Source organism: Pseudactinotalea suaedae (assembly GCF_009733815.1).
Taxonomy (GTDB): Bacteria; Actinomycetota; Actinomycetes; order Actinomycetales; family Beutenbergiaceae; genus Pseudactinotalea; species Pseudactinotalea suaedae.
On record NZ_WNXY01000004.1, the window covers coordinates 227,212 to 449,441 of the forward strand.

General features: G+C 71.4%; 197 protein-coding genes, 4 tRNA genes and 1 riboswitch (1 of these 202 running past the window's edge). Of the genes, 88 read left to right on the forward strand and 113 right to left on the reverse strand.

The window, feature by feature from the left end; translation table 11 throughout:
• The 4 genes from GPA04_RS08875 to GPA04_RS08890 all read left to right on the forward strand — a co-directional run.
• Positions 1 to 227: the 3' portion of a LytR C-terminal domain-containing protein gene (locus GPA04_RS08875; protein ID WP_156223722.1), read on the forward strand. 379 nt of this gene lie to the left of the window's left edge; 227 of the gene's 606 nt are visible here — the last part of the coding sequence; its start codon lies beyond the left edge, outside the window; its stop codon occupies positions 225 to 227.
• Positions 224 to 661, forward strand: coding sequence for a DUF4190 domain-containing protein (locus GPA04_RS08880; RefSeq protein WP_156223723.1), 438 nt, complete (start codon positions 224 to 226; stop codon positions 659 to 661). The genes GPA04_RS08875 and GPA04_RS08880 overlap by 4 nt, the downstream gene beginning before the upstream one ends.
• A complete protein-coding gene (locus GPA04_RS08885; protein ID WP_366464522.1) occupies positions 643 to 1,386 on the forward strand; it encodes a glutamine amidotransferase in 744 nt (247 codons plus the stop codon). The genes GPA04_RS08880 and GPA04_RS08885 overlap by 19 nt, the downstream gene beginning before the upstream one ends.
• Positions 1,387 to 1,435: 49 nt before the next feature.
• Positions 1,436 to 1,525 (forward strand) — tRNA-Ser (locus GPA04_RS08890).
• A 364-nt stretch (positions 1,526 to 1,889) separates the two neighbouring features.
• Here GPA04_RS08890 and GPA04_RS08895 read toward each other — a convergent pair.
• Both GPA04_RS08895 and GPA04_RS08900 read right to left on the reverse strand, forming a co-directional pair.
• Positions 1,890 to 2,156, reverse strand: a complete 267-nt coding sequence (locus GPA04_RS08895; RefSeq protein ID WP_156223724.1) for a GlsB/YeaQ/YmgE family stress response membrane protein — start codon at positions 2,154 to 2,156, stop codon at positions 1,890 to 1,892.
• 129 nt (positions 2,157 to 2,285) lie between these two features.
• On the reverse strand, positions 2,286 to 2,975 hold the full coding sequence (locus GPA04_RS08900; RefSeq protein WP_156223725.1) for a hypothetical protein: 690 nt from the start codon (positions 2,973 to 2,975) through the stop codon (positions 2,286 to 2,288).
• Between the two features lie 70 nt (positions 2,976 to 3,045).
• On the opposite strand from GPA04_RS08900, the gene GPA04_RS08905 reads away from it, so the two are divergent.
• Both GPA04_RS08905 and GPA04_RS08910 read left to right on the forward strand, forming a co-directional pair.
• A complete protein-coding gene (locus tag GPA04_RS08905; RefSeq protein WP_241680683.1) occupies positions 3,046 to 4,038 on the forward strand; it encodes a TIGR00730 family Rossman fold protein in 993 nt (330 codons plus the stop codon).
• Entirely contained in the window at positions 4,035 to 4,874 is an 840-nt protein-coding gene (locus GPA04_RS08910) for a Sir2 family NAD-dependent protein deacetylase (RefSeq protein WP_156223726.1), read from the forward strand. Before GPA04_RS08905 ends, GPA04_RS08910 begins: the two co-directional genes overlap by 4 nt.
• A gap of 37 nt (positions 4,875 to 4,911) precedes the next feature.
• Here GPA04_RS08910 and GPA04_RS08915 read toward each other — a convergent pair whose 3' ends face one another.
• Positions 4,912 to 5,472, reverse strand: a complete 561-nt coding sequence (locus GPA04_RS08915) for an NUDIX domain-containing protein (RefSeq protein WP_162458563.1) — start codon at positions 5,470 to 5,472, stop codon at positions 4,912 to 4,914.
• A 134-nt stretch (positions 5,473 to 5,606) separates the two neighbouring features.
• On the opposite strand from GPA04_RS08915, the gene GPA04_RS08920 reads away from it, so the two are divergent.
• On the forward strand, positions 5,607 to 6,302 hold the full coding sequence (locus GPA04_RS08920) for an SDR family oxidoreductase (protein ID WP_156223728.1): 696 nt from the start codon (positions 5,607 to 5,609) through the stop codon (positions 6,300 to 6,302).
• Between the two features lies 1 nt (position 6,303).
• Here GPA04_RS08920 and GPA04_RS08925 read toward each other — a convergent pair whose 3' ends face one another.
• Entirely contained in the window at positions 6,304 to 7,143 is an 840-nt protein-coding gene (locus GPA04_RS08925) for a GAP family protein (protein WP_156223729.1), read from the reverse strand.
• A gap of 127 nt (positions 7,144 to 7,270) precedes the next feature.
• Here GPA04_RS08925 and GPA04_RS08930 point away from each other — a divergent pair, with 127 nt between their 5' ends.
• Both GPA04_RS08930 and GPA04_RS08935 read left to right on the forward strand, forming a co-directional pair.
• A complete protein-coding gene (locus GPA04_RS08930; protein WP_241680711.1) occupies positions 7,271 to 8,449 on the forward strand; it encodes a sensor histidine kinase in 1,179 nt (392 codons plus the stop codon).
• Positions 8,413 to 9,117: a response regulator gene (locus tag GPA04_RS08935; RefSeq protein WP_156223731.1), complete on the forward strand. Its 705-nt coding sequence runs from the start codon at positions 8,413 to 8,415 to the stop codon at positions 9,115 to 9,117. The genes GPA04_RS08930 and GPA04_RS08935 overlap by 37 nt, the downstream gene beginning before the upstream one ends.
• Before the next feature lie 415 nt (positions 9,118 to 9,532).
• Here the strand turns inward: GPA04_RS08935 and GPA04_RS08940 are convergent, their stop codons facing one another.
• Entirely contained in the window at positions 9,533 to 10,321 is a 789-nt protein-coding gene (locus GPA04_RS08940) for a helix-turn-helix transcriptional regulator (protein WP_241680684.1), read from the reverse strand.
• Between the two features lie 157 nt (positions 10,322 to 10,478).
• Here GPA04_RS08940 and ilvD point away from each other — a divergent pair, with 157 nt between their 5' ends.
• Positions 10,479 to 12,416: a dihydroxy-acid dehydratase gene (gene ilvD / locus GPA04_RS08945; protein ID WP_156223732.1), complete on the forward strand. Its 1,938-nt coding sequence runs from the start codon at positions 10,479 to 10,481 to the stop codon at positions 12,414 to 12,416.
• Here the strand turns inward: ilvD and GPA04_RS08950 are convergent.
• From GPA04_RS08950 to GPA04_RS21500, 3 genes are all read right to left on the reverse strand, one after another.
• A complete protein-coding gene (locus GPA04_RS08950) occupies positions 12,351 to 12,803 on the reverse strand; it encodes a nucleoside deaminase (RefSeq protein WP_366464524.1) in 453 nt (150 codons plus the stop codon). The genes ilvD and GPA04_RS08950 overlap by 66 nt on opposite strands.
• Before the next feature lie 134 nt (positions 12,804 to 12,937).
• Entirely contained in the window at positions 12,938 to 13,285 is a 348-nt protein-coding gene (locus GPA04_RS08955; RefSeq protein ID WP_156223733.1) for a DUF1330 domain-containing protein, read from the reverse strand.
• A 34-nt stretch (positions 13,286 to 13,319) separates the two neighbouring features.
• Positions 13,320 to 13,754 carry a glutaredoxin domain-containing protein gene (locus GPA04_RS21500; RefSeq protein WP_162458564.1) on the reverse strand — a complete coding sequence of 145 codons (435 nt, stop codon included), beginning with the start codon at positions 13,752 to 13,754 and terminating at the stop codon, positions 13,320 to 13,322.
• 74 nt (positions 13,755 to 13,828) lie between these two features.
• On the opposite strand from GPA04_RS21500, the gene upp reads away from it, so the two are divergent.
• Complete coding sequence (upp, locus tag GPA04_RS08965) at positions 13,829 to 14,464, forward strand: uracil phosphoribosyltransferase (RefSeq protein WP_156223734.1); 636 nt, start codon at positions 13,829 to 13,831, stop codon at positions 14,462 to 14,464.
• Positions 14,465 to 14,471: 7 nt separating this feature from the next.
• Positions 14,472 to 14,891: a YccF domain-containing protein gene (locus GPA04_RS08970; protein WP_156223735.1), complete on the forward strand. Its 420-nt coding sequence runs from the start codon at positions 14,472 to 14,474 to the stop codon at positions 14,889 to 14,891.
• A gap of 167 nt (positions 14,892 to 15,058) precedes the next feature.
• Here the strand turns inward: GPA04_RS08970 and GPA04_RS08975 are convergent, their stop codons facing one another.
• Both GPA04_RS08975 and GPA04_RS08980 read right to left on the reverse strand, forming a co-directional pair.
• Positions 15,059 to 16,285 carry an O-succinylhomoserine sulfhydrylase gene (locus GPA04_RS08975; protein ID WP_156223736.1) on the reverse strand — a complete coding sequence of 409 codons (1,227 nt, stop codon included), beginning with the start codon at positions 16,283 to 16,285 and terminating at the stop codon, positions 15,059 to 15,061.
• Complete coding sequence (locus tag GPA04_RS08980; protein ID WP_156223737.1) at positions 16,282 to 16,692, reverse strand: rhodanese-like domain-containing protein; 411 nt, start codon at positions 16,690 to 16,692, stop codon at positions 16,282 to 16,284. Before GPA04_RS08980 ends, GPA04_RS08975 begins: the two co-directional genes overlap by 4 nt.
• Positions 16,693 to 16,696: 4 nt before the next feature.
• Positions 16,697 to 16,790, reverse strand: a riboswitch (SAM riboswitch).
• 140 nt (positions 16,791 to 16,930) lie between these two features.
• Here GPA04_RS08980 and GPA04_RS08985 point away from each other — a divergent pair.
• Both GPA04_RS08985 and GPA04_RS08990 read left to right on the forward strand, forming a co-directional pair.
• Positions 16,931 to 17,458 carry a hypothetical protein gene (locus GPA04_RS08985; protein ID WP_156223738.1) on the forward strand — a complete coding sequence of 176 codons (528 nt, stop codon included), beginning with the start codon at positions 16,931 to 16,933 and terminating at the stop codon, positions 17,456 to 17,458.
• A gap of 97 nt (positions 17,459 to 17,555) precedes the next feature.
• Positions 17,556 to 18,218 carry a hypothetical protein gene (locus tag GPA04_RS08990; protein ID WP_156223739.1) on the forward strand — a complete coding sequence of 221 codons (663 nt, stop codon included), beginning with the start codon at positions 17,556 to 17,558 and terminating at the stop codon, positions 18,216 to 18,218.
• Positions 18,219 to 18,269: 51 nt separating this feature from the next.
• Here the strand turns inward: GPA04_RS08990 and GPA04_RS08995 are convergent, their stop codons facing one another.
• Entirely contained in the window at positions 18,270 to 19,523 is a 1,254-nt protein-coding gene (locus GPA04_RS08995; protein ID WP_156223740.1) for an MFS transporter, read from the reverse strand.
• 328 nt (positions 19,524 to 19,851) lie between these two features.
• On the opposite strand from GPA04_RS08995, the gene GPA04_RS09000 reads away from it, so the two are divergent.
• The 4 genes from GPA04_RS09000 to GPA04_RS09015 are packed head-to-tail and all read left to right on the forward strand — an operon-like array spanning position 19,852 to position 22,449.
• The gene (locus GPA04_RS09000; protein ID WP_241680685.1) at positions 19,852 to 20,583 is read left to right on the forward strand and encodes a hypothetical protein; all 732 of its coding nucleotides are present in this window, start codon (positions 19,852 to 19,854) and stop codon (positions 20,581 to 20,583) included.
• On the forward strand, positions 20,580 to 21,218 hold the full coding sequence (locus GPA04_RS09005; protein ID WP_156223741.1) for a hypothetical protein: 639 nt from the start codon (positions 20,580 to 20,582) through the stop codon (positions 21,216 to 21,218). The genes GPA04_RS09000 and GPA04_RS09005 overlap by 4 nt, the downstream gene beginning before the upstream one ends.
• The gene (locus GPA04_RS09010; protein ID WP_156223742.1) at positions 21,215 to 21,775 is read left to right on the forward strand and encodes a hypothetical protein; all 561 of its coding nucleotides are present in this window, start codon (positions 21,215 to 21,217) and stop codon (positions 21,773 to 21,775) included. The genes GPA04_RS09005 and GPA04_RS09010 overlap by 4 nt, the downstream gene beginning before the upstream one ends.
• Positions 21,772 to 22,449 (forward strand): hypothetical protein, encoded by a 678-nt coding sequence (locus GPA04_RS09015; RefSeq protein WP_156223743.1) that lies wholly within the window; start codon positions 21,772 to 21,774, stop codon positions 22,447 to 22,449. Before GPA04_RS09010 ends, GPA04_RS09015 begins: the two co-directional genes overlap by 4 nt.
• Here GPA04_RS09015 and GPA04_RS09020 read toward each other — a convergent pair.
• The 3 genes from GPA04_RS09020 to GPA04_RS09030 form a co-directional block, all read right to left on the reverse strand.
• A complete protein-coding gene (locus tag GPA04_RS09020) occupies positions 22,341 to 23,801 on the reverse strand; it encodes a hypothetical protein (RefSeq protein ID WP_156223744.1) in 1,461 nt (486 codons plus the stop codon). The two genes, GPA04_RS09015 and GPA04_RS09020, sit on opposite strands and share 109 nt — an antisense overlap.
• Positions 23,802 to 23,822: 21 nt before the next feature.
• A complete protein-coding gene (locus GPA04_RS09025) occupies positions 23,823 to 24,662 on the reverse strand; it encodes a TIGR03560 family F420-dependent LLM class oxidoreductase (RefSeq protein ID WP_156223745.1) in 840 nt (279 codons plus the stop codon).
• A 272-nt stretch (positions 24,663 to 24,934) separates the two neighbouring features.
• A complete protein-coding gene (locus GPA04_RS09030) occupies positions 24,935 to 27,877 on the reverse strand; it encodes a helix-turn-helix transcriptional regulator (RefSeq protein WP_162458565.1) in 2,943 nt (980 codons plus the stop codon).
• 427 nt (positions 27,878 to 28,304) lie between these two features.
• Here GPA04_RS09030 and fgd point away from each other — a divergent pair, with 427 nt between their 5' ends.
• The gene (gene fgd, locus GPA04_RS09035) at positions 28,305 to 29,312 is read left to right on the forward strand and encodes a glucose-6-phosphate dehydrogenase (coenzyme-F420) (protein WP_156223747.1); all 1,008 of its coding nucleotides are present in this window, start codon (positions 28,305 to 28,307) and stop codon (positions 29,310 to 29,312) included.
• On the opposite strand, the gene GPA04_RS09040 is transcribed toward fgd, so the two are convergent.
• A complete protein-coding gene (locus GPA04_RS09040) occupies positions 29,309 to 31,015 on the reverse strand; it encodes an ABC transporter permease family protein (RefSeq protein WP_156223748.1) in 1,707 nt (568 codons plus the stop codon). The two genes, fgd and GPA04_RS09040, sit on opposite strands and share 4 nt — an antisense overlap.
• A gap of 96 nt (positions 31,016 to 31,111) precedes the next feature.
• On the opposite strand from GPA04_RS09040, the gene GPA04_RS09045 reads away from it, so the two are divergent.
• Entirely contained in the window at positions 31,112 to 32,059 is a 948-nt protein-coding gene (locus GPA04_RS09045; protein WP_156223749.1) for an alpha/beta hydrolase, read from the forward strand.
• A gap of 31 nt (positions 32,060 to 32,090) precedes the next feature.
• Entirely contained in the window at positions 32,091 to 33,416 is a 1,326-nt protein-coding gene (locus GPA04_RS09050; protein WP_156223750.1) for a hypothetical protein, read from the forward strand.
• On the opposite strand, the gene GPA04_RS09055 is transcribed toward GPA04_RS09050, so the two are convergent.
• The 3 genes from GPA04_RS09055 to GPA04_RS09065 are packed head-to-tail and all read right to left on the reverse strand — an operon-like array spanning position 33,392 to position 35,357.
• Positions 33,392 to 34,117 carry a hypothetical protein gene (locus GPA04_RS09055; protein WP_156223751.1) on the reverse strand — a complete coding sequence of 242 codons (726 nt, stop codon included), beginning with the start codon at positions 34,115 to 34,117 and terminating at the stop codon, positions 33,392 to 33,394. The two genes, GPA04_RS09050 and GPA04_RS09055, sit on opposite strands and share 25 nt — an antisense overlap.
• A complete protein-coding gene (locus GPA04_RS09060) occupies positions 34,114 to 34,695 on the reverse strand; it encodes a hypothetical protein (RefSeq protein ID WP_156223752.1) in 582 nt (193 codons plus the stop codon). Before GPA04_RS09060 ends, GPA04_RS09055 begins: the two co-directional genes overlap by 4 nt.
• On the reverse strand, positions 34,695 to 35,357 hold the full coding sequence (locus tag GPA04_RS09065) for a hypothetical protein (RefSeq protein ID WP_156223753.1): 663 nt from the start codon (positions 35,355 to 35,357) through the stop codon (positions 34,695 to 34,697). The genes GPA04_RS09060 and GPA04_RS09065 overlap by 1 nt, the downstream gene beginning before the upstream one ends.
• Positions 35,358 to 35,492: 135 nt before the next feature.
• Here GPA04_RS09065 and GPA04_RS09070 point away from each other — a divergent pair, with 135 nt between their 5' ends.
• Complete coding sequence (locus tag GPA04_RS09070; protein ID WP_156223754.1) at positions 35,493 to 35,816, forward strand: histone-like nucleoid-structuring protein Lsr2; 324 nt, start codon at positions 35,493 to 35,495, stop codon at positions 35,814 to 35,816.
• Positions 35,817 to 35,823: 7 nt separating this feature from the next.
• On the opposite strand, the gene recD is transcribed toward GPA04_RS09070, so the two are convergent.
• From recD to GPA04_RS09130, 12 genes are all read right to left on the reverse strand, one after another.
• Positions 35,824 to 37,695 carry an exodeoxyribonuclease V subunit alpha gene (gene recD, locus GPA04_RS09075; RefSeq protein WP_170299348.1) on the reverse strand — a complete coding sequence of 624 codons (1,872 nt, stop codon included), beginning with the start codon at positions 37,693 to 37,695 and terminating at the stop codon, positions 35,824 to 35,826.
• Entirely contained in the window at positions 37,692 to 41,069 is a 3,378-nt protein-coding gene (locus tag GPA04_RS09080) for a UvrD-helicase domain-containing protein (RefSeq protein WP_156223756.1), read from the reverse strand. The genes recD and GPA04_RS09080 overlap by 4 nt, the downstream gene beginning before the upstream one ends.
• A complete protein-coding gene (gene recC, locus GPA04_RS09085) occupies positions 41,066 to 44,458 on the reverse strand; it encodes an exodeoxyribonuclease V subunit gamma (protein WP_156223757.1) in 3,393 nt (1,130 codons plus the stop codon). The genes GPA04_RS09080 and recC overlap by 4 nt, the downstream gene beginning before the upstream one ends.
• Before the next feature lie 167 nt (positions 44,459 to 44,625).
• Positions 44,626 to 44,988 (reverse strand): putative endonuclease domain-containing protein, encoded by a 363-nt coding sequence (locus GPA04_RS09090; protein ID WP_156223758.1) that lies wholly within the window; start codon positions 44,986 to 44,988, stop codon positions 44,626 to 44,628.
• A gap of 74 nt (positions 44,989 to 45,062) precedes the next feature.
• Complete coding sequence (locus GPA04_RS09095) at positions 45,063 to 47,699, reverse strand: exo-rhamnogalacturonan lyase family protein (protein ID WP_194238940.1); 2,637 nt, start codon at positions 47,697 to 47,699, stop codon at positions 45,063 to 45,065.
• Complete coding sequence (locus GPA04_RS09100) at positions 47,696 to 48,364, reverse strand: DUF1961 family protein (protein ID WP_156223759.1); 669 nt, start codon at positions 48,362 to 48,364, stop codon at positions 47,696 to 47,698. Before GPA04_RS09100 ends, GPA04_RS09095 begins: the two co-directional genes overlap by 4 nt.
• Entirely contained in the window at positions 48,361 to 49,044 is a 684-nt protein-coding gene (locus GPA04_RS09105; protein ID WP_241680686.1) for a rhamnogalacturonan acetylesterase, read from the reverse strand. Before GPA04_RS09105 ends, GPA04_RS09100 begins: the two co-directional genes overlap by 4 nt.
• Positions 49,041 to 49,925 carry a carbohydrate ABC transporter permease gene (locus GPA04_RS09110; protein WP_156223760.1) on the reverse strand — a complete coding sequence of 295 codons (885 nt, stop codon included), beginning with the start codon at positions 49,923 to 49,925 and terminating at the stop codon, positions 49,041 to 49,043. Before GPA04_RS09110 ends, GPA04_RS09105 begins: the two co-directional genes overlap by 4 nt.
• Positions 49,925 to 50,902: an ABC transporter permease gene (locus GPA04_RS09115; protein ID WP_156223761.1), complete on the reverse strand. Its 978-nt coding sequence runs from the start codon at positions 50,900 to 50,902 to the stop codon at positions 49,925 to 49,927. Before GPA04_RS09115 ends, GPA04_RS09110 begins: the two co-directional genes overlap by 1 nt.
• 88 nt (positions 50,903 to 50,990) lie before the next feature.
• On the reverse strand, positions 50,991 to 52,544 hold the full coding sequence (locus tag GPA04_RS09120; protein ID WP_241680687.1) for an extracellular solute-binding protein: 1,554 nt from the start codon (positions 52,542 to 52,544) through the stop codon (positions 50,991 to 50,993).
• A gap of 25 nt (positions 52,545 to 52,569) precedes the next feature.
• Positions 52,570 to 53,238 (reverse strand): DUF624 domain-containing protein, encoded by a 669-nt coding sequence (locus GPA04_RS09125; protein ID WP_156223762.1) that lies wholly within the window; start codon positions 53,236 to 53,238, stop codon positions 52,570 to 52,572.
• A gap of 155 nt (positions 53,239 to 53,393) precedes the next feature.
• Positions 53,394 to 54,572 (reverse strand): ROK family protein, encoded by a 1,179-nt coding sequence (locus GPA04_RS09130; RefSeq protein ID WP_241680688.1) that lies wholly within the window; start codon positions 54,570 to 54,572, stop codon positions 53,394 to 53,396.
• Between the two features lie 68 nt (positions 54,573 to 54,640).
• Here GPA04_RS09130 and GPA04_RS09135 point away from each other — a divergent pair, with 68 nt between their 5' ends.
• Positions 54,641 to 55,198, forward strand: coding sequence for a DinB family protein (locus GPA04_RS09135; RefSeq protein ID WP_156223763.1), 558 nt, complete (start codon positions 54,641 to 54,643; stop codon positions 55,196 to 55,198).
• A 32-nt stretch (positions 55,199 to 55,230) separates the two neighbouring features.
• On the forward strand, positions 55,231 to 56,097 hold the full coding sequence (locus tag GPA04_RS09140) for a VanW family protein (RefSeq protein WP_241680689.1): 867 nt from the start codon (positions 55,231 to 55,233) through the stop codon (positions 56,095 to 56,097).
• On the opposite strand, the gene GPA04_RS09145 is transcribed toward GPA04_RS09140, so the two are convergent.
• From GPA04_RS09145 to GPA04_RS09155, 3 genes are all read right to left on the reverse strand, one after another.
• Positions 56,098 to 57,147 carry a DNA polymerase IV gene (locus tag GPA04_RS09145; RefSeq protein WP_156223764.1) on the reverse strand — a complete coding sequence of 350 codons (1,050 nt, stop codon included), beginning with the start codon at positions 57,145 to 57,147 and terminating at the stop codon, positions 56,098 to 56,100.
• A 41-nt stretch (positions 57,148 to 57,188) separates the two neighbouring features.
• On the reverse strand, positions 57,189 to 59,678 hold the full coding sequence (locus tag GPA04_RS09150) for a glycoside hydrolase family 2 protein (RefSeq protein ID WP_156223765.1): 2,490 nt from the start codon (positions 59,676 to 59,678) through the stop codon (positions 57,189 to 57,191).
• A gap of 83 nt (positions 59,679 to 59,761) precedes the next feature.
• On the reverse strand, positions 59,762 to 60,901 hold the full coding sequence (locus GPA04_RS09155) for an ROK family protein (RefSeq protein ID WP_162458566.1): 1,140 nt from the start codon (positions 60,899 to 60,901) through the stop codon (positions 59,762 to 59,764).
• A 176-nt stretch (positions 60,902 to 61,077) separates the two neighbouring features.
• Here GPA04_RS09155 and GPA04_RS09160 point away from each other — a divergent pair, with 176 nt between their 5' ends.
• The 4 genes from GPA04_RS09160 (at position 61,078) to GPA04_RS09175 (ending at position 65,127) form a co-directional block, all read left to right on the forward strand.
• Positions 61,078 to 61,893 carry a LacI family DNA-binding transcriptional regulator gene (locus GPA04_RS09160; RefSeq protein ID WP_156223767.1) on the forward strand — a complete coding sequence of 272 codons (816 nt, stop codon included), beginning with the start codon at positions 61,078 to 61,080 and terminating at the stop codon, positions 61,891 to 61,893.
• Positions 61,894 to 62,018: 125 nt separating this feature from the next.
• Positions 62,019 to 63,350, forward strand: coding sequence for an ABC transporter substrate-binding protein (locus GPA04_RS09165; protein ID WP_241680690.1), 1,332 nt, complete (start codon positions 62,019 to 62,021; stop codon positions 63,348 to 63,350).
• Positions 63,350 to 64,306 carry a carbohydrate ABC transporter permease gene (locus GPA04_RS09170; protein ID WP_156223768.1) on the forward strand — a complete coding sequence of 319 codons (957 nt, stop codon included), beginning with the start codon at positions 63,350 to 63,352 and terminating at the stop codon, positions 64,304 to 64,306. The genes GPA04_RS09165 and GPA04_RS09170 overlap by 1 nt, the downstream gene beginning before the upstream one ends.
• Complete coding sequence (locus GPA04_RS09175; protein WP_156223769.1) at positions 64,303 to 65,127, forward strand: carbohydrate ABC transporter permease; 825 nt, start codon at positions 64,303 to 64,305, stop codon at positions 65,125 to 65,127. Before GPA04_RS09170 ends, GPA04_RS09175 begins: the two co-directional genes overlap by 4 nt.
• A 7-nt stretch (positions 65,128 to 65,134) precedes the next feature.
• On the opposite strand, the gene GPA04_RS09180 is transcribed toward GPA04_RS09175, so the two are convergent.
• Positions 65,135 to 65,617 carry an aminoacyl-tRNA deacylase gene (locus GPA04_RS09180; RefSeq protein ID WP_156223770.1) on the reverse strand — a complete coding sequence of 161 codons (483 nt, stop codon included), beginning with the start codon at positions 65,615 to 65,617 and terminating at the stop codon, positions 65,135 to 65,137.
• A gap of 54 nt (positions 65,618 to 65,671) precedes the next feature.
• Here GPA04_RS09180 and GPA04_RS09185 point away from each other — a divergent pair, with 54 nt between their 5' ends.
• Together GPA04_RS09185 and GPA04_RS09190 are read left to right on the forward strand one after the other, a co-directional pair.
• Positions 65,672 to 66,214, forward strand: a complete 543-nt coding sequence (locus GPA04_RS09185; protein ID WP_156223771.1) for a GNAT family N-acetyltransferase — start codon at positions 65,672 to 65,674, stop codon at positions 66,212 to 66,214.
• Between the two features lie 53 nt (positions 66,215 to 66,267).
• Positions 66,268 to 67,017 carry a glycerophosphodiester phosphodiesterase gene (locus GPA04_RS09190; RefSeq protein WP_156223772.1) on the forward strand — a complete coding sequence of 250 codons (750 nt, stop codon included), beginning with the start codon at positions 66,268 to 66,270 and terminating at the stop codon, positions 67,015 to 67,017.
• Positions 67,018 to 67,053: 36 nt separating this feature from the next.
• Here the strand turns inward: GPA04_RS09190 and GPA04_RS09195 are convergent, their stop codons facing one another.
• Complete coding sequence (locus GPA04_RS09195; protein WP_156223773.1) at positions 67,054 to 67,515, reverse strand: VOC family protein; 462 nt, start codon at positions 67,513 to 67,515, stop codon at positions 67,054 to 67,056.
• Positions 67,512 to 68,099: a DinB family protein gene (locus GPA04_RS09200; RefSeq protein ID WP_156223774.1), complete on the reverse strand. Its 588-nt coding sequence runs from the start codon at positions 68,097 to 68,099 to the stop codon at positions 67,512 to 67,514. The genes GPA04_RS09195 and GPA04_RS09200 overlap by 4 nt, the downstream gene beginning before the upstream one ends.
• A gap of 62 nt (positions 68,100 to 68,161) precedes the next feature.
• Here GPA04_RS09200 and GPA04_RS09205 point away from each other — a divergent pair, with 62 nt between their 5' ends.
• The gene (locus tag GPA04_RS09205) at positions 68,162 to 69,121 is read left to right on the forward strand and encodes a helix-turn-helix transcriptional regulator (protein WP_194238941.1); all 960 of its coding nucleotides are present in this window, start codon (positions 68,162 to 68,164) and stop codon (positions 69,119 to 69,121) included.
• Between the two features lie 135 nt (positions 69,122 to 69,256).
• Positions 69,257 to 69,427 carry a hypothetical protein gene (locus tag GPA04_RS09210; protein ID WP_156223776.1) on the forward strand — a complete coding sequence of 57 codons (171 nt, stop codon included), beginning with the start codon at positions 69,257 to 69,259 and terminating at the stop codon, positions 69,425 to 69,427.
• Positions 69,428 to 69,506: 79 nt separating this feature from the next.
• Here GPA04_RS09210 and gnd read toward each other — a convergent pair whose 3' ends face one another.
• The 7 genes from gnd to GPA04_RS09240 form a co-directional block, all read right to left on the reverse strand.
• Positions 69,507 to 70,955, reverse strand: a complete 1,449-nt coding sequence (gnd, locus tag GPA04_RS09215; protein ID WP_156223777.1) for an NADP-dependent phosphogluconate dehydrogenase — start codon at positions 70,953 to 70,955, stop codon at positions 69,507 to 69,509.
• A 210-nt stretch (positions 70,956 to 71,165) separates the two neighbouring features.
• Positions 71,166 to 72,599 carry a dicarboxylate/amino acid:cation symporter gene (locus tag GPA04_RS09220; protein WP_156223778.1) on the reverse strand — a complete coding sequence of 478 codons (1,434 nt, stop codon included), beginning with the start codon at positions 72,597 to 72,599 and terminating at the stop codon, positions 71,166 to 71,168.
• A gap of 106 nt (positions 72,600 to 72,705) precedes the next feature.
• On the reverse strand, positions 72,706 to 72,798 hold the full coding sequence (locus GPA04_RS21505; protein ID WP_366464542.1) for a putative leader peptide: 93 nt from the start codon (positions 72,796 to 72,798) through the stop codon (positions 72,706 to 72,708).
• Between the two features lie 89 nt (positions 72,799 to 72,887).
• Positions 72,888 to 73,703, reverse strand: a complete 816-nt coding sequence (locus GPA04_RS09225) for an ABC transporter ATP-binding protein (RefSeq protein ID WP_156223779.1) — start codon at positions 73,701 to 73,703, stop codon at positions 72,888 to 72,890.
• Positions 73,700 to 74,758: a FecCD family ABC transporter permease gene (locus GPA04_RS09230; protein WP_241680692.1), complete on the reverse strand. Its 1,059-nt coding sequence runs from the start codon at positions 74,756 to 74,758 to the stop codon at positions 73,700 to 73,702. Before GPA04_RS09230 ends, GPA04_RS09225 begins: the two co-directional genes overlap by 4 nt.
• The gene (locus GPA04_RS09235; RefSeq protein ID WP_156223780.1) at positions 74,755 to 75,795 is read right to left on the reverse strand and encodes a FecCD family ABC transporter permease; all 1,041 of its coding nucleotides are present in this window, start codon (positions 75,793 to 75,795) and stop codon (positions 74,755 to 74,757) included. Before GPA04_RS09235 ends, GPA04_RS09230 begins: the two co-directional genes overlap by 4 nt.
• A 37-nt stretch (positions 75,796 to 75,832) precedes the next feature.
• Positions 75,833 to 76,885: an ABC transporter substrate-binding protein gene (locus GPA04_RS09240; protein WP_156223781.1), complete on the reverse strand. Its 1,053-nt coding sequence runs from the start codon at positions 76,883 to 76,885 to the stop codon at positions 75,833 to 75,835.
• A 201-nt stretch (positions 76,886 to 77,086) separates the two neighbouring features.
• On the opposite strand from GPA04_RS09240, the gene GPA04_RS09245 reads away from it, so the two are divergent.
• The gene (locus tag GPA04_RS09245; protein ID WP_156223782.1) at positions 77,087 to 78,775 is read left to right on the forward strand and encodes a thiamine pyrophosphate-binding protein; all 1,689 of its coding nucleotides are present in this window, start codon (positions 77,087 to 77,089) and stop codon (positions 78,773 to 78,775) included.
• Here GPA04_RS09245 and GPA04_RS09250 read toward each other — a convergent pair whose 3' ends face one another.
• Positions 78,776 to 80,674 carry an FAD-dependent monooxygenase gene (locus GPA04_RS09250; protein ID WP_156223783.1) on the reverse strand — a complete coding sequence of 633 codons (1,899 nt, stop codon included), beginning with the start codon at positions 80,672 to 80,674 and terminating at the stop codon, positions 78,776 to 78,778.
• 331 nt (positions 80,675 to 81,005) lie between these two features.
• Between GPA04_RS09250 and GPA04_RS09255 the strand changes: the two genes are divergently transcribed.
• The 9 genes from GPA04_RS09255 to GPA04_RS09290 all read left to right on the forward strand — a co-directional run bounded on the left by GPA04_RS09255 (position 81,006) and on the right by GPA04_RS09290 (position 90,824).
• The gene (locus tag GPA04_RS09255; RefSeq protein WP_162458567.1) at positions 81,006 to 82,664 is read left to right on the forward strand and encodes an ABC transporter substrate-binding protein; all 1,659 of its coding nucleotides are present in this window, start codon (positions 81,006 to 81,008) and stop codon (positions 82,662 to 82,664) included.
• A 90-nt stretch (positions 82,665 to 82,754) separates the two neighbouring features.
• The gene (locus GPA04_RS09260; protein ID WP_156223785.1) at positions 82,755 to 83,777 is read left to right on the forward strand and encodes an ABC transporter permease; all 1,023 of its coding nucleotides are present in this window, start codon (positions 82,755 to 82,757) and stop codon (positions 83,775 to 83,777) included.
• Positions 83,774 to 84,616 carry an ABC transporter permease gene (locus GPA04_RS09265; protein ID WP_156223786.1) on the forward strand — a complete coding sequence of 281 codons (843 nt, stop codon included), beginning with the start codon at positions 83,774 to 83,776 and terminating at the stop codon, positions 84,614 to 84,616. The genes GPA04_RS09260 and GPA04_RS09265 overlap by 4 nt, the downstream gene beginning before the upstream one ends.
• Positions 84,613 to 85,440: an ABC transporter ATP-binding protein gene (locus GPA04_RS21330; RefSeq protein ID WP_241680693.1), complete on the forward strand. Its 828-nt coding sequence runs from the start codon at positions 84,613 to 84,615 to the stop codon at positions 85,438 to 85,440. Before GPA04_RS09265 ends, GPA04_RS21330 begins: the two co-directional genes overlap by 4 nt.
• A complete protein-coding gene (locus tag GPA04_RS21335) occupies positions 85,427 to 86,314 on the forward strand; it encodes an ABC transporter ATP-binding protein (protein ID WP_241680694.1) in 888 nt (295 codons plus the stop codon). Before GPA04_RS21330 ends, GPA04_RS21335 begins: the two co-directional genes overlap by 14 nt.
• Before the next feature lie 2 nt (positions 86,315 to 86,316).
• Positions 86,317 to 87,393 carry a TIGR03619 family F420-dependent LLM class oxidoreductase gene (locus tag GPA04_RS09275; protein ID WP_156223787.1) on the forward strand — a complete coding sequence of 359 codons (1,077 nt, stop codon included), beginning with the start codon at positions 86,317 to 86,319 and terminating at the stop codon, positions 87,391 to 87,393.
• Complete coding sequence (locus GPA04_RS09280; protein WP_156223788.1) at positions 87,390 to 88,580, forward strand: M24 family metallopeptidase; 1,191 nt, start codon at positions 87,390 to 87,392, stop codon at positions 88,578 to 88,580. The genes GPA04_RS09275 and GPA04_RS09280 overlap by 4 nt, the downstream gene beginning before the upstream one ends.
• Complete coding sequence (locus tag GPA04_RS09285; RefSeq protein ID WP_206674166.1) at positions 88,577 to 89,839, forward strand: threonine synthase; 1,263 nt, start codon at positions 88,577 to 88,579, stop codon at positions 89,837 to 89,839. Before GPA04_RS09280 ends, GPA04_RS09285 begins: the two co-directional genes overlap by 4 nt.
• A gap of 25 nt (positions 89,840 to 89,864) precedes the next feature.
• On the forward strand, positions 89,865 to 90,824 hold the full coding sequence (locus tag GPA04_RS09290) for an LLM class flavin-dependent oxidoreductase (RefSeq protein WP_156223789.1): 960 nt from the start codon (positions 89,865 to 89,867) through the stop codon (positions 90,822 to 90,824).
• On the opposite strand, the gene GPA04_RS09295 is transcribed toward GPA04_RS09290, so the two are convergent.
• On the reverse strand, positions 90,790 to 92,070 hold the full coding sequence (locus GPA04_RS09295; protein ID WP_156223790.1) for a PucR family transcriptional regulator: 1,281 nt from the start codon (positions 92,068 to 92,070) through the stop codon (positions 90,790 to 90,792). The two genes, GPA04_RS09290 and GPA04_RS09295, sit on opposite strands and share 35 nt — an antisense overlap.
• Before the next feature lie 95 nt (positions 92,071 to 92,165).
• Between GPA04_RS09295 and GPA04_RS09300 the strand changes: the two genes are divergently transcribed.
• The 7 genes from GPA04_RS09300 to GPA04_RS09330 all read left to right on the forward strand — a co-directional run bounded on the left by GPA04_RS09300 (position 92,166) and on the right by GPA04_RS09330 (position 100,206).
• A complete protein-coding gene (locus GPA04_RS09300; RefSeq protein ID WP_156223791.1) occupies positions 92,166 to 93,650 on the forward strand; it encodes a fumarylacetoacetate hydrolase family protein in 1,485 nt (494 codons plus the stop codon).
• Positions 93,647 to 94,348, forward strand: coding sequence for a GntR family transcriptional regulator (locus GPA04_RS09305; protein WP_156223792.1), 702 nt, complete (start codon positions 93,647 to 93,649; stop codon positions 94,346 to 94,348). The genes GPA04_RS09300 and GPA04_RS09305 overlap by 4 nt, the downstream gene beginning before the upstream one ends.
• Positions 94,345 to 95,886, forward strand: coding sequence for a 5-carboxymethyl-2-hydroxymuconate semialdehyde dehydrogenase (hpaE, locus tag GPA04_RS09310; RefSeq protein ID WP_156223793.1), 1,542 nt, complete (start codon positions 94,345 to 94,347; stop codon positions 95,884 to 95,886). The genes GPA04_RS09305 and hpaE overlap by 4 nt, the downstream gene beginning before the upstream one ends.
• 1 nt (position 95,887) lies before the next feature.
• Positions 95,888 to 97,012, forward strand: a complete 1,125-nt coding sequence (gene hpaD, locus GPA04_RS09315; protein WP_156223794.1) for a 3,4-dihydroxyphenylacetate 2,3-dioxygenase — start codon at positions 95,888 to 95,890, stop codon at positions 97,010 to 97,012.
• A complete protein-coding gene (locus GPA04_RS09320) occupies positions 97,009 to 97,803 on the forward strand; it encodes a 2-keto-4-pentenoate hydratase (RefSeq protein ID WP_156223795.1) in 795 nt (264 codons plus the stop codon). The genes hpaD and GPA04_RS09320 overlap by 4 nt, the downstream gene beginning before the upstream one ends.
• On the forward strand, positions 97,800 to 98,552 hold the full coding sequence (locus tag GPA04_RS09325) for an aldolase/citrate lyase family protein (RefSeq protein ID WP_277754293.1): 753 nt from the start codon (positions 97,800 to 97,802) through the stop codon (positions 98,550 to 98,552). The genes GPA04_RS09320 and GPA04_RS09325 overlap by 4 nt, the downstream gene beginning before the upstream one ends.
• 181 nt (positions 98,553 to 98,733) lie before the next feature.
• Positions 98,734 to 100,206, forward strand: coding sequence for an NAD-dependent succinate-semialdehyde dehydrogenase (locus tag GPA04_RS09330; RefSeq protein WP_156223797.1), 1,473 nt, complete (start codon positions 98,734 to 98,736; stop codon positions 100,204 to 100,206).
• Positions 100,207 to 100,216: 10 nt separating this feature from the next.
• Here the strand turns inward: GPA04_RS09330 and GPA04_RS09335 are convergent, their stop codons facing one another.
• The 4 genes from GPA04_RS09335 to GPA04_RS09350 all read right to left on the reverse strand — a co-directional run bounded on the left by GPA04_RS09335 (position 100,217) and on the right by GPA04_RS09350 (position 105,661).
• Positions 100,217 to 103,378: a GH92 family glycosyl hydrolase gene (locus GPA04_RS09335; RefSeq protein ID WP_156223798.1), complete on the reverse strand. Its 3,162-nt coding sequence runs from the start codon at positions 103,376 to 103,378 to the stop codon at positions 100,217 to 100,219.
• A 180-nt stretch (positions 103,379 to 103,558) separates the two neighbouring features.
• Positions 103,559 to 103,631: transfer RNA gene (locus GPA04_RS09340), tRNA-Arg, on the reverse strand.
• Positions 103,632 to 103,702: 71 nt separating this feature from the next.
• Positions 103,703 to 104,062 (reverse strand): hypothetical protein, encoded by a 360-nt coding sequence (locus tag GPA04_RS09345; protein ID WP_156223799.1) that lies wholly within the window; start codon positions 104,060 to 104,062, stop codon positions 103,703 to 103,705.
• A gap of 54 nt (positions 104,063 to 104,116) precedes the next feature.
• Positions 104,117 to 105,661 carry a molybdopterin-dependent oxidoreductase gene (locus tag GPA04_RS09350; protein ID WP_162458568.1) on the reverse strand — a complete coding sequence of 515 codons (1,545 nt, stop codon included), beginning with the start codon at positions 105,659 to 105,661 and terminating at the stop codon, positions 104,117 to 104,119.
• Positions 105,662 to 105,772: 111 nt separating this feature from the next.
• On the opposite strand from GPA04_RS09350, the gene GPA04_RS09355 reads away from it, so the two are divergent.
• From GPA04_RS09355 to GPA04_RS09370, 4 genes are all read left to right on the forward strand, one after another.
• Positions 105,773 to 106,492: a response regulator transcription factor gene (locus tag GPA04_RS09355; protein ID WP_241680695.1), complete on the forward strand. Its 720-nt coding sequence runs from the start codon at positions 105,773 to 105,775 to the stop codon at positions 106,490 to 106,492.
• A gap of 8 nt (positions 106,493 to 106,500) precedes the next feature.
• On the forward strand, positions 106,501 to 107,646 hold the full coding sequence (locus GPA04_RS09360) for a sensor histidine kinase (protein WP_162458569.1): 1,146 nt from the start codon (positions 106,501 to 106,503) through the stop codon (positions 107,644 to 107,646).
• Between the two features lie 172 nt (positions 107,647 to 107,818).
• Positions 107,819 to 108,685, forward strand: a complete 867-nt coding sequence (locus GPA04_RS09365) for an ABC transporter ATP-binding protein (protein WP_156223802.1) — start codon at positions 107,819 to 107,821, stop codon at positions 108,683 to 108,685.
• Entirely contained in the window at positions 108,679 to 109,983 is a 1,305-nt protein-coding gene (locus tag GPA04_RS09370) for an FtsX-like permease family protein (protein ID WP_156223803.1), read from the forward strand. The genes GPA04_RS09365 and GPA04_RS09370 overlap by 7 nt, the downstream gene beginning before the upstream one ends.
• A gap of 197 nt (positions 109,984 to 110,180) precedes the next feature.
• On the opposite strand, the gene GPA04_RS09375 is transcribed toward GPA04_RS09370, so the two are convergent.
• Positions 110,181 to 111,158 carry a helix-turn-helix transcriptional regulator gene (locus GPA04_RS09375; protein ID WP_156223804.1) on the reverse strand — a complete coding sequence of 326 codons (978 nt, stop codon included), beginning with the start codon at positions 111,156 to 111,158 and terminating at the stop codon, positions 110,181 to 110,183.
• Between the two features lie 60 nt (positions 111,159 to 111,218).
• Between GPA04_RS09375 and GPA04_RS09380 the strand changes: the two genes are divergently transcribed.
• The 4 genes from GPA04_RS09380 to GPA04_RS09395 all read left to right on the forward strand — a co-directional run bounded on the left by GPA04_RS09380 (position 111,219) and on the right by GPA04_RS09395 (position 114,670).
• Complete coding sequence (locus GPA04_RS09380; RefSeq protein ID WP_156223805.1) at positions 111,219 to 112,256, forward strand: ABC transporter ATP-binding protein; 1,038 nt, start codon at positions 111,219 to 111,221, stop codon at positions 112,254 to 112,256.
• Positions 112,253 to 113,044 (forward strand): ABC transporter permease, encoded by a 792-nt coding sequence (locus GPA04_RS09385; protein ID WP_156223806.1) that lies wholly within the window; start codon positions 112,253 to 112,255, stop codon positions 113,042 to 113,044. The genes GPA04_RS09380 and GPA04_RS09385 overlap by 4 nt, the downstream gene beginning before the upstream one ends.
• 124 nt (positions 113,045 to 113,168) lie before the next feature.
• Entirely contained in the window at positions 113,169 to 113,540 is a 372-nt protein-coding gene (locus GPA04_RS09390; RefSeq protein WP_156223807.1) for a DoxX family protein, read from the forward strand.
• 269 nt (positions 113,541 to 113,809) lie between these two features.
• On the forward strand, positions 113,810 to 114,670 hold the full coding sequence (locus GPA04_RS09395; protein ID WP_156223808.1) for an NmrA family NAD(P)-binding protein: 861 nt from the start codon (positions 113,810 to 113,812) through the stop codon (positions 114,668 to 114,670).
• A 21-nt stretch (positions 114,671 to 114,691) separates the two neighbouring features.
• Here GPA04_RS09395 and rhmD read toward each other — a convergent pair whose 3' ends face one another.
• From rhmD to GPA04_RS09410, 3 genes are all read right to left on the reverse strand, one after another.
• Complete coding sequence (rhmD, locus tag GPA04_RS09400) at positions 114,692 to 115,864, reverse strand: L-rhamnonate dehydratase (RefSeq protein WP_156223809.1); 1,173 nt, start codon at positions 115,862 to 115,864, stop codon at positions 114,692 to 114,694.
• Positions 115,845 to 116,915 (reverse strand): zinc-dependent alcohol dehydrogenase, encoded by a 1,071-nt coding sequence (locus GPA04_RS09405; RefSeq protein ID WP_156223810.1) that lies wholly within the window; start codon positions 116,913 to 116,915, stop codon positions 115,845 to 115,847. Before GPA04_RS09405 ends, rhmD begins: the two co-directional genes overlap by 20 nt.
• Positions 116,916 to 117,116: 201 nt before the next feature.
• Positions 117,117 to 118,070 carry a bile acid:sodium symporter family protein gene (locus GPA04_RS09410; protein ID WP_241680696.1) on the reverse strand — a complete coding sequence of 318 codons (954 nt, stop codon included), beginning with the start codon at positions 118,068 to 118,070 and terminating at the stop codon, positions 117,117 to 117,119.
• A 167-nt stretch (positions 118,071 to 118,237) separates the two neighbouring features.
• On the opposite strand from GPA04_RS09410, the gene GPA04_RS09415 reads away from it, so the two are divergent.
• Positions 118,238 to 119,293: an endo-1,4-beta-xylanase gene (locus GPA04_RS09415; RefSeq protein ID WP_162458570.1), complete on the forward strand. Its 1,056-nt coding sequence runs from the start codon at positions 118,238 to 118,240 to the stop codon at positions 119,291 to 119,293.
• 144 nt (positions 119,294 to 119,437) lie between these two features.
• Entirely contained in the window at positions 119,438 to 119,899 is a 462-nt protein-coding gene (locus GPA04_RS09420) for an Hcp family type VI secretion system effector (protein WP_156223812.1), read from the forward strand.
• On the opposite strand, the gene GPA04_RS09425 is transcribed toward GPA04_RS09420, so the two are convergent.
• Genes GPA04_RS09425 through GPA04_RS09455 form a run of 7 tightly spaced genes read right to left on the reverse strand, consistent with a single transcriptional unit; the run spans position 119,889 to position 130,606 of the window.
• Positions 119,889 to 120,689 (reverse strand): hypothetical protein, encoded by an 801-nt coding sequence (locus tag GPA04_RS09425; protein ID WP_206674167.1) that lies wholly within the window; start codon positions 120,687 to 120,689, stop codon positions 119,889 to 119,891. The two genes, GPA04_RS09420 and GPA04_RS09425, sit on opposite strands and share 11 nt — an antisense overlap.
• Positions 120,686 to 122,749, reverse strand: coding sequence for an alpha-galactosidase (locus tag GPA04_RS09430; protein ID WP_162458571.1), 2,064 nt, complete (start codon positions 122,747 to 122,749; stop codon positions 120,686 to 120,688). The genes GPA04_RS09425 and GPA04_RS09430 overlap by 4 nt, the downstream gene beginning before the upstream one ends.
• Positions 122,746 to 123,609 carry a carbohydrate ABC transporter permease gene (locus GPA04_RS09435; RefSeq protein WP_206674168.1) on the reverse strand — a complete coding sequence of 288 codons (864 nt, stop codon included), beginning with the start codon at positions 123,607 to 123,609 and terminating at the stop codon, positions 122,746 to 122,748. The genes GPA04_RS09430 and GPA04_RS09435 overlap by 4 nt, the downstream gene beginning before the upstream one ends.
• A gap of 1 nt (position 123,610) precedes the next feature.
• Positions 123,611 to 124,543, reverse strand: a complete 933-nt coding sequence (locus tag GPA04_RS09440) for a carbohydrate ABC transporter permease (RefSeq protein ID WP_156223814.1) — start codon at positions 124,541 to 124,543, stop codon at positions 123,611 to 123,613.
• Positions 124,540 to 125,859 (reverse strand): ABC transporter substrate-binding protein, encoded by a 1,320-nt coding sequence (locus GPA04_RS09445; protein WP_156223815.1) that lies wholly within the window; start codon positions 125,857 to 125,859, stop codon positions 124,540 to 124,542. The genes GPA04_RS09440 and GPA04_RS09445 overlap by 4 nt, the downstream gene beginning before the upstream one ends.
• 38 nt (positions 125,860 to 125,897) lie before the next feature.
• A complete protein-coding gene (locus GPA04_RS09450; protein ID WP_156223816.1) occupies positions 125,898 to 127,208 on the reverse strand; it encodes a cellulase-like family protein in 1,311 nt (436 codons plus the stop codon).
• Complete coding sequence (locus tag GPA04_RS09455; RefSeq protein WP_156223817.1) at positions 127,205 to 130,606, reverse strand: DUF5107 domain-containing protein; 3,402 nt, start codon at positions 130,604 to 130,606, stop codon at positions 127,205 to 127,207. The genes GPA04_RS09450 and GPA04_RS09455 overlap by 4 nt, the downstream gene beginning before the upstream one ends.
• A 117-nt stretch (positions 130,607 to 130,723) precedes the next feature.
• On the opposite strand from GPA04_RS09455, the gene GPA04_RS09460 reads away from it, so the two are divergent.
• The gene (locus GPA04_RS09460; RefSeq protein ID WP_156223818.1) at positions 130,724 to 131,593 is read left to right on the forward strand and encodes an AraC family transcriptional regulator; all 870 of its coding nucleotides are present in this window, start codon (positions 130,724 to 130,726) and stop codon (positions 131,591 to 131,593) included.
• Positions 131,594 to 131,636: 43 nt separating this feature from the next.
• On the opposite strand, the gene GPA04_RS09465 is transcribed toward GPA04_RS09460, so the two are convergent.
• Positions 131,637 to 132,506, reverse strand: a complete 870-nt coding sequence (locus tag GPA04_RS09465; RefSeq protein ID WP_156223819.1) for an NmrA family NAD(P)-binding protein — start codon at positions 132,504 to 132,506, stop codon at positions 131,637 to 131,639.
• Between the two features lie 109 nt (positions 132,507 to 132,615).
• Between GPA04_RS09465 and GPA04_RS09470 the strand changes: the two genes are divergently transcribed.
• Entirely contained in the window at positions 132,616 to 133,578 is a 963-nt protein-coding gene (locus GPA04_RS09470; protein WP_156223820.1) for an AraC family transcriptional regulator, read from the forward strand.
• 15 nt (positions 133,579 to 133,593) lie between these two features.
• On the opposite strand, the gene GPA04_RS09475 is transcribed toward GPA04_RS09470, so the two are convergent.
• Positions 133,594 to 134,724 carry a fatty acid desaturase family protein gene (locus GPA04_RS09475; protein ID WP_156223821.1) on the reverse strand — a complete coding sequence of 377 codons (1,131 nt, stop codon included), beginning with the start codon at positions 134,722 to 134,724 and terminating at the stop codon, positions 133,594 to 133,596.
• A gap of 111 nt (positions 134,725 to 134,835) precedes the next feature.
• Complete coding sequence (locus GPA04_RS09480) at positions 134,836 to 135,420, reverse strand: TetR/AcrR family transcriptional regulator (protein WP_156223822.1); 585 nt, start codon at positions 135,418 to 135,420, stop codon at positions 134,836 to 134,838.
• A 73-nt stretch (positions 135,421 to 135,493) separates the two neighbouring features.
• On the opposite strand from GPA04_RS09480, the gene GPA04_RS09485 reads away from it, so the two are divergent.
• Positions 135,494 to 135,898, forward strand: coding sequence for a VOC family protein (locus tag GPA04_RS09485; RefSeq protein ID WP_156223823.1), 405 nt, complete (start codon positions 135,494 to 135,496; stop codon positions 135,896 to 135,898).
• A 34-nt stretch (positions 135,899 to 135,932) separates the two neighbouring features.
• Here GPA04_RS09485 and GPA04_RS09490 read toward each other — a convergent pair whose 3' ends face one another.
• Together GPA04_RS09490 and GPA04_RS09495 are read right to left on the reverse strand one after the other, a co-directional pair.
• A complete protein-coding gene (locus GPA04_RS09490; RefSeq protein WP_206674169.1) occupies positions 135,933 to 136,604 on the reverse strand; it encodes a response regulator in 672 nt (223 codons plus the stop codon).
• A 24-nt stretch (positions 136,605 to 136,628) separates the two neighbouring features.
• Positions 136,629 to 138,023, reverse strand: a complete 1,395-nt coding sequence (locus tag GPA04_RS09495) for a sensor histidine kinase (RefSeq protein ID WP_156223824.1) — start codon at positions 138,021 to 138,023, stop codon at positions 136,629 to 136,631.
• 175 nt (positions 138,024 to 138,198) lie between these two features.
• Here GPA04_RS09495 and GPA04_RS09500 point away from each other — a divergent pair, with 175 nt between their 5' ends.
• A complete protein-coding gene (locus GPA04_RS09500) occupies positions 138,199 to 139,416 on the forward strand; it encodes an acyltransferase family protein (RefSeq protein ID WP_156223825.1) in 1,218 nt (405 codons plus the stop codon).
• A gap of 56 nt (positions 139,417 to 139,472) precedes the next feature.
• Here the strand turns inward: GPA04_RS09500 and GPA04_RS09505 are convergent, their stop codons facing one another.
• Complete coding sequence (locus tag GPA04_RS09505; protein ID WP_156223826.1) at positions 139,473 to 140,198, reverse strand: TetR/AcrR family transcriptional regulator C-terminal domain-containing protein; 726 nt, start codon at positions 140,196 to 140,198, stop codon at positions 139,473 to 139,475.
• Between the two features lie 397 nt (positions 140,199 to 140,595).
• On the opposite strand from GPA04_RS09505, the gene GPA04_RS09510 reads away from it, so the two are divergent.
• Complete coding sequence (locus GPA04_RS09510) at positions 140,596 to 141,759, forward strand: ice-binding family protein (RefSeq protein WP_156223827.1); 1,164 nt, start codon at positions 140,596 to 140,598, stop codon at positions 141,757 to 141,759.
• A gap of 355 nt (positions 141,760 to 142,114) precedes the next feature.
• Entirely contained in the window at positions 142,115 to 142,423 is a 309-nt protein-coding gene (locus tag GPA04_RS09515; protein WP_156223828.1) for a DinB family protein, read from the forward strand.
• Here the strand turns inward: GPA04_RS09515 and GPA04_RS09520 are convergent.
• Positions 142,413 to 143,282, reverse strand: coding sequence for an SDR family NAD(P)-dependent oxidoreductase (locus GPA04_RS09520; protein WP_156223829.1), 870 nt, complete (start codon positions 143,280 to 143,282; stop codon positions 142,413 to 142,415). The two genes, GPA04_RS09515 and GPA04_RS09520, sit on opposite strands and share 11 nt — an antisense overlap.
• A 198-nt stretch (positions 143,283 to 143,480) precedes the next feature.
• Here GPA04_RS09520 and GPA04_RS09525 point away from each other — a divergent pair, with 198 nt between their 5' ends.
• Positions 143,481 to 144,377, forward strand: a complete 897-nt coding sequence (locus tag GPA04_RS09525) for a helix-turn-helix transcriptional regulator (protein ID WP_156223830.1) — start codon at positions 143,481 to 143,483, stop codon at positions 144,375 to 144,377.
• Positions 144,378 to 144,457: 80 nt separating this feature from the next.
• Here the strand turns inward: GPA04_RS09525 and GPA04_RS09530 are convergent, their stop codons facing one another.
• Both GPA04_RS09530 and GPA04_RS09535 read right to left on the reverse strand, forming a co-directional pair.
• Positions 144,458 to 145,522: a hypothetical protein gene (locus tag GPA04_RS09530; protein WP_156223831.1), complete on the reverse strand. Its 1,065-nt coding sequence runs from the start codon at positions 145,520 to 145,522 to the stop codon at positions 144,458 to 144,460.
• Positions 145,523 to 145,575: 53 nt separating this feature from the next.
• Positions 145,576 to 145,998, reverse strand: coding sequence for a DUF2000 domain-containing protein (locus GPA04_RS09535; protein ID WP_156223832.1), 423 nt, complete (start codon positions 145,996 to 145,998; stop codon positions 145,576 to 145,578).
• A gap of 48 nt (positions 145,999 to 146,046) precedes the next feature.
• Here GPA04_RS09535 and GPA04_RS09540 point away from each other — a divergent pair, with 48 nt between their 5' ends.
• Positions 146,047 to 146,838 (forward strand): helix-turn-helix domain-containing protein, encoded by a 792-nt coding sequence (locus tag GPA04_RS09540; protein ID WP_156223833.1) that lies wholly within the window; start codon positions 146,047 to 146,049, stop codon positions 146,836 to 146,838.
• A 174-nt stretch (positions 146,839 to 147,012) separates the two neighbouring features.
• Positions 147,013 to 149,748, forward strand: coding sequence for an ATP-binding protein (locus tag GPA04_RS09545; protein ID WP_156223834.1), 2,736 nt, complete (start codon positions 147,013 to 147,015; stop codon positions 149,746 to 149,748).
• 69 nt (positions 149,749 to 149,817) lie between these two features.
• On the opposite strand, the gene GPA04_RS09550 is transcribed toward GPA04_RS09545, so the two are convergent.
• Complete coding sequence (locus GPA04_RS09550; protein ID WP_156223835.1) at positions 149,818 to 150,729, reverse strand: phytanoyl-CoA dioxygenase family protein; 912 nt, start codon at positions 150,727 to 150,729, stop codon at positions 149,818 to 149,820.
• A 125-nt stretch (positions 150,730 to 150,854) separates the two neighbouring features.
• On the opposite strand from GPA04_RS09550, the gene GPA04_RS09555 reads away from it, so the two are divergent.
• Complete coding sequence (locus tag GPA04_RS09555; protein WP_156223836.1) at positions 150,855 to 151,865, forward strand: NAD-dependent epimerase/dehydratase family protein; 1,011 nt, start codon at positions 150,855 to 150,857, stop codon at positions 151,863 to 151,865.
• Positions 151,866 to 151,971: 106 nt separating this feature from the next.
• Here GPA04_RS09555 and GPA04_RS09560 read toward each other — a convergent pair whose 3' ends face one another.
• Positions 151,972 to 152,628, reverse strand: coding sequence for a response regulator (locus GPA04_RS09560; protein ID WP_156223837.1), 657 nt, complete (start codon positions 152,626 to 152,628; stop codon positions 151,972 to 151,974).
• Positions 152,625 to 153,761 carry a sensor histidine kinase gene (locus tag GPA04_RS09565; RefSeq protein WP_156223838.1) on the reverse strand — a complete coding sequence of 379 codons (1,137 nt, stop codon included), beginning with the start codon at positions 153,759 to 153,761 and terminating at the stop codon, positions 152,625 to 152,627. Before GPA04_RS09565 ends, GPA04_RS09560 begins: the two co-directional genes overlap by 4 nt.
• 163 nt (positions 153,762 to 153,924) lie before the next feature.
• Between GPA04_RS09565 and GPA04_RS09570 the strand changes: the two genes are divergently transcribed.
• Positions 153,925 to 154,416, forward strand: coding sequence for a DUF6326 family protein (locus tag GPA04_RS09570; RefSeq protein ID WP_156223839.1), 492 nt, complete (start codon positions 153,925 to 153,927; stop codon positions 154,414 to 154,416).
• A 39-nt stretch (positions 154,417 to 154,455) separates the two neighbouring features.
• Here the strand turns inward: GPA04_RS09570 and GPA04_RS09575 are convergent, their stop codons facing one another.
• Both GPA04_RS09575 and GPA04_RS09580 read right to left on the reverse strand, forming a co-directional pair.
• Positions 154,456 to 156,804 (reverse strand): M78 family metallopeptidase domain-containing protein, encoded by a 2,349-nt coding sequence (locus GPA04_RS09575; RefSeq protein WP_156223840.1) that lies wholly within the window; start codon positions 156,802 to 156,804, stop codon positions 154,456 to 154,458.
• 163 nt (positions 156,805 to 156,967) lie between these two features.
• Positions 156,968 to 157,816, reverse strand: a complete 849-nt coding sequence (locus tag GPA04_RS09580) for an alpha/beta fold hydrolase (RefSeq protein ID WP_156223841.1) — start codon at positions 157,814 to 157,816, stop codon at positions 156,968 to 156,970.
• A 23-nt stretch (positions 157,817 to 157,839) separates the two neighbouring features.
• Between GPA04_RS09580 and GPA04_RS09585 the strand changes: the two genes are divergently transcribed.
• Positions 157,840 to 158,424, forward strand: a complete 585-nt coding sequence (locus GPA04_RS09585; RefSeq protein ID WP_156223842.1) for a TetR/AcrR family transcriptional regulator — start codon at positions 157,840 to 157,842, stop codon at positions 158,422 to 158,424.
• Between the two features lie 24 nt (positions 158,425 to 158,448).
• Here GPA04_RS09585 and GPA04_RS09590 read toward each other — a convergent pair whose 3' ends face one another.
• The 6 genes from GPA04_RS09590 to GPA04_RS09615 form a co-directional block, all read right to left on the reverse strand.
• Complete coding sequence (locus GPA04_RS09590; protein ID WP_162458572.1) at positions 158,449 to 159,477, reverse strand: arabinan endo-1,5-alpha-L-arabinosidase; 1,029 nt, start codon at positions 159,475 to 159,477, stop codon at positions 158,449 to 158,451.
• 1,087 nt (positions 159,478 to 160,564) lie between these two features.
• Entirely contained in the window at positions 160,565 to 161,476 is a 912-nt protein-coding gene (locus GPA04_RS09595; protein ID WP_156223844.1) for an FAD-dependent oxidoreductase, read from the reverse strand.
• Positions 161,473 to 163,335: an FAD-dependent oxidoreductase gene (locus GPA04_RS09600; RefSeq protein ID WP_156223845.1), complete on the reverse strand. Its 1,863-nt coding sequence runs from the start codon at positions 163,333 to 163,335 to the stop codon at positions 161,473 to 161,475. Before GPA04_RS09600 ends, GPA04_RS09595 begins: the two co-directional genes overlap by 4 nt.
• Before the next feature lie 6 nt (positions 163,336 to 163,341).
• The gene (locus GPA04_RS09605) at positions 163,342 to 164,973 is read right to left on the reverse strand and encodes an extracellular solute-binding protein (RefSeq protein ID WP_156223846.1); all 1,632 of its coding nucleotides are present in this window, start codon (positions 164,971 to 164,973) and stop codon (positions 163,342 to 163,344) included.
• A 32-nt stretch (positions 164,974 to 165,005) separates the two neighbouring features.
• Positions 165,006 to 165,848: a carbohydrate ABC transporter permease gene (locus GPA04_RS09610; RefSeq protein ID WP_206674170.1), complete on the reverse strand. Its 843-nt coding sequence runs from the start codon at positions 165,846 to 165,848 to the stop codon at positions 165,006 to 165,008.
• Between the two features lie 119 nt (positions 165,849 to 165,967).
• Entirely contained in the window at positions 165,968 to 166,843 is an 876-nt protein-coding gene (locus GPA04_RS09615) for an ABC transporter permease (protein WP_241680697.1), read from the reverse strand.
• Between the two features lie 158 nt (positions 166,844 to 167,001).
• On the opposite strand from GPA04_RS09615, the gene GPA04_RS09620 reads away from it, so the two are divergent.
• The gene (locus tag GPA04_RS09620) at positions 167,002 to 167,844 is read left to right on the forward strand and encodes an IclR family transcriptional regulator (protein WP_162458573.1); all 843 of its coding nucleotides are present in this window, start codon (positions 167,002 to 167,004) and stop codon (positions 167,842 to 167,844) included.
• 695 nt (positions 167,845 to 168,539) lie between these two features.
• Here the strand turns inward: GPA04_RS09620 and GPA04_RS09625 are convergent.
• From GPA04_RS09625 to GPA04_RS09650, 6 genes are all read right to left on the reverse strand, one after another.
• Entirely contained in the window at positions 168,540 to 169,580 is a 1,041-nt protein-coding gene (locus tag GPA04_RS09625) for an aldo/keto reductase (protein WP_241680698.1), read from the reverse strand.
• A 136-nt stretch (positions 169,581 to 169,716) separates the two neighbouring features.
• Positions 169,717 to 170,943: an AGE family epimerase/isomerase gene (locus GPA04_RS09630; protein ID WP_162458574.1), complete on the reverse strand. Its 1,227-nt coding sequence runs from the start codon at positions 170,941 to 170,943 to the stop codon at positions 169,717 to 169,719.
• A 40-nt stretch (positions 170,944 to 170,983) separates the two neighbouring features.
• Complete coding sequence (locus GPA04_RS09635) at positions 170,984 to 172,486, reverse strand: heparinase II/III family protein (RefSeq protein ID WP_206674171.1); 1,503 nt, start codon at positions 172,484 to 172,486, stop codon at positions 170,984 to 170,986.
• A gap of 499 nt (positions 172,487 to 172,985) precedes the next feature.
• Positions 172,986 to 174,617, reverse strand: a complete 1,632-nt coding sequence (locus GPA04_RS09640; protein ID WP_156223851.1) for a type 2 periplasmic-binding domain-containing protein — start codon at positions 174,615 to 174,617, stop codon at positions 172,986 to 172,988.
• A 70-nt stretch (positions 174,618 to 174,687) separates the two neighbouring features.
• Entirely contained in the window at positions 174,688 to 175,620 is a 933-nt protein-coding gene (locus GPA04_RS09645; RefSeq protein WP_156223852.1) for a carbohydrate ABC transporter permease, read from the reverse strand.
• Positions 175,617 to 176,612 carry an ABC transporter permease gene (locus GPA04_RS09650; RefSeq protein WP_156223853.1) on the reverse strand — a complete coding sequence of 332 codons (996 nt, stop codon included), beginning with the start codon at positions 176,610 to 176,612 and terminating at the stop codon, positions 175,617 to 175,619. Before GPA04_RS09650 ends, GPA04_RS09645 begins: the two co-directional genes overlap by 4 nt.
• Before the next feature lie 130 nt (positions 176,613 to 176,742).
• On the opposite strand from GPA04_RS09650, the gene GPA04_RS09655 reads away from it, so the two are divergent.
• Positions 176,743 to 177,753 (forward strand): LacI family DNA-binding transcriptional regulator, encoded by a 1,011-nt coding sequence (locus GPA04_RS09655; RefSeq protein ID WP_156223854.1) that lies wholly within the window; start codon positions 176,743 to 176,745, stop codon positions 177,751 to 177,753.
• Between the two features lie 584 nt (positions 177,754 to 178,337).
• On the opposite strand, the gene GPA04_RS09660 is transcribed toward GPA04_RS09655, so the two are convergent.
• A tRNA-Ser gene (locus GPA04_RS09660) sits at positions 178,338 to 178,426 on the reverse strand.
• A gap of 91 nt (positions 178,427 to 178,517) precedes the next feature.
• On the opposite strand from GPA04_RS09660, the gene GPA04_RS09665 reads away from it, so the two are divergent.
• Positions 178,518 to 179,756 (forward strand): glycosyltransferase, encoded by a 1,239-nt coding sequence (locus GPA04_RS09665; protein ID WP_162458575.1) that lies wholly within the window; start codon positions 178,518 to 178,520, stop codon positions 179,754 to 179,756.
• A gap of 96 nt (positions 179,757 to 179,852) precedes the next feature.
• Here GPA04_RS09665 and GPA04_RS09670 read toward each other — a convergent pair whose 3' ends face one another.
• The 5 genes from GPA04_RS09670 to GPA04_RS09690 all read right to left on the reverse strand — a co-directional run bounded on the left by GPA04_RS09670 (position 179,853) and on the right by GPA04_RS09690 (position 184,359).
• Positions 179,853 to 180,512, reverse strand: a complete 660-nt coding sequence (locus GPA04_RS09670) for a methionine ABC transporter permease (protein WP_156223856.1) — start codon at positions 180,510 to 180,512, stop codon at positions 179,853 to 179,855.
• A complete protein-coding gene (locus tag GPA04_RS09675; protein WP_156223857.1) occupies positions 180,509 to 181,540 on the reverse strand; it encodes a methionine ABC transporter ATP-binding protein in 1,032 nt (343 codons plus the stop codon). Before GPA04_RS09675 ends, GPA04_RS09670 begins: the two co-directional genes overlap by 4 nt.
• 4 nt (positions 181,541 to 181,544) lie before the next feature.
• Entirely contained in the window at positions 181,545 to 182,441 is an 897-nt protein-coding gene (locus GPA04_RS09680; protein WP_156223858.1) for a MetQ/NlpA family ABC transporter substrate-binding protein, read from the reverse strand.
• 215 nt (positions 182,442 to 182,656) lie between these two features.
• Positions 182,657 to 183,259 carry a cytochrome b gene (locus tag GPA04_RS09685; protein WP_241680713.1) on the reverse strand — a complete coding sequence of 201 codons (603 nt, stop codon included), beginning with the start codon at positions 183,257 to 183,259 and terminating at the stop codon, positions 182,657 to 182,659.
• Positions 183,260 to 183,315: 56 nt separating this feature from the next.
• Positions 183,316 to 184,359, reverse strand: a complete 1,044-nt coding sequence (locus tag GPA04_RS09690; protein WP_156223860.1) for an alpha/beta fold hydrolase — start codon at positions 184,357 to 184,359, stop codon at positions 183,316 to 183,318.
• A 53-nt stretch (positions 184,360 to 184,412) separates the two neighbouring features.
• Here GPA04_RS09690 and GPA04_RS09695 point away from each other — a divergent pair, with 53 nt between their 5' ends.
• Positions 184,413 to 185,003 (forward strand): TetR/AcrR family transcriptional regulator, encoded by a 591-nt coding sequence (locus GPA04_RS09695; protein ID WP_241680699.1) that lies wholly within the window; start codon positions 184,413 to 184,415, stop codon positions 185,001 to 185,003.
• On the opposite strand, the gene GPA04_RS09700 is transcribed toward GPA04_RS09695, so the two are convergent.
• Positions 184,996 to 185,652, reverse strand: a complete 657-nt coding sequence (locus tag GPA04_RS09700; RefSeq protein WP_241680700.1) for a hypothetical protein — start codon at positions 185,650 to 185,652, stop codon at positions 184,996 to 184,998. The two genes, GPA04_RS09695 and GPA04_RS09700, sit on opposite strands and share 8 nt — an antisense overlap.
• Before the next feature lie 2 nt (positions 185,653 to 185,654).
• Positions 185,655 to 185,740 (reverse strand) — tRNA-Ser (locus GPA04_RS09705).
• A gap of 53 nt (positions 185,741 to 185,793) precedes the next feature.
• On the opposite strand from GPA04_RS09705, the gene GPA04_RS09710 reads away from it, so the two are divergent.
• A complete protein-coding gene (locus GPA04_RS09710) occupies positions 185,794 to 186,771 on the forward strand; it encodes an NAD(P)H-quinone oxidoreductase (protein ID WP_156223861.1) in 978 nt (325 codons plus the stop codon).
• Between the two features lie 106 nt (positions 186,772 to 186,877).
• Here GPA04_RS09710 and GPA04_RS09715 read toward each other — a convergent pair whose 3' ends face one another.
• Positions 186,878 to 187,927, reverse strand: a complete 1,050-nt coding sequence (locus tag GPA04_RS09715; protein WP_156223862.1) for a DUF5005 domain-containing protein — start codon at positions 187,925 to 187,927, stop codon at positions 186,878 to 186,880.
• Positions 187,928 to 187,936: 9 nt separating this feature from the next.
• Positions 187,937 to 189,322, reverse strand: a complete 1,386-nt coding sequence (locus tag GPA04_RS09720; protein ID WP_156223863.1) for an MFS transporter — start codon at positions 189,320 to 189,322, stop codon at positions 187,937 to 187,939.
• Positions 189,323 to 189,457: 135 nt separating this feature from the next.
• On the opposite strand from GPA04_RS09720, the gene GPA04_RS09725 reads away from it, so the two are divergent.
• Positions 189,458 to 190,132, forward strand: coding sequence for a winged helix-turn-helix transcriptional regulator (locus tag GPA04_RS09725; RefSeq protein WP_162458576.1), 675 nt, complete (start codon positions 189,458 to 189,460; stop codon positions 190,130 to 190,132).
• A 242-nt stretch (positions 190,133 to 190,374) separates the two neighbouring features.
• A complete protein-coding gene (locus GPA04_RS09730) occupies positions 190,375 to 191,457 on the forward strand; it encodes a Fic family protein (RefSeq protein ID WP_156223865.1) in 1,083 nt (360 codons plus the stop codon).
• A 2-nt stretch (positions 191,458 to 191,459) separates the two neighbouring features.
• Here the strand turns inward: GPA04_RS09730 and GPA04_RS09735 are convergent, their stop codons facing one another.
• Positions 191,460 to 192,692 (reverse strand): AGE family epimerase/isomerase, encoded by a 1,233-nt coding sequence (locus GPA04_RS09735; protein ID WP_156223866.1) that lies wholly within the window; start codon positions 192,690 to 192,692, stop codon positions 191,460 to 191,462.
• 55 nt (positions 192,693 to 192,747) lie between these two features.
• On the opposite strand from GPA04_RS09735, the gene GPA04_RS09740 reads away from it, so the two are divergent.
• Positions 192,748 to 193,359 carry a bacterial proteasome activator family protein gene (locus tag GPA04_RS09740; protein WP_156223867.1) on the forward strand — a complete coding sequence of 204 codons (612 nt, stop codon included), beginning with the start codon at positions 192,748 to 192,750 and terminating at the stop codon, positions 193,357 to 193,359.
• Positions 193,360 to 193,371: 12 nt separating this feature from the next.
• Here GPA04_RS09740 and GPA04_RS09745 read toward each other — a convergent pair whose 3' ends face one another.
• From GPA04_RS09745 to GPA04_RS09760, 4 genes are all read right to left on the reverse strand, one after another.
• Complete coding sequence (locus tag GPA04_RS09745; RefSeq protein WP_156223868.1) at positions 193,372 to 194,304, reverse strand: carbohydrate ABC transporter permease; 933 nt, start codon at positions 194,302 to 194,304, stop codon at positions 193,372 to 193,374.
• Positions 194,301 to 195,284, reverse strand: a complete 984-nt coding sequence (locus tag GPA04_RS09750) for a carbohydrate ABC transporter permease (RefSeq protein ID WP_241680701.1) — start codon at positions 195,282 to 195,284, stop codon at positions 194,301 to 194,303. Before GPA04_RS09750 ends, GPA04_RS09745 begins: the two co-directional genes overlap by 4 nt.
• A gap of 82 nt (positions 195,285 to 195,366) precedes the next feature.
• A complete protein-coding gene (locus GPA04_RS09755) occupies positions 195,367 to 196,737 on the reverse strand; it encodes an ABC transporter substrate-binding protein (RefSeq protein WP_156223931.1) in 1,371 nt (456 codons plus the stop codon).
• A gap of 149 nt (positions 196,738 to 196,886) precedes the next feature.
• Entirely contained in the window at positions 196,887 to 197,888 is a 1,002-nt protein-coding gene (locus tag GPA04_RS09760; protein ID WP_156223869.1) for a LacI family DNA-binding transcriptional regulator, read from the reverse strand.
• An 83-nt stretch (positions 197,889 to 197,971) separates the two neighbouring features.
• Between GPA04_RS09760 and GPA04_RS09765 the strand changes: the two genes are divergently transcribed.
• Positions 197,972 to 198,772 carry a TerC family protein gene (locus tag GPA04_RS09765; RefSeq protein WP_156223870.1) on the forward strand — a complete coding sequence of 267 codons (801 nt, stop codon included), beginning with the start codon at positions 197,972 to 197,974 and terminating at the stop codon, positions 198,770 to 198,772.
• On the opposite strand, the gene GPA04_RS09770 is transcribed toward GPA04_RS09765, so the two are convergent.
• Both GPA04_RS09770 and serS read right to left on the reverse strand, forming a co-directional pair.
• Positions 198,773 to 199,612 carry an HAD family hydrolase gene (locus tag GPA04_RS09770; RefSeq protein WP_241680702.1) on the reverse strand — a complete coding sequence of 280 codons (840 nt, stop codon included), beginning with the start codon at positions 199,610 to 199,612 and terminating at the stop codon, positions 198,773 to 198,775.
• Entirely contained in the window at positions 199,609 to 200,883 is a 1,275-nt protein-coding gene (gene serS / locus GPA04_RS09775) for a serine--tRNA ligase (protein ID WP_156223871.1), read from the reverse strand. Before serS ends, GPA04_RS09770 begins: the two co-directional genes overlap by 4 nt.
• A gap of 143 nt (positions 200,884 to 201,026) precedes the next feature.
• Here serS and GPA04_RS09780 point away from each other — a divergent pair, with 143 nt between their 5' ends.
• Entirely contained in the window at positions 201,027 to 202,145 is a 1,119-nt protein-coding gene (locus tag GPA04_RS09780; protein WP_156223872.1) for a diacylglycerol/lipid kinase family protein, read from the forward strand.
• On the opposite strand, the gene pheA is transcribed toward GPA04_RS09780, so the two are convergent.
• Positions 202,142 to 203,077, reverse strand: a complete 936-nt coding sequence (gene pheA / locus GPA04_RS09785; protein ID WP_156223873.1) for a prephenate dehydratase — start codon at positions 203,075 to 203,077, stop codon at positions 202,142 to 202,144. The genes GPA04_RS09780 and pheA overlap by 4 nt on opposite strands.
• 116 nt (positions 203,078 to 203,193) lie before the next feature.
• Entirely contained in the window at positions 203,194 to 203,652 is a 459-nt protein-coding gene (locus GPA04_RS09790; protein WP_156223874.1) for an SRPBCC family protein, read from the reverse strand.
• Between the two features lie 102 nt (positions 203,653 to 203,754).
• Between GPA04_RS09790 and GPA04_RS09795 the strand changes: the two genes are divergently transcribed.
• Together GPA04_RS09795 and GPA04_RS09800 are read left to right on the forward strand one after the other, a co-directional pair.
• Entirely contained in the window at positions 203,755 to 204,543 is a 789-nt protein-coding gene (locus GPA04_RS09795; protein WP_156223875.1) for an SDR family oxidoreductase, read from the forward strand.
• A 63-nt stretch (positions 204,544 to 204,606) separates the two neighbouring features.
• Positions 204,607 to 206,832, forward strand: a complete 2,226-nt coding sequence (locus GPA04_RS09800) for a hypothetical protein (RefSeq protein WP_156223876.1) — start codon at positions 204,607 to 204,609, stop codon at positions 206,830 to 206,832.
• Here GPA04_RS09800 and GPA04_RS09805 read toward each other — a convergent pair.
• A complete protein-coding gene (locus GPA04_RS09805; RefSeq protein ID WP_241680715.1) occupies positions 206,817 to 207,719 on the reverse strand; it encodes a glycosyltransferase family 2 protein in 903 nt (300 codons plus the stop codon). The two genes, GPA04_RS09800 and GPA04_RS09805, sit on opposite strands and share 16 nt — an antisense overlap.
• Positions 207,720 to 207,789: 70 nt before the next feature.
• Positions 207,790 to 208,695 (reverse strand): DUF5926 family protein, encoded by a 906-nt coding sequence (locus GPA04_RS09810; RefSeq protein ID WP_241680703.1) that lies wholly within the window; start codon positions 208,693 to 208,695, stop codon positions 207,790 to 207,792.
• 104 nt (positions 208,696 to 208,799) lie between these two features.
• Between GPA04_RS09810 and pgm the strand changes: the two genes are divergently transcribed.
• Both pgm and GPA04_RS09820 read left to right on the forward strand, forming a co-directional pair.
• On the forward strand, positions 208,800 to 210,467 hold the full coding sequence (gene pgm, locus GPA04_RS09815) for a phosphoglucomutase (alpha-D-glucose-1,6-bisphosphate-dependent) (RefSeq protein ID WP_156223877.1): 1,668 nt from the start codon (positions 208,800 to 208,802) through the stop codon (positions 210,465 to 210,467).
• A gap of 121 nt (positions 210,468 to 210,588) precedes the next feature.
• Positions 210,589 to 211,917 (forward strand): ABC transporter substrate-binding protein, encoded by a 1,329-nt coding sequence (locus tag GPA04_RS09820; RefSeq protein ID WP_156223878.1) that lies wholly within the window; start codon positions 210,589 to 210,591, stop codon positions 211,915 to 211,917.
• 260 nt (positions 211,918 to 212,177) lie between these two features.
• Here GPA04_RS09820 and GPA04_RS09825 read toward each other — a convergent pair whose 3' ends face one another.
• The 4 genes from GPA04_RS09825 to GPA04_RS09840 form a co-directional block, all read right to left on the reverse strand.
• Complete coding sequence (locus GPA04_RS09825; protein ID WP_156223879.1) at positions 212,178 to 212,873, reverse strand: O-methyltransferase; 696 nt, start codon at positions 212,871 to 212,873, stop codon at positions 212,178 to 212,180.
• Positions 212,874 to 213,078: 205 nt separating this feature from the next.
• Positions 213,079 to 213,798 carry a CPBP family intramembrane glutamic endopeptidase gene (locus GPA04_RS09830; RefSeq protein WP_162458577.1) on the reverse strand — a complete coding sequence of 240 codons (720 nt, stop codon included), beginning with the start codon at positions 213,796 to 213,798 and terminating at the stop codon, positions 213,079 to 213,081.
• A gap of 372 nt (positions 213,799 to 214,170) precedes the next feature.
• The gene (locus GPA04_RS09835; protein WP_206674172.1) at positions 214,171 to 215,208 is read right to left on the reverse strand and encodes a threonine aldolase family protein; all 1,038 of its coding nucleotides are present in this window, start codon (positions 215,206 to 215,208) and stop codon (positions 214,171 to 214,173) included.
• Positions 215,209 to 215,251: 43 nt separating this feature from the next.
• On the reverse strand, positions 215,252 to 216,856 hold the full coding sequence (locus GPA04_RS09840) for a glycosyltransferase (RefSeq protein ID WP_156223881.1): 1,605 nt from the start codon (positions 216,854 to 216,856) through the stop codon (positions 215,252 to 215,254).
• A gap of 166 nt (positions 216,857 to 217,022) precedes the next feature.
• Between GPA04_RS09840 and GPA04_RS09845 the strand changes: the two genes are divergently transcribed.
• From GPA04_RS09845 to GPA04_RS21145, 3 genes are read left to right on the forward strand one after another with little or no spacing between them, the layout of a single operon-like run.
• Positions 217,023 to 218,237, forward strand: coding sequence for an MFS transporter (locus tag GPA04_RS09845; RefSeq protein WP_241680704.1), 1,215 nt, complete (start codon positions 217,023 to 217,025; stop codon positions 218,235 to 218,237).
• 30 nt (positions 218,238 to 218,267) lie between these two features.
• Positions 218,268 to 218,690 carry a hypothetical protein gene (locus GPA04_RS09850; RefSeq protein WP_156223882.1) on the forward strand — a complete coding sequence of 141 codons (423 nt, stop codon included), beginning with the start codon at positions 218,268 to 218,270 and terminating at the stop codon, positions 218,688 to 218,690.
• A 19-nt stretch (positions 218,691 to 218,709) separates the two neighbouring features.
• Positions 218,710 to 220,086, forward strand: coding sequence for a patatin-like phospholipase family protein (locus GPA04_RS21145; protein WP_194238942.1), 1,377 nt, complete (start codon positions 218,710 to 218,712; stop codon positions 220,084 to 220,086).
• 9 nt (positions 220,087 to 220,095) lie between these two features.
• Here GPA04_RS21145 and GPA04_RS09860 read toward each other — a convergent pair whose 3' ends face one another.
• Entirely contained in the window at positions 220,096 to 221,316 is a 1,221-nt protein-coding gene (locus GPA04_RS09860; RefSeq protein WP_162458578.1) for an ROK family protein, read from the reverse strand.
• A 52-nt stretch (positions 221,317 to 221,368) separates the two neighbouring features.
• Positions 221,369 to 222,230, reverse strand: an 862-nt coding sequence (locus GPA04_RS09865; RefSeq protein WP_156223884.1) for a carbohydrate ABC transporter permease, incomplete at its 5' end; no start/stop codon positions are given.

The following is a 222,230-nucleotide window of genomic DNA, read 5'->3' on the forward strand; positions in this document are numbered from 1 at the left end:
AGCTCACGGTCGGCCCGCTCGGCGTGGCCTCGGCCTACTCGCTCGCCGCGGTCTTCACCGAGGCCCAGATCGTGCTCGACAGCCGGGAGGACGCCACCGTCGACCTGCTGCTGGGTGAGGGCTACGAGACTCTGGTCCCGCTGGAAGAGGTGGCGCTGGACCCGGCCGTGCCGATCGTGGCGCCCGAGGGGTGCCGCCCGATCGAGACGACGAGCCCCGCGGCGTGAGCGCGCCCGGCTTCACGCCGCTGTCGGCACCGCCCGCGCCCTACGGGGCCGACGACCTCGCCCTCCACGTGCCGGCCTCGCTGAGCACGCAGCCGCGTGCCGATCTGCGCGACCCTGTCGATCCGGCCGTGTACGTCAACGACTACACCCGCCCGCTGCCGACCTACGCCGAGACCTTCTCCGGACCGGGCTACGAGGCCAAGCCCCCGCCGACGAGCGGTTTCGCCGTCGCGGCGCTGGTGTGCGGACTGGTCGGGGTGTTCACCCTGGCGCCTGCGGTCGCGGCGATCGTGCTCGGGCACCTCGGGCTGTGGCGGACCTCGCGGAACACCCACTCAGGCCGCGGGCTCGCCATCGGTGGCATGGTCCTCGGCTACGCCGTGGCGGCCGTGGTGGGGCTCGTGGTGCTCGCGACGTGGATCGCGGAGCAGTGAAGCCGTTCCTGCTGCTGTCGACGCGCCCTGAGACCGATGCCGCCGACGCCGAGTACGCCTCGTTCCTGCAGTTCGGCGGGCTGGAGGCGGCCGAGCTGGTGCGGTTCCGGCTGGAGCAGGCGCCGATGCCGGAACTCGATCTCGAGCAGTACTCGGGGATCTTCCTCGGCGGCAGCCCGTTCAACTCCAGCGAGCCCGAGAAGTCGGAGCTGCAGCGACGCGTCGAGGCGGACCTGCGGCGACTGCTCGACCAGGTGGTGCCACGCGACTACCCGTTCTTCGGTGCCTGCTACGGGGTCGGCACCCTGGGCCTGCACGCCGGTGGGGTGGTCGACTCGACGTACTCGGAGCCGGTGTCCGCGGTTGAGGTGCGGCTGACCCCTGAGGGCCGGGCCGATCCGCTGCTGGCGACGATGCCGGACTCCTTCGCCGCCTATGTGGGCCACAAGGAGGCGTTGTCGTCGCTTCCCCCTGGTGCGGTGCTGCTCGCCACCGCGGACTCGTGCCCGGTGCAGATGTTCCGCCTCGGCGAGAACTTGTACGCGACGCAGTTCCACCCCGAGCTCGACGAGGACGCGATCGTGGCGCGCATCCGGGTCTACGCGAACCACGGCTACTTCCCGCCCGACACCCGTGACGCGGTGATCAGCAGCGTCCGAGGCGCCCCGGTCCGCTCGGCGCACGACCTGCTCTCGGCGTTCGTGCGCCGCTACCGGCGGGACTGACGCGCCCGGTTTGGGCGGACCGGCGCCGTTGGGTACCCTGTCTCGGCCAGGTAGCGTGTCCGAGCGGCCGAAGGTGCAGCACTCGAAATGCTGTGTGGGTGAAAGTCCACCGTGGGTTCAAATCCCACCGCTACCGCCATGTGACGAGAGTCCCGCCCCGTGCCTTTGGGGGCGGGACTCTCGTCACAAGATGGCTGGGGGATGGGGGAGGACGCCGACGTCCGCGACGAAGGAGCGCGCCGCTGTGCGACGGCGTCCCACCGCTACCGCCGCGCCCTCACCGGCCCGAGTGCGGCAGTGTCCGCCGAGTGCGGCAGGTGCACCTGCCGCACTCGGTGGAAACTGCCGTTCTCGAGGTCAGCGGGGCGCCGGTCACCCGCATGTCGGCGGAGCAGGCCGACGCGTAGACAACGCGAGAGCCCCGCCCGTTCGGGCGAGGCTCTCGACGTTGACCGCTGCGCTGCAGCCCCCTTCAACGGGGACTGCAGCCGGCGGCGGAAAGGTCAGGCGCGCGAGCGCTTGCCCGTGATCGCCGTGTAGACGAGGAGCACGATCAGCGAGCCACCGAGGGCGAGCAGCCAGGTCTTGATGTCGAAGAAGCCACCGAGGTCGGTGTCGAAGATCATCGACCCGAGCCAGCCGCCGACGAGCGCGCCGATGACCCCGATGACCAGGCTGGCGAGCCATCCGCCAACCGCACGGTCCTTGAGGATCGCCTTGGCGATCGTGCCGCAGATGAGTCCGACGATGAGGAAGCCGAGAAGGCCCATGGTTTCTCCTGACCGGCCGACGGGATACGTCAGCCTTCTTGTTGTTCTGGCCGGTTGGCCGAAACGCAGCACAGAAGTGTAGCGCGGAGGGGGAAATCGGTCGTACAGGCGTACGATTTTCTGCCTCGTTCACCACCCCCGCCGACGGCGGATCATCGCGACGCAGTCGCTCACGGACGCCTCGAGGAGACCGGCGCGGATCCACAGTCGCGGGCGCCGGGCACCGGCTGCCTTGAGGATGACGATCTGACGGTCGACCTTGAGCTGGGGCACCTCGAGCCAGGCGTAGAACCGTCGTGGCCCCATGCGTGACTCCGCGCCGTCGCGGGTCAACCGGATGCGCGTGCCCGTGATCCAGAACGCGAGCACCGCCGTCCACACACCTGTCAGCGCCATGGCCACCCCGATGGTCCGGGCCGCGGCGTCGTCGACCAGCGCGACGGCGACCCCACCCACCAGCAGCCCCAGCGCCAGCCCCCACACGATCGCCGTCGTGCTCGTCTTGGTCGGCAGCAGCAGATCACCGTCTGCCCCGGCGACCACCCCGAACGGCAGCGCGCGGTCCTCCGCGGTGAGCGCACCGAGATCCCGGGCGTGCGCGGCCGGGAGCGCTCGGTCGAGCAGCCGCGTCAGGAACCGCACAGCGACCACCACGAGGACCGCGACGGCCACCAAGCCGCCCACCGCGGCGAGCCAGCTCTCACCCACGCCGCGGGCCACGGCCGCCGCAGCGGCCAGGAGCGCCAGCCCGCCGAGATGCACCGTGGTCCGGAGCGTCCGGATGGCGCGGGTCCGCGGCATCTGGCTGGCGCGAGGCATGGGCCGATCTCAGCCCACCGGGCGACCGAGGTCAACAGCACTCGGGCATGTCGGATGACAGGATGGTTGCGTGCCCGAACCGATCCACGTCGCTGCGCTCGTCATGCGCGACGACGACGGCCTGGTGCTGACCGTCCGCAAGCGCGGCACCACCCGGTTCATGTTTCCCGGTGGCAAGCCCGAGGCCGGCGAGGACATCCGGGACACCGCGCTGCGGGAGACCGCCGAGGAGCTCGGGATCTCGCTGGACCCGCTGCACCTGGCGTACCTGGGCACCTGGACCACGGACGCCGCCAACGAGGAGGGTCGCCTCGTCCGCGCCACCGTGTTCACCCATCCGGTCGTGACGGTCGGCGAGCCGATGGCCGAGATCGATGCCGTCCGCTGGATCCACCCCGATGACCGCTCCGAGGATCTGGCCCCGCTGCTGCTCGACGCCGTGCTGCCGGCCCTGGACCAGCCGCTCCGGCAGCTGCAGCGGCTGACCGTGTTCACCGGATCGGCAGCAGGCCACGACCCCGCCTACGGCGCCGCGGCCTCCACCTTCGGCCGAACCCTCACCGAGGCTGGCGTCGGCATCGTCTACGGCGGCGGCCACGTCGGACTGATGGGCGCGGTCGCCGACGCCGCGTTGGCTGCGGGTGGCGAGGTGATCGGGGTGATGCCGCGAGCGCTCGTCGACCGCGAGATCGCCCACCGCGGGCTCAGCCGCCTCGACACGGTGCCCGACATGCACGCGCGCAAGCTCCGCATGTCCGTGCTCGGTGACGGGTTCGTGGCGCTCCCCGGTGGCGCCGGCACGCTCGAGGAGCTCGTCGAGGCCTGGACCTGGCTGCAGCTGGGGTTGCACGGCAAGCCGGTCGCGCTCCTGGACGTCGACGGCTACTGGCAGCCGCTGCTGCGGCTGATCGACTCGATGGTCGAGCGCGGCTTCCTGGCCGCCACCTTCCGGGACGCGCTGGTCGTCGCCGAGGACCCCGCCGACCTGCTGAGCCGGCTGGCCCGGTGGCACCCGCCGTCGTCGAAGTGGGACGCGCCGCTCTCCGCGGCGAGCGGCACATGAGCAGGGTCGACAAGAGGCCCGGGCCCGTCGAGCAGGCCGCCCGGATCCTCGCGGGCAGCCGTTTCACCGTGCTCACCGGTGCCGGCATCTCGACCGACTCCGGCATCCCGGACTACCGCGGCCCCGACTCGCCGCCGCGCACACCCATGACCTACCAGCAGTTCGTCGGCGACGAGGTCTTCCGCCGTCACTACTGGGCCCGCAACCACGTGGGCTGGCGGCACATGCGCACCACCCTCCCCAACGCCGGCCATCGCGCGCTCGTGGGGCTCGAGCGACGCGGGCTGCTCACCGGCGTGATCACCCAGAACGTCGACCTCCTCCACGAGCAGGCCGGTGCGCGGAACGTCATCGATCTGCACGGCCACTACAACGAGGTCATCTGCCTGAGCTGCCGGACCGTGTTCACCCGCGCGCACGTCCACGAGCGTCTCGAGGAGGCCAACCCCGATTTCGCCGTCGAGGTCGGTGACGTCGAGATCGCGCCGGACGCCGATGCCGTGCTCGCCGATACCGCCGGTTTCGTGGTCCCGCCGTGCGAGGTCTGCGGCGGCATGCTCAAGCCGAACATCGTGTACTTCGGCGAGAACGTCCCCAAGGAGCGCGTCGCCGACGCGTTCGCGATGCTCGACGACGGCGGAGCTCTCCTCGTCGCCGGGAGCTCGCTGACGGTGATGTCGGGTCTACGTTTCGTTCGTCGCGCCCACGCCGCGGGCAAGCCCGTGGTGATCGTCAATCGCGGCACCACGCGGGGCGACGAGCTCGCCGACCTCGTGGTCGACGACGGCACGTCCGAGTTCCTCGCCGAGCTCGCCGCCTCGTTGCCCGACCTGTAGAGGCCGGTCGGGACGAGCCGATCGATGGTGAGCGCCATCAGGCGCCCGGCTCCGATCCTTCGAGCAGCCCCAGCGCGATCGCGTGCGCGAGGACGTCCGCGTGGATCGTGTCGTGCTCGGCGATGTACGCGACGGCGTCATGCGGTGGCAGCTGCAGGACCTCGACGACCTGCTCGCCGTCGTCGGGGTTGGTCGGTGGACCCACCACCTCGACCCGGGCGAGAGCGTGCAACCAGTACGCGCGCGGGTACGACAGGTGGGGGCGGTAGGGCGCGGCCAGCAGGCTGTCCGCGACGAAGGAGGAGAAGGGTCGGATCTCACCGAGCAGCTCCGCTCCCGCCTCCTCGCGCAGCTCCCGCCGGGCGAGCTCGGGCAACGACTCCCCCGGTTCACGCGTGCCGCCCGGCAGGAACCGCCACCCCTGCACCGACCGGCTCACCACCACGTCCCCCGCGGACGTGACGGCGACCAGGTGCAGCCTGCTCACCAGCGGCTCGGGCGCAGGCTCGACCGTGTAGCGCACCGCGCAGCTGGCGTAGTCGACGCGCTCGAGGTCGTACAGCCGCGGGAGCTCCGCGCGCCACCGGTCGTCCGTCACAGAGCCATCGTCGCAGCCGGGCGGAGCCCTCCCACCACCTCGCTCGGCGGCGCGACGAGGACGTCGGACGCCCGTGAGCGCCTGCTTCCTCCGAGCGTCTGACGTCGAGGGGCTGGGAGGGATAGCGTCAGAGCATGGCTGACATCGTGGTGATCGGAGCTCACGGCAAGGTCGCTCAGCTGGCGCTGCCGCTGCTCGTCCAGGCGGGCCACCAAGTCCACGGGGTGGTGCGGAAGCCGGACCAGGTCCGGGCGGTCGAGGACACCGGGGCACACGCGACCCTCGCCGACATCGAGCATCACGACACCCGCGGCATCGCCACCCTGCTGCGCGGTCACAAGGCGGTGATCTGGTCCGCCGGAGCCGGTGGCGGTGACCCGAGCCGGACGTGGGCGGTGGACCGCGACGCGGCGATCCGCACGATGGACGCTGCGGCGAGCGTGGGCGTCCAGCGGTTCGTGATGGTGAGCTACTTCGGGGCCGGGCCCGAGCACGACGTCCCGCCGGACTCGAGCTTCTTCCCGTACGCGCAGGCGAAGTCGGTCGCCGACGGTCACCTCGCCCTCACCAACCTGGCCTGGACGATCCTGCGCCCCAGCCGTCTCACCGATGACGCGCCCACGGGCAAGATCAGCGTCGGCACCGACCAGAGCGCCGGGTCGGTGAGCCGTGGCGACGTGGCGGCCGTGATCGCCCAGGCCGTCGTCCTCCCCCGCGCCGTCGGCAAGATCTACGAGTTCAACAACGGTGAGGTCCCGATCGCGGAGGCGCTCGAGCAGGGCGGCTGGCACCCGCCGGTGCCCGAGGCCGTCGGCCCGTTGGAGGGCTGACTCAGCCCAGCCCGGTGACCCCGGGGATCCCCACCCGGCCCAGCGCGTCCAGGGTGAGCAGCACCCCGAGGATGCCGACGATCCACGACGTCATCGACGCGGCCGACCTCGACATCCACGCCTCGAGCCGCTCCAGCGGCCCGCGCACCCACTGGTAGGCGAGCACGCGGAAGGCGAGCAGCACCAGCGCGGGCAGGATCATCACGAGGCAGTAGCCCGCGAGCACGGTGACGCCGCTCGCCAGCGTGACCTCGGACGCGGTGAGCAGCCCGATCGCCGACAGGTACGGCAGCATGCTCGCGGTCTCGATCCCTGCCGCCCCGAGCGCGAGCCCGACGAGCGCGACCAGCGACCCGCCGCCCTCCGCGCCCATCGCCCGAGCCCGCCAGCGCGCGACGCGACCGGGCCGGGGAGGTGACGTCGTCTCGGAGCTCACGACCGCCGTCGAGCCGCCGACGGCGGAGCTCGCCCCAGCGGGGACGCTCGCCTGGGCGGTGGGCACCTGGGCGGTCCCGCCCTCGGCCGCCGTGGTGGTCGCGGGCTTCTTCGGGTCGAGCATGAACGAGAGCAGGAACAGCCCCACGCCGAGCGCGAGCTGGATCCACGAGGCCGCAGGGGTCTCCAGGAAGCCACCGAGGGCGCCGGCGACCTGGGTGGCTCCGGCGAGCAGGGCGACGCCCAGCACGAAGTAGTACGCCGCGACGGTGCCGAGGAAGATCAGCACCCGGTGCGCGCGCAGCCGCCCGGGCGCGAGCATCAGCCACAGCGGGATCAGCAGGGTGCCGAAGCTGGTGGAGTCCACCAGCGCGAGTGCGGCGAGCGGGGCCAGCAGTTCTGTCATGGCTCCACCCTGAGCGGCGGCGGCCACGGGCGCGTCGGCCATCGTGCGCATCCGTCGCCGCCTCGCGTACATCCTTCAGCCGACACCCGACGGGCACCGGCTGTGCTGGGATGGGCGGGTGAGGAGGATGGTGCGCGCGCTGGGGCGTCTCAGTCGCGGCTACTCCGACGACCCGGGACCGCTGAGCGCGCTCGTGCTGCTCGTCGTGGGTGCGGTGACGATCTGGGTCGGGTTGTCCGGCCTCTGGATCGTGCGGACGTGGGAGGCACCGGCCTGGTGGCACCTGGTCCCGCTGCTGGTCGGCTGCGCGGCGAACCTGGTGCGCCGCTCGCATCCCGGCATCACGCTCGCGGTCGCCGTCCCGGTGTTCATGGCCGACCTGCTGATCGGTGGCTCGCTCGCGGTCCTGCTCGTGCTGTTCGACGCGATCTACTCGGCCGAGCGGTTCGGCTCGCAGCGACTGCGACAGGTGGTGCGGTTCGGCGCGGGCGTCGTGACCGTGGGCGTGACGATCGCCTCGGCGCTCGCGGGGATGCCGCCCCGAGCCGTGGCGGCCATGGCGCTGCAGACCGTGGCGATGCTGGCGGTCCCGATCTGGTGGGCGCTGGACGTGCGGCACCGCACCGAGCTGGCCGACGCCGCGACCGCACGCGCCGAGCTGGAGGTGTCGCGGGCGGCCGAGCGCGCACGGGCCCAGGACGCCGAGCGGCGCAGCGCCGTGCAGGCCGAGCGGTCCCGGATGGCGCGGGAGCTGCACGATGCCGTCGCCGGTGATGTCAGCGCGCTCGTGATCCGCGCCGGCGCGGCCCTGGCCGCACCGCCCGGGCCGAGCGACCGGGAGTCGCTCGCCGCGGTGCGCGAGAGCGGTCTGCACGCCCTCGGTGAGCTCCGCACGATGATCGAGGTGCTCGCGGCCGACGGCACGGCCGAGCCGATCGCGCCCACACTGACCCAGGATGGAGCCGAGCTGCTGGAGCGAGCCGAGGCCCAGGCCGACGGCGTCGCACCCGCTGATCTCGCGCCGCTCACTCCCGCCGTGGACCGGGCCGGCTACCGGGTCCTGCAGGAGGCCCTGACGAACGCCGCACGGCACGGCCGCCCGGGCACCACCCGGGTCCACATCCAGCGCGACGGCGACCGCGTCGAGATGAGGGTGAGGAACGCCGTCGAACGTGGATCAGAACCGGCGACCGGGATCGGTCTGGCGAGCATGACCGAGCGTGCGCACGCGGTGGGAGGCATGCTGGAGGTCGGGATCGAGGAGGACACATGGACGGTGGCGGCGACGCTCCCGGCGACGTCGTGAGCGGCGCGCCACGCGTGCGGGTGGTGCTCGCGGACGACCACGGAGCGGTCCGCGCGGGCCTGCGGATGGTGCTGGACGCGGCTCCGGACATCGAGGTCGTCGGCGAGGCGGCCGATGGTGCGGCCGCGGTCACCAACGCCCGCGCGCTGCGCCCCGACGTGGTGCTCATGGACGTGCGGATGCCCGGCATCGACGGGATCGAGGCCACCCGGATGGTCACCGGTGAGGGCCTCGCCCAGGTGCTGGTGCTCACAACGTTCGATCTCGACGACGCCGTGTTCGGGGCGCTGCGGGCCGGGGCGGCCGGGTTCCTGCTCAAGTCGGCGACGCCCGAGGAGCTGCTGACCGCCGTCCGACGGGTCGCCGCTGGCGACGGCGCCCTGGCACCCGAGGTGGTGCGGCGCGTCCTCGACGCCGCGGTGGCCGGTCGCGCCGCATCGGCCGGGCGGGGCGAGGCGAGCGACGCCGTCGGACGTGCCGTGGCCGAGCTGACCGAGCGTGAGCGCGAGGTCTTGGCCGCGCTGGGGCGCGGGCTGGCCAACGCCCAGATCGCCGAGGAGCTCGTCATCAGCGAGGCGACGGCGAAGACCCACGTCTCCCGCGTCCTCGCCAAGCTCGGGGTGGCCTCGCGTGTGCAGGCCGCGCTGATCGCGCAGCGGCTGAGCTGATGACCGACGCTGACGCTGGAGCTGGCCGCGGGTCGAGGTAATCCCCCACCGCGAGAAGGCGCCGCAATACCTCGAACCCTGCCGGGACCCCGCGGGATCCCGCTGAAGCCCCGCCGGCACCCCTGCCAGAACCTCCGCTGGGTCGAGGTAATCCGCCACCGCGGGAAGGTAGTGCTTTACCTCGAAGGGGGGAGGGGGCGGCGGCATCGCCTCGAACCACGGCACGTCCCCGCTGCGTCGAGGTAATCCGCAGCCGCGAGAAGGTGCCGCAATACCTCGAACCGTCGGAGCCCGCCGGAAGCCGCCGCCGGGTCGAGGTAATCGACCACCGCGGGAAGGTGGTGCTTTACCTCGAACGGAGGTGGGGTAGGGGCGGGGGCGCGGGGGGCGGCGGGGCGGGGCGGGACCGGGTGGGTCAGGCGGTCGGGACGTACATGACCACGTGGAGGCCGGTCGTCTCCGACGGCTCCATCCGGTGGTGCTCGAAGACCAGCAGGCCGTCGTCGCCGGCGCGGAAGGTCCGACGGCGGGAGGCGAACCGTTCGATCGTGAGTTCGGCCCACTGGGCGCGGAAGTCCGCGCTCCGCTCGCGGAGCCGGTCCACCAGCGCCTGGTGGCGGGGGGCGCTGAGCCGCACACCCGACTCGGCGCGGAACTCGGCCAGGAAGCGCCGGCTGTCCTGCTCCCAGTCGGGCAGCAGCTCACGGAGGCCGGGGTCGGTGTAGACGAGCCAGAGCAGGTTCCGGTCTGCGGCGTCGAGGGTCGCGATCGGCGGGTAGAGCCTGGCGTACGCGGCGTTCCACCCGGCGATCGTCCAGTCGGTGGTCAGGGCGAAGGCCGGGAAGTCGAGGGCATCCAGCAGGTGCTGCAGGTGCGCGGGCATGTCCTCGGGCTCGTCGTCGACCGGGTCGTCCTCACGTTCGGCGAGCGCGATCACGTAGTCGATCTCGGCGGCCGTCAGCCCGAGCACCCGCGCCACCGCCGCGAGCACCTGCCGCGAGACGTTGATGTCGCGCCCCTGCTCGAGCCACGTGTACCAGGTGCCGCTCACGCCCGAGAGCGTCGCGACCTCCTCGCGGGACAGACCGGCGTCGCTGCGCCGGGTCGTGGGCGGCAGCCCGACCGCGGACCGGCTCATCCCCCGCCGTCGGCTGGTGAGGAACTCACCGAGCTGCTCGCGCCGGGGCGTGCGCGGCCTGATCACCGGCGCTCCGACACGCGGACGTCATACGCCTGGAGGTGGCGGTTGCTCGGAGCGTATGACGCAACGAGGGTGGCGGTACGCACGAGGTTGATGGTACTGCGAGTACTAGTACCGGTGGCATCTTCCGGTGCCGAGCGGGCTGTGGCGCAATGGTGCGATGCCCGACTACCGCTCTCGCACAGTCACCCACGGACGCAACATGGCGGGGGCCCGCGCGCTGTTCCGCGCCGCCGGTGTGCCCGGCGCCGACCTGGGACGCAAGCCGATCATCGCCGTCGCGAACTCCTTCACCGAGTTCGTTCCGGGCCACACGCACCTCGCCCCGGTGGGCCGGATCGTCTCCGACGCCATCACGGAGGCCGGCGGCATCCCGCGCGAGTTCAACACGATCGCTGTCGACGACGGCATCGCCATGGGCCACGGCGGCATGCTCTATTCCCTCCCGAGCCGCGACCTGATCGCCGACTCGGTCGAGTACATGGTCAACGCCCACTGCGCCGACGCGCTGGTCTGCATCTCCAACTGCGACAAGATCACGCCCGGCATGCTGCTGGCCGCGCTGCGCCTCAACATCCCCACCGTGTTCGTCTCGGGCGGCCCGATGGAGTCCGGCCGCACCACGCTCGAGGACGGCACGATCCGCACGCTCGACCTCGTCGACGCGATGTCGGAGGCCGTCAACGAGAAGGTCTCGGACGAGGACATCGCGCGCATCGAGGAGGCCGCCTGCCCCACCTGCGGCTCCTGCTCGGGCATGTTCACCGCCAACTCGATGAACTGCCTGACCGAGGCGATCGGGCTCTCGCTGCCGGGCAACGGCTCGGTGCTGGCGACCCACACCGCCCGCCGCGCGCTCTACGAGAAGGCGGGCTCGCTCGTCGTCGAGGCCACCAAGCGCTACTACGAGGGCGACGACGACACCGTGCTCCCCCTCAGCATCGCCACGCCGGCTGCCTTCGGGAACGCGATGGCCCTCGACATCGCCATGGGCGGCTCGACGAACACGATCCTGCACCTGCTCGCCGCGGCACACGAGGCCGGTGTGCCCTTCGGGCTCGACGAGATCGACGCCGTCTCCCGCCGGGTGCCCTGCCTCGCCAAGGTCGCCCCCAACATCGCGGGCAGCCGCACCTACTACATGGAGGATGTGCACCGCGCGGGCGGCATCCCCGCGCTGCTCGGTGAGCTGCGCCGCGGCGGCCTGCTGGACGAGAACGTCCACACGATCCACGCCGCCACGATCGGCGAGTGGCTCGACGAGTGGGACGTCCGCGGCGGGAAGGCCACCCAGGAGGCCATCGAGCTCTGGCACGCCGCCCCGGGCGGCCAGCGCTCCTCGACGGCGTTCTCGCAGTCGGCGCGCTGGAACGACCTCGACACCGACGCCGCGAGCGGCTGCATCCGCGACGTGGAGCACGCGTACACCAAGGACGGCGGCCTCGGCGTGCTGCGCGGGAACATCGCGGTCGACGGCGCGGTGGTGAAGACCGCGGGCGTCGACCCCTCGATCTGGACCTTCTCCGGCCCGGCCGTGGTGTGCGAGTCGCAGGAGGAGGCGGTCGAGAAGATCCTGGCCAAGCAGGTCACGGAGGGCGATGTGGTGGTCATCCGCTACGAGGGACCCAAGGGCGGGCCGGGCATGCAGGAGATGCTCTACCCGACGTCGTTCCTCAAGGGCCGCGGCATCGGCAAGGCCTGCGCGCTGATCACCGACGGTCGCTTCTCGGGCGGCACCTCCGGGCTGTCGATCGGGCACATCTCGCCCGAGGCGGCCGCGGGCGGCGTCATCGCGCTGGTCGAGGACGGCGACATCGTCTCGATCGACATCCCCACCCGCTCGCTGCAGCTCGAGGTGCCGCAGCACGAGCTCGACCGCCGCCGCGACGAGCTCGAGGCGAACGGTGGCTACCGGCCGAAGAACCGCGTGCGGCCCGTCTCGGCCGCGCTGCGGGCCTACGCGGCGTTCGCGCAGTCCGCGGACAAGGGCGCGGTGCGGGTGGTGCCGGACGAGCCCGTGGTCACCGTGCGGTCAGCGGCGCCGGGCCGCGAAGAAGTCCTTGAGGAGCCTGCCGCACTCGTCGGCACGGACGCCTGAGGTCACCACGGGCCGGTGGTTCAGCCGGGGGTCGGCGACGACGTCGCTGACCGACCCGGCGGCCCCGGCCTTGGGGTCCCACGCCCCGAACACCACCCGGTCCACCCGGGAGAGCACGATCGCGCCCGCGCACATCGTGCACGGCTCCAACGTCACCACCAGCGTGCAGCCGCCCAGGTGCCACCGACCCCGCGCGAGGCCCGCCCCGCGCAGGGCGAGGATCTCCGCATGAGCCGTGGGGTCGCCGTCGACCTCTCGCCTGTTGTGGGTGGCGACGACGACGGCGCCGCGCTCGTCGAGCACGACCGCCCCGATCGGGACGTCGTTCACCTGGGGCGCGAGCCGAGCCTGCGCGAGCGCAAGACCCATCGCCTCGTCGTCGTCCACGCGCCCAGTATCTCGGGTTCCGCGCCGGCGGGCCGATCCACCTGAGTGCCTGCCGTTTCGCGATCGTGGCTGACGCACGATCTCGGGTGGTGGCGACCGCGGCGCGGATCGACCTGGCGCCCGCGTGACGGGGGCTACTCGACCGGCAGTGCGTCGCGCATCGACTGCGCGGTGGCGCGGGGGTCATAGCCCTCCGGGACGCCGTCGACGAGGATGATGTCGCCCGGGATGTGCCGCGAGCGCAGCGGTGCGATCTGACGATATTCAGGTGAGTCCCACCAGGCGCGCGCCCGGTCGATGTCGGGGAAGCCGATGAGCACGACGTGGCCGGGCCAGGAACCCTCCTTGACCTCGTGCTGCGTGACGTGGACCAGGAACTGGCCGCCGAACGGTTCGAACGTGCCGGGGATCCGCTCGATGTACTCGACGACGTCGCGGTGCGGCGGGGACTCCTGCAGGTGGGCGATGGCGTACGCGGTCATGTCTGCTCCGTTCTGTCGACGAGATCCGTCCGGGTCACGAGCGCCGCCCAGCGAGCGCCTTCCGCACCAGAGGCGGATCGGGATTGGTGTGGGAGACGCCGTCGATCACGACCGTGGGGACGGTCTCGTTGCCGTCGTTGACGCTGCGTACGAAGGCAGCGGCGTCGGCGTCCTGCCAGATGTTGACCCAGGCCGCGCGGCGGCCGGCCCGGCCGAGCGCCGAGCGCAGCCGCAGGCAGTAGGTGCATCCGGGGCGCCAGTAGATGGTGACCGGTCGAGCTGCCTCCGGCGTCGCGAGGACGTCGGCGTGGCTGCGCGCGGTGCGGCGCCCCTGGAACGGGCTCAGCCACCAGCTCAGCGCGAGGCCGAGAGCGCCGTAGACGATCGCGAGCCAGTACGTGCCCTCCATCACAGCGGACACGACCAGGTACGCCGAGAGCGCCGCCATCGGTACCCACATCCAGCGCATCGGTCCATCCTCATCGTGCCGACGAAGGTGCGCATCCATCACTCGGGGGAGATGGGCGGGATATCGTGCGAAGCATGCACCTGCACGTGGCCGACCACCCCCTGGTCTCGCACAAGCTCACCCTCCTGCGCGACGAGCGCACGCCGTCGCCGACGTTCCGGCAGCTCACGGAGGAGCTCGTCACCCTGCTCACCTACGAGGCGACGCGCGGGTTGAAGACCGTGCCCGCCGAGATCACGACGCCCGTCACCACGATGACCGGTCAGCGTCTCGCCGAGCCGCGTCCGATGGTGGTGCCGATCCTGCGCGCCGGCCTGGGGATGCTCGAGGGCATCACCCGGCTGCTGCCGACGGCGGAGGTCGGGTTCCTCGGTCTCGTGCGGGACGAGGAGACGTTCGAGGCGGTCACCTACGCCAACCGGCTCCCGGAGGACCTGTCCGGGCGGCAGTGCTACCTCGTCGACCCCATGCTCGCGACCGGCGGAACCATGGTCGCCGCGATTCAGTACCTGCTCGAGCGCGGCGCCAACGACGTCACCTGCATCTGCCTGCTCGCCGCCCCGGAAGGTCTCAGCACCGTGGAGCAGATGGTGGGCGACGAGGCGAACGTCAAGGTCGTCGTCGCAGCGGTCGACGAGCGTCTGAACGAGAAGGGGTACATCGTGCCCGGGCTCGGGGATGCCGGCGACCGGCTCTTCGGCGTCGTCTAGCACGCAGATGCGCGTCCTCAACGTCCTGCTCAACATCATCTGGCTGGTGCTGGCCGGGATCCCGATGGCGCTGGGCTACGTGCTCGCCGGGATCATCTGCTGCATCCTCGTCGTCACGATCCCGTGGGGTGTCGCCTCGTTCCGGATCGCCAACTACGTGTTCTGGCCGTTCGGGCGCACGGTGGTGCAGAAGCCCAGCGCGGGTGCGGCGTCCGCGATCGGGAACGTCATCTGGATCCTCGTCGCCGGCATCTGGCTCGCGATCGCTCACCTCGTGAGCGCGATCGCCCTGTTCGTGACGATCATCGGCATCCCGCTCGCGATCGCCGAGCTCAAGATCATCCCGGTCACGCTGACCCCGCTCGGCCGCGAGATCGTCTCGAGCGACCGGACCTTCGCCCGCTACGGCAACGTCACCCAGGTCTAGGTTTCACCGCACTTTCGGCGCTGTACCGATTTCGCCGCACTTTCCACCCTGTAGCGGTGTCACCGCACTTTCGCACCCGACTGCTTCACGCCGTCGAAAGTGCGTTGAAACCCGGCCGCGGCGGAAAGTGCGTTGAAACCCGACCGCGCCGAAAGTGCGGTGAAATCTCAGAGGGTGGCGAGGGCCTGGGCCAGGTCGCCCTGGAGGTCGACGACGTCCTCGAGCCCGACCGAGAACCGGATCGTCGACTCGCTGATCCCGCACGCGGCGCGGCCCTCGGGGCCGAGCTTGCGGTGCGTGGTCGTGGCAGGGTGGGTCACGAGGGACTTGAGGTCGCCGAGGTTGTTCGAGATGTCGACGACGCGCAGCGCGTCCAGGAACCCGAAGGTGCGCTTCTTGAGGGCGTCGCCCGCGAGCCCGGCGTCGTCGAGGTCGAACGTGACGACGGTGCCGCCGCCGGTCATCTGGGCGCGCGCCAGCTCGTGCTGGGGGTGGGACTCCAGGAACGGGTAGCGCACCTGTGCGATCCCGGGCTGCTCCTCGAGCCACCGTGCGATCTCGAGCGAGGCCGCCGCCTGCGCCCGCACCCGGAGCGCGAGGGTCTCCAGCCCCTTGAGCAGCACCCAGGCGTTGAACGGGGCCAGGCTGGGCCCGGTGTTGCGGATCATCGTCTGCACCGGCCCGTAGACGTAGTCCTTCGGCCCGAGGATGGCGCCGCCCATCACGCGGCCCTGGCCGTCGAGGTGCTTGGTCGCCGAGTAGACGACCACGTCGACGCCGAAGTCCACGGGCCGCTGCAGCACCGGGGTCGCGAACACGTTGTCGAGGATCACGATCGCCCCGGCGCGGTGCGCCAGCTCGGTGACCGCGGCGATGTCGACGATCTCCTGCATGGGGTTGGAGGGCGTCTCGAAGATCACGACGTCGGCCGGTTCCGACAGGGCCGCCGCCCAGCCCTCCAGGTCGGTCGCGGAGACGTAGTCGGTCCGCACGCCCCACTTGCCGAGGATGTCGTTGAGCACCACGAAGGTGGACCCGAACAGCGCCGTGCTGGCCACCACCCGGCTGCCCTGCTCGAGCACGGCGGCGAGCGAGGTGAACACGGCGGCCATCCCGGTCGCCGTCGCGTAGCAGGCCTCGGTGCCCTCGAGCAGCCGGAGCCGCTCCTCGAACGCGTTGACCGTCGGGTTCCCGTAGCGGCTGTAGGTGAAGCGGTCGATCTCCTCGGCGAAGGCGGCCTCGGCGTCGGCGGCGCGCGGGTAGGCGTAGCCCTGCGTGAGGAAGACCGGCTCGGAGATCTCCTCGAAGGCGGTGCGCTCGAACCCGCCGCGGACGGCGAGCGTGCCCGGTCCCAGACCTTCCGGCAGGTTCGTGCGCGGCTCGGGGCGGCTCACTGCTGCCTCCAGGGCAGCCCGTCGGCGCGCCAACCTGTGCCGCCGCGGTGACCCTCGTCGTCGACCTCGCCCTCGAAGCCGTCGGAGATGTTGTACGCCGGTCCGTAGCCGGCCGCCGTCAGCGCCGCGGCCGCGGCGGCGGAACGGTGACCGCTGCGGCACAGCAGCACGATCGGGGTGCCCGGGTCGACCTGCGCGGTCACCGCCTGCACGAACCCGGCGGGGTTCGGCCCGCTGCCGAGCGAGCTCCACTCCGCGAACAGCGGTCGCTTGCCGAGGCTCGTGGTGTCGGGGACACCCACGAACGCCCACTCGGCCTGGGTGCGCACGTCGACCAGCACGGCGTCCTCGTCCTGCTTCAACAGCTCCCACGCCTCGGTGGGCGTGAGATCGCCTGCGTAGCTCATGTCGCCTCCATCGGTCCTGGCGGTAGCACCGTGCCGCGTGTCGCGGATGGTTGCTGCAGCGTCGTCGAGCCAGATCTCTCAGCTGCTCTGGATGGTGTCCGACGGCGAGTGTACGGGTTCGTCCCCGACCCGCCGGAACGATGTCATCACCTCGTCCATCCCTTGAGCACGGCCCCGGTGCAACACTCGTCACAGCCGAGACACTCACGCGATATCAGGCCCGGCGCCGGGAGGCCATGTGCGTCACCGCATCGGAGGGGTGCTGGTGCTCGCGGCCACGCTGGCGCTGACAGCGTGCATCGGCGCCGGGCCTGGTGAGCAGACGACGGCCGGCTCGGGCTGGCGGCTTCTCGGTGAGGGCCTCTCCGGCTCGGCCTATCGCACAGGCGTCGCCACCACGGCCGATCAGATGGAGGCGCTCTGGGACGAGGCCGGGCTCGACGGCGACCCGCCGCCCATCGACTTCGCCACCGAGATCGGAGTGTGGTTCGGCGCCGTGTACGGCGGCGACTGCCCGATACGGCTCGACGACGTGGTGGTGACCGGCGACGTGCTCCACGCGGAGATCGTGATCCGGGGCTACCCCGATGGGTGCTCCGACGACGCCAACCCGCACGCGTACGTCGTCGCCGTAGAGCGAACGATGCTGCCCGACCGCGCATTCTGGGTCCAGCTCAGCGCCGACGACCCACCGCGCGGGGAGCCAGAAGAGCGCACGTTCGTCGACGTCGATCTCTCCGAGCCGGGTTCGACGGCCGACTCCTGACCGCGCGACCGGTGATCCGTCCTCTCGGTCGCCGGTGCCCGGCCTGGTGAGGGTGTCGATTGCGTCCCCGCGGGCCCGCACCCACCAGAATGTTCGGGTGCGTTCTCTCCGTCTCGGCGTCGCTCTGCTCGCCGCCTCCGCCGCGCTCCTGACCGGCTGCACCGACCCCTCGCCCGCGCTCGACGAGCCGAGCGAGCCTCCGTCGTCGGAGACCTCGGAGGGAACCTCGGAGTCGCCCGAGCCCGAGGAGCCCAGCGAATCGGCCACCGAGGCCGACGAGCCCGCACCGCCGGTGTTCGGGACATCGCCCACCCAGCCGGGCGGTGCGGCGACCGCGTGCGTCGCGGACGCGCTCGGAGCCCCGCTCACCTTCAGCACCGTGCTGACGGCGGCCGACCCGATCACCCTCGACGACCTCACGCTCGACCCCCAGAACGCGGCCGAGATCGAGATCCTCGACGCGTACGTGCTGCCGTTCAGCGGCGGCGCCGGTGGCCTTGCCGTCGGCGACTACCCGCCCGCGGACCCCGGGGCCGCCCGCGAGGACGTGGGTGGGTACCCGCTCGCGGCCGGCGAGACGGTGACCGTCGGCGTGGGCGTGAGCGCGCAGAGCCCGACCACGATGGAGTTCGTCCTCACCTATCGCGGGGCCGACGGCGACGTCCGCACCCTCACCGCCCAGCACGAGGTGTCGATCGCCCAGACCTGCACCTCCGAGGGGCCGGCCACCGAGACCCCCACCGGAACCGCGACCGGCTGACTCCCCTGGCGTCATACGTTCGGAGGAACCCCTGCCACGCGGCGTATGACGTCAGGCCGGGGCGGCGTCCTCCACAACGGCGTCGTCGTCGCCCTGGTCGAGGTGGCGGAGCTGACGCCAGATCAGCACCACGAACACCGCCGACCCGATGCCGGCGAACCAGAACGGCGTCGCCACGGTGTAGCGCTCGGCGAGCAGGCCACCGAGCGTGGACCCGAGCACCAGACCACCGAAGACGCCGAGGCTGTTGACGCCGTTGACCCGCCCCTGCAGGGTGAGCGGCACCACGCGTTGCCGGATGGTCGCCGAGGTCGTCCCCCACACGAAGGCGTGCGCGCCGAAGACCACGAAGATCACCATCGCCACCCACGGGGTGTGCGTGGTGGCGAGCGCGAGGTGCGTCAGCGCCTCGATGATCAGGCCGATCCGCATGAGGTTGCCCAGCGTCACCCGCCGGGTCAGCCAGCCGTAGCAGCCCGTGCCGACCAGCCCGCCGATCGCCCCCATGGTCGTGATCAGCCCGAACCCGATCGCGCCGATGCCCAGCTGACGCTGGGCGTACAGCACCAGCACCGACCACGCGGCGCCGAACGTGATGTTGAAGATGAAGATCGTCAGCACCAGCGTGCGGACCGCCGGATGCGTCGCCGCCCAGCGCAGCCCCTCGGCGAGGTCGTGCCGCACGTGTCGCCGCTCGCCGGTGCGCTCGATCCGGGGCAGCCGCACCCGGGACAGCAGCACCAGCGCCGCGACCACCAGCAGGATCTGGCTGGCGAACGGCCACGCGTGCCCGAGCGCGAACAGTGCCGCACCGACCGGCGGTCCCGCCAGCTGGTTGAGGGTGACGACGCCGGTCATCACCCGCGCGTTCGCCACCGGGAGGTCCTTGCGTGCCACCAGCATCGGCACGAGCGTCGAGGACGTGTTGTCCACGAACACCTCGGCGCAGCCGAGGAGGAACAGCACCGGCAGCACGATGCTGATCGACACGTGCCCGGTGAGCACCGCCGTCGCGAGCACGGCGAGCACCACGATCCGGAGGGCGTTCGCGGTCACCATGACGCGCCACCGGTCGAAACGGTCCGAGATCACGCCCGCGACGAGCGAGAACAGCAGCGGCGGCAACCACTGCAGCGTGGCGCCGAGCGCGACCAGCCGGGCATCGTCGGTGAGCGACGCGACCAGGAGCGGGCCGGCGGCCAGCACGATGCCGTCGCCGAGGTTGCTCACCCAGCTCGATCCGAGGAGCCACCGGAACGGCCGGCCCAGACGAGCGGGGAGCAGCCTCTCCGTCAGCCTGCTCATCGCACCCACGAGCAGTGCACGCTACTCCTGTGCTTGGGTAGCGTCGGGGACATGGACTGGACCGCCGACGTCGACGCTGGATCCTGGCTCGTCGAGCGCATCGACAGGCCGTGGCGGGGCACGATCCACGACGTCGTCCCGCGTGGTTTCAACGCGTACGCGCGGGTGCTCCACCCCGCCTCGCGCGACCGCCCCGTCGGGCAGCCGTGGCCGCCGCTGCCGTACGCCGCGCACCGCGCCGAGTGGGCGGCCTTCCAGGCCGACGGCCCGCAGATCGACGGCGAGCAGGTCTCGTGGGAGCGGACCGCCGCGGCGTTCGGGGACCACGATGCATCCCCTCGCGCAGTGGGGCGCGCTGGTCGCCCCCGGTGTGGTCGTCGAGAACGAGGACGGCCCGCGCGACCGCGCCGGGTGGCGCTACGCCCAGCCCGAGCTGGGCCAGCTCGAGCTCACCGCGCTGGCCACCGTCGCCGGTCACCTCGCCCAGCACACCAGCACGCCCGACGGCGGCCATCTCGCCGTCTGGGAGGGCTGGGGTGGGTTGGTGGGAGCCATGGGGCCGACACCCTCGCGGGCGTTCGGCAGCATCTCCGACGACGCCCGGCACCGTGGTCTGCTGGCCCACCTGGTCCCGGAGCGGTTCCGCAGCCCGTTCGCGAGGGACAGGTGGCAGCCCGGGATCCTGCCCGACGACGTCTCGCGTGGACCGCGGCTGCGCCTCCCGGGACGCGACCACGTGCTGTTCACCGGCGGCGTCGCCGAGCTGACCTCGCCCGACTGGGTGCTGGCTGCACCGTGGCGGGACCGGGAGGCGGAGGCCCACGGGTTCGACCCGTCGGCGCACTCGCCGAGCCTCGTGTGGCCCACCGATCGTGCGTGGGTGCTGGTGAGCGAGGTGGACTGGGACTCGACGGTGGTGGCCGGCAGCGCGGCCCTCGTCGCCGACCTGTGCGCCGACCCCGCGCTCGAGGCCGTGCCGCTGCCCGCCGACACCGCCTTGACCGAGGATGCCGACACGGTCAACCGCGCCGTGCCCGGCCCCGATAGCCTGCGGGGGTGAGCGAGGCCGGGGGGATCACGACGCGGACGGCGATCGCGTTCCTGCTCGCCACCTGGCCGCGGCGCGTGCTGGCGTCGCTGCTGCTGCTGGTGCCCGTGGTCGTGGCTGCCGCGGGCGGGTTCCGGCAGGCCGACCCGCCGCCCCGCGGGGTCGAGCCCGAGGTCGTCACCGACACCGGCGCCTACCTCGTGGTGCCGCGCTACTACTTCGTCTCGGACCAGGTGGACGCCTACGGGCTCGACGACGGCGAGCGCTGGGTGGGCGCCGTCGTCCAGATCACCAACCAGGGAACCGAGCCGATCAGCGTCACCTTCAGCGACGAGACCTTCGAGCTGCCGGCATCGGTCCCGAACGACGGCTCCGTGAACCCGCACGAGGCGCTCCGCCTCGACACCGCCCGGCCGGTCGGCGAGGCGCAACCCGGGCTGACCTACGAGGTGGCGCTGCTGTGGGGCACCACCGGCATGCAGGACCCGCCACCGGAGCTCACCTTCACGATGAACCGCACGGCGTGGACCGAGTGGAGCATCGAGGCCGGGTACTCCACGTGGCGCAGCACGGGCGACTCCTACGACGTGCCGCTCCCGCTCGGCGATGCCCCGGCCTCGATCCTCGAGGACGAGGAGGAGGAGTGAGGCGCGCGAGATGGGCCGTGGCGGGGATGGCCGCCGTCGCGGTCGCGGTGGGTGGCGGAGCGAACGCCGTCGACAGCAACTACCTCGCCAGCGGGTGGCACACGGTGGTCCGGGGTGAGAGCGCCACCGACGTCGCGGCGGCGAGCTTCCAGGTCCACGTGCACGGGGCCACCGCCTCGCCGCACCTCGACGACGACGAGCTGGTGACCAGCCCCGGCCTGTTCGTGCTCGTCGACGTGTCCTACGCGACCGAGGACGCGTGGCGCACGCCCGAGGAGATCGTGCTCATCGACGCCGACGGGCGCGAGTTCACCCAGCCCAGCGGGTTCGGGTCCGCGGGCAGCCCCTGGCTCGCCGGACCGGACATCTGGTTCCGGGGCGGCCTGCTGTTCGAGGTGCCCGCCGACGCGGTCGCCGACCTCACCCTGGAGGTCCGGCCGGAGCGTCCCAACGCGCAGCTCCCCTCGACGGTCGTCCGTGTCCCGCTGACGGTGACGACCGAGTCGTCGCCGCTGACCCTGACGTACGAGACCCTGCTGGCGGAGGGCGAGCGATGACCGAGCCGCAGCCTCCCGCGGCCCCCTACGGCGCCGTCGACCCCGACCCCACGCCACCCCACGCCCAGGCCGCTCCTCCCGGGGCGGGCGAGCCGCCGTCGTCGGCTCCCCCAGGGCCGCCCAGCGGACTCGCGAACGAGCGAGGGCCCCGACGGCGCGTGGCGAGCACCGCCGCCGTCCTCGCTCTCGTGGGCTCCCTCGCGGGATGGGGGTGGTTCGCGAGCGAGAACGCGCGCGAGGGCTGGTGGGAGTTCGGCAGGCACGTCGCGGTCGAGCCCGGCGACGACGGATGGGCCGACGTGGACACCCTGAGCGTGCGGCTGACAGCCGCGGACACCGCCACGACGATCGACGGCGTCGAACCGCCGGCAGGGTTCGAGTACCTGGTGCTCGCCTTCGACGTCGAGGCGACCGAGGTCGAGCTGTACCGCAGCTGCACCGTGGAGGTGCTCGACACCCAGGGCCGGGAGTTCCTCGCCGGACGCGAGGTCCCCAACGGGGACCCGTACACCTCCGAGCTCATGTGCGGCACCTCCGACCCCGAGGAGGACCCGGTGCCGGGCGCTCAGTCGGTGCTGGTGCTGGTGCCCACCGGTGCCGAGCCGGTCTCGGTGCGGATCGACTCGCGGGAGTTCCCGCCCGCGACCTTCGTGGAGCTGCCCCTGCGCTCCTGACGCGGGCGCCGGCGCAGCTGACCGACCGCGCCGAACCGGGTCAGCAGCCGGTCGGCGAACACGGCCGTGAGGGCCACGGTCAGCACGAGCGTGATCATCTCGGCGACCCCGTTGAGGGGGTCGTAGAGGGCGGCCCAGACCAGCTCCTCCCGCGACCCGAGCACGAGCCGGGCGAGCCACCAGACGACGACGTCGGCCTGCGCGACCACCGTGAACAGCACGCAGTAGACGAGCACCGGCGCGAAGGCCGACCGCAGCACCAGGGCAGCGCCCCCGACCAGCGCACCGAACCGTCCGGTGGTGTCGGACAGCCTGCTCCAGGCCTGCCGCAGCGGCGCGTCCCCCACCCGGTCGCTCAGCGCCGTCCAGCGGCCGCGCTTGACGGCGCCGACGACCTCGTCCGGGCTCACGGTGTCGACGACCTGCAGCCCGTAGACGATGACGGCGATCGTGAGCATCGAGAGCGGCACCACCAGACCGGTGACCGCGGCATCGGCAAGCACCGGCAGCGCGCTGGTGACCCAGTCGCCGACGGCGCCGAGGCTCGGGAGGCTGACGCGGACCCGGGCCCAGGCGTCGAAGACCCCTTGGGCGACCGTGCGCACGGACCACCAGGCGCCGATCCCGCCGAGGACGCCCGCGAGGACCCAGGCGCCGAGGGTTACCCAGACCGCTTCCGCGTAGCCCACGACGACCTGCAGGACACCGCGGCGCGGGTCGTCGGCCGAGCGCCACCGGTCGCTGCCGACCAGCCGGCTGCCCACGGTCCGGACCAGGAGCGCCGACGCCACGATGCCGAGCACCAGCCACGAGGCGATCTGCGGGAGCGCGCTCGTGATCGTGTCGGCGCCGAGCTGCTCGTACAGCGTTCCCCTGACGTAGGCGAGGAGGTCGGCGCGCAGGTCGCCCCGGCTCTCGTACACGACGAGGAACGGCACGAGCACGCTGCCGGTCGCGGCGACCACGCCCCAGGCGTCGGAGCGCCTCGCCTCGCGGCTGCGCACCACCAGCAGCATCCCCACGAGCGCGGCCACGCTCGCCAGCGGCACCAGCGCGAGCGCGAGGAACCCGGGCACGGCGCCGACGAGTCCGGCCGCGACGGCCAACCGGGCCAGCAGCTCGCGTGCGAGGAGGCTGGCGGCGGCGATCGCGAGCAGCGGCAGCCAGTGCTCGGCCAGCAGCGCGCCGGTGCGGCGCAGCAGGGACGCCGACTCCTGCAGCCCGAGCGGGTCGGCCGGCGCCCGCTGCGCCCGCCGGGAGGGCGGCTTCTCTGCCGGCGGAGCCGTGGGGACCTCGGAGGCACCCCCACGATCGGGCACGTGGCCCTGCTGCTCAGTCTCGCCGTCGACCATCGGGCGTCACTGTAGCGAGGCTCACCCGAGGTCGCGGAACCGGGGAAGCATGGCGGCCAGCCGGTCGCCGTCGACCATGGGGTTGGGGGTGCGCGCGATGAAGATGATCTCGGTGGCGCCGCGGCGCACGGCATCGGCGACGAGCTCGAGGCTGGCGTCCTGGCCGTCGGGCAGCCGGAGCTGGACCGAGCGGCGGATCTCCTCGGGGTCCCGGCCGATGCTCTCGCAGTGGCCGTCGAGGACGTTCGAGGCGTCGGTGAACTCCGCGAGGTCCGAGCCGGTCCAGTTCCACACGTCGGCGTGCTGGGCGACGATGCGCAGCGTGCGGCGGCGACCGCTGCCGCCGATCCAGAACGGCACGGGCTGCTGGACGGGCTTGGGCTCGGCGACCAGATCGGTGATCGTGTAGTGCTCACCGGCGAACGAGGTCCGCTCCTTCGTCCAGAGCGACTTGACGATCTGGACGGCCTCCTCGAAGCGGCGCAGGCGTGGGCCGGGCTCGCCGAGCTCCAGACCCATCGCGTCGTGCTCGTAGACGTTCCAGCCGGCGCCGAAGCCGAACTCCAGGCGGCCGCCCGAGAGGTGGTCCACGGTCACGGCCATCTTGGCGATCTCGGCGGGGTGGCGATAGGTGTTGCCGCTCACCATGCAACCGATCCGGACCCGCGAGGTCGCCACCGCCATCGCGGCCTGCATGGTCCAGGCCTCGAAGATGTCTCCGGCCTCGTCGTGGTCGATGCTCGCGAAGTGGTCCATCACCCAGGCGTGGTCGAAACCCGCGTCCTCGGTGAGCTGCCAGAACTCCCGGTACTCCGCCATGCTCGCCCGCTGGCTCAGCTTCAACCCGTACTTCAGCGTCATCCGATCGCTCCCTCTCGTGGTGTGCCCACGCTATTGCGACGACGTCCTGGTCCGGCAGCCCCGTCTCACGCCCCGGTTTCACCGCACTTTCGACGCACCCCGGGTTTCACCGCACTTTCGACTCGCCCCGGTTTCACCGCACTTTCGACACACCCCGGGTTTCACCGCACTTTCGACGCGCCGCCGAAAGTGCGTTGAAATCTGGAGCCGGTCGAAAGTGCGTTGAAATCGGGATCCGGTCGAAAGTGCGGTGAAATCGCTGGTGGTCGAGGTCAGATCAGGCCGCGGGACATCGCCAGGGCGACGGCCTCGGTGCGGGAGGTGGCGCCGAGCTTGGCCATCACCCGGGTCAGGTGGACGCTCACGGTCTTCTCCGAGATGAACAGCTCTGCGCCGACCGCCCGGTTGGTGAGGCCACGGGCGACCCGTTCCAGCACCGAACGCTCGCGCGGCGTCAGCAGGTCGGTGCCGATGCGGCGGCTGCCGGGCAGGGTGATCTTGAACCTCCGGCACGCGGCCTCGACCGCCGCCGACAGCGGGGCTGCCGCCATCTCCGTGGCGAGCGCGTGCGCCCGGATCAGCTCATCGCCCCCGGTGCGATCGCCCGCGGTGAGCAAGGCCTCCCCCAGACGCCACCGGGCCAGCGCCTCGTGCGGCCGCTCGCCGTACTCGGCGACCTCGACGACGGCCCGCCACAGCCCCGGGTCGTTCTCGCCCCGAGCGCGGGCTGCCTCGGCACGTGCGCGCGCGAGCCACATCCGTCCCTCGGCGCCGAGCTGGTTGCCGCGCGGCACCCCCACCTGGGCGACCCGCTCGACACGCTGGAGGATCTCCTCGGTGGACCAGCCGGGGTCGGGGCTCTGGGGTGCGCCGTGACCCAGCGCGTCGGCGCGGGCGGCGAGGAGCGCGGCGCCGATGCGGATCTCGGCGAGGTCGTCGGGGTACTCGGGCCTGGCCAGCGCTGCGGTCAGCGCCTGCTCGACCAGATCGGGGCGGCCGCGCCACAACCAGGAGTTGACGATGCCGTGGCCCGCCATGGCCTCGCTCACGCGACCGGTGAGGACGGCACCCGCGATCTGCTCGGCCGTGCCCAGGGCCGCGACGTCGGCATCGAGCAGCTTCCAGTCGCCCAACCATGACGCCGCGAGCACGCGGGTGGACAGCACGAGCTCACGCTCACCGGCCGGCACCGCCTCCAGGGCCGCCGTGGTGCGGGTCATCACCTCGGTGAAGGCGCCGCGGGCGATGTCCACGAGGCACAGCAGCCAGGTGAGCTCGCGGCCGTAGCCCGACCAGCTGCGGCCGTGCTTGGCGGCGACGGCGATGCCCTCCTGGGCGATCTCGACCGCCTCGGGGATGCGGTCGTGGTCGTACCGCAGGATCGCCATGTTGAAGAAGGCGCGGAGCTCGGTGTCGTCGGCTCCGCCCTCCCGGGCCTTGCGCCGCGCCTCCTGCAGCCGTTCCATCGCGCCGTCGACATCGCCCTCGTGCTGCAGCAGGAACGCCAACGAGATCAGCGCATCCGCCTCGGCGCCCTGCGCACCCACCGCCCTGGCCTCGGCGATCGCCCGCTCGGCGAGGTCACGACGCTCGGGGGTGATCTCGCCGTAGGACATCGTCGACATCACCCAGGCGCGCTCCGCCGTCGAGGGCTCGTTCTCCAGCAGCGCCCAGGCGAGCGCGATCTGCCGTTCCGCCTCCCGCCACTCACCGGAGTTGTAGAGCAGCTTCGCGATCCGGCGCCGGGCACCCGCCTGCTGCAGCACGGCTCCCGTCGCGGTGGCCATCTCCACCGCGGCTCGTGCGTACGACAGCGCCCGATCGGTGCGTGCGGCGGCGGTGGCCTCGTCGCAGGCGCGCAGCAGCAGCGTGAGCTCGTCGACGCCGGTGACCGCCTCGGGGTCGGTGACCGCGGGCCAGAGCGCGAGCGCCTTCTCCACGTGCGCGAGCGCGTCGCTGTGCGCGGCGAACTCCCCGGCGACCGCGCTGGCCTCGAGCCGAGCCCTCAGCGCGCGCGGGAGGTCACCGGCCCGGGTGGCGTGGAAGGCGATCGCCGCCTGCCAGCCCGAGGGTTGCTCGGCCTCGAGCACCGCGACGTAGGCGCCGTGGAGGCGGGCGCTCTCCCCGGGCAGCATGTCGGCGAGCAGGGCCTCCCGCAGCAGCGCGTGACGGAAGGCGTAGGCCCCGTCGTGCGCCACCACGAGCACGTGGGACTGCACGCACTCGCGCAGCGCGGACTCGATCTCCGCCGGTGCGAGCCCCACCACGTCGGTCGCGACCAGCCCTTCCAAGGAGGAGGCCCACAGGTCGCGCTGGCCCACGATCGCCGCCGCCCGGACGACGCGCTGCGCCGCCGACGACAGCCGCTCGATCCGGTCCAGCAGCACGGAGGTGAGCACGTCGCTGAGCTCGGCGGCGCCACCGCTGGCCGCGCTCATCAGCTCCTCGGCGAAGAAGGCGTTGCCCTCCGAGCGCGTCGCGACATCGGCCACCAGCTCGTCATCGGCCTGCCCCTCGGGCAGCAGCGCACGCGCGAAGGCGCGGGCGGCCTCGGGTCCCCACGGCTCGACGTCGACCCGGCGCACCCCCCGCATGCGGGCCACGCTGGCGAGCCAGGGGCGCAGCGGGTGCTGGCGGTTCAGGTCATCGGAACGGTAGGTGAGCAGCACGAGGATGCGGCTGCTGCCGAGCCGCGAGAGCAGGAACAGCAGCAGGTCGCGGGTGGAGGGGTCGCTCCAGTGGAGGTCCTCGATCACCACCAGCACCGGCGCCGAGCGGGCGGCGCGCACCAGGAGGGCGAGAACGCCGTCGAACAGCCGCACCTGGTCACCGGCGACATCGGCCCGCAGCAGCCTCTCGGTGCTCTCGACGATCTCGGTGTCCTCGGTGGCCGCGTGCAGCTGGGAGATGATCTCGAGGATGGGCAGGAAGGGGGGCGCCGCCTGACCGAGCCCGAGGCAGTGGCCGAGCAGCACGACCCCGCCCTGGGCCTGCACCTCGGCGGAGATCTCGGTGACCAGTCGGGTCTTGCCGATGCCGGCATCACCGGCGAGGACGACCGCAGCGGCCTCGCCGTCATCGGCTTGCGTCCAGGCATCGCGCAGCGCACCGATCTCGGACTCGCGACCGATCAGCGGGGCGGTGAGGGCAGGCGTCGCCACGTCCGGCATCGTCTCACGCAGCAGCGACACCGCTGCTGTGGCGAGCGCCGTCATCGCCCGGTGGAAATGCCAACGGCCCGGTGGTTTCGCAACCACCGGGCCGTCGGGTCGGTACCGCCAGGGACGCACGCCCTGGCTCGCCGGGCGTTCATGCCGCGCGGATGATGCTCTCGCGGGCCGCTCGCTCAGCTCGTCGCTGCAGCAGCAGTGCCCGAAGGCGTGCGACCTTCCGGAGCGCCTGTGCGCGCCGGACGTCGCGAAGCTGCTCGCGTCGATACTCGTTCTCAGATGCATAGAACTGCGGTTCCATGGCCGTCCCTTCCTTGTGATGTGCCTCCACTCTGTCGGTGAGGGCCACCTCGGGGCTATGGGAATTCCGCGCACGGTTGTCTCTGAGGACCCCTTACCCCACCTCGACGGCGGCTCGTCGGGGTAAGGGGTCGGGTACCGATCGGGGTGGCGAAGGTGGAAGGATCGGGTCATGACGCTTCCACTTCGGCTCGGTTACAAGGCATCGGCGGAGCAGTTCGACCCACGCGAGCTCGTCGAGCTCGCGGTGGTGGCCGAGCAGCGGGGGTTCGAGTCGGCCACGGTGTCCGACCACTTCCAGCCGTGGCGGCACGAGGGCGGCCACGCGCCGTTCTCGCTCACCTGGCTGGCGGCGGTCGGTGAGCGCACGAGCACGATCCAGCTCGGCACGAGCGTGATGACCCCGACGTTCCGGTACAACCCTGCCGTGATCGCGCAGGCGTTCGCGACCATGGGGGTGCTCTACCCCGGCCGGATCTTCCTGGGCGTGGGTTCGGGCGAGGCGCTCAACGAGATCGCCTCCGGCTGGACCGGCGAGTGGCCCGCGTTCAAGGAGCGGTTCGCGCGCCTGCGCGAGTCGGTGGACCTGATGCGCGCGCTGTGGACCCAGGACCGGGTGAGCTTCGACGGCGAGTACTACAAGACGGTCGACGCCTCGATCTACGACCGCCCCACCGGCGGCGTGCCGGTCTACGTCGCCGCCGGCGGCCCGGTGGTCGCTCGCTACGCCGGCCGCGCCGCGGATGGCTTCATCTGCACCTCGGGCAAGGGCGCCGAGCTGTACTCCGAGCAGCTCATCCCGGCCCTGAAGGAGGGCGCGGAGAAGGCCGAGCGGGACGTGGAGCAGATCGACCGGATGATCGAGATCAAGCTCTCCTACGACACCGACGGTGACCTCGCGCTGGAGAACACCCGCTTCTGGGCGCCGCTGGCGCTGTCGAAGGAGCAGAAGCACGACATCACCGACCCGGTCGAGATGGAGCACGCCGCCGACGCCCTCCCGATCGAGCAGATCGCCTCACGCTGGATCGTGGGATCCGACCCCGACGAGGTGGTGGCCCAGGTCCGCCAGTACATCGACTGGGGCCTCAACCACCTCGTGTTCCACTTCCCCGGTCACGACCAGCGCCGCGCGATGGAGCTGTTCGAGCGGGACCTCGCGCCGCGCCTGCGCGGCTAGAAGCGCTGCTCAGGCGGCTGCGGCTGGTGGGGCGTCTGCAGCTCCACCCGCCGCAGCCCGAGCTGCGCGAGCACACCGAGCGCGGCCACCAGCAGCAGCATCGGCAGCGGGTAGAGCAGACCCAGCAGCCAGCTGCTGTCCTCGTTGTGGAAGCCCATGGACCCGACGAGACGCACGAGCGTCACCGGCGCGGTGGCGGTGTCGCCGCCGGAGCTGACGATCAACGAGGGCAGCAACGACTGCGCCTGCGTGATCAGCAGCACCCCCGCCGCCCCGGCAGCGGCGGCGCCGACCACCCGGCGGTCGGTGCGTCCCGTCCGCTCTCGCATCCCGGCGAACAGCATCGCCATGACCACGACCGCCCCGACGACGACGGTGGGTCCGGGGATCCGACCGACCCAGGTGTCGAGGATGCCCATCTCGCGCTGCTCCAGGTAGCGCGCGAGCATCAGCGGCGCCGGCCCGACGAAGAGCCACGGCGCGAGCGGGAGCAGCAACCACAGGCTTCGCCGCCCGGCAGGCCGGCACCAGCCGATCGCAGCCCCACCCAGCACCGCCACACCCACCTGCAGCACGGTGGCGATCGCCGCCGGTACCCACGTGGCGAGGCCGACCCGAATCGGTGAGACCTGCCCGCCGGGTGCCGCAGCGAACCCGCCGGCGAGCACGGGCAGGAGCAGCACCACGGCGGCGAGCAGCACCACACCGGCGATCACCGCTCCGACCACACCGCGCCCGCTCGACCCGGACGGCGGACCGACATCCTCCCGGACGCCGAGCCGCGCCCCGACCAGCAGCAGCGCAAGGACCGCCACGATGCCCAGGACGCCGGCGAGGAGCAGCAGGAACCCGGCGACCGCGGCCCCGCGTCCGAAGTCGAACATGATGAAGCCCAGCTGGTAGATCAGCTGAGTCGGAGACTGCGAGCCGCTGTCGGCGCCGCTGCGGCCGAAGACGAACGGGAGCTCGAACAGCTGCGGACCCAGCGCCAGCGCGCCGGTGACACCGACCAGCAGCACCGCTGCGACCCCGCGCCCGGGCGCGCGGCCAGCCAGCGCCACGGCGAACGCGGTGGCGAAGGCGGCCGTCAGCAGCGGGAGCGCCGCGAGCGTGACGACCACGACGACGAAGGTCTGCGCCTGCGCGGCAGAGCCGAACCCGTCACCGGCCACGAACCGGGACAGCCCGATCCCCAGCGGCACGAACAGGGCCGCCAGCACGCCGACGACCACCCGCACCGCACGGGCATGCTGCTGCTGCGGCGTCATCGCACCCCCGATGACGAACCCCAGCACCGCCGCGACCACGGTGACCGGCAGGACCGCGACGATGGCGAACCCGAGCGCGGGTCCCAGCTGGGGCAGCACGTCCGACCAGTTCTGCAGGCCGACCGGATCGGCGTCGGCGCCGATCGGGTTCCCGCTGCGTGTGCTCTCCACCAGGGTCGACACCGTGGGGATCACGAGCTGCCAGACCACGAGCGCGTACAGCGCCGCCACCCCCACCCATCCCACCGTCCGGGTGTTCGACGGCGGCGCGGGGCTCGCGTAGCTCGGGTCACCTGGTTGCGGGTACGGATGGCCCCCGTACGGCCCAGCCGCGGCCTCGTAGCCGCCGGGCTCGGCCTGGTAGCCGCCTGGCCCGGGTTGCTGTGCGCCGCCGTCGGGCTGGTACGGACCGGGGCCGGTGGGTGGCATCGTCATGGTGTCTCCCTCTCCTCGACCGGCCCACCTAAGCAGAAGGGCACGAGCCGGCACAGGTCACCGCTGCCCATGCGGCCGATGGGCGAGGATGGACCGATGACGTGGAGCGAACCTCAGCCCGATGTCCTCGGTGGCGACTGGGTGGCTCGCACCCTGGACCTGACCGATGCGAGCGGACCGGGCGTGGCCACGCTCGTGCACCGCGCCGACGCCGGAGGCCGCGCGCGGGCGATGCTCTACCTGCACGGGTTCGCCGACTACTTCTTCCAGGAGCACCACGCGCAGGAGTGGGCGGACAACGGCTACGACGTGTACGCGCTCGACCTGCGCGACTACGGCCGGTCGATCCGCCCGGGTCGCACACCGAACTGGATCACCGATCTGCGTGACTACGACATCGAGATCGACGCCGCGCTGGCGTTCGTGCGCGCGCAGGGCCACGAGGTCGTGGTGCTCGACGGGCACTCGACGGGCGGCCTCATCGCCGTGCTGTACGCCCACGACCACCCGGGCGCGGTCGATGCGCTCGTGCTCAACAGCCCCTGGTTCGACCTCAACGCCACGTGGTTCGACCGCGTGATCACCACCCGCGTGATCGATCGGCTGGGCGTCACCCATCCGGACACCCTGATCTCGCGCATCGAGGAGCCGTACGGCCGCTCGCTGCACGTGGGGTCCGGAGGCGAGTGGGACTACCAGCTCTCCTGGAAACCGCACGACGGCTTCCCGGCGCTGGCCGGCTGGGTGCGCGCGATCCGGCGTGGCCACGCCCGGCTCGTGAAGGGCCTCGCGATCGTGGTGCCGGTGCTGGTGGCGACATCGGGGCGCAGCGGCGACCGGAAGAAGCCGACCGCGCAGGACCTGGCCGGCTCCGACGTCGTGCTCGACGTCGAGCACATGTGGAAGCGCGCCCCGCTGCTCGGTCCTCGCGTGCGGGTGCTGCGCGTGCCGGGCGGGCGGCACGACCTGACGCTGTCGGAGCGGGCGGTCCGCGAGCGCTACAGCGCGCTGCTGTTCGGATGGTTGGAGCGGGTGCTCCCCTGAGGCCGGTCGGCCTCCCCTACAGTGACCAGCGATGACGCAGACCGTCGAGGCACAGCCCGAGCAGGAGCGCTGGTCGCAGCTGCTCGGCCTCGGGCTGCTGGGCACCGCGTGGCGGCTGCTTGCGGCGCACTGGTGGCAGCTGGTCGCGATCGCCGCCTGCGCCTACGTGGCGCACGATCTCGTGATGCGGCTCGCGTTGCTCGCCTACCGCGCCGGTGCCCTCCCGGGGCTGCTGGTGTTCTCCCTGGTCCCGTTGGTCCCGGTGGTCGCGATCGTGCTGATGCTGCTGGTGCTGCGGCGCCGTCAGGGTGCGAGCGGCGGGTTCGCGGCGTTCGTCGCGGCGATCGGCAGCGTGCTGATCCCGTTCCTGGTCGTCTACGAGAGCCAGGGCGACTTCAGCGACGACCTCAGCGAGTTCCTGTACGGCGGCTTCACCCAGGTCCAGGAGGCGCAGTGGGGCATCGACGGCGTCGAGCCCGGCGCCTTCGACGCCCTGGTCCCGGACGCCGGCGACCCGCTCCTGCTCGCCGTCGTGGTGGTCGCGTTCCTGCTGCGGGCGCTCGGTGCCCGGATCGCCGCCCGCGACTCCCTCTGGCAGGGCTCGGGCGCTAGGCGCGGGCTGCGGGTGACGTTGCGCTCCCTGGTCGGGTACGCCGAGATCGTCTGGATCGTCATCGGCGCCGTGGTCGTCAACACCACCGTGAAGGGCCTGCACGACTGGTGGCAGCAGCGCCGGCTGGGCCGCTCGCTCGACGACTGGTGGCAGTCCGTCACGGTCTCGTTCCCCACCTTCGGTGACGTCGGAGCGTGGCTGGCCACCGTCGTCGGGACCGTGCTCGACGGCGTGGTGACCGGTCTCGTGACCCCGCTCGCCTGGTTGACCATCGGCGTCGTGATCTACGGGTTGTCCGCCGCCGAGGGCATCTCCGAGGACGAGGTCGTCACGGCGATGCAGCGGCAGTCGCGGCTGAAGAAGGTCACGCAGCGCGTCAGCCCCGCGGTCATCAGCCTCGCGTGGCGCCGGATCGCGGACACCGAGGGCCACTTCGGGGCGCTGCTCGGCGGCGTCGCGATGATCCTGCGCTCCCGCTTCGTGCCGGTGCTGGTGTTCTGCCTCGTGTACACCGCGGCCACCACATGGTTGCCGTACCTGCTGTGGGACATCCCGCGCTCGCTGCTCACCCGGTTCGACTACGTGGACTGGCTCGCGCTCTACGGCCCGATGCAGGCGGTGTCCCAGATCCTCGTGCTGTGCGTGACCGCGCCGCTGCTGGCCGCTTTCGCCGACGCGCTGCTGACGCGGTTCGGCGCGCAGTCGCAGCTGCGTCTTCCTCAGTCGATCTCGAGCTCGATGTAGCCCGAGCTGAACCCGGTGCTGGTGATCTCCACCGCGGTCGGCTCGGCGTCCGCAGGTACCAGCACCAGCAGCGCCTGCTGCGCGGGGACGTCGTCATCCGGCTCGGGCACGCCGCAGGAGAAGGTCCACTCGAACCCGTCGACGAAGCTGTCCACGAAGAGGTTGGCCACGAAGTGCCGGCCGCCGCCGTCAACCAGTGCGACGTCGCAGGCGAAGAGATCGGGGTTGGTCGACTCCGCGTCGAGCACCACCCGCCAGGCGTGGAACCCCGACGGCGGCTGCCAGTCGGTCCCGGGCAGCGAGGGTGTCGCGCCGAGGTCCGTAGCCTCGACGAGCGAGACGGTCAACCCCTCGTGGGTGGCCGCGCCCGCTCCGTCGACGGCCACCGGCTCGTCCCGCTCGGACCCCAGCCACACGGTGCGGAAGTGCTCGCTCGAGATCCACCCGGTGCCGACCAGCCCGACGACGAGGGCGATCACCTGCAGCACGTGCACGGTGGAGGCGCGGCGTCGCTGCGGCGTCGGTGGTGCCGGTGGCCCGGCTCCCCAGACCGGCGCGGCGCCTGCACCCGGCCCGGGTGCGGCGCCGGAGTCGGCCGCCGGGACTGGGGGCTGGGCGGCAGGCTCGGGCTGAGGCAAACCGCGCGGCGGCGTGTCGATCTCGGCCTCGGGCCGCGGTTGCTCCTGCGGCGGTTCGCTCATCTCTCCCCCGCCCCGAGGATCTGCTCCTCGGACAGCTCGATCACGTCGAGCACCGCGCCGGGATCGAGATCGAGAGGGATCCGGGCGTACTGCGTGGGCATCGGGCCGTAGAGCTGGATCCCGGGGTCGAAGACCAGCGTGAGGCCCTCCAGTGCGTCGGGGGCGACCTCGAAGGCGAGATCACCGCGGACCCAGATGTCGGGACCGGCCAGCCAGCCGCCCGAGCCCGTGCGGTTGGACACCGGGAACTCCCGCCCGTCCGCCGATCGCAGCACCAGACCGGTACCCGAGGCGCCGCGGGGGCGATCGGCGGTCGCGTAGGACAGCGTCACGACGACCCAGACGCCGTCGGTCCCCGTCGGTGGCGGCGTCTCGAAGCGGCAGCACACGAGGACCGTGTGCGCCGCCTGCGCCTGGCTGACGTGGACCGTGAACGGATACGCGCCGGCGTCCTCCCCGATCGCGCCGGTCGAGGACGTCGGCCCGTACGGGAGCAGCCGTGCGTCGGCCACGTTGGTGGCGATGCCGAGCACGACCGCGAGCGCGGCGAGCCCGACGATCATCCAGCGCCGTCGCATCAGAGGTCCTCCTCCGGCTCGAACAGCGCCGGCGGCAGCTCGGTGCGCGGCAGCTCGACGTGCCACACGTCACCCAGAGACATCCACTGGTGCTCGTTCGACATCGGGCCGAACGTCCACAGCGACTCGGTCATCGACGCGGGGAGCACGTCAGGCACGGCGTCGGCGTCGGTGATCGGCCACAGCAACGCCACCTGGGTCCGCACACCGGGCAGCGCAACGGACCCCATGGTTCCGTCGTCGACCCGGTACGCCTCCTTCGCGACCGACGCCCCCGTGACCAGGGTGCCTGCGGGCAGCTGGGGTGCCAGCGCGTCGCTGGCCGGTCCCGGGAAGGTGAGGGTGATGGCCTCCTCGGTGTGGTTCTCGACCTCGACGACGACCCCGAGCCACGCCTCGGCGCCGTCGGTGATCTCCAACGTGGTCCGCTGCGTCTCGTCCGAGACGAAGAACGCGATCGGGCGCACGACCATCGGCCCGAGGTCGACGTCCTGGCCGGGCGCCACGTCGAACGTGCGCGGCTCCGCGGTGCCGAACCCGCCCAGCGCCCCCACGACCACCGGCACCAGCAGCAAACCACCGAGCACGAGCCGCCTCGGCCATGTGGCGAGCAGCAGCGCCAGCACGGTGCGTACCGTGATCGCCCCCGCCTCCATGCTCACGCCCGCAGGCTACCCACCTCTCCCGCGATCGAGCCACGCCTCGCCTCGTGGGCAGCCCTCCCCGCCCGTTCGCGCCGGCCTGGCGACAGGGCGCCTATCATCGGCGCAGCAACAGGCACGAGCCGAAGGGACCGCATGGCCACCAAGACGGTGACGGTGCTCATCGACGACGTCGATGGCAGCGCCGCAGACCGCACGGTCGATATCTCTCTCGACGGTGAGCGGTACGAGATCGACCTCTCCACCGCCCATCACCACGAGATGGTCAGGGATCTGGCCCGGTACATGGCGGTCGCACGCCGTGTGGGCGGCACCGGCTCCCCCACGCCGTTCTACAGCGACATCAAGGCGGACCCGCGCGCCGTGCGCGAGTGGGCCCGTTCGAACGGGATCGACCTCCCCGCCAGCAAGCGGGTCCCGAAGGACGTCATCGCGCAGTTCCACGCCGCGGGCAACTGATCCGCCGCTAGCGCGTCAGCCGTTCCGCGAGGCCCGAGGCTCGCGGCGCCGTCTCCCCGACGGCGGCCCTCACGGCTGCTTCTGCCTTGTCCCTGTCGTTCCCGGTCACCACGCGCACACGGTGCTTCGCGCGGGTCACAGCGGTGTAGAGGAGCTGCCGCGTGAGCAGACGCGAGCCATCCTCCGGCAGGAGCACGGTCACCTCGTCGACCTGACTGCCCTGGCTGCGGTGCACCGTCATCGCGTGCGCCGAACGCACCTCGGGCAGGCGGCCCACCGGAAGGAGCTTGGGCTGCGTACCGCCCGAGGCCACGGCAGCCACCAGACGCGACCGCCCGGGATCGTCAGCCGGAAGCACCACGGCGAGATCGCCGTTGTACAGACCCAGGCCGTAGTCGTTCTCCGTGACGATGACCGGCCGGCCGACGTACCAGGTGGGGAGGCTGCGGTGCTGCAGCGCTCCCAGCGCACGTTCGATCCGGCGGTTCCAGAAACCTTCACCGAAGGGTCCTTCGCGGTGAGCGCACAGCAGCCGGTGCCGCTCGAGGACCCCGATCACGCCGGCCGGGCCGGCATCTCCCGCCGCGGCCTCCTGCAGCGCGACCGCGTGGTCGATCAGCGTCGGTTCGACGTCGTCCAGCGTCACGAGCTCGACGACTCCGGGATCGCCTTCGCTGTCGTGGCCGTCGGCGGCGGGCGTGGTGAGCAGCTCGATCGCCCGGTCGGCGTCGCCGTCACGGATCGCGGCTGCGAGGGCGCCGATCCGGCCACCGAACCTGTGGCTGTGCACCAGCCGCCGCACCTGCGCCGACTCCTCGCCCATGTCGAGACCGGTCACGAGGTCGCCGAGCACCGCACCGGCGTCCACCGACGCGAGCTGATCGGCGTCTCCGGCCAGCACCAGACGGGCCTGCGGCCGCATCGCGTCGAGCAGCCGCGCCATCATCGTCAGCGAGACCATCGAGGTCTCGTCGACCACGACGACGTCGTACGGCAGCCGGTTCGAGCGGTTGTGCCGGAACGGCCGCCCGGGCACCGCTCCGAGCAACCGGTGCAGCGTGCGAGCCGACTCGGCGATGGTCGCGACCCGGTCGGTGACGGGACCCCGCGGGAACCACGACCGGTTGGTCGTCTCGGTCACGGCCTCGCCCATCCGTGCGGCCGCGCGGCCGGTGGGCGCTGCGAGCGCGATCCGCAGCGACGGGTCGCTCTCGAGGAGCACGCCGAGCAGACCGGCGATCGTGGTCGTCTTGCCGGTGCCGGGACCACCCGTGATGACCGTGGTCCACCCCTCGCAGGCAGCCTGCGCGGCGGCGCGCTGCTCGGCGAACGGGTCACCGCTGTTCCCGGCGCCGCTCCCGTTGACCTCGATGCTTGCCGGGAAGTATCGGTGGAGGATCTCCTCGAGCCGGTCGGAGCGCGACGGCGTGGTGGCACCTCGGTCTCGCAGGTCGCGCACGACCTGACCTTCCTCCTGCCAGTACCGGTCGAGGTAGAGCCGGTTCGCGTCGAGCACGAGGGGGGTCACGGCGTCGTCGCCGGCCTCGCGCACCAGCGTCGAGGTCAGCAGGGCGGCACGCCACGCCTGGACGTCCCAGTCCTGCGCGAGCAGCTCCCGCACGCGGCTGCTGCCGAGGTCGAGGCACACCGATCCCTGCCGTACGGCCCGCACGGCCAGGGCGGCCGCGACCAGCACCCGTTCGTCCTCGCAGCCGCCGAGTGCGCCCAGCCGGCGCGCGACGTGCACGTCGGCGGCGCTTAGGCCGTCCGGATGGTTGAGCTCCTCGAGCAACCCTGTCGCTGCCCTCGCCACCTCACGTCCGAACGGATCCACGTCGACCGCGGCAGCGACGCGGCCCTGCGCCTCCAGCTCGCTCACGCCGCCACCTCCGCGCCGTCGAGCAGGTCCGAGATCTCGCTGACCAGCGCCGCCGGCGGCTGCCACGAGAAGACACCGCACGGGTGGCCGTCGACCACGGGCGTGTCCGGTCCGCACATCCCGCGCACGTACAGGTAGAGCACTCCACCGAGGTGGCGCGCCGGGTCGTAGCCGGGCAGCCGCCACCGCAGGAATCGGTGCAGCACCACCGCGTACAGGAGCGCCTGCAGCGGGTACGAGGAGTGGGTCATCGCCTCGGCGAGCCGCACCGGTGCGTACGCGCTCGCGCGGAGCTCCTCGTCGAAGGACCCGAGCCAGTTGGTCTTGTAGTCGACCACGAGATAGCGCTCACCCACCCGGAGCATCACGTCGACAGAACCTGTGAGGTAGCCGCGCAACCGCTGTGCGGCGTACGCCGGGTCGGCGACGATGCCCGCGTAGGGGAGCAGCGGGTCGCCGGGGCGTAGGTGCTTCCGCAGCAACGGGCCGAGATCGGCCAGTGTGGCGTCAGCACTGCCGCCGCCGCCGGCATCGCCACCGTGCAGCGGCAGCTCGAAGTCGAGCTCGGCGAGCCTGTCGGCCAGGCCGATCTCTCGCAGCGTGGTGCCCGCGAGCGGGCCGAGCGGTGTGTCGCAGACCGCGACCAGCGCATCGGCGAGCGCCTCTGTCGCAGCGGGGTCGGCGAGCTCGGCCACCGGCCACCGCACCCGCGCCTCGGCGATCCGGGTGAGCATCTCCTCACGCAGGTCCCCGCCGTGCTCGGGCGTGGCCGGGTCGGCGAGCTCGAGCACCTCGTGCACCAACGATCCGAAGGTCGCCCCGGCCGGCAGCGCTGCCATCGGCGAGGGCAGATCCCCGACGACGGCCACCTCGGTCGTGGGGTCGACATCGGGCTCGTCGTCGCGGGTGGTGTACTCCGGCTCGCTGTCCACCATCGGGCCACCGACACCGACGACCCGGGTCGCGAGCTCGGCCTCCGCAGCGGCGCTGAGAGCCGAGTAGGAGGTACGCCGCCAGATCATGTCGATGTGCCGTTCCCAGCGACGCGCACCGAGCGCGGGTCGGATCGGCTCCCCCACGGCATCCGCCACATCGGCGGGTTCGGCGGTCTCGACGCTGAACGCGCCCACCTTCTCCCAGCGCCGGGCGTACTCCTCGGTGGTGGCATGGTCGAGCACGGGGACGTTCTCGGGCACCGCCGCTGCTCGCGGGGCGCGGCCGAAGACCAGCCGGTGCAGCGCCGACTGCGGCGTGTTGCGGTTGCTCGGCAACCACCAGGCGACGACCTGTGACTTCGCGCGCGTCAGCGCCACGTACAGCAGCCGTAGATCCTCACCGAGATCCTCGGAGCCGGCGGCTCGGAGGTGCTCGCCGGCGAACGGTGCACCGCCGACGTCGAGGCACCGGTTCCCGTGCTCGTCGTGGAACAGCGGGAAGTCCGGCTCCATGATGTAGTTGTCGGCGAGGAACGGCAGGTAGACGACGCCGAACTCCAGGCCCTTGCTGCCGTGGATGGTCAGCACCTGCACCGCCGCGGCGTCGCTGTCGAGCCGTCGAGGTCGCTCCGCTGCTGCCGGTCCGCGGGCGCCGTCACGCATCTGCTCGCGAAGCCAGCTGCACAGGGCGATGACGCCGAGATCGTGGTGGTGCGCGTGATCGTGCAGCACCTCGCCCACGTGCCGCAGATCCGTGAGCAGCCGCTCGCCGCCGATCGTCCCCAGCACGCGCCCGATCATGCCCCGGCCCGCCGCCGCCTCGAGCACGGCCGCGATCCCGCGATCCCGGATGAGGTCGCTCCACTCGCGGAGGGTCTCGGCGATCTCACCGGTGATCTGGTCGGTGGTGTCGGCGCCGAGATCTTCCGCGCTGTGACCGAAGAAGCCGGTGAGTCCGGCGGCGCGCACGCGTCCGGTGAGCTGCGGCCGCTCGATCGCCTCCAGCAGGGTCAGCCACTGCCGTGCACCCTCGGTGCCGAACACGCTGCCGCCGGAGGACAGCACCGTGGGGATGCCGGCATCGGTGAGCGCATCGGCGACGTACCCGGCCTGCCGATGGCTCTGGCACAGCACCGCGACGTCGCTGGCGCGCAGGTCACGCTCGCCGAGCCGCGCGCCGGCGGTCAGCAGCTCACGCACGTCCGCGGCGAGATCCCGTGCGACGTGCTGGCGCAGCGGGCCGATCCGCGGTGAGTCACCGGCGAACAGCGCCCGGTCCACGAGCCGGAGCCGGAACGGCGCCGAGTGCGGCGCGCCGACGAGCCGGCCGTGCTCGTGGGCGGCGTCGACCTTGCGCACGACGATCCGCGGGTCCCCCAGCTCGGCTCCCTCCAGCAGCGCCTGCATGCGCGTGAGCAGCGGCCCGTCAGAGCGGCGGTTGACGCCCAGGGTCGCGATGGTCTCGGCGCCCGCACGAGCCTGCAGGTAGGTGACGACGTCACCGCCGCGGAAGGCGTAGATCGCCTGCTTCGGGTCCCCGATCAGCACCATCCGCGCGTGTCCGGTGAAGGCGCGGTCGAGCACGTGCCACTGCACCGGGTCGGTGTCCTGGAACTCGTCGACCAGGACGACCGACCACCGTTGCCGCATCCTCGTCCGGGCGGGCGAGTCGGTGGGCTCCAGCGCGTGCGCCAGCTGGCTCAGCAAGTCGTCGTAGGAGAGCAGCCCGAGCCGCCGCTTGCGTACCTCGAGCTCGTCGCGCACAGCCTGCGCGAAGCCCAGCCGGCGCGCTGCGGGCGACCCCGGATCAGCTGCCTGCGGCTCGAGCCGTGCCGAGGGGTCGGCCACGGCGGCCATGGCGATCTTCATCGCCAGCCCTCGCGTGAAGACGGGGTTGCTGTCGTCCTTGAAGCCACGCAGGTACAGATCGTCGACGACCTCGCCCAGCAGGTCGTCGAGATCCTCGACGAGCGTCGCACCCACGTCGGTGTCACCGGCGACGCCCAGTCCCTTGAGCACCAGCTGGCAGAACTGGTGGGTCGTGACGATGGTCGCGGCGTCGAACCTGCCCAGCGCCTCGCGAAGGCGACGGCGGCGCAGGCCGCGCTCCTCGGGATCGACGTCGAGAAGATGGCTCGTCAGCCCGCCGTCGTCGGCGGGAATCCTCGGGTCCTCACCCCGTGCCGTGGCCGCGAACGCGCGCTCGACGCCGACCAGCCGTTCCCGCACCCGCTCGCGCAGCTCCTGCGAGGCGGCCCGCCCGAAGGTGACGACCAGCATCTGCTCGAGCGGTGCCACCCCTTCGGCGACCATGCGGGCGACGAGCGCGGCGATCGTCCAGGTCTTGCCGGTGCCCGCGCTCGCCTCGAGCATCGTGGTCGACCGGTCGGCGGGGAGCTCGCCGAAGACGTCGAACGCCTGCGGCTCGTCCGCGCTCATGCCTTGCCTCGCTGCTCGTGGTCGAGCAAGGGCTTCCAGAGACGCACGGCGTACTGACCGAACCTCGTGCTCTGGGTGGGGCTCCAGAGCTCCTCGCTGCGTGCCGGCTCGGCCAGCAGCCCGCGCTGCTGCTCGATCGGCAGCTCGGTATCGGGGCGCAGCGGGAATCCCGCACCCCAGACGTACTCGTGGTACTGGTTGGCCTGCTCACCATCGAACCTGCCGCCGTGCCAGGCCTCGTACGCCGCGTACGCACGGTTGCTGTCGGTGCCGGGCGTCTCGGCCCACACCGCCGAGGTCTTCAGCGGCAGCGGCAACGGCTCCTGCTGGCCGCGCTCGTACAGGTCGAGCAGCTCGTCGAGGAAGGCGCGCGCGTTCTCGGGATCGACGGGGCCGAGCAGCGACCGGCGCGGCGAGCGCCCGCCATAGATCTCGGCGGTCCAGGCCACCTCGGGCCGCGCGACGGTGAGCGCCAGCAGGTCCACCCAGGCCGAGAGGCGCTGCTTGGCACCGAGGCTGCTGTAGGTGACCCGGACGATCCGCCGGCCGCGCACATCGGGAACCTGCCCGGTGACGTGCACCCCGTCGACATCGATCGTCACGTCGATCGTCTCCGCCGGTTGCGTCCTGGCCTCGGCACTGGCAGCCGCGAGCGCGGTGACCGCGGTGTGGATCTTGTCGAGCACCGGCTGTCCGAGCTGGAGCGGGGGGATCTCACCGCGGGCTCGCTCGGCCGTCTCGAGCGCGTCGAGATCCTCGCCCGCGAGCAGCCGTGTCAGGACCCGGTCGCCGATCGCCCACGCCTGCAGGCTGTCGAGCTCGACGGGGATCGAGTCGGAGGGCTCCTCGTCCTCCCACGGCAGCGCGATGTCGAGACGACGACGCACGAACGCACGCACGGGATGAGAGAAGAAGTACTGGAGGTCGGCGAGCAGCACGCCCGCCCCGCCGTCCTCGCGCACGACCGGCGCGAGCGCCTCGGCGAGGAAGGGCGGCACCCGCCGCCGAGGCCCGGATGCGGCTCGCGCGCCCTCGAGCGCGGCGACGTCGAACGCGAAGGGCTGCGGTGGCTCGCGACGGCTGAGCACACCCGCGGTGAAGTTGCGTGCGTCGAACGGCTGCAGCGGGTGGTGCACCACGATCTGGTCGCGGACCGGTGCCGCGCTCGTGACATCGAGCGCGTCGAGAACCTCTCCGATCGGCACGGCCGGCGGACGGTCGCCACCCTTGACCTCGTCGGCGCCCGTGTAGGTCAGCACCAGGTGCTCGGTGGCCGCGAGCAGGGCGTCGAGCAGCAGCTGCCGGTCCTCGCCGCGGACATCCCGCTCACCGGTGCGCGGCATCCGCGCGAGGGCGTCGTCGCCGTCGACGCTCGCCAGCCGGGGATAGGCGCCGTCGTCGAGCCCGACGAGCGCGATCACCCGGTGCGGGACCGATCGCATCGGCACCATCGTCGAGACCGTGAGCGCACCGGTGCGGAAGTTGGCCCGCGTGGCCCGCCCGGACAGCCGCTGCTCGAGCAGCGTGCGGACATCGGCGAGCCGCAGCAGCACGTCGCTGCCACCTGCGGCGTCACGGATCGTGGCGAGCTCGCGGTCGGTCTGGGCCCGCTGCCAGGCGTCGTCGCCGCCGACCGCGCCGAGCCCGTCGATCGCCTCCTCGAGCGCGGCGATCCACTCCGAGGCGCGGCGAGCCGTGCCGAGCGCCCTGACGGCGCTCTCCAGACGATCGATCAGCTCGGCCAGCCGCCCGGCGAGATCGATCGCGGCGCTGCCGACACCATCGAGCGGCAGCGTCGCGCCGAACCGACGCTGACCCTGCTCGGCCATCGCGACACCGACCAGCAGCCGGTCGAGGCCGAGCTTCCAGGTGTTGTGGGGCAGCGACAGCCCGAACGGCTGCCGCAGGTCGGCTGCCAGGCCCCAGCGAACGCCGGACTCGACGACCCACTGCCCGATCTGCTCGAGATCGTCGTCGCTGAACCCGAATCGGCGACGGACCACCTCGGTGCTTGCGAGGTCGAGGATCTCGCTCACTCCTGCACGGCCGCCGGCGACCTCCACGACGCGGGCCGCGAGATCGAGCAGCGGGTTCGTCCGGGCGAGGCCGCGGTCGGCGAGCCGGACGCGCAGACCGTGCGCCGGGTGCCCGCCGCGCACGACCTCGGCCAGCCCGAACCCGGCCTCGAACAGCGAGGCGAAGGACTCGATGTCCGGGCACATCACGAGGATGTCGCGCGGCTCGAGCGTCGGGTCGTCGGCGAGCATCCCGACCAGGACCTCGCGGAGCACCTCGACCTGACGGGCCGGACCGTGACAGGCGTGCACCTGCACCGAGTCGTCGGTCGGGGCGAGCACGCGGCCCGCGCGGGTGGCGGCATCGGGTTCGGCATCGGCGCGCAGGTCCCGCTGCAGCCAGCCCAGCAGCGTGTCCGGTACGGCGTCGGAGTGGCTGTCGACCGAGACATCTCCCGCCGGCCCGAGCATCGACAACGTGCGCTGCAGCTCGCGCGAGTCACGCCCCAGGCTGGCCAGCAGGGGGTGGTCGACCTGGAGCGCTGTCTCGTCACGGGCGCGCAGCACCGGCCCATCAGCGACCACGGGCCGCAGCCGGTCCCAGGCCACCGCCGAGGCCTGCGGGAGCCACAGGTGCACCTCGCGCTGCTCGCCGACCGCCGCCAGCAGCTCGACCTCGGTCACCGGCAGCCGGGTGTGCCCGAACAGCGAGAGCCGGGCCGGCAGCGCGAGCGGCTCCCCCGACCGGATCCGCGCGAGCACATCGGCGTGCCGCACGTCCGGCGGCGGCACGTCCATCCGCTGCTCGAGGCGGCGGTACAGCTCGGCCTGCCAGACCAGGTCCTCGTCGAGCCGGTGCCCCTGCCCGTCGGAGTCGTCGCCGGCGCGCCAGGCGGCGAGGATCGCCGGCCGTTGCACCGCGTAGCCGGAGAGCAGACCCGCGAGGCGCCGCGCGACGGAGTAGCGCCGGTTCTGACGCTGGCCGGACCGGCCCGGACCGCCGTCCTCAGCATCGGCACCCAGGTGCCGGGCGAGCGTGCTCGCCCACGGCTCCGCCATGACCTCGTCGATCGTGGCGAGAAGTGGCCAGGCAAGCCGGTCCGGGTCCCACGGATCGGTCCGCTCCGTCCCGGTCAGCTGGGCGACCAAGGACCGTGGCGAGACGAGCCTGATACCCGCGCAGACGCCGTCGGCGCGGCCCTCGCTCGAACCGAGCCGGTGCGAGAGCCGCTGCGTCAGCCACCGCTCGACCCCGCGCGCGGGCACCACCACGAGCTCCTCGGCGAACGGGTCCGCCATCGGGGTCGCCAGCAGCCCGGCGAGCTCGTCAGCGAGACGGTCCGTCCGGTGCGCGCGATGGATGTGCACTGCCACGTGGGCAGGCTATCGGCGGGTTCCCACATCGGCTGCCTGCCACCGTGCCGAGGGGACGGGGGCGGCCGGCGAATGGCAACGGCGACCTTCATCGGCGCCGATCTCTGCTCACCACCCCTCCCGCGCCGTGTGCGATCGTGGCCGACCACGCCCCACATCGCACACGATCAGGATCCGGGGAGGCAGACCGGGCAGGGCACGAGCACCCCGCCCCACCCGCGGACCTGCAGGACCGCGGCGACCTGCTGCGCCACGCCGCAAGGATCACCCGAGACGTCGGCACAGCCGCATCTGAGGGTGGCGAGCGAGTCGACGACCGCACGGTTGTCGCGGCGCATGTCGCGGAACTTCCCGCTGCCGGCGTGGCCGACCCTGCCGTCGAGCTCGACGAGCAGCCGCTGCTCGACGTACAGCACGTCGACCTCCGAGCGCCGCCGCGCGACCTGACGACGCGCACTCGGAAGTCCGTGGGCCCGCTCGACGTCGCGCAGGTACCGCCGCTCGAGAGGGCTGCGGGCGCCCTCGGCCACCTCGCCGAGCACCTCGAGGAGGCCCGTCCTCGTGTGCGTTCCGGGCCGAGAACGGCCCGGACCGCACACGATCCTCAGTCGATCGTCTCCGGGAGCCGGTGACCGATGAGGGCGAGGCACTGCATGGTCGCGAGGCTGCCCTGCGCGGCGTCGTTGGTCCACAGCGTGGGGGCGTCGTCGACCGGCGCCATCACCTCGGGCGGCTCCCGCCGCACAGACGTGAAGTCGCCGCGCATCCGCTCGCCGCCCGCGAAGAACGCCCGCCAGGCGCGGTCGGCGAGATCGTCGCGGCCGAGCCGGTTGGCTGCGAAGGCGAGGATCCGCGAGTGGGGCTGCTCGAACGGCGATCCGTCGTGCTCGCGGCCCAGCTCGGCGACCTGCTCCTCGGGGGTGCCGAGGTACAGCCGGCAGTACTGCAGCCACGCGTCACGGAACCCGGGTGCCTCGTCCTCGCCCACGAGGTCGATGAGCTCGCTGCAGATCTCCACGAGCCCGAACATGATCGACAGGTGCGAGGCGCCCACCCGGTCCCGGTTCACGTCGAACCGGCCGGTGTCGAGGTCGTACAGCGCCTCGCCGGTGAAGAACCCGTGCGGCATCGCGCCGATGTCGCTCATCGTCCCCAGCAGCCGGTCTCGCGAGCGCTCGTTCCCGGTGATCTCCCAGTCCGCCAGCCACGTGGACGCGAGCGCGCTCCAGTCGGTGCCCAGCCCGACCCCGAGGGCGTTCCGCTGCGGCCGGTAGGTCGCCGCATCCCGCCGCACCTTGCGCACCGGGTCGAGCCCGAGGAAGGTCTGGTCGGAGTCGCGCAACTCGAGCATGAGGTCGCGCGAGTGCTCGTCGGCCGTGAGCAGGTAGTGGTGCCTGCGGTAGACGGGTGAGCTGATCCGCAGCTGCTTGGCGCTGCAGCCCCAGTGCTGCACGTTGTGCCGGGTGCCCAGGCCCTGCCACCGCCCGGTGTGGTAGACGTCCACGTCCCCGGTGTGACGCGTCAGCCGCTCCGCGAGCCGGAACACGTCCGCGCGCCCGGTGCGCAGGAACGCCGTCCACAGCCACAGGTCGGGCGACAGCTCGGAGTTGTCCCACGCGTAGCCGCCCACGTCGTAGCGCCAGGTGTGGCGGTCCTCGTCGTAGGCGTGCATCAGGTCGCCGTAGTTCCAGAAGCCGTACCAGGACCGCTGGTCGATCTGCCCCGCGTAGAAGTCCAGGAGAGCGCTCAACCGGTTCTCCAGCTGCGCCCGCGCCGGCGTGGAGGAGTCCGGCAGGTCCCAGTCCCCCAGCACCCGGGCCGCGTGCAGCGCCTCCGGGGTCACCGCGAGCCGCGGCGCCTGCACCACGTGGGCGACGTCGGCAGCCAGCAGCGACAGCGACGGCGTCGCCGCGTAGCCGACCACCTCGAGCTCGTGGGTGCGGGCGATGCCGTGCGCGTCGCCGAACCCGGGCTCGTAGTCCTCGTAGGTGATCTCGAGCGCGTCGAGCTGGTCGGGGTAGGTCTCCTGCCCGAGGCCGTCGTGGTAGAACCGCAGGTCCATCGGCTCGGCGTCGGGCGACCAGAGCCAGAGCGTCAACGAGGCGGTGGCCTCGCCGTCGGCTGCGGCGCCCTCGACGTCGAGGCCGGTGGGGTGGGACTGCCAGAACCCGGTGAGCCCGATCCCGAGCCCGCCACCGGGGTCGCCGACGTACCCGAAGCCGTCGGACCGCGTTCCCTCGGTCACGCCGATCCACGGCCGCTCGCTCGCGGTCCGCTTGCGCACCGTGAAGCCGTTCGCGCTGTGCTGCCGCAGGCTCCACGCGTCCCAGCACGGGATCCATCGCGCGAGCCTGGCCACGTCCTGCTCCCAGGTGGTGCTCGACGGCGTGGCCTCGCCGCGCATCTGTGCCTCTCGGACCGCTCGACCCGGGTCGCGTCGAAGACCCGTGAGCCCGCGCACGGCCTCGCGCAGCAGCCCGCCCTCCGCGCCGGCGAGGCGCACGTGCCGGTCGTGGGGCTCGGCGCGCAGCGGCACGTCGAACCGGATCCCGAGCGAGGAGAGGTAGTCGGCCTCGGCGTCGCCGTCCCAGATGAAGGAGTGCACCACCCGCAGGTGCGTGGAGCCGGCGGTCGCCACCAGCCGCACCGTGAACGGCAGCCAGCGGCGCCCGGCGTCGGTGCGGTGCCACCCCTCGACCCGCACGACCGCGCGCACCGGCCCGCGCTGCTCGACCGTGACGCTCTCGACCTCGCCGACGCCGTGGTCGCGCCGGTCGTGGTCGGGTCGTGGCGTGCTCTGGACGCTGGAGACCAGCCGGCCGTCGCGCCCGACGACGACCCCTCCGATCGCGAGCTCGCTCACCAGGGCGTCGCCCGAGCGAGGCACCGTCACGGTCATCGCGCCGGTGTCCAGCACCACCGCGTCCGTGCGCTCCTCGACGCTGACGGCCTGCTCCGGGCCGGCGTGCGCGTCCTCGACGAGGCGGTAGCCACGGGCGGGTTCGCCGCGGGCACCGATCGCGATGCCGGTCCACTTCACGCTGCCGTCCGGCCACGTGGCCAACGGCCACAGCTGCGCCGGGACCGGGGCGCCGCCGTCGTCGACGACACCGAGCGACGCGAGCTCGGTGACCACCCCGCGCGGCAGCGGCGCGCCCAGGGTGGCGCCGGCCGGGAGAGCGGCCGGGGCGTGGTCGTCGATCCAGCGGAGCGGGACGTCGATCGTGCGGTGGGTGCTCATAGGAGTGGGGTCACCTCGAGGTTGCGGTAGTGAGCGGACAGGGGGGCCATCTGGCGGAAGCCGATCCGCCCCGGCCCGAGCGGCGGGCCGGTGGCGCCGTCGTCGGTCCAGCGGAACAGCTCCAGGTCGTCGATCGCGAAGGCGATCTCGGGACCGCGCTTGGTCACGCGCACCCGGTAGTGGCCGTCGGCGTCGGCGGGCGCCGGCAGCGGGTCGGCGCCCTGGGCGACCAGGTGGAAGCCGGGGCTCTTGCGGAGATTGCAGGTGTGGAAGCGACGCTCGGCCGGCCACCGACGGCGGTAGTAGGAGACATGCAGGGTGCGTACGTCGCCCGAGTGGTACTGCGGGTAGTAGCCGGTGCGCGGCGCGAGGGTGGGGTCGAACAGGTCCCTGCCCTCGGTGCCGGACGCGGCGAAGAACAGCATCGCCAGCCCGGTGTCCTGCAGCGGCCGGAAGTCCCACGCGATCTCCACGTCGGGGCCGAAGATCTCGGGGCACCAGACCGTGACGTGCGCGTGGTCGCCACGCCCCTCGGCGGCCAGCGCAGCCTCGTCCGCGGTGCTGAACAGCCGCGCGCCGCCGTCGACGTGCTCGACGCCGAGCGGACCTTCGGCGACCCAGCCCTGCAGGTCGGCGGCGGTGGCGAGCGGGTTCCGGTACGTCATGGGCGCACGAACCGGGCGCCGAGCGCTTCCGCGTGGTCGTCCAGACCACGGATCACGCGCAGCTGCTGAGCCACGAAGGCCGCCACGGTGGTGGCGCCGAACGCACCGAAGTGGGTGTTGTCGGGGGCGCCGGTCTCGGGGTGCGCGTGCCCGAAGAGCCGCCACGACTCCTCCTCGCCCATCCAGGCGTAGAGCCACCGCGTGAAGCCGGTGAGCTCCAGGACCGGCACGTCGAGCTCGGTACCCAGCGCGCGCACCGCCGCGGGGTAGGGGCCGTGCGAGAGCTGCAGGTCGCCGTCGTCGGTGAAGAGCCGACGCTCGACGCTGGTCCCGAGCACCGGCAGCCCACCGGCGGCGCGCGCCTCCTCGACGAAGGTGCGCAGGTTCCTCGCGTAGCCACCGGTCGCCGCGAGGGTGTCCGGCTCCTTCTGGTCGTTGTGGCCGAACTGGATCACGACGACGTCGCCCGGCTCGGTCGCGTCCAGCACGCGCTGCCAGCGGCCCTCGGCGCGGAAGGAGTCCGTGGTCGCTCCGCCGATCGCCTCGTTGTGGACCGGCTCCTCCACGTGCAGGTGAAGGGCCGCACCCCACCCCGCCACACCGGTGTCGTCGAGCGGGCCGGGCGCCACCGTGGAGTCGCCAGCCAGGTGGATGGTGATGGATGGGCCGCTGCTGCTCAACCCTTCACGCTCCCGATCAGCATGCCCTTGGCGAAGTGCTTCTGCAGGAACGGGTAGGCCAGCAGCACCGGGATCGTCGCCACGATCACGACGGCGAACTTGATGCCCTGCGCCGGCGGCGGGACGTCGCTGTTCATGTCGTCGGCCGTGAGCGTGGCCGAGGCGGTCACCTGCCGCAGGATCATCTGCAGGGTCCACTTGTCCTGGTCGCCGAGGTAGAGCAGCGGCGACATGTAGTCGTTCCACAGGCCGACGGCGTAGAAGAGGGCGAAGGTGGCCAGGACGGGCTTGCTCAGCGGGGCGACGATGCTGCGCAGGATCCGGATCTCGTTGGCGCCGTCGATGCGGGCGGACTCCTCGAGCTCCTTGGGCAGCTCCTGGAAGAAGTTCTTGATGATGATCAGGCTGAAGGGGTTGATCGCCATCGGCAGGATGAGCGCCCAGTAGCTGTTGAGCAGACCCAGCTCCTTGACGATGAGGAAGGTCGGGATCATGCCGGCCGAGAACACCATGCAGAACACGATCAGGCTCATCATCGTGCGCCGGCCGGGCAGATCGACCTTCGACAGCGGGTACGCCATCAGTGCGGTGAGCGCCAGCTGGATCACGGTGCCCACACCGGTGACGACGACGGTCGTCACGAAGGCGCGCACGAACACGCGCGAGCTGAGGATCGAGGCGTAGGACGCCGTCGTGATCTCGTTGGGCCACACGAAGAACGGCCGCGTGGTGATCTCCAGCTCGGTGGCGAGAGAGCCCGCGAGCACGTAGAGGAAGGGCAGCAGGGCGAGCAGCCCGATGCCGATGAGCACCACGGCGTTGACGGCGTCGAAGGCCCGCCCGGCCCGGGTGTTGAACCGCTGGTAGGTGCGTCTGTCCATCAGAAGATCCCCGGCTGCTTGAGTCGCTTCGCGAGCGCGTTGGTCCCGAAGATCAGGATCAGGCCCACGATCGCCTTGGCCAGCCCGACCGCCGTCGAGTAGGAGTAGGCGCCCTGTCGGATGCCCGTGAAGTACACGTAGGTGTCGAACACGTCAGCCACGGAGCGGTTGAGCGCGTTGGACATCAGGTAGATCTGCTCGAAGCCGGTGTCGAGGATGTTGCCGGTCTGCAGGATCAGCATCACCACGATCGTGGAGCGGATCGCGGGCAGCGTCACGTGCCAGACCCGCTGCCAGCGGCCTGCGCCGTCGATGATCGCGGCCTCGTACTGCTCCTGGTCGACGCTGGCCAGCGCGGCCAGGAAGATGATCGTGCCCCACCCGGTGCTCTTCCAGATCGACTGCAGCAGGATCAGCGGCCGGAACCAGTCCGGGTCGGCCAGGAAGTTGGTGTCGCTGCCCAGCAGGTCGTTCAGGGTGGTCCACAACGGCCCGTTGCCCACCGCGAACAGCAGGCCCGTCAGCGAGACCACCACGGTCCAGGACAGGAAGTGCGGGATGTAGACCAGCGTCTGCACGGTGCGCTTGAGGACCTGCAGCCGGACCTCGTTGAGCAGCATCGCCAGCACGATGGTCAGCGGGAACGCGATGAACAGCCCCAGCGCGGCGAGGATCAGCGTGTTGCCGAGGATCCGGGGGAAGTCCGGGTTGGAGAAGAAGCTCTGGAAGTGCTCCCAGCCCACCCACTCGCTGCCCTCGATGCCCAGGAACGGGATGTAGTTCCTGAACGCGATCTGCGCCCCGTACATCGGCCAGAACCGGAACAGCGCGAAGTAGAGCACGCCCGGCGCCAGCAGCAGGAACAGCCACCGGTAGCGGACCAGGTTGCCCAGCAGGTTGCGGCGGTTCGGTGGGGGCTCGGGCCGCAGCAACGGGCCGTCGTCGACGGCGCCGACATCAGCGGTGGCAGAGGTCATGGTCTCTTCCTCGGGGACAGGAGCGGTTCACGCGGCGTGCCTGCGTGCGAGGTCCGGGGACCTGCCCCGGACCTCGCGCGCTTCAGCATCAGCCGAGCTGGCTGTACAGCTCGTTGATCTCGGTGGTCACCTGGTCGCCACCGCTGGTGCGCCAGAGCTCGACCGCCGCGTCCAGCCCGGCCTCGTCGATCTGGCCCGCGAGGTACTGGATGCGGGCGTCGCCGATGATGTTGTCGAGCTGGGTGCCGTTGGTCGTGTAGGTGTCGGAGACCAGCCCCGCCGCGGGGTTGAACACGGCGTTGGCGGCGTCCTCCTCCTGCAGCTGCAGGCGCAGCTCGCCGAGCTCACCGAGGAACTCGGTCCGCGGCTGGATCGGGTGCGCGTTGTAGCCGGCGACGTTCATGCCGAGCTGGGCCCACGCACCGGTCACCTGGTCGGTGAACTCCTGCCGCTCCGGGTTGAACACCGCGAAGCCGTCCTCGACCGTGTAGTTGTCACCCTCGATGCCGTGGTTCATCAGGTTCTGGGCCTCGGTGGTGTTGAGGTCGTTGAGGATCTGCAGCACCTGCTCCAGCTGCTCCTCGTTCTCCACCGACGAGCGCGGGATGGCCAGGAATCCGGCGTACCCGGTCGTGGGCAGCGCGAACGTGCCGTTGGGGCCCTCGAGCTGGCCCGCCAGCGCCACCTTGGTGGCCGCGCTGCCCTCCTCCTGCTGCTCGAAGAGGTCGGCGAGCTGTGCGGCTCGGGACTGCACGTCGAGGATGATCCCGCCCTGACCGTTGAGGAACGGCTCGTTCCAGGTCGCGGGGTCCATGGTGGCGTAGTCGGGGTTGACGTAGCCGCTCTGCACGAGCTCGCGCTCGTACTCGAGGGCCTCGCGCCACTCCGGCGTGGTGAAGGCGGGGACGAGCTCGCCGCCCTCGTCGCGCCAGACGTTCCCGGAGCCGTACCAGACCTCGATCGTGTCGTACGGGCTGCTGGTGCCGATGCCGCCGGGCCACTGCGGCGCGATCATGCCGTAGGTGTCGTCCGCGCCGTTGCCGTCGGGGTCGTCCTCGGTGAAGGCGCGTGCGATCTCCGCCAGGTCCTCGGTGGTCTCGGGCAGCTCCAGCCCCAGGTTGTCGAGCCAGTCCTGCCGGATGATCACGCTGGAGCGGATGACGTCGCGGGCGCGGTAGACGCCGAAGATCTGGCCGTTGACACCCGAGGCGAGCTCGACGTCGGGGTTCTCCGAGACCAGGTTCGGGTAGTCCCCGGACTGCAGGTACTCGGTGAGCTCCCAGAAGCCGCCGGCCAGCGCCGTCGACACGAAGCCCTGGTCCTTGCCGGTGATCACCATGACATCGGGGATGTCGTCGCCAGCCAGCACCGTGTTGATCCGGTCGCCGTAGGAGGTGTTCGGGACCCACTGCACCTCGAGCGGCACGCCGGCGAGCTCGCTCAGGGCGGTGCCGACCGGGTCGTCGCTCTCGGGCGGCACCTCGGCGAAGTAGGGCGCCATGATGGTCAGGCTGTCCAGCGCGCCGTCGCCACCCTCGCCGCCGCCGTTGTCGCCACCTCCGTCGCCGCCACCGCTGCAGGCGGTCAGCACCAGTGCACCCGCCACCGCCGTGGCGATCGGTGCGATCCGTCGCATTCTCATGGATTTCCTTTCGTGGTGAGTGAAGTCACTCGGGGGACGTGCTGGACGAGGACGCCGCGACCAGCTGGTCGTTGCGTGCGAAGCAGGAGAAGCAGATGGCCGACACCGCGTGGACCCAGGCGCCGACCGTCAGCACGGGAAGCAGCCCGGGCAGGAACCCGGTCAGCAGCACCGCGAGCACCGTGACGACCACGACCAGCGCCGTGGCCGGCAGGTCGTGAAGCAGGTAGCGCACCGCGGTCGTGGCGTACCGGCGCAGCGGCAGCTCGTAGTGGGTGAAGAGCATCACCGCGAACGTCGCCGCGAGCCCGACGACGCCGAGAGCGACCCAGAGCGCCACCACCAGCGCGCCACCGAGGGGGCCGAACGAGTACAGGTTGGCGCCGAGCACCAGCGCGAGAACCGCGAACGGTGCCAGCACGGCGTTCGCGCGCCAGAACTCGCGGCGCCAGACGGCGGCGAAGGTCCGCAGCAGCGGCTGCGCGTCACCGCGGACGCGGGACCGCGACACGCTCGCCGCTGCGGCAAGCGCCGGCGCCAGGCCCAGCACCACACCACCGAGGAACGTGGTCAGGACGATCATCAGGTTCAGCCCCGCGAGCCAGACCAGCAGCTCGGCGGCGTCGTAGATCCGCCCGCCGGGCAGGCCCGAGGTGGTGGGAAACGCTTTCCTCGGCGTGGTGACTGCGCTCACCGGGCGCTCCCCTCGAGATCGTCGTCGACGTCAGGTCCTGCGCATCGTCACCGCCAGCGGTAACGATTCATTGAATGGATTCATGACGGTACATGCGAGCGCCGGGGCCGTCAAGCCGCTGTCCCCCAACCCCAGCCGGAACGGGGCGGCCGGGGTCAGGGAGCCAGCGGGGCGGCGAGGAGTGGGGCGAACGCAGCCTCGGCCGCGCCGATCATCAGTCGGTCCTCCCCCAGCGCGGCGACGCGCAGCTCGAGGTCGTCGGCAGCACCGGGGATGACCTGGTCGACGACGGCGCTCAGCAAGCCTGTCATGTCGCGCTCGGCGAGGGTCGCCAGGAAGCCGCCCAGGATCGCCACCGAGGGGTTGAGCACGTTCACGGCGTTCGCGAGGGCGGTGGCGAGGATCCTGCGCTGGCGTGCGACCTCGGCCGCCACCAGCGTGTCGTCCGAGCCGGCGATCGCGGCGGCCAGGGTGGGTTCGTCGGCGCTGGACAGGCCGACGGCGTCGAGCAGCCGCGCGCGGCTGACCTCGTCCTCGAGGACACCCGCCCCCGGCCCCGACCCGCCGCGTCGATCGGCGACCGCCACGATGCCGGGCCGGTTCTGCCCGAACTCCCCCGCGTAGCCGGCGGCACCGGTGACCGCGTGCCCCTCGACCACCAGACCACCGCCGATGCCGCTCGCGCCGCCGTTGAGGTACACGAGGTCGTCGACGTTGCGTCCGGCACCGAACCGGTGCTCGGCGACGGCGCCGAGGGTGGCGTCGTTGCCGACCGCTGTCGGCAGCCCGGTCGCCGCAGCGACCAGGTCCCGGACGGGTGCGTCCCGCCAGGCGAGGTGAGGCGCGAGCCGCACGAGCCCGTCCGAGGCCCGGACGAGGCCCGGCACGGCGAGACCGACGCCTACCAGCCGGGCGCCGTCGAGCTCTTGATCCCGCCAGCGTTCGATGCTCGCCCGGGTGAGCTCCGCCGTCTGCGCCGGACTGACCACGGTGTCGAGCTCGATGCGCTCACGCGCCACCACCCGGCCGCCGAGCCCGACAGCGGCGACCGTGACCGCGTCCACCTCGGGGTTGACCGCGATGGCGATCACCCCCGGTGCCACCGACACGACCGGCGAGGGCCGGCCCACCCGGTTCGTCTCCTGCGGCGCCCGCTCCTGCGCGAGCCCCAGCTCGACCAGCTCGCCCGCCAGCGCGGCCACCGTCGAGCGGTTCAGCCCGGTCACCGCGGTCAGCTGCGAGCGCGACGCCGGGCCGCGCAGGTGGATAAGCCGCAGCACGGTGGCGAGGTTCCGCTGCCGGACCCCGTCGGCTGCCCCGGCTCGCTCCACCACACCGAAACCCTAGTGGGGGCGTCACGAAAACCCTTGCCCTGCCTCGCAGCGCGGAGCATGGTGGCCGGATGAGCGAGCCTGAGCGCTGGAGCGTCGCCACCGTGTACCCCGACATGTGGGTCGATCCCGATGACGACCCCCGCAACACCGACGGCGTCAGCGCTGACGGCGAGCTCCCCACGCTGCAGGACTACCTGACCAGCTACCGGCTGACGTTGCTGATGAAGTGCGACGGGTTGGATCCGGAGCAGCTGGCGCGGCGGTCGGTACCACCCTCGACGATGTCGCTGCTCGGGCTCGTGCGTCATCTGGCGCAGGTCGAGCGGGACTGGCACCGCACGATCAGGCCCGAGGACGCCGAGCACCGCATCTACGGCCCGGGCGACGCCGACTTCGACGGCGCCGTCGCCGAGCGGGCGGCGGTCGACGGCGCGTTCGCCGACCTCGCGCGCGAGCAGGAAGCGACGGACGCGGCGGTGGCCGCGCATCCGGACCTCGGCGAGCGGGTCGGCGCGGAGGGGGTCGCGATCCGGGAGATCCTCGTGCACCTCATCGAGGAGTACGCACGCCACTGCGGCCACGCCGATCTGCTCCGCGAGTGCATCGATGGGCGCGTCGGGCAGTAGGTGCCGTCGCGGCAGGGACCTACGATGCCCGCGTGGGGGACGATCAGGGAGGATCTCCGGGCGAGAGCGTGCTCACCAGGTTCGCCTCGGGCATGCGTTCCAGCGCCGGCGCGGCGGTGCGGCGGATTCGCCGCGAGCACCAGTGGCGCCGCCACGGTGTCGCGCTGCGGCTGTCGGTGGAAGGGCCGGAGCGCTTCGCCCACGCGATCGCCGAGCACGCCAGCCCGACCCGCCGGGTCCTCGCGGGCGTCGACCCCGAGCTGCAGATCTCCAAGGAGACCAACCTCGCGCTGGCCTGCGCGCAGCTGAGCGGCCGGGTGCTGCGCCCCGGCCAACGCCTCTCGTTCTGGTACCTGGTCGGTCGCCCGACGGCGGCACGCGGCTTCCTCCCGGGGGTCGTGCTCAGCCATGGAGGGGTCACCTCGGGCATCGGCGGTGGGCTGTGCCAGCTCACGAACCTTCTCTACTGGATCACCCTGCACACGCCGTTGACCGTGGTGGAGCGCTGGCGCCACTCCTACGACGTCTTTCCGGACTCGGCACGCACCCTTCCGTTCGCGAGCGGAGCGACCTGCGCATGGCCCGCCCTCGACCTGCAGCTCGCGAATCGCACGGAGCACGACTTCCGGCTGGCGGTCGAGGTCGTCGACGGCGAGCTGCGTGGCTCCTGGTCGAGCGGCACCGCTCCCACCCAGCGGTACCGGGTCTACGAAGCCGCGCACCGGATCACCAACGACGGCCCGGGGGTGCACAGCCGCCACAACGTGCTGCGGCGACGCGTCTTCGACCTGGACGGCGTCGAGATCGCCGACGAGCTGGTCGCCGAGAACCACGCGCTGATGATGTACGAGCCGTTCCTGGGTGCCGGACCCGTGCGTCTGCCCCTCGAACCGGCCTGATCACCCGGGGTCGGCGAGGTCGAACCGGACCCCGAGCAGCCGCACCGGGCGGTCGAGCTCGAAGCGCTCCAGCACGACCTGCGCACGCTCGCGCAGCGCCGCGAGGTCGGTGGTGGGCGCCGCCAGCTTCGCGGTCTTCGTCCGCGTGAAGAACGTCGCGGTCCGGACCGTCACGCCCACGTGCGTGGCGACCCTGCCCTCCTCCAGGAGCAGCGCCTGGACGTCGTCGACCAGCGCGAGCACCGCCGTCGAGACCTCCTCGCGGGTGCGCAGATCAGCGGGGTAGGTGACCTGCTTGCTGAGCGAGCGGCGGACCCACGGCTCGGTGGTGATCGTGCGGCTGGCGCCGCCGCGCGCGAGCTGACGCAGCCCGGGTCCGATGGTGGGGCCGAACCAGCCGGCGAGCGCCTGCTCGTCGGCGTGGCCGAGATCCGCGATCGTCGCGATCCCGTGGTCGGCGAGCTTGGCCGCGGTGCGTGACCCGATCCCCCACAGGTCACGTGCCGGCCGCGCGCCCATCACCTCCCACCAGTTGTCCCGGCTCAGCCGGAACACTCCCCCGGGCTTGCCGAACGACGTCGCCATCTTCGCGCGCTCCTTCGTGTCACCGATCCCGACGGCGCAGCTCAGCCGGGTCCGTTCCCGCACCCGGGCGCGGATCTCGTCGGCGAGCACGAACGGGTCCTCGACGTCGGCGCCGAGGAACGCCTCGTCCCAGCCCCACACCTCGACCGGGTGGCGGAACGAGCGCAGCACGTCCATCACCTCGGCGGACGCGGCTTCGTACACAGGGCGGTCGCTGGGCAGGAAGATCGCCTCGGGCGCCTTCCGCAGCGCCGCTCGCAGCGGCATGCCGCTGTGCACGCCGAGGGCGCGGGCCTCGTAGGTGGCGGTGGCGACGACCTGCCGCGCCCGGGTGGGGTCGCCGTCGCCGCCGACCACGACCGCCTGGCCCGCGAGCTCGGGCCGGCGCCGGATCTCGACCGCGGCGAGGAACTGGTCGAGGTCGACGTGGAACAGCCACCACGTCGGTGACTCCTCGCCGGCCATGGTGGTCAGGCTAGGCACACCGGCGGGCCGGCGCGCGGAGATTACCTCGCCTCGGTCACCGATGCATCGTCGAGCACGAGCGGTTCGATCGCGCCGCCGAGGAGCTGGTTGGCGGACCGGAGCACGGTCGGCGCCAGCACGGTCTCCGGGTCGAGCGGGCCGCCGGCCCGCACGGTCAGCTCCGCGCTCTCACCGGGCAGCAGGGTGATCATCGAGTCGTCCACGGTCGCGTCCGGGTGGGCACGGTCGGCGAGCACGACGACGTCGCGGACGTAGGACGTCGCGGTCACGGTGATCACCGCACCATCGGCGCTCGTGACCGCCGTGGCGCTCACGGCGCCGGGGTCGAGCTGCTGGTCGACGACGTCGACGTAGTCGTGGATCACGCGTGCATAACCGGGCAGCTCGGCAAGGAGGATCTCGGCGCCCGGGTCGCCGGGCGTGGCGACCTCGACGGGGATCGGCACGCGGGTGACCCCACGCGCCGGGGCCGTGACCTCGGCCCTGGTCTCGGCGAGCAGGCCACCGTGGAGATCAAGGCGGCGCAGCACGGCCTCGCCGATCGTGGGCTCGTCTGTGTCGTTGAGGATCACCAGCTCCATCCCCTCGCCGCCGTGGACCGGTTGCACGGTCGCGAACCGGGCGGCGTAGACCTGCCGCAACGTGTGCCACAGCGGTTTGCGGCGCTCGGCGTGGTCGACCGCCGCCCAGGAGACCGACGGCCAGTTGTCGTTGAGCTGCCACACCACCGTGCCGGTGTTGTACGGGGCGAGGGCACGGAAGTGCGCGATGCCGAACCGGATCGCGTGCGCCTGGTTGAGCTGGGTGGTCAGGTGCCAGTCGTCGAAGGTCCGCGGCGGCGGGAAGTGGGGCGTGTAGCCGCGCTCGAGCTTGAGGTTGCCGTCCGCGGCCTTCTGGTGCACCAGCAGCTGGTGGCCGTAGGGGTCGAGCGGGTCGTCGTGGACGACGTCGAGCAGGGTCGTCCACGCCGGCGGCGCCTGGAAGCCGAACTCGGCCACGAAGCGCGGCCGCCAGTCGCGGTACCGCGTGTAGTCCTCGCGGTTCCAGACGTCCCAGATGTGCACGGTGCCGTTCGCCTCGTCGTTGGGCGCCATCAACGGTGACGGCGAGAACGGGCTGCCGGGGATGTAGGGCCGGGTCGGGTCGAGCTCGGCGACCACGCGGGGCAGCAGGTCGAAGTAGTAGCCCTCGCCCCAGCTGCGACCCTGCAGCTCGGCGCGCCAGCCCCACTCGACGTAACCCCACACGTTCTCGTTGTTGCCGCACCACAGCACCAGCGCGGCGTGCGGGCTCAGCCGTGCGACCTGCTCACGCGCCTCGGCCTCGACCTCGCGCGCGAGCCACGGCTCCTCGGCGTAGGAGGCGCACGCGAACAGGAAGTCCTGCCACACCATGACGCCCCGCTCCGAGCAGATCTCGTAGAAGGCCTCGGACTCGTACAGGCCACCGCCCCACACGCGGAGCAGGTTCATGTTCGCCTCGACGGCGTCCCCCACCCGTCGACGCAGCCTCGCCTCGTCGATGCCGGGGAAGAAGGCGTGATCGGGGATCCAGTTGGCGCCGCGGACCTGGACCGGGCGGTCGTTGACGCGGACCACGAACGGTGTGCCGTGCTCGTCCGGCGTGGTGTCGACCTCGACGGTGCGGAACCCGACCTTGCGCGTCCAGGTGTCTCCCGTGACCCGGACCGTGACGTCGTACCGGTGCGGTTCCCCGTGCCCGAGGGGCCACCAGAGCTCGACGCTCGGCACCCGCACCCGGATCGCGCCGGTCACGCGGACGACGCCGGTGGCGGACCAGCTCTCACCGCCGCGCGAGACCGTGACCTCGACCTCCCGGTCGCGGGCGAGGCCGTCCTGCTGCAGGTCGACGTGGGCGGTCAGCACACCGTCGGGCCCGACGACGTCCACGAGCGGTCGCACCTGGGCGATCCGCACCTCGCTCCAGCCCTCGACGGCGATCGACCGCCAGATCCCGGCCGTGGCCACGTCCGGCCCCCAGTCCCAACCGAAGTTCGACGCGGTCTTGCGCAGCATGTTGTACGGGTGGTGGTTGGTGTGCGGCAGAGCTCCGCCGTGCTCCCGCTCCCGGCGCTCTGCCTCGGGGACCGGCGCCGCGAACGTCACGGCGATCTCGTTGCGGCCCTCGCGCAACAGGTGCCCGACGTCCCACCGGAAGCTGCGGTGCTGGTTCTGCGTGACCGCGACGACTCGACCGTTGAGCTCGACGGTCGCGAGCGTGTCGAGGCCGTGCGCGACCAGGTCGTGGCGGTCGTCCTCACCCGGGTGCCAGTCGAAGCTGCGGTGGTATCGCCACGCGGTCGACCCGATCCACTGCTGCTCGCTCTCGTTGTCGCCGTCGAACGGCGGGGCGATCAGCCCGGCGGCGTGCAGGTCGAGGTGGACGCACCCGGGTACCTGCGCGGCGATGTCCCGGCCGCGGAGCTCCTCCGGCGCTTCTCCGTCGACGACCCGCAGGGTCCAGGGTCCATCCAGGCTGATGCTCGTCACGATGGTCCTTCCGCACAGCGGCGTGGTTCGGGCGCCGCACACACTTTCATCGGCAGCCTAAGTTAGTCAAGTCTCGTGCTGGTTCACGCGAGCTCGGAGACGACGCCCAGATGCCGCGGGGCGAGCTCCTGCTGGAGCACGAGGGCGGCGCTCCCCACCGCGGCGGCGTCCGAGATCTGCGCCGAGAGGCGCACGTCGACGCCGTGCCGGCCGCGTGCGTGGAAGGACGTCGCGAGGCGGTGCCGCACGGCCGCGAGGTAGATCGAGCCGGCCACGGCGAACGAGGGACCCGCCAGCACGATCGAGTCCAGGTCGAGGACGTTGGCCAGGGTCAGCGCCGCATCGGCGACGTGCTCGGCCGAGTCCTCGACCAGCGACGTGGCCAGCGGATCGCCCAGCACGGCCGCGGTGGCCACAGCGGCGAAGTCGGTGAACGGGTCGGCGGGCTCGGGCAGCACGATCGAGGAGGTCCGGCCGCGCGCCAGGGCTGCGCGGGCGTGGGCAGCCACGGCGGCGGGACCCGCGAGGTCCTCCAGACCGATCTCCCCCGATCGGCCCGAGCCTCCGGCCACCGGACCAATCGCTCCGGCGTTGCCGCTGGCGCCACGGTAGAGGCTGCCCGCGAGCACGATCCCTGCACCCAGACCCGCGCCCATGTACAGGGTGCCGTGGGCCTTGGAGTCACCGTCGCCACTGGCCCAGAACTCACCGATGGCCGCCGCTGCCGAGTTCGTCTCGACCACGACGTCCAGCGCCGCCGCGTCCGCCAGCGCGTCACGGACGCCGAACCCCTCCCACCGCGACAGCGAGCGCGAGGACACGATGCTGCCGCGCTCCAGGTCGACGACGCCCGGCAGGGCGAGCCCGAGGCCGACGACGACCTCCTGGGGCAGCCCGGCGACCGCGAGCAGGTGCTCGACGTCGCGCGCGATGCTCGGCACGACGGCCTCCGGTGCCTCGTCCCGAGCGCCACGGACCCGGGTGCGCGCGACGATCGCGCCGGCCGCGTCGACCACGGCGAGGATGATCCAGTCGGCGCCGAGCTGAACGCCCACGGCGCAACGGGCGCGCGGGTTGAGCACCAGCTTGATCCGAGGTTTGCCGCCCGTGAACTCCCGCTCGCCGGACTCGACGAGCAGGTGGTCGTCGAGCAGGCCCCGCACCACGGTCGAGATCGTGGCCTGCGTGAGTCCCGTGATCTCGGCGAGCTCGACCCTCGACACAGCCCGACGCTGTCGCACCACGTCGAGGACGAGCCCCCTGCTCGTCGCCGCTGCTGTGCGCACGCGCTCTCCTCGCTCACCCTGCGACGCCGGTGGGCCATACTGCCGACGTGAGCAGTCACGGCCAGGCGTCATCGGCGACCCTACCGGCGCCCACACCCCCCACGCGCTTCGGTATGGCGGTGCTGCGTGCGCCCGGCCATCGGGGCATGGACGTGTTCTTCTCCGGGCTCCTCGACGGCATGGACCCGGTGCTGCAAGCCGCGGGGGCCGTCATCGACCTGCTGATCGTGGGCTCGCCCGAGGAGGAGCGCGTCGCACTGCGACGCTGGGCCGAGCAGCGTCTCGTCATCGGCGTCGTCATCGCGGACCTCGGCGAGGACGACCCGCGCCCCGCGCTGTGCCGGGAGCTCGGGATGCCGGCCGTCGCCCTGGGGGGCTGCGACGACGAGGCGACCTCCGCCGTCCTCGTGGACAACGCGGCCGCCATGCGGCTCGGGGTCGCGCACCTGACCGGACTCGGGCACACACGGCTGGGACGGGTGTCCGGACCGACCCGGTTGCGGCACACGCGTCAGCGGGATGCGGCCTTCGCCGACGAGCTGGCTGCGCGCGGCGCGTCGAGCGAGACGCTCGAGGGTGACTACACCGAGGATCGCGGCTACCGCGCGACGGCCGAGATGCTGGCCCGCCCGGACCGCCCGACCGCGATCGTCTACGACAACGACGAGATGGCGATCGGCGGGCTGCGCGCCGCCCGCGAGGCCGGGCTCGAGGTGCCGGCCGACCTGTCGGTGCTCGCGTGGGACGACTCCTCGGTCTCGCGTCTGGCCGAGCCGCCGCTGTCGGTCGTGAGCCGCGACGTGCACGAGCTCGGCGGTCTCACGGCGCGCGCGCTGCTCGCCGCGGCCGCCGGCGACCGCGTGCAGCTGGTGCACGACGCGGACGCGCAGGTGATCACCCGCCGCAGCACCGCTCCCCCGCGGCGCTGACCGGCGCAGCCGCGCACCGCGCGAGCCGGAACGTTGACAGGCTTACTTAAGCGCTCTAAGTTACTCGCCAGCCGGTCAATGTGCGCCCGGCCACACGTGAGGAGACAACGATGCTCTTGACTCGGATGACCAGAGCGACGGTCGTCATGGCCGGAACCGCCGCGATGGTCGCGCTCGCGGCCTGTGGGGGCGGTGGCGGGGGCGGAGGCGAGCCCGGTGCCCAGGACATGGACCCGGAGACCTGCGGACCGGCGGGCGACCTGACCGTGCTGACGTGGCGCACCGACCTCGTCGAGGACGGCACCTTCGACGCCTACGTCGCCGACTTCAAGGAGGCGTACCCGGAGATCGGCGACGTCGACATCCAGGGCATCACCGACTACGAGGGCGAGGTGAAGACCCGGATGAGCACCGACGACTACGGCGACGTGCTCGCGATCCCGGGATCGGTGTCACCCGACCAGCTCTCCCAGTTCTTCGAGCCGCTGGGCGAGCTGTCCGAGATGCAGACGCAGTACCGCTGGGTCGAGCCGGAGTCCTTCGAGGGCCTGTCCTACGGCATCCCGGTGGTGGGGAACGTGATGGGCGCGGTCTACAACGTCGAGGTGTTCGAGAGCGCCGGGGTGACCGACTTCGCGACGACGCCGGAGGAGTTCCTGACCGATCTCGAGGCGGTCAAGGCGGCGAACCCCGGCATCGCGCCGCTGTACACCAACTACAAGGACGGCTGGCCGCTGACGGCCTGGCAGTCCTATGTGGGCGGCGTGTCCGGCGACCCCGAGTTCACCAACGGCATGACGACCGACGAGGCGCCCTGGTCGGGCGGCAGTGACATGGAGGTCATCGACGGCCTCCTCTACGACGTCGTCGCGCAGGGCCTGACGGAGGCGGACCCGACGACGACGAACTGGGAGCAGTCGAAGCAGATGCTCGCCACCGGCCAGATCGGCGTCATGATGCTGGGCTCGTGGGCCATCCCGCAGATGCAGGATGCCGCCGAGGCCGCGGGTGAGAGCCGCGACATCATCGGCTACATGCCGTTCCCGGTGCAGACCGACGGCACCTTCCACGCTGTCGCGGGTGGCGACTACAACCTCGCCATCAACGTCCACTCGAGCAACAAGTGCGCCGCGCGCGCGTGGATCGACTGGTTCAACCACGAGTCGGGCTTCTCGGAGTCCCAGATCGGGCTCTCGCCCCTGGTCGACGGGCCGGTCCCCGAGTCCTTGCAGGCTTTCATCGAGGACGTCGAGCTCGTCGAGATGGCTGCGGCTCCGGAAGGTCAGGAGTCCCTCTTCAGCGACATCGACACCGAGTCGGGGATCCTCACGACCTCGCCGGACTACCGGATGAAGATCGTCGACGACGCCCGCTCGGGCGCCCGGACCAAGCAGCAGGTCTTCGACGACCTCAACGCGGCCTGGGGTGAGGCCGTGCAGGCCGTCAGCGCGGGCTGATGGCTCTGATGACGCCGGCGCGGCGGTCTCCCCGACCTGCCGATGACCCGCCTGCCGGGCGAGCACCCGGCAGGCGGGTCACCGCTCGCCGAGGCCGGGAGCGGGTGGTCCCGTACTTGTTCGTGCTGGCACCGATCGCGCTGCTCGTGACCTTCACGTACGTGCCGGTGGCCAACATGTTCGCGTACTCGGTCACCGACTGGGACGGCCTGGACCGGGTCAAGAACTTCGTGGGGCTGGCCAACTACGTCGACGTCTTCACCGAGCCGGACAACCTGCGCGTCTTCGTGGTCTCGCTGTACTACCTGGGCGCCTCCTTCGTGCAGATGGCGCTGGCGCTCTACTTCGCGACGGTGCTCAGCTTCCGGGTCCGGCTGAAGAACCTCTGGAAAGGGATCCTGTTCTTCCCCTACCTGATCAACGGTGTGGCGATCGGCCTGATCTTCCTCAACTTCATCAGACCGGGAGGTGGCCTCGACAGCGCCCTGCTCGCCGTCGGCCTCGAGAGCGTGATCCGACAGTGGACCGGCGACCCGGAGGTCATCAACTACACGCTCGCGGCCGTCAGCGTGTGGCGGTACATGGGTCTGAACTTCGTGATGTTCCTGGGCGCGATCGCCTCGGTCCCCGGCGAGATCTACGAGGCGGCCGAGCTCGACGGCGCAAACCGCTGGCACCAGTTCCGTCACCTGATCCTGCCCTCGATCAAGCCGATCGTCGGGTTGAGCTTCATCCTCGCGATCTCCGGTTCGCTGTCGGTCTTCGAGGTGCCCTACATCATGACCAACGGCGGCAACGGCTCGGAGACCTTCGTGATCCGCACGATCAAGATGGCGTTCGAGAACAACAAGGTCGGGCTCGCCTCGGCCATGGCTGTGGTGCTGCTGGCCATCGTGCTCGTGGTCACCTGCGTCCAGCGGCGGCTCGTGCCCGAGGAGAAGGTGGACCTGACATGAGGCAGATCGTGATCTCCGCCGTCAAGTACGCCTCGCTGGTGGTCGCGTCAGTCATGATGCTGCTGCCGGTCGCGCTGATCATCACGGGCTCGTTCAAGACGAACCAGGAGTTCCTCACCACCGGCCCGTTCGACGCCCCCGAGAACTGGCTCAACCTGTCGAACTACGCGACCGCCTTCACGCGCGGCGGGATGCTGCTGGGGTTCGCCAACACGGCGATCATCCTGGTGGCGGCGATCACCGGCACCATTCTCATCGGCGCCGCCGCCGCGTACGCGATCGACCGGTTCACCTTCCGCGGTCGCACGGCCACCCTCGCGCTGTTCCTGCTCGCGACCCTGGTACCCGCGGTGACGACGCAGGTCGCCACGTTCCAGGTGGTCAAGGCCCTCGGGCTGTACAACAGCCAAGGCGCCCTGATCGTGCTGTTCATGGGCACCGACATCATCTCGATCTACATCTTCGTGCAGTTCATGCGCAGCATCCCGCGCTCGCTGGACGAGGCGGCCAAGATCGACGGCGCCGGCCACCTCCGGATCTTCCTGCAGGTGATCCTGCCGAACCTGAAGCCGGCGATCGCGACCGTGATCATCATCAAGGGCATCGCGATCTACAACGAGTTCTACATCCCGTTCCTGTACATCACGAACCCGGACCTGCGACCGATCTCGACCTCGCTGTTCGCGTTCAAGGGACCGTTCGGGGCGCAGTGGGAGGTGATCTCGGCCGGGGTGGTGATCACGATCATCCCGATCCTGGTGCTGTTCCTGGCGCTGCAGCGCTACGTCTACAACGGGTTCACCTCGGGCGCGACGAAGTAGCCGACCCTCACCCCGCGATGTCAGCGACGGTCGCGCCAAGGCCGCGCACGAGGTCGTCGACGTCGACCCACACGCTGTAGCCGTGCGCACCGCTGCCCATCGACACCCGCCGGCCGGTCAGCGAGGCGTCCACGTAGGTCGGGTACTCCTGCAGGCTCCCGAGCGGGGTGATCGTCCCGCGCTCGTGCCCGACGGCGTCGAGCGCCTCCTGCGCCGAGGGGAACTTCAGCTTGTTGACACCCAGCAACGCGCGGAGCTTGGCGAACGACACCGAGGCGTCCCCCGGGACGATCGCGAACACGTACTGGCCGGTACCGGCGCGCATGACGATCGACTTCGCGATGTCGGCAGGGCTGATCCCCAGGATCGCGGCGGCCTCCTCGAGGCTGTTCGCGTAGGGGCGTTCCTTCACCTCGATGGGGATGCTGCGCGCCGTCGCGTCGGCGCGGACACGGACCAGGCCATCGGGCTCACTCACGCCGACGAGCATACGAGCCGCATAACCAGGTGACCGGTTCAGCCGTGCGGAGCAGACTCGAGCGCTGTGCGCACCACGATCCGTACCGAGAACGCCGCCGACCCTGCCGAGGTGGCCGCGATCGCCGTCGTTCACGCGACCGCCTTCGATCGCCCGCAGCACGGAGCGCTCCCCGCCGCCCTGCGTGCCACCGGCCACCATCGACCGCGGTGGTGCTTCGTGGCGCTCGACGGCGGAGCGGTCGTCGGGCACGTGATGGTCGGTACCGCGTTCCTCGAGCGCCCCGACGGCCAGGTCATCGAGGTCCCGAACCTCAGCCCGCTCGCGGTGCTGCCGAGCCGCTGGCGCGAGGGGATCGGCCGCGCGCTGGTCGAGGCCGCCGTCGCAGCCGTGGATGCCGACGGCGAACCGTTCGTCGTCCTGGAGGGCTCGCCCGCCTACTACGGTCGCCTCGCCTTCGAGGATGCGCGTGCGCACGGCGTCACGCTCCCGCTGCCCGACTGGGCACCGCCCGCGGCCGGACAGCTCCGCCCGCTCACGCGCTACCGCCGTGTCCCCGGCACGATCGTCTACCCGCCCTCGGTGCAGGCCGCGTTCGAGGCGGTCTGAGCGGACACCTGCCGGTCACCGTGCCGTCACGTCGCCTCGTTAAGGTCGCATGCATGAGCCAGCACCGCCCTGTGATCATCGCCCACCGAGGCAACGCCAGCATGGCGCCGCCCAACACCATCGCCGCCTTCGAGTCGGCGTGGCGAGCCGGCGCCGACTACCTCGAGCTCGACATCCAGGTGACGGCCGACGGCGATGCCGCCGTCATCCACGACGCCACCCTGGAGGGGACCACCTCGGGCGTCGGACCGGTCGCCGAGCACACCGCGGAGCAGATCGTCGCGCTCGACGCCGGATCCTCGTTCTCGCCGGTGTTCGCAGGCGAACCGGTGCCGATGCTGTCGCAGGTGGTGGACTTCCTCCGCAGCCACGTCGAGATCGGGCTGGTGCTGGAGATCAAGGGCGACTGGGCGCACGAGCCGCTGCAACGAGCCCTCGACCTCGTCGACGACCCGGCACTGGTGGGGCGCCTCGTCGTGGAGAGCTTCTCGGTCGAGACGATGACGGCGGCGCGCGACCTGGCGCCGCACCTGCGCCGCGAGCTGTTGATCGACGAGGCGCCGGAGCACCTCCTCGGGCTGTGTGCCGAGCTCGACGTCAAGGGTGTCGGGCCTGACGGCCGGCTGCTGCTGCAGCGTCCCGAGCTCGTCCAGGTCCTGCACGAAGCGGGGCTCACCGTCAACGTGTGGACCCTGAACGAGCCGGAGCACTGGGCCGCCGCGACCGCGATCGGTGTCGACGGCATCGTCACCGACCGTCCCGACCGCCTCGCGGGTTGGTTGAGCGGCCGCACGATGTCGTGACCGCTCGGGCGGTCCGCTCGCCCGCGGTGGGCCGGCTCAGTCGAGGCAGAACTCGTTGCCCTCGGGATCGGCCATGACGATGAAGCCGATGCTCAGCGGCGCCTCCGGCTCGTGCCGCCGCAGCCGGGTGGCGCCGAGCGCGACGAGCCGCTCGCACTCGAGCTCGAGGGCGGCCATGCGTTCGTCGTCGCGCAGGTCTGAGGCGGTCCGGACGTCCAGATGCACCCGGTTCTTGGCGACCTTGTCCTCGGGGACCTGCTGGAAGTAGATCCGCGGGCCGGCGCCATCCGGGTCCTCCAGGGCCGAGGCGGTGTTGCGCTGGTCCTCGGGCACGCCGGAGCGCTCGAGAAACTCGTCCCAGGCGGCGAGCGGATCGGCACCTGGCGCCAGCTCGACACCGGGTGGCGGCGGGTGGACGTATCCGAGCACGTCCCGCCAGAACGTGGAGAGGACCCGGGGGTCCCGGGCGTCGAAGGTGATCTGGATCGTGCTGCTCATCGCGGCTCTCCCTCGGTCGCGTTGCGGGTGTCACGGTAGAGGTCACGCAGCAGGCAGACCTCCGAGAGGTGATGGATCAGCTCCCGGTGGATGTGGAGCACCAGTGCGGCCAACGGCGCCTCGGCGTACGGTCCCTCCGCCTCGCCGCACGGCCTCATCAACCCTTCCTCGCCGAGCGCCTCGACGCCGGCCAACCAGGTCGCGTACTCGGCCTCGAGCTGGGCGAGGGCCTCCTGGGCGGTGGCCGCGTACTCGAACGACTCGTAGCCGATGGCGTCGCGGCCGAAGTGGGAGGCGTTGCGCATCGCCAGCACGCCGACGATGACGTGCCCCAGCCGCCAGGAGATCGTCGTGACCGGCGCCGGCTCCGGCTCCGGGATGGCGAAGTCGATCGTCATGGCGCCGGCGCCGACCTGCACCGGGGCGGTGCCGGTTCCGCGCGGGCGCACGCTCCAGCTGCCGGGCGCGGGTTCCCAGAAGTACTCGTCGTCGGTGAGGTCGGCCAGGCGGGGGCGGAGGTGGCGGCCCCAGTGCCAGTCGATCTGTTCGCGGAGAAGCTCGTTCCATGAAGGTGTCGTGCTCATGGGTTCGACTCTCCCGTCGATCACGGACAGTTACGGTCCGTGATCGGTGGGAGAGTTTCCACGTGAACACCGAGGGATCCACCGAGCGGGTGCTGCGACTGCTCGGGCTGCTGCAGCGGCGCCCCTCCTGGACCGCCGTCGAGCTCGCCGAGGAGCTGGGTGTCACCGACCGCTCGGTCCGCCGGGACGTGGAGCGGTTGCGCAGCCTCGGCTACCCCGTGCGCGCCACGGCCGGGGTGGGCGGCGGTTACCGGCTGGGTGCCGGCAGCCGGATGCCGCCCCTGCTCCTGGACGACGACGAGGCCACGGCCACGGCCGTCTCGCTGCGGCTCGCGGCGACCAGCGCCGTGGCCGGCGCCGGCGAGGCGGCGGTGCGCACGCTCGCCAAGCTGGAGCAGGTGATGCCACCGAGGCTCCGCGCCGCGGTCAGCGCCGTCCATCTCGCCACCGACACCCTGGTGGGGGCGCCCGCGGAGGTGGGTGCCGACGTCCTCGTGACGCTCGCCCGCGCCTGCCGCGACCACGTGCGGGTGCGCTTCATCTACGCGCGCGACGAGGCCGACGAGCACGACCGGACCGTCGAGCCCGTCCGCATGGTCACCACCGGGCAGCGCTGGTACCTGATGGCCTACGACGTCGACCGCGAGGACTGGCGGACGTTCCGGCTGGACCGGATGCGGCAGGTCGAGGCCACGACGTGGCGCTTCCGCCCCCGCGACCACCCGGACCCGGCGACCTACGTGCAGGACGCGATCACCACCGCGCCGTACCGGTACCACGCACGGGTTCGGCTGCGCGCCGCGGCCGACGAGGTCCGCCGCCAGGTCCCGCCGCAGGTGGGGCGGGTGGACGAGGACGTGGACGGCTGGTGCGTGCTCAGCGCCGGCGGCGATCACCTGGACTGGCTCGCGATGCACATCGCCGCGCTCGGTCTGGAGACCGAGATCCTGGACCCGCCCGAGCTCGCGCACGCGGCGCGGCTGCTGGCCGACCGGCTGACGAGGATGGCGGCCACCACCTGAGCGGCCGGCTTTCCTGCCGATCACGAGAAGCAGGACGCCGGCGGCGGTCCGCACCTCAGTCGAGCACGCGCTCGATGTCGACGATGTAGCGTCCAGGCATCGGCGGCGACGGCGCCGCCCCGGAGGGAGAGCACCATGAGTGAGCCAGACGTCGTCGGCGGGGCTGACCACACCGATGCCGACGAGCTGAACGAGGACGGCGTGAAGATCGGGCTCGGTGAGGAGAACAACACCTTCGAGCCGGAGGAGGAGCCTGACGCGACGCCCGAGGAGCCTGCCGAAGGCGCTGACGGGTCCCAGGACTGACGAGCAGAGCCGGCGAGGACGCGGCGCCCAGCACGTCGGCGGACGGCTGGGCGCCGAACGCGCAGCTCGCCGCGACGGCTCAGTGCGTGTCTTCTGCCGCGATCTCGCTGCGGTCGCCCGACCACAGCGTGTGGAAGGTGCCTTCGCGGTCGATCCGCTTGTAGGTGTGCGCACCGAAGAAGTCGCGCTGCCCCTGGATCAGGGCTGCGGGCAGGCGCGGCGCGCGGAGGCCGTCGTAGTACGCGAGCGAGGCGGCGAACGCCGGCGCCGGGATCCCGGACATCGCCGCGCCCGCGACGACCTCGCGCCACGCCTTCTGCGCGGCCACGAGCGCGTCGCGGAAGTACGGGGCGGTCGCGAGGCTGACCAGCCCGGGGTCGGTCTCGTAGGCCTCGGTGATCCGGTTGAGGAACCGTGCCCGGATGATGCAGCCGCCGCGCCAGATCTTGGCGATCTCGCCCTTCTTGATGTCCCAGCCGTACTGCTTGGCGCCCGCGATGATCTCGTCGAAGCCCTGCGAGTAGGCGATGATCTTCGAGGCGTAGAGCGCCTGGCGGACGTTCTCGATGAAGGCGGCCTCGTCCTTGACCTCCCAGGTCTGGTCGGGCCCGGGCAGATCGGCGGCGGCGGCGCGGGCCTCGCGGTCGGAGGACAGCGACCGCGCGAACACGGCCTCGGCGATGCCCGAGACCGGGACCCCGAGGTCGAGCGCGGTCTGCACGGTCCAGGCGCCGGTGCCCTTGGCACCGGCGGAGTCGAGGATGACGTCCACGAGCGGCTGGCCGGTGCTGGCGTCGACCTGACGAAGCACCTCGGCGGTGATCTCGATCAGGTAGGAGTCGAGCTCGCCGGTGTTCCACTCGGCGAAGATGTCCGCGATCTCGGCGGGGCTCTTGCCGGTGCCCTGCCGGATCAGGTCGTAGGCCTCGGCGATCAGCTGCATGTCGGCGTACTCGATGCCGTTGTGGATCATCTTGACGAAGTGCCCAGCACCATCGGTGCCGACGTGCGTGACGCACGGCTCGCCCTCGGCCACGGCGGCGATCGAGGTGAGGATCGGCCCCAGCGTCTGCCAGGCCTCGGCGCTGCCGCCGGGCATGATCGACGGGCCCTTCAGTGCGCCCTCCTCGCCGCCCGAGATGCCGGCGCCCACGAAGTTGATGCCGGTCTCGCGGACGGCCTTCTCGCGGCGGATCGTGTCGGTGAAGAGCGCGTTCCCGCCGTCGACGATGATGTCGCCCGGCTCGAAGACGCTGACGAGCTCGTCGATCACGGCGTCGGTGGGTCGCCCGGCCTTCACCATGATGATCGCGGTGCGGGGCTTGACCAGGGAGTCGGCGAGCTCCTGCACCGTGGCGGCCTTCACGAACCCGGCCTCGGGGTGCTCGGCGAGCAACGTGTCGGTCTTGGCCGTGGTGCGGTTGTACACCGCCACGACGTTGCCCTCGCGGCTCGCGAGGTTACGAGCCAGGTTCGACCCCATGACGGCGAGGCCGACGACGGCGATGTTGGCGGTGGGCGTGGTCATCGTGACTCCGATCGTGCGCAAACGTGCTGGCAGGCTCTGCGGTGGCGGCTACCGACGTAGACGATGCCAGCATCCCGCACGGGCGACGAACCCGTCTCACGATCGCCACCCTTTGCCACCTGCGCCCTGCCCCATCTCCGCCTTGCGGAAAGCGCTCTGGGGTCGTCTGGGGTCACCCCGCGGACCGAGGTGACCCCAGACGCCGGATCCTCAGACCGACGTGCGCTCCCGGTCGCGCTCGGTCTCGTCTTGCCCGACGGCGGTGGTCGCCACCGGCTCGCGGCTCACCTCGGGCTCGTCGCGGAACAGGTCCTCGGAGGACGCCGAGTCGTACTGCTCCTGGTCGAGGATGCCCTCGCGCTTGGCGACGATCGTCGGCACCAGCGCCTGCCCGGCGACGTTGACCGCGGTCCGGCCCATGTCGAGGATCGGGTCGATGGCGAGCAGCAGCCCCACGCCCGCCAGCGGCAGCCCGAGCGTGGACAGCGTCAGCGTGAGCATCACGACGGCGCCGGTCACGCCCGCCGTCGCGGCCGAGCCGAGCACGGAGACGAAGACGATCAGCAGGTAGTCCCAGATCGACAGGTCGATCCCGAAGAACTGCGCGACGAAGATCGCCGACAGCGCCGGGTAGACCGCGGCGCACCCGTCCATCTTGGTGGTGGCTCCGAAGGGGACCGCGAACGAGGCGTACTCGCGCGGCACGCCCAGGTTGCGCGTGACCACGCGCTCGGTCACCGGCAGCGTGCCGATCGAGGAGCGGGAGACGAACGCCAGCTGGATCGCGGGCCAGGCGCCGCGGAAGAACCGCGACACCCGCAGGCCGTGGACGCGCAGCACCACCGGGTAGAGCAGGAACAGCACCAGGGCCAGCCCGATGTAGATGGCGACGGCGTAGGTCCCCAGCGGCGCGAGCGCGTCCCACCCGTAGGTGGCCACCGCGCGACCGAGCAGGCCGATGGTGCCGATCGGCGCGAGCCGGATCACCCACCACAGCACCTTCTGGATGACGGCGAGCGCCGAGCGGTTGAAGTCGAGGAACGGCTGGGCGGAGTCGCCGACCTTGAGCGCCGCGATCCCCACGACGATGCCGATCACCACGAGCTGCAGCACGTTGAAGCCGGCGGCGTCGCCCGAGGTGTCCAGGCCGAGGAAGTTGGCCGGGATCAGACCGGTGAGGAAGTCGGTCCAGGAGCCGGTCCTGCCGGGCTCGCCCGCAGCGGCCGGGTCCACCCCGGAGCGCATGCCTGGCTGCAGGATCAGCCCGAGCGCGATGCCGAAGGACACCGAGATCAGCGCGGTGATGGCGAACCAGAGCAGCGTCTGGCCTGCGAGGCGGGCTGCGTTGGTGACCTTCCGCAGGTTCGCGATCGAGGCGATGATCGCGGTCACGACCAGCGGCGGCACGATCGTGCGCAGCAGGGTGACGAAGCTCGAACCGATCACGCTGAGTGTCTCGGCGAGCCAGTTGTTGATGTCCTGGCCCTCCTCGTCGACGCCGATCGGGCCCATGCGCAGCGCGATGGCTCCGAGGATGACGCCCAGGACGAGCGAGATGACGATCTGCACCGAGAACGACGGCAGCCTCAGCCGGCGCCGCTTCTCCGGCGTCTCAGGATCGGTGGTGGAGGTGGTGGTGGACATGGTGCCTCTTTCGACGATGACGTGCGGATGTGAGCGGTCGAGATGCCGACGCGCGCGTGAGCGCCGGGCGCGATGGCGCTGAGAACGCGGTGCGAACGGAGCGCAGTCAGCGGGCGTGGCGACACAGCGCGCTGGCGACCCGGAGCAGGTCGACGGCACGACGGCTCGTGAAGGAGCCCGATGCGTGGTGTGCAGCCATGTCGGCTCGACGGTACCCACGTGGTCCCGCCGCGCATCCGACCGAAGGCCTCGTCTCAGGATGTGGACCGAGACAAAGAGGCTGGAGAACTAGGAGGTGGGAAGGGCTGCGGCGTGGTGGCGGCCCAGCGGGAGCACGAGGGGCTTGCCGTTGGTCGGGTCGGGCACCACGAGGTTGTCGAGACCGAACACGTCGCGGACGCAGGTCTCGGTCAGCACCGCGGAGGGCTCGCCGGCGGCGTAGAGTCCGCCGGCCTTGATCGCCACCAGATGGTCGGCGTACCGGGCGGCCAGGTTGAGGTCGTGCAGCACCATCACGATCGTGGTGCCGAAGTCGCGGTTGAGGTCGGTCAGCAGGTCGAGGACCTCGATCTGGTGGGTGACGTCGAGGAAGGTCGTGGGCTCGTCGAGCAGCAGCAGCTCGGTCTGCTGGGCCAGCACCATCGCGATCCACACCCGCTGCCGCTGACCACCGGAGAGCTCGTCCACGGAGCGGTCCGCGAGGTCGGCCGTGCCGGTGACCTGGAGCGCGCGGGCGACAGCGAGGTCGTCGTCGGAGGTCCAGCGGCTCAGCATGCCCTGGTGCGGGTGCCGGCCGCGGCCCACGAGGTCCGCCACGGCGATGCCCTCGGGCGCGATCGGCGACTGGGGCAGCAGCCCCAGCGTGCGGGCGACCTCCTTGGTCGACATCGCGTGGATGCTCTTGCCGTCGAGCAGCACCGAGCCGGAGCGGACGGGCAGCAGCCGTGACATCGCCTTGAGGATGGTCGACTTGCCGCAGGCGTTGGCCCCGACGACCACCGTGATCCGTCCCGGCGGGATCGGCAGGTCGAGACCCTCGACGACGGTGCGCTCGCCATAGCCCAGACCGAGGCCCTCGGCGGTGAGTGAGTGGGCGTTGCTCATAGCGAGCCTCCGGACCTGTTGGAGCGGACCAGCAGATAGATGAGGAAGGGGGCACCGAGGGCGCCCGTGATGACACCCACCGGGAACCGGGTGCCGAGTGCGTACTGAGCGAAGAAGTCGGCCACGAGCACGAGCAAGGCGCCGAACAGGCCCGAGGCGAGCACGGGCGAACCGACCGGACCCAGGATCCTGGCCGCGATCGGCCCCGACAGGAACGCGACGAACGCGATCGGGCCGGCGGCCGCCGTCGCGAACGCCATCAGCGTCACCGCGACCACGATCAGCAGCACCCGGACGCGCTCGACGGGCACGCCGAGCGCAGCGGCGGTCTGGTCACCGAGGCGGATCGCCTCGAGGTCCCGCAGCAGGTACAGCAGCACCGGCGTCAGCAGCACCACGGCGAGCAGCAGCGGCAGCGTCCGCTCCCAGGTGGCGCCGTTGAGGTTGCCGGTGAGCCACCGCATCGCGACCTGCATGTCCCAGGCGGCCGCACCCGAGAGCACGTAGGAGACCACGCTGCCGAGCATCGAGGCGACACCGATGCCGATGAGGATCAGCCTGGTGTTCGCCACGCCACCCTGCTTGAAGGCCAGCAGGTAGATGGCGAAGGCCGTGGCGAGCGCGGCGGCCGTGGCCATCACCGACACCGTCGTGGGGCTGACCGCCAGCACCAGGATGCCGATGACGGCGGCCGCGCTGGCGCCCGAGCTGATGCCGATGACGTCGGGGCTCGCCAGCGGGTTGCGGAGCATGGTCTGGAAGGTGGCGCCGGCGAGCCCGAACGCCAGGCCCACCATCAGCCCGGTACCCGCGCGGGGCAGCCGCAGCGTGCCGACCGTGAAGGAGGCACCGTCGACGTCGCCGCCCAGGATCACCATCAGCACGTCGGAGAAGGGATAGTTGGTCCGGCCCAGCATCAGCGACAGCCAGAACACCACGACCACCGCGAGCCCGAGCCCGAGGTGCACCAGCAGCCGGCGCCGGCCGCGGCGCCGGCGGCCGGCCGTGACCGCCTCGAGCGTCGCGGCGAGCGCGTCCGGCTGCACGGCGGTCACAGGTCACGCACCTTCTGCCGGCGCACGATCCAGATGAAGAACGGCGCTCCGAGGATCGCGGTGATGATGCCGGCCTGGATCTCCTCGGTGCCGCCGACCAGCCGACCCACCACGTCCGCCGCCGTCAGCAGCGCGGCACCGGCGAGCGCGGAGAGCGGGATCAGCCACCGGTGGTCGACCCCGGCGAGCAGGCGGACCACGTGCGGCACGACCAGCCCGACGAAACCGATCGGACCCGCGACCGCCGTCGCCGCACCGCACAGGACGACCCCACCCACCGCGGCGAGCAGCCGGGCGCGCATCACGTTCTCGCCCAGCCCGGCGGCCAGCTCGTCACCGAGCGCGAGGGAGTTGAGGGCGCGCGCCGAGGCCAGCGAGAGCAGCATCCCGGCAGCCAGGAACGGCAGCACCAGACCGATCGTGCCCCAGGAGCCGCCGCCGACTCCCCCGATCTGCCAGAACCGGAACGACTGCATGTCCTGCGCGCGGGGCAGCAGGATCGCGCTCACTATCGCACCGAGCGCCACCGACGTGGCGGCACCGGCGAGCGCGAGCTTGAGCGGTGTCGCACCACCACGACCCAGCGAGCCGACGACGTACACGAACACCGCGGCGATCGCCGCGCCGACCATCGCCACCCAGATGTAGCCGACCTGGGACGACAGCCCGAGAAACACCATCCCGATCACGACGGCGAGCGAGGCGCCCGAGTTGACGCCGAGGATCTCGGGGTCGGCGAGCGGGTTCCTGGTGACCCCCTGCATGACCGCACCGGAGACGCCCAGCGCGGCGCCGATGACCAGCCCGAGCACCGTGCGCGGCATCCGCTTGAGAACGGCTGCCTGCGCCGTGGTCTCCTGCCCGCCTCCGATACCGGCGACCAGGTCGTCCCAGCTGACGTCGAGGACGCCGAACGTGACCGAGGCGAGCCCCACGAGGACCACCAGCGCCACCAGGCCGAGGGTGGCCAGCACGCGCACGGACACCGGCCGGCGACTCCTGTCGACGGCCGGTGCCACCGTGAGGGTGGCGGTCACGGGACGATCCGCTGTCCGCTGGGCATGAGCTCCGACCTCAGGAAGCCTTGCCCGCGGTCTCGTCCAGCAACGGCAGGTAGTTCTCGATCAGGTGGGAGATGCCGAGCGGGCTGGGGTTCGCCGAGGCGGCGGTGGCCGGGTCGACCGTCTCGTCGAGGAACACGATCGCGCCGTTGGCGACCGCCGGGATCCGCGACAGCAACGGGTCGGCCTGGAGCACCTCGAGCTCCTCGCCGGTGCCGTAGGTGACGATCACGTCGAAGTCGCTGAGCTCGTCGACCGCCTCCGCAGCCGCCGAGGCGAGGAACTCCTCGGTGCCGGCCGCGGTGACGGCCTCGGGAACGGTGAAGCCGGCCTGCTCGCTGAGGAAGACCTGGCGGGGGTCCACCATCGTGTAGAAGCCGACGCTCGACAGGTCGGTGACGTCGAACCATGCGAACGCCGCGCCCTGTCCGCCGCCGAGGTTGGCGTACCCGTCGACGGCCTCGCTGATATGGCTCTCGAGGTCGGCGACCAGCGCCTCCGCCTCGGTCTGCAGACCGAGCGCGGTGCCGTTCACGGTGATCGTCTGCTGCCAGGTGGTCCCCCAGGCGACGTCCGGGAACGCCACGACCGGCGCGATCTCGCTCAGGATCCCGTAGTCGTCCTCGGTGATGCCCGAGTAGGCCGCGAGGATGACGTCGGGAGCGGCGTCACCGATCGCCTCGAAGTCGACGCCGTCGGTGCCGTCGTACATCTCCGGGGTCTGCGCGCCCAGCTCGGTGAGCTTGTCCTCGACCCACGGGAGCACGCCGTCGCCGTCGTCGTCGCCCCAGGTGGCCTCCTCCATGACGACCGGGACCACGCCGAGGGCGAGGGCAGCCTCCTGGTTGCTCCAGCCCACGGTGGCGATCCGCTCCGGCTGCTCCTCGATGACGGTCTCGCCGAACGCGTGGGTGACCGTGATCGGGAACTGGGCGGAGGCCTCGGGGACCTCGGACTGATCGCCTCCGGCGTCGTTGTTTCCCGTGGGGGAACCGGCGCACGCCGCAAGGGCGAGCGATGCTGCTGCGGTCGCGATGATCGCGACGGCGGGGCGCGAGACGCGCATGGACAACTCCATCTCGGAGGGGCAGGTAACTCGGCAAGGCTAGCCTTACCTAATTCAATTACGTAACCCTGCACTTGTGTGAATTGGATCGCTCTCCGGACGCCCCCTCCTATGCTCGGGGGATCCGGCACGCGCCCCACCCTTGGCGCGACGGGCGACGACGCCCCTGCAGCCGGCGCGACCGACCCACGAGGACAGCCTGTGACCACACTCTCCGCCCACGTCGCCCGCACGCTGGCCCACCACGTCGATCACGTCTTCGGGGTGATGGGCAACGGCAACGCCCACCTCATCGACGCTCTGGAGCGGCAGGGCCACGTCGGCTACACGCCGATGCGGCACGAGGCCGGCGGCGTGGTCGCGGCCGACGCCTACTTCCGCGCGTCCGGCAGGCTGGCCGCCGCCACGGCGACCTACGGCGCGGGTTTCACCAACACGATCACCGCCCTCGCCGAGGCCGCGCAGGCGCGGGTGCCGTTGCTGCTGATCGCGGGTGAGGCGCCGACGTCGGGCCTGCGACCCTGGGACGTGGATCAGAACGCCCTCGCCTCCGCGGTCGGCGTCCGCACCTACACGGTCGGCCGCGCCGACGCCGGTGGCACCGTCGTGCTGGCGATCGAGCACGCGCTGAGCTATCGCACCCCGGTGGTGCTCGCGCTCCCGTACGACGTCGTCACGACCGACGTCGTCGCGCTCGACGACGGCGAAGCGCGCCTGGAGCCTCGCGTGGCGCGCCCACAGGGTCCCTCGGGCGAGGTCGCGCGGGCGCGGGTCGCCGGGTTCGCACGCGCCCTGGCCACCGCCGAGCGGCCGCTGCTGCTGGCCGGTCGCGGCGCCTGGTTGTCGGGTGCCGGGCCTGCTCTGGGACGCGTCGCCGACCTGACCGGGGCGTTGACGACGACGACGGCGCTGGGGCGCAACCTGTTCCCCCGGCCCGAGTACGACCTGGGCGTCGCCGGTGGCTTCGGTGCCGACGGTGCGATGGCGCTGATCCACGAGGCGGACGTGGCCCTGGTGGTCGGCGCCTCCCTCAACCAGTTCACGATGCGCTACGGGGACCTGCTCGCCCCGCGTGCGCAGGTGCTCCAGATCGATGCCGCCGCCAGCGCGACGCACCCGCAGGTCAGCGGCTTCGTCAGCGGCGATGCCCGGCTGGTCGCCGAGGCGCTCTCGGCCGAGCTGGAGGGGCTCGGGGCCGCACCGAGCGGCTGGCGAGACCGGGTGGAGGTGACGGCCGCCCGTACCTACCCGCGCGGGGCGGGCCAGTGCGCCGACGGAAGGCTCGACCCTCGCAGCGCGGCCGCCCGCATCGCCGAGCTGCTCCCCGCGGACCGCATCGTCGTCGCCGACGGCGGCCACTTCCTGGGCTGGTCGAACATGTACTGGCCGGTCGCCGCGCCGGATCGCGTCATCATGGTCGGCACCGCGTTCCAGTCGATCGGTCTGGGCTTCCCCAGCGTCGCGGGTGCCGCGCGGGCCAACCCGGAGGCGACCGTGGTGCTCACCACCGGCGACGGCGGTGGGCTGATGGCGGCAGCCGACCTGGAGTCCGCGGTGCGGGTCGCCGGCGGTCGAGGTCTGGCTGTCGTCTGGAACGACGGCGGGTACGGCGCGGAGATCCACGTGTACGGCCGCCAGGGCCTGGCGCCCGAGCCGATGCTCATCCCGCAGGTCGACTTCGCTGCGCTCGCCACCGCGATGGGCGGCGAGGGGGTCGCCGTCGGCACGCTCGAGGACCTCGAGGCGTTGGCGAGCTGGGCGGCGCGACCGGCCTCGGCGCGCCCTTTCCTGCTGCTGGACCTGCGCATCTCGCCCACGGTGGTCGCGCCGTACATGGACGAGCTGCTGCGAGCGAGCGCCGGAGCCCAGCTCACCTCGCCGGCGCGCTAGTCAGCGCTGAGGCAGCAGGCTACGCCCGAGGAAGTCGGCGAGCTCGGCCGTGGCGGTCAGCGGGAGCACGTGCGCGACGTACTGGTCGGGCCGCACCACCACGACCACTCCCTCGCGCGAGAGGCCGCGCTCGGTGAAGATGTCGACGTCGGTCCAGGCGTTCGGGCCGGCGGCGTACACCTTCTCCCAGTCCATCAGGCCGAGCGGGCCGGTCCTGGGGAGGAACACCGGTGGCACCGCCGGCAGGTCCACCTCGGCGTAGTCGCACTGATAGATCACCTTGACGTCGAGAACGGCGTCGACGTCGGCATCGGCCGGGGTGAACCGCGCGAGCGGTGACGACGGCGTCGCCAGCCACGCGGCCCACTGCGCGAGCGCGGAGCCGCCGGAGTCGGGGAACGCGTAGATCCGCCACCGGCCGTCGGCTCGCGCGTGGTGCCCGAGATGGACGGCGTTGCCGTCGCAGACGCGCACCACCTGGGCCGACTTGAAACGCATCCCGACCGGGTAACCGGTGGCGAGGTGCTGGTGCTCGTCGCTCCCGACGATCGACGACGGGGGGTAGCGGGTCATGAAGCCGGACGGGAACTCCGCCGTCGCCAGGTAGTGGGTCGCCAGATCCTGCGGGTCGGTGATCTCCTCGGGTCGGCGCGCCATCAGCGAGGACCACTCGCGGTCGAAGTCGATCAGCTCCTGCGCCACCGGTCTGCGCTCGGCCGCATAGGTGGCCAGCAACGTCTCCGGGCTGCGGCCGGTGAGCACCGCCCCCAGCTTCCAGCCGAGGTTGAAGCCGTCCTGCATCGAGACGTTCATGCCCTGCCCGGCCTTGGCGCTGTGGGTGTGGCACGCATCGCCCGTGAGGAACACGCGCGGGGTGCGAGCCACCCCCGGCAACACGTCGTCGAACCGGTCGGTGACGCGGTGCCCGACCTCGTAGACGCTGTGCCAGGCGACCTGCCGCACGTCGATCGAGTACGGGCTCAGGATCGCGTTCGCGCGCCGGACGATCTCCTCGATCGGCGTGCTCCGGACCCGGTGGTTGTCGTCCTCGGCGACCGCGCCCAGGTCGATGTACATCCGGCTCAGGTAGCCGCCCTCGCGCGGGATGTGGAGGATGTTGCCGGCCGCGGAGGTGATCGCGCACTTGATGCGCCAGTCCGGGAAGTCGGTGTTGACCAGCACGTCCATCACACCCCAGGCGTGGGCCGAGGCGACGCCCACGTGCCGGCACCCGATCGCCGTGCGCACCCCGCTGCGCGCGCCGTCGCAGCCGGCCACGAACGTCGCGCGGACGGTCCGCTCGCGCCCGGCTCGTGCCTCGGTGCCGTCGGCGTCCTCAGCGACGTGCCGCAGCCGCACCTCGACGGGGTGCTCGCCGCTCTCGTGCACCTGCAGCCCGAGGAACTCCACACCCCAGTCCGGGACGATCCGCGCCGGACCCTGTGCGGCCGCCTCGGCGAAGTAGTCGAGCACGCGCGCCTGGTTGACGATCAGGTGCGGGAACTCGCTGATCTTGAGCCCGTAGTCCTCGGTGCGGGTGGTGCGGACGATGTGGCCCGGGTCCGCCGGGTCCGGGCCCCAGAAGTTCATCCATCCGATGTTGTAGGCCTCGGCGACGATACGCTCGGCGAAACCGAAGGCCTGGAACGTCTCGACGCTGCGGGGCTGGATGCCGTCGGCCTGGCCGAGCGCCAGGCGCCCGGGGCGGCGCCCGACGACGCGCGTGACGACGTCCGGGAACTGCGACATCTGGGCCGCCAGCAACATGCCGGCCGGCCCGGAGCCGACGATCAGCACGTCGACCTCGTCCGGCAGCTCGGCCGGACGGTCCAGACCGGCACCCGCGGCCGGCTGCACCCGAGGATCTCCCGACACGTAGCCGTGGTGGTGGAACTGCACCGGTGAACCTCCCCGACGTCGCTGTCGTGCCCGCAGGAGCGGCCTCATCCGAGCGAGGCGCCCCCTGTGTCCGGCGATCGTATACGACCGCGACGACGCCGTAACGAGTGTGTTTCTGCCCGGGTTCCGACCGATGTCACCGTGCCCCGGACCGCTGCCTCCCGGCAGGATCTTGTGCTCGAGCACAGTTTCGGGCCGGAGATCGTTGGTGCCGGGCCGGGTGAAGCGGTACGCACTTGTGCGCTTGAGTGTGCCCACGGGGCGCAGGTACGAACCATCCCTACCGTCCTCTCGTGCCTGGTGCACCGATCCCCGACCCCTGGAGGCCCTCGTGAAGTCCCCCCACCGCTCTCGGTCGCACCGCTCACCCTTCCGACGACGCATCGCAGCATCGATCGCACTGGTCGGCCTCGGTGCGGTCACCATCGCCGGATGCAACGCCGACGCCGGCGGGAACGCCGGTGACGGCGATGCCGGCGCCGGCGACGGCGCCGACAAGCCCACCCTCGTCATCAGCCTCGACAGCGCCGTCGACATCCTCGACCCGCAGCAGTGGCGCACCCCCGGCGCCATGGTCACCACCGGCAGCCTCGTCGAGCAGCTGATCGAGCAGACCTACGAGACCGAGGGCATCGCCAACCTCGGCACCACCGAGATGGAGAACGCGCTCGCCGAGTCCTACACCTACTCCGAGGACGGCACCACGATCACCGCGGTGCTGCGCGAGGGGCTGACGTTCACGGACGGCACCCCGCTGACCGCGGCGGACGTCGTCTGGAGCTACCAGCGCGGCCTCGAGGGCAACACGACCTACACCAAGGTCCTCTACGCGATGGTCGGCCTCACCAGCGAGAGCTTCACCGCCGTCGACGAGCGCACGGTCGAGATCAGGGCCGAGTTCGCCTCGCCGCTGCTGGACAAGATGCTCGCGATGCAGCCCTTCGGGATCTTGTCCCAGGCCACGGCCGAGGCCAACGGCACCCCCGAGGATCCCTTCGCCGAGGACTGGTACCGCCAGAACGACAACTCCTCCGGCCCCTACACCGTGGCGTCCTTCGACCCCACCACGAGCATCGTGCTCGAGCCGAACCCGGCCTACTACGACCAGGACAAGATCGCCAACTCCCGGATCACGATCCAGTTCGTCTCCGACCCCTCGCAGCGCGCGCTGCTGCTGCAGAGCGGTGAGATCGATCTCGCGGGCGGGCTGCCGCTCGACCAGGTCGCGCAGCTGGAGGACGTCGAGGGTCTCGAGGTGGTCTCGGAGGCCTCGAACCGTCTGGAGTACCTGGGCATCAACACCACCCAGGCGCCGTTCGACGACCCCCGGGTGCGGCAGGCGATCGCCCTCGCCCTCCCGTACCAGACGTTCGTCGACGAGATCATGTACGGCTACGCCAATGCCTCGACCGGCCTGGTGCCCGAGCAGATGGAGACCCACAGCGCCGACGCCGGTGCCTTCGAGGAGGACCTCGACGCCGCGCGTGCGCTGCTCAGCGAGGCCGGTGTCCTCGACTTCACCACGACGCTGTCCTTCAAGCAGTCCTCGGCCGTCGAGTCACGCGCCGCCGTCTACATCCAGTCCGCGCTGGCCGAGATCGGGATCACGGTCGAGATCAACGCGTTGCCGGACGCCGAGTTCACGCAGCGCACGTCCGCCCGTGACCTCGAGCTGTACCTCAACAACTTCCTGGGCTGGGGCGCCGATCCCTTCTACCAGATGAAGTCGCTGGTGGGCACAGGGTCCGGCACCAACTTCAACAACTACGGCAACGCGGACCTCGACGCCCTCATCCAGACGGGCTTCGAGACCCAGGACGCCGCGGAGCGCGATGCGATCTCGGCCGAGGCGCAGCGGATCATCTTCGACGAGATGCCGCTGATCCCGCTGTGGAACCCCGACTGGACCTACGTGGTCCGCGACGGCGTCAGCGGGCTGACCAAGGACAACACCGAGCAGCTCCGCCTCCAGTACCTCACCAAGGAGTAGCCCGCCGGGTGGGCGGCCGCCCGAGCGGCGTGCCGCCCACCCGAGAGTGCTCCGACCCACCACCCACCCGCACCCCACCGAGGAAGCGACATGGTCCGATACCTGCTGCGCCGGCTCGCGATCTCCGCGATCACCGTCGTCGGGCTCGTGCTGGTCGTCTTCCTCGTCGTGCGGATCCTCCCCGGCGACGCCGCGGCCGCGCGCCTCGGCCCCGAGGCCACGCAGGACGACATCGACGCGCTCCGCACCCGGATGGGGCTCGACCAGCCGATCTGGGTGCAGCTCGGCGACTACCTGGCCGGGCTCGTGCGCGGCGACATGGGCACCGCGATCTCCACCGGCCGCCCGGTGGCCGACGAGCTGCTCTCCCGGCTCCCGGCGACCATCGAGCTGGCTGCCGGCGGTCTGTTGATCGCGCTGCTGCTCGGCTTCCCGCTCGGGATGCTCGCCGCCTCTCGTCGCGGCCGCACCTCCGACGCCGCGGCGCGGCTGTTCGCGGTGCTCGGCTCCAGCATGGCGCCGCTCTGGCTCGGGCTGCTGCTGATCTACGGCCTCTACTCGCTGGCCGGGCTGTTCCCGGGCCCGGTCGGGCGGCTGCCGATCGGTACCCCGCCGCCGACATCGATCACCGGGTTGTTCGTGCTCGACGGCCTGCTCACCGGGAACCTCGACGTCGTCTGGCAGAGCATGCGCGCCCTCGCGCTGCCCGCGCTCACGCTCGGCCTCGGTGCCTCCGCCGCAGTGCTCAAGATGGTCCGGTCGGCGATGATCGCCACCGAGGACGCCGGGTTCACCCGCACCGCCCGCGCCTACGGCGTGCCGGCCTCGCAGGTGCTCTGGCGCGACCGGCTCCGCAACGCGATGCTCCAGGTGCTGACGGCGATCGGCCTGGTCATCGGCTTCCTGCTCGGCGGCAACGTCATCGTCGAGCGGCTCTTCAGCTGGCCCGGCATGGGTCGGATCGCCTACGACGCGCTCGGCTCCAACGACCTCGAGCTGCTGCAGGGCTACGCGCTCATCGTCGGTGTCATCTACATCGCCCTGAACTTCGTCGTCGACCTCGTCTACGGCGTCATCGACCCACGGATCCGACTCGGAGGGCGGGCAGCATGACCGCGCTCACCACACCTGCCGCACCGGACACGCTCCGGACCACCGCCCGCCGTCGGCGCCCCTTCCTCGTCCTCGGGGTGGTCGTCATCGGTGCGCTGCTGATCGTCGGGATCATCGGCCCGTTCGTGGTCGCGGACCCGGCGGCGCGCATCGCGGCGCCGTTCCTGCCGCCCTCGGCGGAGCACTGGTTCGGGACCGACAGCTACGGCCGCGACATCCTCGCCCGCTGCATCCACGCGATCCGCCTCGACCTCGCGCTCGGCGTCAGCGTCGCGCTGCTCGCCATGGTGATCGGCTCCGCCGTCGGCGTCGTCTCGGGCTACCTGGGCGGCAAGGTCGACGACGTCGTGATGCGGCTGGTCGACATCCTCATGGCCTTCCCCGGCTTCATCCTCGCGATGATCCTGCTGGTCTCGGTGGGTGACTCGATCCCCAACCTCGCGATCGCGCTCGCGATCGCCCAGATCGCGCCGTTCGTGCGGCTGGTGCGGGCCAAGTCGCTCAGCGAGCGCGAGCTCGACTACGTCGCCGCGGCCCGGGTCTCCGGCGCCGGCTGGCTGCGCACCGCGTTCGCGCACGTGCTGCCCAACTCGATCCGCCCCGCCGCCGTGCAGCTGACGCTCGTGTGCGGCTACTCGATCCTCAACGTCGCCGGCCTCGCCTACCTGGGCGTCGGCATCCACCCGCCCACCGCCGAGTGGGGCGTCATGGTGGCCGAGGGCGCCTCGAACATGCTGACCGGTCAGTGGTGGACGGCGTTCTTCCCCGGTCTGCTGATCGCGATCACGGTGGCGGCGTTGCACTTCATCGGTGACGACCTGGCGGGAGACGGCGCATGAGCGCGACGCGACCGGCGGCCGAGACCACCCGGCGCGACGTCCCGCTGCTCGCGATCGAGGGTCTCGGCGTGGTCGCCGAGGCCACCGGGGCACCGATCCTCACCGACGTGTCGCTGGAGGTCGCCCCCGGTGAGATCGTCGGACTCGTCGGGGAGTCCGGCTCGGGCAAGTCGATGACCTCGTTCGCGACGATGGGCATCCTCCCGCGTGGCGTGCGGCAGACCGCGGGCCGTTTCACGGTCGACGGCGAGGACGTCACCGACGTGCGCGACCGCTCCGTGAGCAGCCGGTTCGCGATGATCTTCCAGAACCCGCGCGACTCGCTGAACCCGCTGATGCGGGTCGGTGACCAGATCGCCCGGATCGCCGCCCTGCACCAGGGGATGTCGCGGGCGCAGGCCCGCGCCGAGGCGGTCAGCATGCTCGAACGGGTCCACATCCCCGACGGCGAGCGGGCCGCGCGCGCCTACCCGCACCAGCTCTCGGGCGGCATGTGCCAGCGGGTGATGATCGCGATGGCGCTCGCGTGCCGACCACGGCTGCTGATCGCCGACGAGCCGACCACCGCGCTCGACGTCACGGTGCAGGCCCGCATCCTCGACCTCGTCGTGGAGCTGACCGAGGAGACCGGGTGCGGCGTGCTGCTGGTCACGCACGACCTCGGCGTCGTCGCCGAGACCTGCGACCGCCTCAACGTGCTCTACCGCGGCGACCTCGTCGAGAGCGGCCCCGTGGACCGGGTCCTCGCCGCACCGCGGCACGAGTACACGCGCTACCTGCTCGAGTCCGCGAACGAGCTGGAGGACACCGATGGCGCTGCTTGAGGTCACCGGCCTGCACCGGGTGTTCAAGAGCCGGGGGCACGAGGTGCGCGCGCTCGACGGCGTCGACGTCACCGTGGCGAAGGGCCGCACCCTCGCCGTCGTCGGTGAGTCCGGCTCCGGCAAGTCCACCCTCGGCTCGATCGTGGCGGGGCTGCAGCCGCCGTCCGCGGGTGAGCTGCGCTTCGACGGCACCCCGCTGGACGTCAGACGGCTCCGCGGCCCCGAGCGGCGCCGGATCCAGATGGTGTTCCAGAGCCCGCTGCAGTCGCTCAACGCCCGATACCGGGTCGAGAGCACGCTGACCGAGCCGCTGCGGCTGCTCGCCGGGCTCGACCGGCGGCAGGCCTCGGCGCGCGTCGACGAGCTGCTCGCCGCCGTGCACCTGCCGGCCGAGCTGCGCCACCGGCGTCCGGGCGAGCTCTCGGGAGGCCAGCAGCAGCGGGTCGCCATCGCGCGTGCGCTGGCGGCCGACCCCGACCTGATCGTGCTCGACGAGCCCACCAGCGGCCTGGACCAGTCGATCCGCGGCCGCATCGTCACCCTGCTCCGCGAGCTGCAGGCCGAGCGAGGGCTCAGCTACATCTTCATCACCCACGACATCGCCGTCGCCCGGGCCTGCGCCCACGAGGTCGTCGTCATGCAGCGCGGCCAGATCGTGGAGCGCGGCGGGCTCGAGGTGCTGGACGCGCCGCAGCACCCCTACACGCGGACGCTGCTCGCGGCCGTGCCCGGCATGGACCCCGCAGCAGGACGGCGCCGCCGCGCGAGCGCCGCCCCCGACCCGAGCGCAGCGCTCGACCCCGAACCAGCACCCCTGGAGCAGGACCTCGAACCCGAGGCCTCCAGCCACAACCCCCACACGGAAGAGAGCTGACCATGCGCTTCGGACTTGGCGTCCCCACCGGCACCGAGGGACTGATGTATCCGGTGCCGTACGCGGACCCGGAGCAGGCGGTCCGGCTCGCCGTGGAGGCCGAACGTCTCGGCTTCGACAGCGTCTGGGGCAACGATCACGTCACCACCCAGAAGTACGTGCGCGCCGAGTTCGAGCAGCCGCCGCGCTACTACGACCCCTACCTCTACCTGTCCTACGTGGCCGGCCAGACCACCACGCTGGAGCTCGGCACCGCGATCACGGTGTTCGCGTTCCGCAACCCGGTGGTGCTGGCCAAGCAGGCCGCGACGCTCGACCAGCTCTCGGGCGGCCGGTTCAAGCTCGGCGTCGGCATCGGCGCCTACCGCGAGGAGGCCGAGGCGATGTGGCCCGGCGTCCGGATCCACCGCGGCCGCCAGGCCGAGGAGTACACGCAGGCGCTGCAGCTGCTGTTCACCGAGCGCCGCGCCAGCTTCGCCGGCGAGTTCGTCAGCTTCACCGACGTCGAATCCTTCCCCAAGCCCCGGCAGACACCGCTGCCGATCCTGTCGGGGGGCAACTCCCCCGGCGCTCGCGAGCGCGCCGCCAGGTACGGGCACGGCTGGCTGCCCGCGGTGCTGACGCCGCAGGAAGTCGCCGCGGGGGTCGCAGCGATCCGTGAGCTGGCCCAGCAGCACGGCCGGGTGCTCCCGGCCGACTTCGACGTCGCGCCGCAGCTGTCGATCTCGATCGGCCGGGACACGGCCGACGCGGTCGCGAGCTTCGAGACCTCACAGCTGTACCAGCACATGCGCTCGCTCTCGGCGAGCACCCTCAAGGACCAGGACACCGCCGACTTCGCGAGCCGCAACCTCATCGGCAACGCCGAGCAGATGCTCGACCAGATCCGCGCGTACGCGGCCGCGGGCGTCACCACGCTGTCGGCGCTGCTGTTCGCCAAGAACACCGTGGAGGAGACGATCGAGGCGATGCAGTGGTTCTCGGAGAACGTGATCGCGGCGTACCGCGCCGAGACCGGCACGCCCTGGCCGGCCGGATCGGCCACCGGGCAGGCCACGGCAGCAGGGAGCCTGGCATGAGCAGCCGACGGATCGACCCCGCACTCGTCGAGGCCCGCCGCACGCGGCTGCGGTCCGCGCTCGAGGACGCCCCGTTCGACGCCGCGCTGGCGCTGAGCGGCGCGAACGTGGACTACGCCACCGGCTACCGCAGCGTCTCGGCGACCGTGCACGGCGTCTCGCCGCTCGCCGCGGTCCTCACCGACACCGAGCTCGCCGTGGCCGGCCCGGTCGCCGACAGCGCCCCGGGGTTCGACGCCGGGCTGGCCGAGGCGGACTACTCCGCGTACGGCCGGTTCTTCTTCGAGTCCGCAGGCGGCGCCGCGACGGCGACCGGCCTGGTGGAGCAGCACGCCGACTACGCCGCGGCGATCGAGGCCGCGGTGCGGCACGCCGGCGCGGGCGGCCGCCGCGTCGGCATCGACGCGAGCGCGTGCCCGGTGCCGCTGCGTGAGCAGCTGGCCGAGCGGCTCGCCGACACGGCGCTGATGGACGCCAGCGACTGGTTCGCCTCCGTGCGGTCGGTCAAGCTCGACGGCGAGGTGGCGTTGCTGGAGCGCGCCGCCCGCATCGTCGAGCACGCGATGCTGACGGCGATCGAGCGGGCCGAGGTGGGTGCGACCGAGGCGGAGCTGGCCCGGATCGTCGCGGGTGAGCTGGTCGCGGCCGACATGGAGCCACGCTTCGTCGTCGCGACCTCGGGGCCGCGGTCCGCGCTCGCGGACGCCTACGCGACCGACCGGGCGCTGGCGCCGGGCGATCTGCTGCGCTTCGACGTCGGAGGCATGTACCAGGGTTACTGGGCCGACCTCGGACGCACCGCGGTGGTCGGGGAGCCGAGCGAGAAGCAGTCGCGCTTCTACCGGGCCATCCTCGACGGCGAGGAGGCCCAGCTCGCGCTGGCACGGCCGGGGGTCCCGGCCGAGCAGGTCTTCGCCCGCGCCGTCGAGGTCGTCGAGCAGACCGGCCCGAGGCCCTACCGCCGGCAGCACTGCGGGCACGGGATCGGCCTGGAGGTCTACGAGGCGCCGATCATCCGCCCGGACACGGCGACGCCGCTGGCCGCCGGGCAGGTGTTCTGCTTCGAGACCCCGTACTACGAGATCGGCTGGGGCGGCATGATGGTCGAGGACGCCCTCGTGGTGACCGAGGACGGCGTCCGGCTGCTCAGCGACCGCGGCCGTGAGCTGCAGGTGATCGGAGCATGAGCGTGCCGACGACCTCCGACGACGCCGCCCGCGCCTATCGGGGCTACCTGACGCACCCGATCACCGGTGCCCGGGTCGCGGAGGCCGAGGCCTACCTGCCGACCGCGGTCGAGGACGGCCACGTGTACGCCGTCCCGCACTACGACCTCGAGAAGCTGCGCGGCCTGGAGACCACCGACGACCCCGGGTTGTTCCGGTACCGACCGCTGCTGCCGATCGACGGCGGCCCCGTGGTCAGCCTGGGTGAGGGCGGCACCCCGCTCGTCCCGCTCCCCCGGTTGGGTGCCGAGCTCGGCCTCCCGGGGCTCACGCTCAAGGACGAGTCGCGCAACCCGACCTGGTCCTACAAGGACCGGCTGGCCGCCGTCGCCGTCACGAAGGCGGTGCAGCAGGGACGTGAGGTCGTCGTGGTCTCCAGCACCGGCAACCACGGCGCCGCCGTTGCCGCCTACGCCGCTCGGGCGGGGATCCGGTGCGTGGTGCTGACGCTCGCGTCAGCGCCGCTGGCGATGACCACGCTGATGCAGAGCTACGGCGCGGTCACGGTCGCCGTCGAGAAGCCGACCGACCGCTGGCTGGTGATGCGGCAGGTCGTCGAGGAGCGCGGCTGGGTGCCGATGTCCGGGTTCGTCGGGCCGCCGTCGGGGTCCAACCCGTTCGGTGTCGAGGGGTACAAGACGATCGCCTACGAGCTGCACGCCGAGCTGGGCGGCGTGCCGGACGCGATCGTGGCGCCGGTCGCGTACGGCGACGCGCTGGCGGGACTGGCCCGCGGTTTCCAGGAGCTCATCGCGCTCGGCATGAGCACGCAGGTGCCTCGGCTGATCGCGGCCGAGCCGTTCGGGCCCTACGAGGACGCGCTGCAGCACGGCTGGCGCGCTCAGGCCGCGCAGCCGGCGGGCTCGACCGTCGCGTTCTCGATCGGCACCCCGATGGCGACGTGGCAGGGCTGGGACGCGCTGTCGCGCACCCACGGCGCCGCCGCGTCGGCGGACGACGAGCAGACGATGGCGGCGCAGCGCCGTCTCGCCGGCCTCGAGGGCATCTTCCTCGAACCCTCCTCCACGGTGGCGGTCGCGGTGCTCCCCGAGCTCGTGAGCCGCGGCGTCCTCGGCGGAGAGGACCGGGTCGTGGTGCTCGGCACCTCGTCCGGGCTCAAGGACGTGCCGACGGCGGCCGCAGGGCTGCCGGCGACCCCGGTCATCGAACCGACCGTGGCCGCGCTCGACGCGGCGATCGCGGCAGCGGACGCAGGCTGAGCGTGCGCACCGGGAGGCTGTCGGCATGAGGATCGGGATCGCACCCTCGGGTCTGCGGTCGGCCGCGGGCGCGGTGCGGATCGCGCGCCAGGCCGAGGACGCCGGCCTCGACGAGGTCTGGGTGAGCGAGGACTACACCGAACGGGGCGCGTTCGCCGTCACCGGTGCGATGGCCGCGGTCACCCAGCGGGTCCGGATCGGGATCGGCGTGGTCAACCCGTGGACCCGGCACGTGGTGCTCACCGCGATGGAGGCGCAGGCGCTGGACGAGATCGCCGACGGCCGCAGCGTGCTGGGGCTCGGTGCCAGCAACGCCGGCTGGATGTCCGGGCGGCTCGGCATCGACTTCGAGCGCCCGATCTCGGTGCTCTCCGACTACACCGCAGCACTGCGGCGGCTGCTCGCGGGCGAGCGCGTGACCGATCTGGTCCGCGGTCAGCGGCTCGACACCGCGCTCGACGCCCGGCCGCCGCGCACCATCCCGCTCGTCTGGGGCGTCAAGGGGCCGCGCGCGCTGCAGCTCGGCGCGCAGGAGGCCGACGGGCTGTTCCTGTCCGTGCTGTCCTCACCCGAGTACGTGCGGTGGGTGGCCACCGAGCACGGCGCCCCGGAGCTGACCGCGTACGCCACCTTCTCGGTCGGTCCCGACCGCGCGAGCGCCGTCGACCGGCTCCGCGTGCACACCGCCAAGTACCTCGGGCTGCACGGGGCGTCCGCGATCACCGAGCACGCGGGCATCGACCAGGAGCTGGCGGCGACCATCCGGCGCCGGTTCCTCGACGGCGAGCCCTCGGCGCAGCTGGTCTCCGACGCGATGATCCGCGCGCTCACGGTGGCGGGCACGCTCGAGGACGCAGCCGCCCGCATGCTCGCCTACCGCGACGCAGGGCTGGCGTCGCTGGTGGTCATCGACGACGGCGGCACGGATCCTGAGCACCTCGTCGACGGCGTCATGGCTGCTGCGCGGCTGGCGGGACTGCGCTGATCTGCTCGGCGGCCTCGAGTGCGACCACGAGCCGGCTGAGATCGCGCGGTCGGTGAAGATCGAGCCCGCTGAGCTCCTCGATCCGGTGCAGCCGGTAGGACACCGTGTTCTTGTGGACGCCGAGCACGGCGGCCGTCGCGCGTAACGAGAGCCGCTGGTCGAGGTGGGTCCGCAGCGTGGTGAGCAGCTCACCGCTGAGCTCGCCGAGGTAGCGGTCCACGAGCTGGCGCGCGATCGCCGGCTCGCGGCGCACCATGATCTCCAGCAGCGTGTCGGCGTACAGGTGCAGCCCACCCGGAGCGCCCACGACCGCCGCGGCTGCCAGCGCCTGCCGGCAGGAGGTGCCGAGGGTGGCGAGCCCCGTGCAGCGGTCACCGATGCCGGTGGTGACCGGCGTCTCCGAGATCGGGGCGACCGCGCGCGCCAGGTCCAGCAGCAGCGCCTCCGGCTCCAGGTCCCACGGCATCGCCACCAGCACGACCGGCTGCCCCACCTCCTCGACCACGCCCGAGAGCACCGCGCTGCCGAGCGATCGAGCGAGCTCGGTGACGACGCGGTGCCGGATCTGGTCCGCCGTCACGCGATCGACAGGGGTGCCGTCCGGGCGTGGCCACAGCCGGACGGCGGCGGTGACGAACTGGGTCTTGTCCGGGTCGGCGACGCCGATGGCGACCGCCAGCTCGGAGAGCTCGGAGGTGTCGATCGGCACCCCGGCCGCGAGCCGCCGGAACAACCGCGGCTCGCTGAGCCGGCGGTCGGCCTCGATCTGGATCTGCAGGTGGGTGTAGGCGTCGAGCATCGACCGTTCGATCGCGTCGAGGTCGCGCAGCAGCGCGGCCCGGACCGCGCGGGCGGTGGCCGCGCGGACCTGCATCCGCGTGCACCAGCCCTGCAGCTCCTCCAGCAGCACCCGCTCCGCGGTCCGGAACGACTGGATCATCGCGATCGACGCGACGCCCTGCAGCGCGCGCCGCTCACCGGTCCGCGCCGAGCGCGCGAGCTCGGCGGGGCTCGGCTCGCGCCACTCCTGCAGGCAGGTCACCACGTTGAGGACGCTCTCGCCGATGCGCGCGGTCAGCTCCTGCCGGTCGGGCAGGAACTGCGAGTAGCCGGGCACGGTCTGCCAGACGCGCTCGGTGATCGTGTGCAGCAGGTCGTCGAGCTCGCTGAGCATCGCGCGCGCGACGCGCGCGACCTCCTCGGCTCCGCCCGGGGGCAGCGCCCCGCTGCGGGTGAGGGACTCCACCGGGTCACCGTACGGCTCGAGCGCTGCCTGGCGGTTGCGCCTCTCACGGCCGGCGCATCGTATACGATCGTGGTCACGCAAGAGCGAGGGAGCTCATGACGATCGATCCAGCAGAGCGCTTCGCCGCGCTCGGTCGCCGCCCGGGCAAGGTCGTGGCGGTGCACCTGTCCTACGCCTCGCGCGCCGAGCAGCGCGGCCGCCGGCCCGCCCACCTCTCGTACTTCCTCAAGCCCTCCAGCTCGGTGGCTGCCTCCGGAGGTGTGGTCGAGCGGCCGGCCGGCACGGAGCTGCTCGCCTTCGAGGGCGAGATCGCGCTCGTGATCGGGACCGAGGCCCGCCGCGTCCCGCTCGCGCGGGCCTGGCACCACGTCGGCTGGGTCACCGCGGCCAACGACCTCGGCGTCTACGACCTGCGTGCGAACGACAAGGGCTCCAACCTGCGCTCCAAGGGCGGCGACGGGTACACCCCGATCGGCCCGGCGCTGCTGGATGCCGCCTCGCTCGACCCCGCCGCGCTGCGCGTGCGCACCTGGGTCAACGGCGAGCTCGCCCAGGAGGACACCTCGGCGGGTCTGATCTTCCCGCTCGCGCAGATGGTCGCCGACCTGTCGCAGCACCTGACGCTCGAGGTCGGCGACGTCATCCTGACCGGCACCCCGTCGGGCTCGAGCGTCATCGGCCCGGGCGACGTGGTCGAGATCGAGGTCGACGCCCCCACGGTCACCGGTGCCCCCAGCACCGGGAGGCTGGTCACGACCGTCACGCAGGGCGATGTGCCGTTCGACGCCGCGCTGGGATCTCTGCCGGCGATCGACGACCAGCAGCGGGCGGAGGCCTGGGGCTCGCGCGAGGCGGCCGGTCTGGCGCCCGAGCGGAGCGGGCTCGACGCCGCACTGCTGGACAAGCTGCGCCGGGCGCCGACCGCCGGGCTGTCGGCCCAGCTCCGCAAACGGGGCCTGAACAACGTCGTGCTCGACGGCGTCGCCCCGCTGCGCGCGGGCGTCACGGTCGTCGGCGTGGCCAGGACCCTGAGGTTCGTGCCGAACCGGGAGGACCTGTTCGCCTCGCACGGCGGTGGCTACAACGCGCAGAAGCGCGTGTTCGACGCCGTCGAGCGCGGCGAGGTGATCGTGATCGAGGCACGGGGCGAGACCGGGTCCGGGACGCTCGGCGACATCCTGGCGCTACGGGCGAAGGCACGTGGGGCGGCCGGCGTGGTCACCGACGGCGGGGTCCGGGACGCCGCCGCGGTCGCCGACATCCTCCCGGTCTTCGCCGCCGGTCACCATCCTGCGGTGCTCGGGCGTCGGCACGTGCCGTGGGAGGCCGACGTCACGATCGCGTGCGGCGGCGCCACCGTGCAGCCGGGCGACATCATCGTGGGCGACGACGACGGCGTCATCGTGATCCCGCCCGGCCTCGCCGAGGAGGTGGCCGACGCCGCGCTGGCGCAGGAGGCCGAGGACGCCTGGATCGCCGCACGCGTCGCCGAGGGCCACCCGGTCGACGGGCTGTTCCCGATGTCGGCCACCTGGCGAGCCCGCTACGACGCCGACCGCGCCGGCGGGAGCCGGCCGTGACCGACGTCGGAGCGCCGGCGACGCTCAGCAAGTCGCAGCAGGCCTACCACTGGCTCAAGGGGCAGATCGCGAACCAGCAGCTCACCCCCGGGCGCCGGCTGGTGCTCGGCTCGATCGCCGCCGAGCTCGGCATGAGCGTGGTCCCGGTGCGGGAGGCGATCCGCCAGCTCGAGGCCGAGGGGCTGGTGACGTACGAGCGCAACGTCGGCGCCCACGTGTCGATGGTCGACGAGAACCGGTACCGCGCGAGCATGCAGGCGCTCAGCCTCATCGAGGCCGCGGCCACCGCGATGGCGGCGCGCGAGCTCACCGCCGGCGACCTGCGCCGGGCACGCGAGGTCAACGAGCGCATGTACGCCCAGCTCGTCGACGCCGACCCCTTCGACCCGCACGCCTTCACCGCGCTCAACCAGCAGTTCCACGCGATCCTCTACCGCCGCTGCCCGAACGCTCGGCTGGTGGAGCTGGTCGAGGCCGAGTGGGCACGGCTGGGCAACATGCGGGACTCGATCTTCACGTTCGTGCCCGACCGCGCCGGCACGTCGGTCGCCGAGCACGAGGAGATCCTCGGCCTCATCGAGCGCGGCGCGCCCATCGACGACATCGAGCAGCAGCTGCGCCTGCACCGGGCGGGCACCCTGCAAGCCTTCCTCAGCCGCACGCTGAGCGAGCACGCCACCGAAGGAGGCACGGCATGAGCACCACGAGCCACGACCCTGCCGGCAGCGGGTACGTCCCCGCCGACCTGCCCCGCAGGATCCAGCACTACATCGACGGCGAGCTCGTCGACTCGGCGGACGGCGCGAGCTTCGACGTGCTCGACCCGGTCAGCAACGCCACCTACGTGCAGGCCGCGGCCGGCGGCAAGGCGGAGATCGATCGAGCGGTGGCGGCTGCGCGCAGGGCGTTCACCGAGGGACCGTGGCCGCGGCTGCTCCCGCGGGAGCGGTCCCGGGTCCTCCACCGGGTCGCCGACCTCGTGGAGTCTCGCGACGCCCGGCTCGCCGAGCTGGAGTCCTTCGACTCCGGGCTGCCGATCACGCAGGCGCTGGGCCAGGCGCGGCGCGCGGCGGAGAACTTCCGGTTCTTCGCCGATCTCGTGGTGGCGCAGACGGACGACACCTTCAAGGTCCCGGGGCGGCAGATCAACTACGTCAACCGCAAGCCGATCGGCGTGGCCGGCCTGATCACCCCGTGGAACACCCCGTTCATGCTGGAGTCGTGGAAGCTCGGGCCGGCGCTGGCCACCGGCAACACGGTGGTGCTCAAGCCTGCGGAGTTCACGCCGCTGTCGGCGTCGCTGTGGGCCGAGATCTTCGAGGAGGCCGGGCTGCCGCGCGGGGTCTTCAACCTCGTCAACGGCCTGGGCGAGGAGGCGGGCGACGCGCTCGTGAAGCACCCCGACGTCCCGCTGATCTCCTTCACGGGCGAGAGCAGCACCGGGCAGCTCATCTTCGCCAACGCGGCGCCCTACCTGAAGGGTCTGTCGATGGAGCTGGGCGGCAAGAGCCCGGCGATCGTCTTCGCGGACGCCGACCTCGACGCCGCTGTGGACGCCACGATCTTCGGGGTGTTCTCGCTCAACGGCGAGCGCTGCACCGCCGGGTCCCGGATCCTCGTGCAGCGCGAGATCTACGACGAGTTCGTCGCGAGGTACGCGACGCAGGCCGAGGCGGTCCGCGTCGGCTACCCGCACGACGCCGCCACCGAGGTGGGCGCGCTCGTGCACCCGGAGCACTACGAGAAGGTGATGGCCTACATCCAGATCGGCAAGACCGAGGCGCGCCTGGTCGCCGGCGGCGGCCGGCCGCACGGTTTCGCGACCGGCAACTTCGTCGCACCGACGGTGTTCGCGGACGTGCCGCCGACGGCCCGGATCTTCCAGGAGGAGATCTTCGGCCCCGTGGTGGCAATCACGCCGTTCGACACCGAGGCCGAGGCCCTCGAGCTCGCCAACGACACCCGGTACGGGCTGGCGGCGTACGTCTGGACCAACGACCTGAAGCGGGCGCACAACGTCGCGCAGGCCGTGGAGGCCGGGATGGTCTGGCTCAACAGCAACAACGTGCGCGACCTGCGCACCCCGTTCGGCGGCGTCAAGGCCTCCGGCCTGGGCCACGAGGGCGGCTACCGCTCGATCGACTTCTACACCGACCAGCAGGCCGTGCACATCACGCTCGGCCAGGTCCACAACCCGACGTTCGGCAAGGCTGCCGACGGCGACCGAGGACACTGACATGACGAGCCCCATCACACCCTCCTCCCCCGAGCCGGTGGTGACCCAGGACAGCCCGATCCGGACCGGCGCGAGCCTCCCGACGCCGTCGAGCCCTCCGCCCGACGTGCTCCGCTGCGCGTACATGGAGATCGTGGTGACCGACCTCGCGGCGTCGCGGGTCTTCTACGTCGACATCCTCGGGCTCGTGGTGACCGAGGAGGACGAGACCGCGATCTACCTGCGCACGATGGAGGAGTTCATCCACCACAACCTGGTGCTGCGCCAGGGCCCCGTGGCCGCCGCCGCCGCCTTCAGCTACCGGGTGCGCTCACCCGCCGACCTGGACCGGGCGGTCGCCTTCTACACCGAGCTGGGGTGCCGGGTGGAGCGGCGCCCCGAGGGCTTCACGAACGGCGTCGGCGACGCCGTGCGCGTGCAGGACCCGCTGGGGTTCCCGTACGAGTTCTTCCACGAGGTGGAGCACGTGGAGCGCCTCGCCTGGCGCTACGACCTGTACACGCCGGGCACCCTGGTGCGGCTGGACCACTTCAACCAGGTGACGCCGGACGTGCCGCGCGCGGTCGCGTACATGGAGGATCTCGGGTTCCGGGTCACCGAGGACATCCAGGACGCCGACGGCGTGGTCTACGCGGCGTGGATGCGGCGCAAGCCGACCGTGCACGACACCGCGATGACGGGCGGCGACGGCCCGCGCATGCACCACGTGGCGTTCGCGACGCACGAGAAGCACAACATCCTGGCGATCTGCGACAAGCTCGGGGCCCTCCGGCGCTCCGAGCTGATCGAGCGCGGCCCCGGAAGGCACGGCGTCTCCAACGCCTTCTACCTGTACCTGCGCGACCCGGACGGGCACCGCGTGGAGATCTACACGCAGGACTACTACACGGGCGACCCGGACAACCCGGTGGTCACGTGGGACGTGCACGACAACCAGCGGCGCGACTGGTGGGGCAACCCGGTGGTGCCGAGCTGGTACACCGAGGCCTCGCTGGTGCTCGACCTCGACGGCAACCCGCAGCCGGTGTCCGCGCGCACCGACCGGTCCGAGATGGCGGTCACGATCGGTGCCGACGGCTTCTCCTACACGCGCAAGGGCGAGCAGAAGCTGGGCAACCAGCTGTGACCGGTGCGCTCTCGACCGAGGTGATCGCGGCGCTGGCCGACGAGCTCGCGGAGGCCGACCGCGCGCACACGGTGATCCCCCGGATCACCGCCCGCCACCCCGAGGCCACGATCGAGGACTCGTATGCGATCCAGCGCGTCTGGCGGGATCGGCAGGTCGCGGCGGGGCGCACGCTGGTGGGGCGCAAGATCGGGCTGACGTCCAGGGCGATGCAGGCGGCGACGGGCATCAGCGAGCCGGACTACGGCGTGATGTTCGACGACACCGTGCACCGTTCCGGGGTGGTCCTCGAGGTCGACGCCTTCTCCAACGTGCGGGTCGAGGTGGAGCTCGCGTTCCGGCTCGCCTCGCCGCTGGCAGGGCCGGACTGCACCCTCGAGCACGTGCTGGCCGCCACGGCGTCGGTGGTCCCCGCGCTCGAGGTGCTGAACTCCCACATCGAGCTCGAGGGGCGCACGATCGTCGACACCGTCGCGGACAACGCCGCCTACGGTGCGATGGTGCTGGGCGAGACGGCCAAGCCTCCGGAGGACGTCGACCTGCGCTGGGTCGCGGCGCTGCTGGCGAAGAACGGCACGATCGAGGAGACCGGGGTGGCGGCGGGCGTGCTCGGGCACCCGGCGACTGGGGTGGCGTGGCTGGCGAACAAGCTGCACCAGCACGGTGACCGGCTCGAGGCCGGCGAGATCATCCTGGCCGGCTCCTTCACCCGGCCGCTGTGGGTGTCGCGCGGCGACACCGTGACGTGCGACTACGGACCGATGGGAACGATCACATGCAGCTTCCGATGACCTTCCGCGAGGCGATCGCCACCTCCGAGCGCCCCCTGATCGGGATGTGGTGCGGCTCGGCGAGCCCGCTGGTGGCGGAGATCTGTGCGGGCAGCGGGATGGACTGGCTGCTGATCGACGGCGAGCACGCGCCGAACGACCTGAGCACGATCATGGCCCAGCTGCATGCGGTCGCCGCCTACCCGGTGACGCCGGTGGTGCGGGTGCCGGTCAACGACGCAGCGATCATCAAGCAGGTCCTCGACCTCGGTGCGCAGAACCTCGTGGTGCCGATGGTCTCGACCGTCGAGGAGGCGCAGGCGGCCGCCGCCGCGGTGCGTTACCCGCCCGGTGGCGTCCGCGGGGTGGCAGCGGCGTTGGCGCGCTCGGGCCGGTGGGGCCGGGCCGAGAACTACCTGGCCGACGCCGACACCCACGTGTCCCTGATGGTCCAGGTCGAGACGATGGCCGGCGTCGAGGCCGCGGCGCAGATCGCCGCCGTCGACGGGGTCGACGGCGTCTACGTTGGCCCCTCGGACCTGGCTGCCTCGATGGGGCTGCTGGGTCAGCAGACCCATCCGGACGTCACGGCGGCGGTGCTGGCCACGTTCGACGCCGTCCGCGGCCAGGGCAAGGCCGCCGGCGTGAACGCGTTCGACCCGACGGCGGCGCGGCGATACCTGGACGCCGGCGCCACCTTCATCACCGTGGGCGCCGACGTGACCCTGCTGGCGCGCGGCTCCGAGGACCTCGCCACCCGCTTCCGCTGACACCCCCACCCCCGCTTTCAACGCACTTCCGACCACCCCCCGCTTTCAACGCACTTCCGACCAACCCCCGCTTTCAACGCACTTTCGACCAGCCCGCGGTTTCACCGCACATCCGACCACCCCGATGTCACCGCCGTCCGGACGAAAGTGCGGTGAAATCGTCTGAACGGGAGGACGAGACATGACGACATCCGACGAGGCTGACCTGCTGGCACGTGTGCCTGACGGCGTGTTCATCGGGGGCCGGTGGCGGGCCGCGGAGAACGGCCGCACGTTGCAGGTGACCGATCCCGCGACCGGTGAGGTCATCAAGGAGGTGGCCGACGCCTCGGCGGCGGACGGCGCCGCCGCGATGGACGCCGCCTGCGCAGCCTTCCCAAGCTGGTCCCGGACGCCGGCGCGCGAGCGCGCCGAGCTGCTGCGCCGGGCCTTCGACCTCGTGCAGGAGCGTGCCGAGGACCTGGCGCTGCTGATGACGCTGGAGATGGGCAAGCCGCTGGCCGAGTCGCGGGGCGAGGTGACGTACGGCGGCGAGTTCCTGCGCTGGTTCAGCGAGGAGGCGGTGCGGGTCCAGGGCCGGTACGGCGTCAACCCCGAGGGCTCCGGCCGGATGATCGTGACCAAGCACCCGGTGGGGCCGTGCTACCTGATCACGCCCTGGAACTTCCCGCTGGCGATGGCGACGCGCAAGATCGCACCGGCGCTCGCGGCCGGCTGCACCGTGGTGGTCAAGCCGGCGGCGCTGACGCCGCTCACGACGAGCTTCTTCACCCAGATCCTCGTGGACGCCGGGCTGCCCGACGGCGTCGTCAACGTGATCACCACTTCGGAGTCCGGTCCCGTGTCGGAGCCGATCATCGCCGACCGGCGGCTGCGGAAGCTCTCCTTCACGGGCTCGACGGCGGTCGGCCAGCAGCTGCTGAAGCAGGCGGCACCCGGGGTGCTGCGCACGTCGATGGAGCTGGGCGGCAACGCGCCCTTCGTCGTGTTCGAGGACGCCGACCTCGACAAGGCGGTCGACGGCGCGATGCTGGCGAAGTTCCGCAACATCGGGCAGGCCTGCACCGCCGCCAACCGCTTCATCGTGCACCGTGACGTGGCCGAGGAGTTCACGCGCCGGGTGACCGAGCGCGTGCAGTCCTTCACCACCGGCCGCGGCACCGAGGACGGCGTCACGATCGGACCGCTCATCGACGACCGTGCGGTCGACAAGGCCGACGCGCTGGTGAGCGACGCCGTCGAGCGCGGCGCCGAGGTCCGCACGGGCGCACGCACGGTCGACGGCCCAGGCTCGTTCTACGAGGCCACCGTGCTGAGCGACGTGCAACCGGGCAGCGACATCCTGCGCGAGGAGATCTTCGGCCCGGTGCTTGCGATCGTGAGCTTCGCGGACGAGGACGAGGCGGTGCGGATCGCCAACGACACCGAGTTCGGGCTGGTGTCGTACGTGTTCACGCGCGACCTGGCGCGCGGCCAGCGGATGATCGACCGGCTGGAGACCGGGATGATGGGTCTCAACGTGGGCGTGGTCTCCAACGCGGCCGCGCCGTTCGGCGGCTGGAAGCTGTCCGGCATCGGCCGCGAGGGCGGCTTCGAGGGGATCGGGGAGTACCTCGAGACCAAGTACACGCTGACGCCGGACCCGTTCGGGTAGCCCGGGACGCTCAGGGCGCGAAGACCTCGAGCTGCCTGAGCACCACGGCCTCGTCCGCCACCCACCGGAACGCCGTCACCGGGGCCGAGGGCGGCTCGATGCGGAACACCCGGGTCTGCTGCGTCCGGGTGAACTCCTCGGCCACGCGCGCGTCGGCGACCACCCAGTCGCCGTCGACCTCGGCCAGCAGCGACCAGCTCATGCGGCCGGGGACGTCGGCCGTGACGGTCATGAGGCTGCCGCACCGGCGCGGCTCGGGCAGGCGTACCTCGACCGTCTCACCGGCCGCGAGCGGCACGGGCGTGCCCGCGACGTCGTCGATCACGGCGGCGTGAGAGCAGGGTGCCCCCTCGGTCAGGTCACGGAGCGGCTCGGTGTGGCCGTGCAGCTCGCGCGCCGAGGGCGGCCGAGAGCCCGCGGCCCACCCGGTGGGCTCCTCCGCGAGCGTGAACTCCAGCGTCGTACCCCCGCGCAGGAGCTCGTCGGGGATCGACACCTGCTCCCATGGCCGGCCGTCGACCCGCACCGAGGCGATGAAGCGACGCTCGCGCGAGGGGTTGGTCACCCGGATCGTGATCGGCGCGCGCCCAGGCGGCCGGATCACCACGTGCGGCAGCCGCGGTGGCAGCAGCACCCAGCTGCCGGAGGCCGGGACGAGCGGGTACAGCCCGACCGAGGCGAACACCCACCACGCCGACATCTCCCCGTTGTCCTCGTCGCCCGCGAAGCCCTGCCCCAGGTCGGTACCGACGAACAGGCGGTCGAGCGCATCGGCGACCAGCGCGTGCGCGTCGTCGTGACGACCCACGTGCATGTACATGAACGGGATGTGGTGCGCCGGCTGGTTGGACAGCGCGACCATCCCGGTGCGGCAGTCGCGCGCCTCCGTCATCTCGTGGATCGGGCGACCGTAGGACCCTGCATGCCGCGCCGCGCCCGTCTCGGGGCGCGCCACGATCGCGTCGAGCATCGCGGACAGCCCGGCCTCACCGCCGTGGAGCGCCACGAGCCCCGCACCGTCGTGCGGCACCGTGACGGCGGTGCCCCAGGCGTTGGTCTCGGTGTAGTCGTGGCCCCACTCGTCGGGGTCGAGCTCGTCGGGTCCCCGCCGCCAGCCGCCGTCGGCGTCCCGGCCGACGAAGAACCCGGACCCGGCCTGGAAGACCTCCTGGTAGAGCAGCGAGCGGCGGGCCAGCCACTCCGTCTCGGCCTCGACCCGGCGACGTTCGGCACCCTCGGGCAGGGTGGCTGCCACGAGGCGGCCCAGCTGTGACCCGGCCCAGTCGTTGAGGGCGGCGTCGAGGGTCCAGGACATGCCCTCGTGCACCTCGGTCGAGACGTACCGGCGGAAGAGACCCTGGTGCAGGCCCTTGCGGCCGACCCGACGGTCGGGGGCCGGCACTCCTGCGTGCGCGAGCACGCTCTGCCAGGCGTCCTGCAGATCGATGCCGGGGACGTCCTTGACGAGCAGGTCGGCGAGCACGGTGTCGCTCGTCGTGCCCGTCATGCAGTCCACGGGCGCCGGGGCGCTCCACCGCGGCACCCAGCCGGTGTCGCGGAAGTGGGCGAGGAAGCCGTCGGCCAGGTCACCGGCCGAGTCCGGGGTGAGCAGCCCGAGGAGCGGCCAGGCGGTGCGGTAGGTGTCCCAGAACCCGTTGGTCGCCGCGTAGCTGCCCGCCCCGAGCGCAGGGCGCGGACCCAGCTCGGGCGCGCGGATCGATCGGATGTCGGGGACCTCGTAGGGGCTGCGCCAACGTCGCCCCTGCGGGGTCTGCTCGTCGTGACGGGTGGGAAAGAGGAACAGCCGGTAGAGGCTGGAACGGAGCAGGACCAGGTCGTCCGGAGTCGCGTCGGGCGCCTCGACGATCGCCAGGAGCGCGTTCCACCGGTCACGGGCGGTGGCGATCAGCGCGTCCACACCGGGCGCGGCGGCCACGTGAGCGGCCGCCGTGGCGGCGTCGATGCTCGAGAGCCCGACGAGCACCTCGGCGGATCCGGAGCCGGCGACCTGGACCGCGCCGCGCATCTGACCGCTCGCCACCGTCAGCGTGTGTGCCGTGGCCGCCGGGACCCGGACGTGCACGTGCTGCGGCGGCGCGCCGGGGGTGTCGTCGAGAAGGCAGGACACCGTCAGACCCGCCTCATCCAGCTCGATGCGGACGTCGGTGACCGTGCCCCGGTGGTCGAGGACGAACGAGCCATCCCCGGAGGGGAACGAGCACCGCACCCCCATCACGCTGTCGCCCGCCGCGGCCTCGACGACCAGACCGCCGTCGAGCCGAGCCGACCACACGTGCGGGCGGTCCATCTCGTGGTCGTGGTCGAACGCCAGGCCGCGCTCGCTCCGGCCCAGCTCCGGGTGGAGGCCGTCCGCCGGCATCACCTGGAAGGCGCCGCGCTCGCGGATCCACGGGCTCGGCAGGTGCGAGGTGGCGATCGCCTGCAGCCGCGGTCGCGGGTCGTCCGCGGGGCCTTCGCCGTGCCAGCGATAGACCCAGTCGGGCGCCGCGGCATCGGTGACCGGCACGGCGTAGAGGCGTCCGTGGGGCACCCCGACCAACGGCGCCGTGTTGCCCCGCGAGAACGCGGGCGCGGAGTGCGAACCGCGCGTGGTGCGCACCTGCTCGACCGGCTCGGCGCCGATCTCCGGAACGGCAGCCAGCGCGACGCCGTCGACGAACACGGTGACGACCCGTCCCGGGCAGGCCCGGACGACGAGCTCCACCTGCGCGATGCTCCGGCCGTCCCACCCGTCGAGGTCGACGCGCCGCAGGTTCCACTGGTCCACCCACATCATGCGGGCGTCGGCCTGAGCGACAGGATCCAGCCGGACGCCGTACTGGTCCACCGCGCCCGTGGCGCTGAGGCGGCTGCCGTCGTCGGCGACGAGATCGAGGCTGACGGCGGTGCCGGCCCAGAGGTCGTCCAGCTCGTCGAGAGCGGTGACATCGCTCAGCTCGTCCGGCAGGCCCTGCGGCAGCAGCGCCCAGATTAGCTGCTGGCCGGCGCCGATGCGGCGCCCCTGCAGCTCGGGGAGGCGCACCGTGTGCGTCTGCTCCCCCGGTGGCACCTGCACCCGCCACGGGATCGCGCTGACGAGGCCGACGCCGGCCCGCCCCGTCACCACGTGCTCGGGGGCGTGCCGCTCGACCCTCGCGGACGCGGTGGGCACGGGACCTCCTGCGGCCCCAGGATCGGTCCCCGTCACACGGCCCTCGCTCTCCGACCCGCCGGTGGGTCTCGACGCCCCTGGGATCGGAGCACGTCCGTTCGCTGCCATCTGCCTGATGCACGAACGGCTCCACCGCAGGTTTCCCTGATGTGGAGCCGTTCTGCTCGCTGTCTCAACGAGCGCGCCCGGAGGGACTCGAACCCCCAACCTTCTGATCCGTAGTCAGATGCTCTATCCATTAAGCTACGGGCGCTTGCCCATCGGGTAACCGAAGGACCGCAGAGCATCCTACCGCCTCGAGCGGGGTGGTCGCGAACTCGCTGGTCAGCAGGCCTCGGTGGTCATCTCCTCGCCGTCCATCTCCTCCGAGCTCATCTCGTCCGACGGCGACATGTCCTCACCTGACATGTCCTCACCCGACATCTCGTCGGTCATCTCCTCCTCCGAGGTCATCTCCTCGTCCGACGTCATCTCCTCGTCCGAGGTCATCTCGTCCTCCGAGGTCATCTCCTCCATCGGGTCGCACGACTCCGAGGCCATCTCCTCCGACGTCACCTCCTCCGACGTCATCTCCTCGTCGCCCATCTCGTCGTCGCCCGCCCCTGCTCCGCACCCCGCGAGCGCGAGCGCGGAGGCGAGCGCCAGCGCCAGCGAGGCGCTTCGCAACCTGGTGGTCCTGGTCATGGTGATCTCCTCTTCTCGGTGTGGGACACGACGTCCCTGAGCACGACGGCGGATCTAGCCGACGACCTCGAACTCACGCCGGTGCAGCCCGCTCGCCCCGTCGGGGGCGGGCGGTCTGACGTCGACGGACTGCCGGTTGCCCTCGGCGTCGACCGCGCGGACGGTCGCGCGATGCCGCCCCGGTGCCAGACCGGTCACCGGGAGCCGCCACTGCACCCAGGTGTTGCCGTCGGCGACCGACGCGAGCTCGCACTCCTGCCAAGGACCGTCGTCGACCTGGATCTCGACCGTCCTGACGCCGGTGCCGGGCAACCACGCGACGCCGCCGATCACGGTGTCGGCATCGATCTGGGCGCCCTGGGCCGGGACGTCGATGCGCGAGGCGAGCTTGATCGGACCCTCCTTGGCCCAACCGCGCGGCACCCAGTACCCGTCGCGCTCGTCCCAGGTGGTGAGCTCGATCGTCTCGAGCCACTTCGTCGCCGACACGTACCCGTACAGCCCTGCCACGACCAGCCGCACCGGGAAGCCGTGCTCCGGGAGCAGCGGCTCCCCGTTCATCGCGTAGGCGACCAGCGCGGTGCGCTCACCGTCGAGAACCGAGACCGGGAAGCCGCAGCTCCAGCCGTCCACCGAGGTGCTGAACAGCTGCTCCGCGCTCGCCTGCACCCCGGCCTGCGCCAGCAGGTCGAGCAGCGGCACGCCCTGCCACACCGCGTTGTCCACGAGATCGCCGCCCACCTGGTTGGAGACGCACTGCAGCGTCACGGGCTGCTCCACGCTCGGCATCGCGAGCAGCTGCTCGTAGTCGATCTCGATCGGCTGCTCGACCAGACCCTCGATCCGCAGCCGCCACGTCCCCACGTCCACCCGCGGCACGCTCAGCGCGGTGTCGATCCGGTAGAAGTCCTCCGACGCGGTGACGTACGGCGAGATCCCCTCGGCGTCGAAGGCAGCGGTGTCCGGCAGCGGCACCGTGCTCGGCGGCTCCGGCAGCACGATGCCGTCCGGCATGCTGCTCGCGCCGCCGGTCGCGCCCGCCACCAGCCGGCTGAGCGCGGCCGTCCCCGCCGCCGCCGTCGCCGCGATCCCCGAGACCGTCAGGAAGTCCCGTCTCGACGGCGGAGCAGCCGCCTGGTTGTCGCCGCGCCTGGGCGCGGCTCGGGTGAGCAGGCGCCAGGTTCCGAACCCGACACCGTTGGCGACGACGGCACCGAGCAGCGCGAGCGGCACCGATCCGCGTGGGTCGGCGACCTGGGACGCGAAGCCCACCACCGAGAGCACGAGCACGAGCGCAGGCACCAGCCACGCGGCGCGGCGGGCGATGCCGCCGGCCACCGCACCGAGCACCAGCGTCACCGCCACGGTGCCGATCACGAGCGCGGCCTTGTCGTTGGTTCCGAACAGCGCGACGGCCAGCTCCTTGAGACTGGCGGCGAACCGGTCCACGAACTGCGAGCCCACGGCCAGCAGCGGCGTCTCGGTCACGCCGGTGATCGCGGCGACCAGCTCGCCCGCGGCCAGCGCTGCCGCCACCGTGACCGCCCCGGCCACGGCTCCGCGCCGACGCGACAGCAGCCGCACCCCCTCCTCCGTCATGGCAGCGACGCTAGGGACCGGATCGCAACGACTCCGATCAGAGATCTCAACGTTCTCGAACATCGTGGCCGCCCCTGCTCTCCGCGAGGATGGCGGTCGTAGCCTGAGCCGGTGCCCGCCGACCCGACCACGACCAGCGTGCTCGTCGTCGACGACGAGCCGATGGTCCGCGAGGTCGTGGCCCGCTACCTGGCGCTCGACGGGCACCACGTCCACGAGGCCGGAGACGGCGCAGCCGCGCGCGACCTGCTCGCGCGCGAGCACGTCGACCTCGTGGTGCTCGACGTCATGCTGCCCGAGCTCGACGGCCTCACCCTGCTGCGCCAGATCCGCTCCCAGGGCGATGTCCCCGTCGTGCTGCTCACCGCGAGAGGTGAGGAGACGGACCGGCTGCTCGGCCTGGAGCTCGGCGCCGACGACTACGTGGTCAAGCCGTTCTCGGCCCGCGAGGTCGTGGCCAGGGTGCGGAACATCCTTCGGCGAGCGACGCCGTCGAGCACCGTGCCCGGCGACGACCAGCCGGCCGAGCTCTGCTTCGGCGACCTGCGTATCGACACCGGCGCGCGCGTGGTGACCGTGGCCGGCGCCGAGAAGGCGCTGACCGCCAAGGAGTTCGACCTGCTGGCGTTCCTCGCGACCTGGCCGCGGCAGGTGTTCAACCGAGCACAGCTGCTCGAGCGGGTGTGGGACTCCTCCGCCGAGTACCAGGACCCCGCGACGGTGACCGTGCACGTGGGCCGGCTGCGCCAGAAGGTCGAGCCCGACCCCGAGCACCCGCGCTGGCTCACCACCGTGTGGGGCGTCGGCTACCGCTTCGACCCGACCGGATGAGGCCACCGATGGAGGCGAGCTGGTTCGCGGGGATGGCGATGCAGCCCGGGGTGGCCGCGCTGACCCTGGGCGGTGCGGTGCTGCTGGCGGTCGTCCTGGGCGTCGCGCTGCGACGGGTCTCGGCACGCCTGCGCACGCTGCGTGGCCAGCTGCTGCTGATCACGCTCGCCGGGGTGATCGTCGGCGCGCTGTGCGCATGGCAGGCCACCACGCACATGCTGCTCGACGCCCAGCTGCTCGGACCTGTGCTCGTGGTGCTCGTGATCACGGCGTTGGTCGCCGCGATCATCGTGCTGATCGCGTCCAGCTCCCTCAGTAGCGCCGCGTCCCGCCTCGCCCGCACGGTGCAGGCGGTCGAGGCGGGTGAGCGCGACATCCGTACCGAGGTGGTGCGCCGTGACGAGATCGGGCACGTCGCGGCAGCGATCGACGCCCTCTCGCTCCGGCTCGCCGAGCTCGAGGCCGAGCGGGAACGGCTCGACGCCGAGCGGGCTGTGCTGCTCACCAGCATCAGCCACGACCTGCGCTCGCCGCTCGCGGCGCTCCGTGCTGCGCTGGAGTCGCTGGTCGACGGCGTCGCTCCCGACCCGGACCGCTACCTGCGGTCCATGACCGCCGACGTCGAGACCCTGACCCATCTGGTCGATGACGCGTTCCTGGTGGCCACCATCAGCGGGGGTCGGCTCCACCTGCAGCAGGAGGTGCTCGACCTCGGGGACTGCTGCGACACCGCCATCGAGGCGCTCTCCCCGCTGGCAGACGCCCGACAGGTCACGCTCGCGCTCGAGGTCACCGACCACGTGCGTGTGCGTGGCAACGCGCAGGCGTTGGGGCGCGTGCTGCGCAACCTCATCGACAACGCGGTGCGGCACACGCCCACCGGGTCCACCGTGACGGTGCAGGTCGGGCGGCCTGAGCCGGCGGCGGCGCCGCGCGTGCACGTCATCGACGAGGGCCCAGGCTTCCCGCCCGACTTCCTCGACCGCGCCCTCGAGCCGTGGGCACGCGCCGACGAGGCGCGCAACCGCAGCACCGGGGGCACCGGCCTCGGCCTGGCGATCGCCGCCGGGCTGGTCGAGGCTCACGGCGGCAGGCTCTGGGTCGAGGCCGGTCCTGGTGGCCGCGCCGGGTTCACGCTGCCCAGCCCCAGCTGACCCGCCCGCCAGGTGACGGGATGCCACCGTGCGACCCCGACGAGCTCGGACGAGAGCCGCCGCCTACGACTCCAGGTGGACCCCGGGACCAGCCCCTGGGATCCCCCGACCACCCGAGAACGGGACCGCCGACGGACGCGCTCGGGCCGCCGTCGGGACGAACCTGGATGGCATGACGACGCGATCCCCTCTCTCAGCCCGCGCCCTGACCAAGGTCTACGGCGCACCGAACGCCCGCCCCGGCAGCGGGCCCGTCCCGCGGGTGGCGGTACCCCCGGGCGGCACCCAGCAGACCGCGAGCCCCGGCCCGGTGGCCTCGATGCCGGCCAACGGCGCGGTGGCGCTCGCCGGCGTCGACCTGGAGATCGCGGCCGGGGAGTCGGTCGCGATCATGGGGCCCTCGGGCTCGGGCAAGACGACGCTGCTGCACTGCCTCGCCGGCATCCTGCCGTCCACGAGCGGGCAGGTGATCTGGAACGGACGCGACCTGGCCGGCATGTCCGACGGCGACCGCACCGCGCTGCGCCGTCAGGACTTCGGGTTCGTGTTCCAGTCCGGCCAGCTGCTCCCCGAGCTGCCCGCCGACGAGAACGCCGCCCTCCCGCTCATGCTTGGCGGGGTGCCGCGGCACCAGGCGGTCGCCGCCGCTCGTGAGTGGCTCGGCTACCTCGGTCTCGCCGGCATGGAGGACCGCCGCCCGGGCGAGCTGTCCGGCGGCCAGGCGCAGCGTGTGGCGATCGCTCGCGCGCTCACGTGCTCGCCCGGCGTGATCTTCGCCGACGAGCCCACCGGCGCCCTCGACCAGCACACCGGTCAGGAGGTGCTGCGCGTCCTGCGCGACGCGACCGAGCAGACCGGCGCGAGCCTCGTCGTCGTCACCCACGACGAGCAGGTCGCCGCGTGGTGCTCGCGCACCGTCCGGATGCGTGACGGCCTCGTCGTGAGGCCCGACGGCGGAGCCCAGCAGGTCCCCTACCCCACCCCTGTCGCGGGCCAGGTCCCGCACACCGTGCAGAGCCAGGCGGGTGCGTCATGGTGACCGCTGTGCGCATGTGGTTGCTGCTGCGCAAGCGCGACGCCGGTCGCACCGACCCGCAGCGGCTCACCAGCGTCCTCGCCGTGGTGGCGTTCGCGGTGACCACGGCGGTCGCGCTGCTCGTGCTCGGAGGGTTCCGAGCCTTCGCCGAGCGGCACGCGGCGGCGCCCAGCGACGACACCAGCCTGTATGTGATGCTCGCCGGCACCGCCGCAGGGCTGCTGCTGATCCCGTTGGTCACGTTGGGTGGCGCGGCCTCCCGGTTGGCGGTCGCCCGCCGCGACGAGCGACTGGCGGCGCTGCGGCTCGCGGGCGCGACCACCCCTCAGGTGTCCACCCTCGCGCTGCTCGACTCGACGCTGCAGGCCGCGATCGGTGCCGTCATCGGTGCCGTGGCCTACTTCGGTCTGATCCCGCTCGTGCTGCCGGTGACCTTCCAGCAGCGACCCTTCAGCTACGCCGAGCTGGTGCTGCCCTGGTGGGCGCTGCCGCTGTCGGTGGTCGCGGTGGTGCTGGTGGCGCTGGTGTCGGCGGCAGCGAGCCTGCGGCGCGTGGCGATCACCCCGCTCGGGGTGGCCGCGCGGCAGGCGCCGCCCGGGCTGCACTGGACCCGCGTGGTCCCGATCGTCGTCGTCTGCGGTGGCTTCGTGGTGCTGTTCAACTCCGGTCAGGCTCCGCTGATCGTGCTGATCCTCTTCCTGCTGGGCGGGCTCGCCGTCGTCAACATCGTCGGCCCCTGGCTGATGGGTGTGATCGGCAAGCGCGCGGCCAAGCGTGCGAAGACCGCCGCCTCGCTGATCGCGGCACGGCGCCTCATCGACGCCCCGAAGACCGCCTGGCGCAGCGTCGGTGGCGTGGCCCTGGCCACGTTCATCGCGAGCATGGCTGCCTCCGCCGCGATGTTCGCGGCGGGCGACCCCGACCCGATGCTCGCCGACATCGGCACCGGGGGTCAGCTGACCCTGGTGATCGCGGCCGTGGTCGCCGCCACCTCCACGGGTGTGATGCAGGCGGGGCGGATCATCGACCAGCGCGCCGAGTACCGGGCGCTGCACCTGGCGGGCACCGACGTCCGCGTGATGGACGAGGCGCGGCTGCGCGAGGTCGGGGTGCCGCTGATCGCGGCGGTGCTGCTCGCCACCGCAGCGGCGTCGGTGTTCCTCGTGCCGGCCCTCGGGATGGGGCTGTTCACCGAGCCCGTGGTGGTCGTCCAGTACCTGCTGAGCGTCGTCGGCGCCTGCGCCCTGGTGCTCGCCGGTTCGTGGGCGAGCAAGGGGGTGGTGCGCACCGTGCTGGCGTGATGCCGGCGCATGCACAGCACGGTCGGCCGCGGAGGGCGGTCGACCAGGAGGGTCGCGGGGCGGTTCGAGCCGGAGGGGGCTCGCACCGCCCCGTTGCTCTGCCCGGCTGCTGTCGGGTGTCCGGCGCGGCCGCGATATCGGTCAGGTCCTGCGGGTGTCGATGACGGCGGACAGACCCTGGGCGATGTCGGCGCGGGCTAGGAGGGTGGAGGTGCGTCCAGGGCTCGGAGCATCCGCTCGAGCACCTCGCGCAGCTCGGACCGTGCCGGCTCCGGCAGGTCGGTGGTGTACGTGACGCCCGGGGGCACCCAGGACATCCCGTACATCGTCTCGCGGAAGTCCGAGCCACCGACCGGCCACCGGGTACGGCTCTCATCCTCCACGACGGCGCCCTGCGCCCAGTTCCCGAACCACTCCTTCATCTGCGCGAGCGGCATGTCCATCACCACGTCGGCCTCCAGAGGCTTCCGCACCCACTGGGAGGCGATGAAGATGAGCTCGTCGACCTCCGCGGCCGAGATCTCGCGCGGCTCGAACCGCATGTGCGTGTGCTCGACGGCGCTGAGCCGGTCGACACGGAACGTGCGCCAGTCGTCGCGGTCCCGGTCCCAGCAGAGCAGGTACCAGTGCCGGTCGGCGGGCGCCAGGGCGTACGGCTCCACCCGACGCTCGCTGGTCTCGCCGCCGGCGCTCGTGTAGCTGAAGCGCAGCCGTTCGTGGTCACGGCACGCGAGCGCGAGCTCGCCCAGCACCGGGCCCGAGACCACCGACCCGCGATGCACACCCGTCGGCCGGATCGCCGCCGCGAGCGCGTTGACCCGCGTGCGCAGCGTCGGGGGCAGCACCTGCTCGATCTTGGCCAGGGCCGAGAGCGTGGTGTGCGGGCCGTCGACCAGCCGCTGCGTGGCGGCCAGCCGCAGCCCGATACCGATCGCGACCGCCTCGTCGTCGTTGAGCAGCAGCGGCGGCAGCGCGTTGCCCGGCGCCAGCCGGTAGCCGCCCTCGACGCCGGGCGCCGACGTCACGCGGTAGCCGAGGCCGCGGAGCCGGTCGATGTCGCGGCGCACGGTGCGCTCGGTGACCGCGAGCCGGTCGGCGAGCTCGCGCCCGGCCCAGTGCCGGTGGGTCTGCAGCAGGTTGAGCAGCGCGAGGATTCGCTCGGTGGTGTCGGCCATGTCACCATCCTCCTCGAATCGAGGACTGTTGCTGTCCGCATCGAGTCCTACCGTCGAGTCATGCCTTCCGACACCGTCATCTCCACCCAGGGCCTCACCAAGCGATTCACCGTCAAGAAGTCCGAGGTCGAAGCGGTCACCGACCTCACCGTCGACGTCCAGCGCGGCGCGCTCGTCGCCTTCCTCGGTCCGAACGGCGCCGGCAAGTCGACCAGCCTGCGCATGCTGACCACGCTGATCCCGCCGACCGCGGGCAGCGCCACCGTGGCCGGGTACGACATCCAGAAGGAACCAGCCGGCGTGCGCTCGCGCATCGGCTACGTGGGCCAGGGCAGCTCGGGCAGCTTCGCGCAGCGCGTCCGCGACGAGCTGCTCAGCCAGGGCGCCTTCTACGGCATGGGCCGGCGCGAGCGGACCGAGCGCGCCGACGAGCTCATCGCCTCGCTCGAGCTGGACGCCTTCGCCACCCGCACCGTGCAGCAGCTCTCCGGCGGGCAGAAGCGCCGCCTCGACATCGCGCTCGGCCTCATCCACGCGCCGGAGGTGCTGTTCCTCGACGAGCCCTCCACCGGCCTGGACCCGCAGAGCCGCGCCAACCTGTGGGAGCACATCATCGCGCTGCGCGCCCGCTACGGCACCACCGTCTTCCTCACCACCCACTACCTCGAGGAGGCCGACCGGTACGCCGAGCGGGTGATGGTGATGGACAGCGGCAGGGTCATCGCCGATGACACCGCGGCCGCGCTCAAGGCCGACCTCGCCGGCGACGCCCTGACCCTCACCCTCGAGGAGGGAGGCGACCTCGCCCGGGCGAGCTCCGCCGTCGGGCGTCTCGCCGGGGCGACGGCGGAGCACCGGGGCGACCGGACGCTCGCGTTCACGGCTCCGTCGGGATCCGCGCTGCTGCCGCGGCTGCTGCGCGAGCTCGATCACGAGGGCATCGGGGTGGCCACCGCCACCGCGGTCCCGCCGACCCTCGACGACGTGTTCCTCGCCCTCACCGGCCGCACCCTCCGCGACGCCGACCAGCCCGAGGGTGACGACGCGCCCGCCACCACCGACACCGAGTCCCACACGCTCGAAGGGAGCACCCGATGACCGCCACCGCCACCGCCACCGCCAGGATCGTCCGACCCCAGCTCGGGCGGGACACCTGGAACGTGCTGATCCGTGAGCTGAAGCCGGTCGTCCGGGACCCGTTCTCGTTGATCTTCAGCCTGGTGCAACCGCTGGTGTTCCTGGGCCTGTTCGGGCCGCTGCTGGTGGCGCAGTCCGGAGGAGACCTGGCGGGCACGCTGTCGTGGTTCGTGCCGGGTGTGCTGGTCATGATCGTGCTGTTCGGCACCGGTGCGACCGGCTCCAACCTGCAGTACGAGATGATGACCGGCTCTCACGAACGCACCCTGGTCGCACCGCTGTCGCGGTCCTCGCTGCTGATCGGGCGCGCGCTCAAGGAGGTGGCACCGATCATCGTGCAGGCGTTGCTGATCGTGGCGATCGCGCTGCCCTTCGGGTTCCGTGCCCACCCGCTCGGGCTGGTGGCCGGGCTGGCGCTGCTGGGGGTGTTCGGGATCGGGCTGGGCGCGCTCAGCTACTCCCTGGCGCTGGCGACCAAGCAGCGCGAGTGGCTGTTCTGGGGTGTCCAGCAGAGCCTGATCTTCCCGCTGCTGATCCTGTCCGGTGTGCTGCTCCCGCTCGACGGCGGTCCGGCGTGGATGCGAGCCGTGGCCGCCGTCAACCCCGTCTCGTACGTGGTCGACGCCGAACGAGCGCTGCTGACCGGCTCGCTCGGGGCACCCGAGGTGCTGTGGGGGTGGGTGGCTGCGGCCGCGCTCGCCGCGGTCGGGCTCGCGGTCGGGGTGAGAGCGATCCGGCGCAGCAGCTGAGCCGTGCGTGGCGCCCGCGGTCGCGTCGGGGGATCCTCCGATCGGCGGATATCGGCACGGGGAGCGTCCTTGAAGACTGTCCGGGGCGGCGCGAGGTGCGCCGCTCGGGAAGGGAGATGTCGTCATGTTGATCGCCTACTGGGGACTCGCCGGCTCGCTCGCGGCCGTGTTCCTGGCGGCCGGCCTCAGCAAGCTGGTTCGCCCGAGAGCGGCGCTAGCCGCGGCGGGACTGGACTACGTCGAGGACTTCACATCCGGACAGATCAAGCTGATCGGGGGCGCCGAGGTGGTCGGCGCCGTCGGCCTCGTGCTGCCGATGCTGCTCGACATCGTTCCGTTGCTCAGCCCGGTCGCGGCGTGCGCGCTGGCCGCGATGATGGTCGGCGGCGTGATCACGCACGTCCGCCGCGACGAGGCGTATGCGTTCCCGCTGGTCCTGGCGGTGCTGTCGGCAGCCGCGGCCGCGCTCGGGCTGATGCCCTCGGCCGGGGCGTGAGCAGCACGATCAGCAGCCCCTCGCCACTCGCTCTCGCTCAGCGGGACCGGCGGCCTCGGCGAGGGGACATCGAGCTTCGGCCGCTGCTCGCGGGACCTTCTCGTGTGCGCTCGAGAGGGCACCTGTGATGCTGGAGATCCGACCCAGCCGGCGCAGGACGTCGGCTGGGAACCATGACGGGCAGCCGTGAGGCGAGCCCACCGACCATCACCGCACGGCGCGCGAGCGCACCTCCTGCTCGCAGCGCCCCGACACGAAGGGAGAGAACGATGACGACAGGCGTCATGGCACCGAAGGGGAACGTCGGCGCTCATGTGCTGCGCCTGCTGATCCAGGCCGGCGAGCGCCCCCGTGCGCTGCTCCGTGATCCGGGCACGCTGGACTCGGAGGTGTCGGAGCTGGTGGAGACCGCCACCTGCGATGTCGGGGATCCGCAGTCGGTGATCGACGCGACGGCCGGCCTGAGCGCGCTCTACTGGGTGAGTCCGACAGCGATGGATCGCGATCCGGTCGCGGCCCACCGAGAGGTCGCGGAGCACCTCAGCGCGGCCGTGCAGCGCAACGGCATCGAACGCGTCGTGTTCCAGTCGAGCGGTGGCGCGGAGAAGCGCCAGGGCGTCGGTGAGATCGACGGCCTCGCGGCGATCGAGGTCGCACTCGACGCCTGCGGTGCCTCCGTCACCCATCTGCGGTGCGGGTACTTCTTCACCAACCTGCTCATGGACGCCGAGGGGATCCGCAGCGGCGCGCTGAGCACGGCGATGGACCCCGATCGCCCGTTGCCCTGGGTCGCGCCGGCTGATGTCGCCGCGGTGGCGGCGTCCAGGCTCCTCGGCGGCTCGTGGACGGGTCGCCACGTCCAGGGCGTCCACGGGCCCGAAGACCTCTCGTTCCGTGACGTCGCGTCGGTGCTCGCCGAGGTCCTGGGGCACGACGTCACCGTCAACCAGGTCAGCGACGACGACGTCCGCACCCAGCTGGCGTCGCTGGGCATGGGTCAGGACTCGGTCGAGGCGATCGTCGGCATGACCGCCGGCATCCGGGACGACTACACGCCCGAGCAGCCGCGCTCGTACGTCACGACGACGCCGACGACGCTCAGGAGCTGGGCATCCGCCCACCTGACCTGATCGGCAGCAGCGGCGACAGGCTCAGTGCGTGTACGGCCGCTCGCGCGGCACGTCGGGGTTGAGCTCGACGCCGAAGCCGGGCGTCTCGGGCAGTCGCAGCCGCCCGTTCTCGGGCACAGGCTCGCCGAGCAGGAGCGGTGCGAACATCGGCACCACCTCCTCGGCGGTCTCGTGCATCATGAGGAACTCAGAGAACGGGCTGTTGGTCCGGGTGATCACGAAGTGGTAGCTGTACACGCTCGAGCCGTGCGGGACCACCATCGCGCCGTGGGCGTCGGCCAGCGCCGAGATCTTGATCAGCTCGGTGATGCCGCCGCACCAGTTGACGTCCGGCTGGATGATGTCGACGCCGGTCTCCAGCAGCTGCCGGAAGCCCCACCGGGTGGCCTCGTGCTCGCCGGTGGTGATGAGCACGCTGGGCGGCGCCTGGCGCTTGAGCTGGGCGTAGCCCCAGTAGTCGTCCGGGATCAGCGCCTCCTCGAGCCATCGCAGCTCGTGCTCGACGGCGGCGTGCGCGAGCCGGGTGGCGTACTCGACGTCGAGCGACATCCACGCGTCCCACATCAGCCAGAAGCCGCTCCCCACGCGTGCGCGCATGTCGGCGAGCGCGGCGATGTTCGCCTCGAAGCCCCGCTGCCCTTCCGCAGGAGCGTGATGGATCGGCATCTTCCCGCCGATGAAGCCGAGCTGCTGCGCGATGTCAGGCCTGGCTCCGGTGGCGTAGAACGTCAGCTCGTCGCGGACCGGGCCGCCCAGCAGCGCGTACACGGGCTCGCCGCGCAACCGGCCCAGCAGGTCGTACAGGGCGAGGTCGACGCCGGAGATCGTGTTGAGCACCACGCCGCGCCGCCCGTAGTACAGGGTCGAGCGGTACATCTGGTCCCAGATGCGCTCCAGATCGGTGACCTCGCGGCCCTCGAGGAACCGGGCCAGGTGGTTCTCGACGATCCAGGCTCCGATCTCGCCCGCCGTGGTGACGGCGAACCCGATCGTCCCGTCGCTCGCCTCGATCTCCACGACGAGCGTGCCGAGCACGTCGATGCCGAACGACCGGCGCGACTGCCGGTACTCGGGGTAGACGGACATCGGTGTCGCGATGTGGTCGTCGATCCAGTGCGCGCCCGGCTGGTCGTGGTAGTCGGCGCCCTTGCCCCGCACGGTGTAGGCGCGGACCTCACGGATGGTCGTGCGCATCGCTGCTCCTGCCGGGATCGAGGTCGACGGCGAGAGTCACCAGGACCTTGCCCGGTACGTCCGCGTGCGCGGCGAGAGCGGTGAAGGCGGCAGCCGCCTCCGTCAGCGGGACGGTTCTCGAGATGAGCGAGCGGGCCTTGTCCGGCTCGGCGGCGATCCAGGCCGCCGCGGTGCGGAAGTCGTCTGCGGAGTAGGCGAAGCTGCCCACGAGCTCGCGCTCCGCGGTCGTGACGAGGTAGGCGTCGAGCGACAGCTGCGGTGAGCCCATCCCGACGAGGCAGATGCGGGCGCCGAGGCGGGTCGCGCTCAGCGCCGTCGCCAGCGAGGCCGAGATCCCGACGGCGTCGATCGCCACATCGGCGGCGCCGCCGAGCGCCGCGTGGATCTGGGCCTCGACGTCGGGGCCGGTCGGGTCGATCGCGACGGCGCCGAGCCGGTCCAGCAGCTCCCGGCGGCTCGCGGTCGGCTCGGTGACCACGATCCCGCCGGCGGCGGCACCCTGGAGCGCGAGCACGACCGACTGCCCGATCGGCCCGCCGCCGACCACGAGCACCCGGTCGCCGGGCTGCACCCGCGCCCTGCGGACCGCGTGCACCGCGACCGCGAGCGGCTCCACGAGGGCGCCGTGCTCGATCGGGGTGCCGGCGGGGAGCGGGACCACGTTCCGCGCCGGCACCGTGACGTGCTCGGCGAACGCCGCCACGATCTCGGGTGCGACGCCGACGACCCGCCGCCCGGGAGCCTGCTGCTCACGTCCCGCGAACTCCGCGGTCTCGCCGTCGGGCACAAGCACCGGGTTGAAGGTCGCCACGGTGCCGACGGCGATCCCCGGCACGCCCTCGCCGACGGCCTCGACCACGCCCACGCTCTCGTGACCCATCACCTGACCCGGCACGCGGCGACCGTTCTCACCGGTGAACCCGTGGATGTCGGACCCGCAGATGCCTGTGAACGCGATCCGGATCCGCACCTCGCCCGGACCGGGAGGCTCGGGATCCGGGAGGTCGACCACCGCGAGCTGGTGGAACTGCTCGAGCCGTAACGCCTTCATCTACCCGGGCTCCCTCGTCCGTCGCTCTGTGCTGCCACCCTCCCATCACACCGGTGCCAGGTCGAGGCCCGCACCGCGGACCGAGACGCTCGCCGGCACGGTGGCGGTGCAACAGATCCGTCGTCAGATCGCCCGCAGTGCCCCGTTCCGGGCGATCCGGTACATCTGGAGACGGATTCGTTGCACAGGGGTGGGCGGCCCTCAGCCGGGGCGCCGGGAGAGGCGCCGCGCGATCGTGCTGCTGACGATGAGCTGCAGCTGGTGGAACACGATCACCGGCACCGCGATCGGGCCCGCGATCGCGGCAGGGAACAGCGCCGCGAGCATCGGGAGCCCGGTGGCCAGGGACTTCTGCGAGCCGCACATCAGCAGCGCGGCCCGGTCCTCGATGCTCAGCCCGAGCGCCTTGCCACCCCACCAGGTCGCGGCGAGCGCCACCGCGAGCATCGCACCGCTCACCAGCACCACCGCCGCCAGGGTCCCGGGTGAGACGGTCGACCAGATGCCCGACGCGGTCGCCGTCGAGACCGCCACGAGCACCACCAGCAGGATCGTGCCGCGGTCCCAGAGGGTCGTCAGGTGCTTCTTGGACCGCACGTAGCCGCCGATCAGCGGCTGCGCGAGCTGCCCCAGCAGGAACGGCAGCAGCAGGAGCAGCAGCACCGAACGGATGCCGCCGCTGGACCCGGCGCTGCCGCTGGTGTGCATCAGCACCAGCACGAGCAGCGGCGTCAGGAGCATGCCCAGCAGGTTCGAGACCGTGGCCGAGGTGATCGCGCCGGCGACGTTGCCGCGCGCCACCCCGACCAGCGCCACCGAGGACTGCACGGTCGAGGGCAGCAGGCTCAGGTAGAGCACGCCGTCAGCAAGGTTCTCGCCGAGCAGCGGCTCGGCGAGCGTGGACACCGCGAGCCCCATGAGCGGGAACAGCACGAAGGTCGTCGCCAGCGCCGCACCTTGGAGGCGCGCGTTGCGCAGCCCGTCGAGCACCTCGCGTGTGGCCAGCCGTGCACCGTAGAGGAAGAACAGCACCACGATCGCGATGTCGGCCACGATGTCCAGCGCCGCCCGGATCTCCTCGGGGATCGGCACCAGCAGCCCGATCGCCAGCATCGCGAGCAGCGCCACGATGAACGGGTCCACGAAGCGGCGCACCCGCCGACGCTACCCCTCGAGCCGATCTCGGCCGGCCACTTTAACTTTCCGAAACTTCTGCGAAAGTCTTGCCCTCGTCGATCGGCTCTCCGTACGGTCGTGCCGAGACCTGCCGCGCCGCTGCCGTGCATCTGCGTAGGCGCGACCCTTCGACGATCGGACACGCCGTGCCCTTCTTCCTCGACCAGCAGGTTCGGCTCGTGGACGCAGCCCCGTTCCCGCTCGGGGCTGCGATCGACCAGCGTGAGACCACCGGCGCGGCCGGGCAGGCACTGGCTCACCACTTCACGCAGCTCACGGCCGAGAACCACATGAAGCCCGAGGCCTGGTACGCCGACGACGGCACCTTCGCCCCGAGCCCGCAGATCGACACGCTCATGGACTACGCGCAGGCCAGGGGCCTGCGCGTGTACGGGCACGTGCTCGTGTGGCACAACCAGACGCCGCCGTGGTTCTTCACGCACCCGGACGGCACGCCCCTGACGGCCGACGCCGCCGACCAGCAGATCCTCCGCGACCGGCTCCGCAGCCACATCGACGCCGTCGCCGAGTACCTCTCGGACGGGTGGGGCGAGTTCGGGAACGGCAACCCGGTGGTGGCGTGGGACGTCGTCAACGAGGTGATCGACAAGGGCACCGGCTTCGCCGACGGGATGCGGCGCAGCGACTGGTACCGCGTGCTGGGGGAAGAGTTCATCGACATCGCCTTCGCCTACGCGGACGAGGCCTTCAACGACCGTCACGCCAGCCCCGCCACGGGCAGGCCGGTCGCGCTGTTCATCAACGAGTTCGACACCGAGACCGCCGACAAGCAGGACCGGTACCACGCACTGGTCTCCCGTCTGCTGGAGCGCGGCGTCCGGGTCGACGGCGTCGGGCACCAGATGCACGTCGCGCTCGACGTCCCGGTCGAGTCGTTGGCCGCCGCGCTCGACCGTTTCGCCGCGTTGCCCGTGCAGCAGGCGGTGACGGAGATGGACGTCCCCACAGGGGTGCCGGTCACCCCGTCCGCGCTGGACGAGCAGGGCCGCTACTACGAGGCCGCCTTCCGGACCTTCCGTGAGCGTGCCGACGTGCTCTTCTCGGTGACCCTCTGGGGCTTTCACGACGGCCGGTCGTGGCGTGACGCCCACGGCGCGCCGCTGCTGCTCGACGAGCGGCTCGAGGCGAAGCCCGCCCTCACCGGCGTGCTCGCCGGGCTCCGGGCGCCGTCACCGTCCTGACATGCCACCCGCCACGGCCGGTCGAGCGTCTCAGCGTGCATGTCGGCGACGTCGCGCTCGGTGCCGACTGCGCACCCCGGGTGCGCTCCCGGCGCCACCGCCCCATACTGTGAGGGTCGGGACCTGCTCAGCGAGGAGCGCACCATGGCGATCGACGGCTTTCTCCAGATCGACGACATCCCGGGCGAGAGCCGACGGGAGGGTCACGAGGACGAGATCGAGATCCACGGGATCGAGTTCGGACTGGCCGCGGCGGGCGTCGCAGGCAGGCGCGCCATGCCCGGGACGGCGACCGGGCGGGTCGAGCTCGAGCCGGTCCGGGTGGCGAAGCACTACGACAGGTCCTCGCCGCTGCTCAAGCAGGTGCTGGCGCGCTCCCAACGCCTCGAGGAGGCCGTGATCTCGGTGCGGCGCACGGTCGAGGGCGAGACCAGCGACTACCTCGTGGTGACGCTGACCGAGGCGAGCGTCATCGGGTACGACCTGCACCCGGCACCCGAGGACGACGTCCTCGAGGAGCTGGTCTACCTCGACTACGCCTCGATCAGCTTCCGCTACGAGCCGGACAGCCTCGAGGTCACGCTCGAGAAGCGCGTCAACCGCTGATCTCCAACCACCAGGCGAGCACCCCGTCAGGCCCGATCCTCGCGACCTCGTCCGGCCCGGCGCCCGCCACGGTGGTGGTCGCGCCCATCATCGGCTCGATCCCGATCGACCGGTAGGGCGCACCTGCCGGCCACCCGCCGAGGTTCCGCCAGAGCAGGAACGACGTCGGGGTGCCCGGCTGGGCACCCCAGCGGAGCCTGAGCGTGTGGTCGCCGTCGTGGATCTCGACGGCGTCGCTCGCCACGACCGCGCCCGTCGCCGTCCCGTCGTCGGGACCGAGGCGGTCCAGCCGCATCCCTGCGGCGTCCGGCCACGTGCTGCGCGTGGCCCGGCCCGCTCGCGGATGCTCCTGGAGCGTGACCGCCGGTGAGCCCTCGACGGCCAACGTGGCGTCTGGCGACACGTCGAGCAGGAGATGGACGGCGTGCACGAACGGCTCGCCCGATCGACCGCTGATCTCGTAGTCGGCGCGGACCACACCTCGTTCGTGGCTCAGCCTGCGGCGCAGCGTGAGGCCGGCGGCAGTGCGCACGGCGGCGTCGCCGGGCTCGCCCACCCAGGGCCGGCACCAGACGTCGCCGTGGTCGTGCCCGTCCGCCGCGTCGCCGTTGACCGACGGCAGGCACTCCTCGCCGCCGCCCGCGTCGACGAACGCCGCACCGGGCCGAGCACGGGCGCGGTCCGCGACGGACACCGCGGGGTTGCGCCACAGCCACTCCCGCTCCCCCGCACGGAGCGACGTCCACCGACCGCCGAGCGCCAGATCGGTCTCCGCACGCAGCTCCGTCACAGACGCACCAGCTCGGCGATGTCGCAGTCGCCCCAGCTCCAGGGCACCGCCAGCCCGGACAGCAGCTCGTCCCCGGTGCGCTCCTCGACCTGCCCGGATCCCCACACGATCCGGTAGCGGCCCGCAGGGTCCGTGCCGGGGAGCGTCACGGCCAGGGCACCGCCGTCACGCCGCCACGCCAGCACGACCGCACGGTCGCCGAGCGTGTACGTCACGCCGTAGGCGCGACCGGCGGGGGTGCCGTGCCGGTGCAGCTGCCCGGTGTGCACCACCTCGCGGGTGCGGCGGTAGCGCGTCACGTGCTCCGCGGCGCGGGCGCGCGTGGCCGCGTCCCACCCCAGCAGGTCCGAGCCGATGCCGAGCACACCCGCCGACGCCACCACGAACCTGAAGTCGAGGCTCGCGTGCTCGGCGTCGAGGACGTCCGGCTCGTCGGTGACCCACGAGCTCATCACCCACGACGGGTAGACGCCGAGGAAGCCGTGCTGGATCGCGAGCCGGTCACGCGGACCCGTCTCGTCGCTGGGCCACACCACGTCGGAGTGCTCGAGGACGGCGAGGTCGATCCGGCCGCCGCCGCCCGCGCATGCCTCGACCGTGACGTGGCCGAGCTCCTCCCGCAGCATCGTCATCACCCGGTAGTACGCCTGCGTGTGCCGCCACGACCAGTCGTCGCCACCCGGGGTGCGCTGCCCGCCGTCGGTGATGGCGCGGTTCATGTCCCACTTGAGATAGCTGATGTCGGCGCTCGTGAGCAGCTGCCGCAGCGTGCCGCTCACCCACTCCTCGACCTCCGGGCGCCCGAGGTCGAGCACGTACTGGTTGCGCAGCGTCCGCAACGGCCGGCCCGCCACGTGGTGCACCCACTCGGGGTGCGTGCGGTAGAGGTCGCTGTCCGGGTTGACGGCCTCGGGCTCGACCCAGAGCCCGAACCGCATGCCGCGCTCGCGCACGGCATCGGCGAGGGGTGCGAGCCCGTCCGGGAGCTTGGCGGGGTCGGGCTCCCAGTCGCCCAGCCCGGCACGGTCGCTGGTACGGCCCCGGAACCAGCCGTCGTCGACGACGAAGACCTCCACGCCCAGCCCGGCGGCCACGTCCGCGAGCGCGAGCTGGTGCTCGAGCCGCACGTCGAAGGTGGTCGCGTACCAGGAGTTGTAGACGACGGGGCGGTGCTCGGGTCCGGTGGAGCGGGCCAGCGTGCGCTGGTAGGCGTGCCAGGCGTTCGCGACGACGTCGGCGTCGCCGTGCGCCCACAACCCCGCCAGCGTCGGCGTGACGAGCGACTCCCCCGGCCGCAGGGTGAGCACCCCGGACTCGTCGTCCGGGCCGCCGGCGATCCGCACCGACCCGGTGACCATCACCACGTCCACGGCGAGGCGCCACGAGCCCGACCAGGCGAGCGCGACCGACCACGCGTCGCCGTCGGGCACGCCGCGGGGTCGCACCGTGACGACCGGTGCCGCGGTGTGGGAGGTGATGCCCTGCCGGCTCCCGACGCTCAGCGTTCCGGCCGTGAGGTCGACGACCGAGGCGGTGGTCTCGCGCGACCAGGCACCGGTGCGCACCTCGACCTGGGCGCCCTCCCCGGTGGGCGCCTCGAAGGCGCCGCCCCACCCGCGCAGCAGCTCGACGGCGTGACCGGAGTCGTTGCGGATCGTCGCCCACTTGGTGATCACGTCGTGCGAGGGGTGGCTGCGCAGGTGCAGCTCGACCGCGACCTGGGCCACTGGGTCGGCGAGCGGGCACACCAGCCACGTGCCGCCGTCGTCCTCGACGCGGTGCTCGACCTCGCCGGCGAGCGAGAGCCGCAGCCCGCGCACGCCGTCGGCCCGGCGGGCCACGATCTCGGCGGCGTGCACGTCGCGGGTGCCGAGCGCCGTCGCCTCCATCGGGAGCAGGTCGACGTCGCGCACGAACGAGGCCGCCCGCCGCGGCAACGACGGCGCGGGCGGCTCGGTCTCGGTCGGCCCGCCCCAGTGGTGCAGCACCAGGCCCTGATCGTCGGGGGCGAAGCCCACCACGTAGCTGCCGGAGGCGGTCGGCAGCGTCCAGGTGCTCACTTGTTGGACCCGACCAGCAGACCCGAGACGAACTGCTTCTGGAACGCGAAGAACACGATCGCCGTCGGGATCGCCGCCACGAGCGAGCCCGCGGCGATCACGTTCCAGGAGCTCGAGTAACCACCCATGAGGTTCAGCAGCGCTGCCGTGATCGGGAACTTCGCCTCCGTGCGCAGCACCGTCATCGCCCAGATCAGGTCGTTGAAGATCCACGTGGTGGCGAGCGCCGCGAGCGCGGCCAGCGAGGGCCGCGACAGCGGCAGCACGATCTGCCAGAAGATCCGGCCGGCGCCCGCCCCGTCGATGCGGGCGGCCTCGAACACCTCCGTCGGCAGCCCACGCATGAAGCCGTGCAGCACGAACGTGTAGAACCCGATCCCGAACCCGACCTGGACCACGATCAGGGCCGTCAGCGTGTCGTAGATGCCGGCCGCCTCGGTGATGGCGGAGACCGGCACCAGCAGGATCTGCGGCGGCAGCAGGTTGCCTGCCAGCATGGTCAGCAGGATGGCCCGGCGCCCGGGGATCGCGAACCTGGACAGCGCGTAGGCGGCGCAGGAGCTGAGCGCCAGCGACAGCACCACGCCGAAGCCGGTCACCACGATCGAGTTGCCGAGGGCGCGCATCAGCCCGCCGCCGGCGAACGCCGTCTCGAAGCCCTCCCACGAGATCGACATCGGCAGGGCGCCGAGCCCGCGCGAGGCGATGTCGTCGAAGGAGCGGATCGCGACGAAGACGACGAACACGATCGGACTGAGCCACAGCAACGTCAACGGGATCATGCCGACGTGGAGCCAGGGCGAACGCGCCGGCTTCGGCTTGCGCATCATCGGGCGGGTGGTGGGGGTGGCCGCGGCCATGTCAGTCCTCCTCCGCGCGGGCCTGGCGGGCCAGGTAGGTGATGATGAAGCCGATCGCCAGGGCGAAGATCACGACGGCGATCGCCGAGGCGTAGCCCAGGTTCCCCAACGTGAAAGCCTGCTGGAACATGTAGGTGCTCAGCAGCTGGGTCGTGTTGTAAGGACCGCCACGGGTCATCGCCCACACGATGTCGAAGGTGCGCAGCGAGTCGATGACGGTCACGGCGAAGACCACCATGTTGACGCCCTTCAGCTGCGGCATCACGATCTTCCAGAACCGCTGCCAGGCGCTCGCGCCGTCGACGGCGGCGGCCTCCTCGAGCGAGATGTCGCAGCTCTTCAGGCCGGCCAGGTAGAGCACCATGATGTAGCCGCACTGCCGCCAGACCGCGGCGATCAGCACCGCGTAGAGCGCGAGGTCGGGGTCGGCGAGCCACTGGTTCTTCAGCGAGTCGAGGCCCACCAGGTCCAGGCCCGCGTTGATCGGGCCTTCCGGCGCGTACATGACGCGCCAGAACAGCCCGGTCACGGCGAGCGAGACGACCATCGGCAGGTAGATCGCGCTGCGGTACAGCCCGACGAGCGGACCCGGCTTGTTGAGCGCGACCGCCAGCGCGAGCCCGCCGACGACCGAGAGGCCGCCGAACCCGACCGCCCAGATGACGTTGTTCGTGAGCGCCCTGGTGAAGATCGGGTCGTCCCACAGGGCGGAGAAGTTGCCGAGCCCCACCGGTTCCGCCGGCGTGATGCCGTCCCACCTCGTGAGCGAGAGCGAGAACGAGTTGGCCGCCGGCCAGAACACCCAGAAGAGCTCGACGACCAGCGGGATCAGCAGGAACACCCAGACCAGCAGCGGCACCCGCCGCAGCGCGCGCACAGCCTGCCCGGCACGGCGGGGCCGGGCAGGTGCTGCGGCGGGTGCCGGCGTGGTCATGAGCCCCAGACGCCCTCAGCCGCTCGCTGCCACTCGTCGAGGATCGCGGTCATCGAGTCGGGGTCGGCGAGGAACTGCGTGAGCGCGGTGTCCGCGGTGGCCTGCAACGCGTCGGAGGAGTCGCGGTTGAAGAACTGGGTGATCTCCTCGGTGCTGTTGAGGAGCTCGATGCCCTTCTGCACCAGCGGGCTGAACTGCGAGGTGTCCACGTCGGGCGAGGTCGGCAGGTTCGCCGACTTCGACAGCTCGATGTACTCCTGCTGCTGATCGGGCGAGGCCAGGTAGTCCAGCAGCGCGAGCGCACCCTCGGGGTTGTCGGAGTTCGCGGCGGCAAAGAAGCCGTCGGTGGGGGCCTCCTCCGCCGTGGGGACGGCCTCGTCGATGACCGGCACGGAGAAGAAGTCGAGGTCCTCGCGCTGGTCCTCGGGCAGGTACTGGGAGACGAACGCACCGATGAGGTACATGCCCGCCTGGTCCTGCGCGAACGGGGTCGCCCCCTCCTGCGCCGAGTAGGAGGCCATGTTGGGGTCGAAGTACGGGATCAGCCGCTTGTACTCCTCCATCACGGCGACCACCTCGGGGTCGTTGAAGGCGTGCTCGCCGGCCAGCAGCTCGCGGTGGTACTGCGCGCCGTTGATCCGCAGGTCCAGGTAGTCGAACCAGCCCGAGGACATCCAGGGTGTGGAGCCGATTCCGTTCGCGAGCGGCGCGACGCCCTGGCCGAGGAGGTTCTCGCAGAGCGCGTGGAACTCGTCCCACGTGGTCGGAGGCTCGACGCCCCAGGCCTCGAACGCCGACTTCTTGTAGAAGACCGACCACCAGTAGTAGCTGGTGGGCACGAAGATCTGCTTGCCGTCGGCATCGCTCGACAGGCTCCGCAGCGCCTCGGAGAACCCGGCGCACGCGCCGTCGCCCTCCCACAGGCTCGAGACGTCGAGCAGCAGGCCCTCGCTCGCGTAGGCACGAGCCACCGAGCCCGCGTACCAGGTGAGCACCTCGGGCGGGTCGTTGGAGCGCAGGTAGTTGGTGAGCTGGGCGCGGAACTGCTCGGTGGCGACCGAGTTCATCGTGACGTCGGCGTCCGGGTAGGAGCCGACGACCGCCTCCAGCGCCGCCTTCGGGTCGGCGTCCTGCACCGAGGACTGCAGCACGATCGCGCCGCCGGCTCCGCCGCCGTCGCCGGTGTCGTCACCACCGCCACCGCCGCCGCCACCGCCGCCTCCGCCGGAGCCGACGCAGCTGCTGAGCAGGCCTGCGACGCCGAGGGCGCCGCCACCGAGGAGCAGACCCCGGCGTGAGATCGAAGAGCTGGACATGACATTCCTTCCTTGCGCCGTCGTTGGCGCGGGTCGGTTCAGTCGGTCGGCTGGTGCCGGCCGGCGAAGATCGCAGCGCACTCGCGCTGCAGGGTGATGTCGGACCACATCGAGTGATGCGGTGCCGCGTTGGAGCACACGACCGCTCCCCAGGCGTCGCGCTCGGCAGCCTCGCGGACGGCGAGCCGGCACAGCTCGGCGCCGACCGGACCCTCCTCGAAACGGCCATGGCGAGGGGTGTAGCCGACGTACCCCTCGCCGAGGATCAGCGGGATGTCGCGGGCGGCGGCGGCGTCCGCGGCCACCGCCAGCCAGGTGACCAGCCGGTCGGTCATGGTGCGCCGGTGCTCGCCCCACCGGTCGTACAGCCACCGGTCGAACGCGGCCGGGTCGCACCAGTCGTGCACGTACATCTCGGGCTCGCACACGATCGTGGCCCTCAGCTTCCACGCCTTCTCGGGCCCGAGCTGCCAGTCCGCCAGGTCCGGTGCGTCCGGCTGCAGCAGCTCGCGGGCCTTGCCGTTGTCGAAGTCGGCGGTCGGTCCGCGCATCCCGTAGGTCGCGATGAGCTCGTGGAGGACGCCGTACACGTAGGGGTGGACCACGAGCGCGTCGAGGTCGCGCGGGAGCGTGCTCATGTGCGCGAACGGCACCCCGGCGTAGTTGACGGTGACCGGGCGATCGGGGTGGCGCTCCCGGAACCGGGCGATGCCCGCCTCCAGGCGCGGGGTCAGGGCGGGCACGGACTCCTCACCGCGTGCGGTCCCGAGGCCCTCGATGAGGTGCCCGACCTGCACCTCGTTGTGGAGCTCGGTGAGCAGCAGTCGATGCCCGAGGCCCTCGGCGTCGAGCAGGTCGACGAGGTCGGCGTGCGCCTCGGCGAGCACCACCGCCCGCTGGTCGGGCTCGACCGCGTGCAGCGCCTCGTACCAGGCGGGGTCGGAGGCGAACGCCGGGGTCTGCTGGTACTCCCACGAGGAGGCGATCACGAACAGGTCGTGCCGATCGGCCGCGCGGAACAGCTCGAGCAGCTGCGCGCGCACGTCCACCACGGTCACCTGCGGCACGTCGTACCACCGCACGCCCTGCCAGTACCGGTCCCCCACCGCGGTGCCGTGGCCCATCGGCTCGAACTCGATCGCCGAGGCATCGAGCCCGGACCGGAACAACAGGAACGGCGCCGCGCAGATCCGGATGGTGTTGTAGCCGCGCTCGCGCGCCTGGGCGCACGCGGCGTCCAGGTCCTCGAACGGCTCGCCCGGCCCGGTGCGGGTGAACCAGGTGAAGTCCCACAAGGTGATGACCAGCCGGTGGGGTGCACCCGGGCGCAGGCGGGGATCGATGGTCATGAGGTCGCCTCCTCGACTCGGACGGACAGGCTTCGTGCGCTCGTGCGCAGGATGTGGCGCAGGTCGGCTGCGTGCCGCTCGGCGAGCAGATCGGCGCGCGACAGCAGCGCCGAGGCCGTGTCGACGTCGCCCGCCAGCAGCGCCAGCTGGGCGTCGAACACGGCCACCCGGCGGTCCCGGCCGGCCACCGGGTCACCGGCGAACAGCAGCAGGTCGGGCAGCGAGGTCGCGAAGTAGTCCACGCTCGGCGCGGTGGCGGCGTAGCTGTCGCGGAACTCGCTCAGCGCTGCCGTCAGCGCTCGCGCGCCCGTCTCGTCGCCGATCCGCCGCAGTGCCAGCACCGACCAGAACGTGGTCTCGCTGTGCTCGGCCGTGCTCATGCCGAGGAAGTCCCCGCGCTGCGCGGCGGCCTCCGCCCACGCGCGTGCGGCCCCCTGGTCGTCTCCCGCGGCGGCGAGCGCATCCCCGAGCTGGAGCAGCAGCGCGGCGGTGCTCGCGAGCGGGTGCCGGGCCTCGCCGAGGTGGGGCGCCGGGGTCAGCGCCGTCTGCAGGTGCTCGACCGCGCTCCTCGGCTCCCCCGCTCCCGCTGCGTCGTGCGCGAGCTGGGCGAAGGCCCGTTCCCAGGCCTGCAGCACCTGCCCCTCGCCACCCTCCCAGGGCTGGAAGTGCCGGGACCGCAGCGTGGGCAGCGCGTGCGCGGCCCGACCGTCGCTGATCAGCAGGTGCAGGTACTCGACCGTGAGGTCGTGGCGCTGCACCACGAGGTCGGCCCGTGCCTCCAGCCGCGCGAGCCGTTGCGCGGGCGACTCCTCCAGCAGCGCCGCGAGCTGGTCGCGCTCGTACAGGAGGCGTGCGTCGTCCGGCCTGGCTGCGATCGCGGTCTCGTAGTGCTCGACGGCGCCCGCCGGGTCGCCCTGGACGTTCGCGGTGGCGAGCCCGAGGTTGCGCTGGACGACGGCGTCGCTCGCGTCGATCCGCGCGCTCTCCTCCCAGAGCCGCGCCGCCTCCTCGTGCCTGCCGACGGCGTAGCTCCAGTGCCCCAGCAGGGCTCGGGCCCGGGCGTCGGCCGGGTCGGCACCGATCGCGCGCGTCAGCGCGGCGGCATCGGCGAGGCGTGCCGGGTAGCAGCCCGTCGCCTCGAGCAGCTGGGCGCGCGAACGCTCGGCGGCGGCCTCGTCCGTGCGGCCCATCCGCTGCAGGATGTCCCCGCGGTGGTAGGCGACCAGCGGCGCGGCTGCGGTCTGGCCGAGCGCACGGCCGCCCTCGCGCTCGTCTGCGAGGTCGAGGCAGCGCAGGGCCGTCTCGCTCTCCCCCACCTCCGCGAGCTCGATCGCGACATCGAGGCAGATCTGGGCGTCCGCGCTCGGGTCCTGGTTCGCCAGCACCGCGAGCGCCGCGTCCAGCCGGTCGAGCGTGCGGGCCGCCTCGAGCAGCCGTTCCGCAGTCTCGACCTCGCCCAGACGCCGGTGCGCGATGACCTGGAGCGCGCGCGCCTGCAGGTGCTCGGGCTCGCAGCGCAGCACGTCCTCGAGCCGGTGCAGCGCGTCGGCGTGGCGACCGTTGCGGGCGTCGATGCGGGCCATCCGGTAGCCCGCGGGTGCGCGCCAGAGGCGCATCCACATGGCACGACCGAACAGGTCGTAGGCGCCGGCGTCGTCGCCGAGCGCCTCTTGCACGAGCCCGTGCAGGTAGAGCACCCGGGTGTCGCGCGGGTTGGCGTGGCGCCGGGTCAGGCGAGCGGTCGCCCGCCTCAGCAGCTCCTCGGCCTGCTGGTGGTCACCGGCAGCGTACGAACGCTGGGCGAGCCCCGCGAGGCTGTTGACGTGCTCGGGGTCGCGCCGCAGCGCCTCCCGCCAGTACGGCTCGGGCGAGCGGGTGGCGTGCCGGTACAGCTCCAGGTGGGTGGCGATCGTCGCCAGCTCCTCCACGTCGTCGACCTCGTCGGGCAGCGGTGGCTCCTGCGCCGGCGCCGGGTCCGGTCCGGCGACCGCCTCCGGCGGCTCGGTCCAGGTCACCAGCGTGCGACCGTCGTGGCTGACCCGGACGGTCAGCGGTCCCGCGTCGGAGGGGACGGCGTGATCGGCGCGATAGGGCTCCCCCGGATCGAGGTGGGCGGTGTCCTCGACGAGGCTGACGCCGTCGGCCATCACCTCGATCCGGACGCCCGCCAACGACCTGGTGACGACGACACCCACCGAGGCGACGCCGTCGAGGTGGCGCAGCGAGACCGCGGCGTCCGGCGTGGCGCGATCGACCGGTCCCAGCGCCCGGATGGGGTACCACCGCTGCGTGAAGACCTTGGTCTCGCCGGGCGCCAGGTAGGCGAAGTCGGGCTGGTTGTCGGTGAAGACGCCGGCCATCAGCTCGATGTAGTGGGCGCCGTCGTCGGACAGGTTGGCGTCCCAGGCGTGGCCGAAGGGCGCGTTCCCCCAGCTCCACTGCTTCTTCCCGACGGCGATCTGGTGGTCGGCCACGTGCACCAGCCCCACACCGGTGGCGTGGTCGTAGCCACCGAAGAAGTCCTCGCGGGAACCGAGCGCCATGTAGGAGGTGGGGACCGGGATGTTGCGGTACCAGTCGAGGCGGTCGCCGGGGACCTCGGTGCCGTCGGCGGCGCGGGCGACGTCGTGGGCGCGTGCCGGGTAGTCGATGCCGTAGTAGCTGCGATCGGCCGCGGGGAAGGCGGTGACGGCACGGCGCGCGTGGTCGGCGACGTGCGTCACGTCGTGGGGGAAGAAGGACTGGTAGTGCTCGTCCACGCGGGCGGCGACGTTCGCCCACCAGAGGAAGGTCCTGGTGAGCTCGGTGCGGTTGTACAGGCGCACCGGCAGCTCGATCACGCTGGAGTCCGGGCGGAGGCGGAACCCGTGCATGCCCTTCATGCGGTCGAAGGGGTCGTGGTCGGAGCACCAGACGGTCACCGATCCGTCGGCGGCAGTCTCGGTGCGGACGTCGGTGGGCAGGAACGTGGCGGGCCGGTGGTGCTGCGGCCAGTTGAGCTCGATGCCGCCGGCGATCCACGGACCCGCGAGGCCGACGAGGGCCGGCTTGATGACCGGGTTGGCGTAGACGAGGTCGACGCCCGAGGTCAGGTCGCGGGCTACATGCAGGCGGCCGCCCAGCTCGGGCAGCACCACCAGCCGGAGCCACCGATTCTCCAGGTGCACCGCACGCCAGGTGCGGGGCGTGGCCTCAGTGGCGATCTGGTGGTGGAACGGGAGCGGGTAGACGCGGCCGGAGGACCCTTGGTAGACGCGGCGGTCGAGATAGGCCGGGTAGGCCTCGGGGGGCAGCGGCTCGTAGGTGGGAAGCGTCAGCGGCTCCTCCCAGATCGCGGCGGCACGGTCGGCCAGATGGGCCGGCCGGGGCGGCAGCGTGAGGGACTCGACGTCGAGCATGCGGCCACGGTAGGCGGGGCAGCGGGCGCCGAGAATGCAGAGATCGACGATCTCGCCTGGACGATCCGATGATCCTGGCTCCGGCGCAGCGGACGCAGGGCCGGTAGTGTCGAGCTCGTGCGGATCCGTGAGGGGTTCCCGGGACAGCGGCTGCGGGTGCTGCCGCCGGACGTGGTCAGGACGGCGTCCGGCACCGGCCTGACCCGGCACCTGCTCGTCACCGACGCCGGCTACTACCCGAATGCCCTGCACCACGGCGCCACCCGCAGCCATGGCGCGTGGGGAACGATCGTGATCGTGGTGCTGTCGGGCCGGGGAGCGTGCCGCACGGGCGAGGAGGTGCGCGACGTCGGTCCCGCCCAGGCGCTGCTGATCCCGGCCAGGTCACCGCACCGGTACTGGTCCGACGACCACGACCCATGGACGATCGCATGGATGCACGTGCGTGGTCAGATCCTGCCGGACGTCGAGCGGGCGGTCGCGCCGGACGGGCTCGCTGCCGTGGTGGACCTCCACGAGCCCCTGCACGTGGTGGGTGAGCTGGAGCGCGCGCTGGCGGCGATGGAGCAGGACGAGACGATGCCCAGCCTGCTGCGCGCGGCGGGCGCGGGATGGTCGGTGCTGGCGCAGGTGGTCGCCGACGCTGCGGCCGGCAGCCAGACCCGGACCGAGCCGGTACGGGCGGCGCAGACCTATCTGCGCGAGCACTTGGACGCGCCGGTCCGGGTGGGCGAGCTGGCCACGCGCGTGGGTCTGAGCACCTCGCACTTCGCGGCGCTGTTCCGGCGCGCCACCGGTGGCGGGGTGGTCGAGTACGTGAAGCGGCTACGGATCGCGCGGGCGTCCGAGCTCCTCGTCACCACGCCGATGTCGGTGGCCGAGGTGGCCCGCGCGGTCGGCTACGACGACCCCTTCTACTTCGCCCGGCAGTTCCGCCGGGTCCATGACTGCAGTCCCACGCAGTTCCGCGCGCGCGCCAACTCCTGACGGGGTGGCCTCTCGGCAGGGCAGGCCGGGAGGCCACCCCGCGTCACGCCGCCGTGACCTGCGCGGCCAGGACGCGGTGGAGCGTGTCCCGGAGCGGCGTGGTCCCGTGCACGGTGCGATCGCCCTGCGGCTGGAGCAGGCCGCGGGCCTCCGCCTCGTAGAGCGCGGCGAACTCGCGGGCGAGGGCGTCGGGAAGACCGGCGTCGAGCATGCTGGGAACCCACGCCTCCCGCGGGATCGTGACGAGCTGCAGCGGCCGGCCCAGGGCCTCGGCGAGCAGATCGGCGACCTCGCGCTCGGTGCTGGTGGGGCCGAGCACGTCGATCACCTCGCTGCTCGCGGGCGGAGCGAGCAGAGACCGGGCCACGACCTCGCCGATGTCGTGGGTCGCGACCATCGGGGTGGGGACGTCGGCGGACTCGCCGAACACGGGGTAGATGCCGGCGCCGAGCACCGCGCCCAGCACGGTCTCGACCTTCTCCTGGAAGTGGCAGCAGCGCAGCACGGTGACCACGGCGCCGCCGGCTCCCAGCCCGGTCTCGAGGTGGTGCAGCCACCGGATCGGCCCGGTGCCCTCGGCGAGCTCGGCGCCGAGCGAGGACAGCGCGACCACGTGCGGGACGCCCGCGGCGGCGACCGCCTCGCTGATCGAGCCGGCCATGCGGCGGTGCTCGGCGTCGCCGCCGGTGGGGAGCGTCGGGAGCAGGACGAACGCGCCGTCGCTGCCGCGCAGCAACTCTGCCAGCGCCACCGGGTCGTCCAGGTCGGCGACCGCGACCTCCGCGCCCCGGTCCGCCCAGGGCGCACCCTTCTCGGCCGACCGGACGACGACGCGCACCGGCGCGCCCCGCTCCAGCAGCGCCCTCGCGGCCGCCCCTCCGACGTGTCCGGTGACCCCGGTGATCGTGTACATCGCTCTGCCTCTCGTTGATCGGTGTGTCGAGCACCAGTCAAGGCGAGGACCGTGAGCGGATCCATATCTGATCGCGGCATTTCCATGTCTGTCCGTCTAGGCTTCACGCATGGACCCGTTGACCGACCTGCTCGACGGGGTGCGGGCGCGCACCGCCACGTTCTGCCAGGCGATCCTGACCCCGCCGTGGGCACTGCGGATCGAGGACGGCGCCGCGCTCGCGTTCGCGACCGTGCTGCGCGGTCACGCCTGGATCGTGCCGGACCACGGCGATCCGGTCCCGATGCACCTGGGGGACGTCGCCGTCGTCAAGGGCCCCGGGCCCTACACGGTGGCGGATCACCCCGAGACGGTGCCGGACGTCGTCGTCGGCCCTGGCAACCGGCTGTCCGCACCGGACGGCACCGACCTCACCGAGCGGCTGCGGCTGGGCCCACGCACGAACGGATGGAGCCGGGAGGGCAGCGCGATCGTGGCGAGCGGCACCTACCAGGTGACCAGCGATGTCACCGGGCGGCTGCTGGACGCGCTCCCCGAGGTCGTGCTGGTGCCGGCCGCACAGGCGCAGGACCCGGTGATGCGGCTGCTGGCCGAGGAGGTGGGCCGCGACAGCCCGGGGCAGCAGGTGGTGCTCGATCGGCTGCTGGACATCGCGCTCGTGGCGACGCTGCGGGCGTGGTTCGAGCAGACCGAGGCGGCCACGCCCGGCTGGTACGGGGCGCACACCGACCCGGTGGCGGGGCCCGCGCTACGGGCGTTCCACGACGACCCGGCGCGGCCGTGGACCATCGGCGAGCTGGCGGCCTCGCTGGGATGCTCACGTGCGGCGCTCGCGCGCCGGTTCGCCGCGGCGGTCGGCGAGCCGCCGATGACCTATCTGACCGGATGGCGCATCGCGCTGGCAGCCGACCAGCTGCGCACCTCCGACAGGACGATCGAGGCGATCGCGCACCAGGTCGGCTACGCCAACGCGTTCGCGCTCAGCGTGGCGTTCAAGCGTGTGCGCGGGCTCTCGCCCAAGCAGTACCGGGACGCAGTCAGCGCCGGGGCGATGGCCCCGGCGCTGAGCTGACGGTCGAGCTGGCGGTCAGACGAGCCCGCCGCGGAACGAGCTGGCCAGCGGGCAGGTCCAGACGTCGATGTTGCCGCGACCGACCCGGTTGATGAACCGCGCGACCTCGACGTAGGAGCGTCCGAGCGAGGTCTCGTGGTAGGTGATGCCCAGCTTCTCGCAGTGCTCGCGCACCATCGGTGCCACGCGTCGCAGGTTGGGACGCGACATCGACGGGAACAGGTGGTGCTCGATCTGGAAGTTCAGCCCGCCCAGCAGCGTGTCGACCACGCGACCGCCGCTGATGTTGCGGCTCATGAGCACCTGCCGGCGAAGGAAGTCGATACGGACCTCCTTCGGGACGATGGCCATCCCGATGTGGTTGGGCGCGAACGACATGCCCATGTAGAACCCGAAGACGAGGACCTCGACGGCGAGGAAGGCGACGGCGAGCACCGGCGACATCACCACGAACGCGAAGGTGATCAGCGCGGCGTGGCGGATGACGATGAACGCGATCTCGGTCCAGCGCCGGTCGACCTTCTCCCGTGAGAGCAGGCGCGCGAAGCCGTTGACGTGCAGCTGCAGGCCGGCCAGGAGCAGGATCGGGAAGAACCAGATGCCCTGGTGGCTGGAGAACCAGCGCCCGAGGGCGGTCTTCCGGGCCTGGACGTCCTCGGGGGTGTAGACCAGCGCGCCGGGCGCGACGTCGGGGTCCCTGCCCGCCTGGTTCGGGTTGCCGTGGTGCTTGCCGTGCTTGACCTGCCACCAGCCGAGGCCCATGCCCGCGAACAGGTTGACCACCACGAGGGAGGTCCACTCGTTGGCCTTGGAGGAGGCGAAGATCTGGCGGTGGGCGGCGTCGTGGCCGAGGAAGGCGATCTGGGTCATCACCAGCGCGAGCGCGACGGCGACGCCGAGCTGCCACCAGCTCTCGCCGAGCTGCACCGAGAACCAGCCGAGCCCGGCGAGCATCAGCGGGAAGGCGACCATCCGCGAGATGTAGTAGCCGTGGGAGCGTGCCATCAGCCCCTCGGCCTTGACGCGCTTGCTCAGGTCGGTGAAGTCGCTCAGGTGGCGGCTGCTGCGCTCACCCTTGCGGGGAGCGCGCCTGGCGGGCGTCGGAACCTGGGTCTCGACCGGCGCTTCCAGAACGGTGGCTGTCATAGGTCCATCGTGCGTGGCGGAGCGTGCCGTGTCGTCACCCGCACGGTTCGACCTGATGCCCTACTCGAGAGTGATGCCCCGGGGCGCCCGGCCCGGCGCTCGCGCCCGCGCTCAGGGCAAGAACGAGGCCAGCAGGCGGTCGAGCGCCGCGTGCGCCTGGTCCCTCGCCGTGTCCGTCTCGGTCTCGTCGCTCTGCGCGACCCACAGCGCGGCCTCGTTCATCGCTCCGGAGAGCAGGGCCGTCGTGGCGTCCAGCAGCGCGTCGGCGACGCCGACCTCACGCAGGACCTCGCGCAGCAGCGCCGCAGAGTTCTGCGCGTCGAGCCGGCGCCACTCCTGCCAGCCGACCACGGCGGGTGCGTCGATGAGCAGGATCTGGACGGCGGGCGCGGCGGTGATGGCGTCGAGGAAGGCGTGCGAGCCCGCGCGGAGCTGCTCGGCCGGCTGCGCCCCGGCCACCTCGGCCGCCACGGCGACGGCGTCGGCGACGTTGGCCTGGAGGCTGGCTGCGACGGCGCCGAACAGCCCGGCCTTGTTCGCGTAGTGGTGGTACACCGCACCGCGCGTGACGCCGGCGCTCTGGGCGACGTCGTCGAGCGAGACCGCGGCGTAGCCACGGGAGGCGAACAGCCGCGTCGCGGAGTCGAGGACCCGCTGGGCCGTCTGCGCGGCGACGGCGGCGGAGGCACGTGGCATGAGGTTCCCTTACGTACACAGAGTATGTATCCTGAGCGCACTTACATGCACAGTGTACGTAAAGGAGCGATCGATGTCCGTCACCGCCTTCTACCCGGTGCTCATGTCACGTGATGTCGCGGGAGCCGCGGCGTTCTACCGTGACGCCCTCGGCTTCGAGGTCACCTACGACTCCAGCTGGTACGTCAGCCTGCGCCTGGGGACGTTCGAGCTGGCGATCCTCGCCCATGACCATCCGACCATCCCCGAGGGGTTCCGCGCGTTGCCGAGCGGGGTGCTCGTCAACCTCGAGGTCGACGACGTCGACGCGGTGCACGAGCGACTCACCGCTGAGGTGGGGCTGGAGCCGGTGTTCACCCTTCGCGACGAGGACTTCGGGCAGCGGCACTTCATCGTGGTCGCACCGGACGGAGTCCTGCTCGACGTGATCCAGCCGATCCCGCCCAGCGCCGAGTACGCGGACGCCTACGCGACGTGAGGGGATCGGGGCGGTCGCGGCGCTCCGCCGTCGATCACGACCCGACGGTGATGAGCCCGCTCTCGTAGGCGGCGACGACGATCTGGGTGCGGTCCCGCAGCCCCAGCTTCATCAGGACCCGGCTGACGTGGGTCTTCACCGTCTGGTCGGCGAGCACCAGCTCCCGGGCGATCTCGGCGTTGGACAGCCCGCGGGCCACGAGCCTGGTCACGTCCAGCTCGCGCTCGGTCAGCTCGTCGAACCGGCGCGTGTCGCGCTGCGAGCGCTCCGGCTGGGTGACGAACTCGGCGATGACCGAGCGCGTGATCGACGGGCTGAGCAGGGCGTCCCCGCCGGCGACCACGCGGATCGCGTGGATCAGGTCGGCGGCGGGCGCGTCCTTGAGGAGGAACCCGCTCGCACCGGCCCGGAGCGCCTCGAACACGTAGGAGTCGAGGTCGAAGGTGGTGAGGATGATGATCCGCGGGTCGACGTCCTCGAGCGCGACGATCCGTCGGGTCGCCTCGATGCCGTCGACGTCGGGCATCCGGATGTCCATGAGGACCACGTCCGGCCGGGTCCTGGTGACGAGCTCGACGGCCTCGGCGCCGTCGGAGGCGTCTCCGACCACCGCGATGCCCTCCTGGGCGTTGAGCAGCGCGCCGAACCCGGCGCGCACCATCGCTTGATCGTCGACGATGGCGACGTTGATCAGGCCGGCTTCCATGTCATGTCCGTTCTGATGATCTGCCTACTCCTGGTCAGGGACTCTCTCACCTCTTGGCCGTGGCACCGAACGCTCGGCGCGGCGGTCCGACGCCGGCGGCAGCTCTGGTGGGTGCGCTGGCTCGGCCGAGTCGGTCGTCTGGTCGTCCACCTGGCGGCAGGGCAGCACCGCGTGGACCAGGAAGCCGCCTCCGGGTAGGGGCTCTGCGCTCAACGATCCCCGGACGAAGCTGGCGCGCTCGCGCATGCCACGCAGACCGAAGCCCTTGCTGTCCGATCCACGCGCGGGTGCGATCGACGGCGAGTTCTCGACGGCGAGCACGACGTGCTCGTCCGCGACCGTGATGCTGACGTCGATCTCGCTGCCCGGGGCGTGCCGCAGGGCGTTGCTGAGCGCCTCCTGCACGATGCGGTAGACGCTCAGGGAGGTCGCCTCCGAGACCTGGGGGTCATCGAGCCGCCCGGTCACGTGCAGCCGCACGGGGTTGATGCCCCGGCGCGTGCTCGCCACCAGGTTGGGCAGGAAGCTCATGGTGGGCTGCGGGGCCAGCTCGTGCTGGCCGTCCTCCTTCCGAAGCACGGCGAGCAGGCCGCGCATCTCCACGAGCGCGCGACGGGCCGACTCGGTGATGTCGTCGAGCTCCACCAGCGCCTCCGGTGGCACGCCCTCGATCCTGTACCGCAGCGTCGAGGCCTGGATCGAGATCACCGACAGCCCGTGCGCAACCACGTCGTGGAGCTCTCGTGCGATGCGGTTGCGTTCCTCCATCAGCAGCCGGCGTTCCTGCGCGGTGACGGCGATCTCCTGCTGCTCGAGGAGCTCCGCCCGGCTCTGCAGCCACTGGTGGATGAGGATCCCGAAGGTGACCACGAGCGCCAGGATGGAGATCGCGGTGATCAGGTTGGTCGCGAACGGACCCCAGCCGCCGTCGTGCCAGGGCATCCCGGCCACGGCGGCGGCTGCCACCGGCAGCACGGCACCGGCGACCGGCACCGACCACTTCTCGCGCACCGCGAGGAGGAACACCATCAGGGCGACGGTCACGAGCGTGATCACCGGGATCGGCCACGGCAGCTCGCCGCGCCCGACGGCGGTCAGCAGCGTGGTCGCGGCGACCGCGACCGTGGCCACCCCGACGGCGAAGCGCGGGCGCGTCAGCGCCCAGACCAGCGCAGCCGACTGCAGCACGGCCACCACGAGCGCGATCGGCACGATCGCGTCGTACAGCGACGGCATGGTCGAGGCGTTGACCACGAGCGCGACGAGCATCAGCAGCCAGACCAGCACGGGCAGCCAGCTCTGGGACAGCAGCCGCACCCCGATCCGGTGCAGCAGCCGCTCCAGGCGTCCGACGATGCCGGCCGTCAGCTGCCGCGGCGGCGGCGCCACCACGGTCGCACGGCTTCGGCCTCTCCCCACGGACCAACCTTCTCACCTGCGTGCAGTCATGTTCTGACCCCGGGAGAGATGCGTCAGCGACTGCGGCGCCCGGACCCAGACCCGTCAGCGCATCGCGCCATATCCATCGAACGATGGAGGCGACATCGGCTGTCCGCACGACGCGGCGGCTCGGAGCCCGACCTAGCGTCGAAGAATGACCTCAGCCACCACCGCTCCTGACACCGCGGTCACAGCTACTCAGCGCATCCACGGACTCGACGCGCTCCGTGCCGGCGCCCTCGGGCTGGGCATCGTGCTGCACTCGCTGATGCCGTTCCTGTCCGAGGCCGTGTGGCTCTTCAACGACCGCCGGACCACTCCGGTAGCCGGCGCCGTCGTGGACTGGATCCACCTGTTCCGCATGGTGCTGTTCATGGCGCTCGCCGGATACTTCGGCCGCATGGTGCTGCAACGGCGGGGCACCGCGCGCTACCTGAAGGACCGGCTGCTGCGCATCGGGCTGCCGGCGGTGGCCTTCTGGCCGGTAGCGGTCGCGTCGACGTTCGCGATCGTCGGTGTCGGCATGGCGATGCGCGGGCAGGAGCTGCCGCCTGCCGCCGAGAGCGCCGAGGCCGACCCGCTGCTGCTCTTCACCCCGGCTCACCTCTGGTTCCTGTGGGTGTTGATCGAGGCGGTGCTGATCACGGTCCTGGCGCGCGCCGTGCTGCTGCGCGTGCTCGGTGACGCAGCCGTCGGTCGCGCCGCGGAGCGGATCGGGCAGGCCCTCTCCTCGCCGTGGGGCGTCCTGGTGGCGGTGCCGCCGTATGCCGCGTGCCTGCTCGCGCAAGGCAGCACGGTCGCCGGCATCCGCGAGCACGCCACGATCGTGCCGTCGGTCACCGCACTGACCGCATACCTGGGCGCGTTCCTGGTCGGCTGGTTCCTCCAGGCACGCGCCGGCTCGCTGCACTGGATCGCCCGTTACTGGCCGGTCCAGCTCGCGCTCGCGGTGGTGCTGACCGTGGCGCTCCGGATGTTGACCGACGCGGCCGCACCGCTGCTCGTGCTCGCCACGACGACGGCGCTCGGCGGCTGGACCTGGACGTTCGCCCTCATCGGCCTCAGCGTGCGGTTCCTGTACCGCGAGCGCCCGGTCGTGCGGTACCTGGCCGACGCGTCGTACTGGAGCTACCTGCTCCACCTCCCCATCCTGCTGGCCGTCGGCCTCGCCCTGGCCGACACCGGGCTCCCGATCATCGTCAAGCTCGTGATCACCTGGGTGGTGACCGGCGCGCTGCTGCTGGGCAGCTACGACCTGTTCGTCCGCAGCACCTGGATCGGCAGGTGGCTCAACGGGTACCGCCACCCGCGGGCGTGGCAGCGCATGCGACGTTCCCGCGAGGTCGACGACCACGCGGTCAGTCGATCGTGACGGCGTGCGGCATCGCCTCGATCTGAGCTGCTCGCGCTGAGCCGAGCCACGCGACGTCAGCCGACGGTCGTCCGTGGACGTCGGTGGCCGGACAGCCCCGTCAGCAGGATGTCGAGCCCTTGATCGAGCTCGGCGGCGCCGTCGTAGTGGGCGAGCTCGGTCGCCAGGCTCCGGACGTACGGAAACTCCTGGGGCGGCAGTCGATGCAGTCCGAGGCGCAGCAGGTCGTCGCTCTCCTCGGGACTTGCGACCAGCTCCTGCAGCTCGGTGAGCACGTGACCGTAGAGGAACCCGAAGTAGGCCCGGTAGACGCGCAGCGCATCGGTGGGTGCGAAACCGGCGTCGACCAGCATGGCCAGCAGCATCTCCAGGGGACGCACGGTGCCGAGCGGCCGCAGGCCGAGCGGCGTGGCCAGCGGACGGGTGACCACGAGCGGGACCACCCGGGGGTGCGCCAGCGCAAGGCGGCGGAACTCGTGCGCGATGCTCCGCAACCGGTCCTCCCAGCCCGACCCGTCGGGGGCGATCACCAGCTCTGCCAGCACGGTCTCGACCACACCGTCAAGGAGCTCGTCCCTGCTGGCCGCGTAGCGGTACAGCGCCATCGCGTTGCACCCCAGGTCTCGTGCGAGCCTGCGCATCGTCAGCGCCTCGACGCCCTCGGCATCCACGAGGGCGAGGGCTGCGCTGAGCACGCGTTCCCGGCTCAGGGGCTCGCGGCGGGTTGCCCGGGGGTGCTGCTGCGCCGCCTCCGCGCCCACCGGGTTTGTCGACCGGGACATGGTCCTCCTAACGAGATCCGAGACAGTGTCATGGTGCCACTTGTGTAAGTCTACGGTGTAGACCTATAGTGTAGACAATCGCGACCAGCCGGCCTCGATGGCCGATCTCGCCCGCTCAGCTCCACTCGAGCCGCATCGCGACGGCGTCGCTGCCGAAGATCCGACCCGTGCTCGAGACGGTCAAGAAAGCCCACGAACGACGCTGCCTGCCGCGACTCACCTGTCGCCGCCTTCGTCGCCTCCACGCGTCCGCACCCCGACTCGCCCCGAGTCCTCATTCTCCGAACGGAACCCCATGACCGCTGCGCACACGAACGCACCCCCGACTCACGACCGACGCGCGAAGGTCACCGGGTTCGTCCCGGTCGGCAACCGTCGCGACAAGGACTGAGCCACGATGGGAATCCACGAAGGCTCCGTACGCCCACCATCAGCACGCTCGACGTCGCCCCGACTGGTCCGCGGCGGCACCGCCGTCGCCGTCATCGGCGCGATCGGGCTGCTGGCCTCGCTGTGGCTGACGCCGCAGCCCGCGTACGCGATCGGGACGGTCGTGCCGCTCGGCGTCGCCGACAGCTACTCCGCGCTGGGTGGCCAGTCCGTCACCAACACGGGGCCCACGGTGATCGACGGTGACGTCGGAGTCAGCCCGGGCACCGCGATCGACGGCTTCGACACCGCTGTGATCGACGGGGACACGCACGCCGCGGACGCACACGCGCTGCAGGCGCAGGCCGACCTGACGATCGCCTACGACGACGCCGCCGGTCAGGCCCCCGACGCCAGTGTCTCGGGTGACCTCGGCAACAGCACGCTTCTCGCAGGCGTCTACAACGCCTCGTCCAGCATCGGGCTGACCGGCCCGCTCACGCTCGACGCCGAGGGCGACCCGAACGCGGTGTTCATCTTCCAGATCGGATCGGAGCTCACCACCGCCTCGAGCAGTTCCGTCCTGCTGCTGAACGGTGCGCAGGCCTGCAACGTCTTCTGGCAGATCGGCAGCTCGGCGACGCTCGGCACCGGCAGCACCTTCGTCGGCACCATCATGGCGCTCACCTCGATCACCGTGACCACCGGCACCACCGTCGACGGCCGAGCGCTCGCCCGCAACGGCAGCGTCACGCTCGACACGAACGTCTTCACGAGCAGCACGTGCGACAGGACGCCGACGGAGCCCACCACGGAGCCCACGGACGCCACCACCGAGCCGACCGAGCCGCCCACGGACGCCACCACCGAGCCCAGCGAGCCGCCCAGTGAGACGCCCACCGTGGCTCCCACGGACACGCCGTCCGCGACGGCGACGTCCACCGACGCCGCGCCGGTCCCCGTGCCCTCCGGCACGTCCAGCGACACGGGCGGCTCGAACCCGGGCACGCCGGGCAACGGCGGGAACCCCGGACTGGGTAGTGACGGCGATCTGACCGGCGGTGACGACCGGCTCCCTGAGACAGGAGCCTCCAGCAGCACCCCGCACCTGCTGACCGCCGCCATCGTCACCCTGCTCGCCGGGATCATGCTGGTCATGGTCGGGCTGCCGCGTAGCCGACGTCGGCACTAGCACCGACGGCACGACCCACCACGCCGCCCGTGTCGACCTCGCGTCGACACGGGCGGCGTCGTGCTGCCGCCGGCCGGAGATCGCGGCCGAGCGGCGTGCTGAACCGACCGGTCCGACCGAGTACCCGGTGCTAGCGTCCCGCCATGGCTCGCGACGCCGTCGGCCTCCTGGCACGGCAGTGGCACGTCTCGGGTGACCGCCTCGCGCACCGGTGCCACGACCTGAGTGACCGCGAGCTGCTCTGGGAGCCGGTGCCCGGTGCCTGGAACCTTCACCCCGATCCCAGCCACCCGGGCGGCTGGTCCTACCCGTACGACTTCGACCCGCCGCAGCCGCATCCCGTGACGAGCATCGGGTGGCGCCTGGTGCACATCACCGGAGCAACTGGGTCTACATGGACCACGCCTTCGGCCCGGGTCGACTGGTCTTCGACCAGCTCGTGGTGCATGGCACCGCCGAGGAGCTGCTGCGCGACTGGCAGGCGAGCCGCGAGCCGGTGTCGGACTGGCTGGCCGGGGCCGAGGACGCCGACCTGAGTGCCGAGCGCCCCTCCCATCTCGGCGGCACACGCACAGCCGGAGAGGTCATGCGGATCCTCATCGACGAGCAGACGCACCACGGGGCGGAGATCGCGCTGCTCCGGGACCTCTACCTCAGGCGCTGAGCTCGTCCGCCACGATGTCCGTGGTGACCGCGAGCTCGCGGCCGGCGTCGAGATCGGCCCGCAGGCTCGCCAGCCGCCCCTCCGCCAGCGAGAGCGAGTCCGAGCCGAGCACCTGGTGCAGGACCGCGGTACCCGTCGTCGCCACGGTGATGATCGCCGTCGCGGCCCTGACCGGGTCGCCCAGCTGCGTGCCGGGCATCGCCTGGTGGGCGGCCGTCATCTCGCGCACCGAGGGGTAGGCCGCCACGGTGGCGCTGGCCACCCCGAGGGACTGCGGCTTGAGGAAGTCGGTGCGCATGTAGCCCGGCTCGATCAGCGTGACGTCGATGCCCATGTCGGCCACCTCGGCCGCGAGCGACTCCGTGAGGCCCTCGAGCGCAAACTTGCCGGCGCTGTACAGACCCCACCCCGGGAACGCGGTCAGGCCGAGGATGGAAGAGATGTTGATGATGTGCCCGCTGCCGGCCGCGCGAAGGCCCGGGAGCACGGCGCGCAGCACGTTCCACACGCCGAAGACCTGGACGTCGAACATCGTTCGCGCCTCCGCGTCGGTCACCTCCTCGACGGCGGCCAGGAAGCCGTAGCCGGCGTTGTTGACGACGACGTCGAGCGCACCGAAGCGGTTCGTCACCTCCTCGACGGCGGCGCTCACCTGGCGCTCGTCGGCCAGGTCGACCTCGAACGGGAGCAGGCGGGAGGTGTCGCTGCCGGTCAGCGCGGCGGTCAGACGCTCGACCGAGCGGGTGGTCGCGGCCACGTTGTCGCCGCGCTGCAGCACCTGGCGGACCAGCTCGAGGCCGAGGCCTCGGGAGGTGCCTGTGATGAACCATGTGGCGGGGCGGTCGGTGGGGTGGGTCATGATCGGTCTCCTTGGATGGTCGGCTCGCTGGTTCGGGCCGGTCACTCCAGCGTGGTGGCGCACCGCGGCCTGCAGAAGGCCGCCTCAGGTACCGCCGATCCCAGGTCGCGCGGACCTAGGACTCACAGACCCACGCGCGCCGCGTGGGTGCTCTGCGATCCTGTGACGCATGGACGACGACGGCCCGGCCGGCCTGGCATGACGGGCACCGGTGGTCACCGGGAGCTGGCCGACTTCCTGCGCCGCGCCAGGGCCGCCCGCGACCCACGCGGCACCGGGCTGCCGCCCGACACCCGCCCCCGCCGCGTCGCCGGGCTGCGCCGCGAGGAGGTGGCGATGCTCGCCGGCGTCTCCACCGACTACTACACCCGGCTCGAGCAGGGTCGGCGCATCGTTCCCTCGGCGCAGGTGCTGGACGCGATCGCGCGCGCCCTCGACCTCGACGAGGCCGGCCGCACACACCTCCACGACCTGGTGGGTGGCGCCGGCGGCCGGGGCCGCGAGCGGCAGCGGCCGCCGGTCGCACGGGTGCGCCACGGTCTGCGTCAGCTCCTCGAGACCTTCGACACCCAGCCGGCCCTGCTGCTGGGGCCGCGCACCGACGTGCTCGCCGCCAACCGGATGGCGCGGGCGCTGTTCACCGACTTCGACGCGATGCCGGCCCGCGAGCGCTACTACGCCCGGTGGATGCTGCTGTCGCCGCAGGCGCGGGCGCTGTTCGTGGACTGGGACCAGCAGGCGCGCAGCGCCGTGGAGGCGCTGCGCCTCGACGCCGGCCGGACCCCGGACGACGACGCCACCCAGAAGCTCGTGGGCGAGCTCTCCCTCGCCAGCCCGGAGTTCCGCCAGTGGTGGTCCGAGCACCAGGTCCACCAGCGCACCTTCGGCTCCAAGCGGCTCAACCACCCCGTGGTGGGGGCGCTGACCGTGGACTTCGAGAGCTTCACGCTTCCGGGCGAGCCGGACCAGACCCTCTACCTCTACAGCACGCCACCCGGCAGCCCCTCGCGCGAGGCGATCGAGCTGCTCGCGAGCTGGTCGCACCCGACCGCCGCAGGCGCCGACCAGAAGCGGCGGTCACAACCGGGAGCCTGACGGCGCCACCGGGAGCAACGGTGACCCCTCTGTGCACCCGGCGCGATGAGGCACATCCCGAGAACGCCTCCGCTCCGGCCTCAGGAGGCGTCCCCGTCTTCGGCGCGCTGGCGTCGTTCGTACTCACGGCGGCTGTAGGTGGCCTCGCGCACGGCCCGGTCGGAGTCGAAGTTCGAACCGATGGCGCCGCCCATGGTGCCGAGCGACGCAGCAAGCCAGCTGAGTCGCAGGTAGTCGAGGATCGTCACCGGGTGTCGGAGCTGGCTCTCGAGGTATTCCGACGTGATGACCGTGAGCGCGGCGACGAGCAGCACCAGGTAGAGCATGAGATACATCGAGGCCACGCTGATTCCGACCGTGAGGACAGTGGCGGCGTTGTCCAGCCACCGTCCCTGCCGGTCGTTGATCGCCCGACGCGTCGTCCACAGGCGGTTGTAGAAGATCAGCCAGAACGAGAGGGCTGCGATCACGACCACGCTGATCAGCGCCAGTCGAGCCGGCGGCAAGGTGTCGGCCATCGCCCAGATGCTGGCGTAGAAGATCCCGAAGGCACCCGTGCCGATGCCTGCCGCGGCGGTCGTGGACAAGGCGGGCAGGAGGCCGGCGGGCCGGTTGTTGCGCACCATGCCTGCCAGCAGGAGCGCACGGCTCAGCCGGCCGGACCTGACCAGGGTCTGGACGCCATCAGGGGTCGTGCGCCGCGTGATCGTGCCGCGGAGCGCCTGGGCTGCTTCGGCCGCCCCGTCGCCGCGGCTGACCAGCGAGGAGAGCAGCGGGACGAGGAGCGCGCGGGTGCGGGCGGCCACACGCCAGGCGCCGAGCGCCGGCAGGCAGATGAGGGCGAAGCGATCCTTCGAGCCGAGCTCGGCCACGATCGGGTTGAAGCCGTCGCGGCGAGGCAGGTCGGTGAGATAGACGACGGCGTCCCAGCGGTGGTGCTCCAGGAGCCGCGGCGCGTGCTCGATCAGTGGGATCTCGCCGGCCTCGGTGAGCGGCAACGTCTCGCCACTGGCCTCGATCCGCCAGTCGACCGTGCCGCCCGTCTGGACAGCGAGGCTCTGGCCCAGGTCCTTCGTGAGGCGGCTGGCGACCCGTTCCGGCAGCCCCGGGTCGGCGATCAGACCGACGGTCAGGGTACGGGACACGATCGCCTCTTCTTCAGGTCCTCACGGCGGGCGATCAGGCTACCGATAGGAGGTCATCGGTGGCGCCGCACGCCCTTGACGACGCGGTCGACGCTGTTCTTCGGTCCGTGCACCGCCACGCCGACGAGGTCGAGATCGGCTCCTGCTGAGGCTGCGACCACGTCGCGGTTCGCCGCGTCGTGACCTGTCGTGAACATCCCGCGGTCATAGACGGCGACCCGCAGCGCGCGGCTCACGGCCTTGGCGCGGACGTCCTGCAGCGTCGCTGCGTCGCCCTCGAACACCCAGACCGGTTGGCCCAGCATGGGCAGGTACTCGACGCCGTCCGCATCGACGTACGGCATTCCTCGCAGCTCGGGCTCCGCCGCGACCCCGCTCGCCAGGAAGGCAGCGACGTTGGCGGTCTGCCACGGCTCGAGGTCGCTCAGCAGCACCAGGGCGACACGGGTGGGGAAGCGCACGGGTTCATCGGCCATGACCCGATGATCGGGTCACCGCGCACACACGTCTTGTACGTTCCTCGCATGGGTGGTGGTGGCACGTGGATGCGGGCCTGGCACCCTGCCGTGCCGGGCGTGCGCGAGGTGCTGCACGCTCGCATGACCGACCACGCCTATCCCGCTCACGCGCACGCGGAGTGGGCCCTCATGCTCGTCGACGAGGGCGCGGTCAGCTACCAGCTCGGGCGTCATGCGCGGATCGCCGACCCGACGCGAGCGACCCTGCTGCCGCCGGGTGTGGCGCACGACGGCCGCGCCGCGCCACGCAGCGGCGGCTTCCGCAAGCGTGTCGTCTACCTCGACGCGTCGTGGATCTCGGAGACCCTGGCGGGAGCCGTGGTGGACCGACCTGGTCGCCCCGACCTGCTGCGTGAGACACGCCGCCTGCACCGAGCGCTGGAGCTCCCCGGCGCGGAGCTGGCGGCCGAGGAGATGCTCGTCGCGGTCGCCGACCGGTTCACGGTGGGCTCCGGTGCGGATCAACGGGTGGTGAGGGACGGCGCGCTCGCGCGGCGGCTGCGCGACCTGCTGGAATCACGGCTCGTCGAGGGCGTCACGCTCGCCGAGGCCGGCAGGCTGCTCGGTGCGCACCCCAGCCACCTCTCACGGACCTTCACGACAGCGTTCGGGCTGCCACCCCACCGCTACCTCACCACTCGACGTGTCGATCTCGCGCGCAAGCTGCTGCTCGACGGCACCCCGCCGGCGGCAGCGGCGAGCATGGCCGGTTTCCACGACCAGCCGCACCTGACGAGACACTTCCGCAAGGTGCTCGGTGCGACTCCCGCCCGGTTCGCGCGTGAGGGCTGCCCCTGACCTTCGCCGCCTTGCGTTGATGATCGCCACCACGACCGAGACCCGCTGACGCGCCTCGGCCACGAGACGTGACGGCGCTGGTGCCCAGAAGTGTCGCGCTGCGCTTCAGGGACTACTACGGTGACGGCTACTGACTCATGAGGCTCGGACGGGAGCGGAACCCTGGCGGATCTCGTGGGCCGGCGCCGAGAGCGTGAAGCGGTCGAGACGTTCCTGTCCCTGGCACGGTCCGGGCGCAGCGGAGCGCTGATCGTGCGCGGCGAGGCCGGTATCGGCAAGACCGCGCTTCTCGAGCACGCCCGGCACATCGCTGCAGACTCCGCCTTCCGCGTGGAGTCCTCGGTGGGGGCCGAGTCGGAGACGCAGTTCGCGTTCGCGGGTCTGCACCAGCTGTGCGGGGCTCTGCTGGAGCGTATGGGCGCCCTGCCCGAGCCGCAGCAGGCGGCTCTGGGGGTGGCGTTCGGGCTCCACGGCGGGGCTGTACCCGACCGGTTCCTGGTCGGGCTGGCGATCCTCAACCTGCTGGCGGAGGTCGCCGAGACGGAGCCCTTGTTGTGTCTCGTCGACGACGCGCAGTGGTTGGACGAGGCCTCGGCGCAGGTCCTGACCTTCGTGGCCCGGCGGGTGGGGGCCGAACGGTTGGCGCTCGTGTTCGCGATGCGGGACTCCGAGGAGGGCGAGCGCCTCCTGTTCGCCGGGTTGCCGGAGCTGCGTCTGGAGCGCCTCGACGAGCCCGACGCGCGGGCGCTGCTCGGCGCCGCGGTGCAGACACCGCTCGACGAGCGGGTTCGCGAACGCATCCTTGCGGAGGCGGCCGGCAATCCGTTGGCGCTGCTCGAGCTGCCCCGCAACATGCGGCCGGCGGAGGTGGCCGGCGGGTTCGAGCTGCCCGGTGCGCTGAGCGTGCCGCGTCGCGTGGAGGAGAGCTTCCGGCGCCGGTCGGTCAACCTGCCCCGCGAGACGCAGCTGCTGCTGCTGGTCGCCGCGTCCGAGCCGACGGGCGACGTCGCGCTGCTGTGGCGCGCGACCGACCACCTCGGCATCGGTCGCGAAGCGGCAGCACCCGCAGAGGTGGCCGGGTTGCTGGAGCTCGACTCGCGGGTGCGGTTCCGGCACCCGCTGGTGCGCTCGGCGGTGTACCAGGCAGCGACGCCGCCGGACCGCCGTCACGCCCACCGGGCGCTCGCCGAGGCGACCGATCCGCAGACTGATCCCGATCGGCGTGCCTGGCACCGCGCGCAGGCGGTGCTGGGCACCGACGAGGAGGCCGCCGCGGAGCTGGTCCGCTCCGCCGGCAGGGCGCGGGCGCGCGGCGGTGTGGCCGCCGCTGCCGCGTTCCTGCAGCACGCCGTCGAGCTGACGCCCGATCCAGCCACCCGTGCGGTGCGGGCGCTCGAGGCGGCGCACGCCAAGCACGACGCCGGTGCCTCCGAGGCCGCCCGGGAGCTGGCGGCCGTCGCTGCGTCCGGTCCGCTCGATGTGCTGCAGTGCGCCCGGCTCGAGCTGCTGCGCGCCCAGATCGCGTTCCACCTGACGCGCGGCGCCGGCGTGCCGGGGATGCTGCTGGACGCGGCGAGGACACTCTCGCCGCTGGACCCGGCGCTGGCACGCGAGACGTACCTGGACGCGCTGGACGCGGCCGTCATCAACGGCGGCGGCGAAGCGGTGCGAATCGCCCACGCAGCACTGGACGCTCCCCCACCTGGGGTACCGGTACGCCCGGTGGACCTGCTGCTCGACGGCCTCACGACGACCTTGACGAGCGGATGCGCGGCGGGCGCCTCCGAGCTGCGACGCGCCCTGGAGGCGTTTCGCGACAGCCGTCGTGGTCGCAGAGGCTCCGAGCTGGACCCCCAGAACGATCGCTGGTTGTGGCTGGCCGCCCGCAACGCGGTGGCGATCCTCGACGACGAGCTGCTCGACACCCTGGCCAGCCGCAATGTCCGGCTGGCTCGCGCGGCCGGTGCGCTGGCGGCACTGCCCGCCGCGTTGAGCTTCCTGTCGATCACATCGGTGCTCGAGGGCGAGCTCGCCCGCGCCGCCGAGCTCGCCGCCGAGGCGACGGCGATCACCGGAGCCATCGGTGGCGTGCAGCTGCGGCACGCTCACGTCATCCTGAGCGCCTGGCGTGGCGACCGGGCCGAGACCACGGCACTCACCGCCCTCACCGCACGCGACGTCGCTCACCCCGACGAGGGCACCGAGGCCTCCTTGGCCCAGTACGCGATGGCAGTCCTTCACAACGGGCTGGGGAACTACTCGGCCGCGCTCGAGGCTGCCGCGCGGGCGTGCCAGTCCCATGAGCTGTCGCTCAGCAGCGCAGGTCTGCCCGAGCTCATCGAGGCCGGCGTCCGTGCCGGTGAGCACGAGCGCGCCGCTGCCGCGCTCGAGGAGCTCAGCGCGCGTGCCCACGCCAGCGGCACCCAGTGGGCGCTCGGGCTCGCGGCAGGCGCTCGCGCGCTGACCAGCACGGGAGCCGCTGCCGAGGAGGGTTACCGCGAGGCCATCGAGCGGCTCGGGAGCTCCCGGATGGCCGGCCATCTCGCCCGCACGCACCTGGTCTACGGCGAGTGGCTGCGCCGCGAGGGCCGCCGTCGAGACGCCCGCGAGGAGCTCCGCACCGCTCACCGGCTCCTCAGCGACATGGGCGCCGAGGCGTTCGCCGAGCGCGCCGCCGGTGAGCTCCGCGCCACGGGTGAGCACCCACGAGCGCGGACCGCCCAGCCGAGCGACGACCTCACCACCCAGGAGCTGCACGTCGCACGGCTCGTCGCCACCGGGGCGACCTCCCGCGAGGTCGGCGCCCAGCTGTTCCTCAGCCCCCGCACCATCGAGGCACACCTGCGCAACATCTACCGCAAGCTCGGCATCACCTCCCGCCGCGAGCTGCGGGAGCTCCACCTTCCCTGACCGGCCGGCCTGCTGCGCTCCGGGTCGCACCTCTGAGTCGTCCCCGGCGCCGGCCGTGCGTGAGGTACCTCAGACCGCGGGGTCGACCCGGCCGGCGACCGCGGGGCCCTCGACCTCGTCGTCGTCCCCGCCCATGTTGAGGCCCTCGATGTCGTGCGTGTTGACGATGGGTTCGAGGGCGGCGACGACCTCGCAGTCGAGGTGGTCACGGACCACCGGCGGCAGGCTGTCGTAGAAGTCCTGCGTCACCGTCAGCACGGTGTGCCCCGCGAGCACCTCCTCGGCGTCGGCCGCGTAGACCGTGATCACCATGACGGGTCGTTCCTGATCGGCGGAGATGTTCGGCGTCCCGCGGTGCAGCATGAGGGGTGTGCGGGCCGACATGTCCCCGCGGCGCGGGCGCTTCAGAGCCCGGCGCGGGTCGTCCTCGTACTGCTGCTGGCCCGCCCCCTTGGCCGGGAACATGCCGTCGTCGGTGGGGATCTCGTCCCACTGCGTGCCGTGCACCACCTCGAGCGGCCCGAGCTCGGGCTCGACGTCGACGGTCGGCAGGTTGAACGCGACGGCGGTGATCCGCGGCTTCCCGTCCGGCCCGGTGGTCATGCCGACCGGACGGCGGAAGTCCCGGTGCCAGGGCTGGTGCTTCGACCCTGGGAAGGAGACGTCGAAGGCCACCTCGCGGATCCGGTAGTCCGGTCCCAGGACCCGCTCGCACGTCTGCACCAGCCACGGGTGCGACAGCACGTCCACCACCATCGACAGCGCCTCGGGGTGGACGGCGTAGTACCACCGCTGCGGGCCGCGCCGGACGCGGCCGCCCTGGTACGTGCTGGCCTCCTCGTACAGCCGCATGCACTCAGCGTGCAGGCGCTCGATCAGTTCGGTGGGGAATGCCCCCGGCATGCCGCTGATGCCCTGGGTGTACAGCTCGTTCTCGACCCGCTCCAGGTCGAGGTCCGCCAGATCCGGAGGCGACGTCATCGGTGGGTCTCCGTCCTCGAGGGATGCTGCAGCACTGTCAGCAGCCATGAGCCTAGAGAGTCGGTCGTCGGCCTGCATGCTGAACCGTTCCGACGGTTGATATCGCGTTGGCTAGGGTGGCCGCCATGGCAGCGTTGCGGGTCCTGTTCATCGGTGGCAATGGCACGATCAGCGCGGCGTCGAGCCGCCTGGCGATCGAGCGGGGGCACGACCTCACCCTTCTCAACCGGGGGGTCTCGGCGTCGTCGGACGCACCGGACGCCCGGCCACCGATCGAGGGCGCCCGGTCGCTGGTCGGCGATGCCGGTGACCCGGACTCGATCCGGTCCGCCGTCGCCGGGCAGGAGTGGGACGTCGTGGTGAACTTCCGCTCGTTCTCGCCCGAGCAGGCGGCGGCCGACGTCGAGATCTTCGACGGCGTGGTCGGCCAGTACGTCTACATCTCCTCGGCGTCGGCGTACGCCAAGCCGGTCGAGCAGCTGCCGATCACCGAGTCGACACCGCTGAAGAACCCGTTCTGGCAGTACTCGCGGAACAAGATCGCCAGCGAGGAGGTGCTGGTGCGGGCCTGGCGCGAGCGCGACTTCCCGGCCACGATCGTGCGCCCCAGCCACACCTACGACGAGCGCAGCATCCCGATCCCCGGAGGCTGGACGGCGATCGACCGCATGCGCCGCGGAGTGCCGGTGCCGGTGATCGGCGACGGCACCTCGCTATGGACGCTGACCTACACGCGCGACTTCGCCATCGCGTTCGTCGGCCTCCTCGGCGACCGCCGCGCCGTCGGCGACACCTTCCACATCACCTCCGACGAGGTGCTCACCTGGGCCCAGATCACCCGAATCCTGGCCCGAGCCGCGGGCGCGGACGAGCCTCAGCTCGTGCCGATCACGGGCCGGGCCATCGGGTCCGAGCTGCCGAACGAGCTCGACGGGCTCGTCGGCGACAAGGTGCACTCGGTGGTCTTCGACAACAGCAAGGTCAAGGCGCTGGTGCCCGAGTTCACCGCCACCACCCGGTACTGGCAGGGCGCCGCCGAGGTCCTCGACTGGTACGACGCCGACGAGCGCCGCCGCGTGGTCGACCCCGACGTCGACGCCGCGCTGGACCGGCTCGTCACCCGCTTCGGGTCATAGCGACGGGGGCGGCTACGTCGCTGGCGTGACCGATCGACGGTGCTGCCATCTAGGTGGCCCGATCACTCTCCGCGTCCAGGCCGACATCCTCCCGGGACATCGGGACTTAATCGGCTCGCACGCGCCTGGTGTCGAATGCCCACATCGCGATCTCGACGCGGTTGCGGGCGCCGAGCTTGGTCATCAACGACGCGACGTGCGACTTGACCGTGCTCAGGCCGACGAAGAGCTCGGCGCCGATCTCGGCGTTGGTCCGGCCGCGCGCCACCAGCGCGAGCACCTGCTCCTCGCGCTGCGTGAGCGGCTCGATGGGCTGGATCGGCACCACCGGCGCCTGCTCGGCGAAGGTCGCCAACAGCCTGCGGGTGACGTTGGGGGCGATCAGTGCGTCACCGTTGGCCGCCGCGTGGATGGCCTGCACGAGAAGCTGCGGCCCGGCGTCCTTGAGCAGGAAGCCGCGGGCACCGGCGCGCAGCGCGCCGAGGACGTACTCATCGAGGTCGAACGTCGTGATCACGACGACGGCCATCGGGTCCGCCACGTCTGGTCCGGCCAAGCGCCTCGTCACCTCGATGCCGTCGATCCCGGGCATCCGGATGTCCACGAGGAGGACATCGGGACGCAGCCGGGTCGCCAGCTCGAGGGCTGCTGATCCGTCTGCGGCCTCCCCCACGACCTCGAGGTCAGGTTGTGCGCCGAGGATCATCGCCAACCCGGTCCGGACCAGGTCCTGGTCGTCTGCCACGACCACACGAATGCTCATGCTGATGCCTTCACCGGCAGCACGACCTCGAGCAGCCAGCCGCCCTCGGCCCCCGGCCCCGCCGAGAGCGATCCACCCAGGAGCTGGGCGCGTTCGGCCATCCCGAGCAGGCCGAACCCAGGCTTCGGGCCCCACCCCGGCTCGCCCCGTCCGTCGTCGGCGACGCGCAGCCTGACGGCGTCGCCCTCCCGGCGCACCTCGATGCCGATGTGTGTCGCGCCCCGGGCGTGCCGGACGGCGTTGGTCAGGGCTTCCTGCGCGAGCCGGTACACCGCGGCGTCCAGGTGTCGCGGCAGCCGGGCCAACGAACCGGCCAGCGACACCTCGACGGTCGGCGTCGCGTCGGAGCGCGCCAGAGCGGGCAGGTCCGCGACGCCCAGCTGCGGTGCGTAGTCGACGTCCGCCTCGCGCAGCACCCGCACCATCGACCTCATCTCCGCAAGGGTTCGCGACGCCTCGGACTCGATCGCAGCCAGGACCTCGGCCGCCTTCTCGGGCTGCGTGCCGGCCACCGCGCCACCGGCCTGCGCCTGCACCGCGATGGCTGAGACGTGATGGGCCACGATGTCGTGCAGCTCCCGAGCCAGTGCCAACCGCTCCTGGTTGCGGATCTCGAGATGCTGGCGACGCCCGAGGTCCGCGCGGTAGCGGAACACCGCCGCCAGGGCGATGAACATCAGCAGGAAGGCACTCCCGCCGACGACGTCGCCCCACCCGGTGGCGGAGACGACCATCCCCAGCGCGACGACAGCGGTCACGAACGCCGTCCCCAGCACGATGTCGCGTCCCGAGCCCCACCGCACCAGGGAGTAGAGCAGGATCGCGACGGCGATCGTGGAGCTGAGGCCCAGGTCATCGGTGTGCGCAGTCAGCTGAAGGACCGAGAGCAGCCCGGCCACGCCGAACCCGAGCAGAGCGGCCGTCAGTGGCTGACGACGCCGCCACAGCAGGGCGGGTATCAGGATCAGGGCCAGCCCGACGACGAGAGGTCGCCACGTCAGGTCCGGGCGGACGATGGCCTCGACCGCGACGGCTGCCCCGAACGCGCCCACCATCAGCCAGTCGAGACGACCGACGGGCGGGGCGTCAGCCGCTCGCGGCTCCTGCCAGAGGGAACGCGCGCCGGTGGCCACGGCTGCAGCCTAGGCATCGGACGGCCTCGGCGTACCGGCCGAAAGAACGAGACCGAGCTCATGCCATCGGCGGGAGAGCTCTGGCCTCCGGGCGGGTGTGCCCGCCGTCTCGCTCGGCCATCGTGAACCGACCGATCCGCACACCACGACAACGGAGGCCCTCATGAGAACCCGTCAGCCCACCACCATGCTCGACGAGCAGCCGATACCGGTGAGAGCCAAGCTCGCCGCAGCGTGGACCAGCCTCATGTTCCTCTACGCCTACGTGGACATCCTCAACTTCTTCACGCCGGGGGTCGTCCAGGAGATCCTCGACGGCAGGGTCTTCGAGTTCGACCTCTCCCAGACGTTCTCGACCTCGGCGCTGGCCCTCATGGCGGTTCCGAGCTTCATGGTCGTGCTGTCGATGACGTTGCCAGCCCGGATGAATCGCCTCGCGAACCTCGTCGTGGCGTCGCTCTTCGTCCCCGTCACGGTCTTCAACCTGGTGGGCGAGTCCTGGCTGTTCTTCTACGGCCTCGGCATCGTGCTGGAGCTGATCCTTCTCGCCGTCATCCTGCGGTACGCCTGGACCTGGCCCAGCACCGCGCCGTCGGCGACTGCGGCGACCAGCCCGGGCCGTGGAGCCGTGCGCCCAGCCGCCCCTGTGAGCTGAGTCCTGACGGACGACGAGTCCGCGTCGCCAGGCGCGTGCTCAGGACGCGGTCTCCGACCCGTCCGGTCTGCCCGTCCAGGCGGACGGCACCACGTGGCCTCCCTGCGGGTCAGCCACGCCGTCGGGCGTCGTGAGAGGTACGGTCGCGGCTCCCGGCGGCGTGGGCCATCCCGGCGGCCACGCGGCAGCGGGTGGCGCCCCGACCGGGAACGTTCCGCCGCCTGGGTGCTGGATCATCGGACCCGCACCCGACGTCGTGGGCAGGCCAAGACCCGCGGTGCCTGGAGCCTGAGCGGGCCAGGCCTCGCCACTCGTACCCCACCCCACCGGCGGGGCGGCCCAGGCACCGCCGGCTACGGCGGGGACGGACCGCCGTCGAGCACGGATGATCAGCAGCGCCGCCCCGGCGACGGCGGCCAGAAGCACGACGACGACACCACCGCCCAGCCAGGGAGCGATGGCGGCCCGGTCGATGGTGGTCTCGGAGGCTGCATCCGCCGCGTCGAGATCACCGTCGGCGAGCAACTCCCGCGAGTCGGCCGCCGAGTCGTCGACTGACAGCAGGAGCTGTCCGAGCTCGCCCAACGGGTTGCCGTCCTCCGCCGCAGCCTCCGACGCCTGGCCCACGTCGCCCACCACCCCGACCGCCTGCGGCAGGAGCAGCTCCAGCGCGGCGTAGTCGTCGGCGGAGTCGGCCTCCTCGTAGCTCTGGCGCACACTGGCCGGCTCGGGCAGCCCGGCCTGCTCCGCTGCCGTCTGCACGGCGCCGGCGGTGCTCGCGAGCGCGTCGGCGGCCGGCGTCGTGCCCTCGAGTCCCAGCGCGGCGCTGATCGTCGTGGCGTCCTCGAAGGTCCAGTCGGTCATCGCCGTTCGCAGGCCCAGCGGCGGAAGCCAGCCGCCGTCGGCCTCATCGATCGCCGCGTACGTCTCGCGTGCCGGCGACCGCGCGTCGAGCAGCTCCTGCTGGTCGGGATCGAGCACCCAGGTGCGGTAGACGTCGTCGGCGACCGTCACACCGGCACCCTCGACCAGGTCCAGGAACCGCTGCCAGTCCGTGCGTCCGGGCTCGACGTCGTCACCATCGGGCCCGGCGTAGGCGCTCTCGCCCTCGTAGGCTGCCGAGATCACGTCGGTCACGGCCTCGTCATCGAGCTCGCCCAGGAGCGCGACCATCGCCGTGTAGGACGCGGCGTAGGCGTAGAGCTCGGCGTCGTCCACGCCATCGGTGAGCTCGACCTCGTCCCACGCGGTCAGGGCGACGGCGTCGGGATCGTCGCGATCCGGGGCGCCGTCGGGCGACTGGTCTCCAGCGGTCTGCGCCGCGACGCGTTGCCCGACGAACTCGCTCAGACCCTCGTACAGCCACCGGCCCTCGAAGGCGATGCTGTTCAGCCATGCGTGACTGAGCTCGTGCATGAGCAGGGCCGCGTCGAGGTCCTCCGGGACCACGATCTGGCCCCGGCCGGGGTCGAACCATGCGTAGCCGAGGACCTCCGGGGAGACGTCCTCACGTATCGTGTCGACGCCCCCCGGCCAGGAGATACCGATGGTCTCCTCGAGCAGGGGCAGACCCGCCGTCACCTGCTCGGTGACGAACTCGCTCCACTCGGCATCGCCCGGGAAGCTGCTGAGGGTCAGGGTGGTCTCGCCCACGGTCACGTCGCTCGTGTCCGCCTGCTCGGGGTCGCGGACCGAGACGTAGGCGAACGTTCCGTACTCGTCCTGACTCTCCGTCGAGCGGTGGGTGCGGAGGTCGCCGTCGTCGGACGAGGTGAAGCCGTCCCAGGTGGAGTCGAACGTCATCGTGGTCGGTGTGACGATCTCGATCGTGACCTGGCCGGTGTCCCCGGAGCCGACGGCGGTGAACGTCGCGTAACCGGGTCCCACACGGGTGTAGCTCTCCGAACGGATCGGATCGCCCGGGATCGTGTACGTCCAGACGATCTCCCGCTCCTGGCCGTACATGAGAGCGCTGAAGCTCGCGACGGCGAGCGAGACCGACGGGTCCTCACCTCGCTCGAGCGAGACCGGCAGCGTGGCCCCTCGGCTGGTGGCGACGACGTCCTCGGCGCCCTCGGGCACGGGGACGCCGTAGGAGTCCCAGAAGTAGTAGTAGTTGCCGCTGTCGGGCTTGTTGTTGACCAGGGTGGTGGTCACCGTGACCTCGACGGGTCCGTCGCCGTCGACGTCGTACCGAGCGAGCGTGGTCTCCGAGAGGCCGTCGTCGGGGCTCGCGGACGCGGCCGGCATCACGGCGAGGAAGCAGAGGCCGCTGAGGCCGAGCGCCGAGAGCAGCGCGCTCGCACGCCGTCGCCAGGACGGAAACGGCCCGCGAGGTCGGCCATCGCCCGACCTCGCCCTGGTAGCGACCGCTCCGTTGCGTTTCATCCCCACGACCTTCCCCCCGAACCGGGCCGTCAGCGTGGACCGCGACCCGACCGCCGGCGCTCATCACCGTCGATGCGCGTACTGTATCCAGGCCGCGGATCAGCCTGGCCGACCCCACGCGCCCGCGCCTGGCGACCGGCGCGCGGCCGGCGCGGCACGACACCTACTCGCCGCGCGGCCCCGGGGCGGCGTTCTTGTCCCAGAACGTCAGCAGCGCGTCAGCCACCGCGGCGGGTTGTTCGAGAGGGATCAGCGTGCGCGCGGCCGTGATCGTGAGCGACTCGGCGTGCGGTGCCAGCGCAGCTGCTCGCTGAGCGTCTTCCGGGCTCCAGTCACCCCGGTCGTCCGAGGCGATGAACAGGCTGGGCACGCGGATCTCCGGCAGACGATCGGTGACATCGCTGCGGTCGATGATGAACGAACGCAGGGCGTGGCTCATGCTCTGACGTGTCGGCCGACCGAGGCTGGAGATGACGACGTCGCGGATGGCGGGGTCGGCCGCCGAGGCATCGGTCAGCATCGCCGACACGACGGCGTCGCGCACAGGACCCACGGGACCCGCCAGACGCAGCAGCGGGTGCAGCAGGGCTATCTGGCGGCGGAGGGCTGGTGGCACCGGCTCGGTCGGCGCGCTGATCGCCACGAAGCTCCGTACCACCGACGGATCGGTCGCGAGCTCGTAGCCCACGTGACCGCCGAAGGCGTTGCCGACCCAGTCGACGGGGGTGGTGATGCCGAAGGCCTCGAGGGCGTCGCGGGCGGCGTCCGCAGCCGCCGCGATGCTGCTGCGCCGTGTCAGCGGGGCGCTCAGGCCGAGCCCGGGCGGGTCGACGAGCACGAATCGACGGCCTGGGGCGCCGGCCACCAGCAGCGGCAGCACGCGGTCCCACGTGTGGCTGTCGACGAACATCGATGACCACAGCACGGTCGGCTCACCGGTGCCGACGAGGCGGACGGCGAGGGAGCCGAGTCGGGTCTCGACCCGCTCGGCACGTTCAGTGAAGGTGTCCATACTTTCATGTTAGCGTGATTAACATGAAAGCGCGCAAGTACCGGATGTCCGCCCGGGCGGAAGCCGCGGAGCTGACGGCCGAGCGCATCGTCGATGCGATGCTCGAGCGTCTGCGAACCACGCCGTACGAGCGCGTGAGGCTGGAGGACGTCGCCGCGGACGCCGGGGTGACGGCCCAGACCGTCATCCGCAGGTTCGGGGGCAAGCCGATGCTGATGACGGCCACGGTCGAGCGGGAGCTGGGACGCATCGCCACGCGGCGTGAGGCCGCCATCGGCGCAAGCCCGGAGCAGACCATCCGCGCGCTGGTCGACCACTACGAGATCTACGGCCTGCTGATCCTCAAGACCTACTCCGAAGCACCCCTCGTGGCCGGGCTGCCGGAGCTGGCGGCTCGAGGACGCGCCTACCACGTCGACTGGTGCCGACGCGCGTTCGCCGAACATCTCGCCGTCGGGCTGGACGACGCGACGCGCGGGCGACGCCTTGCTCAGATCGTCGCCGTCTGCGATGCGACCACCTGGCGCATCCTGCGCGTCGACGGCGACCTCACGCCTGCGGCCACCGAGCGTGCGACCACCGAGCTGCTCACGCCGCTGCTCCGATGACGCCAGAGAGTGGCACGAGCGTGATCAGTTTTCGGGGACACCCGGCCAACGGTCGTCCCACTGCAGCTCGCAGATCTGCATGCGGATCTGCAGCGGATCCCACTCGTAGTAGTGGTTGACCATGTAGTAGCGGCCGCGGTCCTCGAGGATGTCCTGGCCGCCGGCCCCACCTTCGGGCGCGAGCACGACGGTTCCGCCACCCTCGAGCAGCGGCACGCCGTCGCGGTCGACGTACGGCCCGGTGAGATCGCGGGAGCGACCGACCTGGACGTGGTAGCTGTCGCTGACGATGAAGCCGCGTGAGGTGAACAGGTAGTAGTAGCCCTGCCGGTAGATGATGGTGGGCGCCTCCAGCGACGGCGCTCCGGTCACCTCCGCCAGCTGCACCGGCTCACCGGACACCGACGTCATGTCCTCCAGCTCGAAGAGGTGGATGCCCTCCCACCACGACCCGAAGGCGAGGTACCAGGTGCCCCGATCCTTGAACACGTACGGGTCGATCGCGTTGTAGGGATCGCCGGGCTGCGACATGAACACCGGCCCGTGGTCCTGCCAGCTGTCGAGATCGCCAGGTGTCGTCGTCGACATCACACCGATCGCCGAGTTCTGCGTCCCGAGCTGGGAGACCCCGTAGTACAGCCAGAACGTGTCGCCGACGCGGACGACGTCCGGCGCCCACAGGTGGTTGTGCCCATACGCGAGAGTCCACTCCGGCACCGGCAACGCGCCCAACGACTCCCACGGTCCCTCGAGGGAACCCACGGAGCGTCGCAGGAAGATGCCGCCAGGATCGTCAGGCGTCTGCTGGATCCCCGTCGAGGCGACGTAGTAGGTCTGCTCGGACGGGTCCTTGACGATGGCGGGGTCGTGCACCGGGTCGTCCACCGGCGTGGTGGAGCCGGTGTCGCCCGTCAGGTCCAGGCAACCCGAGGGCGGTGGCCCTGTCGCGGTGGCGGCCGCGCTCGTGACCATCATGCCGGCGAGGAGACAGACCACCAGCATGAACGCCCTGCTCACCGTCCAGCGGTGATGGTCCAGCTTCGTCGTCGACATCCTGACCCCTTCCTCGCAGAGATCGGGGTGCTCGTCCGGATCGATCAGCCCCTTCGCTGCCGTCGCCCGCCCAGCCTGAATCAGGCCATGTGAGGTGTCAAGAGCGACGGATGTGTCGACGACACTCTCTGTTGCCGCCACGCCGACTTCGGATGACGGCGTCAAGGTGGTTGCCCTACGTGCTTGACCCATCCGGCCATTCCAGCGGAGACGGTGGGAATCTCCTCCATAAAACGCTGACCACCGCAAATACCCAGCGTGTGAGCGTCGTGTCACTTCCGTGACAACTTTCGATGAATTGCACAGGCTCGGTCTGACGGGCCACGGCACTACCGCGGCACGCTCCGATCGCTGGCTTGCTTAGGTGGCAGCCGACAAGACCCCCTGAGATGATCGATCCCGCAGTCCGCGAGGCACGCACTCCCCGCTTTGGGAATGGGCCACCAAGTTCAGTGTCGCTGTCGCTCGCCGGTGCGCACCCGGCTGCTCGCCGACGGCCATCAGGCGCGCCAGCGCTCCTGGGCCTGTTGCACCCTGATCGAGAGCCCGCTGGAAACGTGCAGCGGGTGGCGCTGGACCGGGGCGACCCGGTCCGCTACGCCACGATCCCCGAGAACCTGGATAGCTTCGCTGATCGGCCTGATCTACGACGGCCGCCTAGGGGACATCTCTGGCACAAGGCCGATTCGCGTGATCATGACAATTTGACGAGTGAAGGACCGGCCAGCTCTTCTGAGCGAGGACCTCTTGAGCCCGCCCCTGAGGCTTGACCGACCACCCATCGTCGTAGTAGCCGCGCGTCATCCCCGCCGTCCTGGGGGTTCGCGGGGCATGTCAGCAGGCGGTACCCGCACAACACCGGGTGCCGTGCAGCATCAACTTGTCGGGACGATGCCAGCAGGTCCCGCCCGAACGGCACGAATCACCAGTAGCTCCGTCTACTCCTCTTCTCGCTGGGCAAGTCGACGCCGACGTGGCGGTCGTCGTAGTGCCTCACTGCCGATGCGGAACACCGAGAGTTGGTCAAGGAGGCGGAGAAGACGAGTAGACGACGAAGCCCGCTCGCCGCGAAGGGTCTGTGTCGCAGTCATACCGGGTGCGGCGGTCGAGGCCATTGCCCGAGGACACGCGAGGCGGCAGAGAAGCCGTCGAGCGCAGCGGCCGTCAGCCATGCGTGATCGTCGTCGATCGGCAGATCGACCACCCGATCCCAGCAGCCGTGGACAGTGAGCGCTGGTTGGAGCGAGCTTTTTTGGAGACGCACCGAGTGCAGGGGCTCATCCGCCAGCGCGAGCAACCCACCACCGGCCAGAGGACTCGACGGTCGTACGAGCGCATCTGCCACCGTCGCGACGACGTCGAGCTCGGCGAGGTCGACAGAGGCGACAGCCGACACCAAGACCTCGTCCTGCCAGTGACTCGGGTACCAGCTCACACGCACGGGCCGTCCGGACACCTCGACATGCATCTGCCCTTGGCTCACGGCGCCGGCTGGTGACGACCACAAAAGATCCAGTCGCATCGTCGCCCCGCGACTCCCCCACCGCCGCCCTGCCGCCCTGGCGGCACGGCCACCGCGCGAGGCGTCGATCACCGCGTGCGACCGGATCTCCTCCCGGCCCCCACGGGTCGCCAACTGCACCCTGGGTCGCTCAGGTTCCGCGAGATCCAGACCTGTGACCCAGGCGTGCAAAAGCACCTCGACATGCGCATCTGCGAGCATGCGGTCGAGCACGTGGGCCGTCGCGACCGGATCGAGAACACCACCCTCGACGGCGTCGAAGCGTTTGAGCCGGTCGGCGAGCTCACCGCAGAACTCGACGGGTGTCTCTTCCGGCGACCACCGGACCAGTCGCGACCTGGTGATCTCGCGGCCCAGGGCGCCGCTCGGCTCGAGCACGGTCACTCGCTGGCCGTGACGGGCGAGCGTCCACGCCGCCGAGACGCCCGCGAGACCGCCTCCGACAACGACGACCGGGTCGCTGGGGTCCTGGCTCATGCAGCGACATCCTTCAGCCGGGCGCGCAGGCGGGTCGCATACGTGCGAGCCACGGCACGGTCGTGATGCTCGTACGAGTGCCACACGGCGCTCTGCTCGTGACCGAGGCGCTCGAGCACGTAGGCGCTGAGCAGTTCAAGGCCCCATCGGTGGGAGGTGCTGGGCGCACGCACGGGTGGGGTGCCCGACCCCTGCGCGATGAAGTCCTCTCCCAGAGCGGGGCGTCGTACCAGGTCCGACACGGCCACGACCGCCGCGGAGCGGACGTCCGGCGGCAGCTGGTCCGCGACATCACCGAGGTAGCGGAGGAGGTGGAGCAGGTCAGAGCTCGCCTGCTCGGCGACGATCGCCGTGACGGCATCGCGGGCGGCGGCCGGGTGGCGCATCAGGCGAAGGACGATCAGGGCAGCCACCCAGGTCGGTTCCGCGCGGTCGACCTGGCCACCTTCCAGCGTCGCGCCCACGCGTCGCGTGACCATGTCGACCAGTGCCGGCACCGCGTCGCGGTCGCCGAGCAGCCCGCGGACGAGCGCGACATCGTCGGCCCGGGCTGCTCGCGTCGATGCCGCAGCGATCCTGAGTGGTCCGAGCACCTGCGGTCCCCGTCGGTGCAGCCACCACATCGCGCGACCGCGTCCGGAGCCACCAAGTGCTGCGATGAGCTCGGTCGTCACGATGTCCGGGGCGTCGGCCTGGCCGGGTGGGTCGATCCCGACGCGGCTGGGTGCGTCCAGATCCGCTTGGCTCAGGACACCCCGACGAATCAGGTCCTGCTGCAGCAGCGTGACGTCGAGCTGCCGTGGTGAGCACTCAGCCCGCACGCACAGCGCGGCGGCCGTGCCCGCCGCCTCCCCGATCTTGTGGATATCGCGTTGCATGCGAAGAGCGATCCCGGCGTCGCGCGTCACCGACAGCGCCCTGCAGCCGATCAGCAAACCGTCGACATCTCGGGGCACCAGGCTCCGGTACGGGACCCTGCTGATGAACCGGACGTCTCGGAGCCCGAAGACACCCAACCAGACCTGCAGAAGGTCGCTCTCATTCGCGTAGTCGTAGGCGTGGGTGTCGATGTGTGACTGGCACCGCGTCACGGTGTCCGCGAACGGGGGGTCCTCAATCAGCTCCTCGAGCGAGAGTCGGTGCTCACCCTCGATGAGGCGGCCCTCGCGCACTCCCAGCTGGCTGGCGGCGCCGATGTAATGCTCCGTGCGTGGGGTTGCTCCGTCGCGCCACCAGAGCGAGCGTCCGTCACGGTACGCCCGGGAGACGTCCCGTGGGTCGGTCGTGTCCACCCAGCCGACGTCGAAGTTGCGGTAGAAGAGCAGTCCGTCATCGTCGACGACGCGGGGCACGAGGGAGAACGTGTGCTGAGCGCCGTCCCAGTCCCGGCCCAACGTGAATCGACACCCTGCGAGCGCCGCGACATCGCCGTCGCCCGTCGCGTCGACCACGACCGCGGCCCGCACCGTCACCGCGTTCTCCTCGGTCTCCGCCACGACTCCGACCACCTGGCGCCCCTCGCAGAGGACTTCGGCCACCACCGCTCCGTAGACGATCGGCACCTCGAGTCGGGTGAGCCGCTCCTGCAGCGAGAGCCAGAGAGCGTCCGGATGGAAGCCTCGCGCACGGCGGCCGAGTCGACGCGCCCGTTCGCGAGCAGCTCGGTCCACCTCGTCCTGGATTCCCCCCTTGGTCCCCATGTAGTAGCGGTGGATGCCGGCGCGGACACCGACGCCACCCACGCGGGTATCGCGTTCCAGGACGATGACGCGGACTCCGCTCTCGGCCGCGGCGATCGCCGCCATCACACCGCCGGTGCCGGCGCCGACCACGCACACGTCGACCGTGAGGTCCTCCACGCGGCCTCAGCCCGCCTCGGCGTGCGCGCGGCGGTACTCGTCGATGATCTCGGTGCCACCACCCGCCATGAATTCCTCGACACCGGCAGTCCAGGCCGTGACCGGCTCGCGTCCTGCGAGGATGTCGAGCTCGAGCGAGAGCAGCGCCCCGTTGAGGGAGTCGTAGTGCCGGCTGGCAGTCTCGCTGTACAGCCCGAGCGTCGGGTCCTTGATGACCTTGGTGTTGCTGCGGCTCTGGTAGTCATAGGCTTGCTCGACCACCTCGGACCGGCCGGGGGCGTACAGCACTCGTGTGGCGTCGGCGATGTACCGGGTGCCCAGCTCGACCTGGTTCGCCGTGTCGGGATCGACCACGGGGTCGCCGTCGTCCCAGGTGAAGTGCGTCCCCTCGATGCCGTATTTCTGGAACAAGTACTCCTCGGTCCCGAACGGAGCGGCGAACCAGCTCGCCACGGCCAGCAGCGACTCGACCCGGTCAGCGGCATCGATGTTGATGGCGGAGATGCCGACGTTGGGGATCGGCTGCACCTGGCTGCCTTGACCGCCGTCGTAACCCGGCACACTCAGCGCGTGGATCTCGAAACCGTCCAGACCCGCATTCTGCTGATAGAGGCCGAACCAGGAGACGAAGGAGTCGGCGTGCAGGGCGCACGTCTGCGCCGCCAGCCACTGCTTCTTCTGCGAGAGCGGCGCCACGGCGGAGTCGGGGTTGACCGTTCCAGCGGCTTCCAGCGCGCGGCCTGCCTCCAGCGCCTGGAGATGGCGTTCGTCGGTGAGGGTGGAGACGAAGGAACCATCCTCGAGCGCCCATCGCTCCGGCAGGTCGAGCATGCCGCGCAGGTACGCCATCGGCACTCCTGTCAGTGCCCAGGTGTTGGCCTGCGGAGCGGTGAGCTCTCGACACAGCTCGAGCAGGTCGGCGAAGCTCGCGGGGTCCTCGTCGATGCCACGCTCCCGGAGCACGTCCGAGCGGGCGTAGAGGACGGGCACGCCGATGATGCCGCGTGCGATGGGGATGCCCATGATCCTGCCGTTGATGACGCACTGCTTCCAGCAGTCGGTCTCCAGGTTGGCCAGCCCGGGATAGTTCAGGATGGCGTCGCCGGACAGATGGTCTGTCAGGTCGGTGGCGCGGGCCTCCATGAAGGCGGGCAGGGACGGTGTCGGCCCCACGTGGAACATGTCGGGCAGCGTTCCCCCGGCTACCGCGGTCGCGAACTTCGCGGCGTACTCACCGGCCGGTGTGATCGAGAGCGACAGATCGGATCCGAGGCGCCGGTTCATCTCCTGCCAGTACGCGTTCTGTGGCAGCGCCGGCGGGATCGCGAGGAAGGTCTGCACCATCGCATTGATGGGACGCCCGTCACCGGGAGCGCTGTCGGAGAAGGCCACCGGATCGGGGTAACGGAAGAACCCGCTCGAGGTGAGACCAGGCTGTGGTGCCAGATCGGGCACGACCTCGTCGAACGACCGGTAGGTCGGCAGGATGTCGGTGTCGACGGCGGAGGCTGGGCCGCCGGTGCCGCTGGTGCCCGAGGACGTGCAGGCGGCCAAGGCCCCGGAGGCGACCGCGGTCGTCAGACCGAGGCCGAGCAGATGACGACGGGACAGCACGGATCGCGACGAGGTGCTCTTCATGGTGATCTCTTTCAGTGGATGCGACGGGTGGTTCAGCCCTTGACGGCCCCGGTGAGCACACCGGTGGCGAAGTGCCGCTGCAGGAACGGATAGATGCACAGGATCGGGACGACGGAGGTCACGAGGATCGCCATCTGCAACGACGGCTGGGCGGGAAGCCGGTCGATCCCCAGGTCGGCGGCGCCCAACGGGTTCTCGTTGACGACGTAGGTGCGCAGCACGAGCTGCAGCGGCCACCGGGCGGCGTCGTCGAGGTAGAGCAGCGCGGTGAAGAAGGCATTCCAGTAGCCGACCGCGTAGAAGAGGCCGACGACCGCGAGCATGGCGCGCGACAGGGGTAGCGCGATGCGAGTGAAGATCTGCCACTCGTTCGCTCCGTCGATGCGGGCCGCGTCGGTCACTTCGCCGGGGAGTCCCAGAAAGAAGGCGCGCATGACGATGACGTTGAACGCGCTCAGGGCGACCGGCAGCACCAGCGCGGCGTAGCTGTTGATGAGACCGAAGTCCTTCACAGCGAGGTAGGACGGGATCATCCCCGGGGTGAACAGAAGGCTGAGGAGGATCAGCGTGACGACCGCGGTGCGTCCGACCATGTGGCGCCGTGATGTGGCATAGGCCAGCAGGGCGCTCACGCTGAGCGAGACCGCGGTTCCGACAACGGTGACGCCGATGCTGACCAGCAGTGCTCGCGTGACCACGCCTCCCGAGAGCACCGAGCGGTAGGCGTCCAGGCTGATCGACTCGGGGATGAGCACCATGCCGCCGCTGCGCGTGACCTGGTCGCTGGGCGCCAGCGACGTCGAGATGATGCCGGCGAAGGGGACCAGCACCAACGCGCACGCCGCCGCCATGACGAGCGCGGTGAGGATGCGCATGAGCGGATGTTGCCGCTCCCGATAGCTGCCGGTGCCAGGCGCGCGGCGGACTGTCCGTCGACGGGACTGCGGCGACGGGTCCGACGCGGTGAGTGGTCGCGTAGGGCTCTCAAGCTGCATCATCGCTTGTACACCCCGTCCTCGCCGAAGAGATGGGCCACCTTGTTCGCCGAGAGGACCAGGACCACGCCCACGATCCCCTTCACGAGTCCCACGGCGGCGGACTGTCCCCAGTTGCCGCCCGCGATACCGTTGTTGTAGACGTAGGTGTCGAGGACCTCGGCCGCGTCGAGGCCGACCGCAGCCTGCTGAAGGATCAGTTGCTCGAAGCCCACGCTGAGCGAGTCGCCGAGTTTGAGGATCAGCAGCAGCACCACGATCCCCCGCAGCCCCGGCAAGGTGATGTGCCAGAGCTGCCGGCCTCGGCTCGCGCCATCGACTGCCGCGGCCTCGTAGAGCTCGGCGTCGATCCGAGAGAGCGCAGCGAGGAACAGGATCATCGCCCAGCCTGCGTCCTTCCAGGTGACCTGTGCGGTCAGCAGAGCGATGAAGACGTCGGGATTCCCGATGATGTGGATCGGGTCCAGCCCGCTCGCGCGCAGCGTGTTGTTGATTAGCCCTGACCCACCCAAGAACTGCTGGAACAGCGCGACGACGATCACCCACGACAGGAAGTGCGGCAGATACAGGATCGACTGCACGACCCGCTTGACCCGCTCGGACACCAGCGCGTTGAGAGCCAACGCGAGCATGATCGGAACTGGGAAGGCTACGACTGTCTGCACCAGGGTGATCAGGAGCGTGTTCAGCAAGGCGTTCATGAACCGCGGGTCGCCCGAGATCAGCGGGGCAAAGTTGTCCAGCCCTACCCAGGGGGAGTCCCACACGCCGAGGAATGGCAGATAGTCCTTGAACGCGATGACGTTGCCGAGAAGGGGGTAGTACTGGAACGCGAGCAGCAGCGCAAGGCCCGGCAGCGTGAACAGGGTGAGCAACCACTGCTCACGAAGCCGAGCCGGCAAGGTGCTGCGCCGGGTGGCAGCGGTGGCCTGTCTGCTCAAGGCTCGCTCCTTCGTGTCGTCGTCGACTTGCGTCTTCCCATATGATGGGATACCCTTGTGGTGATGTGGGAAGCCTAGAGAACGGTCGGTCGATGGTCAAGAGCGACGACAGCGTGCCCGTCCAGGCGATCGGGCGCGCCATGGCTCTGCTGGAGTCCGTGGCCGAGATGGGCACCGTCGGTGTTTCCCAGCTGGCCGACCGTCACGGGATGCCGACGTCAACCGTCCACAACTTGCTCAAGAGCTTGGCAATGCTGGGTTACGTGACCAGCTCTGACGGTCGCTACAGATTGGGGCCAGGAGTGCTGCTCCTCGCCTCCCATCTCGACTCGGGACGCGCTCTCGTCGATCTCATGCAGCCGACGGTCGAGCGCATCGCCTCGGCAACCGGTCACGCCGCGACCCTGACGACGATGGCAGGGCAGCACGCCTGCGCCGTGGCCACAGCTGCGGGGACCGCCGAAATTGTCGTCCAACCCACCGGCTCCGCGCGACAGCTACCCCTCGCGCTGGCCACGGGTCGAGTCCTCGTCGCTCTCGGGCCACGGCAGGACTGGCCGGGCCACGTCTCCCGAGCCGTCCGCGCCGAACCTGCCTCGTCGCCGCAGCGCTGGCTCGACGAGCTGGCTCGTATCGCAGAGGTCGGTGTCGCGGTGCGTCGCCGACCTTCCACCCCTGCCCATCCACCACAGGTCACCGCCGTAGCGGTACCGGTGTGGATCGGATCGGAGTTACCCAACTACTCCGTGGGTGTGTCCGTGCCGTGGACCCTCGACGGCGACGCCGTCGCCGAGCTCGTCGAGGTCCTGTGGCCCGAAGCGGTCCGACTGTCCGCGGATCTTGGTTGTGATTCGCCGCCGGTCCCTCGTCCTGACCGCGAGACGGTCCGCGGGATCGCCCGCACAGCCATTGACGTCCCACCGACGACGTCCTAGAACGACCGCCCCGACGCACCCAAACTGCCCGCCAGACTCGTCGACACGTCACCGATGTCTGATCCGCCGCGCGTCCCACGCCGGACCAAGTCACCAGAGAGTCGAATGGCAACTCCGCACCGCTACGACCTGATCCGTGAGGTCGATCCAGACCTCCAGGTTCCGACCCGCACGCTCGCGCTCGAGCCGCGCCAAGCAGTCGGACCATGACTCACCGCCTGCCGGACGAAGTTGAAGCCGTCCGCCGCAAGCTCGGCCTCTGCGGCATAGACCTGCTCTTCGTCCCTAACCTCGGGGCCCGCACCTCCAACTCCAGCGAGTAATGGCCCTCGCTGTGATGGTCCTGGATTCTCGGCCAGAACACGGCTCGTCCGAGTTGCCTGCGGGCAGTGCGGCAACCACCACAGGACGGGCCTTGATACGCAGAGCTACCAGTATTGGCCTGCGCATTGCGTCAGTCGAATCACCCCGCCCGGATGGCAACCCAATGCAGATGTGCCAGCCCAACGCTCTGACCCGCGCACACGCCACTCGGGCTAGGACGTTGAGCGCGGGGCGCGACGGTGCGGTCGGCACTCTGGGAAGGATGAGAAACTCCAGCGACGGGCCGCTGACCTGCACGTGCGAGCCCCGGACGGGCCGTCTGTCACTGTTGTCAACAGCAGCTCGGCATCGCCCGTCGCTACTGCACACCCTCAAGCGGTGACGGCGAGGGCTTTTTCGACAGCGGCGATCTCGTCGTCGGTGAGGTCCGGTGCGGAGCCGGCCGCGACCGTGCCGAGCAACTGCTCGGCCGAGGACGCGCCAACGATCGCTGAGGTCACGCGCCCGCCACGCAACACCCAGGAAAGAGCGAGCTGGGCGATGCTCTGGCCGCGCCCCTGCGCAATCGGGGCGAGCGCACAGACCTTCGCCAGCCGGTCGGGTGTCAGGTTGTCGCTGCTCAGATGGCTGCCCTCACGACCCGCGCGCGAGCCCGCCGGGATACCTTCGAGGTAGCGCGAAGTCAGCAGCCCCTGTTCAAGCGGCGAGAACACGATGGAACCGACGCCGGACTCGTCCAGCACGTCTTGCAGGCTCCGCTCGTCGTCACTTCCCTTGGCCCCAGGCTGCTCGATCCAACGGTCCAGCATCGAGTAACGGGGCTGGTGCAGCGTCAGCGTTGTGCCGAGGCCGCGCAGAATCTCCGCTGCGCGCGCCGTGTCGGCAGCGTTGTAGTTCGAGATTCCGACGTACAGGGCCTTGCCGGCGCGCACGATCGAGTCGAGCGCACCCATGGTCTCCTCGAGCGGCGTCTTGGTATCGCGCCGATGGGAGTAGAACACGTCGACGTACTCCAGGCCCATGCGCCTCAACGACTGATCGAGCGAGGCCACGAGGTACTTGCGTGACCCGCCGTCACCGTAGGGGCCCGGCCACATGTCGTAGCCGGCCTTGGACGAGATCAGCAACTCGTCCCGGTAGGGCCGCCAGTCGGCCGCGAAGTGGCGTCCGAAGCTCTCCTCGGCGGCGCCGTAGGGCGGTCCGTAGTTGTTTGCCAGGTCGAAGTGCGTGACCCCGTTGTCGAACGCGGTGCGCAACATCTCGCGCTGCACCAGGCGGTCGCTGGCATCGCCGAAGTTGTGCCATAACCCGAGTGAGATGCGGGGGAGCTGGATCCCCGAAGCCCCAGCTCGTGCGTAGGTCATGGTCGAGTAGCGGTCGCCATTGGCGCGGTAGGAGGGAGTGATATCCACCCGCTAATCATAACGAACCAATCCACTAAGAGGCAGTATAGAGAATCCTCCCTATCAAAGATCTCAAGACCTGGACTGCCTCAGAGTTGACATACTTCCGCGCCCTTCCTGGTCGTCATGTCTACCCAGCACAAATCTAGGACCGGGCGTTCTCCGCAATAGCAGGAAAGACACCTCCATAAGGTGCAAGCGTGGCCTGCAGCGCATGGTAAAGATCGGATTTGCCCCTCCTGATTTGTCCGTCGGGACGGTTGCGCCCGTCGAGTTCATGCAGCCACGACCCGTGCTGTCGGTCGATGAACCAGGTGTCGGCGAGAGCCCACCAGTCGTTGTACAGCCTCTCGTAGTGGGGCTCCTCGGTGGCGTGCCACCACGTCACTGCCGCCTGGAGCGCCTCGCACAACACCCAGTGCAGGCGTTGGCGCACGACCGGCCGACCGCTCCAATCCACGGTGTACACGAACCCGGGTGCGGTACCCGGCTCGAAACCCTCGGTCACAGCGCGGTCGAACAGCTGCTCCGACACGGTGAGCAACTCCTCGCGGGTCGTGGCGGATCTGCCCGTCGTTCGCGCGAGCTGAAGGACCAGGCGCGACCACTCGAACCAGTGCCCGATCGTCGAGCCGTAGGGCTTGAGCGGGTCGTGCGGTGACTCCGCGTTGAAGTCGAGGAGGGGAGCCAGGTCGCCATCGAAGTGCTCGGGCAGACGCATGTCGTTCCCGCGGGCGCGATCGAGGAAGACCTGCGAGATCCGTTCCGCCCGGTCCCAGTGCGCGCTCTCCCCCGTCGCCGCCCCGGCTGCGAGCAGTGCCTCGACATAGTGCATGTTGGCGTTGGCGCCCACGTACCGGGCGGGTTCACTGTCTGGGGACCTAGCCTCGTTCCGCAGCACCCCCAATTCCTCGTCCCAGAAGAAGCGCTCAATGCTCTCCAGGGCCGAGTCCAGCAGCTCTGGGCCAGCCTCCATCCCGGCGCTCGTCAGCGTCGCACCCGCAAGCAGGACAAAGGTGTGCGCATACCCATCTCGGAAGAGGTCGCCCTCCGCATAGTTGCTCGCCCAGCCTCCCGCGGGGTGCTGGTTCAGCGCGATGCCAGTCAGTGCCTGAGCGCACAGGTCCGCCGCGTCAGGATGGCCGATCATGGTTCCCAGGGCATAGCAGTGGGCCATCCGCGCCTGGACATACAGCGGTGCCGGTGCGGTCCATATCGCTCTCCCGTCGCTGCCGATCCACCCGAAACCACCGACCGGGAGCACGCCGCCGGTTCCGAAATCGAGCAACCTGAACGACTCGCGGCGTAACCAGGCCAGATGCTCAGCTTGGTTCGACCACGGTGGGACGTCCCCAACGACGGGTGCCGTCACGGCGTCGTCTCCAACCTGCAGCGAGACTCGCACGCATTTCTCACGAGCGGCTGCGACGGCGGGTGAACCTCGCCCGAAGTATCGTCCTGGCCTCAGCCGGGCCTTTCGCGCCGACGACGCCCAGCAGCAGTCCGGTCGGGTTCGCATCCGCGCGTGCACGGTAGGCGCTCCAGCCGGGTGGCAGCTCGAGGTCGAGACCCGGAGCGTCTTCGTGGTCCCAACGCACGCTGACTCGGCCCCGCACCGCGGGGATCGTCCTCACGTCGGCGAGCCAGCCGTGGCCGAGATCGTCGTCGGTGAACTCCAAAGCATCGCCACCAGCAGCCAGCACCACGCCGTCGCCGTGGAAGACCCACTCCAGCGTCGTTCCGGGTTCGCAGACGATGTCCATCTCGTCCGTCCATCCGTCCTGGGTCAGGCCCAGGGTGCGTCTGACCTCGGCGCCGTTCCACGTGCTGCGGGCGACGAGCGACCCGTCATCGAACTCGACGAGCTCACCCGCGTGCTTCGGCTGGTCGGCATCGCCGACCACGACGACGTTGTGCGCGACCTGTGAGCGCATCCACCGGGTGATGGCGGCTCCGTAGCCGCTCGTCCCGAGGTCGAGGCTGCGCCATGTGCCGAGCTCGACGTCGACGGCAAGTTTGTCGTGGTGGTCATGCCAGCCGGCGTCGGGACCGAAGCGCAATCCCAGTCGAACACCTGCTCCCCGCAGCACCCCGATACCCGGCCCAGGCCACACGAAGGAAGAGGCTCCGGCCGCGCCTCGATCCGGGATCGTGTCTGCGCCGTACAGCAGAGCTCCGACGCTGTAGCGTCCCGACCGTCGCGGCGCGGGACCGCCGACGTGGTTGGCGCCGGCCCACAACTGCACGGGGGCAGGCCGGTCGTCGACGTAGTCAGCGACGATCTCCGGTCCCGCTCCGGGCAGCAGCGCGGAGGCTACCTCTGCCGTTTGGGCGAAGGTGCCGAGGAACGTGTCCGGCCAACCATCGCCGTAGGCCGGAATCCGGCCGTCCGAATAGGCCAGTTGTGCCGGTGCCGACACCGCCCGCCGTAGCCGCGACAGCGGTTCACCCGACAGTGCTTGCGTACCGACGGTCTCGACGAAGGAGAGCAACGCATTGACGGTGTAGAAGTGATAGTGCGGGTTGATCTCGAACCACAGACCCTCGGGATGCATCCCCTCGAGCAGTTGGTTGCGCGCACCGAACGGACCGTCAACCGCCGTGCTGAGCAGTCGCTCGTTGTCGGTGGTGACGGCGCACTCCGCCAGCGCGGCCACGATCCAGCAGTGGATGTTGTGGATCATCCCGAGCTGGGGTTCGAGGACGGCTGTGACCTCAGCGGCGAGCGACCGTGCGGCATCGTGCACCGCGGGAGACAGCAGTGGGCCGGCCCACCGCACCGAGCGGAGTATCCCGATCGCCCAGATCGACTCGTCGAGATTCTGCGGGGTCACCCTCGCCTTGCCGACGTTGACCCCGTGCAACTCGTACGCGCTGTAGTGGGTGGCGTAGTGGGTGACGATGGCGGTGAGCACCTCGACGGCGTACGCACGCACGTCGGCGTCACCGATGCGAGCCAGGATCGCGGCGCGCTGCACCTGAGCGGCCGCGGTGTTGTGCATCCGGGTCCGCCACGCGCCGTCCCAGGGCTCGCCGCGGTAGAGGCGTCCACATGCGGGACAGGCGTGCTCCCAGGGGTTGTCTGGATCGAACCGCAGCCCCGCGCCGTCGTCGTCACAGAAATAGTGGTGGGTCCAGGCGCTGCGCCCTTCGGGGCCGGGTATGCGCAGACGCTGAGCCCAGTCCGTGAAATCTGTCGTGAGTGCTGCGACGGTGTCCTGCGCCCAGCCTGGTGCAGCCGCGCGGTGACGCACGCGGTCCCAGTCCGGCGCAGTCGTGGAGACCTGGAGTGTGTACGACGTATTGCCGTGCTCTGACATGTACCTGCGGTGTCCTTCGTAGATGGTGATGAGAGATGAGCTCGGAGGAGCGGCAGGGCGGCGCAGGGACCGCCTGCGCCGCCCGCCATCGGCGTCAGCCCACGTTCTCGGCGTGGGCCTGCTCGAATTCCTGACGCATGGCGTCACCGCCGTCTTGCTTCCAGGTGGCGACGGCGTCGGTCCATGCCGAGACCGGCTTGCGACCTTGCAGGATGTCGGTCTCCAGATCGGTCATGGTGGTGCTCAGCTGCGTCCCCTTGCGTGACTCGGTCTCACTGAACAGCGTCGCCGCCGGATTGGCGACGGCGGTCGGGATCGCTTCGCGCTGAACCTCGAACATCGACTCGGCAACATCGGGGAAGCCGGGAAGGTAGGAGACGAACGGCCCCTGACCCAGGTACTCGATCCCCAGCTTGGTCTCACTGCGACCTTTGTCGTTCAGGACCGGCTCGCCGTCGACGACGTCGTAGTGCACACCTTCGATTCCGTAGTTCTTGAACAGGTGCTCGGCACTGCCGAACGGCGCCGACAACCAATTCAGGACGTCGAGCATGGCCTCGACGCGATCTCCCGCCTTGAGGCTGATGCCGGTGAGGTTGTGTGTCGGGGCGCCGAGCCAGATCGGCGCCATGCCACCGCCCCCTGCCAGTGGCGGCAGGACGACGTCGACATCGACCGGCGTGGCCGCCATGTTCGCGAACGCGGGGCGACCGCTGAAGGTGTCCTCGACGAACCAGGTGGTGCCGGCCACCGTCCAGGTCTTGCGCTGTTGGTTGTCCGAGGATGTGGTGTCGGGGTGGACGAGGCCGTCCTCGACCAGCTTGCGCCCTGCCTCCAGCGCCTCGAGCTGAGCTTCGTGCTCGAAGGCGCTGGTCCACGTACCGCCGTCATCGATCGACCACCCGTTGGGCACACCGAAGGACTGACGGATGATCTGCATCGGGACGCTCGCCAACGCCCAGGTGTTGGACGAGCTCACCTCCGCGAACATCGCGTGCATCTCATCCCAGGACGACGGCGACGGGTCGATCCCCTGCTGCGCGAGTAGGTCGGTGCGACCGTAGAGCACCACCGTGCTCTGTACCGCTCGGGCGATCGGAACCCCGTAGATGCGCCCTCCGTAGACGGCGGACTTCCAGCTCTCTGTGGGAATGGAAGCTAAGAACGGATACGCCTTGATCGCGTCGCCACTGAGCAGATCGGTCAGGTCGGCGGCGCGCTCGCGCAGGAGCGAGGGCAGCCCGGGGATGCCCTTGGGCCAGTAGGTGAACAGCTCGGGGAGCCGGTCGCCGGCCACGGTGGTCTGGAAGCGGTCGGTGAAGTCGCCGCTGGGGACCAGCGAGACCGACATGCCCGCGCCGAGCCGCTCGTTGAGCGACTGCCAGAACTGGTTCTGGTCGAGCGCGGGCGGGATGGGAGTGTTCGTGAGTGCGAACGCCCCGAAGTCCTGGCCGTCGCCGGGAGGCCCATCGGTCACAGGCTCAGGGTTCGAGGGGTAGCTCAGCATGGCCGGGGTGAGCCCGTCCCCGGAGAGGTCCGCGGTGAACCCCGGATACGGGACGTAGGTCGGTAGCGCGACGCTGCCGCCGCTGCTCCCTGACGGGGACTCGCCGTCGCCGCGACCGTCGTTGCTGCAGCTCGACATGCTGACCCCGAGCGCGGCGAGGCCGCCCAGGGCGAGGGTGCTCTGCAGGAGGCGGCGGCGGTCGATTCGGATCTCTGACACGTGGTTACTCCTTGGTGGTAGGGCCCGGCCGCGACTGTGCGAGCGGGGTGGTGCGATGGCCCCGGCGGGTTCAGCCCTTGACGGCGCCGGTGAGCATGCCTTTGGCGAAGTGGCGTTGCAGGAAGGGATAGACGATGAGGATCGGGATGATCGAGATGACGAGGATCGCCATCTGGATCGTGGTCTGCGGCGGCAGCGAGACCTCGGGTCCGAGATCTTGGGCGCCCAGCTGGGTGCCGTCGACGACGTAGGTGCGCAGCACCAGCTGCAGCGGCCACAGCGCCGAGTCGGAGATGTAGAGCAGGGCGTTGAAGAACGCGTTCCAGTAGCCGACCCCGTAGAACAGCCCGACGACGGCCAGCACGGGTCGCGCCAACGGCAGCCCCATGTGGACGAACAGCTTCCACTCCCCGGCGCCGTCGATGCGGGCCGAGTCCATCACTTCTTGGGGCAGGCCGACGAAGAAGGCGCGGACGACGATGACGTTGAAGGCCGACACCGAGGTCGGGATGATGATCGCCCAGAGGGTGTCGAGCAGCCCCAGCTGCTGGACGACGAGGTAGCTGGGGATGATCCCGGGGTTGAAGAGCAGACTGACCAGCACCAGCAGCAGCAGGGGTCGGTTCCCGATCGACCCGCGACGCGAGAGCGCCCATCCGAGCATCGCGGTCAGCGTCAGGCTCAGCGCCGTCCCGACGGCCGTGACGACGGAACTGATGAGGAGCGCCCGGGTGACGACGCCGCCGGTGAGGATCGAGCGGTAGGCGGTGAGGTCGATCCCTTCGGGGAGCAGCACGAACCCACCGGCTCGGGTGACCTGGTCGGCCGGAGCCAAGCTCGTGGAGATGATGCCGATGAAGGGCAGGATCACGACGGCGCAGATGGCCGTCAGCACGACAGCCTTGATGACGTTCTCCACGCGTCCGGGCCGAGGGACGCCGTCGATCAGCGCGCCTGAGCGTCCGGTGCGGCGAGCTGAGCTTGCGGTTTCGGCGCTGCTCATGCGCGGTACACCCCTTCCTCGCCGAGAGCGTGGGCAACCTTGTTCGCGACCAGGACGAGCACGAGCCCGACCACCCCCTTGACCAGACCGACGGCAGCGGATATGCCCCAGGCACCGCCGATCACGCCGTTGTTGTAGACGTAGGTGTCGAGGACTTCGGACACGTCTCGTCCGACAGCCTGCTGCTGCAGGATGAGCTGCTCGAAGCCGACCGAGAGGGAGTCGCCGAGCTTGAGAATCAGCAGCAGGACGATGATCGAGCGCATGCCCGGGAGGGTGATGTGCCAGATCTGGCGCCAGCGGGACGCGCCGTCCATGGCCGAGGCCTCATACAGAGAGCGATCGATCTGGGACAGCACCGCCAGGAACAAGATGGTGGCCCAGCCCGTGTCCTTCCAGATGACCTGGGAGGTGATCAGTGCGTAGAAGGCGTCCGGGTTGCCGATGATGCTGATGGTGTCCCAGCCGTTGGCACGCAGGAAGTTGTTGATCATGCCAGCGCCGCCGAGGACCTGCTGGAACACCGCGACCACGATCACCCAGGACAGGAAGTGCGGCAGGTAGAGCACCGACTGCACCGTCTGCTTGATCTTGTTGGAGACCAGGCTGTTCAGCAGCAGGGCCAGCACGATCGGCGCCGGGAAGACGAAGACGGTCTGCAGCAGCGTGATGTAGAGCGTGTTGCCGAGAGCCTGCAGGAATCGCGGGTCGCCGTTGAACAGGATCGAGAAGTTCTCGAAGCCGACCCAGAGACTGCGGTCTATACCGAGGTAGGGCTGGTAGTCCTGAAAGGCGATCACGTTGCCGCCCAAAGCCAGATACTGGAAGACGACGATCACCGCCATCCCCGGCAACGCGAGCAACAGCACGGGGTGATCGCGCCGCAGACGCGCCCACCAGCTCTGCCCGGGGCGCCGAGCCGGCGTCCGGGCGCCGTCCGGGCGGAGCTTGCGAGACCGCGTGGTGGCCTGCCGTCCAGCGGTCGTCGTCATGCTGCCCCCCGCCGCCCGACGGCGGGCGGTGGGGCGTGCGCAGTGGTCCTCACTGGCTCTCCCTCGTGCCGAAAGTGATCGTTCACTTACGCTAAGTGAACGATCACTTGATGTCAACTAGTCTGAGCCGATGACCGATCCGCGCCGGCGTCCGACGATCCGAGAAGTTGCTGAGATGGCCGGGGTCTCGCACCAGACCGTCTCGCGCTTCCTCCGTGACGACCCCACTCTGCTTGCGCTGACGCGTCACAAGGTCCAGGACGCCGTCGACGCTCTCGGCTACCGCCCGAACCTGGCGGCGCGGTCCATGCGCACGCGGCGTTCGGGCGTCGTTGCGGTCGTGCTGCCGACGATGCGCGGGCCCGAACAGACCGTGGCCGCTGCCGTTGACGAGGCACGCTCGCGCGGCCTCCGGGTCGAGGTCATCATCGGCGTCGACGAGGGCGCCGACGAACTGAGCCTGCGCGCCCGCGACCTTCTCGACAGCGGCCGTGTGGAAGGAGTCCTTCTGGTGTCGCCCGTCGCGGCGTCAACCGATCGGGTCGGCGAGCTCGTGGACACCACTGGCTACGAAGATCGCGTGCGCGTGGTCGGGGCAGTGCCAGGCAGCACTGAGACCACCGCCGCGCTCGTCGAGAAGTTGGCGGACTGGGGTCACCGCCACTTCCTCCATGCCGCAGGCCCGGCGGGATGGCGCTCAGCGCAGCTGCGGCGCGAGGGCTACCTGAGCGCCATCGAAGCCCTCAAGCTGACGTCGCACGGGGAACCGCAAGGCGACTGGGATCCTGAGACCGGCATCCGCGCCGTCGACGGGCTTCCCGATGACTCGCCCGTCACCGCGATCATCGCCGCGAGCGATGTCATCGCCGCCGGCGTCATGTTCAGTGCCGCGCGCCGAGGCTGGGAGATCCCGCAGCGACTCAGTGTCACCGGTTGGGACGAGACGCCGCTCATGCGGTACTCCGTCCCGCCGCTGTCCACCGTGGTGGTCGATAGGGAGCGCGTAGGCCGACATGCCATGCAAGATCTACTGGCCGCCATCCGAGGTGAGAGCAAGCCCCCACCACTGCCCGCGCAACTGAACAGGATCGTCTTGAGAGGTACGACAGGGCCCCCGCCGCAAGGGGAGCCGCGGGGGTAGGCGGACTGCACCTTCGCCAAGGCCTGGACGCCCATGCTCTTGGTTACCCCACCCAGTGTCGGAGGCCAAGCCATCTAATCCCGCCTCGGCTGCAACAAAGCCGTCGCCAGATCGCCGAAGCCCGCGAGATCAGCGGGTTCCGAACGGTCTGGCGACGGCTCTGTTGCGTGGTGGCGCGGCTCGCAGATGTGGGTTAACCCTCGGCACGCACCCGCGCCGCGGCGACCGCCCCTTCAGGACCGGATGGGATCTGCGCGCTCGGTAATCGAGCTGGATCACCGAGCTAGTTCGAGGGGCGGAGGGCAGAGGGCCGCCCCTGGTCGAGTGCACCGATCGACAAGGCGGTGAACGATGTGAGCGGCTAGGGGTGTGCAGCAGCGCAGTCAGATCTGTACCCAATATCGGCTACCGCGAGCAGATTGGCCAAAGGGCGCGAATCGCAGCTGGATCGGCGGCCGCCACCACAGGCGTCCTCAGCGAGCTAGAAATCGACCCAACACGCGGCTACCAACCCCGAAAAACGACGACACCCGGACCTGCCACTGCAGGTCCGGGTGTCCGGGATGTCCTGAGACATCACACTGCGGAGACGGTGGGATTTGAACCCACGGAGGGCTTACACCCTCACATCCTTAGCAGGGATGCGCACTAGACCTGACTATGCGACGTCTCCAGATCTCGGCCTAGGTTACCCAACGCGGGCCAGACGGCCAAAGCGGGCCCTTCGACCGCCGTCGTCGGGGCCTTGCCCTACCGTGACCACCATGCGCGTCACACTGGTCGGCGGCGGTTCCCGAGGCGATGTCCAGCCCGTCGTCGCCCTCGCCCTGGGGATCCAGGCAGCCGGCCACGACGTCACGGTGGCGGCCTCGGTCGACTCCGAGTCGCTCGTCACCGAGCACGGTCTGCGCTTTGCACGGTTCGACGTCTCGATCACGCAGCAGATGCAGACCGCCGCCGGCCGCGCCTGGGTCGCCGACTCGGCCGGGCGCCCGTTCCGCGAGCTGCGCAACATGGCGCGCGTCTACGCCGAGACGGCACGCCCGCTCGCCGACGGCGTGCTCACCCTCTCCGGCACCGCCGACCTCTTCATCAGCGGCGTCCTCAGCCTCGACTCGATGGCCTCGATCGCGCAGCACGACGGCGTCGCCCATGCCACCGCCCTGCTGTGCCCGTTCCACCCCACCACGGACGGCCGCGCCGGCCTCACCGCCCGCTCCGCGCGGACCAGCCCGGCGAACCTCACGCGCACCCGCATGGGCCGCTGGCTGCTGTCACGCTCGGTCACCCAGGCCGGGCAGCTGGTCCGGCGCGACCTGGGTCTGCCCGAGACCGGACCCCAAGGCTTCATCCGGGCGCTGGACTCCGTGCCCGCCGTCCTCGGCGCGAGCCCGCTGCTGGTCCCGACCCCGCCCGACTGGCCCAGCACCGTGACCGTCACGGGCTCGTGGACGCTGTCCGCCCCCGCCGGGTGGGAGGTGCCGGCAGCGCTCGCCGACTTCCTCGACGCCGGTCCCCCACCGGTCTACCTCGGGTTCGGCAGCATGTCCGTGGTGCAGCCCGAGCGCATCCGCGAGGTCGCAGTCGAAGCAGCCCGGGCCGCCGGGGTCCGGCTGCTGCTCTCCGGCACCGACCTCGACGGCCCCCACGGCGACGACGTCCTCGGCATCGCCGACGTCCCCCACACCTGGCTGTTCCCCCGCGTCCGGGCCGTGGTCCATCACGGCGGCGCCGGCACCACCCACGCCGCGCTGCTCGCCGGCGTGCCCCAGCTCGCCGTCCCCCACATCGCCGACCAGCCCTACTGGGGCCGCCGCATCCACGAGGAGAAGCTGGGACCGCCACCGCTGTCGCTGCACCGCCTCACACCCCAGCGCCTGACCGAGCGGCTCCGCGCCCTGGTCGAGTCCCCCGAGCTGGCTCAGCGCGCGGCCGAGGCGGGGCAGGAAGCCCGGCAGGAGCCGGGCGTGGCGAACGCCGTCGAGGCGCTGCTCGCCTCGTGACCGGGCGCCCGACGGCGGCCCTCGAGCTGGTCCGGATCTCACCTGAGGGTTCGCTCCCCAGGCACACGGCGCCGCCGCGTCGGGCCCGATCACCCGCTAGTGGCGCATCACCTTGCGCGCGAGCGCGTTCCCGAGCCCCTGCACCAGCTGCACGATGATGATGATGACCACCAGCGCCGCCCAGGTCACGACCTCGTTGTACTGGCGGTACCCGTAGGTGATCGCGTAGTTGCCGAGCCCCTCGCCACCGACCAGGCCGGCGACGGCCGACATGTCGACCACCGCGATCACGGCGAAGGTCAGCCCCAGGATCAGCGGTCCGAGGGCCTCGGGCACGATCACCGTGCGGATGATCCGCCACGGCCCCGCGCCCATCGCGCGAGCCGCCTCGATCACCCCGGGGTCGACAGAGACCAGGTTCTGCTCGACGATGCGCGCGATCCCGAAGGTGGCCGCGAGCGCGATCGCGAACGTCGCCGCCTCGTTTCCGATCCCCTTCCCGACGACGACCCGCGCCACCGGCTGCAGCGCCGCGATGAAGATGATGAACGGGATCGGCCGCACCAGGTTGACCAGGGCGTTGATCACCCACCAGACCACCGGCTGCGCCAGGATGCCGCCGCGCCGCGTGACGTAGAGCGCCGTGCCCACGACCAGACCGGCGACCCCTCCGAAGAGCATGCCGAGCCCGACGATCTGCAGCATGATCGCCGTCTGCTCGAGCAGGTCGGGCAGGATCTCCTGCACCTCGTTCATGCGCCGGCCTCCGTGATGCTCACGCCCGGCCCGACCGAGGCGAACGCCTGCGCGATCGCGGCGTCCTCGCCCCGTACCGCGATCGTCAGCAGGCCGTAGACGCGGCCCTGGATGTCGTCGACACCGCCGTGCACGAGGTTGAAGTCCACGCCCGCTCGTGCCAGCGCTCCGAAGACCCGGGCCTCGGTGGCCCCGGCGTCGGTGAAGGAGACCGTGAAGAAGCGGCCGTCGTGCTTGGCGCGCAGCGCGGCGAGCTCGTCCCCCTCGGGAAGTGCCCGCACCACGGTGCGCACGAAGCGCTTGGCGGTCTCGGTGCGGGGTGCGGTGAAGACGTCGTAGGTCTCGCCCTCCTCGACCACCCGCCCGCCCTCCATCACCGCGACGCGATGCGCGAGCCGGGTCACCACCTCCATCTCGTGGGTGATCACCACGATCGTGACCCCGAGCTCGGCGTTCACCCGCGCGAGCAGGTCGAGGACCTCCTCGGTGGTCTCGGGGTCGAGCGCCGACGTGGCCTCGTCGGCCAGCAGGATGCTCGGGTCACCGGCGAGCGCCCGGGCGATCCCGACCCGCTGCTGCTGCCCGCCCGAGAGCTCCTCCGGGTAGGCACCGGCCCGATCGGCCAGGCCCACGAACTCCAGCAGCCGCGTCACCTTGGCGGCGCGCTCGGCGCGCGGGACCCCGGCGACCTCGAGCGGGTAACCGACGTTGTTCGCCACCGTGCGCGAGCGCAGCAGGTTGAACCGCTGGAAGATCATCCCGATGCCGAGCCGCAGCTCCCGCAGCGACCGCGAGCACAGCGTGGTGACCTCGACGTCGTCGACCAGGATCGACCCGCTGGTCACCGGCTCGAGACCGTTGATCAGCCGGACCAGGGTCGACTTGCCGGCTCCGGAGTAGCCGATGATGCCGTAGATCTGGCCCCGTTCGACGTCGATGCTGACGCCGTCGACGGCGGTCACCGGAGCCTCCCGGCGCCGTTGCGCCGGGAAGGTCTTGGTGACGTCGCGGAGGCTGATGTGAGGCACGGGGCTACTGCGTCTCGAGCTCGGCCTGGACCTCCTCGAGGCTGGCCTGCAGGTCGGCGGCCGGGGTCTGGGTCAGCACCGCTGCCCCGCCTGCGGCCTCGAGCACACCGTCCTGGACCTCGGGCGTGGTCTGGTAGATCTCCACCAGCTGGGCGAGGACCTCGTTCTCGGCGTCGTCCGCCGTGGTGGCGAAGATGTTGATGTACGGGAACGCGGAGGGATCGGTGGGGTCGTCCTGCGCGATCGCGTCCTCGGGGGTGAGCCCGGCGTCGGTGATGAAGTCGTTGTTGATGATCGCCGCGGCTACGTCCGGCAGCGAGGAGGCCGTGATCGCGGCGTCCAGCGCCGTCACGGTCACCCGCGAGCCGGCTTCGTCGACGTCGGCCACCGTGGAGAACGGGCTGCCGCCGTCGGCGAGCGTGATCAGCCCCGCCTGCTGCAGGATCAGCAGCCCGCGGGCCTGGTTGGTGTCGTCGTTGGGCACGGCCACCTCGGCGCCGTCCGGGATCTCCTCGACGCTGTCGTACTGCGTGGAGTACAGCCCCAGCGGGTAGATCGCCGTCGAGCCGATCGGCACGAGGTCGTCGCCGGCGTTCACGTTGTAGTCGGCGAGGAAGATGATGTGCTGGAACTGGTTGATGTCCAGCTCGCCCTCGGACAGCGCCGGGTTGGGCTGGTTGTAGTCCGTGAAGTCGACGATGTCGATCGCGATGCCCGCGTCCTCGACCGCGCTCTCGTAGGTCGCCCAGTACGGCTCGCTCGCGCCGACGACCCCCAGCTGCACCGGGTTGTCCTCGGTGCCCAGCTCGGCGTCGCCCTCGCCGGCGCCCGCGCACGCCGACATCAGCATCGCGACCCCGACGGCGGTCGTGGTCAGGGCGATGGTGCGGCGTGCAGGCATGGGTGGGCTCCTCGAGGATCGAACGTGGTGCCGGCCGCGACGTGAGGTCATCGCACCGGTCAGAGGGTCGCTGACGCAGCCCATCGGTGCGGACCCGCCCGGCCGCCGGGACCAGCCTCACCCGCGCGCTCGGGGCAGTCGCGCGAGCACCGGAGTTGTCTCAGATGGTGGGCAACCGGCCGTCGAGGCCGGTCAGCGGCGTCGTCGGCGCCCGATCAGGATCGGGAGAACGGCAGCATCCGGGCCAGCAACCGGTCCCGCCGCACCACCGTGTGCCGCAGCACGAGCGAGACGTGCGCGAGCACCGCCAGCCCCAGCAGCACCTGCGCCCCCACGTGCACGACGACGAGCCCGTCCTCCTGCGTCAGCACCAGCGCCAGCCCGGTGATCGGCACGGCGAACAGCGAGGCGAGCAGCGCCTTCTCCGTCCAGCCCGCGAACCGCCGCTCGGCGTCCGACAGCGCCGGCGACCACGGCGGCAGCCCACCCACCCGCCGCCAGATCACGCGCGCCACGGCGAGTGCCAGCAGCGTCAGCCCGGTCAGCACGTGCAGGTCCAGGAGGTCGATGCCGTCGGCCGTGCCGACCAGGTACTCGACCTCGGCCGCACGATCGGCCTCGAGGTCCGCGGCGTCCTCGGCCGGCTCGCCGACCTCCTCGGCCGCCTCCTCACGCGCCTCTGCGGCCTCCTCGGCCCGCTCGGCGGCGGCGTCGGCCTCCATCGTCAGCCCCAGCGCCAGCTGCACCAGCAGCAGCGCGACCGTGAGCCAGTGCAGCACCTTGGTGACGGCGCCGTAGCCGTGATCCCCGTTGCGCATCTGCACGCCGCGCACGCTACCGGCAGATGGGCGGTGCGTGGACCGAGTCTCGACCGTCAGCGCTGGTCAGCCAGGAAGGCACTCAGGTCGGCGGCGATGCGATCGGGCTCCTGGGAGGCGACGGCGTGAGTGGCTCCTTCGTAGAGCAGCACCGTGCCGTGGCTCAAGGTCCGCTCGGCCACATCGGCCGCGGCCTCGGCGTCGTGCACCACCGAGTCGCCTGCGATGATCGCCAGCACGGGGATGTCGAGGCCGGCCAAGGCTTCCTCGGTGATCCGCTCGGGTTGCGGGAGCTTGCCGCTGTAGTGCTGCTGCCCGGCGTCGATCATGCGGCCGACGGCGAAGTCCTCGGTGTCCTCCTCGCCGCCCGCGATCCAGGCGTTGAAGCTGTCGCGCCAGGCGTGCGGCAGCCACGGGATCGATGCCGGGATCGAGCGCAGGATGAACTCGAGGTCGAGGTCGGCGAAGGTGTAGACCGGGTCGATGAGCGTCAGGCTCGCGGCCGAACCGGGGTGCCGGGTCGCCAGGTTCGCCGCCGTCCACCCTCCGACCGAGAGCCCGATGACGTGAAACCGGTCCTCCGGAAGCTGCTCGATCGCCTGATGCAGCCACATCGCCTGGTCGGCCGCGTCCACGATCGGCCGTTCCTGCACGCTCATCCCCGGGTGCCCGAGCAGATCGAGCGTGTAGACATCACCCAGCTCGAGCATCTGGTCCAGGTTCGCCGCCCAGACGGGCGACCCCGCGCCGTGTCCGGTCACCAGGAGCAGCGGATCGCCTCCCCCGTTCTCGCCGGCGTACCGGTACATCCGCACCCATCCGTAGTCGGTGCGCAGGTCCAGCGTCGCCGCGGCCTCGGGCATCTCGGCCATCGCCTCGTCGTAGGCCAGTCGGTGCGCGTCATACCCCTCCGCGCTGCGCCAGTGGCCCACCGGCGAGGGCGAGCGCAGCGCGAAGGCCGCGACGAGCACCACCGCGCCCGCGACCACAAGCGCGACCTTCCATCGGCGCCGCCGCGGACGCGTGACCTCCGCCTCGGGACCCTCGGCGCTGTCAGTCTCTGGCGTCTCTGTCTCGTAGTTCTGGGCGTGGTCCGACATGCGCCCTCTTAACCGATCGGTAGTTTTTTCCACCGTACGGTAGGGTGACCTGCGTGGCAAGGCATCCCGACGGCGGCACTCGCACCTTCATCGAGCAGAAGCGCCGCGCTCAGCTGATCGACGTCACGATCGCGATGGTCGCCGAGCACGGCTACGCCGGGACGTCGCTGTCACGGATCGCCGGCGGCGCCGGCATCACCAAGGCTGCCGTGCTCTACCACTTCCCCACGAAGGACGCCGTAGTCGCAGCCGCGTACCAGCACGTGCTGACCGCCTTGGTCACCCGCGTCGCCGCCGCGGTGGAGGCCGCTCCCGCCACCGATGGCCCGGCCGCATACGTGCGCACGATGATCGCCCACCTGCACGAGCACCCCGAGCACACCCGGATGCTCACCGAGGCGCTCACCAGCACCGAGACCCAGGACCAGGGCAGCAGCGGGCGGTGGCACGCACTGGCGCAGATCGTGGCCGCCGCCCGCGCCGCCCGCGGGCTCGACGAGCACGCCGACCTCCGCACCGCCGCGATCATCGTCGGCGGTGCGATCGATGCGCTCGTCGGCGAGCGCCTGCGCGACCCTGCCTACGACACGATCACCGCGGCCGAGGAGCTGGTGGGCATGATCGAGCGCACGCTGCTCACCTGAGCGACCGGGCACCCAGCGCCGGTGCCAGCACCACGATCGTGACCGCCGCCAGCACGTGCCACACCGCGTGACCCTGCAGCCACGAGTCCGGCGCGCACCAGGGCCAGCCGGGCCTGGTCATGGTCCCGATCGCGCCACCGAGCCCGAGCAGAACCAGCCCTGGCAGCAGGTGCCGCCGCAGCGCAGGCCGCCGCCAGGCGCGGAGCAGCGTGATGCCGACCGCGGCGGCGGCCGCCACACCCTGCGCAGCGGCGGACCAGCCCGGCCGCCAGAACGCCAGCACCGCGCACACCGCGCCCGGGACCAGCCACCACCACGCCCGCAGCCGCCGCTGCGTGAGGTCGGCGACGCCGTCGGCCGCAACGAGCGCCAGCAAGGCCATCAACGGCGGGTCGTGCACCACGGGGTTCCACCACGGCGAGGGGCCGTGCTGCACGACCGATCCCAGCCCGATCAGCACCGCCAGCACCGCGACGGCGGCCTGCACCCCAGGGCGAGCACCGCCGTCGGGCCGGCGGCCGCGGGTCAGCCACAGCGCGATCCCGGCGATCACGAACGCCAGGCTGGTCACGGTCGACGCGGGCTCACCCCAGGCGGTACCGCCCGCGACCTCGCACTGCATCGACACCTCCCCGGTGAGGCTCAGCAAGCTGGCGGAGGGTAAGGGATTCGAACCCTTGGTGCTTTCGCACAACGGTTTTCAAGACCGTCACATTCGGCCGCTCTGTCAACCCTCCGTGCCCGGTCGAGACCGAGCGGGAACCATTGTGGCCCACGTACGCTCGCAGTCATGCGCGCGATGGTGATCACCCCGGACGGCGCCCTCCAGGACGCCGAGCTCCCCACCCCGGATCCCGGCCCTGGCCAGGTCCTCATCGAGGTCGCGGCCGCGGGCGTCAACCGGGCAGACCTGCTCCAGCTCCAGGGACACCACCCGCCGCCGGACGGCGCGCCCGACCACCCGGGCCTGGAGGCCTCCGGGCGGGTGGTCGCGCTCGGTGAGGGCGTGACCCGATGGCAGGTCGGCGACGAGGTCTGCGCCCTGCTCGACGGCGGCGGCTACGCCTCCCACGCCCTCGCCTGGGCGGACTGCGTGCTCCGAGTCCCCGACGGCGTCTCGCTCGTCGATGCCGCCGGGTTGCCCGAGGCGATGGCCACCTTGTGGTCCAACCTCGTGGGCGTCGCCGGCCTCTCGGCCACCGACAACACCGGTCGCACCGTGCTCGTGCACGGCGGGTCCGGCGGTGTCGGCACGACGGCGATCCAGGTCCTGCGGGCCACGGGCGCCGTGGTCTTCACGACCGCGGGCGGCCCCGAGCGCGTCGAGCGTTGCCACGCCCTCGGCGCCTACGCGATCGACCACCGCAGCGAGGACTTCGTGCAGCGGGTCCGCGAGGCCACCGGCGAGCGCGGGGTGGACGTGATCCTCGACGTCGTCGGCGCCAAGTACCTCCAGCAGAACCTCGCGGCGCTGGCCCCGCACGGCCGGCTGGTGGTCATCGGCCTGCAGAAGGGCAGCACCGGCGAGCTCGACCTCTCGACCGTGCTCTCCCGCTGGCTGAGCATCCACGGCACCGGTCTGCGCCGCCGCCCGCAGCAGGAGAAGGCCGCGATCATGGCCGACCTCTGCGAGCGCGCCTGGCGCTACCTCGACCGCGGCGAGGTCCGCCCCGTCGTCCACGACCGGCTGCCGCTCACCGAGGCCAACGAGGCCCACCGCCAGCTGTCCGCCGGCGAGGTCTTCGGCAAGCTCCTGCTCATCCCCTGACCCCCGGCCATCACCTCGAGCACGACCAGGTCCCGCATCCGCCGGCGCGTGCTCAGCGAGGGCCCTCCGAGTCCTCAGCGAGCCGGCTCGCGCCGAACCGGCACCCTCAGGCGAACGTGATCTCGATGAGGTGCGGCACGTAGACGGAGCTGTCGATGAAGGTCATGTACGTGACCTTGCCGCCCTCGCGTGCGAACTCGGGGTGCTCCTTGCCCGCGTTGAACAGCGAGTCCGGCAGCGTCTTCTCGGGCCGGTGCACCACCTGCGGCTCGCTCCACGGGCCGGTCATCTCCGGCGCCGTGCGGATCACGAGCATGTTCTCCCGCTGGAACGTGGTCAGCGAGATGTAGCAGCCGAGGTAGTCGTTCCACGACGAGGACATCTCGTTGGGGACGTCCGAGAACAGGCACGCGGTCGGCGCGAACTCCTTCGCCCAGCGCGGCTCCACGTCCGGGTCCGCCGTCGTAGGCGCCTCGACCAGGTACTCGTAGGCGGCCAGGTCCTCGATGCTCTCGGGCCGCACCCGCGCGAGGTACATGTCACCCGCCGACTTCGACGCCGGCTGGATCGCACCCCACAGGTAGAGGTACTCGCCCACCGGCTGCACCCACACCCCGAAACCGGGCTGGTCGCCCTTCCACCACTCGTAGGAGCCGTCAGGGGCGTGCAGCCGCTCGAAGTCGTGGTCGCGCCCCGCACGCGCCACCCCCATGCCGTCGAGCACGAAGCTCTCGAAAACATCGACCTCGGGATCCATGGTGATGCGGTGGTAGTAGAGGTACAGCGACTCCCCCACCTGCGCCCCGTGGATCGCCCACAGCCGCTGCGTCTCCTTGCGCTCGGGCGGCACGAACCCGATCAGCTGCCGGGCGCGCGAGCCGTCGGGCTCGGTCAGGTAGCGGAACTCCTTGACGCCGTCCGAGATGTCCTGCAACGGCACGATCGCACCCGTGTTGGACAGCACCTCGGTCAGCTCGAAGCCGCGGATCGAGTCGAACGGTCCCTCGATCGTGTCGCCGAAGATCCAGAACGTCGTGCCGTCGCCGAGGTCCACGGACGTCACCGCGTCCTGGCCTGTGATGTCGACGTCGTTGTCGAGGAACTGGGTGCCGAGGTCGCGCACCGATGCCACGAGCGGGCTGTCCTGCAGGGTCATCTGCGCAGCCTAGCCAGCCTCGTCCACCACCACGGCGCTGTCAGCGGCACGCACGTCCTCGGCGCTCTCGGCGCCCTCGCCGTCACGCAACGGGTGCGCGATCTCGTCCGCCGGCAGCCGCGCGGCCACGATCGCGATCGCGGCCAGCACCACCGGGAGCAGGCCCGCCACCAGGAACGTGTTGCGCAGCCCGATCGCCTGCGCGACCGGCGCGGCGAGCGCCATCGACACCGGCATCAGCGAGACCGAGACGAAGAAGTCGAGCGAGGCCACCCGCCCCAGCAGCTCGGGCGGCACGCGACGCTGCAGCAGCGTCCCCCAGATCACCATCGGCGCGCTGAACAGCGCACCGAGCACGAAGCCCGCGACGACGAGCACCCACAGCTGGGAGGCCACCGCGTAGAGCACGAACGGCAAGCAGGCCGCGCCCCACATCAGGTTCATCGCCGTCAGGTAGCGGCGTGGCATCTTGATCGACCCCATCGCGAACGACCCGATCGCCCCGCCGATCCCGAACGCCGCCAGCACGCTGGCGTGCCCCGAGGCGTCCCCGCCGAGCTCGTTCTTGATGAGGAACGGCGTCAGCACCTCCAGCGGACCCATCATCACCAGCACCATCGCCGAGGCGAACAGCAGCGTCGCCAGCAGCCAGGGGGTGCGCACCATGTACGCGAAGCCCTCGCGGACGTCGCGCCACGCCTGAGCGACCGGCCGTGCGTCGTCGTCGCCGGTGAGGTCCCGGCGGACGGCGGTCAGCGGCACCGTGAGCAGCGCCAGGATCCCGAGCCCGGCGGCACCGGCCGCGATCGCGACGGCGGCACCGGGAGACATCGCCGCGATCGCAGCCCCGGCGACGGCCGGGCCGATCGCCTGCCCGATCGCCGGTCGGACCATGCCCTCGAAGCCGTTGACCGCCATCAGGTCCTCCTCGGGGACCAGCGCCGGCAGCCAGGCCGAGTAGGCGGGGTAGTAGAAGGACATGCCGACGCCGGTCCCGAACGCCACGATCATCAGGTGCCAGACCTGGGTGTGGCCGGTCAGCGCCAGCGCCGCCACGACGGCCATGCCGAGCAGCTCCACCGACGCGACCGCCAGCAGGATGCGCTTCTGCGGCACCCGGTCGGCGACCACCCCGGCGATCAGCGCCGGGACCAGCATGCCGAGCGCGGAGGCGGTGGCCACGAGCGCGACATCGCTCTCGTTGCCGCCGATCCCGATGACCTCCCACACGAGCGCGACGATCCAGACGCCGCTCGCGAACGAGGACAGCACCAGCGCCACCGCGAGCCGCCGGTAGCCGCGCGTGCGGAAGGGCTGCAGGAAGCGCGGCAGGCGGCGGCCGGTGGCCTGGTCGCCGATGGTGTCCGCCGGGTCGCCCGTGATCGGGTCGGTCATCTCGGCGCTCCCATGCGCACCAGTGTCGGAACTCTCGGCGTCGTCCACCAGGTCATATGGCGTCGTCGGCATGGGGATTATGTTATTCATAGTCCGAACTTGCGTGTCAATAGTGGATCTGTGAGAGTGAAGGCCATGCCCGTCAAGCGCAGCTACGCCGAGTGCGGGGACGCGTGCGCCACCGCGCACGCGGTCGAGCTGATCGGCGACCGGTGGACCTACCCCGTGATCCGCGAGCTGATGCTCGCGCCCAAGCGGTTCGGCGAGCTCGCCGACGCGGTCCTCGGCGTGACCCCGGCCGTGCTCACGAGCCGGTTGCGCGAGATGGAGGCCGCGGGGCTGGTCGAGCGCGTGACCCTGCCGGCTCCGGCGTCGGTGAGCGCCTACCGGCTCACGCCGTGGGCGCGCGAGCTCGGTCCGCTGCTGCGCTCGCTCGGCCGCTGGGCGCACGGCTCACCCGTGCGTGACGCTGCCCCCACCGGCGGCCTGACACCCGACGGCGTGGTCCAGTCGATGCTCACGATGGCGCCCGCCGAGGCGCCGAGCCCGGGCCTGGAGCTCCAGCTCGAGCTGACCGATGCCCGCGTGGCGGGCGGCCACAGCTACACCTACCGGCTGAGCTGGGACGAGGCAGGCCTGCGCATCGACCGCGGCACCCACCCCGGCGCCACCGCCACGCTGCGCGCCGACTCCTCGGCGCTAGCCGGGATGCTCTACCAGACCCACGAGCTCCCCCCGGGGCAGCAGGACATGGTGACCGGCGACAACAAGGACGTCGCCCGGCTGCTGGACGCGTTCCCGACCCCCTGACACCTCAGCCGTCCGACAGAACCGCCCCGAGCGAGGTCGCGAGCGCAGCCGCGGGATCAGCGTGGCCTGGATCGCAGGGGTAGATGTCCGGCTTGCTCTCCCATGCCTGGCGCTCTGGCCCTGCCTAGCCACAGCAGGGGAGCCGATCACGACGTGTCAACTCACCGCACACACTGCCCGTACATGTTAGTTTCTGCGGAAATACTTAACATGTCGAGTCGATCGGTCAAAGGAGTTCACCTGTGCTGTGGAGTGCCGAAGTGCCGTTCAACGACTTGCCGGCTGCGCCACCACATGGCATCGACCTCGAGCCGAAGCCGATCCTCAAGGCGGCGATCGAGTCGCGCACCGCGCTGGCCACGCTCGCGCAGGCGGCGCGCCTGCTACCCAATCCTGATGTGCTTATCCAAGCCATTCCGATCCTGGAGGCACAGGCGAGCTCCGAGATCGAGAACATTGTCACGACGGCCGACGAGCTGTTCAAGCACGTCGACACCGGCGGAGGTGACCATGCCACCAAGGAGGCTCTGCGTTATCGCACCGCACTGTTCGCGGGAGTCGAAGCCATCAAGGAACGACCCCTCTCGGCACGAACAGCAGCGCTGATCTGTTCGCGACTCCAGGGCCGCGAGATAGACGTTCGCTCGATTCCTGGTACCAGAATCGCCAACCCCGCCAGCGGAACGATCGTGTATGCACCGCCTGAAGGTGCCGCCCTGATCAGAGCCAAGCTCGCCGACTGGGAACGATTCGCGCACGGCTCCGACGATCTCGATCCGCTCGTCCGCATGGCGGTGGCTCACTACCAGTTCGAAGCGATTCACCCGTTCCACGACGGGAACGGTCGTACGGGCCGCATCCTGAACATCCTGATGCTGATGGAGGCTGGCCTGCTGGACCAGCCGGTTCTGCACCTCTCTCGCCCGATCATCGCCCGCAAGAACGACTACTACCGCCTGCTCCGCGCCGTGACTGCGGAGGGCGCATGGATCGACTGGGTGCTCTACATGCTCGAGGTCGTTCGTGACGCAGCCGCGTCGACCACCAGCAAGATCGCAGCGATTCGCATCTGCCAGAGCACACTCGCCGAACGGGCACGCGCGGCCAGCCCGGCTGGCCGCGACGCCCAGTTCCTTGACGTTCTCTTCGAGCGGCCCTACTGCAGAATCGCCACGGTCACCGAACGCTGTCGGGTCTCACGCCAGACCGCCTCGACGTGGCTTCACGCGCTCGTCGAGGCCGGTTTGCTGTACCAGGTCAAGGTCGGCCGGGAGCTCTTGTTCGTGAACCACGAGTTCCTCCACGTGCTCACACGAGCCGACTGACCTCAGCTGTCCAGCAGCCCCTGCCCGAGCGCGCTTGCGAGCGAGGGTGCCAGCGGCAGCCGCGGGATCAGCGTGGCCTGGATCGCGTGATAGATGTCCGGCTTGCCGTCCCACACCGTGGTGCTCGGGCCGTTGCTGGGTGAGAGCTCGTGCACCCAGGACCCGTGCTCCTCGTCGAGGAGGTGCTGCGCGGCGTACTCCCACCACAGCTGGTACCAGGCGTCGAACGTGTCCTCGCCGGTGTGCCGGTGCAGCGCGGCAGCGGCACCGATCGCCTCGGTGACGACCCAGTGCATGCGCTCGCGCACGAGCGGGACCCCCTCGAAGGTGACGGTGTAGACGAACCCGTCGTCGCCGTCGACCGCCCAGCCCTCCTCGACACCGGCCTCGAACAGCGAGCGTGCGCCGCTGGCCAGCTCCGGCGGCGCGGTGCGGCCGCGCGCCGCGAGCGCCTCGACGACGTGCAGCGCCAGCCGCGACCACTCGAACCAGTGCCCGATCGTGGCGCCCGCGGGCCGGAACTTGTCGGCGGGGTTGTCGTCGTTGTAGTCCAGCAGCGGCTGCCACTGCGGGTCGAAGTGCTCCGGGATCCGCCACGAGCGCGCCGGTGCGAGCTCACCGACCACGCGCTGCGTGATCTGCAGCGCCCGGTCCAGCCAGGCGTCGTCGCCGGTCACGTCCGCGGCCGCCAGGTAGGCCTCGACCGTATGCATGTTCGCGTTGACGCCGCGGTAGGCCTCCGTCTCGGTGAAGGCCGCGTCCCAGGACTCGACGACCATGCCGGCCTCGTCGTCCCAGAAGTGCTGCAGCTGCACGCGCAACGCCTCGTCGAGGGCCTCGCGCGCACCCGGGCGGCCTGCGACCGCCGCGCTCGAGGTCGCCAGCACCACGAACGAGTGCGCGTAGGCGGCCTTGGTGCGATCGATCGGGCCGTCCGGTCCGACCTGCGCGAACCAGCCACCGTGCTCGCGGTCCGCCAACGGACCCGCGAGCGCGGCGAGCCCGTGGTCGACCATCGACGCCGCCCCGGGCCGCCCGAGCAGGGCACCCAGCGCGAACGAGTGGACCATCCGGCACGTGAGGTACAGGTGCGAGCCCTCCGAGGCGACCACCTCGCCCTCGGTGTCGAGATAGCCGAAACCCTCGTCGATCGCGGACGCCGAGGCGAACGCCAGCAGCTCGTCGGTCTCTCGCTCGAGCCAGCGGTTGTGCGCGGGACTGCCCAGCCATCTCATGCCGCTGAGCCTAGGGTCAAGCCGCACGTCGGAGCCAGTTGGCAAGATGGGGTCCATGACGGAGCACAGCCACCAGCCGAACGCGTCCACCGAGCCCACCGAGGCGCAGCCCGGTGCCGACCCGAGCGAGCACAAGCCCGACGACCGCGGGCAGGGTGACCGCGTCGTCGTCGCCTCTGCCGAGACGATCGGGATCCACGACACCAAGAAGGACCCGACGGCCGCCGTCGAGGAGCCCGCCAAGGTGATGCGGCTCGGGATGATGATCAAGCAGCTGCTCGAGGAGGTGCGGTCCGCACCGCTGGACGAGGCCGCGCGCGAGCGCATGGCCGAGGTGCACGAGCGCTCCCTGTCCGAGCTGGAGAGCGGGCTCTCACCCGAGCTGGTCGCCGAGCTGCACCGCATCACGCTGCCGTTCGCCGATGACGGCAACCCGCCCTCGGACGCCGAGCTCCGGATCGCTCAGGCCCAGCTGGTCGGCTGGCTCGAGGGCCTGTTCCACGGCATCCAGACCGCGCTGGTGGCGCAGCAGATGGCGGCGCAGAACCAGCTGGTCGAGATGCGCCGGGCGCTCCCGCCTGGCGTCACGATGCCCGGCCAGCAGGGGGTAGGGCCGCAGCGCCCCGGCCCCGCCGAGCCGAACCACGGCACGGGCCAGTACCTCTGACCCGCGGCGCGGTCAGCCCTTGACCGAGCCCGCCAGCAGACCCCGCACGAAGTAGCGCTGCAGGGAGAAGAACACGACCAGCGGGATGACGATCGACACGAACGCGCCCGCGGTCAACAGGTGCCAGTCCTGCCCGCGGTCGCCGGTCATCGCGGCGAGCGCCGCGGTCAGCGGCTGGATGATCCGGTTGCCGCCCGAGAAGGTCAGCCCGACCAGCAGGTCGTTCCACACCCACAGGAACTGGAAGATCGCGAAGCTCGCGATCGCCGGCAGCATCAGCGGCAGCATGATCCGCAGGAAGACGGTCACGTGGCCGGCGCCGTCGATGCGGGCCGCCTCGATCAGGTCCCGCGGCACCTCGGACATGAAGTTGTGCAGCAGGAAGATCGCCAGCGGCAGCGCGAAGATCGAGTGCGCGAGCCACAGCGGCAGGAACAGCAGCACCGACCCGGCGTCGGTGTCGTTGAAGAACCGCAGCAACGGGATCAGCGCCATCTGCAACGGCACGATCTGCAGCGTGAACACACCCACGAAGACCAGGTTGCGGCCGCGCCACTCCAGCACGGAGAACGCGTACGCCGCCATGACCGCGAGCGAGAGCGGCAGCAGCGTCGACGGCACCGCGATCACGAGGGAGTTCGTGAAGTACTGCGACAGGTTGGTCGAGGACGACCCGCCGAGCACCTGCCGGTAGTTGTCCAGGGTCAGGGCCGGGTCGGAGAAGAACGTCCACCAGCCCGAGCCCTTGATGTCCGACTCGGGTCGGAGCGAGGACAGGAACAACCCGAAGGTCGGGACCGTCCACAGCACGGCGATGACGATCGCGACAGCGCTGCCGATCCGGTTCGTCAGCGCGCCCTTGAGGGTCGCCGCCGCACTGCGGTCGGCGCCGCCGCCCATCGCGCGGTCGGCCTCGTCGGCCTCGGTGATGCTGGAGGCGGTCATCCTCGGACCTCCCGGTTCTTCGCCATCTGTCGAACGTTGAACACCACGAGCGGCACCACCAGCAGGAAGATGAACACCGCCATCGCCGAGCCCAGACCGTTGTTGCCGAACACGAACGACTGGTCGTACATCTGGTTCGCGAGCACCTGGGTGTCGAACTGGGCACCGGTCATGGTGCGGGTGATGTCGAAGATCTTCAGGGTCGCGATCGAGATCGTCGTCAGGACGACCACCAGCGAGGGCCGGATGCTCGGCACCGTGATGTTGCGGAACAGCTCCCACGAGTTGGCGCCGTCGAGACGCGCGGCCTCGATGATGTCGACCGGCACCGCCTTGATCGCCGCCGACAGGATCACCATCGCGAAACCGGCCTCGATCCAGACCAGCACGAGGATGAGGAAGATCGTGTTGCCCGGCGCATCCTGCAGAAACCGGACGGGTGCCAGTCCCACCGAGTTCAGGAGCGCGTTGATGACGCCGATCTGGTCCTGACCCGCGCCCTTGTAGTCGTAGACGAACCGCCAGATAATGCCCGCACCGACGAACGAGATCGCCATCGGCAGGAACAGCAGCGCCTTCGCGGCCTTCTCGAGCCGGGACTGGTCGATGAGCACCGCGTAGACGAGCCCGATCGTCGTCGACAGCAGCGGGGTGAGGATCACCCACAGGAAGGTGTTCCGGAAGGCGATCACGCTGGCGTCGGCCGTCAGCGCCGTCACGTAGTTGTCGAAGCCGATGAAGTTCTGGCTGCGGGCGTCCATGAACGACATCCACACCGTGCGGATGAACGGGTAGATCAGCCCGACCGCCAGCATCAGCAGCGCCGGGCCGGCGAACACCGCGATCACGGCAGGCATCCGGGCCTTGCCGCGCAGCCCGTCGGCCACCTTCGCGATCAGCAGCAGCACCGCCACCACGGCGACGAACAGCATGATGGCGATCAGCAGGTGACCGACCCTGTTGTTCAGCAGAAAGCCCACACCTCGCTCCTTCCCGAGCGCTCACCTACGCACACGACCGGGGTGCGACACGATGGCCGCACCCCAGTCGCGTGTCAACAGCTCAGTCGGTCGGCCAGGAGTTCTCGACGGCGGTGAGCGCGTCCTCGGTGGTCTGAGTCCCGTCGACCCAGTTCGTCATCGCGGTCCAGAAGGAGCCGGCACCGACGGACGAGGGCATGAGGTCCGAGCCGTCGAAGCGCGCCACGGCGTCCTCGTCCTGCATCAGCTGCAGCGTCTGCCGCAGCATGTCGGAGGAGGCGTTCGCCGGGTCGACACCCTGGTTCGGGCTGGTGACACCGCCGAGGCCGACGCGGGTGTCCGCCCAGGCGCCGGAGGACATGAAGGCGTGCACCGCCACGGTCGCCTCGTCCTCGTCGAACGCGGCGAGGTAGTCGCCGGCGACCAGGAGCGGCTGCTCCTCGGCGGTCGTGGACGGCAGGTAGAAGGCGTAGATGTCGCCCTCGGGCGAGACGTCGGTGCCCTCCGGCAGCTGCGCCTCGAAGAAGGACGCCGCCCGGAACAGGAAGCAGTTGCCCTCGAGGACCTGCAGACCGGCGTCGGCCCACGCGGTGGTCGCGATCGAGCGGGGGTCACCGATGCCGCCGTTGACCCGCTCGGGGTCCTGCAGGATCTCGCCGGCGGTGTCGAGCGCCTCGACGATCTGCGGGTCGTTGAACGGGATCTCGTGGGCGACCCACTGGTCGTAGACATCCGGACCGGCGGTGCGCAGCACCATGTCCTCGAGGAAGTCGGTGCCCGGCCAGCCGGTGGCGCCGCCGGACTCGATGCCGAAGCACCACGGCTTGACGGTCTCCGAGCCGTTGTCGGTCGCGATCTGGTCGGTGAGGCTCATGAGCTCGTCCCACGTGGTGGGGACCTCGTAGCCGTTGTCCGTGAACGCCGTCGGCGAGTACCAGACGAAGGACTTGACCGAGCCCATGATCGGCACGCCGTAGAGGGTGTCGTCGATGGTGCCGTAGGTCAGCCAGTCCTCGGTGAGACCCTCGTTCGCGGTGGTCACCACGTCCTCGGCTGCGGGCTGCACGTAGCCGTCGGCCACCATGCGGGAGAGCAGACCGGGCTGCGGGAAGATCGCGAGGTTCGGGGCGTTGCCACCCTCGACCTGCACGTAGATCTGCGACTCGAACTCGTTGGTGCCGTTGTGCTGGATCGTGATCCCGGTGCAGTCGGAGAAGTCCGCCCAGGACTCCTCCAGCGCGTCGGCCTCCGCCGGGTCCGAGATCGTGCTCGAGATCGTGACCGTGGCACCCTCGAAGGTGCCGTACTGCTCGTAGTCGGCGCAGTCGGCGTTCTCGCCGCCACCGCCGCCGCCACCACCGAGATCGCCACCGCCGTCACAGGCAGTCAGGGCGAGCGCGATCGCGGCGCCCCCGGCAAGGACAGCGCCGGCTCGCCGGCGCATGCTCGTCATCCTCACTGATGTCTCCTCTTTGGCTGCAAGCCCGTCCGCACTCGCGGCGAGCACCCACACCGTAAGCGCTTACGGTGGGGGTTGCGCAAGCGATCAGGCCCGATCCTGGGTAACGATTCGGTCAACTTTCGCCCGCGCTGCCGGAGCAGTCAGCGAGCGCAGGCCGTGTCCCGAGCCAGCAGCGTCGTGGGAAAGACGACCTGCCGCTCGACCGTGGCGCCGCCGATCATCTCCAGCAGCAACCGTGCGGCGGTCTCACCGAGGCCGATCGCGTCCTGGGCGAGCGTCGTCAGTCCCACGAGGTCGCCGAGCGGGTGGCCGTCGATCCCGATCACGGACAGGTCGTCCGGTGCCCGCAGCCCCCGCTCCCGCAGCACGTCGAGGACCCCGAACGCCATCTCGTCGGAGTCGGCGACGACGGCGGTCAGGTCGGGAACCCGGTCGAGCAGCTCCGCGGCGCTCGCCCGACCCCCGGGGCGCGCGAACCGGCCGTACGCCATCAGCTCGGGCTCCGGCTCGAGCCCGGCGGCGCGCAACGCCTCCGCGTAGCCGGTGGCGCGCTCCACCTCCGACGCCCACGGGGTCGGCTCGGTCGGGTACCCGCTGATGTGCCCGATCCTGGTGTGCCCCAGCGCGAGGAGGTGCTCGGTGGCGCGTCGGGCGGTCGCGACATCGTCGATGTGCACGAGCACCTGGTCCGGCGGACCGGAGCCCACGTACACCAGCGGCACCCGCAGCGACTCCAGCATCGCCACCTCCGCCGGCGACATCGTCATGCCGGCCACCAGGACGCCGTCGACCCGGCGCCGCAGCACCTCGAGGTTGACCGGCGGGCGGGTGGCGTCCTCGTGCACCTCGAAGGAGTTCAGCAGCGCGCCGAAGCCCGCGGCACGTAGCGACCGGCACGCGCCCTCGATCACGTTGGAGTGGAACCACCGCGAGACCCAGGGGGTGAGCAGCGCGATCGTGCGGGTGCGGCCCGAGGCCAGCGACACGGCCGAGGGCGTCGGCGCGTACCCGAGCTCCACGGCGATCGCCTGCACCCGTTGCCGCGTGGACGCGCTCACGTCCGGCCGCCCGCTCAGCGCGCGGGAGACCGTCGCGGTCGAGACCCCAGCCGCGCGGGCAACATCGTCGATCCCGACGGGCATGGACGAGATTGTGCCCTACCCGCAGCAGATCTATCCATGGTCCGTGCCCAGGACCCCCGCGCGGGCGCCCCTAGGATGTGCGCATGCCTTTCGGCCCCGAGCTGATCATCGCCTTCCTGACCCTGTTCGTCCTCGAGCTCGTGCTCGGCGTCGACAACGTGGTCTTCATCTCCATCCTCACGAACCGGCTGCCCAAGAGCCAGCAGCGGCGCGCCCGCACCATCGGGCTCGCGCTGGCGATGCTGCTGCGCATCGTGCTGCTGTTCTTCGCGACCTGGATCGTGGGCCTGACCGCACCGATCGTCTCGCTCTTCGGCGTCGAGGCGTTGACGTTCTCGGGCCGTGACCTGATCCTGCTGGCCGGTGGTCTGTTCCTCATCTACAAGGCCACCACCGAGATCCACCACAAGCTCGAGGGTGAGGACGAGCACCAGGACGAGAACAAGGGCTCGACCACGTTCGGCAGGGTGATCATCCAGATCATCCTCATCGACGCGGTGTTCTCGCTCGACTCCGTGATCACGGCCGTCGGGATGACCGACAACCTGGTGATCATGATCGCCGCGGTGGTCCTCTCGATCGGCCTCATGATGGTCGTCGCCGGTCAGATCGCCGACTTCGTCAACCGCCACCCCACCGTGAAGATGCTCGCGCTGAGCTTCCTCATCCTCATCGGTGCGACGCTGGTCGGCGAGGGCTTCGGCTACCACGTCGACAAGGCGCTGATCTACGGCCCGATCGGGTTCGCGATCGGTGTCGAGGTTCTCAACCTCATCTACCGCAACCGTCAGTCGAAGCGGAAGGGCGCCGAGCGCGCCCCCGTGCACCTGCACGGCGGCAAGCGGGTCGGGGTCAGGGACCGCGCGGACTCCGCAGCGGGCTGACTAGGGAGCAGGGATCGCGTCCAGCACGCTGACGAGCCCGTCCAGCTCGACCGGGCCGGTGACGGCGGTCGCCGCCGCCTTGGTGGTCTCGTCGGCGCCGTCCATCGCCACCGCGACAGCCGCCCAGCGGAACATCTCGATGTCGTTCTGACCGTCGCCTGCCACGAGCGTGCGCGCCTGAGGCACGTCGTACCGCTGACGCACCGCCTCGAGCGCCGAGGCCTTGGAGACGCCGTCGGGGGTCATGTCCAGCCACGCCGACCACCCGACGGCGTAGCTCACGCCGTGCAGGCCGCTCTTGACCACGAGGTCGTGGAACTCCTGCGAGGTCCACTCCGGTGCGCGCAACGTCACGCGGGTCGCGGGCGCGGCGACGAGCTCCTCGAACGGGACGACCTCCACCTCGCCGGTCAGCTCGCCGTCGGGGAACGGGCGGGTGACCTTGAAGCCGCGGCCGAGGTCCTCGACGGCGAAGATCACCTCGGGGGCGTGCTCGCGCAGCAGCCGCAGCGCGGGGCCCGGGTCGAAGGTGATGACGTCGATCATCTCGTGCCCGCGCTCGTCGAACCGGATCGTGACGGCGCCGTTGGAGCACACCGCGAACCCCTCGCGCAGGCCCAGCCGTTCGATGACGGGCAGCACCGCGAGCAGCGAGCGCCCGGTCGCCAGCACCACCCGGGTGCCGGAGTCGACCACGCGCGCGATCGACCGCTGCACGCGGCGCGACAGCGAGTCGTCCATGCCGAGGATCGTGCCGTCGATGTCCAGCCCGACGAGCAGGTCGGGACCGAGCGTCAGGTCGGCCAGGTGGTCGCGACGGAACGCGGGCGTCCCGCTCACGCCTGCACCTCCAGGACCGTGCGGCCGCCGAGGTAGGGCTGCAGCGCCTGCGGGACGCGGACGCTGCCGTCGGCCTGCTGGTGGTTCTCCAGGATCGCCACGATCCAGCGGGTCGTCGCGAGCGTGCCGTTGAGGGTCGCGACCGGTCGGGTCTCGCCCTCGGCGGTGCGCTCCCGCACGCCGAGACGGCGCGCCTGGAAGGTGGTGCAGTTCGAGGTCGACGTGAGCTCGAGGAACCGCTGCTGGCTCGGCAGCCAGGCCTCGCAGTCGAACTTCCTCGCGGCCGAGGACCCGAGGTCACCTGCCGCGGTGTCGATGACGCGGTAGGGCAGCTCGACGGCGGCGAGCATCTCCTCCTCCAGCGCGAGCAGCCGCTCGTGCTCGGCGGCGGCGTCCGCCTCGGACACGTAGGTGAACATCTCCACCTTGTGGAACTGGTGCACGCGGATGATGCCGCGCACGTCCTTGCCGTGCGATCCGGCCTCACGCCGGTAGCAGGCCGACCAGCCTGCGTAGCGGCGCGGGCCGTCGCTCAGGTCGAGGATCTCGTCGCTGTGGTAGCCGGCGAGCGCCACCTCCGAGGTGCCGACGAGGTACAGGTCGTCGGTCTCGAGGTGGTAGATCTCGTCGGCGTGGGCGCCGAGGAAGCCGGTGCCGGCCATGATGGCCGGACGCACCAGCGTCGGGGTGATCATCGGGCTGAACCCCGCCGCGGTGGCCTTGTCCATCGCCATGTTCAGCAGCGCCAGCTCGAGCTGGGCGCCGACGCCGGTGAGGAAGAAGAACCGCGACCCGCTGACCTTGGCGCCGCGCTCGGTGTCGATCGCCCGCAGCCCCTCCCCCAGCTCCAGGTGGTCGCGCACCGCGACCCCCTCGGCCTCGAAGTCGCGCGGGGCACCGACCTCGCGCAGCACCACGAAGTCGTCCTCGCCGCCGGGCGGGACGCCGTCGGCGACGACGTTCGCCATCTGCCACAGCAGCGTGTCGAGCTCGCGAGCGGCCTCGTCGGCCTGCGCCTCGGCGTCCTTGACCTGCTCGGCGAGCGCCCTCGCGCGGCCGAGCACCGCCTGCCGCTCCTCGGGAGCGGCCTTGCCGATCGACCGGGACAGCTCCTTCTGCTCGGCGCGCTGCTGCTCGAACGAGCTCAGCAGGGCGCGGCGCCGTTCGTCGGCCGCCAGCAGCTCGTCGACGAGGGCCGGGTCGGCGCCCCTCGCGACCTGGCTGGCGCGTGCGGTGTCGGGGTCGTCTCGCAGTGCCTTGAGGTCGATCACTCTCCGAGGGTAACGACGTCGTGGTGCTCCCGACGTCCGCGGCCGGCGGCGACGAGCTCGGCAGCTCACGGCGGCGGTCAGCGGACCGAGACGTGCGAGGGCGGGGCCGAGCACGGAGGCGCGGGCCGACTACCGTCTGCCCTATGACATGGGAGCAGGTCGTCAGCCTGGCGGCGCTGCTGGTGGCTGTCGTGGCGGCGGTGGTCGGGGTGCTGGTGCTCCGGCGGCTCGCTGCCGCACAGCGGCGGGTGCCGACGATCGCCCCGCAGCACGCCGAGGACCAGGGCGACCGGCCGCCGCTCGGCCCGGCCGCCATCATCGTCAACCCGACCAAGGTGACCCAGCCGGCGTCGTTGCAGCAGACGCTGCGGGAGCTGTCCGCCGAGCTCGGGCTCCCGGAGCCGTTGTGGTTCGAGACCTCGGTCGAGGACCCAGGCCACGGGCAGGCGCTCCAGGCGATGGCCGCGGGGGCGTCGGTGGTGATCGCTGCGGGCGGTGACGGCACGGTGCGCTCGGTCGCCGGCGCGCTGGCGAGCACCAGCACGCCGATGGGGCTGCTGCCGCTCGGGACCGGGAACCTGCTCGCCCGCAACCTCGACCTGCCGCTGGAGGCCGGCACCCGGGCGCTGCTGACGACGGCGCTGATCGGGACCGAGCACCCGATCGACCTCGCGTGGCTCCGCACCGAACGAACCGGCTCGCCGCCGGACGACGTCGTCGAGCCGGGCTCGCCCGAGGAGCACGTGTTCCTCGTGGCCGGCGGGGTGGGGTTCGACGCCGCGATGGTGGCAGGAGCCGACGAGCAGCTGAAGGCGCGGATGGGGTGGCTGGCCTATTTCGTCGCGGGGGTGCAGCACCTGCACGGTCGCCGGATCAGGCTCACCATGCAGGTCGACGACCAGCCCGCCGTCCCGCTGCGGCTGCGCAGCCTGGTGTTCGCGAACTGCGGCCGGCTGCCGGGCGGGATGGTGCTGCTGCCCGACGCCGAGATCAACGACGGCTGGCTCGACATCGCCGCGCTCGACGCCCGCGGCGGCCTGTTCGGATGGGCGTCGCTGTTCGGCAAGGTGCTGCTGCAGGGCCTCGGCGTGCGCCGCGACCTGCCGGGGCAGCCCGGCTCGATCGAGTTCTGGCGCGGTCGCACGGTGACGGTGCGGTGCGAGGAGCCGCAGCAGATCCAGCTCGACGGCGACCTGATCGGGGAGGCGATCGGCCTTCAGGTCCGGGTGCAGCCCGGGAGCCTGCTCATCCGTACCCGCTAGTCCGGGTGGACGCCCCGACGGAGCGCGTCGACCCAGGCGCGGCCGACGTTGAAGTCCTCGTCGGTGAAGCCGCGGCGCACGGCTGAGCCGGGCCCGTCCACGCGCGGGTAGGAGCCGAGGAACCGCACCATCGGGCACACGCGGTGCAGCCCCACCAGGGCGGCGGCGACCCGTTCGTCGTCGATGTGGCCCTCGACGTCGATCGAGAACCCGTACCGGCCCAGCGAGTCGCCGATCGGGCGCGACTCGATGCGAGACAGGTTCACGCCGCGGACGGCGAACTGCTCGAGCATCGTCAGCAGCGCACCGGCCTCGTTGTCAGGCAGGTGGACCATCAGCGTGGTCTTGTCCTGGGCCGTGCGCGGCGGCACCGGCCCCGGCCGGCCCACGACGACGAAGCGCGTCACCGCGTTCGGGTTGTCCTCGATGCTCGTGGCCAGCACGGTCAGCCCGTACTGCTCCGCGGTGTGCGGCGCGACGGCGGCCGCCTCGAAGCCGTGCTCGCCCGTTTCCGCCAGCAGCGCTGCCGCGGCGGCCGTCGAGGTGGCAGGCACGTGCACGGCGCCCGGCAGGTTCGCCGAGATCCACTTGCGGGTCTGCGCCCACGCGTGCGGGTGGGTCGAGACGTGGCGCACGTCGGCGAGCTCGGTGCCCGCGGGAGCCGCCAGCACGAACTCGATCCGCACCAGCGCCTCACCGACGATCACCAGCGGCTCACCGGACGCCAGCGCGTCCAGCGTGGCCGAGACCCCGCCCTCGACCGAGTTCTCGATCGGCACGACGGCGCGGTCGGCCTCGCCGGTGCGGACGGCGGCGAGCGCGCCGGCGACGTCGGTGTGCGGCAGCGCGACGTCGTCGGGGGCGCACACCGACCGCAGGGCTGCCTCGGTGAACGTCCCGGTCGGACCGAGGAAGGCGTATCGCAACGGCATGCGCCCATCTTCCCGCGAACGCGCTCAGACGGGGACACCCGTCCACGCGGGCGGCACCTCGGTCACCGCGACGGTCTCACCGGGGCGTGGCCCCGCTGCGTCGTCGGCGTCGCCGCTCAGTGCGGGTCGACGTCGCCCCGCCATGCGCCGGACTCGTGGCCACGCTTCTCGATCAGCTCCTTGAAGCGCTTGAGGTCGCTCTCGACCTGTCGGTCGTCGACGTTGACCGCTGACCCGATCTTCTCCACCAGGTCCGACGGCTGCCAGTCGATCTGTGCCATGACCCGGGTGCTGGTGTCGTCGAGCCGGTGGAAGGTGATCACGCCGGCGTGCTGGGTGTCGCCGCCGGTGCTGCGCCACGCGATCCGCTGGTCGGGGTGCTGCTCGGTGATCTCCGCGTCGAACTCGCGCTCGACACCGGCGATGTTGGTCACCCAGTGCAGGTGGGTGTCATCGGTCTGGGTGATCGACTCCACCCCTCCCATGAACTCCGGGAAGCTCTCGAACTGGGTCCACTGGTTGTAGGCGGTCGAGACCGGGACCTCGACATCGATGGACTTCTGAACCTGACTCATGGGTCCTCCTCCTGGTCGATCGTGATCGGCAGAGACGGCCGACTCCGTTCGCTACCCGGTACCCCATCGGCGAGCAGGCATGCGGGGGCCTACCGTGGGGGCATGCCCAAGCGTGCGGTGATCACCGGTGCCAGCTCAGGGATCGGCGCCGCCACGGTGCGGGCGTTGCGGGCAGCGGGGTGGGACGTCGTCGGCGTGGCTCGCCGCGAGGACAAGCTCGCCGCGCTGGCGCAGGAGACCGGCGCCGACGTGGTGGTCGCCGACCTGACCAGGCAGCAGGACGTCGAGACCCTGCGCGATCACCTGGCAGCGACCGGGCCCGTGCACGCGCTGGTCAACAACGCCGGCGGCGCGTACGGGATGAACACGGTCGAGGCCTCGCCGGTCGAGGACTGGGTGCGCATGCTCGACGTCAACGTGATCGCCACCAAGCGCGTCACGAGCGCGTTGCTGCCGCTGCTGCGGGACTCGCTCTCCGACGCCGACTCCCCCGGCTGCGCCGACATCCTCACGGTCACCTCGACCGCGGCGCGGAGCCCGTACGAGGGCGGCGCCGGCTACAACGCGGCCAAGGCGGCAGCGTCCATGCTCGTCCAGGTGCTGCGGCTGGAGCTCGCGGGCGAGCCGATCCGCGTCGTCGAGATCGCTCCCGGGATGGTGAGGACCGAGGAGTTCTCCCTCACGCGCTTCGACGGCGACGCCGAGCGCGCCGCCCAGGTCTACGAGGGCGTCGAGGACCCGCTCTCGGCCGAGGACGTCGCCGCCACCATCACCGCCACGCTGGAGCTCGCGCCGCACGTCAACCTCGACCTCGTGACGATCAAGCCGGTCGCGCAGGCCGCGACGCACAAGGTCGCGCGCGGTCCGCTGCGGGTGCGCGCCACGGACTGATCTCGACCGTTTCGTCGCCGGGGCTGCAGACCCTGGACACATCTGGCCCATACGCTCGTGGCGATGACTGCACTCACCGGGCGGATCCGCCACGTCGCCCTCGCGCTGGGCGTCGCGCTGCTCGCCACCCTGGCCGTGGCCCAGCCCGCCCCCGCGGGCGCCGACAGCGGCGCGGGACCCAGCGGCGACGCCCGGCCGGTGGTGCTCGTGGGTGTGCCCGGGCTGCAGTGGTCCGACGCGGAGCAGCTGAGCGGTTTCCTCGGCGGCTGGTCCTCCGAGCTGGCAGCCGGCTCGCTCGTGGTCCGCTCCACCGGTGCCCAGGCGTGCCCGGTCGACGGCTGGCTCGCCGTCTCCGCCGGCAACCGTGCCAGCGGCGGGCACGCCGACGAGGGTGGCTGCGTCATCGGCAGCGAGCCGTCGGGCGGGCAGGTGCCGGAGTGGGACCAGTACCTCGCGCGCGCCGACGACGCGGCGTTCGGGTCCGAGCCGGGTCTGCTGGGTGACACGCTCGCCGCTGCGGGCGTCCCCGCGACGGCGATCGGCGCCGGTGCCGCCGTCGCGCTGGCCTCCGCCGACGGCGTGGTGAACGGCTACCAGCCGTACCGGTCCGAGGACCCCGAGGCCCAGGTGCAGGCCGCCCTGGAGAGCAACGACCTGGTCGTCGTCGACGTCGGCGCGACCCGCCTGGGCCCGCTGTCCTCGATGACCCGACCGGAGGCCGTCACGGCGCTGGCGGAGGAGGTGGCGGCCATCGCGGCCGGCGCCGAGGCGAGCGGGCGCGACCCCGTGATCCTGGTCTCCGGGATCTCGGACGCGGCCGGTGACGACGCGGCGGCGCTGCGCTTCTTCGCCTCGATCGGCCTCGGTGCAGGTGAGATCAGCAGCCCGAGCACGCGGCAGCCCGGCTACCTGCTGGCGACCGACCAGCACGCCACCGTGCTCGACCTGCTGGGCGTCGACCCCGGCTCCACCAGCTCGATCGGCGGCGCGATGACGCTGACGCCCGCCGACCCCGGCGGCCTGGTCGCCGCCGCGCAGGACCGGGAGCTGCACGCCCAGGCCCAGCGGCCGCTGATCCCCGGGTTCTTCCTCAGCCTGGTGCTGATCAACCTCGCCCTGTACGCCGTGGTGACGCTCGGCCTGCGCCGCCCCAAGCTCGCACGCCGGGTCGCCGACCGCCGCGAGCCGATCCTGCGCACGATGCGGATCGTGTCCCTCGCCGTCGCCGGCATCCCGGTCGCGTCCTACCTGACGAACCTGCTGCCCTGGTGGCGGGTCGAGCCGCCGCTGCTCGCGCTCCTGCTGGGGATCGCCGTCATCGACGCCGCGATCGTGACGGTGGCGCTGCTGGGGCCCTGGCGCCGCGCCATGCTCGGCCCGGCCGCCGTGGTCGCGGGCGTCACGGCGATCGTGCTGGCGATCGACGTGCTGACCGGTGCACGCCTGCAGGTCTCCGCGATCATGGGCATCCCGACCCTGGTGGCGGGCCGGTTCTACGGCATGAACAACACCTCGTTCGCGCTGTTCAGTGCCTCGCTGCTGCTCATGATGACCGCCGTCGCCAACGGGCTGGTCACACGCGGCCGCCGCCGGGCGGCGGCGATCGTGGTCGCGGTGGTCGGTGCGGTCGCGATCACGATCAACGGCGCACCGTTCTGGGGCGCCGACTTCGGCGGCCCGCCCGCCATGCTGGTCGCGTTCGCGCTGCTCGCGCTGCTCGCGGCCGGGATCCGACTCAGCGTCAAGCGGGTGGCGCTGGTCGTGGTGGGTGCCGGCGTGATCACGATGCTGATCGCCTTCCTCGACTGGCTGCGGCCGGCCTCCGCCCGCACCCACCTCGGGCGGTTCTTCGCCGACGTCCTCGACGGCGACATGTGGCCCGTGATCGGGCGCAAGCTCGACCAGAACCTCACGATCCTGCTGGGGAACCGGCCGCTGACGATCCTCGCGATCTGCGGCGTGCTGCTGGTGGTGCTCGTGCTGATCCGGCCGGTCAAGGAGACGATCACCTCACCGGGTGGCGGCGAGTACGCCTGGCTCTCGAACGGCGCCCCGATCTCGGCGATGGCCAAGGAGGTGCCGATGCTGGGACCCGGCCTGGTCGCGCTCGCGGTGTGCGCGGGCATCGGGTTCGCGGTCAACGACTCCGGGATCGCGATCCCGGCGATCGGTGTCGCCGTGGCGGTGCCGCTGCTGCTCGCCTCGTGCGCCACCTGGATGCTCGCACTGCGTGATTCCGCGGATCCGGCGCCCGAGCGCTCACCCGGCCCCGCTCAGGCGCCGCGGTAGGACTCGTCGTCCTCGTCGAGCACCTCGGGTGCGGGGGTGGTGGGCTCGGTCTGCCCCGGCGCCTCGAGCGCGGCGGGGTCCTCGGTCCTCGCGCCCTGCCCGGGTGCCTCGTCCTCGACCACGGGCAGGTCGGGGTAGCGGCGCAGCCGCCGGGCGGCCACTGCGGCCATCACGTCACGCAGCTGCGCGGCACGGTGGAGCTGACCGGCCAGGTTGTTGCCGGAGGGTCGGTGGCGCAGGTCGCACGGCACCTCGACGACGGCGTATCCCTTGAGCAGCACGTCGATGCTCATCCCGGTCTCCACGCCCCAGCCGCGAGCCAGCGGCAGCGCGGCCTCGAAGGCGGAACGCGTGATGCACCGCTGCCCGGAGAGCGGCTGCGCCGGCGCCCATCCGGTGAACTTCTGGATCGAGCGCCGCGAGAACCCGGTGACGATGCCGCGGCCACCGGCACCGGCCTGCTTGGGCAGCACCGCGATCGACATGTCGGCGCGGCCCGCCCACACCGGCGGCACCAGCGGTGCAGCGTTGACGGCGGACAGGCCGAGGTCGGCGTCGAGGAAGAGCAGCATGCGGGGCAGGCCCTCCTCCTCGTCGCGCATCGCGACGACGGCGGCACCGGTCTCCAGCGCCGAGGCCTTGCCCCTGTTGGTCGCGTGCCGCACCACGACGGCACCTGCGGCGCGTGCCCGCGCGCCGGTGTCGTCGTCGCTGCCGTCGTCGACGACGAGCACGAGGTCGACGTGCGGGATCGCGCGCGCGGCGCGGATGGTGTCGGCGATGCGCTCGGCCTCGTCCTTGGCCGGGATCACCGCGGCCACGCGCTGGTCGACCGGCGGCTGGCCCGCCGCGGCACCGCCAGGGCGACGCCGGCGGATGACCGTCAGCGGCTGGGCTGCGGTCTCCTCGGCGTCTGACCCCTCCACGGTTCCTACCCTAGTGCGGGTCGGCGCACCGTCAGCGGAGACTGACCTGCCGTGAGACGAGCCCCGCGCGGGCGCGGCGCTGCTCGGGCGTGAGCGGCTCGGTCGAGGCCAGCGCGGCGTCGAGCCTCGGTGCGAACTCGGCCACGGGTGCCTCGACGTCCGCCGCCTCGGCGCCGTCGGGCAGCTCCCACACCGGGACCAGGATGCCGCAGGAGCGGAAGGCACCGACGAACCGCGAGCCCTCGTCCAGGCCGGAGGCGCGATCGGCGTGCAGCCGTGCCAGGGCGTCGAGCAAGGCCTCCGGCTCCTCCGGGCGGGCCCAGCGCAGGAACTCGCGCTCACCCATCCGGCACCAGTAGGCACCCTCGACGCCGGTCAGCCGCACGGTGGGCACGATGCCCTCAGCGGCCTCCTCCAGAGCGGCGGCGGCCTCGTCGGGCGCGCTGCCGTCGGCGGGCACCGTGTACGCGAAGGTGTCGTGCACCGTGACCTCGAACGGCACGTCCAGGTCGAGCACGTCCTGCAGCCGCGGTCCGGACTCGGGCAGCTCGAGGTGCTCGAGCGCGGTGCCCGGCTCGAGATCGACCGCCTGCAGCAGCGCGGCCGCGACGTCGCGCGAGGGGTCGCCGGAGGAGCTGGCCGTCTGCAGCGCGACGAGCACCACGCCGTCGGACCGCTTCATCGCGGGCCACAGCCGCGGGAGGAGCGTGACAACCTCGATGTCCACGGCGCCGTGGTCCGCCGTCGTGCGTGCGGTCGCGCTCGCGGCCGGGACGACCTCGCGCATGGCGACCCAGTCGACCTCGCCGGGCAGACCCTGGAACGCCCGGTACGGCTGTGCCGCGTCGTCGCCGCTGGCGATCGCCTGCTGCGCCGCCTTGCGGGCGGCGCGCCGCTCGGCGACCTTGGGGTCGGTGGTCTTCTTGCGCTTGGCCATGCCGGCTCCTCGTCGGTTGTGATGCAGCGCCGACCTTAACGCGCGCACACCCCGGCGGGTGTATGAGCGCACGCGAGCAACGTGGCGGTGAAAGGATCGGCACCATGCACGAACGCGCAGGGCAGCCGGCCCGACCCGAGGACCTCATCGACGTCGACGCCGTGGTGGGCGCGTACTACGACCGCAGACCCGATGCCGAGGACCCCGACCAGCAGGTCGTGTTCGGCACGTCCGGCCACCGCGGGTCGTCGTTGGACAGCGCGTTCAACGAGGCCCACATCGTCGCGATCACGGCGGCGATCGTCGAGTACCGGCGGGCACAGGGCACCGACGGACCGCTCTACATCGGCCGAGACACGCACGCGCTGTCGGCGCCGGCCACGACCACGGCGCTCGAGGTGCTGGCCGCAGCCGGGGTCGACGTGCGGGTCGACGCGCGCGACGGCTACACCCCCACGCCCGCGGTCTCGCACTCGATCCTGCGGCACAACGGCGCGGGCAGCAGCGAGGGCGTGCGCACCGAGGGCCCGGGGCTGGCCGACGGGATCGTCGTCACGCCGTCGCACAACCCGCCCCGCGACGGCGGCTTCAAGTACAACCCGCCCCACGGCGGTCCGGCCGACTCGGACGCGACCGGGTGGATCGCGAGGCGGGCCAATGAGCTGCTGCGGTCCGGGGTGGCGGACGTGCCGCGCACGACCGACCCGACGGGGGCCGAGAACGTCCACAAGCACGACTACCTGCTGACCTACATCGACGACCTGGACGCCGTCCTCGACATGGACGCGATCCGCGACTCCGGGGTCCGCATCGGCGCGGACCCGCTCGGCGGCGCCGCCGTCGAGTACTGGGCCGAGATCGGTGAGCGGTACGGGCTGGACCTGACCGTCGTCAACCCCCGGGTCGACCCGCAGTGGTCGTTCATGACGCTCGACGGCGACGGCAAGATCCGGATGGACTGCTCCAGCCCCAACGCGATGGCCTCGCTGCGGGCGATCATGCACGGCGACGGCCCCGCGCCCTACGACATCGCCACGGGCAACGACGCCGACGCCGACCGGCACGGCATCGTCACGCCCGACGGCGGGCTGATGAACCCCAACCACTACCTCGCCGTCGCGATCGAGTACCTGTTCACGCACCGGCCGCAGTGGTCCCCGACCGCCGGGGTCGGCAAGACGCTCGTCAGCTCGGCGCTGATCGACCGGGTGGTCGCGGGTATGGGCCGGACGCTGCTGGAGGTGCCGGTCGGCTTCAAGTGGTTCGTACCCGGACTGCTCGACGGCGGCGTGGGCTTCGGCGGCGAAGAGAGCGCGGGGGCCTCGTTCCTGCGCACGGACGGGTCGGTGTGGACGACCGACAAGGACGGCATCCTGCTCGCGCTGCTCGCGAGCGAGATCCTCGCCGTCACCAGCAGGAGCCCCAGCCAGCTGCACGAGGAGCAGGTGCTGGCCCACGGGGAGAGCTGGTACGCGCGGGTGGACGCGCCGGCCGACCGGGAGCAGAAGGCGCGGCTGGCCTCGCTGAGCCCGGAGGCGGTGACGGCGACCGAGCTCGCCGGGCGGCCGATCACGGCACGGCTGGTGGAGGCGCCGGGCAACGGCGGCGCGTTCGGTGGGCTGAAGGTCACGACCGCCGACGCCTGGTTCGCCGCGCGCCCCTCCGGCACCGAGGACGTCTACAAGATCTACGCCGAGTCCTTCGTCTCGCCCGAGCACCTGGCGCAGGTGCAGGACGCGGCCCGTCAGGTGGTCGCCGACGCCCTCGGCTGAGTCCCGCGTAACCGGTTCCATAGCACGGCAACTTGCGGCATCCTGTTGACCCGCGGCGCCCCCGCGCGGAGGGTGAACCGTGGGGCACCAGCCCATGCCGAAGACGTCGTGAGGAACTGACATGCGCACAACAATCAACCGCCGCACCCTCCTGACCGCCGCGGGTGGTCTCGGGCTCACCGGGGTGCTGGCAGCCTGCAGCCGCGGTGGAACCGGTACCGGAGGAGGCGGCAGCACCGGCGGCTCGAGCGGTGAGGGCTCGGACGAGAACGTCCGCTTCACCTTCTGGGGCCCCACGTTCTACCAGGAGTTCACGGGCGAGATGGTCGACGCCTTCCGGGAGGCGAACCCCTCGATCAGCGTGGAGCTGGAGCCGGGCGAGTGGGGCGGCTACTGGGACCGGCTGGCCACGCAGGTAGCGGCAAGCGACGAGCCCGACGTGATCAACATGGACGGCAAGTACCTCGCGGAGTACGCCGGCCGCGGCGTCCTCGCCGACCTCGAGCAGCTGCCGATCGACCTGTCACAGGTCTCGGACGCCGACCTGGACTCGGGTCGCCTCGACGGCACCCTCTACGCCGTCTCGACCGGGCAGAACGCCTGGGTGCTGCTGGCCAACCCCGCCGTCTTCGAGGCCGCCGGGCTCGAGATCCCGGACGACACCACCTGGACGTGGGACGACCTCGCGACGATCTCGACGACGATCTCGACGACCGTGCCGGACACCGTCGGCTGCGCCGGAGGCAGCTCGTACGCCGACCTGACCATCTGGGCCCGCCAGCACGGCGAGGACCTGTGGCAGGCCGACGGCATGGCCACCAGCCCCGAGGTCCTCACCGGGTGGTTCCAGTGGTACCTGGACCTGCAGGAGTCGGGCGCGACCCTCGGCGCCTCGGCCACCCAGGAGGAGGGCACGATGTCGCTGGAGCAGCAGGCCTTCGCCGTGGGCAGGGCCGGGCTGAGCTGGGCGTGGACGAACCAGCTGGGCAACTACCGCCAGGCCAGCGGCCGCGACGACATCGTGATGCTGCGGCCGCCCTCGCTCACCGGGAAGGCGACCGAGAACGGCCTGTTCGGAAAGGCGTCGATGTTCTGGTCGATCTCCGCCCGGTCCCAGGTGCAGAACAGCGCGGCCGCCCTCGTCGACTTCCTGGTCAACGACGAGGCCGCCAACTCCGTCCAGCTGCTGAACCGCGGCGTGCCGTCCAACCCCGACATCGTCGCCTCGATGCAGGACAAGCTCACCGAGACCGACACCTACGTGGTCGAGTTCATGACGGCGGTGCTCGCGGAGATCTCGACAACGCCCGCCGTACAGCCCACCGGCACCAGCGGCGCGCAGGACGTGTTCACCCGCTACCTCACCGAGGTGCGGTTCAAGAACATGACCCCCGCCGACGCCGCCGCCGCCACGATCGCGGAGGTCAACGCGACCGTCGTCGCCGACTGACTCCCGCTTTCAACACGATTCCGGCCACCTCCCGGTTTCAACACGATTCCGTCCAAGTCCCGGTTTCAACACGATTCCACCCCCGGGAAGGGCGGTCCCGGCCCAGCCTGCGGGCAGAAGTTGACGCTGAACGCGGCAGATCGCACAGGTGAGCCTTCACATGCGCGACCAGCGACGACTTCTGCCCGCCGATGCCGGCCACGCCGCCACTCCCGCAGTGGTCAGCTGGTCCCGCCGGGCGTGGTCAGCACGAGGTGCGCTCAGCGGCGGCGGGCGATGAGGAAGCCGTCCCAGCCCTTGAGGCCGACGGTCTGGAGGGCGGTGGCGTCCAGGTCCGGGTGGTTCGCGATGTCCTCGACGACGGCGCGCACCCCCTCGACCCGGGCATCGCCGCTGTCGGCGCGCACCACGGCGCCGTCGCGCACGACGTTGTCGACGACGATCACGGCCCCGGCCCGCGTCAGCGCGAGCGCAGCCGCGAGGTAGCGCGGGTTGCTCGGCTTGTCGGCGTCGATGAACACGAGGTCGAAGGGCTCGACGCCGGCCTCGACCAGCTGCTGCGCCGAGTCCGCCGCGGGCCCGACCAGGATCTCGACCCGCTCCGACACCCCGGCGCGCTCCAGGTTCTGGGCGGCGATCTCGGCGTTGCGCGGTTCCAGCTCCAGCGAGACCACGTGGCCACCCTCCCCCACGGCCCGCGCGAACCAGATCGTCGAGTACCCCGCGAGGGTGCCGAGCTCGAGCACCCGCCGGGCTCCGGCGATCTGTACCAGCATCGCCAGCAGCGCGCCCTGGTTGGCGGCGACCTCGGCGTTCGGCATCGTGGTCCGAGAACCGGACTCCCGCGCGGCGACCAGTGCCTCGTCCTCCAGGTCCAGTGCGTCGACGAAGTAGCTGTCGACCTCGCGCCAGGCAGAGGCGGACTCGTATCGGTTCACGGCCGTCGGTTCGCTCATGCCGGCATCGTGGCAGACGCGTGCATGCGGTCGAGATCGGCGTCGACGTCGGCGGGCGTGGTCGCCGTGGTGCAGGACGCGTCTCCGCGACCGGGAACGGCGCGTGGCCGCGACCGATGCGGCCTTCCGACGAGAGGCCGACGGGAAGACGATCGACATCGCCCCGGGGACCGTCTGCCTCCTCGCGGTGGTGTGGTCATCCCGCTCAGCGGCGGAGATCGAATGTGACCCGACTCAGGTCCAGCTGTCGTTCCTTCCTCAGCACGACGATGGTGACGATCACGCCCGCGATCCCGATGAACGGCGCGACGAGGCCGGCCCAGGGAAGGGTGGACGAGAACGTCGAGAAGTCCCACAAGCCGTGCAGGAGGATCGCGGGTACCAGCGACCCGGTGGAGCGGAACGCGAGGTAGTAGACCGATCCGAGGCCGAACTGGATGACGACCTGAAGGAACGCGAGCGAGCCGATGCCGAAGAAGAAGTTCGGCAGGTGCAGCAGTGAGAACAGGGCGGTGGACAGGAGCCAGACGCCCACCTCGCCGAACCGGCTGCGGAGTGCGACGAAGAGCTGGCCGCGTGCGACGACTTCCTCGTTGAACCCGACCAGGACGCTGCCGATCACCAGCAAGATCCACATCGTCATCGTCACTCGGGAGAACTCGCCGAACACCAGGTTGAGGACCGCGACCACCGCCATGATGACCGGGACCACGGCGGCGCTCCGCGGGAGTGGCTTGTGGTCGCGCAACGTGGGGCGCCACCAGCCGAAGGCCGAGACCAGGACCAGGAGAACGACGAGGCCGCCGGAGAGCGGGGCCACGTACCACTTCAGCAGCGTGTCCTCGTTCTCCCCGACACGGGCGTAGTCGATCCCGTTGACGATCCAGATGGCGTAGAAGACAGCCAGGTACGCAACGAATGCCACGAGGCCCAGCCAGACCCGAGGGCGGATGCGCAATGCTGTCGTGTCAGAGTTCGTGTGCATGGCCGTAGTCGAAACTATGTTGCTGGCACGCGGTCAAGTCAGGACCTCTCCCGGTGAAAGGCCCGAGCGAGGCGCATCGACACCTCGTGCGCCAGCTCCTCTGGTGTCCGGCACGCGCTGCTCCGCATGGCACGCCACCGATGCCGGGAACGACGCGACGGCGCCCGTGCGGTGACAGAGCTGGTACCTCCCGCCGCGCTTCCGCGGACTCGGACATGGTGTTGAAGGCCGAAAGCGTCCGGAATGGTGTTGAAAGCTGGGGGCGTACCGAATGGTGTTGAAAGCTGGGGGCGTACCGAATCGTGTTGAAAGCTAGGCGCGTCCGGAATCGTGTTGAAAGCGGTGGAGGGCGGTGGTGATGTCCGCGTCGGTGGTCGCCCAGCTGGTGACGAACCGGACGACGCCCGGCTCGATCACGTAGAACTGCACGCCCGCCTGCGCCCAGCGGGCGGAGATCTCGTCCGGGACGGCGACGAGGGCGAGGTTCGCGCGCGCCGGCACCACGGGTTCGTACCCGAGCCGAGCGAGCCCGGCCAGCAGCTGTGCCATGGCGGCGTTCGCACGGCTCGCGGAGGCCAGCCAGCGGCCGTCCGTCAGGTAGGCGTCGAGCTGCGCGGCCTGGAAGCGGCCCTTGGACGCCACGTGGCCGGCTCGCTTCAGACGGAACCGCAGCTCCTGGGCGACGGCGGCGTCGAACGTCACGATCGCGTCGGCCGTCATCGTCCCGTTCTTGGTGGCGCCGAGGCTCAGCACCTCGACCCCTGCCCGCCAGCTCAGGTCTGCGGGTGTGCACCCGAGCGCAGCCACCGCGTTCGCCACCCGCGCCCCGTCGAGGTGCACGCGCATCCCCCGCGAGCGCGCCACCTCGGCCAGCGCCGCGATCTCCTCCGGCTGGTAGACCTCGCCCATCTCGGTGGCCTGGGTGAGGCTGAGGACGGCGGGCTGGGAGCTGTGCGGGTCGTCCCAGGCGGTGCGCTCGAGGCACGCGGTCAGGGCCGCCGTCGTCAGCCGGGACCCCTCACCAGCCAGCCCCAGCAGCGCGGCGCCGCCGCTGAACATCGACGTCGCCATCGCCTCGTTCACCAGGATGTGCGCCCCCTCGTGGCACACGACCGCACCCCAGGGCGGGCACAACGCCGAGATCCCGAGCGCGTTCGCCGCCGTGCCGGAGACGACCGGGAACACGAACGCCTCGCGCTCGAAGGTCTCGCTCACGCGTCGCGCGAGCCGCGCGCTCACCTCGTCGTCCCCGTAGGAGGCGGCGGTTCCGGTGTTGGCGGCGGCGAGCGCCTCCAGCACGTACGGCTCCGCGCCGGCGGTGTTGTCGCTGCGCAGGTCGATCGGTCTCACGCGATCAGCATCCCAGTCCCTGCCGGCGTGCGCACCGAGGCGGTCAGACCTCGAGCACCACCGCGTCGAACTCGGGCCGGACCACGTCCCAGTCCATCTCCGACAGCGCCCACCGCTGCGCCGAGCGCGCGGCCGCGCTCTCGGGGGGCGAGGGCTGCGCCGCCAGGATCCGGGCCGCGGCCGCCTGCGGGCTGTCGACCACCCATTCGGGCGGGTACAGCGAGGCTGCGCCACCCCACGGGCGCAGCGCGGGCCAGTTCCGCACCACCGGCAGCGCGCCGCTCGCCACGCCCTCGAGCAGCGCCTCGTGCGTGCCCTCGAACCGGCTCGTCGACAGGATCACGCCCACCTGCTGGAGCAGACCCGGCACGTCACCGGAGAACCCCGTGACCTCGACGGCGTCGCGCAGCTTGACGATGCGCTTCGTCAGGTCCTCGTGGTAGTCGAAGCTCGCCTCGAGACTGTCGGAGGGCTTCTCCTCGCCGACCAGCAGCAGCCGCCACCGGTCGTCGGTCACGCGCAGCGCCGCCAGCACGTCCAGCGCCCAGGCCGGGTCCTTGACGACCTTGTTCCAGCCGATCAGCGCCAGCGTGCGCTCGGCGCCGGGCAGCTTGTCACGCGCGCAGCGCGCCAGCTCCAACCGGTTCGGCACCACGTGCACCTCGGTGCCCGCCCGCGTGATCGCGGGCGCGGTCGCCTCGACCACGGCACGGATCGCGGGCGCCACGAACACGGCACGCTCGACCGAGCTCCACGCGGTCAGCAGCGGCATCGGGGTCATCGCCTCGTACCGGTGCAGCCGGGTCACGAGCGGCGCCTCGATCCCGCGCACGAGCGAGGCCCACACGAGCGCGCGGTGCCCCCACTCCACGAACACCGTGTCGGCCCATGCCACGTCGTCAGCGAGGTGCTCCGGGAGCGGCGGCCGGGCGCCGTCGAGCCCGTACCGCAGCCGCGCCTCGACGAGCGAGCGGAGCGAGAGCGAGGGCCGCAGGCCGGGGTCGGCTGCCAGGTCGAGCACCCGCACCTCGACGCCGGCCGACCGGTACTCGGCGGCCAGCGGCTCGATGAAGGTCCGGTTGTCGTAGCCGAGCACCAGCAGCCGCTCGGTGCGCGCCTGCCGCGTCGGCCGGGGCCGCGGTCGCGGGTCGCCGAGCAGCGCCTGGAACGTCGACGACCGCTCGAACGGCTCGAAGAACGTGCGGTGGTCGCTCAGCAACGGCGAGGGCGCCGTCCCGAAGTGCCGGGCCGGGTGGTAGCTGAGAGCCAGGGCGTCGGCCAGGCGGGCGGCACTGGCAGCGATCTCGCCGCCCTCGAGATGGCGATCGGCCTCGGTGAGCGTCTGCTCCACCACCGTGGCCAGGTCCTCGGGCACCACGCCGCCGTCGAGCTCGGCGAGCGCACGGGCTGCCGCCAGCTGGGTGCGAGCCTCGGACCCGTTCGCCTGCGACTCCGAGAGCCGCAGCACCGCCGCGGCGTCCTCGTGGTGCCCACGCTCGGCGTAGACGCGGGCGATCTGGCGGCTGGAGTCGACCAGCACGTCCGCACGGGTCGGCACCAGCAGGTGCACGCGCCAGGCCGCGCGACCGGCAGCGCGCGCAGCCCGCAGGCGGAACACCCCGTCCAGCGCACTCCTGACGATGCCCACGGCGCCTCGCTTGTCGGTCGAACGATGGTCGCCGCGTACCGGCAGCGACCTCGTCAGCCTACGGCCAGTGCCGACCACGACCGTCTGCCGTCCATGTGCGGCACACCACGGCGGCCACGTGCTGTGCGTGCCGGGAGACAGGCACCGGAGGTGACAGAATCCTGCAGTGTTCGCCCCGTATCAGAAGGTCCTCTCCAGACCGGGAGCGCTGGCCTTCTCAGGGGCGGGCGTGCTCGCCAGGCTGCCGATGTCGATGGTGACCATCTCCATCGTGCTGCTGGTGGAGGCGGTCTACCACTCCTACACGCTGGCCGGTCAGGTCGCCGCCGTCTACACGGTCGCGCAGGCGATCGGTGCTCCCCAGATCGCGAAGCTCGTCGACGCCCACGGGCAGGCCCGCGTGATGCGTCCCTCGCTGATCGTGGCGATGACCGGGCTGATCGGCCTCGCGCTCGCCGCGATGCTGCACGGACCCGCCTGGGCCCTGTACCCCGCCGCGGCGCTGGCAGGCGGCACCGTCGGCTCGATGGGGGCGTTCGTGCGCGCCCGGTGGAACCGCGTCGTCGAGTCCCCGCGCGAGCTGCACACCGCCTACTCGCTGGAGTCGGCGCTCGACGAGCTCGTGTTCGTGGTCGGACCGGTCCTCGCCACGACGCTCGCCGCGGCGATCTCCCCGGTCGCCGGGCTGCTCATCGCGATCGGCGCCGCCGCGGGCGGCGGCTTCTGGTTCCTCGCCCAGCGCAGGACCGAGCCGACGCCGTCCGGCCGCCCCCAGGTGGGCGACCGCGGCTCCGTCATGCGCTCCTCGGGGATGATCATCATCGCCGTCGTCTTCGTCGCGATGGGGTCGATCTTCGGCTCGGTCGACGTCGCCACCGTGGCCTTCGCCGAGCAGCTCGGCACGCCCGGACTGGCGGGTGTGGTGCTCGGCGTCTTCGCCTGCGGGTCGCTGATCTCCGGCCTGCTCTACGGCGCGCGCGAGTTCACGATGCTGCCGTGGAAGCGGTTCGTCATCGGCATCCTCGTGCTCGCGGCCGGCATCTGCCTGTTCGTGCTCGCAGACTCGCTCGTGGTGCTCGCCGGCGCGATGTTCGTCACCGGGTTCGCGATCGCCCCGACGATCATCACCGGCAACGCGCTCGTCCAGCAGCTGGTCCCGTCGACTCGCCTGACGGAAGGACTGACCTGGGTGGGCACCGCGATCGGGGTGGGCTTCGCCGTCGGCAGCTCGGTGGGTGGCAGGGTCATCGACCTGCACGGTGCCCACGCCGGGTATGTCGTGAGCATGGGTGCGGCCGGCGTGGCCGCGGTCATCGTGCTGTCCACGGCTGCGCTGCTGCGCGGCGCCACGACCGCGAGGGCCACGCAACCCCGTCGCTAGGCTGGGGGTCCGTCCTGCCGAGGGGGATCCATGTACGGCCTGCTCTTCAACCTGCTCACGGTGGTCGCGATCGTGATCATCGGCGTCGTCACGGCGCCCAAGGCTGGTCCCGCCAAGGGCAGGATGTGGCTCGGCCTGGGGCTGCTGCTCGCCGGGTCGCTCGTGGGGCTGGTGTGGCAGGCGCTCCTCGTGCTGCCCGCCTTCTTCCGGTCGGTCTACGACAGCGCGGGCGTGATCGGTTTCGGGGCCATCAACACCGTGATCGCGGTCATCACCGGTGGTCTGTTCGTGGCTGGTGTGGCGGTGCTCGCCTCCGCGATCACGCTGACCAACCAGGTCGGCGGGTACCTCGACCCGACCCGCCCCGGAGCCCCGCCCATCAGCGGTCACCAGGGCGCCGGCCACCCGCCGGCCGGCTCCACGCAGACGCCCGGCCCCACCCCGTACGCCTGACCGGCCGACGAGGCCGAACATGGGCGAGCTCGCGCGCTGGCTGCGCCAGGCACCGTTCCTGCCGAGGAGTCGCGGGTCCGACGGCGTCCCGGAGCCATCGCACCCGAGTCGCCTCGGGCTGGTGCTGAGCGGGGGTGGTGCACGGTCGTCGTTCCAGATCGGCGCGTTGCGGTACCTGTACGACGTCGTGGGGATCACGCCGCAGGTGATCACCGGCACGTCGGCGGGCTCGATCCTGGCCAGCGTGCTGGCCCAGCACGGCGATCACGAGGGCCAGCGCGCCGACCTCGCCCACCTCGAGCGGATCTGGCTCGGGATGACGGCCAGCAGCGACATGTTCACCGAGTACCCGTGGTTCGCGCGGCTGCGCGCCCACATGCCCACGTGGCGCAAGGTGCTGGCGCTGCGGCAGCGCCCCGGTCGTGCCGGCGCCGACGCGCACACCGTCGGATGGAACCCGAGCACGGCGTGGGAGGCACTCGGCACGCTGTGGGAGGCCGGCCGCTCGAGCGCCGATCTCCAGCTGATCGTGAGCGGACCCACCCGGGAGCGGGCCGCGTTCATGCCCGGTCCGATCGTGGACCGGCTGCTGGAGCCCCACGTCTTCGCCCCCTCACGTCTGGCCGCGTCGCCGGTGACGCTGCGCGTCGCGACGGTCGCGCTGGAGAGCGGTGAGCTGCGCTACGTCACCAACACGGGGTCCTTCGTCGACCGCGACGACCGGCCGCTGCCGGAGCTGGGCGAGGTGGACGTCGCCGAGGCGATCCGAGCGTCCTGCGCGATCCCAGGGGTGTTCCCGCCGGTCCCGCTCGCGGGTGAGCACTACGTCGACGGCGGTGTCCGCGAGAACCTGCCGGTCCAGATCGCGCTGGACCACCTCGGCGTCACGACCTGCTACGCGGTCGTGGCATCGCCGTCCGGCGTCGCCCCGGTCCCCTCGTTCGAGGCGGCCGACATGTTCGAGATCATCATGCGCAGCACCAGCGGGGTGATGTCCGACGAGCTCCAGCGCGACGAGGTCGCGTTCGCGCGCGAGCGCGGGGTCGTGCTGATCGAGCCGACGGTCGACGTCCACGACCTCGTCACGATCGACCCCGGGCTGATCGCGATCGCCGTCGACTACGGGTACCTGCGGGCGCGGGACGTCGTCACCGGTGCCACCGCGGAGCGGCAGCGGCTGACCGACGAGATCATCAGCACCCGGCGGCTGGCCTGGGAGGCCGAGGAGGCGATGTTCGCCGAGGACACCGCCGCCGACGTCGAGGGCGCCAAGAACCGCCTGCGGGACCTGCTCGCGCAGGTCCCCGAGGGTGAGTTCCCGCCGGAGGCGGACAGCTGGTGGCGCACCTGGGAACGTCACGCGTTCGAGATCGATCAGGTGCTCACCCTCGGGTGAGGACACCGCTCACGCGAGGGTGACCGGTGCCGCGCGCAGCTCTCGATCCCGCTCGTGCCACAGCGGCGAGGCGAGATAGCGGTCCAGGGCCAGCGCTGCGGATGCGTGCGGCCAGTAGTCCGGGCGACTGCGGTCGTAGAAGCGGACCTCGGCATCGCGCCCGACCAGCTCGCGGTAGCGACTCCGCACCATGTCGATACAGGCCGCGATCTCCTCGGCTGTACCCACCCGACCGCGGACGGTCGTCTCGGCCGGAGCGACCAGGCTCATGATCAGGGGGATCACCCGGCCCAGCTCCTCGGCCCGTGCCTGCCTCAGCTCGCGCAGGCCATCGGTGTCCTCCTCCGGGTACAGGTCCCGCTGCAGCGCGCCCGGGGGGAGCAGGCCCGCGTCGACCGCCCGCCGCAGGAGCGCGTCATCGGTGCAGGTGGCCTTGACGCACCCGATCTGCCCGCAGTCGCACGGATGCGTGGAGCCCGGGACGATGATGTGGGAGACGAGGCCTCCTGCACCGGGGCCGTCCCACACCAGCTCGTCACCGCGGATCTGTGCCACACCGACGGAGCGTCCGACAAGGACCGTGAGGACGTCGTCGCCGCCGCCTCCCCACCAGTAGTGCTCGAGCGCCTGTGCGCGCACGTTCGGCTCGACCCGGACCGGGTGGCGCAGGTGCTTGCCCAAGCCCTGGGCGAGCGCATCGGGGTCGACGTCAGCCACGAGCGGGGGCGGCTGGCCATGATGGAGCTCTGCCCACGGGGTCGTCATCCCCACGCCGACCACCGCCGTGGCGCCGACCTCCGCCACGACGTCTGTGACGAGCTCGGCAGCCTCGTCGATGCGTGCGGGCTGTGTTCGGCCGGTCGCGGCCACGGACCGAGAGGTGACCAGGTCACCCCGCAGGGTGTACGCACCACAGGACGTGCTCTCCGGGTGCAGGTGCCCACCGATCACCAACCGCCGCCCAGCCGGGACGTCGAGGGGTGTCACCGGCCTTCCGACGCCTCGTGGCGTCGAAGGCGTCGACTCCGTCAGCGCACCGAGCTCGAGGAGCTCGGCCACGGTCTTCGTGATCGTGGTGAAGGTGACGCCGATGATCGACGACAGCTCCTTGCGACCGAGCGGACCCTGACGGACGATCGTGCGCATGATCGCGGCGGCCGTCGCGTTGCGCTGGTGCACCATGAGCTCGGTGCGCTCGGTGCGCTCGGTGCGCTCGGTGCTAGAAGCCACCGAGCCAGGGTAGCCAGGCCACACAGCACGGCGGGCCATCGTCATGTCCGGGCTATTTGCCGCCGGTGGTGGCGATGCCTTTGACGAGGTATTTCTGGCCGAAGAGGAAGGCCAGGAAGATGGGGACGAGGGAGACGATGGACATCGCGAACATGGCGCCCCAGTTGGAGCCGGAGGTGGCGTCCAGGAAGGATCGCAGGGCGATCGGGACGGTGTACATGTCGGGGCTGGTCAGGTAGATCAGCGAGGTGAAGAAGTCGCTCCAGCTCCAGATGAAGGTGAAGATCGCGGTGGTGGCCAGGGCTGGGACCATCAGCGGGATCATGACCTGGCCGAAGATGCGCAGGTGACCGGCACCATCGATGCGGGCGGCCTCGTCCAGCTCTTTGGGGATGCCCCGGATGAACTGGACCATGAGGAACACGAAGAAGGCGTCGGTGGCCAAGAACTTGGGCAGCACCAGCGGCAGGAACGTGTTCACCATGCCGAGGTTGTTGAAGACGATGTACTGCGGCACCACCACCACGTGGAAGGGCAGCATGATCGTCATCAGCATGATCGCGAACCACAGCGTCCGGAGCCGGAACTTCAGCCGGGCGAAGGCGTAGGCGGCCAGCGAGCAGGAGATCAGGTTCCCCGCGATCGCCCCCAGCACCACGATCCCGGAGTTGACGATGTACCAGTCGAAGGGCCGGGCCAGCGCGGTCCAGCCCTGGATGTAGTTCTCGATGTAGAGCTCGTTGAGCCACAACCCCGGGGTCCGGAAGATCACCTCCGTGGGCCGCAGCGAGGACACCAGCATCCACACCAACGGGTAGATCATCACCAGGCTGGCGGCGATCAGCCCGGCGTGCTTGAGGACGCTGCTCAGCCGCGCCGAACCACTCCTGCCCCGCCGCCTGGGGGCGGGGCCG

What these genes read in the sequence shown, in the direction of transcription:
- GPA04_RS08895 (WP_156223724.1), bottom strand. Translation starts at nt 2,156, where the DNA reads ATGGGCCTTCTCGGCTTCCTCATCGTCGGACTCATCTGCGGCACGATC.
- GPA04_RS08900 (WP_156223725.1), bottom strand. Translation starts at nt 2,975, where the DNA reads ATGCCTCGCGCCAGCCAGATGCCGCGGACCCGCGCCATCCGGACGCTC.
- GPA04_RS08910 (WP_156223726.1), top strand. Translation starts at nt 4,035, where the DNA reads ATGAGCAGGGTCGACAAGAGGCCCGGGCCCGTCGAGCAGGCCGCCCGG.
- GPA04_RS08920 (WP_156223728.1), top strand. Translation starts at nt 5,607, where the DNA reads ATGGCTGACATCGTGGTGATCGGAGCTCACGGCAAGGTCGCTCAGCTG.
- GPA04_RS08925 (WP_156223729.1), bottom strand. Translation starts at nt 7,143, where the DNA reads ATGACAGAACTGCTGGCCCCGCTCGCCGCACTCGCGCTGGTGGACTCC.
- GPA04_RS08930 (WP_241680711.1), top strand. Translation starts at nt 7,271, where the DNA reads ATGGTGCGCGCGCTGGGGCGTCTCAGTCGCGGCTACTCCGACGACCCG.
- GPA04_RS08935 (WP_156223731.1), top strand. Translation starts at nt 8,413, where the DNA reads ATGGACGGTGGCGGCGACGCTCCCGGCGACGTCGTGAGCGGCGCGCCA.
- ilvD (WP_156223732.1), top strand. Translation starts at nt 10,479, where the DNA reads ATGCCCGACTACCGCTCTCGCACAGTCACCCACGGACGCAACATGGCG.
- GPA04_RS08955 (WP_156223733.1), bottom strand. Translation starts at nt 13,285, where the DNA reads ATGACCGCGTACGCCATCGCCCACCTGCAGGAGTCCCCGCCGCACCGC.
- GPA04_RS21500 (WP_162458564.1), bottom strand. Translation starts at nt 13,754, where the DNA reads ATGCGCTGGATGTGGGTACCGATGGCGGCGCTCTCGGCGTACCTGGTC.
- upp (WP_156223734.1), top strand. Translation starts at nt 13,829, where the DNA reads ATGCACCTGCACGTGGCCGACCACCCCCTGGTCTCGCACAAGCTCACC.
- GPA04_RS08970 (WP_156223735.1), top strand. Translation starts at nt 14,472, where the DNA reads ATGCGCGTCCTCAACGTCCTGCTCAACATCATCTGGCTGGTGCTGGCC.
- GPA04_RS08980 (WP_156223737.1), bottom strand. Translation starts at nt 16,692, where the DNA reads ATGAGCTACGCAGGCGATCTCACGCCCACCGAGGCGTGGGAGCTGTTG.
- GPA04_RS08995 (WP_156223740.1), bottom strand. Translation starts at nt 19,523, where the DNA reads ATGAGCAGGCTGACGGAGAGGCTGCTCCCCGCTCGTCTGGGCCGGCCG.
- GPA04_RS09000 (WP_241680685.1), top strand. Translation starts at nt 19,852, where the DNA reads ATGCATCCCCTCGCGCAGTGGGGCGCGCTGGTCGCCCCCGGTGTGGTC.
- GPA04_RS09015 (WP_156223743.1), top strand. Translation starts at nt 21,772, where the DNA reads ATGACCGAGCCGCAGCCTCCCGCGGCCCCCTACGGCGCCGTCGACCCC.
- GPA04_RS09020 (WP_156223744.1), bottom strand. Translation starts at nt 23,801, where the DNA reads ATGGTCGACGGCGAGACTGAGCAGCAGGGCCACGTGCCCGATCGTGGG.
- GPA04_RS09025 (WP_156223745.1), bottom strand. Translation starts at nt 24,662, where the DNA reads ATGACGCTGAAGTACGGGTTGAAGCTGAGCCAGCGGGCGAGCATGGCG.
- GPA04_RS09030 (WP_162458565.1), bottom strand. Translation starts at nt 27,877, where the DNA reads ATGACGGCGCTCGCCACAGCAGCGGTGTCGCTGCTGCGTGAGACGATG.
- fgd (WP_156223747.1), top strand. Translation starts at nt 28,305, where the DNA reads ATGACGCTTCCACTTCGGCTCGGTTACAAGGCATCGGCGGAGCAGTTC.
- GPA04_RS09040 (WP_156223748.1), bottom strand. Translation starts at nt 31,015, where the DNA reads ATGACGATGCCACCCACCGGCCCCGGTCCGTACCAGCCCGACGGCGGC.
- GPA04_RS09045 (WP_156223749.1), top strand. Translation starts at nt 31,112, where the DNA reads ATGACGTGGAGCGAACCTCAGCCCGATGTCCTCGGTGGCGACTGGGTG.
- GPA04_RS09050 (WP_156223750.1), top strand. Translation starts at nt 32,091, where the DNA reads ATGACGCAGACCGTCGAGGCACAGCCCGAGCAGGAGCGCTGGTCGCAG.
- GPA04_RS09055 (WP_156223751.1), bottom strand. Translation starts at nt 34,117, where the DNA reads ATGAGCGAACCGCCGCAGGAGCAACCGCGGCCCGAGGCCGAGATCGAC.
- GPA04_RS09060 (WP_156223752.1), bottom strand. Translation starts at nt 34,695, where the DNA reads ATGCGACGGCGCTGGATGATCGTCGGGCTCGCCGCGCTCGCGGTCGTG.
- GPA04_RS09070 (WP_156223754.1), top strand. Translation starts at nt 35,493, where the DNA reads ATGGCCACCAAGACGGTGACGGTGCTCATCGACGACGTCGATGGCAGC.
- GPA04_RS09080 (WP_156223756.1), bottom strand. Translation starts at nt 41,069, where the DNA reads ATGAGCGCGGACGAGCCGCAGGCGTTCGACGTCTTCGGCGAGCTCCCC.
- GPA04_RS09095 (WP_194238940.1), bottom strand. Translation starts at nt 47,699, where the DNA reads ATGAGCACCCACCGCACGATCGACGTCCCGCTCCGCTGGATCGACGAC.
- GPA04_RS09100 (WP_156223759.1), bottom strand. Translation starts at nt 48,364, where the DNA reads ATGACGTACCGGAACCCGCTCGCCACCGCCGCCGACCTGCAGGGCTGG.
- GPA04_RS09110 (WP_156223760.1), bottom strand. Translation starts at nt 49,925, where the DNA reads ATGGACAGACGCACCTACCAGCGGTTCAACACCCGGGCCGGGCGGGCC.
- GPA04_RS09115 (WP_156223761.1), bottom strand. Translation starts at nt 50,902, where the DNA reads ATGACCTCTGCCACCGCTGATGTCGGCGCCGTCGACGACGGCCCGTTG.
- GPA04_RS09120 (WP_241680687.1), bottom strand. Translation starts at nt 52,544, where the DNA reads ATGAGAATGCGACGGATCGCACCGATCGCCACGGCGGTGGCGGGTGCA.
- GPA04_RS09135 (WP_156223763.1), top strand. Translation starts at nt 54,641, where the DNA reads ATGAGCGAGCCTGAGCGCTGGAGCGTCGCCACCGTGTACCCCGACATG.
- GPA04_RS09145 (WP_156223764.1), bottom strand. Translation starts at nt 57,147, where the DNA reads ATGGCCGGCGAGGAGTCACCGACGTGGTGGCTGTTCCACGTCGACCTC.
- GPA04_RS09160 (WP_156223767.1), top strand. Translation starts at nt 61,078, where the DNA reads ATGGCGGTGCTGCGTGCGCCCGGCCATCGGGGCATGGACGTGTTCTTC.
- GPA04_RS09165 (WP_241680690.1), top strand. Translation starts at nt 62,019, where the DNA reads ATGACCAGAGCGACGGTCGTCATGGCCGGAACCGCCGCGATGGTCGCG.
- GPA04_RS09170 (WP_156223768.1), top strand. Translation starts at nt 63,350, where the DNA reads ATGGCTCTGATGACGCCGGCGCGGCGGTCTCCCCGACCTGCCGATGAC.
- GPA04_RS09175 (WP_156223769.1), top strand. Translation starts at nt 64,303, where the DNA reads ATGAGGCAGATCGTGATCTCCGCCGTCAAGTACGCCTCGCTGGTGGTC.
- GPA04_RS09180 (WP_156223770.1), bottom strand. Translation starts at nt 65,617, where the DNA reads ATGCTCGTCGGCGTGAGTGAGCCCGATGGCCTGGTCCGTGTCCGCGCC.
- GPA04_RS09190 (WP_156223772.1), top strand. Translation starts at nt 66,268, where the DNA reads ATGAGCCAGCACCGCCCTGTGATCATCGCCCACCGAGGCAACGCCAGC.
- GPA04_RS09195 (WP_156223773.1), bottom strand. Translation starts at nt 67,515, where the DNA reads ATGAGCAGCACGATCCAGATCACCTTCGACGCCCGGGACCCCCGGGTC.
- GPA04_RS09200 (WP_156223774.1), bottom strand. Translation starts at nt 68,099, where the DNA reads ATGAGCACGACACCTTCATGGAACGAGCTTCTCCGCGAACAGATCGAC.
- GPA04_RS09210 (WP_156223776.1), top strand. Translation starts at nt 69,257, where the DNA reads ATGAGTGAGCCAGACGTCGTCGGCGGGGCTGACCACACCGATGCCGAC.
- gnd (WP_156223777.1), bottom strand. Translation starts at nt 70,955, where the DNA reads ATGACCACGCCCACCGCCAACATCGCCGTCGTCGGCCTCGCCGTCATG.
- GPA04_RS09220 (WP_156223778.1), bottom strand. Translation starts at nt 72,599, where the DNA reads ATGTCCACCACCACCTCCACCACCGATCCTGAGACGCCGGAGAAGCGG.
- GPA04_RS21505 (WP_366464542.1), bottom strand. Translation starts at nt 72,798, where the DNA reads ATGGCTGCACACCACGCATCGGGCTCCTTCACGAGCCGTCGTGCCGTC.
- GPA04_RS09225 (WP_156223779.1), bottom strand. Translation starts at nt 73,703, where the DNA reads ATGAGCAACGCCCACTCACTCACCGCCGAGGGCCTCGGTCTGGGCTAT.
- GPA04_RS09240 (WP_156223781.1), bottom strand. Translation starts at nt 76,885, where the DNA reads ATGCGCGTCTCGCGCCCCGCCGTCGCGATCATCGCGACCGCAGCAGCA.
- GPA04_RS09260 (WP_156223785.1), top strand. Translation starts at nt 82,755, where the DNA reads ATGGTCCGATACCTGCTGCGCCGGCTCGCGATCTCCGCGATCACCGTC.
- GPA04_RS09265 (WP_156223786.1), top strand. Translation starts at nt 83,774, where the DNA reads ATGACCGCGCTCACCACACCTGCCGCACCGGACACGCTCCGGACCACC.
- GPA04_RS21330 (WP_241680693.1), top strand. Translation starts at nt 84,613, where the DNA reads ATGAGCGCGACGCGACCGGCGGCCGAGACCACCCGGCGCGACGTCCCG.
- GPA04_RS21335 (WP_241680694.1), top strand. Translation starts at nt 85,427, where the DNA reads ATGGCGCTGCTTGAGGTCACCGGCCTGCACCGGGTGTTCAAGAGCCGG.
- GPA04_RS09275 (WP_156223787.1), top strand. Translation starts at nt 86,317, where the DNA reads ATGCGCTTCGGACTTGGCGTCCCCACCGGCACCGAGGGACTGATGTAT.
- GPA04_RS09280 (WP_156223788.1), top strand. Translation starts at nt 87,390, where the DNA reads ATGAGCAGCCGACGGATCGACCCCGCACTCGTCGAGGCCCGCCGCACG.
- GPA04_RS09285 (WP_206674166.1), top strand. Translation starts at nt 88,577, where the DNA reads ATGAGCGTGCCGACGACCTCCGACGACGCCGCCCGCGCCTATCGGGGC.
- GPA04_RS09290 (WP_156223789.1), top strand. Translation starts at nt 89,865, where the DNA reads ATGAGGATCGGGATCGCACCCTCGGGTCTGCGGTCGGCCGCGGGCGCG.
- GPA04_RS09300 (WP_156223791.1), top strand. Translation starts at nt 92,166, where the DNA reads ATGACGATCGATCCAGCAGAGCGCTTCGCCGCGCTCGGTCGCCGCCCG.
- hpaE (WP_156223793.1), top strand. Translation starts at nt 94,345, where the DNA reads ATGAGCACCACGAGCCACGACCCTGCCGGCAGCGGGTACGTCCCCGCC.
- hpaD (WP_156223794.1), top strand. Translation starts at nt 95,888, where the DNA reads ATGACGAGCCCCATCACACCCTCCTCCCCCGAGCCGGTGGTGACCCAG.
- GPA04_RS09325 (WP_277754293.1), top strand. Translation starts at nt 97,800, where the DNA reads ATGACCTTCCGCGAGGCGATCGCCACCTCCGAGCGCCCCCTGATCGGG.
- GPA04_RS09330 (WP_156223797.1), top strand. Translation starts at nt 98,734, where the DNA reads ATGACGACATCCGACGAGGCTGACCTGCTGGCACGTGTGCCTGACGGC.
- GPA04_RS09345 (WP_156223799.1), bottom strand. Translation starts at nt 104,062, where the DNA reads ATGACCAGGACCACCAGGTTGCGAAGCGCCTCGCTGGCGCTGGCGCTC.
- GPA04_RS09350 (WP_162458568.1), bottom strand. Translation starts at nt 105,661, where the DNA reads ATGACGGAGGAGGGGGTGCGGCTGCTGTCGCGTCGGCGCGGAGCCGTG.
- GPA04_RS09360 (WP_162458569.1), top strand. Translation starts at nt 106,501, where the DNA reads ATGGAGGCGAGCTGGTTCGCGGGGATGGCGATGCAGCCCGGGGTGGCC.
- GPA04_RS09365 (WP_156223802.1), top strand. Translation starts at nt 107,819, where the DNA reads ATGACGACGCGATCCCCTCTCTCAGCCCGCGCCCTGACCAAGGTCTAC.
- GPA04_RS09370 (WP_156223803.1), top strand. Translation starts at nt 108,679, where the DNA reads ATGGTGACCGCTGTGCGCATGTGGTTGCTGCTGCGCAAGCGCGACGCC.
- GPA04_RS09375 (WP_156223804.1), bottom strand. Translation starts at nt 111,158, where the DNA reads ATGGCCGACACCACCGAGCGAATCCTCGCGCTGCTCAACCTGCTGCAG.
- GPA04_RS09380 (WP_156223805.1), top strand. Translation starts at nt 111,219, where the DNA reads ATGCCTTCCGACACCGTCATCTCCACCCAGGGCCTCACCAAGCGATTC.
- GPA04_RS09385 (WP_156223806.1), top strand. Translation starts at nt 112,253, where the DNA reads ATGACCGCCACCGCCACCGCCACCGCCAGGATCGTCCGACCCCAGCTC.
- GPA04_RS09390 (WP_156223807.1), top strand. Translation starts at nt 113,169, where the DNA reads ATGTTGATCGCCTACTGGGGACTCGCCGGCTCGCTCGCGGCCGTGTTC.
- GPA04_RS09395 (WP_156223808.1), top strand. Translation starts at nt 113,810, where the DNA reads ATGACGACAGGCGTCATGGCACCGAAGGGGAACGTCGGCGCTCATGTG.
- rhmD (WP_156223809.1), bottom strand. Translation starts at nt 115,864, where the DNA reads ATGCGCACGACCATCCGTGAGGTCCGCGCCTACACCGTGCGGGGCAAG.
- GPA04_RS09405 (WP_156223810.1), bottom strand. Translation starts at nt 116,915, where the DNA reads ATGAAGGCGTTACGGCTCGAGCAGTTCCACCAGCTCGCGGTGGTCGAC.
- GPA04_RS09420 (WP_156223812.1), top strand. Translation starts at nt 119,438, where the DNA reads ATGGCGATCGACGGCTTTCTCCAGATCGACGACATCCCGGGCGAGAGC.
- GPA04_RS09435 (WP_206674168.1), bottom strand. Translation starts at nt 123,609, where the DNA reads ATGGCCGCGGCCACCCCCACCACCCGCCCGATGATGCGCAAGCCGAAG.
- GPA04_RS09440 (WP_156223814.1), bottom strand. Translation starts at nt 124,543, where the DNA reads ATGACCACGCCGGCACCCGCCGCAGCACCTGCCCGGCCCCGCCGTGCC.
- GPA04_RS09445 (WP_156223815.1), bottom strand. Translation starts at nt 125,859, where the DNA reads ATGTCCAGCTCTTCGATCTCACGCCGGGGTCTGCTCCTCGGTGGCGGC.
- GPA04_RS09450 (WP_156223816.1), bottom strand. Translation starts at nt 127,208, where the DNA reads ATGACCATCGATCCCCGCCTGCGCCCGGGTGCACCCCACCGGCTGGTC.
- GPA04_RS09455 (WP_156223817.1), bottom strand. Translation starts at nt 130,606, where the DNA reads ATGCTCGACGTCGAGTCCCTCACGCTGCCGCCCCGGCCGGCCCATCTG.
- GPA04_RS09465 (WP_156223819.1), bottom strand. Translation starts at nt 132,506, where the DNA reads ATGTACACGATCACCGGGGTCACCGGACACGTCGGAGGGGCGGCCGCG.
- GPA04_RS09470 (WP_156223820.1), top strand. Translation starts at nt 132,616, where the DNA reads ATGGACCCGTTGACCGACCTGCTCGACGGGGTGCGGGCGCGCACCGCC.
- GPA04_RS09475 (WP_156223821.1), bottom strand. Translation starts at nt 134,724, where the DNA reads ATGACAGCCACCGTTCTGGAAGCGCCGGTCGAGACCCAGGTTCCGACG.
- GPA04_RS09480 (WP_156223822.1), bottom strand. Translation starts at nt 135,420, where the DNA reads ATGCCACGTGCCTCCGCCGCCGTCGCCGCGCAGACGGCCCAGCGGGTC.
- GPA04_RS09485 (WP_156223823.1), top strand. Translation starts at nt 135,494, where the DNA reads ATGTCCGTCACCGCCTTCTACCCGGTGCTCATGTCACGTGATGTCGCG.
- GPA04_RS09490 (WP_206674169.1), bottom strand. Translation starts at nt 136,604, where the DNA reads ATGGAAGCCGGCCTGATCAACGTCGCCATCGTCGACGATCAAGCGATG.
- GPA04_RS09500 (WP_156223825.1), top strand. Translation starts at nt 138,199, where the DNA reads ATGACCTCAGCCACCACCGCTCCTGACACCGCGGTCACAGCTACTCAG.
- GPA04_RS09505 (WP_156223826.1), bottom strand. Translation starts at nt 140,198, where the DNA reads ATGTCCCGGTCGACAAACCCGGTGGGCGCGGAGGCGGCGCAGCAGCAC.
- GPA04_RS09510 (WP_156223827.1), top strand. Translation starts at nt 140,596, where the DNA reads ATGGGAATCCACGAAGGCTCCGTACGCCCACCATCAGCACGCTCGACG.
- GPA04_RS09520 (WP_156223829.1), bottom strand. Translation starts at nt 143,282, where the DNA reads ATGACCCACCCCACCGACCGCCCCGCCACATGGTTCATCACAGGCACC.
- GPA04_RS09525 (WP_156223830.1), top strand. Translation starts at nt 143,481, where the DNA reads ATGACGGGCACCGGTGGTCACCGGGAGCTGGCCGACTTCCTGCGCCGC.
- GPA04_RS09535 (WP_156223832.1), bottom strand. Translation starts at nt 145,998, where the DNA reads ATGGCCGATGAACCCGTGCGCTTCCCCACCCGTGTCGCCCTGGTGCTG.
- GPA04_RS09540 (WP_156223833.1), top strand. Translation starts at nt 146,047, where the DNA reads ATGGGTGGTGGTGGCACGTGGATGCGGGCCTGGCACCCTGCCGTGCCG.
- GPA04_RS09550 (WP_156223835.1), bottom strand. Translation starts at nt 150,729, where the DNA reads ATGACGTCGCCTCCGGATCTGGCGGACCTCGACCTGGAGCGGGTCGAG.
- GPA04_RS09555 (WP_156223836.1), top strand. Translation starts at nt 150,855, where the DNA reads ATGGCAGCGTTGCGGGTCCTGTTCATCGGTGGCAATGGCACGATCAGC.
- GPA04_RS09560 (WP_156223837.1), bottom strand. Translation starts at nt 152,628, where the DNA reads ATGAGCATTCGTGTGGTCGTGGCAGACGACCAGGACCTGGTCCGGACC.
- GPA04_RS09570 (WP_156223839.1), top strand. Translation starts at nt 153,925, where the DNA reads ATGAGAACCCGTCAGCCCACCACCATGCTCGACGAGCAGCCGATACCG.
- GPA04_RS09575 (WP_156223840.1), bottom strand. Translation starts at nt 156,804, where the DNA reads ATGAAACGCAACGGAGCGGTCGCTACCAGGGCGAGGTCGGGCGATGGC.
- GPA04_RS09580 (WP_156223841.1), bottom strand. Translation starts at nt 157,816, where the DNA reads ATGGACACCTTCACTGAACGTGCCGAGCGGGTCGAGACCCGACTCGGC.
- GPA04_RS09585 (WP_156223842.1), top strand. Translation starts at nt 157,840, where the DNA reads ATGAAAGCGCGCAAGTACCGGATGTCCGCCCGGGCGGAAGCCGCGGAG.
- GPA04_RS09590 (WP_162458572.1), bottom strand. Translation starts at nt 159,477, where the DNA reads ATGTCGACGACGAAGCTGGACCATCACCGCTGGACGGTGAGCAGGGCG.
- GPA04_RS09595 (WP_156223844.1), bottom strand. Translation starts at nt 161,476, where the DNA reads ATGAGCCAGGACCCCAGCGACCCGGTCGTCGTTGTCGGAGGCGGTCTC.
- GPA04_RS09605 (WP_156223846.1), bottom strand. Translation starts at nt 164,973, where the DNA reads ATGAAGAGCACCTCGTCGCGATCCGTGCTGTCCCGTCGTCATCTGCTC.
- GPA04_RS09610 (WP_206674170.1), bottom strand. Translation starts at nt 165,848, where the DNA reads ATGCGCATCCTCACCGCGCTCGTCATGGCGGCGGCGTGCGCGTTGGTG.
- GPA04_RS09620 (WP_162458573.1), top strand. Translation starts at nt 167,002, where the DNA reads ATGGTCAAGAGCGACGACAGCGTGCCCGTCCAGGCGATCGGGCGCGCC.
- GPA04_RS09645 (WP_156223852.1), bottom strand. Translation starts at nt 175,620, where the DNA reads ATGAGCAGCGCCGAAACCGCAAGCTCAGCTCGCCGCACCGGACGCTCA.
- GPA04_RS09650 (WP_156223853.1), bottom strand. Translation starts at nt 176,612, where the DNA reads ATGACGACGACCGCTGGACGGCAGGCCACCACGCGGTCTCGCAAGCTC.
- GPA04_RS09655 (WP_156223854.1), top strand. Translation starts at nt 176,743, where the DNA reads ATGACCGATCCGCGCCGGCGTCCGACGATCCGAGAAGTTGCTGAGATG.
- GPA04_RS09665 (WP_162458575.1), top strand. Translation starts at nt 178,518, where the DNA reads ATGCGCGTCACACTGGTCGGCGGCGGTTCCCGAGGCGATGTCCAGCCC.
- GPA04_RS09670 (WP_156223856.1), bottom strand. Translation starts at nt 180,512, where the DNA reads ATGAACGAGGTGCAGGAGATCCTGCCCGACCTGCTCGAGCAGACGGCG.
- GPA04_RS09680 (WP_156223858.1), bottom strand. Translation starts at nt 182,441, where the DNA reads ATGCCTGCACGCCGCACCATCGCCCTGACCACGACCGCCGTCGGGGTC.
- GPA04_RS09685 (WP_241680713.1), bottom strand. Translation starts at nt 183,259, where the DNA reads ATGCGCAACGGGGATCACGGCTACGGCGCCGTCACCAAGGTGCTGCAC.
- GPA04_RS09690 (WP_156223860.1), bottom strand. Translation starts at nt 184,359, where the DNA reads ATGTCGGACCACGCCCAGAACTACGAGACAGAGACGCCAGAGACTGAC.
- GPA04_RS09710 (WP_156223861.1), top strand. Translation starts at nt 185,794, where the DNA reads ATGCGCGCGATGGTGATCACCCCGGACGGCGCCCTCCAGGACGCCGAG.
- GPA04_RS09715 (WP_156223862.1), bottom strand. Translation starts at nt 187,927, where the DNA reads ATGACCCTGCAGGACAGCCCGCTCGTGGCATCGGTGCGCGACCTCGGC.
- GPA04_RS09720 (WP_156223863.1), bottom strand. Translation starts at nt 189,322, where the DNA reads ATGACCGACCCGATCACGGGCGACCCGGCGGACACCATCGGCGACCAG.
- GPA04_RS09725 (WP_162458576.1), top strand. Translation starts at nt 189,458, where the DNA reads ATGCCCGTCAAGCGCAGCTACGCCGAGTGCGGGGACGCGTGCGCCACC.
- GPA04_RS09735 (WP_156223866.1), bottom strand. Translation starts at nt 192,692, where the DNA reads ATGAGATGGCTGGGCAGTCCCGCGCACAACCGCTGGCTCGAGCGAGAG.
- GPA04_RS09740 (WP_156223867.1), top strand. Translation starts at nt 192,748, where the DNA reads ATGACGGAGCACAGCCACCAGCCGAACGCGTCCACCGAGCCCACCGAG.
- GPA04_RS09745 (WP_156223868.1), bottom strand. Translation starts at nt 194,304, where the DNA reads ATGACCGCCTCCAGCATCACCGAGGCCGACGAGGCCGACCGCGCGATG.
- GPA04_RS09755 (WP_156223931.1), bottom strand. Translation starts at nt 196,737, where the DNA reads ATGACGAGCATGCGCCGGCGAGCCGGCGCTGTCCTTGCCGGGGGCGCC.
- GPA04_RS09760 (WP_156223869.1), bottom strand. Translation starts at nt 197,888, where the DNA reads ATGCCCGTCGGGATCGACGATGTTGCCCGCGCGGCTGGGGTCTCGACC.
- GPA04_RS09765 (WP_156223870.1), top strand. Translation starts at nt 197,972, where the DNA reads ATGCCTTTCGGCCCCGAGCTGATCATCGCCTTCCTGACCCTGTTCGTC.
- GPA04_RS09780 (WP_156223872.1), top strand. Translation starts at nt 201,027, where the DNA reads ATGACATGGGAGCAGGTCGTCAGCCTGGCGGCGCTGCTGGTGGCTGTC.
- pheA (WP_156223873.1), bottom strand. Translation starts at nt 203,077, where the DNA reads ATGCCGTTGCGATACGCCTTCCTCGGTCCGACCGGGACGTTCACCGAG.
- GPA04_RS09790 (WP_156223874.1), bottom strand. Translation starts at nt 203,652, where the DNA reads ATGAGTCAGGTTCAGAAGTCCATCGATGTCGAGGTCCCGGTCTCGACC.
- GPA04_RS09795 (WP_156223875.1), top strand. Translation starts at nt 203,755, where the DNA reads ATGCCCAAGCGTGCGGTGATCACCGGTGCCAGCTCAGGGATCGGCGCC.
- GPA04_RS09800 (WP_156223876.1), top strand. Translation starts at nt 204,607, where the DNA reads ATGACTGCACTCACCGGGCGGATCCGCCACGTCGCCCTCGCGCTGGGC.
- GPA04_RS09810 (WP_241680703.1), bottom strand. Translation starts at nt 208,695, where the DNA reads ATGGCCAAGCGCAAGAAGACCACCGACCCCAAGGTCGCCGAGCGGCGC.
- pgm (WP_156223877.1), top strand. Translation starts at nt 208,800, where the DNA reads ATGCACGAACGCGCAGGGCAGCCGGCCCGACCCGAGGACCTCATCGAC.
- GPA04_RS09820 (WP_156223878.1), top strand. Translation starts at nt 210,589, where the DNA reads ATGCGCACAACAATCAACCGCCGCACCCTCCTGACCGCCGCGGGTGGT.
- GPA04_RS09825 (WP_156223879.1), bottom strand. Translation starts at nt 212,873, where the DNA reads ATGAGCGAACCGACGGCCGTGAACCGATACGAGTCCGCCTCTGCCTGG.
- GPA04_RS09850 (WP_156223882.1), top strand. Translation starts at nt 218,268, where the DNA reads ATGTACGGCCTGCTCTTCAACCTGCTCACGGTGGTCGCGATCGTGATC.
- GPA04_RS21145 (WP_194238942.1), top strand. Translation starts at nt 218,710, where the DNA reads ATGGGCGAGCTCGCGCGCTGGCTGCGCCAGGCACCGTTCCTGCCGAGG.